Origin of the sequence: Streptomyces sp. NPDC048603 (assembly GCF_043199475.1) — a bacterium.
Classification (GTDB): domain Bacteria; phylum Actinomycetota; class Actinomycetes; order Streptomycetales; family Streptomycetaceae; genus Streptomyces.
Genome location: NZ_JBICVY010000003.1, coordinates 448,235 through 672,770 on the forward strand (window position 1 = coordinate 448,235; position 224,536 = coordinate 672,770).

The following is a 224,536-nucleotide window of genomic DNA, read 5'->3' on the forward strand; positions in this document are numbered from 1 at the left end:
CCATGACCGAAGCCCTCTGGGCCGCCGTCGCCCTCATCGCCGCCGGCGCCGCAGCACCCCTGCTCCTCCGCGCCGGACGCGCCAACCCCGGCCACCGCGCCGGACCGGTCCAGCACGTCACGCAGAACATCACCGCCACCGGCCTCTTCGGCCGCGCCACCGGAACCATCAACAACCGCTGAAGGAGCGCTTCATGGCCCGACTCCGCCTTGAGTGGATCCGCCCTCTCCTCGTACTCACGGACACGCCCCGGCCCGACTGCCAGACCTGCCACGGCAAGGGAGGCATCGCCTGCGACTACGGCGACGAGACCGGCGAGTACGCCGGGACCGACTGGGAGGACTGCGACTGCTGGAACCCCCACCAGTGGTGGACCCTGCTCCGCCTGCCTGAGCGCCGCCGCCCCTACCGCGACCCCTGGGCTACGCCCGGCGGGTACAGCGACGAACCGCCCTTCTAGCAACGCCGAAGGCGGCCCCCTCACGCCAATGAATCGGGGCCGCCCTCATCCAGCACGATCCACTGAACTGGAGGAATCCAGAATGACTCACCCCACCGGCATCCGGCGAGACCACGACCAGGACCGGCCCTTACTGCTGGACTTGTTCTGCTGCGCCGGCGGCGCGGCCATGGGCTACCACCGCGCCGGATTCACCGTCCACGGCGTCGACATCCGCCCTCGCCCGAACTACCCGTTCACCTTCCACCAGGCCGACGCCCTGACCGTCCTCGCCGAGCTGATCACCTCTGGGGAGATCGCCCGGTACGCACTCGTACACACCTCCCCGCCCTGCCAGGACAAGTGCACGCTGACCGTCGGCACCAACCAGGCCATGGGCTGGGGCGCCGACCACGTCGACTTGGTCGCTCCCACCCGCGAACTCCTCGACGCCTCGGGCCGCCCGTATGTGATCGAGCAGCCCAACGGCAAGGCCGAGGTCCGCAAGGACATCAGCCTGTGCGGAGAGCTGTTCGGCCTCGGCGTGCTGCGGCACCGGAACTTCGAACTCGGCCGCTGGACCACCCCCCGGCCCGCCCACAAGCGGCACCGGGGACGGGTGCGCGGGTGGCGCCACGGCGAGTACCACGACGGCCCGTACGTGGCCGCGTACGGCTCCGGCGGCGGCAAGGCCAGCGTCCCCGAGATGCAGACGGCCATGGGCATCGACTGGACCGACGTCCGCGAGGAACTCACCGAAGCCATCCCGCCCGCCTACAGCAAGTGGATCGGCGGAGCCTTCCTCTCCTCCGTCCTCGCCCCGGCGGTGGCCGCATGAACGAGATGCTGACCGCAGCCCTGGCCACCGCCGAACGCGGCTGGCCCGTGATCCCGCTTCGCCCCGGATCCAAGGTCTCCGCACTCCACGGCGAGACCCGATGCCCTGGCACCGGAGACTGCGCCGATGGGCACGCCAAGCCCGAGGAGCGCGCCACCACCGACCCCGACCGCATCCGCGCCGCGTGGGCGGCCGGGGCGTTCAACGTCGGGTTGGCCACCGGTCCGGCCGGTCTGGTCGTCGTCGACCTCGACCCACCAAAGCCCTCCGACCCGCCCGGCACCCACCACGGCCGCGAGATCCTCCACAACCTGTGCACCGCACTCGGGGAGACCCTCCCCGACACGCACACGGTCACCACCCCGTCCGGCGGGCTGCACCTGTACTTCACAGCCCCGCCCGGCGCACGGATCCGCTCCACGCAGGACATCCTCGGACGGCACATCGACACCCGCGCGTGGGGCGGCTACATCGTCGCCCCCGGCAGCACCACCCCCGCCGGCCGCTACGAGGTCACCGATGACCGGCCCCCGGTCGCGCTCCCGGCATGGGTGTGCGACCGGCTGACGGCCCCGCCTCGCATCAAGGCCATGCCTCTCCGCCCGGACCGTTCCAGCGCTCCGGCTGGACGGCGGGCCGCCTATGTCGCTGCCGCGCTGCGCAACGAGCGGCGGAACGTGGAGACGGCGGCCGAGGGCGGACGGAACAAGGCACTCGTTAGGGCCGCACGGGCCCTGGGTCGGCTGATCGCGTCCGGCGACCTCGACCGCGCGGAGGTCGAGGAGGCTCTTAGCTGGGGGGCGGAAGCGGCCGGCCTGAAGCCCTACGAGTACCGGTCCGCGATCACCAGCGCCTTGAACTGGTCCATCAGCAACAACACCGGCACCCGGGCGACGGCATGACCGGCCGCGAACACCCCCCGGCTAAGAGCCCATCCGACAGCCCGACCGGCATCGGCCCCGCCGAACCGTCCTTCACCCGGGACGGCAGTGGGGCGCCGAAAGTCGTCGCCCCTTGGGGCGTCCCTTCAAGTTCTGACCCGCGCCCGGCCGATGACGGGCGCCGATTCGTCGCGTGGATCCACATCGTGGCGCCCGGCCGTGGAGTGAGCCCGACCGTGCGGTCGTGGTGCATCTGCGGACGCGACCTGTTCGCGGCCGGCCACGCCAAGGCCCTTGCCCTGATCGCCGACCACGAGCGCCACCGCACCACCTGCCCCCAGCTCAACACCACTGAAGGGAAGGCCGCCTGATGAGCGACCGCAGCACGACCACCGCGCCCATCGACGGGGCCGCCCTGCTGGACGAGGTGGAAGCCTTCCACCGCCGGTTCAACGTCTTCCCCACCGAGGCCGCATACGTCGCGGTGGCGCTGTGGGACGCGCACGCGCACCTGGTCGAGTGCTTCGAGACCACACCACGGATCGCGTTCCTGTCCCCGGAGCCAGGGTCGGGTAAGTCCCGTGCGCTGGAGATCGTGGAGCTCCTCACGCCCCGGCCCGTCAGCACCGTTTCGGCGTCCGCCAACGCCCTGTACCGGTTGGTGGACTCCGCCAACGGCCTGCCGACCGTCCTCTTCGACGAGGTCGACACCATCTTCGGACCGAAGGCCGGCGCCGACGAGGCGCTCCGCGGGTTCCTCAACGCCGGGTACCGGCGCATCGGCGGGGCCCTGCGGTGCGTCGGGGACGGCTCCAACCAGAACGCCCAGGTCTTCGGGTCGTTCTGCGCCGTGGCCATGGCAGGACTTGGGTCCCTGCCCGATACCGTCCTGACCCGCTCGGTCATCATCCGCATGCGCAAGCGGGCCCCGAACGAGACGGTGGAGTCCTACCGGCAGCGCCGGGACGAGAAGGTGGGCCACGCCCTGCGGGACCAGCTCGCCAAGTGGGCCGACACCGTCCGCGACCGCGTCACCGACGCCTGGCCGGAAATGCCCGAAGGCGTCACCGACCGGCCCGCCGACGTCTGGGAGCCCCTGCTCGCCGTCGCGGACGCCGCCGGCGGCGACTGGCCCTCCCGGGCCCGAGCGGCCTGCCTGGAGCTGGTCCATGCCGGACGGGACAACGACGAAGCCTCGCTCGGCGTCCGGCTGCTGACCGACCTGCGGGACAAGGTGTTCCCCGGTGCCGACCGGATGCCCACCGCCGCCATCATCGAGTGCCTGCTGCGGATGGACGACGCGCCCTGGGGCGACCTCGACGACAAGCCGATCAACTCCCGAACTCTCGCCCGGCTGCTCGGCCAGTACGTCACCCCGGCCAACAAGCCGATCAAGCCGCGCGGGATCCGGACCCCCTCGGGCTTCCCGAAGGGCTACTACGCCGAGGACCTCACCGACGCGTGGCTGCGCTACTGCCCGCCGTCCCCTGAGGAATCCGCCACGTCCGCCACGTCCGCCACACCGCAGGTCAGCAGGGGTGAATCCGTGGCGGAACCCCCCACCCACATCCGCCACACGCACGACGGAACCGCCACACCGCTCCCCGTCGCCAGCTGACCGAGCCGGAGCCACGCCGCCACGCCCCGGACCGGGGTGTGGCGGCACCAATCCGCCACACCACCGGCATCCGCCACACATCCGAGGCTCTGACCTGCGGTGTGGCGGCGTGGCGGACGTGGCGGATCCCTCGGGAGAGGGCGCAACAACCACACGTGATCACGGAAAGGCCATTGATGAGTAGCCCTGCACGTAGCCGGCGCGTCGTCGCCGTGCCGAGTTCGCAGGTCTCGCCGCTCAGCGAGACGTTCCTGGACGTGAAGGCGGCAGCGCGGCACCTGGGAATGGACAACGAGCGCTTCGTCCGGCGACTGGTAGCGGAGAGGCGTATCCCGTACAGCAAGTTCGGCACTCACGTCCGTATCAAGGCAAGTGTTCTTGAGGAGTACATGCGCCAGAACGAAGTCCCCGCCCTGGTGCCCCGCTCGCGGACGCGGAGGGCCGCCTGATGGCAACGAAGGGCCCGAAGAAGGGCAAGACGAAGCGCAGGTTCGGAGCGGTGAGGCAGTACCGGTCTGGGGCGTGGACCGCGTCCTACCTCGACCCGGCTGGAGTGCGCCGAAGGTCGGACGAAACCTTCGAGACGAAGACCGACGCCGAGGTCTGGCTCTCCCAGGTGGAGGCCGACCTCACCCGCGGGCACTGGCGGGATCCGGATGCCGGCGCGGTGAACTTCACCGAGTACGCGCTGAAGTGGGTCGCCGAGCGTGGGGTGAGCCCGCTCACCGAAGAGCTGTACCAGCGGCTGCTGCGGCTCCACGTCCTTCCCGGTTTCGGTGAGCTGGACTTGGACGAGATCACCCCGCCCCGGGTCCGGGAGTGGAGGGCCGAGAGGATCGCGACGACGAAGGCAGCGACGACCGTGGCCAAGTCGTACCGACTGCTCAAGGCCATCCTTGAGACCGCGGCCGACGACGAGTTGATCCGGCGGAACCCCTGCCGGATCCGTGGCGCCGGCAAAGAGGCAGCTGCCGAGCGGGAGATCGCCACCGTGGAGCAGGTCGACGCGCTGGCGAATGCGATCGGCATCCGCTGGCGCCTCATGGTCTACCTCGGTGCGTACGGCCCCATGAGGCCGGAGGAACTGGCCGAGCTGCGGCGGAAGGACGTGAACGTCGATGATCTGACGATTCGGGTCCGGAAGGCCGCGCCCGAGCTGAACACCGGGAAGCGGGCCGAGGGCCCGACGAAGTCCGAGGCCGGCATGCGGCTGGTCGTCCTGCCGGAGTTCCTGCGGGAAGAGGTACGCCGCCACGTCCAGTGGTACGCGGAGAAGGGGGCCGACGGCCTGCTCTTCGTGGGGGAGAAGGGAGCGCCGTTCCGGCGTACGACCTTCGGCCGGAAGTGGCGGAGGGCACGGACGGTCGTGGGGATGCCGACGACCTTTCGCTTCTACGACCTTCGTCACACCGGGCACACCCTGTCGACGCGGGCCGGCGCCACGCTGAAGGACACGATGGTCCGCGCCGGGCAGTCCTCAGAGAAGGCCGCGCTGATCTACCAGCACTCCGACCACGAGCGGCAGAAGGAGGTCGCCGGCGGGCTCGACGCCATGGTGCAGGCGGTGCGGCAGAAGGCCGCGGAGAAGGGCCGTCCGGGGGCAGGTGGTGTGGAGGTGGTGCGCGGCACCTGAATTGGTCTGGACAATGACGAAGGCCCAGGTCGCTGACCTGGGCCTTCGTTCAAGAGCGGATGACGGGAATCGAACCCGCGCTATAAGCTTGGGAAGCTCATGTTCTACCATTAAACTACATCCGCGCAGCGGGCCAGTTGTCTGGATTCCGCATCGTTGCACACTGTACCCCATGATCGGCCCCCGGCGAACGAGCCGTGGGGCCGCTGTCTTGTTCATGTCGCAGGAGCGTGTGTGCGGACGGGAGTTGGGGCGTACGGTGTGGGCGGAGCGGCGGCTTGGGCGGGTCCCGATCATCCCCTAATGTGGCGATTCGTCGCAGACTGGCTCGTTGGGGAAAGGGACTCGATGGAGCACACCGTCGTCCGCTGTGCCGAAGGGCACGTTTTCAGCACCGCTTCGTTTCCGATGCGGCATCTCGGTGCCGGCCGGATCGGGCCCGGGCGGCTCCTCCGGTGTCCGCGGTGCGCGCGGCTGCGGCATGCCGTGCCCGTGACGGGGGCCAAGCGGTAGGGCGGCAGTCGCCGGTATTCACGTCTCCGTGCCTTCAGGCGGCACGGAGTGCGGCCGGACGCGCGGGTGCTCGATTGGGGGTGGCCCGCGCGCTCTGCGTATCCTCGGGACGTGCTTCTCTCAGACAAGGACATCCGGGCCGAGATCGACAGCGGACGGGTGCGCATCGACCCGTTCGAGGAGTCGATGGTGCAGCCCTCCAGCATCGACGTGCGGCTCGACCGGTATTTCCGGGTGTTCGAGAATCACCGCTATGCCCATATCGACCCCGCGATCGAGCAGCCCGACCTGACCAGGATGGTCGAGCCGGAGGGGGATGAGGCGTTCATCCTGCACCCCGGTGAGTTCGTCCTCGCCTCGACGTACGAGGTCATCTCGCTGCCCGAGGACATTGCCTCCAGACTGGAAGGCAAGTCCAGTCTCGGGCGGCTGGGGCTCGTGACCCACTCGACCGCGGGATTCATCGACCCGGGGTTCTCCGGTCACGTGACCCTGGAGCTGTCGAACCTCGCGACTCTGCCGATCAAGCTGTGGCCCGGGATGAAGATCGGGCAGCTGTGCATGTTCCGGCTCAGCTCGCCCGCCGAGTTCCCGTACGGCAGTGAGCGGTACGGATCCCGTTACCAGGGCCAGCGCGGCCCCACCGCCTCGCGGTCCTTCCAGAACTTCCACCGCACGCAGGTAGGCGACCGCAATGAGTGACGTAGTACGCGAGACCCTCGACTACGAGGGCTTCGGGCGCGCCGTGCGCGAGCTCGCGCGGACCATCGCCGACGACGGGTACGAGCCCGACATCATCCTGAGCATCGCCCGGGGCGGTGTTTTCGTCGCGGGCGGGCTCGCGTACGCGCTCGACTGCAAGAACATCCACCTGGTGAACGTGGAGTTCTACACGGGCGTGGGCACCACCCTGGAAATGCCGGTCATGCTGGCGCCGGTGCCGGACGCGATCGACTTCTCCGACAAGAAGGTGCTGATCGCCGACGACGTCGCCGACACCGGAAAGACGCTGAAGCTGGTCCACGATTTCTGCCTCGGAACGGTGGCCGAGGTCCGGTCCGCCGTGATCTACGAGAAGTCGCACAGCCTCGTGAAGTGCGAATACGTGTGGAAGAAGACCGACGACTGGATCGAGTTCCCGTGGTCGACGGAACCGCCCGTCGTCAAGCGCGAGGGCCAGGTCCTCGACGCCTGAGAGAGCCACCGGACGTGCGAAAGAGGGCCCGCGCCTTGAGCGCGGGCCCTCTTTTTGCGTTTCCGGCAGGGGGAGGGGCCGGCTAGATCGTGCCCAGCTTGATGATCGACAGCAGGGCGACCAGCTGGATGGCGGACGCGCCCAGCGCCTTCGGCCACGGCAGGTCGTGCGACTTGCTGATCAGGCTGGTGAAGAGAAAGCCGGCGGCGACCCAGGTCAGCCAGCCCAGGATCTGCACCACGGTGTTGTCGCCGCCGAGGAACACCGCGAAGAGCAGGCGCGGGGCGTCCGTCAGCGACATGACCAGCATGGACAGGCCCACGGTGGGCTGCCAGGCGCCGTCGCCGCCCAGCTGGCGGGCCAGGGTGTGGGTGACGCCGCCCAGGATCAGGCCGCAGATCACGAAGGCCACACCGGCCGACAGCACGATCGGGATGGCGTTGGTGAGCGTCGCGCTGAGCGCGTCCTCGCGTGCCTCGTCCAGCCCGAACACGGCCAGCAGACCGTAGAGGAAGGTGACGATGAGCGCCGGAACCCAGACCGGGTGGTCCCGCATCTGCAGGAAGGTCTGGCCGGGCTGGGTCACGATGCCGCGGAGCAGCGCCTTCCAGGGCAGCCTGGGGCCGACGGGCACGGCCCCCTGGCCGCCGCCGGCCTGGTAGGTCGCGCCGTGGCCGCCGTACGCGCTCTGGGCGTACGGGTCCTCGCCGATGGCGAACGCCTGGGTGTGGCCCGGGTCGTTCGCGTACGAGGAGGCGCCGGGGTCCGGCTGCTGCGGCGGGTAGCCGTACTGCTCGCCGCCGTGGCCGCCCTGGCCGCCCGGCCCGGGGTAGCCGTGCGGGTCGAAGTACTCCGGCTCGCCGTGCCCCCCGGCCTGCTGCGGCCACGCCTGCTGGTGCGGCGGAGCCGCGTGCGGGTAGGGCTGACCGCCGTACGGTGCCTGCTGCTGACCGTACGGCTGCTGCCGCGGGGGGTGTTGCGGGCCGCGGTTGTTGTCCCTGCCGCGTCCGTTCCTGAATCCAGCCACGTGATCGAACGTACCTGGTCCCGTGGGGGGCCGGGGCCACGCGGCCCGAAGTGCCCCCCTTTGCGGCTGAGCTGTGACATCCCCTAGGGGTTCCCCGTGGGGTTGTCCTCAGGGCGGGAACGAGCCATGTGACCGGTTACCGGCGAGAGTGGCGGGGCAAAGGCCGGAGGCCGGTCCCCTCCACGAGGGGACCGGCCTCCGGCCTGTGTGCGCGTACGGCTACTCCGCGGACTCCGCCACGAGCTCCGTCACCGGCTTCTTCACCGACTCCAGCAGCAGCTGGGCGACGTCCACGACCTGCACGGACTCCTTCGCCTGGCCGTCGTTCTTCTTGCCGTTGACCGAGTCGGTCAGCATGACGAGGCAGAACGGGCAGGCGGTGGAGACGATGTCCGGGTTCAGGGACAGGGCCTCGTCGACGCGCTCGTTGTTGATGCGCTTGCCGATCCGCTCCTCCATCCACATCCGCGCACCGCCGGCGCCGCAGCAGAAGCCGCGCTCCTTGTGGCGGTGCATCTCCTGCTGGCGCAGGCCCGGGACGGCGTCCATGATCTCGCGCGGGGGCGTGTAGACCTTGTTGTGGCGGCCCAGGTAGCAGGGGTCGTGGTAGGTGATGAGCCCGTCGACCGGGGTCACCGGGACCAGCTTGCCCTCGTCGATGAGGTGCTGGAGCAGCTGGGTGTGGTGGATGACCTCGTACTCGCCGCCGAGCTGCGGGTACTCGTTGGCGATGGTGTTGAAGCAGTGCGGACAGGTCGAGACGATCTTCTTGGCCGACTTCGGCTTCTTCGTCGACTCGTCCTCGTCGTCCTCGCCGAACGCCATGTTGAGCATCGCGACGTTCTCCTGGCCGAGCTGCTGGAACAGCGGCTCGTTGCCCAGGCGGCGCGGGGAGTCACCCGTGCACTTCTCCTCGCCGCCCATGATCGCGAACTTGACGCCCGCCATGTGCAGCAGCTCCGCGAAGGCCTTGGTGGTCTTCTTGGCCCGGTCCTCCAGGGCGCCGGCGCAGCCGACCCAGTACAGGTAGTCGACCTCGGTGAGGTCCTCGACGTCCTTGCCGACGATCGGGACCTCGAAGTCGACCTCCTTGGTCCACTCGACGCGCTGCTTCTTGGCCAGACCCCAGGGGTTGCCCTTCTTCTCCAGGTTCTTGAGCATCGTGCCCGCCTCGGACGGGAACGCGGACTCGATCATCACCTGGTAGCGGCGCATGTCGACGATGTGGTCGATGTGCTCGATGTCGACCGGGCACTGCTCCACGCACGCACCGCAGGTGGTGCAGGACCACAGCACGTCCGGGTCGATGACGCCGTTCTCCTCGACCGTGCCGATCAGCGGGCGCTCGGCCTCCGCCATCGCCGCCGCCGGGACGTCCTTCAGCTGCTCCTCGGAGGCCTTCTCCTCGCCCTCCATGGTCTTGCCGCCGCCGGCCAGCAGGTACGGGGCCTTGGCGTGCGCGTGGTCGCGCAGCGACATGATCAGGAGCTTCGGGGAGAGCGGCTTGCCGGTGTTCCAGGCGGGGCACTGCGACTGGCAGCGGCCGCACTCGGTGCAGGTGGAGAAGTCGAGGATGCCCTTCCAGGAGAACTGCTCGACCTGGGAGACGCCGAAGACGTCGTCCTCGCCCGGGTCCTCGAAGTCGATCTCCTTGCCGCCCGAGGTCATCGGCTGGAGCGCGCCGAGCGCGCTCTCGCCGTCGGCGTTCCGCTTGAACCAGATGTTCGGGAAGCCGAGGAAGCGGTGCCAGGCGACACCCATGTTGGTGTTGAGCGAGACCGTGATCATCCAGATCAGGGAGACGCTGATCTTCACCATCGCGGTGAAGTAGAGCAGGTTCTGCAGGGTCTCCGTCGACAGTCCGTCGAAGGCCATGACCAGCGGGTACGAGGCGAAGTACGCGGCCTCGTAGGAGTCCACGTGGTGGATGGCGCCTTCCAGGCCGCGCAGCACGTAGATGGCGAGGCCGATGGTGAGGATGACGTACTCGACGAAGTACGCCTGCCAGGCCTTCGAGCCCGCGAAGCGCGACTTGCGGCCGGCCTTGGACGGCAGGCTCAGCAGGCGGATCACGATCAGGGCGAGGATGCCCAGGATCGTCATCACACCGATGAACTCGATGTAGAGCTCGAACGGCAGGAAGCCGCCGAGCACCGGCAGCGTCCATTCCGCCTCGAAGAGCTGGCCGTACGCCTGCGCCAGCGTCGGCGGCAGCGTCAGGAAGCCGATCGCCACGAACCAGTGCGCGAAGCCGACGATGCCCCACCGGTTCATCCGGCTGTGGCCGAGGAACTCCCGGGTCAGGGTGACCGTACGGGCCTTCCAGTTGTCGGTGCGGCTGCCCGCGGGCACGGGCTGGCCGATCTTCACGAACCGGTAGATCTGGGCGATGGCTCGGGCGAAGAGAGCAACGCCGACCACGGTCAGGGTCAGCGACACAATGATCGCGGCGAGTTGCATGACGGGCTCCTCGGGCGGGCCGTTACTAAGCGGTAACTTATTCAGTCAAGCCTGAGGTTACCCACTTATACGGCCGCACTGTAGCCGCGTACGCGGTGATCTGTGTCGCTCAGGCCCCCCTCACCTCCGTCTTCGCCGCCCCCGGGCCGTGTGAGGGGCGGCCGGAGGGCGGCCCGAGGGGTGCGGGCCAGCACGGCCAGGTCCATGCCCAGCCAGTGCTGCTCGACATAGTGCCGGTCGAGCAGGTCTTTGTCGTCCCAGGGGAGCCCCGAGCGGGTGCTGACCTGCCAGAGCCCGGTCATGCCGGGGCGTACGAGGAGCCGCTCGGGGTGGTCCGTACGGGCCTCGGGGCATGGGCCGACCAGGGACATCTCGCCGCGCAGGACGTTGATCAGCTGGGGCAGCCGGTCCAGGCGGAGGCGTGCGAGGTGCCCGCCCGGGGCTGTACGGAGCCTCCAGGTCCGGTACGGGCGGCCGGTGAGGCCGAGTGCGGGCTCGCGGAGGAAGGCGCCGTCCAGGCGGGTCACGTGCAGGGCGGCGGCGACCGCGAGGAGCGGCAGCGCGAGCACGGCCAGCAGGGCCGTGGCGGCCAGCAGGTCGAAGACCCGCTTGGCCGGCGGCGGGCTCAGCGACGGCAGCTGCGGCAGGCGCATGGCGCCAGCCTGGCCGGGGGCCGGCCGGGGTCGGTGGCGCCGCGCTGCCCGGGTCCCCCGGCTGGCGGTGCCGGGGGCTTCGGTGCGGCGGGGTGCGGTTGCTGAGCGGTGTTCCGGTGTGCCCACCCGTTCCGCCCTGCGGAACGCCTGCCCACACCTCGGCGGACGCCTGCCCACAGCGATGGCGGGGCCGGGTTGCGCGTAAGGGCGGGATAAGAGTTGAGTCGGCTCGACTCAGGTCTGTTGACGGGTGGGGCGGGGGAATGGCATGGTTGAGCCTGTTCCACTCAAGTCCACTGGAGGAATCAAAATGGCTCGTGCGGTCGGCATCGACCTGGGCACCACCAATTCCGTCGTCAGCGTTCTCGAAGGCGGCGAGCCCACCGTCATCACCAACGCCGAGGGCGCCAGGACCACGCCGTCCGTCGTCGCCTTCGCCAAGAACGGCGAGGTCCTCGTCGGTGAGGTCGCCAAGCGGCAGGCCGTCACCAACGTCGACCGGACGATCCGCTCGGTCAAGCGCCACATGGGCACTGACTGGAAGATCAACCTGGACGGCAAGGACTTCAACCCGCAGCAGATGAGCGCCTTCATCCTGCAGAAGCTGAAGCGCGACGCCGAGGCCTACCTGGGCGAGAAGGTCACCGACGCGGTCATCACCGTCCCGGCGTACTTCAACGACTCCGAGCGCCAGGCCACCAAGGAGGCCGGTGAGATCGCGGGCCTCAACGTCCTGCGCATCGTCAACGAGCCGACCGCCGCCGCCCTGGCCTACGGCCTCGACAAGGACGACCAGACCATCCTCGTCTTCGACCTCGGTGGCGGCACCTTCGACGTGTCCCTCCTGGAGATCGGCGACGGCGTCGTCGAGGTGAAGGCCACCAACGGTGACAACCACCTCGGTGGTGACGACTGGGACCAGCGCGTCGTCGACTACCTGGTGAAGCAGTTCGCCAACGGCCACGGCGTCGACCTGTCCAAGGACAAGATGGCGCTCCAGCGTCTGCGCGAGGCCGCCGAGAAGGCGAAGATCGAGCTGTCCTCCTCCACGGAGACCACGATCAACCTGCCCTACATCACGGCCTCCGCCGAGGGCCCGCTGCACCTGGACGAGAAGCTCACCCGCGCTCAGTTCCAGCAGCTGACCGAGGACCTCCTGCAGCGCTGCAAGACCCCGTTCCACAACGTGATCAAGGACGCCGGCATCGCGCTGTCCGAGATCGACCACGTCGTGCTCGTCGGTGGTTCGACCCGTATGCCCGCCGTCGCCGAGCTCGTCAAGGAGCTGACCGGCGGCAAGGAGGCCAACAAGGGTGTGAACCCGGACGAGGTCGTCGCCATCGGCGCCACCCTCCAGGCCGGTGTCCTCAAGGGCGAGGTCAAGGACGTCCTGCTCCTCGACGTGACCCCGCTGTCCCTCGGCATCGAGACCAAGGGCGGCATCATGACCAAGCTCATCGAGCGCAACACCACGATCCCGACCAAGCGGTCCGAGATCTTCACCACGGCCGAGGACAACCAGCCGTCCGTGCAGATCCAGGTCTACCAGGGCGAGCGCGAGATCGCGGCGTACAACAAGAAGCTCGGCATGTTCGAGCTGACCGGCCTGCCGCCGGCCCCGCGCGGTGTCCCGCAGATCGAGGTCGCCTTCGACATCGACGCGAACGGCATCATGCACGTCACGGCCAAGGACCTCGGCACGGGCAAGGAGCAGAAGATGACCGTCACCGGCGGTTCTTCGCTCGCCAAGGAAGAGGTCGACCGGATGCGCCAGGAGGCCGAGCAGTACGCGGAGGAGGACCAGCGCCGCCGCGAGTCCGCCGAGACCCGCAACCAGGCCGAGCAGCTCGTCTACCAGACCGAGAAGTTCGTCAAGGACAACGAGGACAAGGTTCCGGCCGAGGTCAAGGACGAGGTCGAGGCCGCCGTCGCCGAGCTGAAGGAGAAGCTCAAGGGCGAGGACGCCGCCGAGATCCGCACCGCCACGGAGAAGGTCGCGGCCGTCTCCCAGAAGCTGGGCCAGGCGATCTACGCCGACGCGCAGGGCGCCCAGGGTGCCGCCGGTGACGCGGGCCAGACCAAGGCCGATGACGATGTCGTCGACGCCGAGATCGTGGACGAGGACAAGCCGAAGGGCGGCGCTGTCTGATGTCGGAGGAGACCCCGGGCTTCGACGAGAAGCCGGACGTCCCCGCCGACGGCACGCCCGAGGAGCCGAAGGCCGCCGACTCCGCCGACAAGGCGGACGCGGCGTCCCCGGCCGGGGACGACACCGCACAGGATGTCGCTCTGCTGGCGCAGCTGGACCAGGCCCGTACGGCGCTCGCCGAGCGCACCGGTGACCTCCAGCGGCTCCAGGCCGAGTACCAGAACTACCGCCGCCGCGTCGACCGGGACCGGGTCACGGTCAAGGAGATCGCCGTGGCGAGCCTCCTGACCGAGCTCCTTCCCGTGCTCGACGACATCGGCCGGGCGCGGGAACACAGCGAGCTCGTCGGCGGGTTCAAGTCCGTCGCCGAGTCGCTGGAGACCGTGGCCGCCAAGATGGGGCTGCAGCAGTTCGGCAAGGAGGGCGAGCCCTTCGACCCGACGATCCACGAGGCCCTGATGCACTCGTACGCGCCGGACGTCACCGAGACGACCTGCGTGGCGATCCTGCAGCCGGGGTACCGGATCGGCGAGCGCACGATCCGCCCCGCGCGGGTCGCGGTGGCCGAGCCGCAGCCGGGAGCTTCGGCCCCCAAGTCGGAGGACTCCGAGAAGGAGTCGTCCGACGACAAGAAGGACAGTGAGTAACACCCGCAGCAGGACCTGGGAGGAGGGACGCCGGTGAGCACGAAGGACTTCGTGGAGAAGGACTACTACAAGGTTCTCGGCGTCCCCAAGGACGCCACCGAGGCCGAGATCAAGAAGGCGTACCGGAAGCTCGCCCGCGAGTTCCACCCGGACGCCAACAAGGGTGACGCCGCGGCCGAGGAGCGTTTCAAGGAGATCTCCGAGGCGAACGACGTCCTCGGCGACGCCAAGAAGCGCAAGGAGTACGACGAGGCGCGCGCCCTCTTCGGCAACGGTGGCTTCCGTCCCGGCCCGGGCGCCGGCGGCAACTTCAACTTCGACCTGGGCGACCTCTTCGGGGGCGCCCAGGGCGGGGGAGCGGGCGGCGGCTTCGGCGGCGGCGGCCTCGGCGACATGTTCGGCGGGCTGTTCAACCGCGGCGGCCCCGGCCCGGGTACGCGTACCCAGCCGCGCCGCGGCCAGGACATCGAGTCCGAGGTGACGCTCAGCTTCACCGAGGCGGTGGACGGGGCCACGGTCCCGCTCCGGATGTCCTCCCAGGCCCCCTGCAAGGCGTGCTCCGGCACCGGAGACGCGAACGGCACGCCCCGTGTGTGCCCGACCTGCGTCGGCACCGGCCAGGTCTCCCGGGGCAGCGGCGGCGGGTTCTCGCTCACCGACCCCTGCGCCGACTGCAAGGGGCGCGGCCTGATCGCCGAGACCCCCTGCGAGGTCTGCAAGGGCAGCGGCCGGGCCCGGTCCTCCCGCACCATGCAGGTCCGGATCCCGGCGGGCGTCACCGACGGCCAGAAGATCCGGCTGCGCGGCAAGGGCGCCCCGGGCGAGCGCGGCGGCCCGGCGGGCGACCTGTACGTGGTCGTGCACGTGGACGCGCACCCGGTGTTCGGCCGCAAGGACGACAACCTGACGGTGACCGTCCCGGTGTCCTTCGCGGAGGCCACGCTCGGCGGCGAGATCCGGGTGCCCACCCTGGGCGGTCCGGCGGTCACGCTGAAACTCCCCCAGGGAACCCCGAACGGGCGTACGATGCGGGCCCGCGGCAAGGGCGCGGTCCGCAAGGACGGCACCCGCGGCGACCTGCTGGTCACCGTGGAGGTGGCGGTTCCGGCGGAACTGTCCGACAAGGCGCGCGAGGCCCTGGAGACCTACCGGGAAGCCACGGCGGACGAGGACCCCAGGTCCGCACTGTTCGAGGCAGCGAAGGGAGCATGAGATGGACGGCCGACGACGCAATCCCTATGAGCTCACGGATGAGACTCCGGTCTACGTGATCTCGGTCGCCGCTCAGCTCTCCGGCCTGCACCCGCAGACCCTCCGCCAGTACGACCGGCTCGGGCTGGTCTCCCCGGACCGCACGGCCGGGCGGGGCCGCCGCTACTCGGCCCGGGACATCGAGCTGCTCCGCACGGTGCAGCAGCTGTCCCAGGACGAGGGCGTCAACCTGGCCGGCATCAAGCGGATCATCGAATTGCAGAACCAGGTGGCCGCGCTCCAGCAGCGGGTCGCCGAGCTGGCGGCCGCCGTCGACGGCGCGGCCCTGGCCATGCAGCAGCGCGAGGCGCAGGTCCACGCCTCGTACCGGCGCGACCTGGTCCCGTACCAGGACGTCCAGCAGACCGGCGCGCTGGTCGTGTGGCGGCCCAAGCGGCCGCAGGACTGAGCCGGCCACCTGACCGAGCCGGCCACAGGCCTGAGCCGAGCCGGCCCGACCGGCCGGACACGCAGGAGGCCCCCGCCCGTACCAGGGCGGGGGCCTCCGCGCGTTCACTGCCCGGGGTGGTCCAGGATCCCCGACTGCGCGATGCGGTAGCCCAGCTGCGCGCGGCTGCCGCTGCCGAGGGTTCCGGCCAGTTTGGCGATGTGCGCCCGGCAGGTGCGTACGTTCATGCCGAGCCGGCGGGCGATGGCCTCGTCCACGTGGCCCTCGACGAGGAGCTGGGCGATGGACCGCTGCACGCCCGAGATCCCCTCGGGGGTCGGCCCGTACGAGACCTCCTCGCGCAGCGGCACGGCCCGGTGCCACAGCTGCTCGAACACCTTGATGAGGTAGCGGACCAGGGCGGGGTGCCGTAGCTCCAGCGCGACCTGCTGGTCGTCCCGGGCCGGGATGAAGGCGACCGACTCGTCGCAGATGATGAGCCGCTCGACCAGCTCCTCCAGGGTCCGGAACTCCACCTTGCCGCCGGCCACCCGGTCGATGTAGGCCATCGTGCCGCGGCTGTGCCGGACCGTGTGCTGGTAGAGGGTCCGCATGCTGACGCCCCGGCGGATGAGCGGCTGGTCGCGCTCGATCGCCTGGCTCAGCACGTGCTCGGCGCGGCCGCCGCCGGGCTGGATGGTCAGCATCTCGGTGTGGCACTCGGAAGTGGCCAGGTTGAGGGCCGCGTTGATGCGGTTGAAACCCTCCAGCACGGTGATCGCGTGGGTGGGTGCGGGACTCATCGCGCTGATGGCCATGAATGGCTCAAACGCTTCGGTCAGTTCGATGGAAGCGCGGCGGTGCTGCAGGATCTCCCGTTCCAGCGGGTGGAGCCGCTGCGCCAGGGCCACCGAAGGGGGAACCGGACGGAGCCAGTTGGCGTCATCAGGGTCGGGATGGAGCAGCGCGAATTCCAGCAGGCAGGGCGTGTGCTCGACTTCCACGCGGGCGATCCGCCCGGAGCTGAGGGCAGTGGCGTAGAGCTCCGATCCAAGACCGCACAGCTCCGTCACCGGGTGGGGATGTGTCTGGTTTACAGCCTTTGTCACTGAATCTCCCACCCCCAGGGTTTTGCATCTACAGGAACATGATGCATCGCCCCAGTGGCATCGACGTGGCTCGATAAGTCATCGTCTGAGATGCGGGGGAGAGGAATCCATCCAGTGAGGACGAAGTCGACCATGTATAAGAAATTGCTTCGCTCGGTGGTTGCCGTTGCTCTCTCCACGGTTGTGGCTTACGGGGTGGCCGGAGGCAACCTCGGCATAGCCGACAGCGGTTGGGGAAGTACGCCGGCCGACAGCGGCTGGGGAGCGCCCGCGACGACCGGCGGCGAGAACGACAACGACAGCGGCTGGGGCGTCGTACCGCCCGACAGCGGCTGGGGCACCGCTCCGCACGGGAAGTCCGACGCATGACCCCCGACGACCGCGACTTCCGGCGGGAAATGGCCTCCGCCTACCGGTCCGGGTGGCAGTTCATCGATCTGGTCACGGCGATCCCCCACGCCGGCGATTCCCTGATGGTCACCCTTTTCGGCCAGCCCATTGTCATCGTGCGCGAGGAGGACGAGGACGTCCGCGCCTACCGCTGCCTGCGCCGCCCCCGGGGCGCCCCGCAACCGGTCCGTTGCGAGGTCCGGTACGGCATGGTCTTCGTCAATCTGGATCAGCGTGACCACCAGCTCTTCGAGCCCGATATCACCACCGCCACCCCCCGCAGTGCCTGACGCGATTCCCCCGTCGTCGCAGATCGCTCAGGTGCTTCCCCCACACAGCGGCGCCATCGTGGACCTGAACACGATGGCGCCGTTGTGATGTCCGCGTCCATATGCGAACCGGACATTGCCCCTCTTCCGCTCAGGCCCGCCCCATCGCGCGGTCCAGCGAGATCTCTATGACCACCCGGTCCGGGTTCGGCGACGGGGTCCGCCGGTAGCGCTCCGCGTAGCGGGCCACCGCGTCGGCGACCGACGCCTCGTCCGCGCGGATCACCGCGTGCCCCTCCAGCGTGGCCCAGCGGCGCCCCTCCATCTGGCAGACCGCGGCCCGCGCCCGGCCCGGCTGCGCCGCCAGCACGTTGCGGACCTTCTTGCTGTGCTTGTTGCTGATCACCCGGGCCACTCCGGCCTCCGGGTCGTACGTCACGCCCACCGGCACCACGTGGGGGGTGCCGTCCGGCCGCAGGGTGGTCAGGGTGCACACGTGCCGTTCCCGCCAGAAGGCGAGGTACTCCGGCGTCGGGTTGAGTACGTCATGGGCCATGCGCCGAAGCGTACGTGACGGCCCCGAAAGCACCTTGAGTGGAATAGACTCAACTTTATGCACGTTGACCTTGGCAGTATCTGTACGGAGACGGAGAGGAGAAGCCGCACGTGGACGCCGAGCTGACCAACAGGAGCCGGGACGCACTCAACGCCGCCACCAGCAGGGCCGTGAAGGACGGCCACCCGGACCTGACCCCGGCCCACCTGCTGCTGGCCCTGCTCACCGGCCAGGACAACGAGAACATCATCGACCTGCTGGCCGCCGTCGGGGCCGACCAGGCCGCCGTACGCACCGGCGCCGAGCGGATCCTGGCCGGCCTGCCCAGCGTCACCGGGTCCACCGTGGCCCCGCCGCAGCCCAGCCGCGACCTGCTCGCCGTGCTCGCCGAGGCCGACGGCCGGGCCGGGAAGCTCGGCGACGAGTACCTGTCCACCGAGCACCTGCTCATCGCCGTCGCCGCGAAGGGCGGCGCCGCCGGTGAGCTCCTGTCACAGCAGGGCGCGACCGCGAAGAAGCTGCTCGACGCCTTCGAGAACGTACGAGGAGGACGGCGGGTGACCACCCCCGACCCCGAGGGCCAGTACAAGGCCCTGGAGAAGTTCGGCACCGATTTCACCGCCGCGGCCCGCGAGGGCAAGCTCGACCCCGTGATCGGCCGCGACCACGAGATCCGCCGGGTGGTGCAGGTGCTGTCGCGCCGCACCAAGAACAACCCGGTGCTGATCGGCGAACCCGGCGTCGGCAAGACGGCCGTCGTCGAGGGCCTCGCCCAGCGCATCGTGAAGGGCGACGTCCCGGAGTCCCTGAAGAACAAGCGCCTGGTCGCCCTCGACCTCGGCGCCATGGTGGCCGGAGCCAAGTACCGGGGCGAGTTCGAGGAGCGGCTCAAGACCGTACTCGCCGAGATCAAGTCCAGCGACGGCCAGATCATCACCTTCATCGACGAGCTGCACACGGTCGTCGGCGCGGGCGCGGGCGGCGACTCCGCCATGGACGCGGGCAACATGCTCAAGCCGATGCTGGCCCGCGGCGAACTGCGGATGGTCGGCGCGACCACCCTCGACGAGTACCGGGAGCGGATCGAGAAGGACCCGGCGCTGGAGCGCCGCTTCCAGCAGGTCCTGGTCGCCGAGCCGACCGTGGAGGACACCGTCGCGATCCTCCGCGGCCTCAAGGGCCGGTACGAGGCCCACCACAAGGTGCAGATCAACGACAGCGCCCTGGTCGCCGCGGCCACCCTCTCCGACCGCTACATCACCTCCCGCTTCCTCCCCGACAAGGCCATCGACCTGGTCGACGAGGCCGCCTCGCGGCTCCGCATGGAGATCGACTCCTCCCCGCTGGAGATCGACGAGCTGCAGCGCGCGGTGGACCGGCTGCGCATGGAGGAGCTGGCGCTCAAGAACGAGTCCGACCCGGCCTCCGTCGAACGGCTGGAGAAGCTGCGCAAGGACCTCGCCGACAAGGAGGAGGAGCTGCGCGGCCTGACCGCCCGCTGGGAGAAGGAGAAGCAGTCCCTCAACCGGGTCGGCGAGCTCAAGGAGCGCCTGGACGCGCTGCGCGGCCAGGCCGAACGGGCGCAGCGCGACGGCGACTTCGACACCGCCTCCAAGCTCCTGTACGGGGAGATCCCGGCGCTGGAGCGCGAGCTGGCGGAGGCCACCGAGGCCGAGCAGGAGGCGGCCGCGGCCGCCCGCGACACGATGGTCAAGGAGGAGGTCGGCCCGGACGACATCGCCGAGGTGGTCGCCGCCTGGACCGGCATCCCGGCGGGCCGGATGATGGAGGGCGAAACCCAGAAGCTGCTGCGCATGGAGCAGGAGCTGGGCCGCCGCCTGATCGGCCAGGGCGAGGCCGTGCGCGCCGTCTCGGAGGCGGTCCGCCGCACCCGTGCGGGCATCGCCGACCCCGACCGCCCGACCGGCTCCTTCCTCTTCCTCGGCCCGACCGGCGTCGGCAAGACCGAGCTGGCCAAGGCGCTCGCGGACTTCCTGTTCGACGACGAGCGGGCCATGGTCCGGATCGACATGTCGGAGTACGGCGAGAAGCACAGCGTGGCCCGGCTGGTCGGCGCCCCGCCCGGCTACGTGGGCTACGAGGAGGGCGGCCAGCTGACGGAGGCCGTCCGGCGCCGCCCGTACTCGGTGATCCTGCTGGACGAGGTGGAGAAGGCCCACCCGGAGGTCTTTGACGTCCTGCTGCAGGTGCTGGACGACGGCCGGCTCACCGACGGCCAGGGGCGGACGGTGGACTTCCGGAACGCCATCCTGATCCTGACCTCGAACCTGGGCAGCCAGTTCCTGATCGATCCGACGAGCAGCGAGGAACTCAAGCGGACCCAGGTCCTGGACGTCGTCCGCGGCACCTTCAAGCCCGAGTTCCTCAACCGCCTCGACGACATCGTGGTGTTCTCGGCGCTCAGCCGGGACGAGCTCGCCCACATCGCGGAGCTGCAGGTCCGGCGGCTCGCGAAGCGGCTCGCCGACCGCCGGCTCACCCTGGACGTCACCCCGGAGGCGCTGGCCTGGCTGGCGGAGAAGGGCAACGACCCGGCCTACGGCGCCCGCCCGCTGCGCCGCCTGATCCAGACGGCCGTCGGCGACCGGCTGGCCAGGGAGATCCTGGCCGGCGAGGTCCGCGACGGGGACACCGTCCGGGTCGACGTCGCCGGGGACGACCTGCTGGTGGGGAAGGCCCTGTAAAGGGCCGGTGAGAGGCCCTCCGGGCGGTTCGTACGACCGGCTCCGGGTGGATCGTGTCCGCCCGGAGCTGATCGGCCGGTGCGGGGGTTGCCACGGGGTGGGCGCCATGGGGGAGGATGGCTGCATCCGCACGAAGGGAAAAACACGGTGAGCATCGACCCGGCCTCGATTCCGAACTTCGGGGGGCAGCCCGAACCGCAGCCCACAGGACCGGCGGGCCCCGTCGTCCCCGACCAGGACCTGGTCAAGCAGCTGCTGGACCAGATGGAGCTCAAGTACGTCCTCGACGACGAGGGTGACCTCGCCGCACCGTGGGAGGAGTTCCGGACCTACTTCATGTTCCGCGGCGAGGACGAGCAGCAGGTGTTCTCGGTGCGGACGTTCTACGACCGCCCGCACGCGCTCGACGAGAAGCCCCAGCTGCTCGAGTCCATCGACGACTGGAACCGCCGCACGCTGTGGCCCAAGGTGTACACCCACACCCACGACGACGGCTCCGTCCGTCTGATCGGTGAGGCGCAGATGCTGATCGGCGCCGGCGTGGCCCTGGAGCACTTCGTCTCCTCCACGGTCAGCTGGGTCCGCGCGTCCATCGAGTTCGACAACTGGCTCGTGAACCAGCTCGGCCTGGAGAAGGAGATCGACTCCGCCGACGGCGAGGACGAGGGCGACGACGCCGAGTAACCGGCCTGCCGGCCGGTCGCGGCGTCGCGGCCCTTCGCTGTCCGCGCCCGCACCTCACAGCGGCAGTGGGGCGGCGAGCACCAGATACGTCCCGTAGCCGTACGAGAGCCCGGCCAGGGCGGTGGTCACCAGGACCGCCGTCCGCGGCCGGGCTCGTGCCAGTGCGGCGGCCGCCGGCAGCAGCAGGGGGAACGCGGGCAGCAGGAACCGCGGTTTCGACTCGAAGAACCCGGCCCCGCCCAGCGTGATCACCAGCAGCGTCCCCGTGTAGACCAGCAGCGGCAGCGGCGCCCAGCCGCGCACCAGCAGCACCGCGAGCACCAGCGCGATCACGATCACCACCGGGACCATGGTGGTGACCAGTGGTGTCCCCCTGGTCAGTACCCGCCGCACCGATCCGGCGACGCCCCACCCGAAGTCGAAGTACGAGCCCCAGCTGCGCTGCACCGCGAAGTAGCCGCCCAGCGGATCACCCCGGCGCACCCCCACGGCCAGCAGGTACGCCGTCCAGCCCGCGGGCGCCAGCAGCCCCGCCGCCCACACCCGGACCGGTGCGTCCGGCTTCAGCAGCAGCTCGTAGCCCGCGGCCACCGACACCGCGGCCGCCACCGCTATCCCGTTCGGCCGGGTGACCCCCGCCAGGACCGCCAGCCCGGCCGCCCACAGCCAGCGCCCGCGCAGCACGGCGTACAGCGCCCAGGCGGCCAGTGCCGCCAGCAGCGCCTCGGTGTACGCGAGGGAGAGCACCACCGAATGCGGCAGCACCCCCCACATCACCACCGTCAGGACCCCGGCCCGGGCCCCGGCCACCAGCTCCCCGACCCGGTACACCCCGACGGCACCGGCCACCATGGCCGCCCAGGCCACCAGGAGTCCGGCCCCCGCCGGACCCACCCCGGGCAGCAGCACGTCCAGGACCCGCATCAGCCCCGGGTACAGCGGGAAGAACGCCAGATCGCTCTGCACGGACCCGATCTCCGGCCACACCTGGGTGCGCCCGTACCCGTGCTCGGCGATCCCGATGTACCAGACCGAGTCCCAGGACGTGCCGAGCACGGCCACCGGATCCTTCCCGGACCACCACGCCGACACGGCCACCAGCAGCACCCCGACGGCGCGCACCGCGACGAACACCGCCACGGCGAACACCCCGGCGGGCACCGCGATGCCCGTGCCGTCCCCGTTCCCCCCGCGCCGTCCGGTCGGGACGGCCTTGGTTATCTCCCCCGTCGCGGTCACAGTCGTCGCAGGCGGTGGACCGCCTCCTCCAGTACGTCCGTGCGCTTGCAGAACGCCCAGCGGACCTGGGTCCGGCCGGCGTCCTGGTCGTCGTAGAAGACCGCGTTGGGGATGGCGACGACCCCGCAGCGCTCGGGCAGGGAGCGGCAGAAGGCGAGGCCGTCCTTCTCGCCGAGCGGGGCGATGTCGGTGGTGATGAAGTACGTGCCCTGGGGGCGGTAGACCTCGAAACCGGCGTCCCGCAGACCGCCGGCGAGGACGTCCCGCTTGTGCGCGAGGTCGGCGCGGAAGCCGTCGTAGTAGTCGTCGGGGAGGGCCAGGGCCTCGGCGATGGCGTACTGGAAGGGGCCCGAGGAGACGTACGTGAGGAACTGCTTGGCCGAGCGGACCGCCGAGACCAGGGCGGGCGGGGCGGTCAGCCAGCCGACCTTCCAGCCGGTGAAGGAGAAGGTCTTGCCGGCGGAGGAGATGGTGACGGTGCGTTCGCGCATGCCGGGCAGGCTCGCGAGCGGGGTGTGCGTGCCCTCGAAGACCAGGTGCTCGTACACCTCGTCGGTGACCACCAGCAGGTCGCGCTCGACGGCGAGCGCGGCGATCGCGGCGAGGTCGGCGGGGCCGAGCACCGCGCCGGTCGGGTTGTGAGGGGTGTTCAGGAGCAGCAGGCGGGTGCGCGGGGTGACGGCGGCGCGCAGTTCCTCCGGGTCGAGGGCGAACACGCCGTCCCGGGGGCGGAGGGTCACCGGGACCCGGGTGGCGCCGGCCATCGCGATGCAGGCCGCGTACGAGTCGTAGAACGGTTCGAGGGCGATGACCTCGTCACCCGGTTCGAGGAGGGCGAGCAGGGAGGCGGCGATGGCCTCGGTCGCGCCGGCGGTCACCAGCACCTCGGTGTCCGGGTCGTACCCGAGCCCGTAGAAGCGCTGCTGGTGGGCGGCGATCGCGGTACGGAGCTCGGGGACGCCGGGGCCGGGCGGGTACTGGTTGCCGAGGCCTTCGCGGACGGCACGGGCGGCGGCCTCGGCGATCTCGGCGGGGCCGTCGGTGTCCGGGAAGCCCTGGCCCAGGTTGATCGACCCGGTCCGCGTCGCCAGCTGCGACATCTCCGCGAAAATGGTCGTGCCGAAGGCGGCCAGGCGGCGGTTGAGGTAGGGGCGGCTGCCGCCCACGGGTGCGCTCATGATTGCCATCCTCCGGCGAACCTCTGGACTTGCTCAAGTGTGCTTTGGCCCGGGCGGGCGGCGGGCATCCCCACGTCACGCGGGACGGGGGGTCCCGCACCCCGGGGGACCGGGGCGTCCGGAGGAGGGAGACGACCGTGTTCGAGGCCATCTTCTTTGCAGCGTTCATCCTGATCGTGTTCGGCGGCATCGCGGTGCTCGCGGTCCGCTCCGGGACACGGAACCGGCACCGCTCGGGGCGCGGTTCGCGCCACTCCCACTGGGCCTCCGGGGACAGCGGCTCCTCTTCCTCCGGGGGCTTCTGGTCCTCGTGCGGCGGCGGGTCCTCCTCGTGCGGGGGCGGGTCCTCCTGCGGTGGCGGAGGCGGCGGTGGAGGCGGCGGTTGCGGCGGCGGCAGCTGACGCGCAAGTGCGAGCGGGGGCGGCCGGCGGCAGTCGGAACGGGGCAGCCGGCACCGCCGCGGCGGGCGCTCGGCGGGAGGCAACTTCCGTCGGGCGCCCTCCCGTTGGGCCTTCTCGTTGAACACGTGAACTGGGTAGCCCCCGGAGGGATGTAAACCCCAGCAAGTTGGGTAAAAACGCTGTGAGTGCCGTGCCCTTCATGATTCCCTCGGTTGAGTAGACCAGTCCCCGGACCTCCCGGGACTTCCTGTGGACCCGAGCCGGTGACCCGCACCCCCACGCACGCGTTCCGGCTGGGGCAGGGAACCGGCCCTCTCCCTCGCGCGTTTGCGGAGCCGACTCATGCTCACGACCCTCCAGACCACCTACACCGACACGCGTGCCGCCGATCTCGCCTGGGCGCTGGGCCGGGACCGGCTGCCCGCCCTGGCCGTACTGAACCTCGAACTGGCGGGCGCGAAGGTGGAACTGCGCCTGTTGGGCGCCTCCCACCAGGTGCTGCTGGAGGAGGGTGAGGTGCTCTGTTCGGAGACGGTCGCCTGCATCCCCGGCAGCAGCACCCCGCTGCCGCTCGGGGTCGCCAAGCGCGTGGGCGACTGGGAGTACGAGTTCGCCGCCCGGGTGGAGACCCTCTCGCGGGGGTCGTTCGCCGGACGGGCCCAGGAACTGCTCGCCCTGGTGGCGGATCACCCGAACGGGTTGGCCGGTACCTTCCCCGGCAGCCCGCACGCGTTCACCGCGATGCTCGCCCAGCGTCACGAGGGGCAGGTGCGGTGGCGTACCTGGCACGCGTACCCGCAGGAGGGCCAGTTGGTGGCCACCCGCACCAGGGTGGGCGTGCGGATGGCGGCTCCGGCGCTGTAGTGCGCGATCGTTTCTGCACGGTTACTCCAACTGCCCGTACGGGCGCCTCAGTTGCACCCATGTGGGTGACCGGATGCGCGCGCGGAGTGACGTACGGTTCGCTGCATGATCGACCGTTCCGCCTCCGGCGGGGTGCTCCCGGCGCCGGAGCCGAGGGGCGCGGCAGCGCGTCCGGCCGCCCTGCCCGTACGGCCCCGGACCGGCCGACTGCTCGTCCTGGCCACCGTGTTCGTCTGCGCCGCCTGCGGGCTGGTGTACGAACTGGAGTTGCTCGCCCTCGCCTCGTACCTGATCGGTGACTCGGTCACCCAGGCGTCCGTCGTGCTGTCCGTGATGGTCTTCGCCATGGGCGTCGGCTCGCTGCTCGCCAAACGCCTGCGGGGCGCCCCCGCCGCCGGCTTCATCGCGGTCGAGGCGGCCCTGGCGCTGGTCGGCGGGATGTCGGCGACGGCCCTGTACGCGAGCTTCGCGTGGCTGGGGGAGTCCCGCCCGGCGCTGGTGGGCTTCTCGCTGACCATCGGCGTGCTGATCGGCGCGGAGATCCCGCTGCTGATGACCCTGATCCAGCGGATCCGCCGCCAGGACGCGGGCGGGGCGGTCGCGGACCTGTTCGCGGCGGACTACGTCGGCGCGCTCGTCGGCGGCCTGGCCTTTCCCTTCCTGCTGCTGCCCCTGCTCGGCCAGCTGACCGGGGCGATGCTCACCGGCATGGTCAACGCGGCGGTCGGCGGTGCGCTGGTGCTGTGGCTGTTCCGCCGCGACCTGAGGCGGCGGACCCGCTGGCTGCTGATGGCGGCGAACCTCACCGTCCTGGCCGTCCTCGCCTCGGCCGCCGTCCTCGCCGAGGACTTCGAGCGGATCGCGCGGAACGCGGTCTACGGCGGCGAGGTGCGGGTCGCGGTGCAGACCGGCATACAGGAACTGGTGGTCACCGGTCCCGGCACCGGCTCGCCGCGCTCGCTCGACCTGTACCTCGACGGCAGGCTCCGGGTCAGCGGCTACGACGAGTACCGCTACCACGAGGCGCTCGTGCACCCCGCGATGCACGGGCGGCACGCGCGGGTCCTCGTCCTCGGCGGCGGCGACGGCCTGGCCGCCCGGGAGGTGCTGCGCTACCACGACGTCGAGGCGGTCACCGTGGTGGAACTCGACCCGGGGGTGGTCCGGCTGGCCCGCACCGACCCGATGCTGTCCGCCCTCAACGGCCGGGTCTACGCCGATCCGCGCGTCCGGGTGAGCAACTCGGACGCGTTCCGCTTTCTCCGCGCCCCCGGCGCGCAGGGCCGCTACGACGTGATCGTCTCGGACCTGCCGGACCCGGGCATCACCCCCAGCACCAAGCTGTACTCGCAGGAGTTCTACGGGCTGGCCGCGCGGGCGCTCCGGCCCGGCGGCCGGATCGCCGTCCACGCCGGATCCCCCTCCGCCGGGCCGCGCACGTACTGGACGGTCGACGCCACGCTCCGGGCCGCCGGGCTCCGCACCGTCCCGTACACGGCGGGCGGCCGGCTGTCCGGCTTCCCCGCGGGCCCGGACCGGACGCCCGGCCCGTCCGCGGCCTCCCCGCAGGACTGGGGCTTCGTCCTGGCGGCCCCCGCCCGCACCCCGGAACTCCGCGTCGGCGGCGAAGCGGGCCTGCGCTCCCTCACCACCCCGGCCCTCCGCGCCGCCGCCCACGACACCGCCCGCCTCCGCATCCCGAACCTCCCCCCTTCCACCCTCCCCCACCCCCGCTACACGACCTTCTGACCACCACCCCCCGTCGCCGCCGTGTGGGCAGGCGTGCCGTCCTACCCCTCCCCGCCGCCGCGCGTGCAGGCGGTGCCGCCTCCACCCCCCGCCGCCGTGTGGGCAGGCGTGCCGCAGGGCGGCACGGGTGGGCACACGGCACACCCCCGCGCGACGCGCGCAGCTCCGCCCACCCCGGCCCGGTCAGGCAACCGCACCCGGCCCAGCCGGGCCCGGGCTCCGCAGCCGCCCCGCCCAGCCGCCCCGGCCCGCCCAGCCGCGCCCCCGCCGACCACATCCGCACACACAGGGCGCAACCCGCCCCCACCCCGCTACGCTCGACCCCATGGAGCATCAGGTCTTCGTCCCGGTCCAAGCCTCCGCACTCCGCACCGTGCTGCGCGCCCCCGCACATCTCGCCCGCTGCGTCCCCGGCCTCCAGCACGACGCCGGCTCCGAACCCGGCGGCCCCCTGGGCGGCCGCCTCCGCCTGCGGGTCGGTGGCAACACCGTGACCTACCGGGGCGCCCTGACCGTCACCGAACAGGACGAGGACACCTTCACCGTCGACGGCGAAGGCACCGAAGCCCGCGGCACCGGCACGGTGAAGTTCGCCCTCACCCTCCGGCTGGCTCCCGCCGAGGACGGAACCCGCCTGGACTTCAGTGCCACCGCGACCGCCGACGGGCGTGCCGCCGCCTTCGACCGGGAAGCCCTGGCCACGGCCGTGCACCGGCTCCTGGACCGGGCCTCGGCCAAGCTGTCCGCCACCGCGACGGCGATCGCGGAGGGCCTGAGCACGACGGAGGGCGAGACGGCGCACCAGGACGACCGCGAGACGGGCAGCGACCAGGGACGGACGGCCGACGCGGGATCCGAAGCTCCCGCCGGACCGGGCTCGGTCTTCGACGCCGAGGTCCCGCCCCCGTCCCTGGACCCCTCCCACGACCTCTCGCACGACCCGTCCCACGACCCCTTCCTCGACGACGAGCTCCCGGGAGAGTTCGGCGAATCCGCCCGTCCCCCCGCCGAAGCGGCCCACGCCCGCCGCACGATGATCGGCCGGAGCGCCGAGGAGGTCGACCACGCACCTCCGCGCGGCCGCTATGCCCCGGTCCCCGCGCCCGACACCTCCGTGCCCGGCGGGAACCTCCGCTGGCTCGCGCCGGCCGCGGCACTCGCACTCGCCGGTGCCGTGGTCGTCGGCCGAGCCCTGCGCCGCCGCGCCTGATCCACTGCGCCTGGGCCGCGCCTGCGCCGCCGCGACCCCAGACGGGCGGACGCAGCCGCCCGATCCGGCCTGATCCGTAAGACACCCCCTAGGCTCGACCGCATGACTACGCAACTCAGCGCCGGCGGTGCCGAAGTGACCGTCGACCAGGAAAACGGCTGCCGCATCAGCAGTCTCCGGATCGACGGCACGGAGCTGCTGCGCCAGGGTGAGAAGTACGGCGTGTTCCCGATGGTCCCCTGGTGCGGCCGGATCGAGCTGGGGCAGTTCCGCAACGGCGGAGTACGCCACCAGATGCCGGTGAACGAGCCGCCCCACGCCATCCACGGCTTCGGCCGCGACGCCGCCTGGAAGCCGGCCCGGGCGGACAAGACGGAGGCCGCCTTCGTCTACGACCTGGCCGAGCCCTGGCCCTACCCCGGCCGGGTCACGCAGACCTTCGAGCTCACCGAGTCCTCGCTCACCCTGGGCATGGGCGTCGAGACGTACGGGGACTCCTTCCCGGCCCAGGTCGGCTGGCACCCCTGGTTCCGCCGCAACCTCGGCGACGGGGACGACGTACGCATCGGCTTCGACCCGCGGTGGCAGGAGGAGCGCGGGGACGACCACCTCCCCACCGGCCGCCGCATCGACCCCCTCCCCGGCCCCTGGGACGACTGCTTCGGCATGCCCTACGGGGTGGACGTCACCCTCACCTGGCCCGGAGCCCTGGAACTGCGGATCACCAGCCGCACCGAATGGGTGGTGGTCTACGACGAGCAGCCCGAGGCCGTGTGCGTGGAGCCGCAGAGCGGCCCGCCGAACGGGCTGAACACCCTGCCCCGGCTCGTCACCCCCGTCGACCCGCTGGAGCTCACGACCACCTGGACCTGGCGCCGCCTGGACAGGGCCTAAGCTCATAACCATGAGTGACGTGCGTGGTGAGCTGCTTCAGCAGATCAAGGACAAGGCCGTGGTCCACGGCAAGGTGATTCTCTCCTCGGGGCTCGAGGCCGATTACTACATCGACCTCCGCCGGATCACCCTCGACGGCGAGGCGGCCCCGCTGGTCGGTCAGGTCATGCTCGACCTGACCAAGGACCTCGACTACGACTGCGTCGGCGGCCTGACCCTCGGCGCCGACCCGGTCGCGACCTCCATGCTGCACGCGTCCGCCGCGCGCGGCTCCCGCCTGGACGCTTTCGTCGTCCGCAAGGCGCAGAAGGCGCACGGCATGCAGCGCCGTATCGAGGGCACTGACGTCAAGGGCCGTCGCTGCCTGGTCGTCGAGGACACCTCCACCACCGGTGGTTCCCCGCTGACCGCCGTCGAGGCGGTCCGCGAGGCCGGCGGCGAGGTCGTCGCCGTCGCCACGATCGTGGACCGCGGAGCCGCCGGCGCGATCGCCGAGGCGGGCCTGCAGTACCTCACGGGCTACCAGCTGGAAGACCTCGACCTGGCCTGACCTGGCTGAACCCGGTCTGACATGGGCTTTTGCCCGAGTGGCGGAGTGTTTCACGTGAAACCCTCCGCCACTGCGAGGGTGACTCTCCGGCAAGGTCCGGAAGGTACTCCCGCCGATGCAGATGCCCATTGCAATTCCAAGAGAGACGGTCTGGACACAATGAGTGATAGCTTCGGGGCGTGACGACGCACCGCCGCTATCTCGGCGTACTCCGGCTCTCTCAGGACAAGGACACGTCCACGTCCGTCCAAGGGCAGCGCGACAGCATCGCGTACCACGTCAACGCTCCGCACTTCGCCGGAAGCCTCGTCGGGTGGGCCGAGGACACCGACGTGTCCGGAGGGCTCTCACCCTTCAAGCGCCCTCAACTCGGCAAGTGGCTGACACAGCGGGCTGACGAGTTCGACGGGATCATCGCGCTCAAGGTGGACCGCCTCACACGCCGCGCGCTCCACTTCGACCAGCTGCTCGACTGGGGGCGCGAGAACGACAAGCGCGTCATCTGTGTGACCGAGGGATACGACTCGGACAACCCTCAGACCAAGATGGTCGCGCAGATGATGGCCGTATTCGCCGAGGCCGAACTCGACGTCATCACCCGGCGCATCCAGGACGGCGTACAGAACCGCCTTGACAACCAGTCGTGGATCAGCGGCACGCCCCCGATGGGGTACGCCATCAAGGCCGTGCCCGGCCAGAACCGCAAGATCCTTGTCCGCGACCCCGGATACGCCCGCATCATGGATCGCATCGCCACAGGGCTGGCGGACGGCAAGACACTCAACAAGATCGCGATGGAGCTGAACGAGGCGAAGGAGCTCACCTGGAGCGACTACCGGCTGACGCTCCGAGGGCTGGAGCCCAAGGGGGCGTACTGGCAGCAGACGACGCTTGCCAACGCCGTACGGCGGCCGACCTTCGCGGGGATCTACACGTACAAGGGCGAAGCCGTCGAAGACGACCAGGGGAATCCGGTTCTGATCGCGGAAGACCCGTTTGTCTCCTTCGGGGAATGGTCGGAGCTCATCGCGCGGCTGGAACCGAAGCAGCGGGAGGGAGCAGAGGTCCGGACTTCGAAGTACCCGCTTACCGGAATCGCCTTGTGCGGCCGCTGCGGAAGTTCGCTCGGCTCCACGTCCGTCAGTCAGAAGCACGGCCGCTACCACGCCTACTACCGCTGCTCGAAGCGCGCGAAGAAGGGCGGCTGCGACGCCAGGATGAACATGCGCGTCTCGGAACTCGAAGAGCTCTTCGATGACACATTCAACGACACCATCGGTCACCTTGAGGTCATGAGCAAGATCCCGGGAAGCCGTCGCGAACTCGAAGCTTCCTTGGCCAAGGCGGAGCAACGCCTGGCGAAGCTGGAGCATGACTACGCCGCCGGGCGATACGACACTCCGGACATGGAAGAGACGTACTGGCGGCTGCTCAAGGCTCAGACCGCCAGACGGGCCGGCATCCGGGAACAGCTCACCGACGCGACCGGCGACAGCTACACGGGCACAGGGAAGAAGTTCCACGAGGTCTGGGCGGGCAAGGACGCCCAAGCCCGCAAGACCTTCCTGAGAGAGCACGGGGTGAGCATCCGGGTCTGGCAAGACCTGGTGCCCTACGCAAAGCACAGCGCCGTGATCGACTTCGGTGACATCGCGGGCATGGCGAGGACTGCCGGCGTGCAGCTCCCGGATGGTGTGGACCGGCTCGTCGCCCACCACCGATGCGCGCCGGAGGACATTCCCGGTGCGCGTGCGGCTGGTCGCGCGTAGCGCGTCACCAGGGCGACCGAACGGATTCACGTAGTGCCACTGGGCTGTTGAGCGTTCCGCGGCTTGATGCCGCTGCCTTCTCGGGGGGAGGTGCGACCGGCCCGGGAGGAGCGGACGCACGGCACTGCACCGCGAGACGGGGCGGACGGTAGCCTTAAGGGGTTGAAAGACCGGCCGCAAGCCACGGCGCAGTGGCTCTCCCAAGGCCCTCAACACCCGCACGAGAGGATTGTGTCTTGGCTATCGCAACTCCCGAGGTCTACAACGAGATGCTCGACCGGGCGAAGGCAGGCAAGTTCGCCTACCCGGCCATCAACGTGACCTCCTCCCAGACCCTGCACGCTGCGCTGCGCGGCTTCGCGGAGGCCGAGAGCGACGGCATCATCCAGATCTCCACCGGTGGTGCGGAGTTCCTGGGTGGCCAGCACAGCAAGGACATGGTCACCGGCGCGGTCGCCCTGGCCGAGTTCGCGCACATCGTCGCCGCCAAGTACGACGTCAACATCGCGCTGCACACCGACCACTGCCCCAAGGACAAGCTGGACGGTTACGTCCGCCCGCTGATCGCCCTGTCCGAGGAGCGCGTCAAGGCCGGCCGCAACCCGCTGTTCCAGTCGCACATGTGGGACGGCTCCGCCGAGACCCTGGCCGACAACCTGGCCATCGCCCAGGAGCTGCTGCCCCGCGCCGCCGCCGCCAAGATCATCCTCGAGGTCGAGATCACCCCGACCGGTGGCGAGGAGGACGGCGTCACCCACGAGATCAACGACGAGCTGTACACCACCGTCGAGGACGCGATCCGTACCGCCGAGGCCCTGGGCCTGGGCGAGAAGGGCCGCTACCTGCTCGCCGCCTCCTTCGGCAACGTGCACGGCGTCTACAAGCCGGGCAACGTGGTGCTGCGTCCCGAGCTCCTGAAGGACCTGCAGCAGGGCGTCGGCGAGAAGTACGGCAAGACCAGCCCGTTCGACTTCGTCTTCCACGGCGGTTCCGGTTCCACGGAGCAGGAGATCGCCACCGCGCTGGAGAACGGCGTCGTGAAGATGAACCTGGACACCGACACCCAGTACGCCTTCACCCGCCCGGTCGCCGACCACATGCTGAAGAACTACGACGGTGTGCTGAAGGTCGACGGCGAGGTCGGCAGGAAGTCCACCTACGACCCGCGGACCTGGGGCAAGCTGGCCGAGGCGAGCATGGCCAAGCGCGTCACCGAGGCCTGCGCGAACCTGCGTTCCACCGGCACCAAGCTGAAGTAACGGAGCGACCGGCCGGGGCGGCATCGGCCGCCGGCGGAGCCGTACGCGAAAGGGCCCCGGCCCGCCTGTCATCCGACGGGCGGGCCGGGGCCCTTCCGCATGGCCTCATGATCACAGTGAAACATTCTCCGGGGTTTGTCGATCACCCGGATGGAAAGGTTTGCGCCTCATCCGCAGGCCGTGGCGCCGCTCCAGGGTCCGGAATCGGGCATGGGGGCCGGGGGAACCCGAGGATCACGACCTCGGTGGGTGTGGAATCATACCGTCAGGTATGTATCTGGCTGCGGTGCGGAGAGGGGCCACACGGCGCATGAGCACGGAACGACCCGGGGCCGGGCAGGACCGGGCCAGGCAGGACAGGGCCGTGCGGACCCGGCAGGCCATTCTGGAGGCGGCCGCGGTGGTCTTCGAGGAGCGCGGCTACGAGGCGGCGAAGCTCTCCGACATCGTCTCCCTCGCCCGGGTCACCAAGGGGGCCCTGTACTTCCACTTCGACTCCAAGGACGAACTCGCCCAGGCCGTCATGGAGGCCCAGGTGTCCATCGAACCGGTCTACGTGCCGCAGGAGTTCAGGGTCCAGGAGTTCGTCGACGTCGGCATGATCCTCTCGCACCGGCTCCGCCACGACGTGCTGCTGCGCGGCAGTACGCGGCTCACCCTGGAGAACGGCGGGCGCGGTCTGGACCGGGCCGCCCCCTACCGGGGCTGGATCGACCTGCACACCCGGCTGCTCACCGAGGCCAAGGCCCGGGGCGAGCTGCCGGCGCACGTGGACCCGGCCCAGCCCGCGCGGACGGTCGTCGGCTCGTTCGCCGGACTGAACGTCATGGCGCACACCTTGGGGCTGGACCTGGACCGAGAGGTGTCGGCGCTCTACTCCTCGGTCATGGCAGGCCTGGTGCTGCCTGCGGTGGCGGTCCGGCTGGACACCGCGCCCGGCCGCGGGGCGCGTGCCCTGCACGGGCCGGACGGGGAGCGGGCGTGTGGCTGTGGAGACCGGCTGGTACGCCCGGCCGGTGAATGACCCCGCCTGCTGTCCTCAATGTCCGGAATCCGGATGATGGGTATGCTCTGGGAAAAAAGATAGCAGTAATCTTTTTTATCGGGGAGCGTGAGCCGGACGCGTCCGCCGGGGGAGCGTCGGGAAGCATCTGTCGAGGATGCGCGTCCGGGGCGCGCACCGGGGGGAGTGTCGTGGACATCGAAGCGCTCGGAGGGCTGCGGGTCCGGGAGAACGGCGTACTGCTCGTCCCGGCCGAACCGCACGCGAGACAGGTCCTCGCGGTGCTCGCCGCCCACGCCGACCAGCTGGTCCCCGCCTCGGTGCTGGCCGGGGAACTCGCCGTCCACACCCCGGCCGAGCGCACCCGCGCCGTACTCCACGCCTGTGTCCGCCAGCTGCGCGACCTGCTGGCCGGCGCCGCGGACCCGCGCGGCCGGCGTACCCCCGAGGCCGTGCTGGTCTCCCGCCCCGGCGGGTACCTGCTCGACACCGGAGGCGGCCGGAGCGACCTGGACGAGTTCACCCGGGACGCCGGGGCCGGCTACCGCGCCATGGCCCGGGGCGACTTCGAGACCGCGGCCCGGCGGCTGCGAGGGGCGCTCGCGCTGTGGCGGGGGCCGGCCTTCGACGGCGTCGTGGCCGGCCCCCGGATCGCCGAGCGGATCGACGGGCTGGAGCGGACCCGGCGCTCGGTCCTGACCCAGTGGGTGGAGGCCCGGCTGGCGCTCGGCCGGCACCGGGAGCTCCGGACCGAGCTCCGCACCGGCGGTATCCGCCGGGCCCTGGAAGCGCACCGGCAACTCGCGGACGCGCTCGGCGTCGGCCCGGGGGCGGGCACGGGCGTCGGTTCCGGCTCCGGACCGGGTGGCGAGGACTCCGCCCGGGAGGTGCGGCGGGCCCTGCTGCGCGGTGCGGCCGTCTGACCCGGTGTCCGGCCGCTCCGGCCGCTCCGGCCGCTCCGGCAGGTCCGGTGCAGGTCGGGCAGGCCGGGTAAGCCCGACGGGACGTCAATTCCTGTACGCGCACGATCGGTTGTCGACGCACGGATCGAGTTGACAAGCCACGCCGCGGGGCTGGAGATCGGAAAATTCGGCGGATATCTTTCTATGCGAAGCGAGGTGCATGCGGTATGGGCGGCGTCGCGGACGACTCCGGCTGGGGGCTGGCCGGCGCCGGCCGGGGCGGCGAGGAACGGAACGGATGGCACGGAAGACGCCGCTGATCGCGGTGGTCCACAACGGCCCGCAGGGCAGCGCGTCTCCGCTGGCCTTCGCGGCCCGCGACGGGGTCGCCGAAAGCGGTGTGCGCAGCGTCCTGATCGGCGCCGAGGGCGTCGGCGAGGCGCAGTGGGCCGCGCTGGAATCCGCCGACGGGTACGTCCTGGGGGCGCCGCTCCCGGACGCGGCCGAGGCCCGTCCCGCGGCCTGGCAGGGCAAGCCCGCCACGGTCTTCCTCGACGGAGCGGCCGCCGCGGCGGGGACCGTACGGCGGCTCGGGATGCGCCGGATCCGGCCCGGCCCGCTGCCCGGCTGGTACTCCTCCTGCGCCAACGAGGACGCGCTGGACACCGTCCGCAGGCTGGGCGCCCTCGTCGCGCTGGCCCTCCGGAACGCCCCGGGAGGCCCGCGAGAGCCCGCGGACCTGCGCCCCGAACCGGCCATCCGCCCCCGCTGAGTCCCCACTTGACCACACCGCGTGAGCAACCTACGTTCGACGGGCTGATTTCCGTGCGTATGCCACGGAACGGGGGGACAGAACGGGGAGCGGGCGCATGGAAACGGCGCATCCGGCCGAGGCCACGGAGACCAGGGCCGGGACCACGGCCGCGACGGCACCGGGAGCCGCACCGGCGCGGGCGGCCGCGGCTGCGGCACCGCCGGCGACGCCGAGTGGAGCACAGGCGGCGGGGGCCGCACCGACAGGGGCACCGGCGGTGGGGGCCGCACCGGCACCAGCCGTGGCAGCCGCGGCCGTGGCACCGGCCGTGGCGCTCGCACCGGCCGTGGCGCTCGCATCGGCCGTGGCGCCGGCGGCGCTCGGGGTGGGGGAGGGGGCCGCGGACGGGGGCGAACGGGAGCGGCTGGCCCGGGCCCTGGAGCTGGCCCGCACCCAGCTGGCCGGCCGCGAGGCCGCCCTGGGCGCGCTGACCGACACCGTGCACGACCTGGCCGCCCCCTGCGACCCGGACACCCTGCTCCGGGTGATCGCCCGCCGGGCCCGCCGGCTGCTGGACCTCGACATGGTCTGGGTCGGCTGCGCCCGCCCCGACGGCGGCTCGTACCTCCGCGTCAGCGAGGGCGAGACCTTCCCCTACCACCGGGGCCTCGACCTCGGCACCGGCCAGGGCGGCGGCGCCCCCGCCTGGACCGCCGACTACACCGCCGACCCGGCCGTCCCGCGCAGCCCCGGCCTCGACGGGCTGGTGCACGGTGAGCGGCTGCGCGCCGTGGCCGCGCTGCCGATCCGCCACGGCGACGCCGTGCTGGGGGTGCTCTACGGCGCCCGCCGCACCGTCCGCCCTTTCACCGCCGACGAGATCGGGGTCCTGCTGCCGCTGGCCGACCTGGCCGCCGTGGCGATGGACAGGGCGGCCCGGGCCGAGCGGGGCCGGGCCGAGACCGCCGAACTGGAACGGTTCGGGTCCGCCGCGAACACCGCCCTCACCCGGATCCGCCACCTGTGGGACTGCCAGGCCCGGCTGACCCGGCTGGTGATCGACGGGGCCGGGCTGGCCACCCTGGCCCGGGCCGCCGCCGACTCGCTGGACGGCGTACTGCAGGTGCGGGATCCCGGCGGGCGGCCGCTCACCGCCACCGGAGACCTCCACGGCCTGGACGAGGAGGCCGTCGCCCGCGCCGCGCTCCGCGCGCACACCGGGGGCCGCCCGGTCGGACTGCCCGGCGAGGTGTGGGTGGCCGCGGTGACCGCCGGGGCGGAGGACCTCGGGATCCTGGTGCTGCGTGCGTCGGCGCCGCTCACCGACGAGGACGTACGGCTGCTGGAGCTCGCCGCGCTGTCGGTGGCCTCGCTGACCCTGATCCGGCGCGGCAGCACCGTCGAGCGCCCGGTACGCGACGAACTGCTGCAGGAGCTGCTCGACCACTCCGGCTACGCGGAGCACACGGACGACCGTCTGCGGGACCGCACGGTACGGCTCGGCATGGACCCCGACGCGCCCCACGTGGTCGTGGTGGCCCGGCCGGAGGGCGGGGACCTCGGCAAGGCCGTGGCCTGGGCCGGCTCCTACGCGTACCGGATGGGCGGCCTCCGGGCGGTCCGGCGCGGCTGCGTGGTGCTGCTGCTGCCCGGCACCGACGCCTCCGCCGTCGCCCGCCGGGCCTCGGCGGAGCTGACCCCGCTGGTCGGCGGGCCCGTCTCCACCGGAGCCGCGGGCCCCGGAGCGGGGGTCACCTCGGTGGCCCGGGTCTACGAGGAGGCCGTGCGCTGTTTGGAGGTGCTGACCGCGCTGGACGGGGCGGGCGGGACGGCGTCCATGCGCGACCTCGGCTTCGTCGGCCTGCTGCTCTCCGCCGACCACGACGTGGACGCGTTCGTCCGCTCGGCCATCGGGCCGGTCCTGGACTACGACGAGGCTCGCCTCACCGAGCTGACCCGCACGCTGGAGGCGTACTTCCAGTCCGGCGGCAGCCCCATGCACTCCGCCGAGGCGCTCCACGTCCACCCCAACACCGTCTCGCGGCGGCTGGAGCGGATCGCGGAGCTCCTCGGCGAGGACTGGCAGAAACCGGCCCGGTCCCTGGAGATCCAGATGGCGCTGCGGCTCCAGCGCACCCGCGAGGCCCTGCACCGCGGCCGGGCGGGCCGGCCGTCACGCTGAGGCCGTCCCGGTGACCTGTTCCTCCTGGTGACCCGGTCCGTTCCGGTGATCAGGTCCGTTCCGGTGCCCCGGCCGGACCGGGGCACCGGAACGGCCTACTCGATTTCGGCCAGCGCCCGGGCCGCGTGCGCCACCGAGGCCATCGTCACGTGCCGGTGCCAGCCGGACAGCGACCGCCCGGAGAAGTCCCGCAGGCCGATCTCCTGCGCGCTGTGCCGGGACGCGTCCGTGACCCGCCGGGTCTGCTTCGTCATGCGGAGCAGCGCGGCCGCCGGCGGCCGCAGCATGTCGGTGATCCACAGCTCGGCGGGCGGCTGCGTCGGGTCGACCCAGTCCCCGATCAGCATCAGGTGGCGGCGCCGGGCGGGCGACGGGTCCGGCATCATCACCCGCACGGCCGACACCCAGGAGGTCCGCCACCGTCCCTGGCTCAGCGGATCGGCCCACTTCACCGGCAGCCGCAGCCCCCGTACGTTGCGCAGCACGTCCCGCGCGGCCAGGGTGCCGGCACCGTGTCCGGGCAGCGCCGGGTCGGTGACCAGCAGCCGGGTGCCGGGGTCGATCCGGGCGAGCACGGGCAGGCCGGCCTCGGTGAACCGGTTCATCGTGGCGCGGGTGCCGATGCCCCGCACGTCGAGCACGATCGGGCGGGCCGGCAGCCCCGTCTGCCGCACCATGTCCAGCGCGGCGGTGGCGGCGCACTCCTCGTAGGACCGGTCGCCGGAGTCCACGCCGGCAGCCGGCGCGCCCGAGGGGTCCTCCTCCGGGAGGAACATCCGCCAGCCCGCCGGAGTGGTCACCTCGGGGGAGCAGAACCACACCCCGAAGGCCTGCTGGCCGCGGAACATCTGCCCGCGGTGGGGGTCGAACCGGTGGCCCGTGCCCACCGACTGCTCGCCGCCCTTGGGGATCGACATCGGCTGGACCACCCACGAGGTGAGCGGGGACAGCCGGCCCAGGTACTCGGCGAGGGCGGACCGGATGGGCTGCCAGTCCCAGGTGGAGTCGGAGATGAAGTGGTGGAGGCTCTGCTCGGCGCCCACCCCGCCGGTGTGCGTGGCGATGTTCCGGATCGACTTGCGTCCCCGGGTGGCCAGCAGGCCCAGCACGTACTGGCGGCCCTTCTCCCGCTGGTCGCGCCGGCGCAGGGAGCCCAGGACCGCCGCGCAGAGTTCCTCGCCCACGTCGAGGGCCGGGTCCCGGCGGACCGTGCGGCGGCGCAGGAGGGCGCCCGGGGGCGCGGTGGTAGTCGCGGCGGTGGTCATGGCGACGGTCATGGTGCTCACGGAACGTTCCCCCTTGTTCGACTGCCCCTCCACGGTCCTGTGGAGCGGCCTGCTGGGGGAGGTGCGCCGGGCACCGACCTGACGGCCCCGGTGGTGGGGAGCCCACACACCGGGACCGGGGTCCGCGTTCCGCTTACGGCCGCCGGTCAGGCGGCGAGGAGCTCGGCGTACGCCGTCTCGCTGCTGTCCTTGAGGAACTGGCGGCACCGCTCGGCCTCGTCGGTCTCCTCGATGGCGCCCGCCGCCCGGGCGAGGGCCGCGAGGCAGCGCAGGAAGCCCCGGTTGGCCTCGTGCTCCCACGGGACCGGGCCGTGCCCCTTCCAGCCGGACCGGCGGAGCGCGTCCAGGCCCCGGTGGTAACCGGTACGGGCGTATGCGTAGGACTCCACGGTGCTGCCGGCCTTCGCGGCCTCCTCGGCCAGCTGTGCCCAGGCGAGCGAGAAGGTCGGGAAGCGGGCCGCCACCTCGGCGGGGGACGCGCCCTCGGCAAGCAGCTTCTGCGCGTCGGTGTTCTCCTGCAGGTAGGTCGGGTCGGGCCCGCCGAGCAGGTTCTGGTGAATGCTCATGGTGGCAGTCTGCCAGCGCGGTCCCGGCGATTGGACGCGGTGCTCCTGGGCATGCGCACGGGACGGATCGCCAGGCAGGCTGGAGATGGCGTGATCCCGCTCGTGATTCCGCGCGTGATGCCGTTCGTGGTGCAGGAGGTGGCGTGATGGTGCTGATGACGTCGGACGTGCTGGGAGCACCGTGCTGGCTGAGTCTCACGGCGCGCGACCGGGACACCGCGGAGCGGTTCTACCGGGAGGTGCTGGGCTGGACCTTCCGCCGGGACACCTTCGGCCGGGCGTTCTCGGTGGCCGAGCACAACGGGGTTCCGGTGGCGGGCATCGGGGCGGTGGCCGGGGAGCTCGCCGTACCGGTGGTCTGGACACCGTACTTCGCGGTCGACGACGCGGATCAGGCCGTGGCCCGGGTCCGGGAGCGCGGCGGCACGGTCGGTGTCGGACCGGTGTCGTACCAGCCGCGGGGCCGGGCGGCGCTCGCCACCGACCTGGAGGGGGCGGTGTTCGGGCTCTGGGAGGGCACGATCGAGGAGCGGTGGCGGGTCGGCGAGGACGCCCCGGCCTGGCTGGAACTGCACACGCGCGACGCGTTCGAGGCCGCGTTCTTCTACGGCGAGGTGCTGGAGTGGGCCACCGTCGACGATCCGACCGGGTGCTGCGAGGTCTCGTACGAGGAGGACCAGGTCGTACTGCGGCGCAGCGGTACTCCGGTGGCCCGGCTGAACAGCGGGCCGGTGGAGGCGGCGTCCCCGAAGCCGCAGCGGCGGCCCCGCTGGCTGGTGCACTTCAAGGTGCCGGACCTGGTGGCGGCGACGGCCGCGGTGAACGCGCACGGGGGCACGGTGGTGGAGGAGGAGGGGCCGGCCCGGGTGACGGTGAGCGATCCGGACGGCGGGCTGTTCACCCTGGACGAGGTGGAGAGCTAGGGTCCGGCGCGGGCACGTCGCGGGCGCGGCGCAGGGGCGTGCCGGTGTGCGTGCGGCGTACGGGGTGCCCGTTTCGTACGTGGCAAGAGTGGCGGGCTTCACACGGTTCCCCTGCGCGAACCCGGGCATATGATGCGGGCAGGGGACCGGGGCTCCACTTTTCCCATCAGGAAGGAGCGGACCGCTACCCGGAAGTTCGTGTCGAGGAGACAGCGATGTCGCATTCCCTTGATGCCTCCGGAGTGGGCGGTTCGGATACCCCGAACCTCGACTTCGCGGGCACTACCCCGTACGAGGACTACGTCCAGGCGGACGTCCTCACCCACCTCCAGCACCCCCGTTCGGACGACCCGGGCGAGATGGTCTTCCTGGTCACGACCCAGGTGATGGAGCTGTGGTTCACCGTCATCGTCCACGAGTGGGAGACCGCGGCCCGCGCGCTGCGCGAGGACCGGCTCGACGTGGCGATGGACGCGCTGAAACGATCCGTGCGTGAGCTGGAGGCCCTCAACCAGTCCTGGCGGCCGCTCGCGCAACTCACCCCGGGCCAGTTCAACTCCTACCGGGCCGCACTCGGCGAAGGTTCCGGTTTCCAGTCCGCGATGTACCGCCGGATGGAGTTCCTGCTCGGCGAGAAGTCGGCGTCCATGCTGGTCCCGCACCGCGGCGCGCCCCGGGTGCACGCGGAACTGGAGAAGGCGCTCCAGGAGCCGAGCCTGTACGACGAGGTGCTGCGCCTGCTGGCCCGCCGCGGCCTGCCGGTGCCGGCCGCCGTGCTGGACCGGGACCTGTCCCGGCGCTACGAGTCCTCGCCCGAGGTGGAGGCGGTGTGGGCCGGCCTCTACGCGGAGCCGGCGGACCGTGCCGACCTGGTCCGGCTCGGCGAGGCCCTGACGGACGTCGCCGAACTGGTCTGGCGCTGGCGCAACGACCACCTGGTCGCCACCCGCCGGGCGATGGGCGCGAAGACCGGCACGGGCGGCTCGGCCGGAGTGTCGTGGCTGGAGAAGCGTGCCGCGAAGAACGTGTTCCCCGAGCTGTGGACGGCCCGCAGCCATGTCTGAGACCTCCCTTTCCATACGCGCCGAGGTCCTGGACGCCGAGGACGAGCTCGGCAAGCTGCGCGAGCGGTTCACCCTGCCGGACGGTCTGGTCTACCTGGACGGGAACTCGCTGGGGGCCCTGCCCGCCGGTGTCCCCGGCCGGGTCGCGGACGTCGTCGACCGCCAGTGGGGCGAGCTGCTGATCCGCTCCTGGGACGAGAGCGGCTGGTGGACGGCCCCCGAGCGGATCGGCGACCGGATCGCCCCGCTGGTCGGCGCGGCACCGGGCCAGATCGTGGTCGGCGACTCGACCAGCGTGAACGTCTTCAAGGCGCTGGTGGGCGCGGCCCGGCTGGTGGCCGACTCGGCCGGTGCGGGGCGTGACGAGCTGGTCGTGGACGCCACCACCTTCCCGACGGACGGTTACATCGCGGCCTCGGCGGCCCGTATGACGGGGCTGAAGGTGGTCCCGGTCGAGCCGGGCGAGGTCCCGTCGGTGCTCGGCCCGCGCACGGCCGCGGTGCTGCTCAACCACGCCGACTACCTGTCCGGCCGGCTGCACGACCTGCCGGGCCTCACCGCCGCCGTGCACGCGGCGGGCGCCCTCGTGGTCTGGGACCTCTGCCACACCGCGGGCGCGCTCCCGGTGGAGCTGGACGCGAACGGCGTGGACCTCGCGGTCGGCTGCACGTACAAGTACCTCAACGGCGGCCCGGGTTCGCCGGCCTACCTGTACGTTGCGGCACGCCACCAGCCGGCCTTCGACTCCCCGCTGCCCGGCTGGAACTCGCACGCCGCACCCTTCGCCATGACGCCGGACTACGTGCCGGCCGAGGGCGCGGTGCGCGGCCGGGTCGGCACCCCGGACATCCTGTCCATGCTGGCCCTGGAGGCGTCCCTGGACGTCTGGGAGGGCGTCTCCGTCGAGGCCGTCCGCCGCAAGTCCCTCGCCCTGACGGACTTCTTCCTGGAGTGCGTCGAGGCGTACGTCCCCGCCGGACGGGTGGAGTGCGTGACCCCGAAGGCCCACGCGGAGCGCGGCAGCCAGATCGCGCTGCGCAGCGAGAACGCGGCCGGCGTGATGCGGGAGCTGGTCGCCCGCGGCGTGGTGGGCGACTTCCGCGCCCCCGACGTGCTGCGCTTCGGGTTCACCCCGCTGTACGTCGGATTCGCCGACGCCGAGCGGGCCGCCCGGACGCTGGGTCACATCTACGGGTGATGATCACGCGGGACATGCACCACTGGTGAAACGTCTCGCCTGCCCCGGCCCGAAGGAAACGGGGCAAAGGGGCGGGCGGGACGGGCGGCTGGTGGGCGGCCGGTGGGCGGCGGGCAGGCAGGTGCCGTGCTCCGGCCGTGCTTCTTGTGTGCTCCTCGTATTTCTTCTGCGGGCCGCCCGGTGCCTGATAGTTTCCCGCTGCCCGGAACATGTGTCCCAGCTGTCCCCCGCGTAGTGCTCGGGGGCCGGTCGGATCCACCTGTCCGGCAGCGTGCAGCCGTGTACCCGCGTGTACCCGTGGTGAGAGGTGTGTGTCGAGTCGATGACGGACCCCGCAGTCGAACGGGACGCCGCCGAGTCCGCGTCGGCCTTCTCCCACCCGCCGGTGACTCCGGACGCGACCGCCGCGTACGGCGAACACCCGGACCACGTGGTGGACTTCTACGCCCCGCGCGACGGTGCCGGCGAGGCTCCTCTGGTCGTCGTCCTGCACGGCGGAGCCTGGCGCGCCCCGTACGACCGGCAGCACATCACCCCCCTCGCGGACTTCCTGGCCCGCCGCGGTTTCGCGGTGGCCAACGTGGAGTACCGGCGCGGCAGCGCGCTGCCGCACCAGGGCTCGGCCGGACCCGTGGCCGGCCGCTGGCCCGACACCTTCGACGACGTGGCCGCCGCGATGGACGCCCTCCCGGAGCTGGCCGCCGTCCACCTGCCGCAGGCCGACCTCCGCCGCACCGTGATCACCGGCCACTCGGCCGGAGGCCACCTGGCGCTGTGGGCCGCCGCCCGACACGTCCTGCCCGCGGACGCCCCCGGTTCCTGGAAGCTGCCTTCCCCGCCGCAGCTGCGCGGCGTGGTGGCACTGGCCCCCATCGCGGACTTCACGGTCGCCGAGGAGCTGGGTGTGTGCGGTGGCGCCTCCGCGCAGCTCCTGGGCGGGGAAGCGCTGTTCCCTGCCCGCCTGCCCTACGCCGACCCGGCCGCGCTGCTCCCGACCGGCATCGCCACGACGATCGTGCACGGCCGCGAGGACATCGTGGTCCCGGCGGAGGTGGCGGAGTCCTACGTCGCTGCGGCCGCCAAGGCGGGCGAGACGGTCGGGCTGACCCTGCTGGCCGACGTGGGTCACTTCCCGCTCATCGACCCGGCGGCGGACGCCTGCGCGGTGGTCGCGGAGGAGATCGCCCAGCTGGCCTGGTGAAGCAGTAGCCCGTGCACGAACCGGTGCTCCGATCCGGGCCCCGGCCATCGGCCCGCTCGCCCTCGCCCCCGCCGCCTGGGCGGACTTCACGGGCTGGGCGGCGAGCTCGCGCTAGCCGTGTTCGTCAGCACCTTCGCCAGATAGCCGCCGCCCAGGATCAGGACCAGACCCAGCCACCACAGGCCGTCCTCGAAGATCAGCACGATGATGCCCACCGGCACCAGCAGCCCGGCCAGGACGGCCAGGAAGCCGGCCGTGTGCGGTGGCCGTTCGCCGCGCGCGCGGGCCCGTGCCACGTCCGGGTACCAGACGGTGAACCTCACCGCTGCGACGATCGCCAGGATCTGGATGACCCAGCCGGTCCACAGGTTGTCCGGGTTGTGCAGCACCAGGTCGCCGTACGCACCCGCGAGCGCCGCGACCAGGAAGGCCAGGCCCCACGCGGCCGTGATGATCCGGTTGGTGCGCAGGAACGCGGGCGTGTCCCAGAGCGCCGGGTCCACCTGCTCCTTCGCGTACTGGATCGTGAAGGGCACCCCGACCGCGATCGAGCCGAAGGCGATCAGGGTGAGCGCGATATTGGACAGCTCCCCGGCATAGGTCTCCAGCCAGCGCAGCGTCCCGTCGCTCGCCAACGCGCCGATGACGGCCAGGACGGCGAAGAAGACGACGTCCGCGATCTCCAGGATCTTCCAGGAGCTGCCGCGGTTGACGATCCTCCCGGTCACGACCAGGGCCACCGCACTCAGCAGGGCCAGCCCGACCGCGAGCTCGAACCGGCCCGGTCCGACCAGCAGCGAGAAGATGATCCACGGCGCCATGCCGACGACGGGGTTCTCCAGGAACCCGGCCACGCCGCCCTTTTCGGAGCCGTACGCCTCGGTCCTCACCCCTCCACCCTGCACACCGTTCGGGCCAGTCCGCCATCGGCGCGCGCCATCCAGGGGTTCTGAGAGATTTTTCGATCGCGTTGGCGCCACCCTGAAATGTGCTCTGAGCTGCAACTTCATCATTGCCGACCGGGTGATGGCGCCATCAATGGCACACGCATCGTCGTTGGTGGCTCGCAATGGCGCCATTGATGTGCCACGATGGTGCCATGAACGCGGGGGCGGGCAACCACCACCGCGGAGATCAGGAACCGAAACGGACTCGAAGGAGCGCACCACCATGTCTCTCACCCTGACCAACCAGGACAAGAACACCCTGCGCACCGCCGCGTACGGCGCCGTCTCGCTGCTGGCCGCCGCCGACGCCGCCGGCTCTCCCCACAAGGTCGCCACCCACGGCAGCGTTGCGCTGTACTCCTCGATCGGCCCGGTCGGGTACGTGCTCGCCGAGAAGTCCAACGACATCAAGCTGAACGTCAAGTCCACGGCGGAGCTCGCCGACCTCGTGCTGCCGGCCCTGACCGAATCGATGCTCCTGCTCAAGAAGCAGGATCCGGCGGAGGCCGAGAACTTCCGGAGCACCGTCCTCGTCGCCCTCGACGCGGGTGCCCGGGCCCGCAAGGGCGAGCCCGGTCCCGGCCTGACCGAAATGGCGCGCAAGATCACCGCAGCGCTCGACGCCGCCTGACGGGACGGGGGTGCCGGGGCGCGGAGGTCACGGCATGTCGACGTGGTCGGCGGCGGAGTAGACCCAGGGCGTGGCGTCGGTGCCGTCGTGGGCCAGCCACCAGATGCCGTCCGGGCGGGGCGGGACGGCCGTGGCGAGGACGCCGCCGCGGCCGGTCGTCAGGTCGGCGGGGTACTCGTACCGGGTGCTGCCGTCCGCCTTGTAGACCAGCCGCGCCGGGAGTCCTTCGGGTGCGCCGGTGTAGCCGCCGTTGTCCCAGTCCGCGAGGGTGAGCCTGCCCACGACGCCCAGTGGATGGCCCGGGCGCGGCGGCTCGGGGAAGGCGTCGGCGGTGAGCTGGGCCTTGCGCTTGATGCGGATGCTGTCCAACCTGCCGTCGGTGACCAGGCCCCCCTCCTCCCTCGGCACCCAGTCGTTGGCGGCGACCAGGACGTACAGCTCGTGGAGCCCGGCGTCGGCGTTGGTCAGGGACCACCTGTTGCCCCGCACGGTGAAGGTGAACCGGCAGGTGGAGCGCTTGGGGTTGTCGGCGTGGGGCGTGCAGATGTCGGTGCCGGCCTGCCGCGGGTCGGCCTGGAGCTGGCGGCCGGCCGGGCCGAGCAGGTCTGCCTCGGCGTTGTTGCGGCTGATGCCGGAGTCGTCCTCGGCGTCGAAGGAGACGAAGAAGGTCCGGCTGTCGCCCGGGCCGAGGGCGAAGTCGGCGGCGTGGACGGTGCCGCCGAGGATCCGTGGCGGGCTCGCGACGTCGGCCCGCGCGGTGGCGGCAGGTCCGAGGAACAGGGCGAGGGTGGTGAGGACGGTGGCGGCGACGACGGATCTGCGCATGGGGTCCCCCTGGAAGGTTCGTGCGCACACCGTAGGACCGGTGCGAGGATCCGTTGAGGAGGCCGGCGGCCGCCGGTGCCGAGCCATGACGTTCCCGACGGAACCGTGACACGGGCCCGGGCCCGGCCGGGTGAGGGTGGTGCCGGTGGGGTCCCGCTAGGGCGTCGGCGTGGCGAGGTAGCCGGCGCGGCCGCTGTCGTCGACGTCGAACGGCCCCTCGGGGATGATGCAGAACTCGTTCCCCTCGGGGTCGGCCATCACCAGGAAGCCGCCCCCGGCGTACTCCTCCAGCCGACGGGCCGCCGAGGGCCTCGACGCGCTGCTGTTCCGCGGCGGGGTCGGGGGAGGCCAGGTCGACGTGTATGCGGTTCTTGCCGGTCGTGGGGCGGTCGACCTTCTGGAAGGCCAGTCCCGGGCCGTCGCCGCGGGCGAGGAAGACGTACGGGCCGATCGCGGCCGCGACGGGCCGGTCCAGCAGCGCGGACCAGAAGGCCGCCACGCGCTGCGGGTCCGCACAGTCGATGACGAGATCCTTGATGACCATGGGCATGCCCACATGCTCGCACCACGGCCGGCGCGGCGACGCGCCTGTGCCTGACCCCGGGCGCGGACACCGGCCGGAGGTGTTGCCAGGTACACCACCGGTGGGTGTCCGGGCCCCGTGATCTTTCCCGTTCCGGGCCGGAGACTTGTCCCGGAACGGGGGGCGGAAGGGCTGCCCGGGGGAGAACGGGGACGGACATGAGGGCACGCGCATCCGTACGGGCGGCCACGGACGGGTTCAGGCTGTCGTGGCAGGCCATGCCGGTCTCGGCGCTGCTGTTCATCTGCTGCGTCGCGGCGATCCTGCTGCTCCCGGTGGGCGGGCTGTTCGCCCTGCCCGGCGTGGTGGCGCAGGTCCGCGCGCACGCCGACCGGCGGCGGAAGCTGGCCGCCGAGCTGTCGGGTGTGGCGATGGCCGCCGGCTACCGGCCCCTTCCGGAGGTCCGCGGCAGCGGCTACCCGGCGTACCTGGAACGGTCGGCGGCCCTGTTGCGGGACCCGGCCACCTGGCGTGACCTGGGGTGGCTGTTCCTGGACATGTGGGCCGGCTGGTTCACCGCGGTCCTGCCGCTCACGCTGTTCCTGTTCGCGGCGGAGGGACTGGCCCTCGCGGCCGGGATGTGGCGGCTGGTGGTCCACGACATCGCGTTCCCGTACGGATTCCTCATGGTGGAGGGCCAGGCCACCGCGTACGCCGCCGGCGTCCTGGGACTCGTGGTGCTGCACCTGACGCTGCGGAACGGCGAACGGCTGCTGCGCGGCCACTTCCTGCTGGCCAGGGCGCTGCTCGACCGCCCGCTGACCGCCGAACTGAACCGGCGCATCGACCGGCTGACGGAGACCCGGCACGACGCCGTGGACTCCTCCGCCGCCGAGCTGCGCCGGATCGAGCGGGACCTGCACGACGGGGCGCAGGCCCGCCTGGTCGCCATGGGCATGCACCTGAACACCATCGAGGCGGTGGTCGAGAAGGACCCGGCCATGGCCAGGGAACTCCTCGTGGAGGCCCGGAAGAACTCCTCCGAGGCGCTCGCCGAACTGCGCGACCTGGTCCGGGGCATCCACCCGCCGGTGCTCGCCGAGCGCGGCCTGGGCGACGCGGTCCGGGCGCTCGCGCTGCGGATCCCCCTGCCCGTCGAGGTGACGGTCGAGCTGCCCGGGCGGGCCGGGGCACCCGTCGAGGCGGCGGCGTACTTCGCGGTCAGCGAGGCGCTCACCAACGCGGTCAAGCACGCGGAGGCGGAACGGGTGTGGGTGGACATCAGCCATGCGGACGGCTCACTGCGCGTCTCGGTCACCGACAACGGGGGCGGCGGGGCGGCGATCGGCGGCGGCTCGGGACTGGTGGGGGTGGAGCGCCGACTCGGTACATTCGACGGTGTCCTGGCCGTCAGCAGCCCCGCGGGCGGTCCCACCATGGTGACCATGGAGATCCCTTGCGTGTTGTCCTAGCCGAGGACCTCTTCCTGCTCCGGGACGGGCTCGTGCGCATGCTGGAGGCGCACGGGTTCGAGATCGCGGCGGCGGTGGAGAGCGGGCCCGAACTGGCACGGGCCCTCGCGGAGTCGCAGCCCGACGTCGCCGTGGTCGACGTACGGCTGCCGCCCTCGCACACGGACGAGGGCCTGCAGTGCGCGCTGGCGGCCCGGCGGGCCAGGCCGGGGCTGCCGGTGCTGGTGCTCTCCCAGCACGTGGAGCAGCTGTACGCGCGGGAGCTGCTCGCGGACGGCGCCGGCGGGGTGGGATACCTGCTCAAGGACCGGGTGTTCGACGCGGAGGAGTTCACCGGGGCGATACGCCGGGTGGCGGCGGGCGGCACCGCCATGGACCCGCAGGTCATCTCGCAGCTGCTGACCCGCCGCGGCCAGGACGGGCCGGTGGCCGCGCTGACCCCGCGGGAGCTGCAGGTGCTGGAGCTGATGGCCGAGGGCCGCTCCAACACCGCCATCGCCGCGCACCTGGTGGTGACGGAAAGGGCGGTGGCCAAGCACACCTCCAACATCTTCGCCAAGCTCGGCCTGGAGGTCTCCGAGGACGACAACCGGCGCGTGCTGGCCGTCCTGGCCTACCTCGACCACGGCCGGGCGTGACGGCCGGGCGTGACGGCCGCGCGGGTCATCCTGCGGCGGACGGGGCGGCCGGCTGCTCCGCCGGACCCTCCTCCGCCGGGTCCGGCCGCGCCAGCCAGTCCTGGAGCTCTCGGTGGCGGAACTGGTACGCGAATCCCTCGACGCGCATCAGCCCCGCCTCGCAGCACCAGTCGAGGAAACCGCCGAGCCGGAGCGGCAGTTCGCCGCTCATGGAGCCCTTGAACGCCAGGTGGCGGCGCCAGGCGGGGGCCGCCAGGCCCAGGACCAGCGGGGCGACGATCACCGCCCCGTAGCCAAAGCCCCGTGCGTCGGCCAGGAACTGGGCGGCGAAGGCACCTCCGGCCAGTGATCCCGTCGCCGCGAGCACGAGTGCGTACCTCAGTTCGGCGCGCAGCGGGTCGCGGGGGCCGGTGAGGGTGGCCTGCGGGTGGTCGGCGATGTGCCGGCCCGCCAGCAGCACCGGGACCGGCGCCACGTAGCCGAGGGTGACCGCCGTGACCAGCAGGGGACGGTCCCCCAGCTGGTCCCATACGTACAGGCCGAAGCCGAGCACGCCCAGCAGGCCGGCGCCGACGTAACCGGGGTCGACGAGCCGCCGCCAGTGCAGCCGGCGGGGCACGGGCTGACGGCGGCGGCGGTTCATGACCAGCTGCGGCAGGTCGGACATCAGGAAGAACGCCACCACGAAGGCGAGGGGGCTGCCCTGCGGAATGGTGAAGCCGAGCCGGTCCGCCACCACGATCCCGATGACGAACGGAAGGGAGAAGAGGACCACCTCGCCCAGGGCGACCTGGAACCTGCCGATCGGCCAGAGCCGGTGCAGCACCAGGTCGGTCTCGGCGACCACCTCGTCCCCCGGCCGGCGCTCCTCGGGGTCCCGGCCGCCGTTGCGCAGGTGCCGGGCGAGGACGGTCAGTGCGGTCTCGACCTTCTCCGGGTCGCGCCGCCGCCTGCGGCCCGGTCCCGGCCGCAGGTTGTGCGCCCGGGTCGCGGCCCGGACGTACAGGCCCAGGAGGTGGTCCGGGACCGCGTGGGCCGGCATGGCGAGCAGCGCGCCGGGCAGGCGCGCCGGGCGGTAGTCGACCCGTTCGGTGTAGCCGGTGGTGAGGAGGGCCATACGCCAGGGGGTCTGCACGACGCGGGCCAGTCCGCGCGGGTTCCCGCTCCAGGTGAGGGCGTCGACGACCGGCTGCCAGTCGGGCAGCCACTGCCCGGTCTCGTCCGTCAGACCGCTCTCGCGCAGGAACGCGAGCTGCTGTTCGCTGGTGAGCGGCTGGAGGGTGACCGTCGTGGCCTGCCGCAGCCGGACCTTCCGGGCCAGGTTCCGGTAGCGGTCGGTCCGGCAGACCACCACCAGCGGTGCCTTGCCGGTGCGCCCGTCGTACTCGGCGTCGAGCCGTTCCAGCGCCCTCAGCGCACGGGTGTCGCGCAGGGGGGCGTCCGGCGGGTCCATCTCGTCGAGACCGTCGAAGATCGGCAGGACGAGGCGGGCGTCGAGGAGTTCGTGGGCCACGGCCCGGGACGGGGTGAGCCTGATCTCGGTCAGGTAGTCCGCGAGCCAGTTCCGCAGCGGCCGCTCGGTGTTCCAGGTGGAGAGCGGGATGCGGACCGGGACCGGCCCGCCGTCCTTCCAGTGCTCCAGCAGGTGGGCCATCAGCTGGGTGGCGGCGACGGTCTTCCCCGAGCCCGGGTCGCCCAGGACGACCAGGCGGCTCCGGCCGGCCGGCAGGCTGGTGAAGTACGCGCCCAGGGGCTCGGCCACGGTGGTCCCGGGGCGGGAGGCGTCCTCGAAGCCGACGGGAATGGTGTTGCCGGAGCCGGGGAACCAGCCGCGGGGCGCGGCGAGCAGCTGCTTGTCGACCTGGTTCTTGAAGTCGGCCAGCCGGCGGCCGCGGTCCGCCTGCTCCTGCCGGCGGCCGAGCAGCACGGCGTACGCGGCGATGCAGGCGGAGGCCGCTCCGGTGGCCACGGCGGCGATGTCGGCCAGGGGGCTGTCCCGTAACGGCGGGGTCTGGCGGAGCGCGACGAACCCCACGGCCACGAGGGCGAAGCCCGCGGCCACGATCTTCCACACGCCGCCCCGGTAGGAGCCCCCCGCTGCCATGACCATGAAGTCTGCCGAGTGGCGGGCCGGTCCGGCAGCCGTTTCGGCGGATCGGGGCAGGAAGGCCGGATGTGCGTCGTGGGATGCCGAAGGGGCGGCGTGCCCGTCGGCACGCCGCCCCTTCGGATCAGGCCCCTACAGGAAGGAGTTGATCTCGATCGTCTCGGTGCGGCCCGGGCCGACGCCGATCGCGGAGATCGGGGCGCCGGACATCTCCTCCAGCGCCTTCACGTACGCCTGCGCGTTCTTCGGCAGGTCGGCGAAGGTCTTCGCCTTGGTGATGTCCTCGGACCAGCCCGGGAGGGTCTCGTAGATCGGCTTCGCGTGGTGGAAGTCCGACTGCGAGTACGGGAGCTCCTCGACGCGCTTGCCGTCGATCTCGTACGCGACGCAGACCGGGATCTCCTCCCAGCCGGTCAGGACGTCCAGCTTGGTGAGGAAGAAGTCCGTCAGGCCGTTGACGCGGGTCGCGTAGCGGGCGATCGGGGCGTCGAACCAGCCGCAGCGGCGGTCACGGCCGGTGGTCACACCGCGCTCGCCGCCGATGCGGCGCAGGTCCTCGCCGTCCTGGTCGAACAGCTCGGTCGGGAACGGACCGGCGCCGACACGGGTGGTGTAGGCCTTCAGGATGCCGATGACCCGGGAGATCTTCGTCGGGCCCACGCCGGTGCCGGTGCAGGCGCCGCCCGCGGTCGGGTTCGAGGAGGTGACGAACGGGTACGTGCCGTGGTCGACGTCGAGCAGGGTGCCCTGGCCGCCCTCGAACAGCACGACCTTGTCCTCGTCGAGCGCGTTGTTCAGGATCAGCGTGGTGTCGGCCACGTAGGGCTTGATCTGCTCCGCGTACTGGAGCATCTCCTCGACGATCTGCGCCGGCTCGATCGCGCGGCGGTTGTACAGCTTGGCGAGCAACTGGTTCTTGCCCTCCAGCGCCGCCTCGACCTTCTGGGTGAGGATCGACTCGTCGTAGAGGTCCTGGACCCGGATACCGACGCGGTTGATCTTGTCGGCGTAGGTCGGGCCGATGCCGCGACCGGTGGTGCCGATCTTGCGCTTGCCGAGGAAGCGCTCGCCCACCTTGTCGAGGGTGACGTTGTAGGGCGTGATCAGGTGCGCGTTTCCGCTGATCAGGAGCTTGGACGTGTCGATGCCGCGCTCGTTCAGACCGCGGAGCTCGGACAGCAGCACGGACGGGTCGACGACGACGCCGTTGCCGATGACCGGGGTGCAGCCGGGCGAGAGGATTCCGGAAGGGAGCAGGTGAAGCGCGTACTTCTGGTCACCTACGACGACCGTGTGGCCGGCGTTGTTGCCGCCCTGGTAGCGGACCACATAGTCGACGGAGCCACCGAGGAGGTCGGTGGCCTTTCCCTTGCCCTCGTCACCCCACTGGGCTCCGAGCAGCACAAGAGCGGGCACAGGCGTACACCTCTTCCGGATGGGGCATGTCCAAGGTCAGGGGGCGTACGACGATGTACACCGCAGGCTGAGCCGTCGGACCGGTTGCCCCGGAATAGACGAAGCCCCTGGCGCAATAGCGCAAGGGGCTCTTGCACAAAGATGCTACCCGAGGAAGGACCGAGGTGTCGGCTCCAGAGCCCACCATGAGCGAAGCGGGTGCGCCGGCGGGCGCCCTGCTGGTGCTCGTCGACCCGGTCGCCCGCCGTCTCGACGGCGAGTCCGTGCGGATCGCGAAGGACGTGCTGAGTGCGGGGGCGGCGGCGAAGATCTGCCTCCCCGAGAGCCCTGAGGAGTTCGCGCGGGCGCTCGCCCGCAGGGGCCATCGGCGTCCGGTGATCGTGGGGGACGACCGGGCGCTCGTACGGGCCGTGGGCCTGCTCCACCGGGAGCGGGCGCTCGCCGCGGCCGGGGCGCTGTCCCTGGTGCCGGTGGGACCGGCACCCGCCCTGGCGCTGGCGCATTCGCTGGGGGTCCCCGCGGGTGCGGTGGCGGCGGCGCGGGCCGTGCTGGACGGCGCGGTGCGGACGCACGACCTGCTGGTGGACGACAGCGACGGGGTGGTGCTGGGCGCGCTGCGGATCCCGTCGGCGGTGCCGGGGCCCGGAGGGCCGGCGGGGCCGGCCGGGGTGCCCCGGCCGGGTGCCGTACGGCCGGGGGCCCAGCGGTCGGTGTGGAGCGCCTGCCGGTCACTGGTGCGGACCCTGGTGCGCCCTCCGGTGGGCGGGACGCCGGCCCCGGGCGGCGCCGGCGCGCACCGGCTGCGGGTGGAGGCCGACGGGGTGCTGCTGGCCGATGTGGACCGGCCGGTGGCGGGTGTGTCGGTGGCGCGGCGGGAAGGGCTGGCCGAGGTGGTCGTCCGGACGGGTGATTCCGACCGCCCGGTGACGGCCCTGGCGCGCTCGGTGACGGTGTCGGGCGCGGACTTCCGCTACCGCGCCGACCACACGGTGACGGGCCCGGTCCGCCGCCGCACCTGGACCCTCCGCCCGGCCGCCTGGTCCCTGACGGTGCCTCGCCCGGACTGACCCGCCGTTGTGGGCAGGCGTGCGGCACCGCCGTGTGGGCAGGCGTGCCGCAGGGCGATGGGGGTACCCCCTGCTCGAGCGGAGTCGAGAGCTTGGGGGAGGGTGGGCACACGGCACGACGGCGCGCACCGGTCGCGCAGCGTGTCCTGACACCGCAGCCCGCCGAGGCTGCGAAGCCCGGCCCGATGGAGCCCGGCTCCGGGCCGGGCGGCGCCCGTACCCGCTAAGCCGATGGCAGCCCCAGCCCGGCCCGGTGCACCCGCCACCGCTCCAGCATCGAGTGCATCTCGCCCTGGAGGAACTCGAAGAACGCCGCCGTCTCGGAGAGCCGGACCCCCGCAGGAGTCCCCTCCCCGAGGCCGGCCGCCCCCTCCCGCAACGTCTTCTCGAACATGCCCAGCACCTGGTCACGCCGCGTGAACGTCTCGTACCAGAGCTCGTTGTGCAGCACGTACCGGTCCCGCCGGGACCCCGGCTCGCGCTCCCGGCTGACCATTCCGACCTGGGACAGGTAGGAGATCGCCCCCGACACCGCCGCCGGGCTGATCCGCAGCGCCTCGCCCAGCTCCGCCGAGGTCATGCTCGCCTCGTCGCTCGCCAGCAGGGCCGCGAAGACCCGTGCCGCCATCCGCTGCATGCCCGCGTCGGTCAGCTGTCCGGCGAACCGCTCCACGAAGCGGGATACCGCCTCGGCGCTCCCGGCCGTCTCATCCATCTCCGTCACGCCCCCGACTTTACGCGATTCCAGAGCTTCACAAATTTGTGAAATCAGCGTACGTTCGGAACATGACGAAGGCAATCCGTGTCGCCGGACTCCACAAGGCGTTCGGCCGCACCCGCGCACTGGACGGTCTCGACCTGTCGGTCGCCACCGGCGAGGTCCACGGCTTCCTCGGCCCCAACGGAGCCGGCAAGTCCACCACCATCCGGGTCCTCCTGGGCCTGCTGCGCGCCGACTCCGGCACCGCCGAACTCCTCGGCGGCGACCCCTGGGCCGACGCCGTCGAGCTGCACCGCCGCATCGCCTACGTCCCCGGCGACGTCACCCTGTGGCGCAACCTCTCCGGCGGGGAGGTCATCGACCTCTACGGCCGGCTGCGCGGAGGACTCGACACGGCGCGGCGGGCCGCGCTCGTCGAACGCTTCGAGCTCGACCCGACGAAGAAGGGCCGGACCTACTCCAAGGGGAACCGGCAGAAGGTCGCCCTGGTCGCGGCCTTCGCCTCCGATGCCGAGCTGCTCGTCCTGGACGAGCCGACCTCCGGCCTCGACCCGCTCATGGAGGAGGTCTTCCGGAGCTGTGTGGCCGAGGCGCGGGACGCCGGCCGGACCGTCCTGCTCAGCTCGCACATCCTCAGCGAGGTGGAGGCGCTCTGCGACCGGGTCAGCATCATCCGCAACGGGCGGACCGTGGAGAGCGGTTCCCTCGCCGAGCTCCGCCACCTGACCCGGACCTCGGTCACCGCGGACCTCGCCGGCCCGCCCGACGGGCTCGCCCACCTGCCCGGTGTGTACGACCTGGACGTCCGGAGCGCGCACGGCGGCGCGGGCACCCGGGTCCGCCTCCAGGCCGACACGGACCGGCTGGACGCCGTCCTGCGCTCCCTGGCCGCCTCGGGCGTACGGTCGCTCACCTCGACCCCGCCCACCCTCGAAGAACTCTTCCTGCGGCACTACGCCAACGCCGATGCCAACGCCGATGCCAACGCCGATGCCGATGCCGATGCCGATGCCGATGCCGATGCCGATGCCGATGCCGATGCCGACGCCGCGGACGCGGACGGGGTGAGCGCGCGATGAAGCGACCGTTCGCGGGCACCGGCAGCCTGCTGCGGCTGGCCCTGCGCCGGGACCGCATCGTGATGCCGGCCTGGATCCTGATGACCGGGCTGGTCGTCGTCAGCATGCCGGGTTCGCTGGGGAGTATCTACCGGACCGCCGCCGAGCGGGCCGCGATCGCCGCCTCGATGAATGCCAACAGCTCCATGCGGGCCCTGTACGGGCCGGTGTCCGGCGATTCGCTCGGCGCCCTGACGGCTTGGCGGATCGGCGTCTACGGCGGAGTGCTCGCCGCGGTCATGAGCCTGGTGATCGTGGTCCGGCACACCCGGGAGGAAGAGGAGACGGGACGTCAGGAGATGCTGTCCGCCGCCATGGTGGGCCGGCGGGCCCCGCTCACCGCGGCCCTGCTCGCCGCCCTGACCGCCAACGGCCTGCTCGGGCTGCTGATCGCGGGCGGCCTCGCGGGACAGGGGGTGGACGGTGCCCTCGCCCTGGGCCTCGCGGTCGCCGGCACCGGCATGCTGTTCGCGACCACGGCCGCCCTGGCGGCGCAGCTGACCGAGAGCGCGCGGGCCGCCAAGGGCATCACGGCCGCGGTGCTGGGCGCGGCCTTCGTGCTGAGGGCGGCAGGCGACGCCGGGCAGGCGGCCGGCGGCTCGGCGCTGACCTGGGCCTCGCCGCTGGGCTGGCTGGAGAACGTACGGGCCTTCGCCGACACCGGCGAGCGCTGGTGGGTGCTCGGCCTGCTCGCGGCCGCCGTGGCCGTGCAGGCCCTCCTCGGGTACGCCCTGGCCGGACGGCGGGACGTGGGCATGAGCTTCCTGCCGGGCCGTCCGGGTCCGGCCGAGGGGCGGCTGGGCTCGGCGGGCGCACTGGCCCGGCGGCTGCAGCGCGGCAGCGCGGCCGGCTGGGGCGCGGGCTTCCTGCTCGCCGGGCTCGTGTTCGGCGGGATGGCCGACGGGGCCGCCGACCTGGTCGGCGGGAACGAGCGGACCCGCGAGATCTTCGAGCGCATGGGCGGGCAGACCGACCTGACCGAGGCCTTCCTCGCGTCGGTCACCGGGCTGCTGGGCCTGGTCGCCGCTCTCTACGCCGTCTCCTCGGTGCTCCGGCTGCACGGGGAGGAGACCGGGCAGCGCGCCGAGTGGCTGCTCGCCGCCCCGGTGAGCCGGTTGGCGTGGGCCGGCGGTCACCTCGCCGTCGCCTTCGGCGGAGCCGCCGGGATCCTCGCCCTGGGCGGGCTCGGGATCGGCCTCGGACACGGTGCCGATGTGGCGGGGGCGGTCGGGGCCGCGCTCGCCCAGCTGCCCGCGGTGTGGCTGATCGGCTCCGTGGCGGTGCTGCTCCACGGTGCGCTGCCCCGGTACGCGCCGGCCGCCTGGGCCGTCGCCGGGATCGTGCTGGCCCTCGGCTGGATCGGCCCGGCGCTGAACCTCCCGCAGGCCGTCCTGAACCTCTCGCCCTTCGCCCACCTGCCCAGGCTGCCGGGTACCGCGGACCCGTCCTGGACCCCGCTGCTCCTGCTGACCGCCCTCGCCGCGGCCGTGACCGCGGCCGGCCTGGCGGCCCTGCGCCGCCGCGACATGACGGGCTGACGCGGGCCGACGAGGGCCGAAGCGGGCTGACGGCGGCGGTCGGCAGGCGGTCAGCAGGCGACGACCAGCTCCCGCAGCCCGCGGATCACATAGCCCTCCTGCCACTGCGGCTCCCGTACCAGCCGCAGCGGCGGTACCCCGGGGTCGAGGAAGGCCCCGAAGGAGGCGGCGAGCTCCAGCCTCGCCAGCGGTGCCCCGAGGCAGTAGTGGATGCCCGCGCCGAAGCTGAGGTGCGGGTTGTCCTGCCGCCCCAGGTCCAGCACGTCGGGGTCGGCGAACCGGGCCGGGTCCCGGTTCGCCGAACCGAACAGCAGGGCGACCTCGGCGCCGCGCGGTACGACGGTGCCGCCGATCTCCACGTCGTCCAGCACCCACCGCTCGAACATCTGCAGCGGGGTGTCGTAGCGCATCAGCTCGTCCACAGCTGTGGACAACATGTCGGCCGGCCGCTCCCGGAGCGCCCGCAGCTGCTCCGGATTGCGGAACAGCGTCCACCACCCGTTCGCCGTGGTGTTGACGGTGGCCTCGTGCCCGGCGTTGAGCAGCAGCACACAGGTGGAGATCATCTCCTGTTCGCTGAGCCGTCCCCCCTCGTCGTGCGCCGCGATCAGCCCGGAGATCAGGTCCTCACCGGGGGCCCGGCGCCGCTCCTCGATCAGTTCCCGCAGAAAGGCGCTGAACTGCACCGACGCGGCCACTGCCCGGCGCGCGGCCTCCTCGCTGGGCCGGAGCTCGAACATCCCGCAGATGTCCGCCGACCAGGGCCGCAGCAGCCCCCGGTCCGCCTCGGGCACCCCGAGCAGCTCGGCGATCACCGCGACCGGCAGCGGTTCGGCGACGGCCGACAGCAGGTCCCCGCCGCCCTCCGCGACGAACCCGGACACCAGCTCCCCCGCCATCCGCCGCACGGTCGGCGCCAGCCGTTCCACCGTCCTCGGGGTGAACGCCTTGGACACCAGCCGCCGCACCCGTGCGTGCGCCGGATCCTCCAGGTCCAGCAGCCCGTTCGCGTTCAGGACGTGGAAGGGCTCGTGTCCGGGCGGCGGCGGGGTCCGCCCGAACTCCTCGTGGGAGAAGCGGTGCAGGTAGGTCCGCCCCAGCCGGCGGTCCCGCAACAGCGCGCTGACGTCCTCGTGGTGCGGCACCAGCCACTGACCGGTGGCCTCGCACCACAGCACCCGCCCCCTGGCCCGCAACTCCGCGTAGGCGGGGTACGGATCGGCCACGAACGCGGGGTCCCACGGATCGAAGTCCATTCCAGCAGCCTATGACCGGTCAGGCGGATCTTCCCGGGAAACCGGCGCACCATGGAGGTATGCCCCGAGCCAACGACGAGGTGCAGGCGATGCTCCAGGAGTACGCCGACCTCATCGCCATCCGCGGCGGCGACGCCTTCAAGGCGCGCGCCTACGAGAAGGCCGCCCGGGCGGTGGGCGGCCATCCGGCCGACGTCTCCGGCCTCGGAGTCAAGGAACTCAAGGAGATCCCGGGCGTCGGCGCCTCGGTCGCCGGGAAGATCGTCGAGTACCTGCGCACCGGGCACATGACCGTCGTCGACGAGGCCCGGGACGCGGTCCCCGCGGGGGTGCGGGAACTCATCGGCATCCCCGGCCTCGGCCCCCGCAAGGCCATGGTGCTCCACCGGGAACTCGGTGTCTCCTCCGTGGACCAGCTGCTCGACGCCATCCGCCAGGAGCGGCTGCGCGATCTGAAGGGCTTCGGCGAGCGCACCGAGGAGAACATCCTGCACGGCATCTCCCTGCTCCGGCAGCCCGGCGCCGACCGCATCCTGATCAGCCGGGCCATGGACGTCGCCGAGCAGATCGTGGAGCGGCTCTCCGCGCTCCCCGGCCGCGCCCGCTGCACCTACGCGGGCTCCCTGCGCCGTATGCGCGAGACCATCGGCGACATCGACATCCTGGTCGCTTCCCGGAAGCCCGAGCCGTACATGGAGGCCCTGACCGCCCTGCCCACCACCGCCGAGGTCATCGCGGCCGGCCGGAAGAAGACCTCCGTCCGCACGTCCGACGGCCTCCAGGTCGACCTCCGGGTGCTGCCCCCGGAGTCCTGGGGCGCGGGCCTGCAGTACTTCACCGGCTCCAAGGCCCACAACATCCGTACCCGCGAGCTCGCGGTCCGCCAGGGAATGAAGCTGTCCGAGTACGGGCTGTTCGACGCCGAGAGCGGTGAGCGGCTCGCCTCGGAGACCGAGGAGGAGGTCTACGCCCGCCTCGGCCTGGCCTGGATCCCCCCGGCACTGCGGGAGGACCGCGGAGAGATTGCGGCCGCCCGGCGCGGGGAACTCCCCGAGCTGGTGACCGAGGGCGACATCCGCGGTGACCTGCACACCCACACCGACCTCACCGACGGACTGGCCTCGCTGGAGGACATGGCCGCCGCCGCGGCCGCCCGCGGATACGCCTACTACGCCGTCACCGACCACGCCCCGGACCTGGCCATGCAGCGCATGACGGCCGAGAAGATCCTCACCCAGCGCGAGCAGGTCCGCGCCCTCGACCGCACCCACCGCGGGATGCGGCTGCTGCACGGTACGGAGCTCAACATCGGCCCCGACGGCGGCCTCGACTGGCCCGACGAGTTCCTGGCCGGCTTCGACCTGTGCGTGGCTTCGGTCCACTCCCACTTCAACCAGAGCCGCCAGGACCTCACCCGCCGCCTGGTCCGCGCCTGCGAAAACCCCTACGTGTCGGTCATCGGCCACCCCACCACCCGACGGATCGGCAAACGCCCGCCCATCGACGCCGACTTCGACGAGGTCTTCGCCGCCTGCGCCCGCACCGGCACCGCTCTGGAGATCAACGCCCATCCCGAACGGCTCGACCTGTGCGACGAGGACATCCTCCGCGCCAGGCGGTACGGCGTGAAGTTCGCCATCGACTCCGATGCCCACGCCACCACCCACCTGCCGTACCTGCGCTACGGGATCGGCACCGCCCAGCGCGGCTGGCTGACCGGGGACGAAGTGATCAACACCTGGCCGCTGACCCGGCTCGGCCGCTTCCTGCGCAAGCCGGGCCGCTGACGCCCACCGGACCAGGGCGGGCGGCGCCGCCCTACGAAGGGGTGACGAGCCGCGTCTCGTAGGCGAAGACCGCCGCCTGCGTGCGGTCCCGCAGGCCCAGCTTCACCAGGATCCGGCTGACATGGGTCTTGATCGTGGACTCGGCGATGACCAGGCGGTCGGCTATCTCCGCGTTGGACAGACCGTGCGCGATCAGCACCAGCACCTCCGTCTCCCGCTCCGTCAGATCACCGACCGCCGACCGCTCGACCGGCCGGGCGGACTCCGAGTGCTCCGACAGCCTGGAGAACTCGGAGAGCAGCCGCCGGGTCACCGACGGGGCCAGGAGCGCCTCCCCGGCCGCCACCACCCGGACCCCGTCCGCCAGCTGCCGGGCCGAGGCGTCCTTCAGCAGGAACCCGGAAGCTCCCGCCCGCAGCGCCTGGTACACGTACTCGTCGAGGTCGAAGGTCGTCAGGACCAGCACCTTCGCGTCCGCGTCCGCCGCCACGATCTCCCGGGTCGCCTCCAGCCCGTTCAGCACCGGCATCCGGATGTCCATCAGGACCACGTCCGGCCGGAGCGCCGCCACCTGCTCGACGGCCTCCCTGCCGTCGACGGCCTCACCCACCACCTCGATGTCGGGCATCGCGTTCAGCAGGACCGAGAAGCCCTCCCGGACCATCATCTGGTCGTCCACGATCAGCACCCTGATCGTCCCGTCCGTCATGCCGCGTCCTCGGCGGACGTGCTCCGCACGGGTATGAACACCGCCACCTCGTACCCCCCTTCGGCCGTCTTCCCGGTCGTCATCTCACCCTCCAGCATGGCCACCCGCTCCCGCATCCCGGCGATCCCGTGTCCGGCCCCCGGCGAGGGCCGCGCATCCCCGGTCGGCGGCTCGTTGACCACCCGTATCCCCAGCCCGCCGAGCACGTACGAGACCTCCACCCCGGCCCGGGCGCCCGGCGCGTGCCTCAGCGTGTTGCTCAGCGCCTCCTGGATGATCCGGTACGCCGACAGCTCCACTCCCTGCGGCAGCTCCCGCGCCGCCCCCGTGACGGTCTTCTCCACATCGAGACCCGCCTCCCGGACGTTGGCCAGCAGCCCGTCCAGCGAGGCCAGCGTCGGCTGCGGAGCCTCCGGGGCCTCGTAGTCCTTGGACCGCACCACCCCCAGCACCCGCCTCAGTTCGGTGAGCGCCGCCACCGCGTTCTCCCGGATGGTGGCGAACGCCGCCTCCAGCTCCGGCGGCGGGTTCTCCACCCGGTACGGCGCCGCCTCGGCCTGGATCGCCACCACCGACATGTGGTGGGCCACCACGTCGTGCAACTCCCGTGCGATGGTGGTCCGTTCCTCCAGCAGGGTCCGCTTGTCCCGTTCCACGGCGGTGACCTCCTGCTGCGCGGCGATCTCCTGGGAGGCCTTCCGCTGGATCTGCCAGACGCTGACGGCCAGCATCGCCACACCGGACAGGAAGACCATCGGGCCGAGGTTGAACGCCTCGCCGTACCCCGCGAAGACGGCCGAGGCCATGCCGAGGGCGACCGTGCACACCCACATCCAGGCGGCCGCCCGTGGTCCTGTCCGGACCGCCACGATCACCATGGTCGCCAGGTGGCCGAGGAAGGAGGCGGGGGTCCACGGCCAGACGACCGCGGTGCCGGCCACCAGGGCGAGCACGGAGGTGACGAGCATCGAGCACCAGAACGCGCCGACCGGCCGTGACAGCGTCAGCAGGACCGGCACCGCGGCGATGACCCCCAGGACCAGCGCCTCTGTGAAGTTCTGGTAGCCGCGGTCCACGTTCGCGGACACAAAGACCACGAAGCCGGCCGCCGCCAGCACCAGCAGGTGGGGGAGCTGCGCGGCCCGGGACCGTATCCGTGCCGGCAGCCTGCGGGCCAGCGCACCGTCCTCCTGCAGCTCCGGCAGCGGCCGGTAGGCGAACGCCCCGGTGAACAGGGCCTCACGAAGGCTGCGCGACAGCCCCGTGAACAGGCCGCTGGCGAGTTCGAACTCCGGTGAGCGGGTTCCCCCCGCGGTGGTCTCCTTCATACCGAAACCGTAGGTCCCCGACCCCGGCGTCCGCGTCGCCGACGATGGGGATCTCGCCGGGTCCCCCTCAAGTACTACCCGGGCCGTTCAGTAGCCCGCGGGACGGACCAGACCCGTCTCGTACGCGTACACCGCCGCCTGGGTCCGGTCCCGCAGGCTCAGCTTCACCAGGATCCGGCTGACATGGGTCTTCACCGTCTGCTCGGCCACCACCAGGTGCGTGGCGATCTCCGCGTTCGACAGGCCCTGGGCGATCAGCGCCAGCACCTCCGTCTCCCGCTCCGTCAGCTCCCCGATCCGCTCCTTCGTGGGCGCGCGCGGCGCCCCCAGCCGGGAGAACTCCGTGATCAGACGCTTGGTGATGTTCGGGGAGAGCAGCGCCTCGCCCGCCGCGACCACCCGGACCGCCTCGGCGAGCTGGTCGGCGGAGGCGTCCTTGAGCAGGAAGCCGGAGGCACCGGCCCGCAGCGCCTCGTACACGTACTCGTCGAGGTCGAAGGTGGTCAGCACCAGCACCTTCACCGTGGCGCCCGGAACGGCCGTGATCGTCGCGGTGGCCTCGATCCCGCTCACGCCGGGCATGCGGATGTCCATCAGGATGACGTCCGGGGCGAGTTCGGCGACCTTCGCCACGGCGTCGGCCCCGTCCACGGCCTGACCGACCACCTCGATGTCGGGCTGGGCGTTGAGCAGCACGGTGAAGCCCTGCCGGACCATCATCTGGTCGTCGGCGATCATCACCTTGATCGGCATGGTCATGCGCGGGTCAGTCCTTTCTCGTCGGGACGGCCGAGACGCCCGGGGTGGCCGAACCGCCCGGGGTGGCCGAACCGGGCGGGTCCGTCAGGCCGGCCGGGCCCCCCGGGGGATCCATCGGGAGCACCGCGGTGACCTCGTACCCCCCGCCCGGGCGGGGGCCGGCGACCAGTTCGCCTCCCAGCATGCCCGCCCGCTCACGCATCCCCAGCAGCCCGTGCCCGGCTCCGGGGGAGGGCTGTGCCGGCCGCGTCGGAGCCGTGTTGGCCACGCACAGGTGCAGCTCGCGCGGCCCGTACGCGATGCCCACCTCCACCCGCGAACCCGGAGCGTGGCGCAGGCAGTTGCTCAGGGCCTCCTGGACGATGCGGTACGCGGTCAGCTCGACCCCGGGGGTGAGCGGCCGACGTATGCCCGCCAGCTCGGTGGTCACCTCCAGGCCGGCCCCGCGCACGTTCTCCACGAGACCGCCGAGGTCGGCGAGGGTGGGCTGCGGATGGTGCGGGTTCGCCTCGTCCCCGGGCTGCTCGGAGCGCAGCACGCCGAGCACCCGGCGGAGCTCCGTGAGTGCTTCCACGGCGTTCTGCCGGACGCCCGCCAGGTTCTCCTTCAGCTCCTCCGACGGGTTCTCCACCAGGTGCGGGGCCACCTGGGCCTGGATGGAGATCACCGACATGTGGTGCGCGACCACGTCGTGCAGTTCGCGGGCGATCCGGCTGCGCTCCTCCAGCAGGGCGCGCTGGGCGCGTTCCGCCTCGGTGAGCGTCTCCTGTTCCTCCAGTTCCCCCCGCGTGAGCCGGACCGCCCGCAGGGCGTAGCCCAGCACCCCGGTGAAGGCGAACAGCACCGTGGCACCGCCCACCGACGATCCGCTGAGCGCGGGACTCCACAGGAGTTCGCCGAGCAGTGCGAGTCCGAGGGCCGTGGACACGGCGGCAGTCGTGACCCCGGCCGGAACCCGCAGCGCCACCAGCAGGATCACGACCGCGTAGGCGAACATGCCGCCGGGCGCCCACGGCCAGAGCTGGCCGTGGCCGACCGTGTCGTGGATCGCCACCGCGATGGCCGTGGCCGTGGCCGTGGCCAGCCACCAGCCGGCCATGGGACGGAACATGGCGAGCACGATGGCCAGCCCCATCAGCACCGCGAGCAAGGACACGAAGCCGTTGGTCACGTGATAGTTGCGGCTCAACTGGTTGTTGGTGATCGCGGTGAAGGACACGGCCGCCAACAGTGTCAGCCCCTGCGGCAGATACGTCAGCCAGGAGGGCCGGGACATCCTCGGCAGCGGGTCCCGCCGCAGGGTGAACACCTGGCGGGTCGTGCTCCGGGGCTTCCCGTCGTCTCTGCTCGTACCGTCCGTCCGCGCCGCCGCGCCCTGTTCGTTCACACCGGTCAGCCTAGACATGGGCCAGTCCTTCACGGGGCGCGATGTGTCGCCGCACGGGGCGCCCTTCGTACGTGCGGAACGCCGCCAGACAGACGCCCAGAGCCAGCCCGAACACCGGAACCCACAACAGCCGCACGGGTATCCAGCCGGGCCCGTCCGGAACGGTGTGCAGACCGGGCAACTCGCTTCCGGAGAGCAGGCCGAGGGCGGTGACGGCCATCATCGCCGTCTGGTGCCACAGGAAGACCGTCATCGCCGACAGGTTGAGCAGGGCCACCCCGGCCCATGCCGCCGGCCGGCGCATCGCCCGCGCCAGCGGCCCGCGGACCAGCAGGGCCAGCCCGCACTGCGCCAGTCCGAACGTGACCGCGGCCAGTGTCGGTGGGTTCAGATTGGACACCGGCGCTCCCGGCACGCCCACCATCGACGCCGGATAGCCGCACCACAGCACCAGCGCGACGGTGGCCGCGGCCCCTCCGGCCAGCAGCACCGCCGGACCCCGCCGCCCGGCGAACGCCCCCCGCGCCCAAGCGGCCCCCAGGGTGTACGGGACCAGCCAGCCGGCGGCCACGTTGATCCAGCCGGTCCACTCGGGTGCGCCGAAACCGAACCGGGCGAGATCCACGTGCAGGACGACGGCCAGCGGCCACAGCGGATGGATCCGTGCCACCAGCGGGGTCGCGGCGGTCAGCACGGCGAAGACCAGCAGGAACCACAGCGGGGACAGCACCAGCTTCAGCAGGGCGCGCACGGTGTCCGGGGCGGCGCCGCCGAGCAGCATCCCGACGGCGGCCACCGTCCACAGCACGAGCACCACGACCACCGGCCGGAACAGCCGGCCCAGCCGCCCCGCGACCCATGCCCCGTACGGCACTCCGCGCGCCCGAGCCGAGGCATGGCCGCGGGTGGCGACGTGCCCGCCGACGAGGAAGAACACGGCGAGGGTCTGGAACAGCCAGGACACCGGTGCCAGCCACGGCATGTGCACCAGCGGGCTGGTCGTCGCCAGGCCGCCGTCCGCCGAGGTGAGGGCGGTGACCAGCCAGTGTCCGAGGACCACGCCGAGGATGGCCAGGGCCCTCAGGGCATCCACGGACCGGTCCCGGCCGGCGGGGGTGGCGGCATCCGCCCGGGCGGCCGACGCGCGGCAGCGGGCGAGCAGTTGGCCGAGGTCAGCCACGTCCCTCCTCCGATCCGGTACCGAGCACGATCCGCGCGAGACTCTCCAGGGAGCGGGTGCCGGACTTCAGGTAGTCGCTGTGGCCGGCGGCGCCGGCCTCGAAGCGGCGGGCACCGAAGGCCGGGTCGAGGGGGTCGGTGCCGAATCCCAGGCCGGCGAACCGGACGTGCGGCACCCCGGCTATCCAGTCCCCGCTGCCGCGCCCGGCCCAGACACGGGCCCCGGTGGGCAGTTCGTCCGCCCTGGCCGCCCCGGTGCCGGGACTGCCGAACAGGGCGATGTCGCCGACGGCCGGCCCTGTCTCCGTCCGGGCGCAGACCACCGAACCGTACGAGTGGCAGAGCAGCGTGTGCCGTGCGCCGGCCGGACCGAACCGCGCCGCCAGATCCAGGAACGCGCCCAGTTCCGCGGCGGCGTCGTCGGCGCGTCCCGTGGTGAGCACGGCCGGACTGACTGTGCCGGGGGTGTCGTACCCGAGCCAGGCCACCACCGCGGAGTTCGGATGCTCCGCCCGGAGGCGCTGCTGCAGGGAGACGGCCCCGGCACGGAACCTCTGGTAGGTGTCCAGCGTCGTGTCCGAGCCGGGCACCAGGACGGCGACGCGGTCCGCGGTCGTCAGGTCGCCGAAGACCTCCACGGCCCGGCCGTCGCCGTGGCCGTCGAAGGCGAGGAACTGCGCGGACCCGCCGGCCGCCATGGCCCGCAGCCGGTCCGCCCGGCCGGTCCGCCCGGCCGCCTCCGCCACGCGGACCGCCTCCGCGAGACCGGCCCGGTTGGCGGCGTACCGCTCGGCCGGCGTGGCGCTCTCGGCGAAGCGCACGGCCGCGGGCGCGGGCACCCGGGCGGACGCGGCGGCAGACACCGGCACCACGACGGCAGCGGCCACGAGCGCGGCGAGCAGCGTGCGGCGGAGCCGCCCAGGACGGCGCGGTCCGGAAGCCAGACGTGTCATGTCGCTGTTCCCTCGCTTCGGTCACGTTCACGGCCGCGTTCGCGGTGTGGTCGCGATCGCGGTCGAAGAGCGTGTTGCTCTCCGGATCCGAAGTTAGGAATCAGCCCCCATGGTCGTCGTCACACTGCGGAGCGGCCTTCGCGCGTAGCTCTCAGGTATGACGGGGGCTACCTGAGAGTGGTTCGACATATCCCGATCGCCAGCTCGGCGCCGGGTCCTGGCCGGGAGTCGTCCAGTACTCGCGGGCCTCGATGACCTCCCCGCCGCGTACGGTCCACCACGAGACCGCCCGGTAGACGACGTGGTCCTGCGGCATCTCGACCTCGGTGACGACGAGTTCTCCGTCCGCGAGGATGCGCAGCAGCTCCACCGAGCGTTCCGCCGCGCCCTCCCCGTACACCTCGTCCGCGTACAGCTCGTCCCTGTTCACGGCGATGAAGTTGTCGCGGCCGACGATCCGTTCACCACTGACGGGCCATTCGATGACGACGTCGTCCGCGAGCAGACGGGCGACTCCGTCCCAGTCGCGTGCCTCGATCCGTTCCCACAGCCTCGCAACTATTTCCAACGGCTTCATGCGCCGCAGTCTGCGGCGCCGTCTCCACGGGCAACAACCTTCATGTGCAGGCTTATTGACTTCGACACAATCGCCGGGTTCAGCGGCGGTAGGTCAAGGGAGTGCCCCCGCTGCCCACCAACTCGCGTACCAGGCTGCCGTCACCCTGCAGGGTGAGGCGGCTCCAGTTGCCCGGTGCACACGGGGACGGGCCGTACGTGAGGGCGGAGGGGCTGATCTCGACCGGTGGCCCGGCCGCCTGCAGGGTTCCCGACCAGCCGCATTCGTAATCCGGGGTGCGGAGCTCCAGGCGCATCACCGAGTCGCCCACTCTGCCTTCGGAGAGCGTCAGTTTCCAGGACCAGCTGCCGGCCTGTGTCGTCCAGGTCCCGAGGTAGCCGGCCGGGATGCTCCCCGGGGTGGCCGCGGGGGCCGAGGGGCTCGCCGTACCGCCGCCCGAAGACGCCGACGAGGAGCCCGAAGAACCCGAGGAGCCCGAGGAGCCCGAGGAGCCCTTGGGGTCCGTGGTCCCCGAGGCTCCGCCCGGTCCCGTGGACTGCGGGGGAGCGGAGGAACTCGTCCCGGGAGGCGCGCTCGGCCCGGCCTTCGCGTCCCCGCCGGCGCTCATCACGGCGTACACCGTGGCGCCCGCGGCCACGGCCACGACGGTGGCGACGGCCACCAGGAAGGCGGTGGAGGCGGTACGGGGCCGCGCGGCCGGCAGCGGGGGCGGAGGCGGCGCAACGGAGTAGTACGCCGGGGGACCCGCCGGCCCCGGCCCGTAGCCCGGCGCCGGGCCGTAACCCGGGTACACCGGGGGAGCCACGGGACCTACGGGACCCACGGGCACCACCGCTGCCGGGGGCAGTGCGGGAGGCGGGCCCGCGGGCCCGGCCGGACCCGCCGGGAAGCCGGCGCCGGCCAGGTGGGCGGTCGCGGTCAGTGTGGGCGGGTCCTGCCGCGGCCGGTCGGCCTGCCCCGGGTGCTGCCCCGTCGCCGCCACGGGCCCCGCCGCGCCGGCCGGGCCCGTCGGGTCCGGACCCGCGTCCTCCCGACCGAGGAGTTCCACGGCGTGCCGCCCCAGCTGGGCCACCAGGGCGCCCGGAAGCCACGGCTCCAGGGCCCTGCCGTCGGCGACGGTGTCGTCGGCGCCGACCCGGGCCAGCACTTCCGCCGGGGTCGGCCGGTCGGCCGGCTCCTTGCGGAGGCAGTCGGCGACGAGCTCGCGCAGTTCCGCCGGAACCGCACTCAGGTCCGGTTCCGCTTCGGTGATGCGGAGGAGCAGCGGGGCGAGCCCGCCCGCGGTCTCGGTGTCGCCGAACGGCAGCGCACCGGTGGCGGCGTACGTGAGCACCGCCCCGAGGCAGAAGACGTCACAGGCGGGTGTGACCGCTTCGCTGCGGAGCTGCTCGGGCGCCATGAAGCCGGGCGATCCGACGAGTTCGCCGGTGCGGGTCAGTCCGGCGTCCGTGAGTTCGGTGTCCTCCAGGGCGCGTGCGATACCGAAGTCGATGACCCGGGGCCCGTCGATGGTGAGCATGACGTTGGACGGCTTCAGGTCGCGGTGGATCAGCCCGGCCGCGTGGATGTCCTGCAGGGCGTACGCGAGTCCGGCGGCGAGGATCCGCACGGACCGGGTGGGCAGCGGGCCGAAGTCCCGGGCGACGACCTGGCGGAGGCTGGTGCCGGCGACGTAGCCGGTGGCCAGCCACGGGGTGTCGGCCTCGGTGTCGGCGTCGAGGACGGGCGCGGTCCATTCGCCGCCGACGCGCCGGGCGGCGGAGACCTCCTGGCGGAAGCGGCGGCGGAACTCCTCGCGCAGGGCGAGGTCGTGGTGCACCAGCTTGACCGCGACGGTCCGGCCGCGGTCGGACCGTGCCAGATAGACCTGCCCCATGCCGCCGGCACCGAGCCGCGACAGCAGGCGGTAGGGGCCGATGCGTTGCGGGTCCCCCGGATGCAGTTGCTCCATGGCCGTATGTCCCTCCCCCTGGGCAGGCCGAACAGGCCGAGAATAGTCGGCCGTTCCGCCTGCCCGCAGCGGGAGGGACTATGACGGTTCAGTTCCGGTTCGGTCCGGGGGTGCCTCCGGTGCCGCGCCGGGGGTGTCCGCGACCACGTCCATGGCCCGGGACAGCCGTTCCAGTACCCGGACCGTCTCGGCCAGGCCGGCCTCTCCGAGTTCCGTGGCCAGCCGGGCCGCCAGCGCGGCGTGGCCGGGGCCGATGCGCCCGATGGCCGCCCGGCCGGCCTCCGTGGGGCGGAGGAGCTTGGCCCGCCGGTGCGCCGGGTTGGGGACGTACTCGGCGAGTCCCCGTTCGGCCAGCAGGTCCGCGATGCGCTGGACGCTCTGCCGGGTGATGCCCATCTCGCGGGCGACCCCGGCGACCGGGAGCGGCTCGCGCAGCACCGCGCCCAGCACCTGCCACCAGGCTGCCGTCAGCCCGGCCGGGCGGGCCAGCTCCTCCGAAACCGCGAGGAACTGGCCGTTCAGCCGGAAGACCCCGAGCGCCGTACGGCTGAGCAGATCCTGCCGCTGCCGCCCCGGCTCCCCGGACACACCGGCCGCGCCGGTCACCTCGGCCGCGTCAGTCACCTTGGCCATCTCCGTCACCTCGGCCATCTCCGTCACCCCGGCCATCTCTGTCACCCCGGCCACCTCGGAAGTCCCGCGACTCCCGCACGTTCCGGACACGTCAGGCCTCGCCGTTCTCCGCCGCCGCCATCAGCACGGGGAACGCGCTCGGGTCCGAGTCGTGGAACAGCCGGTACCAGGCGTCGCGGACCTCGGGCCCGTACGCGCCCAGCCGGGCGAACACCTCGCGTGCGAAGGCCACCGGCTCCGTCGGCCCGGCCGTGATCAGGTCGCCGTCCGTCACCGCGTCGGCCTCGACGTACCGGGCGCCGCCCGCGTAGCCGGTCTCCGCCAGGTAGAAGGAGGCCGCGCTGGTGTGCGCGCGGTCGTCCAGCAGTCCCTCGCGGGCCAGCCCGGCGGTCGCCCCGCAGATGGCCGCCACCGGAACGCCCGCGGCGAGGAACTCCCGGGCCTTGGCCGCGAACGGTGCCAGCGCGTCACCGGTGTCCCACAGTCCCGCGCCCGTGAGGATCAGCAGGGAGGAATCCGCCGGGTCCAGATCGGCCAGCGCCGAGTCGGGCTGGATGTGGATGCCGGCCATGGTCGCCACCGGCTTCTCCGCGTCGAGCGCGACCGTGCGGATCTCCCAGCCGCGCTGGGCCAGGTGGGCCGTGGTGTGGCCGGTTTCCCAGTCGGCGTACGTGTCGTACACCGCGAGGTGGACCGGCTTGCGCACGCCGTCAGTGGTGCTGGTGCTGGTGTTCGTGCTGGTGTTCGTGGGGCTGGTCATCCTGCTCGCCTCCATCGTTCCGGCTCGTTCCGGCTCACGCCATCTCCGTATGACAGTAGGTTGTCATATCGACAGCATGCTGTCAATCGTTCGGCTGCTGTGAAGGCTGCCGCGGACTCCGGCCGGACAGACCGTCGAGGCCCGGCCGCCACCGCCATACAACGCGCCGATACCGCCTCCCACCTGCGCACTTCTAGCCTCGCCCCATGACCCCTCACCCGCAGCCCGCCCCCGCCGATGCCGCCGCCGGCGCCGCCGTCAAGGCCGCCGACCGCGCGCACGTCTTCCACTCCTGGTCCGCCCAGGCCCTCATCGATCCGCTCGCCGTCGCCGGGGCCGAGGGGTCGTACTTCTGGGACTACGACGGAAACCGGTTCCTGGACTTCTCCTCGCAGCTGGTCAACACCAACATCGGGCACCAGCACCCCAAGGTCGTCGCCGCGATCCAGGAGCAGGCCGCGAAGCTCTGCACCCTGGCGCCCGGGTTCGCCGTCGACGTCCGCTCCGAGGCCGCCCGGCTGATCGCCGAGCGCACCCCCGGCGACCTCGACAAGATCTTCTTCACCAACGGCGGCGCCGAGGCCGTGGAGAACGCCGTCCGCATGGCCCGTCTGCACACGGGCCGGCAGAAGGTGCTGAGCACCTACCGCTCGTACCACGGCGCCACCGCCGCGGCCATCAACCTCACCGGTGATCCGCGCCGCTGGCCCTCCGACACCGCGTCCGCCGGCGTCGTGCACTTCTGGGGCCCGTTCCTCTACCGCTCGCCCTTCCACGCCGGCACCGAGGCCGAGGAGTGCGAGCGCGCCCTGGCGCACCTCGCCGACACCATCGCCTTCGAAGGACCGCAGTCCATCGCCGCGATCATCCTGGAGACCGTGCCCGGCACCGCCGGCATCATGGTCCCGCCCGCCGGCTACCTCGCGGGCGTGCGCGAACTCTGTGACCGCCACGGCATCGTGTTCATCCTCGACGAGGTCATGGCCGGCTTCGGCCGCACCGGAAAGTGGTTCGCCGCCGAGCACTGGGACGTCACCCCCGACCTCATCACCTTCGCCAAGGGCGTCAACAGCGGCTACGTCCCGCTCGGCGGCGTCGCCATCTCGCCCGCCATCGCCGAGACCTTCGCCACCCGCCCCTACCCCGGCGGCCTCACCTACTCCGGGCACCCGCTGGCCTGCGCGGCCGCCGTGGCGACCCTCACCACCATGGCCGAGGAAGGTGTCGTCGAGCACGCCGCCCACCTCGGTGAGAACGTGATCGGCCCGGCCCTCGCCGAACTCGCCGAGCGGCATCCGTCGGTGGGCGAGGTCCGCGGGCTGGGCACGTTCTGGGCCGTGGAACTCGTACGGGACAAGGAGACGCGCGAGCCGCTCGTCCCGTACAACGCGGCCGGACCCGACAACGCGCCCATGGCCGAGTTCGCCGCCGCCTGCAAGAAGTCCGGCCTGTGGCCGTTCGTCAACATGAACCGGACCCATGTCGTCCCGGCCTGCAACATCTCGGAGACCGAGGCGAAGGAGGGCCTGGCCCTGCTCGACGAGGCGCTCACCGTCGCGGACCGGCACACCACCTCCGGCTGAGCCCACCGGCCCCGCCGCTGCCTGGCCTAAGGTGTCCGGAACACTGCAAAGGAGACGGACCCCATGCCAGGCAGCGGAGCTGTCACCCGCAACACCCTTCGCCAGCAGATCGCGGACGCGCTGCGCGACGAGGTGCTGGCGGGACGCCTGCCCGCGGGCGGGGAGTTCACGGTCAAACAGATCGCCGAGCAGTACGAGGTCTCCGCGACCCCGGTGCGCGAGGCGCTGGTGGACCTCTCCGCCCAGGGGCTGCTCGAATCCGTCCAGCACCGCGGCTTCCGGGTTAAGGCGTTCACCGTCGAGGACTTCCGCGGCATGATCGAGGCGCGCAAGCTGATCGCGGATGGGATCTTCCGGCAGCTGGTCGAACGAGGCACCGGGCCGGGCTGCGGGGAGAAGCTGGTCTCGGTGCGCCGCCGGGCCGAAGAGGCACAGAGGGCCGCGGAGAGCGGCTCGCTGGAGGTCCTGATCGGCTACGACCTGCGGTTCTGGCGGGAGCTGGGCGAATTGCTCGGCAACCCGTACATCAGCGAGTTCCTGCACCGGATCCGGGTGCACTGCTGGGTCTTCGCCGTGCCGTACCTGCAGCGGGAGGCGGACTTCCGGAGCCTCCTGTGGTGCGGGCACATCCGGCTGCTGGACGCGGTGACCCGGGGCGACGCGGAAGAGGCGCGCCTGCTGGTGCAGGAGTACAACCAGAGCGGCCTGGACTGGGCGGCGCGGCTTCCGGAGACCGGGTACCCGCCGAGACCCCGGCCCGGCGCCCGGCCGGGGGTCCGGCCCGGCGTCCGGCCCGCGGTCTGAGCCGAACGGGTGCCGCCGACCCCTTCGCGGAGCGTGTCCGGCGCACTACGCTGGCCCGACCAGCGGAACGGCTGACTCGACGACCGATCGGAGCCCGCGTGGCCTGTGACCTGTGGCTCGTTCCCCTTGTCGACGTGCTGTGCCACAGCCCCGACAACCCCTTCGCGGAAGAGATCGCCGCCTACGACAAGGCACTCGGCGCGGCCGGGCTGCCCTCCGTGCCGGTCTTCGCCTACATGCCGGGCCTGTCGGGCGACGTGGCCCCGGTGGCCGGCTTCGACTACGACGCCCTGCACTTCCTGCGCCGGGCCTACCTGCTGCAGATCTGCGGGCTGCCGGTGACCCCGGTGGACGAGCTCGGCGGCGACTACGAGCAGCTCCTGGAGATGTTCGAGGCCACGGCGCAGGAGTCGCACCTGGTCTGGCACTACGACCACGCGGGTGCCTACGTACCGGTGGACTTCGCGGCTCCGCTGGCCAACGAGGAGCTGCTGGCCGGCGGAGGACCGCTGGGCTCGGCACAGGGCCTGCTGCGGGAGCTGGTCTTCGTGGCCCCGGCGATCGGGATCGACCCGGTCAATCCGCCGGCGGCCCCGGCGCCGCCGGGACGGGCGACCTCTCTGGAGGAGCCCGCGGGGCCGATTCCGTACGACGACAGCCCCTTCGCGCGCGAGCGGCACGTGTGGCTGGGTCTGCACGCGGCGGCCACACGGAGCCTGGGGCAGGGCTCGATGATCATCTTCAGCTGAGCGGGGCCCGGTACGGGGCGCCCCGGGCGGGCCGGGAACCGGCGCCGGACGCGGCACCGGGGACGGGCACCAGGAACCGGCACCAGGAAGCCGACACCGGGGAAGGGCACCAGGAAACCGGCACCGGAACGCGGCACCCGGGAACCGGTGACGGCGATCCGGTGCCCGCGATTCAGCGGGGCTGCTCCGGCGGGCGCTGCCTCGGCATGTTCGGCCGGGTCCCCGGAGGCAGCGGGAAGCGGCCCGGGTGGCCCCCCGGCTCCGGGATGCGCGGGGCGGCGCCCGGCAGGGACTGCATCACCAGCGGCGCCGGTCCGGCACGGAACTCGACCATCCAGTCTGCCGTCTCGGACCGCACCAGGTCGCTGATGTCCTCGGAGAACCGGCGCAGCACGGTCAGGCACCGCTCGGCCGCCTCGCTCGCCGTCCCCTCGGTCGGGCCGAGCACCTCCCGCACGTTCTCCGAGGCCCAGTCGAACTGCAGGGTCTGCAGCCGGCGCTGCACCGCCTGGGCGGTGGCCACGTCCCGCATCCACCCGGAGGTGAGCCCGAAGAACCGGTCGCAGGCCAGGCAGGCTCCCGCGAGCAGCAGGGAGAGGTACCCGTACGCCGACGCGCCGGGCGCCGAGCCGGTCAGCTCCAGCAACGGCATCGAGGCGCCCGCGACCGCGCCGAGGGCGGCCCCGGCACGCAGCAGCCGGGCCCCGCGGCGCTTCCACGCCCGGTCGGACATGTACCACTCCGCGGTGCGCAGCGCATCGGCCTCGACCCGCCGGTAGAGCTCGTCGAGCCGCTCCGCGGGCTCGCCCCAGTCCCCGAGGGGGAACGGCCGGCCGGTCAGATCGCCCGCCGGCCGTCCCCTGCTGGCGCCCTCGCTGTTGCCTTCCTCCCGGGGATCCCGGGGTGGCCCCTCGGGCTGCATCTCCGGCTGGCTCACCCGGCACTCCCTCTGCCTGCGCTGACTGTGGTGGTGCGCGTGTGCGCAATGGTGCGCATGCTCGTCCATGCTCTTCCTACCTCCGAATGGCGGGCCATGGGCAACGAATCCCGGGATTTCCGCCCGCAAGGAGGTCTTGATCAGGTATCTGCGCGCAGTGTCTCTCACTCGAAAGAGTTGGTCCTCACGGTGTAGGGCGCGGGGGCCGGGGAAGCCGTAGGCTCGGTTTGACCGAACGCTTTGACCCGACGCTTTGACCCGACGCAGCGAACTCAGGAGTGAACCGTGATCCCCGGTGGTGGCCAGCCCAACATGCAGCAGCTGCTCCAGCAGGCCCAGAAGATGCAGCAGGACCTCGCCGCGGCGCAGGAGGCCCTGGCTGCGGCCGAGGTCGAGGGCCAGTCCGGCGGCGGGCTCGTCAAGGCCACGGTGACCGGTTCCGGTGAGCTGAAGGCACTGGTGATCGACCCGAAGGTGGTGGACCCGGAGGACACGGAGACGCTCGCCGACCTGGTGGTGGCGGCGGTCCAGGCGGCCAACGAGAATGCGCAGCAGCTCCAGCAGCAGAAGCTGGGTCCGCTGGCGCAGGGCCTCGGCGGCGGCTCGGGCATTCCCGGCCTCCCGTTCTGACGACCTCCCCCACCGAACCCGATCCATCCCGCAGGAAGAAGGCAGTCCGTTGTACGAAGGCGTGGTCCAGGACCTGATCGACGAGCTGGGCAGGCTGCCCGGCGTCGGGCCCAAGAGCGCGCAGCGGATCGCCTTCCACATCCTGCAGGCCGAGCCGACGGACGTGCGCCGTCTGGCGAAGGCCCTGCTGGAGGTCAAGGAGAGGGTCCGGTTCTGCGCGGTGTGCGGGAACGTGGCGCAGGAGGAGCTGTGTGCCGTCTGCCGCGACCCGCGCCGCGACACCACGGTGATCTGTGTGGTGGAGGAGCCCAAGGACGTGGTCGCGATCGAGCGGACCCGTGAGTTCCGGGGCAAGTACCACGTACTGGGCGGGGCGATCAGCCCGATCGAGGGCGTCGGCCCGGACGACCTGCGGGTCCGTGAGCTGCTCGCGCGGCTCGCGGACGGCACGGTGACCGAGCTGATCCTGGCCACCGACCCGAACCTGGAGGGCGAGGCCACCGCCACCTACCTCGCCCGGATGATCAAGCCGATGGGCCTCAAGGTCACCCGCCTGGCCAGCGGCCTCCCGGTGGGAGGGGATCTGGAGTACGCGGACGAGGTCACGCTCGGGCGGGCCTTTGAAGGAAGGCGACTTCTTGATGTCTGACGCAACGCTGCACGCCCTGGCACAGGATCCGGACGACTTCGCCGTCCAGATCGCCGATCAGATCGAGTCCTTCATCGTCGCGGTCACCGAGGTGGCCAAGGGCGAGGACCCGGACAGCGCGGTGCCCTTCCTGCTGCTGGAGGTGTCCCAGCTGCTGCTGGCGGGCGGGCGGCTGGGCGCGTACGAGGACGTGCTGCCCGACGAGCGGTACGAGCCCGACCTCGGCCCGGAGCCGGACGTGGACGAGCTCCGGGAGCGGTTCGCGTACCTGCTGGACCCGGTGGACGTCTACTCCGAGGTGTTCGACCCGTACGAGCCCCGCAAGGCGCCGGTGGCGCACCGGATCTCCGACGACATCGCCGACGTGGTCGCCGACCTGCGGCACGGCCTGGCCCATTACCGGGCGGGCCGCACCACCGAGGCGCTGTGGTGGTGGCAGTTCTCGTACTTCACCAACTGGGGCACCACCGCCTCGGCCTGCCTGCGGGCCCTCCAGTCGCTGGTGGCGCACGTACGGCTGAACCAGCCGCTGGAGGACCTGCACGGCCTGGACACGGACGAGGACCTGGCCGAGGACGACCTCGCCGAGCAGGCGGGTGCGGTCATGGTCCAGGAGCTTGGGAACCTGGGCCGCCGCCGGGCCCGCTCCTAGCCGAAGGACTTCGCCGACTGATCATCCGCTGAACCGCATGTCTCATGATGTGGTACACGCGGGTCGGATGCCGGTCGCTCGTTAGACTGGCCCGCGGCCGCAGTACCGACTGCGGACGTAATGGACTGAGCGAGGAGCGCACGTGGGCCTTGTCGTGCAGAAGTACGGAGGCTCCTCCGTAGCCGATGCCGAGGGCATCAAGCGCGTCGCCAAGCGGATCGTCGATGCCAAGAAGAACGGCCACCAGGTGGTGGTCGTGGTGTCTGCGATGGGCGACACGACGGACGAGCTGATCGATCTCGCCGAGCAGGTATCCCCGATGCCTGCCGGGCGTGAGTTCGACATGCTGCTGACCGCCGGAGAGCGGATCTCCATGGCCCTGCTGGCCATGGCGATCAAAAACCTGGGCCACGAGGCCCAGTCGTTCACCGGCAGCCAGGCAGGCGTGATCACCGACTCGGTCCACAACAAAGCGCGCATCATCGATGTCACGCCGGGCCGTATCCGCACCGCGCTGGACGAGGGCAACATCGCCATCGTCGCCGGCTTCCAGGGTGTGTCCGCCGATTCCAAGGACATCACCACCCTCGGCCGCGGAGGTTCCGACACCACCGCCGTGGCGCTGGCCGCCGCGCTGGACGCCGAGGTCTGCGAGATCTACACGGACGTCGACGGCGTCTTCACCGCCGACCCGCGCGTGGTGAAGAAGGCCCGGAAGATCGACTGGATCTCCTCCGAGGACATGCTGGAGCTGGCCGCCTCCGGCTCCAAGGTGCTGCTGCACCGCTGCGTGGAGTACGCGCGCCGCTACAACATCCCGATCCACGTCCGTTCGTCCTTCTCGGGACTGCCGGGCACCTGGGTCAGCAACGAAGAGCCCGAGTCGCAAGGGGACCAGCAGGTGGAGCACGCCATCATCTCCGGAGTCGCCCACGACGTCTCCGAAGCCAAGATCACGGTCGTCGGTGTTCCGGACAAGCCGGGCGAGGCGGCGGCGATCTTCCGTGCCATCGCGGACGCCGAGATCAACATCGACATGATCGTGCAGAACGTGTCCGCCGCGGCGACCGGTCTGACCGACATCTCCTTCACCCTCCCCAAGACCGAGGGCCACAAGGCCATCGAGGCGCTGGAGAAGGCGAAGGCGGCGATCGGCTTCGACTCGCTCCGCTACGACGACCAGATCGGCAAGATCTCCCTGGTCGGCGCTGGCATGAAGACCAACCCGGGCGTCACCGCCTCCTTCTTCCAGGCGCTGTCCGACGCGGGCGTCAACATCGAGCTGATCTCCACCTCGGAGATCCGCATCTCGGTGGTCACCCGCCAGGACGACGTGAACGCCGCCGTCGTCGCCGTGCACACGGCCTTCGGCCTGGACTCCGACAGCGACGAGGCCGTCGTCTACGGAGGCACCGGACGATGACCGCCGACCGGTCCTCCCGCCCGGCGCTCGCCGTGGTGGGGGCGACCGGGGCAGTCGGATCCGTTTTGCTCCGGATCCTGCCCACTCGGGCGGACCTCTGGGGCGCCATACGCCTGATCGCCTCCTCGCGCTCGGCCGGCCGAAGGCTGGCCGTCCGCGGGGAGGAGACCGAGGTGCTCGCCCTGTCCGATGACGCCTTCGACGGCCTCGGGCAGGGCGACGTCGTCGTTTTCCTGACCCCGGCGGAGGTCTCCGCCCGCTGGGCCCCGGCGGTGACCGCGCGCGGCGCCACGGCCGTCGACACCTCCGCCGCGTTCCGGCTGGACCCCGAGGTGCCCCTGGTGGTGCCGGAGATCAACGCGCACGCCGCGCGGACCCGGCCGCGCGGGATCGTCGCGGGTCCGGACTGCGTCACCGCCGCCATGACCGCCGCGGTGGGCGCGCTGCACGCCGCGTACTCCCTCACCGGGCTGACCGTCTCCTCGTACCAGGCGGCGGGCGGCGCCGGGCGGGCCGGCGCCGAGGCGCTGCGCCGTCAGCTGTCGCTGGTCGCCGGGACCGGTCTCGGCGAGGCTCCCGGGGACGTACGCAGGGCCGTGGGGGAGGACACCGGGCCCTTCGCGGCTCCGCTGGCCCTCAACGTGGTGCCCTGGTCGGGCGAGCTGCGGGAGGACGGCTGGTCCTCGCACGAGCTCGCGGTACGCGCGGAGACCCGGCGCATCCTGGGGCTGCCCGCGCTTCCGGTCTCCGTCACCTGTGTCCAGGTTCCCGTGGTGACGGGGCATTCGCTGACCGTCCGGGCCCGCTTCGGGGAGCGGGTGACCGCGGCCGGGGCCCGCGAGGTCCTGGAGACCGCCCCGGGCGTGGTGCTCGTCGACGACCCGGCGGCGGGCGAGTTCCCCACGCCCGCGGACGCGGCGGGGACCGATCCGGCCTGGGTGGGACGGGTGCGGGTCTCGCTCGACGATCCGCACGTGCTGGAGTTCTTCGTCTGCGCGGACAATTTGCGCAAAGGGGCCGCTCTGAATGCCACTCAGATCGCGGAACTGATCGTGGGTGAATTCGCGTAAATCGCTTTGTAGGATCATCGCCGATGCCTTGATCAAGGTGATGGCCCGACTGCCACCTGGAGAAAACGGGGCAATCGGGAAGAGCGGGTGCGTATGAGGGCAAGGGGAGAATTGCTGTTGAGTATGCCTCGCGCGTACAACCCTGACGGGGGGACGCGTGTCCAACTGGCGTGGCAGAGGCACTACTCGACTTCGCCGTTGTCCCGGTGCGCAGCGGAATCGTTCCGCAGCCCCGGCGCTCACGCATCCCCGGAACCGGTGGGTTCCCTGTGATCGTGCCCGAGAAGACGGCCGGCTCACCGACCACCCGAGGCGGCCGCGTGCCGTCCCCCAGAGACAGCGCGGAGGGCGCCCCGGGCGCCCCGGGCTCCGGGAACACCGACCAGGCGGCCGCCGTGACCGCTGACGGAGGTGTCGTCGCGGGCACCACGGTCGACCACCTCACGGAGACCTACCGGACGCACTACCGCTCGCTGCTCGGCCTGGCCGCGCTCCTCCTCGACGACACGGCCTCCTGCGAGGACGTGGTCCAGGAGGCGTTCATCCGCGTCCACTCGGCCCGCAGCAGGGTGCGCGACCGGGAGAAGACCCTGGCGTACCTCCGCCAGACCGTGGTCAACCTCTCGCGGTCCACGCTGCGCCGCCGCATCCTCGGTCTCAAGCTGCTCTCCAAGCCCATGCCGAACATGGCGAGCGCGGAGGAGGGGGCGTACGACCAGCTGGAGCGGGAGGACCTGATCAAGGCGATGCGCGGGATCCAGCGGCGGCAGCGCGAGGTCCTGGTGCTGCGGTACTTCGCGGACATGACCGAAGCGCAGGTGGCCGAGACGCTCGGCCTGTCCCTGGGCTCGGTGAAGGCGTACGGATCGCGGGGCATTGCCGCGCTGCGGGTGGCGATGGAGGCCCAGACGTGACGGAACCGAACATCCCCGGCGGCTCGGCCGAAGCCGAGCTGCGCAACCTCTTCCACGGGGCGGTCAGCAGTCTGGAGCCGTCCGAGGACGCGCTCGACCGGCTGCGCTACGCCGTCCCGCGGCGACGGGCCCGCAAGCGGCGGGCGCTGATCGGCGCGGCGGTCGCGGTGGTGCTGGCCGGCGCCGCCGGCATTCCCGCGGCGCTGCAGCTGACGTCGGGCCAGGGCGCTTCCCAGGGCACCAAGACGGTCGCCGGCCACGGCCAGGGCACCGACGGCGAGACCGACGGCGGAGACCCGAACCTCGCCAAGCCGGGCGGGGGCAAGGGCAAGGCCTCGAAGTCGCCCGGCAAGGGCAAGGGCAGCCCCGAACCGGGGAAGCCCGACCCCAAGGACACGCAGGACCCGCACCCCCGGGACAACGGAACCTCGGGTACCGCGCCCGGCGGCGGCGACCCCTCCACGGGCAAGCCCTCAGGGAAGGGCAAGACCGTCCCGCTGCCGCCCGCCTCGGCTCCGGCCGCCCCGCAGTGCAGCCCGAACCAGCTGGGCGCGGTCGCGGACACCCAGACCCCCGACGCGGACGGGAAGGTGTACGGCTCCTTCCGTGTCACCAACGTGTCCTCCCAGGGATGCGTGGTGACCGGGGTGGGGGTCGTGACGGCGGTGGGGGCCGGCTCCGGCGGCAGCGGATCGGTGCCGGTCGTGCGGCACACCGAGAACGACCCGGCGTCCGGGCTGACTCCGCCGTCGTCTTCCGCCGAGTCGCTGATGCTCCCGCCGAACACGGCGTACGAGGTGCAGTTCGCCTGGGTGCCCAACGAGGACCCCTGTCCCGGCGGGACGCCCGACTCGACGAGGACGGCGGGCACGGGGACGGACGGCGGAGCCGAGGGCGCGACCGGCACGGACACCCTGAACGGCCAGACCGGTGAGGGCCTCTCGGTCTCCCACACGGCACAGCCGGGGGCTCCCGAGACCCGGACGACGATCCCGTCGGCCTGCGGCACCGGGACCGTCTACCGGACGGGCGTCATTCCGGTCGCGTAGCCGTAGCCGCCGCCCCGGCCGGGGCCGCTGCGGCGGTCCCGGCATCCGTGCTTTCGGCCTCGGTTCCGGCCTCGGCGGTTCCGGCCGTCACGGTTCCGGACTCAGTGGTTCCGGCCTCCGCGCTCCCCGCGGACGGCCCGGGCTCGGCCAGGCCGGCCTCCGCGTCGCGGATGGCCTCCACCTCACGGCGGTAGAGCCGGAACCACATGAACAGCACGAAGGCGGAGAAGACGAACCACTCGCCGGTGTAGCCGAGGTTCTGGAAGGCCTTCAGGTCCAGCCCGGTGTCGGACGGGGCCGCGGCCGGGACCGGGGTCAGACCGTCCGCGCCGGTCTGCACGGTCACCCAGGCGTCGTACAGCTCGTACGGCACCAGGTTCACCAGGGAAGCCGCCCCGATCACCCCGAGCTGTCCGGCGGGCAGACCGCCGGACGCGTGAACGCCCTTGGTGCCGGAGTTCTCCGGGGCCTGCAGGGCGCCGGTGACCTCGACCCGGCCGGCCGGCGGCGCGGGGGCCCGACCGGCGTCCGCCGCGCCCGGCAGCCAGCCGCGCACCACGGGCAGGGTCCGGCCGCCGTCGGTCCGCAGCAGGGTCAGCACGTAGAAACCGGACTTCCCGTCCAGGCCGCGCTCCGGTACCAGGAACTGTTCGGCGTACTCGCCGGACGCGGTCGCGAGCCGCCCGGAGGTCTTCTTGTCCACCGGCAGCAGCGAGTCCAGCGGCGTGGCCGTCTCCGCGCCGGGCCGGCCGGAGGTGGCCTCCCGGTGCGTGTCGACGCGGTCCTCGAACCGGCCGAGCTGCCACGTCCCCATGAAGAGGCAGAAGGGGACGGACAGCACGGCGAAGACGTTGATCCCCCACCACCGCGGGGTCAGCAGAAACCGGTGCACCCCTCCACCGTACGGGCCTGCCGCCGGTGCCCGGCCCCCGGGGCGGACCGGAAGGATCCGGACCCCGGAAACCGGAAGCCGGGCCCGGGCACCGGCCCCCTACGGCGCCAGGTGCCTCAGGGCGAAGTCGATCTCCATCCGGACCTGCTTGATCCGCTCCTCCACCACCAGCGAGCCGTGCCCCGCGTCGTAGCGGTACACCTCGTGGACGGCGCCGCGGCCGGCCAGCCGGTCGACGTAGTTGTCGATCTGCCGGATCGGGCAGCGCGGGTCGTTGACCCCGGCGGCGATGTACACGGGGGCGCTGACCGCCTCCACGTACGTCAGCGGGGACGAGGCCGCGAAACGCTCCGGGACCTCCTCCGGGGTGCCGCCGAACAGGGTCCGGTCGAGCGCCTTCAGCGCCTCCATCTCGTCGTGGTACGCCGTCACGTAGTCGGCGACCGGTACGGCGGCCAGCCCGACCGCCCAGTCCCCGGGCCGGGTGCCGAGGCCCAGGAGGGTCAGGTAGCCGCCCCAGGAGCCGCCCGACAGGACCAGCCGGGCCGGGTCGGCGAGGCCCGAGGCCACCGCCCACTCGCGGACCGCCGAGATGTCCTCCAGCTCGATCAGGCCCACCCGGTGCTTGAGCGCGTCGGTCCATTCGCGGCCGTAGCCGGTCGATCCCCGGTAGTTGACCCGGACCACCGCGAAGCCGTGGTCGAGCCAGGCCGCCGGGGCGGCGGCGAAGGAGTCGCTGTCGTGCCAGGCGGGTCCTCCGTGGATTTCGAAGACCGTCGGGAACGGGCCCTCGCCGTGCCCCACGGGACGCTGCGCGAGCGCGTGGACCCGTCCGCCCGGACCGTCCACCCACACGTCCTCGACGGGCAGGGAACCGGGTGCGGTCATGCCGGGCGCGTCGAGCACGATGCCGCCGGCGGTGGACCGTACCGAGGACGGCTGGGCGGCCGAGGACCACAGGTACTCGACGGTGCCGTCGGGGCGGGCGGTCGCACCGGACACGGTCCCGGGCGGGGTGTCGACGCGGACCAGATCGCGCGTGACCGGGTCGAACCGCCACAGCTCGCTGCGCGCCTCGTAGCCGTGCTCGACCAGCAGGGCGCTGCCGTCCGGGTACCACTGCGCGCCGACGTCGCCGGGCAGGTCGAGCGCCAGCTCCGTCTCGGTGCCGGCGGCCACGTCCCAGATCATCGGCTCCCAGCGGCCGCGCCGCTGGTGGCCGACGAGCAGCCGGGTGTCCCCGGCGACCGGGGCGAAGCCCAGGACCTCCAGGCCGAGCTCCTCGGAGCCGCCCTTGGTGTCGTCGAGTTCCGCGACGGTGCCGCCGTCGAGGGTGACCACGCGCAGGGACGCGTGCATGGCGTCACCGTGCTCGGTGTGCTCGATCGCGATCAGGGTGCCGTCGTACGAGAGGTCGCCGACGCCCGCCGACTCGCGGTGCCGGTAGATCTCCACGGGGGCCGTGCCGTCGGCGCGGGCGACATGGATGGTGGTGCCGTCCTCGTCGGTGGAGCGGCCCACGACGGCGGTCCCGTCGCGGCCGATGGCCAGACCGGCCGGGTAGGAAGGGGCGAGGCCGGGGGCGGCGGGCTCGTCGGGTCCGCCGGCGAAGGGCTGGCGGACCCAGGTGCCGAACTCGTCGCCGTCGGTGTCGGAGAACCACCAGATCCACTCGCCGTCGGGGGAGAGGGTGCCGTCGGTGGTGCCGTTGGGCCGGTCGGTGGCCTGCCGGCGGGTGCCGGTGGCGCGGTCCCAGGCGTAGAGCTCGTAGGTGCCGGTGGCGTTCGATACGAACAGCGACCGGTCCGGGGCGTCCTCCGCCCAGTCGGGCAGGCCCACGCGCGGAGCGCGGAAGCGCTTCTCCCAGTCGGGCATGTCGTTGGTGGTCATGTCCTCCATTCTGTCGGGATGCCGACTGGGCCGAACGGGGGGAGAGTGGACCTCGTACGCCCCTCGAGCTCCGAGTCGAGTGCGGTGCGCCCTCCGAGGAGGAGTGATCATGGCCAAGAAGGCTCGTACCGGGAAGACCGGCCACCAGGATTCAGAGCAGGCAATGGCGAAGAACACGGCGGCCGAGGCACGGGCCAGGGCCGCGGTCAAAGATGTAGCGCAGTCGCTCTCGGCGAAGACCAGGGGCTTGCACCAGAAGGCTCAGGCCAAGCGCGGCTGAGTTTCGGCACAGGTGGCCCGACCTGCGGCTTCGATCAGGAGTCGCAGGTCAGGTCTGTGGTAGGGGAGGACGGGTGGGCCCATGCTGATGATCGTCCGCGGGGCGCGGCTGTACGCGGGGCAGGGCCGGGTCGAGCCCGGCTTGTTCGACGTCGAGGTGGCGGAGGGCGGGCACGTCGCACGGGTGGTCCCGTCCGACGACCAGAAGGAGCCGCCCGCCACCGGCACGCTGATCGAGGCGCACGGCGCGCTGCTCAGCGCACCGTTCGTGGAGCCGCACATCCACCTGGACACCGCCCTGACCGCGGGGGAACCGCGCTGGAACGCCTCGGGCACGCTGTGGGAGGGCATCGCCTGCTGGAGCGAGCGGAAGCGGACGCTGACCCGCCAGGACGTGGTCGACCGGGCCACGGAGGTGCTGCGCTGGCAGGCGGCGCAGGGCGTGCTCCACGTCCGGACGCACTGTGATGTGACGGACGAGGGGCTGGTGGCCCTGGAGGCGCTGACCGAGGTCCGTGACCGGGTGCGGGACGTGATGACCCTGCAGATCGTCGCCTTTCCGCAGGAGGGTGTGATCTCCTACCCGGGCGGTGAGCGGCTGCTGCGCGAGGCCGTCGCCCGGGGCGCGGACGTGGTCGGCGCGATCCCGCACTTCGAGGACACCCGGGAGGACGGGGTGGCCTCGCTGCACCTGGCCTTCGCGCTGGCCGAGGAGCACGGACTGCGGGTCGACGCGCACTGCGACGAGATCGACGACGAACAGTCGCGGTTCGTCGAGGTCCTGGCCGCCCTGGCCCTGCGGTCCGGGCTCCGGGACCGCGCCACGGCCTCGCACACGACGGCGATGGGCTCGTACAACGGCGCGTACAGCTACAAACTCCAGCGGCTGCTGGCACGCTCCGGCATCAACCTGGTGGCCAACCCGTTCGCCAACCTCAACCTGCAGGGCCGGTTCGACGACTACCCCAAGCGCCGGGGCATGACCCAGGTGAAGGAGATGCTGGCGGCCGGGGTGAACGTGGCCTTCGGTCACGACGACGTCATGGACCCGTGGAACGCCCTGGGCACCGCCAACCCGCTGCAGACCGCACTGGTCGGGCTGTACGCGGCCCAGCTCACCGGCGCCGACGAGATCCCGACGGCATTCGCGATGATCACCGACCGCGCCGCCGCGGTGCTCGGCATCTCCGAGGAGTACGGCGTCCGGCCAGGCAATCCCGCCGACTTCGTCCTGCTGCCCGCCCCGTCCCCCGCGGAGGCGGTCCGCCGCCAGGTCCGGCCCCGGTACGTGGTCTCCCGGGGCCGGGTGGTGGCGCGGACCCCCGCCACCCCGACCCGGCTGACCTGGCCCGGACAGGATCCGGCCGACGTCGACTTCACCCGGTAGGGCCGAGGGCTTTCGGACCCGGGGCTCCGGGCTTCCGGGCTTCCGGGCTTCCGGGCTCAGGGCTCGAAGCGGTAGCCCATCCCCGGCTCGGTGATCAGGTACCGGGGGTGGGAGGGGTCCGCCTCCAGCTTGCGCCTCAGCTGCGCCATGTAGACCCGCAGGTAGTTGGTGTTGTCCGAGTAGGTAGGCCCCCAGACCTCCAGCAGCAGCTTCCGCTGGGAGACCAGGTGCCCCGGATGGCTGATGAGGATCTCCAGCAAGTGCCACTCGGTCGGGGTCAGCCGGACGGCCAGGTCGCCGCGCCGCACCTTCTTGGCGGCGAGGTCCACCGTGAAGTCCTCGGTGTCGACCACGGCGGGGGAGGCGTCGGCCGCGGCTTCCGCACGGCGCCGGGTCGCCGCCCGGAGCCGGGCCAGCAGCTCGTCCATGCTGAACGGCTTCGTCACGTAGTCGTCGGCTCCGGCGTCCAGGGCCCGGATCTTCTCCTCGGAGGTGTGCCGGGCCGACAGGACCAGGATCGGCGACCTGCTCCAGCCCCGCACGCTCCTGATCACCTCGACGCCGTCCATGTCCGGCAGGCCGAGGTCGAGCAGGACGACGTCCGGCGGGCGGGCGGCGGCGAGCCGGACCGCGGCCGCCCCGTCGGAGGCCACCTGCACCTCGAACTTCCGGGCCTGAAGGTTGATCTTGAGTGCGCGGAGGAGCTGGGGGTCGTCTTCCACCACGAGCACCCGGGTCATGAGGTGTGCGGCCCTTCGCCCATCGTGAGCTCCCGATGAAGTGATGAAGTGATGAAGTCATTGCGTCATGAAGTGCGGAGACGTCTGCCGGCCGCCGCGGAGCGGGCCGAGACCCGAGCAAACCGCGAGCTCACGCGCGGCATAAGAGCCTTTGACGTGGTCCATACGGACACGGCTCAACTCTTGACGCCCGCCTGACGCCTGACGCCTGACGCCTGACGCCTACCGCCTACCGCCTGACGCCTACCGCCTGACGCCATGACTGCGGTCAGCCCTGCTCCCCACCCGCCCCCTGGACGGTCTGCAGCGCGGCCCCGGCCTGCGCCGCCAGTGCGACCGCCACCCGCCTGGCCTGCAGCGGCGGCAGCGCGCCCGGGACCGGATCGAGGACGAAGCGGCCGTACGGGTGACCGGCCGCGGTGACGGGCAGCTCGACCTGCTCGTCGGGCCAACGGTCCGGCCAGTAGGTGCACTCGGCGTCATCGGTGCCCAGGCCCAGCCAGACGGTCCCGCCGTGCTCCAGCCGCGGCAGCCGGCCGGCCGGCCGCGCCGCCGGGTGACCGTGCCCGGCGTGCGGCTCGGGTTCGAACCGGGCGCCCCGCAGCCCCAGCAACTGCACCAGCTCCCCCCGCACGTGCTCGACCAGCTCGCCCGGCCCGGTGCCCTCCTCGGTGAGCCGTACGGTCCCCTCCAGCCGGGCCAGGTCGGCTTCGTCGGCACGCACCTCGCCCTGCAGGGTCCTTGCCCGCACCGCGATCTGCCCGACGATCAGGCCCGTGACCAGCAGCAGGACGGCGGTCTGCAGTTCGTCGCCGTTCTCGACGGTGAACTGCCCGTACGGACGGGTGAGGAAGAAGTCGAACCAGGCGGCCGCGGACAGCGCGGCGAGTCCGCCGGCCGCCCGGGTGCCGAGTGCCGCGACCGCGACCACCACGATGACCAGGATCAGGGCCTCGTTCGTCGCCGACAGGTTCTCCCGGAACGGCACCAGCAGGAGGGCCACCAGGAAGGGGGCCACCACCGCGGCCGCGAGCGCGGCCCGGTCACGCAGTCGGTTCCCGGACATCGCGTGCCTCCTGTCCGGACGGGCGGTCCGTGCGTTCGGGCGTCCTGGCGTCACAACCTGGCCCGCTCCACGCTGCCAGGGACCGCCCGCCCGCGCGAGCGCAGCAGGACCGCATCCGGAGTAGCGACAGGGGCCGGAGGTGTCAGTGGCCGGGAGTGAGACCTCTGAGCTTGTCGGGGTTTACCTGGAAGCGCAGGTGCTGGATGCGGCCGTCGACCAGGTCGAAGCAGAGCGCGCCGATGGGGTGACCGCCCATGGCGAACAGGATGGACTGCTGGCCGTTGATGTCGGCGGACTCCGAGGTCATGCCCTGGAGCTCCGGCTTGGCGAGAACACCCAGCATCCAGCGGGCGACCGGGTCCAGACCGTGCAGGGGGCGGCGGGCCGCGGTGACCTTGCCGCCGCCGTCGGCCCAGGCGGTGACGTCGGGGGCGAGCAGGGCCATGACGGCGTTGAGGTCGCCGCCGGCGCAAGCCGCCAGGAACCGTTCCGTGACCTGCTGCCGCTCGGCAGCATCGGTGTCGTGGCGCGGGCGGCGGGCCTGGACGTGCGAGCGGGCGCGGCGGGCGATCTGGCGGATCGTCGCTTCCGGCCGGTCGAGGGTCTCCGCGATCTCGGCGTGCGAGTAGCCGAAGACTTCACGCAGCAGGAAGACCGCCCGCTCGACGGGGCCGAGCGTTTCGAGGACCACCAGCATTGCCATGGAGACGCTGTCGGCCAACTCTGCCTCCTCGGCGATGTCGGGGGTGGTGAGCCAGGGTTCGGGGAGCCACTGGCCGACGTAGGACTCGCGCGTCGCCCGGGCCGACGTCAGCCGGTTGATGGAGAGGTTGGTGACCGTACGGACCAGATAGGCACGAGGGTTGCCGACTTGGGACCGGTCGGCCCCGGACCAGGTGAGCCAGGTGTCCTGGAGGACGTCCTCGGCGTCGGCGACGCTGCCGAGCATCCGGTAGGCGGTGGCGAACAGCAGCCGGCGGTGCTGCGTGAAGGGGTCGGCGGGCACGCCGGGACCGGCGGACGTTGATTTGATCATGAGTCGTCAGGCTGCCAGGGGCCCGCTCTGCCCGGCAATGGCCGGTCGGTCGGCGAGTGCACGGAGCGCGGTGGCGCACCCCTCGTGGGTGGGGGCCCAGCCGAGTTCGCGCCGGGCCTTGCCATTGGCCAGTCGCAGGTTGGCCGACATGATGGTGTGCGCCAGCCGGGCGGGCTTGAGCAGCCAGAGCGGCACGGTCATCGGGGCCGGGGTGCCGAAGGCCCTGGCGACTTCCCGCACGTGCGAGCCGAAGCCGATCGGGGTGTCGTCCGCGATGTTGTAAGCCTGGCCGGCCGCTCCGGGATGGGCCAGCGCGAGGAGGACGGCGCGCGCCGCGTCCTCGATGTCCACCCAGGACAGTGCGCGGCCCTTGTCCGGCACGACCGGCAGCGCTCGCCGGCGCAGCATCGGCAGGACGGTGGTGTCGGTGGCCCCGGCGCCGTAGAACAGACCGAACCGCAGGCTCACCCCCTCGATGCCGTCCGCGCCGAAGGCCAGCTCCTCCTTGATCCGCAGCGCGCCGATGTGCCGCTCCAGCCACGGATCGGCGCCCCGCGGGCCGAACAGGACGCCCTCCTCGGTCAGCTTCGCGTCGCCGTGGTCCCCGTAGCCGTAGCCGAACATCATCGACTCGACGACGAACCTTCGTGCACCGGTCTCCCGTGCCGCCGCGAGCAGATTGGCCGTGCCCTTGGTACGCAGGAGATTGGTGGGCTCCATGTCCTGGTGGCGCGTCATCGACTTGTTCTGCAGCGCGGTCGCCGCGTGCACCACCGCGTCGAAGCCGTACCCCTCGACGGCGCGCAGGACCGCTTCGCGATCCAGCAGATCGGCGCGCAGCGTGTTCTCCGCGCCCCTCCCGAGTCCCGCGACCTCGTGCCCGGCCACGGCCAGCTCCCGCACGATCTGCCTGCCCAGCGCACCACTCGCACCCGCCAGCAGAACCTTCATCGCCGTGTCTCCCGTCGTCTCATCGTGCCGTCGCTCCGGGCTCCGGCGTCCCGGTGACATCCATGGGACAGAGGGGGCCGCCAGGACGTGACAGGCCGGAACCGTGACCCGCGTCACCCCTCCCTTGGCGTGTCGTGTGGCCCGGGTCACGTCCGCGGCCTGTCACGTTCGGCGCGGGCTGCTTGTCCCATGGCCGTCACCGGCGCCGAAGCCGGTGCCCGACCTCGGGAGATTGAGATGATCAACGGCCACCACGTCGTCGTTCTCGGCGCGGGCTACACGGGCATGTTCGCCGCCATCCGGCTGGCCCACCGCACCCGCCGCGCCGGTGTGAGGATCACCCTGGTCAACCCTTCGGCCCGGTTCGTCGAGCGGCTGCGGATGCACCAGATCGCCGCCGGGCAGAAGCTGGCCGACCACCGGATCCCCGACCTCCTCGCCGGTACGGGCGTCACGTTCGTCCAGGGCACCGCCGCCGCCATCGACCCCGAAGCCCGGCGTGTCACCGTCGACGGCGCCGCCGCGCCCCTCGCCTACGACACGCTCGTCTACGCAGTGGGCAGCGCGACCGACACCGCCAAGGTCCCCGGCGCCGACACCCACGCGTACACCCTCAACGGCCCCGAACGCGCCGGCCGGTTCGCCGAGCGGCTCGCCCGGCTCGCCGGGACCGGAGGCGGTGCCGTCGCCGTGTGCGGCGGCGGCCTGACCGGCATCGAGGCGGCCACGGAGATCGCGGAGGCCCACCCGGGGCTGAACGTCACCCTGGTCAGCGCGGAAGAGCCCGGCTCCATGATGGGCGACAAGGCCCGGGCGTACCTGCACCGCGCCCTTCACCGCCTCGGCATCACCCTCGAGACCGGCGTCCGGGTCGCGAAGGTGATGCCCGGCGCGATCGAGCTCGCCGATGGCCGACGCATCCGCTCCGACCTCTGCCTGTGGACCGCGGGCGTCAAGGTCCCGCCGCTGGCCGCCGACGCCGGCATCGCCACCGACGACCACGGCTTGATCCTGACCGACGCCACGCTGCGGTCGGTGTCCCACCCGGAGATCCACGCCGTCGGTGACGCCGCCGCCGTCCGCCTCGCCTACGGGCAGCTCCACGGCTCCTGCCAGAGCGGCCTGCCGACCGCCCAGTACACCGCGGACACGATCGCGCGGCTGCTGCGCGGCAAGTCCGTGAAGCCGTTCCGCTTCGGCTACTTTCACCAGCCGGTCAGCCTCGGCCGGCGGGACGCCGTCATCCAGTTCACCAGGGCCGACTTCACCCCGGTCGGCATGCGCCTCACCGGGCGCGGCGCCGTCTGGTACAAGGAGCTGGTCAGCGGCAGCCCCCTGATGACGTACCGCTACAGCAAGCGCATGAACGTCACGACCGTTGTCTCCAAGGGCGGCCGCGCCACCCGCACGTCCGCCGCATGAGAGCGGCGACTACCAGGGTGGCCCGCAAAACCACTCAGGGGCCCGACCCGCTCTCGCGGATCAGGCCCCTGATCTGGTCTTACTCTGTCGGGGTGGCGGGATTTGAACCCACGACCTCTTCGTCCCGAACGAAGCGCGCTGCCAAGCTGCGCTACACCCCGATCGCCGCCCCTGCAGACTTGCTGCCCTGGCGACATCGATTACTCTAGCGGACCCTCGCCCGGAGACGAAATCCGGTTTTCACGGAGCGGCGCCGCGGGGGGCGGACCCCCGCAGCGGCCGGCCCGGAAACCGGCTCTGACCAGGGCGGAATCAGGGGCGCGGGGTCAGCGTGAGGAGGGTCGCCTCCGGCGGACAGGCGAAGCGGACCGGCGTGTACCGGTTGGTGCCGCAGCCCGCGGAGACATGGAGGTAGGCGCGGTTCCCGTTCGCCTCGTGCGCGGACAGGCCCTTCACCCGGTCGGTGTCCAGGTCGCAGTTGGTGACCAGGGCCCCGTAGAAGGGGACGCACAGCTGCCCGCCGTGCGTGTGGCCGGCCAGGATCAGCGGATAGCCGTCCGCGGTGAAGGCCTCCAGCGAGCGCAGGTACGGCGCGTGCACGACCGCCATGGAGAAGTCCGCGTCCGGCTCCGGCCCGCCCGCGACCTGCTCGTACCGGTCCCGCTTGATGTGCGGGTCGTCCAGGCCGGTGAAGGCCAGTTCGAGGTCGGGCAGCTTGAGCCGGGCCCGGGTGTTGGTGAGGTTCAGCCAGCCGGCCGCGTCGAACGCGTCCCGCATCTCCTCCCACGGGTTGTGGACGGCACCCACCACCGGCTTGTTGCCGTTCAGCCCGTGCCGGCCCTGAACCTTCTCCAGCAGGTACCGGGCGGGGTTCCGCAGCCGCGGGCCGTAGTAGTCGTTCGACCCGAAGACGTACACGCCCGGGAAGTCCATCAGCGGACCGAGTGCGTCGAGCAGCTCGGGGATCCCCTCGGTGTCCGAGAGGTTGTCGCCGGTGTTCACGACGAAGTCCGGGCGCAGACCCGCGAGCGACTGCAGCCAGGCGCGCTTCTTGCGCTGCCCGCAGACCATGTGGATGTCCGAGACCTGCAGGACCCGCAGGGGACGCATGCCGCGCGGCAGCACCGGCACGGTCACCCGGCGCAGTCGGAAGGACCTGGTCTCGATGCCGGCGGCGTAGGCCACACCGGCTGCCCCGACCGAGGCGAGACCCGCGGTCACCTTCAGGGGAACTCCGTAACGCGCACGCATGGACACATCGTCGCAGACCACGGGGACGCGGAAAACGAGTGGGCGGCACCCGGGGAGCACCTGGCAGACTCGGGGCATGACCACGCTCAAGGCCAAGCTCCAGGACGACCTCACCACCGCCATCAAGGCGCGCGACGAGCTGCGCTCGTCCACCCTCCGGCTCACCCTCGCCGCGATCACCAAGGAAGAGGTGGCCGGCAAGACCGCTCGCGAGCTCTCCGACGAGGAGGTGCTCAAGGTGGTCGCCAAGGAGGCGAAGAAGCGGCGCGAGGCCGCCGACGCCTTCGCCCAGGGCGGCCGGCCCGAGCAGGCCGAGCGCGAGATCGCCGAGGGCAAGCTCCTGGACGAGTACCTGCCGAAGCAGCTCACCGACGACGAGCTGCGCGAGATCGTGGCGCAGGCCGTCGAGGAGGCGAAGGCGGCGGGTGCGGAGGGGCCGCGCGCCATGGGCGCCGTCATGAAGATCGTGAACCCGAAGGTGGCCGGGCTGGCCGAGGGCGGCCGGGTCGCGGCCGTGGTCAAGCAGCTCCTCGCCTGACGCGGGCTGACGCGGGCTGACGCGGCCCGAGGCGGCCTGTTGCGGCCCGAAGCGCCCCGACGCGCGCGGACGACAAAGGGAGGGGCTCCCGGCCGACCGGCCGGGAGCCCCTCCCTCGTGTGTGTTCGGCTGCGGCCTAGCGGCGGCCGCCGTTGCCGCCCCCGCCGATGATGCCCGGATCCAGGGTGATCCCCGGGAACGGGTTCGTCGGAGTGCCGCCGGTACCCCCGCCGTCCGTGCCGCGGGTCCCGCCGCCGATCGTGCCGCCGTCACTGGCGCCGCCGCCGGTCCGCCCGCCGGGCCGGTTGTCACCGGGCTTGTTGTCGCCGGGCTTGCCGGGACGCTCCGGCCGGCCGCGGCCACCGGGAGCCGGCGGGTTGGACTCCGGCACGTGCACCTGGACGAACTTCTCGACCGGGCGCCCGGAGAGGGCACCGGACACCGCCTGCTTCCAGATCGGGCCGGGCAGACCGCCGCCGTAGACCTCCGGGTAGTACTCGCCGCCGATGGTGATGTTCTCCATCGAGACCTGCTTGGCGCCGCCCGAGCCGACCCAGGTCGCCCCGGCCATGTTCGGCGTGTACCCGACGAACCAGGCGTTGTAGCGCTCGTCCGTGGTACCGGTCTTGCCCGCGCTCTCCCGGTCGCTGAGGCCCGACTGCTTGCCGGTACCCGAGTCGACCACGCCGAGCAGCAGCGTGTTGATGGTGTCGGCGGTGTTCTCCGACATCACCTGCTCGCACTTCGACTTCGGCACCGTGAGCGCCTTGCCGTGCGCGTCGGTGATCGACTGGATGGCGACGGGCGTGCAGTACGTGCCCCGGTTGGCGAAGGTCGCGTAGGCGTTGGCCATGGTCAGCGGGGACATGCCCTCGGTGCCCAGCGAGATCGCCGGCACCTGCTTGAGCTTGGTGCCGTCGGCCGGGATGACGCGGAGCTTGCTGGTCATCTCGGCGAGCGGGCACAGGCCCATCTCGCTGATCATCTCGACGAAGTAGGTGTTGACCGACATCGCCATGGCGTCCCGAAGGGCGTAGGGGCCGACCTCGGACCGCTTCTCGTTCGCCACCTTGTCCCGGTCCCTGACGTTGACCCACGGCTTGTCGCCACAGGTCTGCACCGGGCTGGGGTACGGCATCTCGTACGGCGAGGCGTACATCTTCGTCGCGGGGATGCCCTGCTCGATCGCGGCCGCCGCCACGAACGGCTTGAAGGTCGAACCGGTCGGGAAGCCGTAGTTCGAGCCGCCCATCCGCTTGTCCACGGAGAAGTTGATCTGCGTCTCGTTCTTGCCGAAGCCGTACGGCTTGGACTGGCCCATGGCCATGACCTTGCCGGTGCCCGGCTCGACCAGGGTGACCGCCGTCGCGACCTTGTCGGTCTGGTCGACGTGGTCCTTGATCGACTCGTTCACCGACTCCTGCGCCTGCGGGTCCAGCGTCGTACGGATCGTCAGGCCGCCCTGGTTCCAGACCTTGGCGCGGTCCTCCCGGGTCGCGCCGAACACCGGGTCGGACAGGAAGGTGTTGCGCACGTAGTCGCAGAAGAAGCCGGCGCCCTTCACCGCGGTGATGCAGCCGTTCCGCGGCCGGGTCACCTTCAGCTGGACCGGCTTGGTCTTCGCGGCGTCCGCCTCGGCCTGTGAGACGGCCTTGGTCTCGGCCATCCGCTGGAGGACGGTGTTCCGCCGCTGCATCGCCTCGGTGGAGTCGTTCACCGGGTCGTACCGGCTCGGCGACTGGACCAGGCCGGCCAGCAGCGCCGACTCCTCCAGGGTCAGGTCCTTGGCGGATTTGGAGAAGTAGCGGTGCGCCGCGGACTCGATGCCGTACGCCTGCTGGCCGAAGTAGGTGATGTTGAGGTAGTTCTCGAGGATCTTCTTCTTCCCGAGCTCCTCCTCGACCTGGATCGAGTACTTCAGCTCGCGGATCTTGCGGCCGAGGCTCTTCTCCTGCGCCTCGCGCACCTTGGTGGTGTCGTCGCCGGCCTCCTCGACGAACACGTTCTTCACGTACTGCTGGGTCAGTGTGGACGCGCCCTGCGCGGCACCGCCCTCCTGGGCGTTCCGGTTGACCGCGCGCAGGATGCCCTTGAGGTCGACCGCGCCGTGCTCGTAGAAGCGCGAGTCCTCGATCGCGACGATCGCCTTCTGCATGTACGGGGAGATGGCCGTGATCGGGACCACCGTGCGGTCACGCGAGTAGACCGTGGCGATCGTGCCGCCCTCGGCGTCCAGGATGGTGGTGCGCTGGCTCAGCGGCGGTGTCTTCAGATTGGCCGGGATCTCGTCGAACCCCTCGACCGTGCCCTTGGCGGCCAGACCCAGAGCGCCCGCTCCGGGGATTGCGATGCCGGCGAGGACGACTCCCGAGAGAACGGACACACCGAGGAACTTGGCGGCCTGCTGACTCCCCGAGAGCCCTCCGCCCGAGCGCTTCTTTGCCATGGAGGCAGCCTAATCCGTTGTCAGCGGCATTCCGCGGGACTGGGGGTCTCTCGGGATGTTCGAGTACCAGACCGTGACATCCGGAGGCCGGCCGCGCCGTCGGCCGGCCCTGGTCCGTGCCGGCCGGCGAGCCCTCGCCTGGCGTGAACGAGTGGCATCGGCATCTCGGCGACCGAGCGGTGTCCGGAGCCGTCGGCCCCTGAACTTGACGGCACGACAACGTGAGGTGCCTACGTTCCCATTCGCCGGACACACACGAATGCCTTGGCCTAAGCTGCTCTCAACTGTCACAGCAGTGCCGGGCCACATCAACCCCTCGGCTTGATTTTCACCCTTCCCGAATGGGGTGGACTCATGTCCGATTCTTTCGCCTCCCGCGGTCGGAGCTCTACCGGTTCCACCCGAATTGCCGGATTGGCCGGGCATGTCGCTCGATCACTCCGTCGGGTGATCTGCCGCTTACCCATAGTCCGTTCGGACCATTCAAGATTGGGCCCGTCGGGGGTGTTGCACTGTGCCTGCCTTCCGTAACGTCCTCAACTGGCAGCGGTGAATATGCCGCTGCCGCCGTGGGGGAGCCTCGATTCGGGAGAGGACGGCGCCGGCATGGGCTGGGTTACCGACTGGAGTGCGCAGGCAGCCTGCCGCACTACCGATCCGGATGAACTGTTCGTTCAAGGAGCGGCACAGAACAGGGCCAAGGCGGTGTGCACCGGGTGTCCGGTGCGGACGGAGTGCCTGGCCGACGCGCTCGACAATCGTGTCGAGTTCGGCGTGTGGGGCGGAATGACCGAGCGGGAACGACGTGCGCTGCTGCGCAGGCGTCCCACCGTCACCTCGTGGCGACGGCTGCTCGAAACGGCCCGCACGGAGTACGAGCGCAGTACCGGCATCCTCACCGTGGATGTCGGCACGGACGTCGACGTCGCGTACGAGACCTACGCCGCGGCCGGTTAACGGCACGCTCGCGTACGTCCGCGCTACTCCACGTCTCCGGCCGGCCGTGAACCGGCGGCTGCGAGTCGATCACCGATGGCCCGAAGCCCGGCGAGGTCGTGCACATCGCCGGGCAGGGCGGCCACTTCGGCCACCGCCACCTCGGGGTGCAGTGAGGCGAAGCGGTCGCGCGTGTGCTGCTCACGCGCGATCACCTGCATCCGCTCGGCATGCAGACGCAGCAGTCCGGCCGTGATTTCGTCCACGGTGATTTCATCCAGGGTGATCTCGTCGTCGGTGATCCCGTCCGCGGCCGGGGGAGTGTCCGCACCGGAGTCACGGAGACCAGCTTTCCCGGACTCCTGATCGACAATGCAGCCTTCTTCAAGATTCTCCGCGGCGGCCAGCGCCCGCTCCGCGGAAAGCTGTGCGGCACCGCTCCCGTGCACCCGGTTCAGCACCAGCCCGGCCAGCGGCATCCGTTCCTCGGCCAGCCGCTCCACGAAGTACGCGGCCTCCCGGAGCGCGTCCGGCTCGGGCGCCGCGACCACCAGGAAGGCCGTCCCCGGCGCCTGCAGCAGCTGGTACGTCGCGTCCGCGCGGGTGCGGAACCCGCCGAACATCGTGTCCATCGCGGCCACGAAGGTCTGCACGTCCTTCAGCAGCGACGCACCCATCAGCTTGCTCAGCGTCCCGGTCATCAGCGACATGCCGACGTTGAGGAACTTCATCCCGGCCCGGCCGCCCACCTTCGCCGGCGCCATCAGCGCCCGGATGAACTTCCCGTCCAGGAAGGACCCCAGCCGCTTCGGCGCGTCCAGGAAGTCCAGTGCGGACCGGCTCGGCGGGGTGTCCACGACGATCAGGTCCCAGTCGTCCCGGGCCCGCAGCTGCCCGAGCTTCTCCATCGCCATGTACTCCTGCGTGCCCGCGAACCCGGCAGAGAGGGCTTTGTAGAACGGGTTCTCCAGGATCGCCCGGGCCCGCTCGCCGTCCGCGTGCGCCTCGACGATCTCGTCGAAGGTCCGCTTCATGTCGAGCATCATGGCGTGCAGTTCGCCCGCGCCCGACACCCCCGCCACCGGCCGGGGGGTGTTGTCCAGCGAGTCGATCCCCATCGACTGGGCCAGCCGCCGCGCCGGATCGATCGTCAGCACGACCACCCGCCGGCCCCGTTCGGCCGCCCGCAGGCCCAGCGCCGCCGCCGTGGTCGTCTTTCCGACCCCGCCCGCCCCGCAGCACACCACGATCCGGGTCTCCGGGTCGTCCAGCAGCGCGTCCACCGCCAGGGCCGCCGGGGCCCCCACCCCGGCCGTCACGACCTCGCTCACTCGTCCTCGTCCTCCCCCACCTGCTTGCGCAGCTCGGTCGCCAGCTCGTACAGCCCCGCCAGGTCCATCCCCGCACCGAGCAGCGGGAGTTCGTACGACGGCACGTCGAACCCGGCCAGTACGGCGCGCTGCCCGCGCTCCAGTTCCACCCGCTCGGCATGCTCCGCGGCCTGTTCCAGCAGCGGCCCCACCAGCACCTCGGCCGGTCCGCCGCGGCGGGACCCGCCCAGCCCGGCCCGGGACAGCGCCTTCGCCACCTCGGCCCGCCGCTCCCCGGCCGCCGCCCGCAGGGCCTCTTCGTCCAGGTGGTGCGGCCGCACCATGTTGACGATCACCCGGCCCACCGGGAGCCCGGCCGCCCGCAGTTCCTCGATGCCGTCCGCGGTCTCCTGCACCGGCATCTCCTCCAGCAGCGTCACCAGGTGGACGGCGGTCTCGGGGGACTTCAGGACCCCCATCACCGCCTGTGCCTGATTGTGGATCGGCCCGAACCGGGCCAGCCCCGCCACCTCGTCGTTGACGTTCAGGAACCGCGTGATCCGCCCGGTCGGCGGAGCGTCCATCACCACGTGGTCGTAGACGAACCGGCCTGCCTTGTCCTTGCGCCGTACCGCCTCGCACGCCTTGCCGGTGAGGAGCACGTCCCGCAGCCCCGGCGCGATGGTGGTGGCGAAGTCGATCGCGCCCAGCTTCTTCAGGGCGCGCCCCGCGGAGCCCAGTTTGTAGAACATCTGCAGGTAGTCGAGGAGTGCCCGCTCCGCGTCGATGGCGAGCGCGAAGACCTCCCCGCCGCCCGGAGCGACCGCGATCCTCCGCTCCTCGTACGGCAGCGCCTCGGTCCCGAAGCGCTGCGCGATCCCCTGCCTGCCCTCCACCTCCACCAGAAGTGTCCGCCTGCCCTCGCGCGCGAGGGCCAGCGCGAGTGCCGCGGCGACCGTGGTCTTCCCGGTTCCGCCCTTGCCGCTGACCACCTGGAGCCTGCTCACAACCAACGAGCGTAACCACTCCCGCACAGGCACTACGCTCGGGCCCATGACCAAGAAGTTCGAATACGCGACGGTTCCGCTGCTCGTGCACGCCACCAAGCAGATCCTGGACACCTGGGGCGAGGACGGCTGGGAGCTCGTCCAGGTCGTGCCCGGGCCGAACAACCCCGAGCAGCTCGTGGCCTACCTCAAGCGGGAGAAGGCATGAGTGCCGTCGAGGCGAAGCTGGCCGAGCTCGGCCTGAAGCTTCCCGAGGTCGTCCCGCCGCTGGCCGCCTACCAGCCGGCCGTGCGCTCGGGTAGCTACGTGTACACCGCCGGCCAGCTGCCGATGGTCAAGGGCTCCCTCCCGCTGACCGGCAAGGTCGGCGCCGAGGTCTCCGCCGAGCAGGCCAAGGAACTGGCGGGCATCTGCGCACTGAACGCGCTGGCCGCGGTCAAGTCGGTCATCGGTGACCTCGACAAGGTCGCGCGGATCGTGAAGGTCGTCGGCTTCGTCGCCTCGGCTCCGGACTTCACCGGCCAGCCGGGCGTGCTGAACGGCTTCAGCGAGCTGCTGGGCGAGGTCTTCGGCGAGAAGGGCGTGCACGCCCGCAGCGCCGTCGGCGTGGCGGTCCTGCCGCTGGACGCGCCGGTCGAGGTCGAGCTCCAGGTCGAGATCGCCGACTGACCCCCGCTCCGGGCCCGCGGCGGGGGCGGGGTGGGGCCCGCCGCGGTGAGGTCTCGAACATCGGCCCGGATGGTCGTAGCATCCGGCCATGTCGAAGCGCGAGCACGCCCCCGCCGCCACCCCCGCCGGAGGCCAGTGGTACCCGCCGGAATGGCCCGACCGGATCCGGGCCCTGGCCGACGGCACCCTCACCCCGGTCCCGCCCAAGCGCGCCGCGACGGTGATGCTGCTCCGCGACACGCCCGAGGGCCCCGCCGTCCACATGCTGCGCCGGCGCGCCTCCATGGCCTTCGCCGGCGGCGCGTACGCCTACCCGGGTGGCGGCGTCGACCCGCGCGACGAGGACCACCGCATCGGCTGGGCCGGACCCTCCCTGGAGGAGTGGGCGGACCGCCTGGGCACGGACCCGAGCACTGCCCAGGCGATCGTCTGCGGCGCGGTCCGCGAGACCTTCGAGGAGGCCGGGGTCCTGCTGGCCGGCCCCGCCGACGGCACCCTCATCCCCGACCTCACCGGCGACGACTGGGAGGCCGACCGCGAGGCCCTGGTCGCCCGGGAGCTCTCCTTCGCCGAGTTCCTCGACCGCCGCGGCCTGGTCCTGCGCTCCGACCTGCTGGGTGCCTGGGCCCGCTGGATCACCCCGGAGTTCGAGCCGCGCCGCTACGACACCTGGTTCTTCGTGGCCGCCCTGCCCGAAGGGCAGCGCACCCGCAACGCCTCCACCGAGGCCGACCGGACGGTGTGGACCCGCCCGGCCGACGCGGCCGCCGGCTACGACAAGGGCGAGCTGCTGATGATGCCGCCCACCATCGCGACCCTGCGCTCCCTGGAGCCGTACGGAACCGCCGCCGCGGCCGTCGCCGCGGCCGCCGGGCAGGACCTCACCCCCGTCCTGGCACGCGCCACCCTCGGGGAGGACGGCGGAGTGGTGCTCAGCTGGCCCGGCCACGAGGAGTTCACCAAGCGCGTGGGACCCGCCGGAGGCGCGTCATGACAAGTGCAGGTGCTCTGCCCGGCCAGCCCCGCGGAGTGGTCACCTCTGGGCCGGCCACCGCCCGTGCGGTCAACGTGCTGGCCCCGAACCCGTCCGCGATGACGTTGGACGGCACCAACACCTGGCTGGTCTCCGAGCCCGGCTCCGAGCTCGCGGTGGTCATCGACCCGGGCCCGCTGGACGAGACCCACCTGCGTGCCGTCATCGACACGGCGGAGCGCGCCGGCAAGCGGATCGCGCTCACCCTGCTCACCCACGGCCACCCCGACCACGCCGAGGGGGCCGGCCGGTTCGCCGAGCTCACCGGGACCAGGGTGCGGGCCCTCGACCCGGCCCTGCGGCTGGGCGACGAGGGCCTGGCGGCCGGGCAGACCGTCCGGGTCGGCGGGCTGGAACTGCGGGTGGTGCCCACCCCCGGACACACCTCGGACTCGCTCTGCTTCCACCTGCCGGCGGACCGGGCGGTGCTCACCGGCGACACCATCCTCGGCCGCGGCACCACCGTGGTCGCCCACCCCGACGGCCGTCTCGGCGACTACCTGGACTCCCTGCGCCGGCTGCGGTCTCTCACGGTCGACGACGGGGTGCACACGGTGCTGCCCGGCCACGGCCCGGTCCTGGACGACGCGCAGGGCGCGGTGGAGTTCTACCTCGCGCACCGGGCGCACCGGCTGGCCCAGGTGGAGACGGCGGTGGAGAACGGTTTCACCACTCCCGAGGCGGTCGTCGCGCACGTCTACGCGGACGTGGACCGGTCCCTGTGGCCGGCTGCGGAGTGGTCCGTCCGGGCCCAGCTGGAGTACCTGCGCGAGCACGGCCTGATCCCGGGCGGCCCGGAGTAGGCCGAGCGGTGACGGGAGACGCGTGAGGGGTCCCGCCCATCCCGGGCGGGACCCCTCAGCGACATGCGCGACGTGCGCGCCGTGCTCCGGCGCGCTCCGACGTGCTCGCCGTACGGAGGCGTCGGCCGGACGGCGTCAGCGCGAGCGCTTCGCCAGCCGCTCCACGTCCAGCAGGATCACGGCACGCGCCTCCAGGCGGAGCCAGCCGCGGCCCGCGAAGTCGGCCAGTGCCTTGTTCACGGTCTCGCGGGAGGCGCCGACGAGCTGCGCCAGCTCCTCCTGGGTGAGGTCGTGCACGACGTGGATGCCTTCCTCGGACTGCACGCCGAAGCGGCGCGACAGGTCCAGGAGGGCGCGGGCCACGCGGCCCGGGACGTCGGAGAAGACCAGGTCGGACATCTGGTCGTTGGTCTTGCGGAGGCGGCGGGCGACGGCGCGCAGCAGGGCCGTGGCCACCTCGGGGCGGGCGTTCAGCCAGGGCTGCAGGTCGCCGTGGCCCAGGCCGAGCAGCTTGACCTCGGTCAGCGCGGTGGCGGTCGCCGTGCGCGGGCCCGGGTCGAAGAGCGACAGCTCGCCGATGAGCTCGCCGGGGCCGAGCACCGCCAGCATGTTCTCGCGGCCGTCGGGGGAGGTGCGGTGCAGCTTCACCTTGCCCTCGGTGACGACGTACAGCCGGTCACCGGGGTCGCCCTCGTGGAACAGGGCGTCACCGCGTGCGAGGGTCACCTCGCCCATGGAGGCGCGGAGCTCCGCGGCCTGCTCGTCATCGAGCGCCGCGAAGAGCGGGGCGCGCCGCAGAACGTCGTCCACGAGTCTCTCTCCTATGTCGACCAGCTCAGGGGACCGTGCTCCCCATTTTGCCGGACGGTTCAAACAGTGCGATCAATCACAAGGATGCCGGACGTACGGGTGTGCTGGGTGGTGTTACCGGAGGTCCGGCCGGGTGTCACTGCCCGGGCTTAGGCTGGCGGAGTGTCCAATAAGCCGGTGAGAGCACAGGCCAAGGGGTCCGCAGGAGTGACGGCGACCCGGAATTCAGCTGTGGGCGAACAAGACGTGACCACGGCTCCGATCCGCCCGCAGGGCAAAGCTTCTGCCAAGAAGCCTGTGGGAAAGACCAAACCGGAATCCCGTCTGGCCCTGGTCCGCCGCGCCCGGCGCATCAACCGTGAGCTGGCGGAGGTCTATCCGTACGCCCATCCGGAGCTCGATTTCCGGAATCCCTTCGAGCTGCTCGTCGCGACGGTCCTGTCCGCGCAGACCACCGATCTGCGGGTGAACCAGACCACCCCGGCCCTGTTCGCGAAGTACCCGACTCCGGAGGACATGGCGGCGGCCGTGCCGGAGGAACTGGAGGAGGTCATCCGGCCGACCGGGTTCTTCCGGATGAAGGCGAAGTCCCTGATGGGGCTCTCGGCCGCGCTCCGGGACGATTTCGGCGGCGAGGTACCGGGCCGCCTGGAGGACCTGGTCACCCTGCCGGGCGTGGGCCGGAAGACGGCGCACGTGGTCCTCGGCAACGCCTTCGGGGTCCCGGGGATCACCGTGGACACCCACTTCGGGCGGCTGGTCCGCCGGTGGAAGTGGACCGACCAGGAGGACCCGGAGAAGGTCGAGGCGGAGATCTGCGCGATCTTCCCCAAGAGCGAGTGGACGATGCTCTCGCACCGGGTGATCTTCCACGGCCGCCGGATCTGCCACGCCCGCAAGCCGGCCTGCGGAGCCTGCCCGATCGCCCCGCTCTGCCCGGCCTACGGGGAGGGCGAGACGGACCCGGAGAAGGCGAGGAAGCTGCTCAAGTACGAGATGGGCGGTCAGCCCGGCCAGCGCCTCAGCCCGCCCCCTGACTATCCGGGTACGCCGGCCCCGCCGCTGGGCGGCGCCGGGCGGTAGCGGACAGGAGCGGGCGCAGAGGATCCCGGGCGGAACGAATCACGCACCGGCCCGCGTTGCTGCGGGTACGGGCAGCACGCGGAACGCAGAACGCAGAACGCAGAACAGGCAACGCAGAACCACGAACGGGGTGCGTATGACAGGAGCCGACCGGAGCGGGCTCACGGACCGGGCCGTAGCCGCCGACGAGGTGCGCCGGGCCGCGCACGGGGCGACGTACGAGGACGACGGCGTCGTCCTCAGCACGGCGGGGCTGCCGGACTGGCTGGAGCCCGTCGCCCGCGCTGCGCGCACCGTGCGGCCGCAGCAGCTCAGCCGGTTCCTGCCGCCCTCCGACGGCCGCGGCCGCCAGTCCGCCGTCCTGATCCTCTTCGGGGAGGGCGCGGACGGGCGCCCCGAGCTGCTCCTGATGGAGCGGGCCGGCAGCCTCCGGTCTCACGCCGGACAGCCCTCCTTCCCCGGCGGCGCCCTCGATCCCGAGGACGGCGACCCCCGCACCACCGGCCCGCTCCGCGCCGCGCTGCGCGAGGCGGAGGAGGAGACCGGGCTGGACCCGGCCGGGGTGCAGCTGTTCGGGGTGCTGCCGAGCCTGTACATCCCCGTCAGCCAGTTCGTCGTCACGTCCGTCCTGGGCTGGTGGCACACCCCCAGCCCGGTCGGTGCCGTCGACCCCGCCGAGACCGCGCGGGTCTTCACCGTGCCCGTGGCGGATCTCACGGACCCGGCACACCGGGTCACGGTCGTTCACCCGAGCGGCCACCACGGCCCCGGATTCACCGTCGAATCCGCTCTGGTCTGGGGTTTCACCGCCGGGGTGATCGATCGGCTCCTGCACTACGCGGGCTGGGAACAGCCGTGGGACCGATCACGTGAGGTCCCGCTCGACTGGCGCGCATGAGACGGTGGCCCACGTGAACGTGCTGGACATCCTGCTGCTGGTCGCCGCCGTGTGGTTCGCGATCGTGGGCTATCGCCAGGGGTTCGTCGTCGGCATTCTGTCGGTGATCGGCTTCCTCGGCGGCGGCCTCATCGCCGTGTCGCTGATCCCGCTGGTCTGGGACAAGGTGACCGACAACGGGAGCCAGGTCTCCACACCGGTGGTGATCGCGGCCGTGGTGGTGATCATCGTCTTCGCCTCGGTCGGGCAGGCCTTCACCACCCACCTGGGCAACCGGCTCCGCCGGCAAATCACCTGGTCGCCGGCGCGGGTGGTCGACGCGACCGGCGGCGCGCTGGTCAATGTGGTGGCGATGCTCCTGGTGGCCTGGCTGATCGGGTCCGCACTCGCCGGTACGTCACTTCCCACGCTGGGCAAGGAAGTACGCAACTCCAAGGTGCTGCTCGGGGTGTCCCGGGTGCTCCCGGAGCAGGCCGACACCTGGTTCTCCAACTTCAGCTCCACCCTTGCCCGCAACGGCTTCCCGCAGGTGTTCAGCCCGTTCTCGAACGAGCCCATCACCGAGGTGCAGCCGCCCGATCCCGCCCTCGCGGGCGGCCCGGTCGCCGAACAGGCCAAGCGGTCCATCGTCAAGGTGGTCGGCACCGCTCCCAGTTGCAGCAAGGTCCTCGAAGGCACCGGCTTCGTCTTCGCGCCGGGCAAGGTGATGACCAACGCGCACGTGGTCGGCGGCGTGGTCGAACCGACCGTGCAGATCGGCGGCGAGGGCAAGCTCTACGACGGCAAGGTCGTGCTCTACGACTGGGAGCGCGACATCGCCGTGCTGGACGTGCCCAAGCTGAAGGCGCCGCCGCTGGAGTTCACCGAGGAGGACGCCACGGGCGGCAGCGACGCCATCGTGGCCGGCTTCCCGGAGAACGGCGCGTACGACGTCCGCTCGGCGCGCGTGCGCGGCCGGATCAACGCCAACGGCCCGGACATCTACCACCGCGGCACCGTGCGCCGCGACGTGTACTCGCTCTACGCGACGGTGCGGCAGGGCAACTCCGGAGGACCGCTGCTCACGCCCGACGGCAAGGTGAACGGAGTGGTCTTCGCGAAGTCCCTCGATGACCGGAACACCGGCTACGCCCTCACGGTGGACGAGATCCGGGACGACATCCGCCTCGGCGCCACGGCCCAGCAGCGGGTCGACAGCCAGGGCTGCGCCCTCTGACGGCCGCAGCCTGGGCTGCGCCCTCTGACGGCCCGGCGAGATCCGGAGGAGAGGTCCTAGGTGCGCTGGTGCCTCAGGCGGGCCGAGACCCAGCGGGCCCGGCGGCGAAGGATGCGCGGGATCCCGAGACGGGGGTCGTGACCTCTCCGGCCGACCGTCTTGTGGCTGCCCGGCGCTGCTGCCGGGCGGGTCTCGCGTGCGGAGTCACCGTAGTCGTGCGTCCAGCCCATACTCCGACGTCTGCCCGTGCGCCAAGGTCGGTAACCGCTTTGGGGGCGGCCAATTGGCCTATGCGCCGGGCATGTGAACGCTCGTCAGGCTGATGTGCGAACCGTCAGCGGTCGGGCTCGGGGTCCTTCAGCCAGTTGATGAGCTCGGTGGAGAAGGCCGTCGGGTCCTCCTCGTGCGGGAAGTGCCCGAGGCCGTCGAACAGCCGCCAGCGGTACGGCGCTTCAACGTACTCGCCCGAACCCGCGGCGCTGCGCGTCCGCATGACCGGGTCGAGCGAGCCGTGCAGGTGCAGGGTCGGCACCCGCACCGGCCGCTTCATCCGCCGGTTGAACTGGTAGCCGTCGGGACGTGCCAGGGAACGCACCATCCACCGGTACGGCTCGATCGAGCAATGTGCCGTGGACGGGATGCAGATGGCCCGGCGGTACACCTCCAGGGCCTCCTCCTCGGGCGGCCGGGGCCCCGACCACTCGCGGATCAGTTCGGCCGCCAGCGCGCCACCGTCCGCCTGGAGTCGCCGCTCCGGGATCCAGGGCCGCTGGAAGCCCCAGATGTGGGATCCGGCGCGGCTCTGCGCGAAGTCGGACAGCATCGCCGAGCGCCAGCGGCGCGGGTGCGGCATCGAGGAGACGACCAGCCGGCGCACCAGCTTGGGCCGCATCACGGCCGCTGTCCAGGCCAGGTAGCCGCCCAGGTCGTGGCCGACGAGGGCGGCGTCCGGCTCGCCGAGCGACCGTACGACGCCGGTGATGTCCAGGGCGAGGTTCGCCGGGTCGTACCCGCGCGGGGTGCGATCGCTGCCGCCGACCCCGCGCAGGTCCATGGCCACCGCGCGGTAGCCGGCGTCGGCGAGCGCGGTCAGCTGGTACCGCCAGGTCCACCAGAACTGCGGGAAGCCGTGCAGCAGCAGCACCAGCGGCCCGTCACCGAGCTCGGCGACGTGGAACCTGGCGCCGTTGGCGGCCACGTCCCGGTGGGTCACCTCCCTGCCACCGGGGATGCCGATCCGGACCGCGGACGCGGCGGTGGGCGGAGTGCTGGGATCGGGGGCGGTCGCTGTCATGACGACGAGCGTGCCACACCCACGGCCTTGTCACTGACCGGCCGCGGGTGCGGCTTGACCGTCTGGATCACTGCCGCGGTCTGCTTGACCGAGGCGATGGTCTTCTCCGGCGGCTTGACCTTCTTGAACTTGGCGACGGCGATCCACCCGAGCAGGCCCGCGATCAGCAGGAACGCGACGCCCACGATGAGGAAGGACCAGGCGAGACCGAGCCCGAGGTTGTGGATGCCGTAGGCGGCCGCGAAGCTCAGCACGGGAAGGGAGAACAGGGCCAGGGTGCCCGCGACGGCGAACGCCGTGCCGCCGACGCCCACCCGCCTGGCGTCCTCGCGGAGCTCGGCCTTGGCGAGGGCGATCTCGTCGTGCACCAGGGCGGACATCTCGGCCGTGGCCGAGGCGACCAGCTGCCCGAGCGTGCGCTCGGCGCCCTGCGCCCCTTGGTCCGTTGCGCTCATCGCACTCTCCTCATGTCTTCGCGTCCTGTCGTCACTCAGATCATGCCGGACGAGTGCTGTCGGTGCTGGACCCGGCCGCTGCTTCGGCCCGGCGGCGGTGCTCGGCCGCCTTCTCCTCGTAGATCTTCGCCATCCGGAGGTGGAACTCCGGGGTGTGCTCCTCGTAGATGTCCGGGATGCCGTCGAGGTCGTCGTCGCGTTCCTCCGCCTCGGTCAGGGCACGGTACTTGCGGTCGCGGAGCTTGAGCAGGGCGCAGGCGATGACCGCGGCGATCAGCGAGCCGATCAGGACGGCGGCCTTGACCTCGTCGGTGAGTACGGCGTCACCCGCGAAGGCGAGTTCACCGATCAGGAGGGAGACGGTGAAGCCGATGCCGGCGAGGGAGGCGACGGCGAAGACGTCCGGCCAGGCGAGGTCCTCGTTGAGCGACGCTCTCGTGAAGCGGGCGGCCAGCCAGGTGCCGCCGAAGATGCCGATGGTCTTGCCGACGACCAGGCCGAGGACCACACCGAGGGTCTCGGGGCGGGTGAAGACCTGGGTGATCGCCTCGTCGGAGAGGGAGACGCCAGCGGAGAACAGGGCGAAGAGCGGTACGGCGAGACCGGCGGAAACGGGCCGGACGAGGTGTTCGATGTGCTCGCCGGGGGAGTGCTCCTCACCCTCCTTGCGGCTGCAGCGGAGCATCAGGCCCATGGCGACGCCGGCGATGGTGGCGTGGACCCCGCTGTTGTACATCAGGCCCCAGATGACCAGGGCGAGCGGGACGTAGACGTACCAGCCGCGGACGCCCTTGTGGAGCAGGAACCAGAAGATGACGAGGCCGACCACGGCGCCGCCGAGCGCCAGGAAGTCGATCGTCTCGGTGAAGAACACCGCGATGATGATGATGGCGAAGAGGTCGTCCACCACGGCCAGGGTGAGCAGGAAGGCGCGCAGTGCGGACGGCAGCGAGGTGCCGATGACCGCGAGGACGGCGAGTGCGAAGGCGATGTCGGTGGCGGTCGGGACCGCCCAGCCGGCCAGGGAGCCGCCCGCGGTCTGGTTGACCAGTACGTAGACGAGCGCCGGGGCGGCCATGCCGCAGACCGCGGCGATCACCGGGAGGGCGGCCGCCTTGGGGTCGCGGAGGTCGCCCGCGACGAGCTCGCGCTTGAGCTCGATACCGGCCACGAAGAAGAAGACGGCGAGCAGGCCGTCGGCGGCCCAGTGCTGGACCGACAGGTCCAGGCCGAGGGCGGCGGGGCCGAAGTGGAAGTCGCGGACGGTGAGGTAGCTGTTGCTGATGCCTGGGGTGTTCGCCCAGATCAGGGCGGCGACCGCGGCCACCAGGAGGAGCACGCCGCCGACGGTCTCGGCGCGCAGGGCGTCGGCCACGAACCTGCGCTCGGGCAGCGAGAGTCTGCCGAGAAACTTGTGGTTCTTGTTGTCGGTGGGGCTGGGCGCGGCCACAGTGGGCACCTCCGGTCGGTCGATGGGCAGGCCAAACGCTGTTGCCGACCAGACTTCCCGGCACACCTTTTAAGTATTTACGTTCTCAATACTTTACAGGGTGTAGCGCGGAGTCGTGCGTTGATCACACTTTAAGCGGGAAAGGGGCATCCGGCGCACTGTGCGCCGGATGCCCCTTTCCTGTGATGGGTCTGAGGGTCAGTCCTCGGTGGTCGCGGAGGGCAGCTTGGACTGGATGAGATCCATGACCGAGGAGTCGGTCAGGGTGGTGACGTCGCCAAGCTCCCGGTTCTCGGCCACGTCGCGCAGAAGACGGCGCATGATCTTGCCGGACCGGGTCTTGGGCAGCTCGGCGACCGGGAGGATGCGCTTGGGCTTGGCGATCGGCCCGAGGGTGGCGCCGACGTGGTTGCGCAGGTCGGCGACGAGCGAGTCGTTCTCGGAGGCGCTGCCGCGCAGGATCACGAACGCGACGATCGCCTGGCCGGTGGTCTCGTCGGCGGCGCCGACCACGGCCGCCTCGGCGACCGACGGGTGCGAGACCAGGGCCGACTCGACCTCGGTGGTCGAGATGTTGTGGCCGGACACCAGCATCACGTCGTCGACCCGGCCGAGCAGCCAGATGTCGCCGTCGTCGTCCTTCTTGGCGCCGTCGCCGGCGAAGTACTTGCCCTCGAAGCGCGACCAGTAGGTGTCGATGAAGCGCTGGTCGTCACCCCAGATGGTGCGCAGCATGGACGGCCACGGCTCGGTCAGCACCAGGTAGCCGCCCCCGCCGTTGGGTACCTCGCGGGCGTCGTCGTCCACCACGGTGGCGGAGATTCCGGGGAGCGGGCGCTGCGCGGAGCCCGGCTTGGTCTCCGTCACGCCGGGCAGCGGGGAGATCATCATGGCGCCGGTCTCGGTCTGCCACCAGGTGTCCACGATGGGACAGCGGTCGCCGCCGATGTGCTTGCGGTACCAGATCCACGCCTCGGGGTTGATGGGCTCGCCGACGGAGCCCAGCACGCGCAGCGAGGACAGGTCGAACTTGGCGGGGATGTCGTCGCCCCACTTCATGAACGTCCGGATGGCCGTGGGCGCGGTGTAGAGGATGGTGACGCCGTACTTCTGCACGACCTCCCAGAACCGGCCCTGGTGCGGGGTGTCCGGGGTGCCCTCGTACATGACCTGGGTGGCGCCGTTGGCGAGCGGGCCGTAGACGATGTACGAGTGGCCGGTCACCCAGCCGATGTCCGCCGTGCACCAGTAGACGTCGGTCTCCGGCTTGAGGTCGAACACGGCGTGGTGGGTGTACGCCGCCTGGGTGAGGTAGCCGCCGGAGGTGTGCAGGATGCCCTTCGGCTTACCCGTCGTGCCGGACGTGTACAGGATGAAGAGCGGGTGCTCGGCCCCGAACGCCTGCGGCGAGTGCTCGGTGGACTGGCGGCCGACGAGCTCGTGCCACCAGATGTCGCGGCCCTCGGTGAACTCGGTCTCCTGGCCGGTGCGCTGCACCACGAGCACGTTCTTGACCTGCGGGCACCTGGCGACGGCCTCGTCGATGGCCGGCTTGAGGGCACTCGGCTTGCCGCGCCGGTAGCCGCCGTCGGCGGTGATGACCAGCTTGGCGTCGGCGTCCTGGATGCGGGAGGCGACGGCGTCGGCGGAGAAGCCGCCGAAGACGACCGAGTGGGCGGCGCCGACGCGGGCGCAGGCCAGCATCGCGATGACGGCCTCGGGGATCATCGGCAGGTAGACGGCGACCCGGTCGCCGGCCTGTACGCCGAGTTCGGTGAGGGCGTTCGCGGCCCGCGAGACCTCGTCCTTGAGCTGCCCGTAGGTGATCGCGCGGCTGTCGCCGGGCTCGCCCTCGAAGTGGATGGCGACCCGGTCGCCGTGGCCGGCCTCGACGTGCCGGTCGACGCAGTTGTAGGCGACGTTCAGCGTGCCGTCCGCGAACCACTTGGCGAAGGGCGGGTTGGTCCAGTCGAGCGTCTCGGTCGGCTCGGTGGCCCAGGTCAGCCGCCGGGCCTGCGCGGCCCAGAAGCCCAGCCTGTCGGCGTCCGCCTGCTCGTACGCCTGCGCTGTGACATTCGCGGCGGCGGCGAGCGCGGCGGGCGGCGCGAATCGCCGCTCCTCCTTCAAGAGGTTGGCCAGGCTTTCGTTGCTCACGACATCTCCCTTTCCCAGGGTGTCCGTTGTGTCCCCGGGCATAGCTCATCAGGCGGACGCCCGGGTGACAAGGGGTAACCGGAAAATTGGTTTAGACCTATAGTCCGGGCGGCCGAATCGATGCTGGTTATCGCACCCCAGGACACCTGAACACGCTGCCCGGGGACGCGGGACGGCCCCTTCCCGCTGCAGGGTGCAGGAAGGGGCCACACGGTGGCACGGATCAGGGAGCGTACCGGTTCAGGCCGATTCAGACGGATGCCCCGGCCGGCTCCGGTGACTCCCGCAGGTCCGCGGGCGTCACACTGTCGAAGACCTGGCAGTCGTAGAAGTCCTGCCCCTCGGACAGCAGGTAGGCCTGGGCCTCACCCACGTGGAAGTACATCCCGTGGAGCTCCAGCGTGCCCTCGGCCAGCCGTCGCGCCACTGCCTCGTGCGCCCGCAGGTGCTCCAGCTGCTGGACGACGTTGGTCAGGCACAGCTGCTCCACCGCGTCCGCCGGCAGCCGGCCGGAGATCCGCGCCCACGCGTGGTGCCGGCTGGCCATCCGCTCCACGCTCGGCCGCCCGTGCCGCAGCCAGCGGCTCAGCGGGGTCATCGGCATCCCGGGGGAGGTGTTGAGCAGCGCCTGCATCGCCCCGCAGCCGGAGTGCCCGCACACGGTGATGCTGTCCACCCTGAGCACGTCCACGGCGTACTCGATGGCGGCCGCCACCGAGTCGTCCCCGTACTCGGCGCCGGGGAGGGGGACCAGGTTGCCGACGTTGCGGACGGTGAACAGGTCACCGGGCCCACTGGACGTGATCATGCTGGTGACCAGCCGGGAGTCGGCGCAGGTCAGGAAGAGCTGGGAGGGGCGCTGCCCCTCGCGAGCCAGTCTGGCCAGTTCGTTGCGGACCCGCGGGGCGGTGTCCCGCTGGAACGTGCTGATCCCGCTGGCCAGCCGGCCCCCGCCGCTCGGTGCCTCGGCGGCCGGTTCGGCCGGGCGCTGGTCGCAGTGGTTCTGCCAGGGTGTCCAGGGCCGGCAGCACTGGTGTGTCCCGCGCGGTCCCGGGGTCGGGTGCTCGCCCGTCCGGGCCACGGCCCGGCCACCCGTCACCTCCACCGAACCGCCGTGCGCCACATGGGAGTCCTGCCAGTCCTGCAGGGTCTCGTACGCCGCGTGGTCCATGAACGAGCCGTCCAGCTCGATCACCGTGTGCGTCTGGTGCGGGATCTGCCCCAGCACCCGGCTCAGCCGGGGCACCGCCAGGAAGGTCAGCTGCCCGCGCGCCCGCACCCGGTGCACGCCTTCGGTCTCGTCCAGGGTGATCCGGGTCCGGGCCAGCCGGCGCAGGGACACCGCCACCGCGACCGCGATGCCGATCGCCACCCCTTCCAGCACTCCGCCCAGCACCACGGCCACCACCGTGGTCACGTAGACCAGGAACTCGCGGTGCCGGGTGACGCTCCGCATGTGCGTGATGTTGACCATCTGGATGCCGACCGCCATCACCAGAGCGGCCAGAGCGGCCAGCGGGATGAGGTCCAGCACCGGAACCAGCAGCGCGGCCGCGAGCACGATCCACAGGCCGTGCATCATCGACGACCGCCGGGTGACGGCTCCGGACTTGACGTTGGCCACGCTGCGCACCGCCACACCGGTGACGGGCAGGCCGCCGAGCGCGCCGGACACGATGTTCGCCGCGCCCTGACCGCGCAGTTCGCGGTCGAGGTCGGCGCGCGGCGGGCGGTTCTCCACCCCGCGTTCGGTCGCGATCAGCTTGTCGGTGGCCACGGAGGACAGCAGTGACTCCACGCTGCCGACGAGTGTGATCGTCAGGACGGCCGCGATGATGCCCAGGACCGGGCCCTCGGGCAGTTCGGGCAGGGCGTGGCTGCTCCAGGAGGGCAGGTCCACCCGGGGCAGGCTGAGCCCGGCGGCAGCGGCGAGGGCGGTGGCCGCCGCCACGGCGGCGAGGGCGGGCGGCACCCGGCCCAGCAGCCGCCCGGCCCGGCCCGGCAGCCGCGGCCAGGCGAGCAGGACGACCAGGGTCAGGGCGCTGATGCCGAGTGCCGCCGGATGCGGATCGGCCAACTGGCTCGGCAGCCCGAGGACGTTGGCCACGGGTGAGCTCTGCGGGGTGCCGCCGAGCACGATGTGCAGCTGGGCGAGAGCGATGGTCACGCCGATGCCCGCGAGCATGCCGTGCACGATGGCCGGGCTGACCATCAGCGCGGACCGGGCTGTGCGCAGCAGCGCGAGCCCCAGCTGGCAGACGCCGGCGAGCACGGTGATGGCGCAGGTCGTGCGCCATCCGTAACGCTGGATCAACTCGGCCGTGACGACGGTGAGTCCGGCGGCGGGGCCGCTCACCTGGAGCGGTGCGCCGCCGAATCGCCCGGCGACGATCCCGCCGGCCGCCGCGGCCACCAGCCCCGCCTGGAGCGGTGCGCCGGTGGCCAGGGCGATGCCGAGCGAGAGCGGCAAGGCGATCAGAAAGACGGTCAGGGATGCGGAGAGGTCCGCGGTGCGGGGGTTGGCCATAGGTCCCGTCTCCTCTGGACATGGAGGGTGAAGCGGCGGGAGTCTCAACACTCGGTAAATGGATGGTAATGGAGAGTAAAGAGGATTGCTGGACAAAACGGGCAAATGGCCTACAGGTTCCCTCGCGGGGGTGAATAAGCATTTTGTCCGGCTTGTCACACATTCCTTGAAGACGCCTGCGTGGGACGTTGCGCGCGGAAGCAGCGTCAGCGAGGAGAGGTGGGCGAATGACGGCCGCCAAGAAGAAGATCGCCGGCAGTCTGGTCGCCGCGGCCCTGGTCCTGGGCGTCGCCGGATGCAGTTCGGAGGAACCGGGCAGAGACCGGGGGGCCGGCCGGAACGGCCCGAAGCAGGGCGCCGCGGCCCCGGAGGCGCCGGGCAGGGTGCTGCGGCTGATCGGCGACGGGTCGACCTCGTACACCGGCCCGCAGCCGAACGTGCGGAAGGCGGAGAAGCTCAAGCCCGGCGAAACGCCACCGCAGTTCGTGGTGTTCTCCTGGGACGGCGCGGGGGAGGACAGCCAGAAGCTCTTCTCGCACTTCCGCCGGGTGGGCAAGGAGCACAACGCCCGGATGACGTACTTCCTCAGCGGGGTGTACATGCTTCCGGAGGAGAAGCGTGAGCTCTACACCGGCCCGCAGCACGCCCCCGGCCGTTCCGACATCGGCTTCGGTGACCTCGAGGGCATCCGGGCCACGGCCACCCAGATCCGCGAGGCCTGGCTGGAGGGCAACGAGATCGGCACCCACTTCAACGGCCACTTCTGCGGACCCGAGGGCGGGGTCGGCACCTGGTCGGTCGAGGAGTGGCAGAGCGAGATCCGGCAGGCCAAGTCCTTCGTCAAGAACTGGAAGAGCAACTCCGGGCTCCAGCAGGAGAAGGCCCTCCCGTTCGACTACGACAAGGAGCTCATCGGCGCCCGCACCCCCTGTCTCGAAGGCCAGAAGAACTTCATGCTCACGGCCCAGAAGCTGGGCTTCCGCTATGACTCCAGCGGCATCAGCAAGCAGAAGTGGCCCAAGAAGACGGACGGGCTGTGGGACATCCCGCTGCAGCTGGTCCCCATCCCCGGGCGGGCCATCGAGACGCTGAGCATGGACTACAACTTCATGGTGAACCAGTCGGGCACCACCTCCCAGGGAGACCCCTCGCAGCACGCCTACTGGGGCAACCAGCTGCGCGACGGACTGGTCCAGGCGTTCGACCGCGCCTACCGCGGCAACCGCGCACCGCTGATCATCGGGAACCACTTCGAATCCTGGAACGGCGGCACCTACATGCGCGCCATCGAGGAGACCATCAAGTTCGTCTGCGTCCAGAAGGACGTCCGCTGCGTGCCCTTCCGCGAACTCGTGGACTGGCTGGACGCCCAGGACCCCAAGCACGTCGACTGGATGCGGACGCTCGACGTCGGCGAGGCGCCGAAGGAAGGATGGGCCAGGTTCCTGACCGCCGGACCGGCGCCGTCACGGGCACCGGCCGCTCCCCCGGCGCCCGCGGGGGTCACGCCGGCTGATGGGCAGGAACAGGAAGGGGAGTAGCCGTCCGCTGCTCGCCCAGGACGAACCCGGGGTCGATCTGCGCCGCCAGGTCGGCCCCGGTCTTGGCATTGCCCCAGCTCTCGGCGTTCCGCAGGTGGAAGTGCACCATCTGCTCGGTGTACCGGGCCCAGTCGCGCTCGGCGTAGGAGGCGTCGGCCACCTCCCGCAGCAGCCGCAGAGCGGTCCGGTTCTCCGCCTCCAGCAGCCCGAACGGCCGCGGCCGGCCCTTCTCCATCGCGCGCACCCAGTCCGAGTGGCCGACGGTGGCGAGGAGGTCCGCGCCGGTCTCCGCCCGCAGGAACTCGATGTCGTCCGGACCCTGCACCTTGTTGCCGACGACCTTCAGGGCCACCCCAAAGTCCCGCGCGTACTCCTTGTACTGGCGGTAGACGGAGACTCCCTTGAGGGTCGGCTCGGCGACCAGGAAGGTCATGTCGAACCGGGTGAACATGCCGGAGGCGAACGAGTCCGAACCCGCCGTCATGTCGACCACCACGTACTCGTCCGGGCCGTCGACCAGGTGGTTGAGGCAGAGCTCGACCGCGCCGACCTTCGAGTGGTAGCAGGCCACGCCCAGGTCCGACTCGGTGAACGGCCCGGTCGCCATCAGCCGCACCGGGTTGCCGCCGCCGGCCCCGCCGGCTTCGTGGGCCCCGTGGGTCCCGTGGGTCCCATGGGTTTCGTGGGTCCCGTCCAGGACGACCGGGCGGGCGCAGGCCTCGTAGACCGGATTGTCCTCGCACACCCGCAGCAGCCGGGAGCCGCTGCCCGGAGGCGTGGTCTTGATCATCGTCTCCGCGGAGGCGATGCGCGGGTTGGTGCCGCGCAGGTACTCCTTGATCAGAGGTAGGTGCGCCCCCATGGCGGGCAGCGCGGCGGCCTCCTGCTCGGTGAGTCCGAGGGCGGCCCCGAGGTGCTGGTTGATGTCGGCGTCCACCGCGACGACCGGGGCTCCACTGGCGGCGAGGTGGCGGATGAAGAGGGAGGACAGCGTGGTCTTGCCGCTGCCGCCCTTTCCCACGAAAGCGATCTTCATGTTCACCTAGCGTAGTGCGATGACTGCGCTTCGTGGTCGAAGTGAGTGAAGAAGACCACTCGAAGGTGGTGTCGGTGCTAGGGGTGCACAGTGCGTAGGCTCCCTACTTATGAGTACGTCAGCCGATCCGCTCGCCGCCCTCGCGGGCCTGCCGGGCGTGCCCGAGTCCGTGGAGTCCGTACGCAAGGCCGTGGACCGGGTCTACGGCCACCGCGTGATGCGCCGCCGCAGCACGGAGGTCTCCTCCGAGGCGGCGCTGCGCGGGGCGCGGGGCAGTGCGGCGCTGTCGGGTGCGGACTGGGCGCTGGAGGAGGTCCGGCGGCGGACCGACTTCGGTTCCGAGGACGAGGCCCGGACGGTCGGTGCGGCGCTGCGCCTGACCGCCGAGGCGGGTCAGCTGCTGAGCATCTGGCGGCAGTCGCCGCTCCGGGTGCTGGCCCGGCTGCACCTGGTGGCGGCGGGTTCCGCGGTGCCCGGCGACACGGTGGGCCGGCCGAGGCTCCCGGGCGAGCCGGTGGACGAGCCGCTGGTCGAGCTGCCGCTGCCGAGCGCGCAGGAGGTGGCGGGCCGGCTGGAGGGTCTCTCGCAGCTGGTGATCGCCGGCGGGTCGGCTCCGGCGCTGGTCACGGCCGCCGTGGTGCACGGTGAACTGATGGCGCTGAGGCCGTTCGGCTCGTACAACGGGGTGGTGGCGCGGGCCGCCGAACGGATCGTGCTGATCAACAGCGGTCTGGACCCGAAGGCGATCTGCCCGGCCGAGGTCGGCCACGCGGAGCTGGGCCGGGCGGCGTACCTGGCGGCCCTGGACGGCTATGCGTCCGGCACTCCCAAGGGCGTGGCGGCCTGGATCGCGCACTGCGGGAAGGCGGTCGAGCTCGGGGTGCGGGAGTCCACGGCGGTGTGCGAGGCGCTCCAGCGCGGCGCGGCCTGAGGGCGCGCCCGTCCGGGCGGGGGTCCTTCGGGCGGCGTACCTCCCGACAACGGGTTGCGGCGACACCGGTACTGCTCGTGGTGTCGCCGCTGGCATTCGCGCCCAGTTACCAAGCGTCCTCGATACTTGCCCATCAGGTCGGGATCTCTGCCCGGTTACCTGGTGCGGCTGGCCCGTAATCGACGGGTCGACGTCGCGTGGGTGCCAAGCGTTCCTGCATTCGGTCCGTGGGCCTTTGCTGCGTTCTAAAGATGATCCTCTCGGATGTTCTTCGGTCTCGCGGGCCGTGAATCCTTTGTACCTCGCTTCGGGGGCAAGTGGTACCCCTAGCCGCACATCTTTACTTTCAGGATTAATCCTGGATGAATCGGACAGTCCGAGTCGTGCCAGGTCGGGAGGGGTGCCGTACGGACCGTCCGGCTGGACGGGACATTCCGGCGGCCGTCCGCCGCGGACGGGTGAACGCGGCGGACGACAGGTGCCATGCGGGTGGCGGCGGTGTCAGGTGAGGGCGTTCGCCCGGCGGCGGCTCGCGTACCAGACGAGCCCGGCGGTGGCCGCTGCCGCGCCGACCGCGGCCGCCGCGACCAGTGCCGGGCGGGCCGGCATCGACAGCGCGGGCAGCCGCTGCTTGAGCCGGACCGGCCGGTTGAACACGAGGACCGGCCACTCCCGGGTGGCGGCCTCCTTGCGCAGCGCCCGGTCCGGATTGACCGCGTGCGGGTGGCCGACGGCCTCCAGCATCGGGACGTCCGTGATCGAGTCGCTGTACGCGTAGCAGCGCGAGAGGTCGTAGCCCTCGGACTCGGCCAGTTCGCGCACGGCCTCCGCCTTGGTGGGGCCGTAGGCGTAGTACTCGATCTCGCCGGTGAAGCAGCCGTCCTCGCCGACGACCATGCGGGTCGCCACGACGCGGTCGGCGCCGAGCATCTCGCCGATCGGCTCGACCACCTCGGCTCCGGAGGTCGACACGATCACCACGTCGCGGCCCGCCGTGTGGTGGGCCTCGATCAGGGAGGCGGCCTCGTCGTAGATGATCGGGTCGATGAGGTCGTGCAGGGCTTCGGCGACGATCTCCTTCACCTGCCTTACGTTCCAGCCCTTGCAGAGGGCGGAGAGGTACTCCCTCATCCGCTCCATCTGATCGTGGTCGGCGCCGCCGGCCAGGAAGATGAACTGGGTGTACGCGGTGCGCAGGACCGCCCGCCGGTTGATCAGCCCGCCCTGGTAGAAGGACTTGCTGAACGTCAGTGTGCTCGACTTCGCAATGACCGTCTTGTCCAGGTCGAAGAAGGCTGCAGTGCGAGGCAAGGAGTGCGACAAGGACTGGATTTCCACGAGCCGAGCATATGCGCCCACCATTCGGCGTAAGGTGTGGCGCGTGGGTTTGCCTGAGAAGGCTCTCGGGTACACCATGGAAGTCACGGATCGTTCGCGACCGTGCTAACCCGGTCCGACTCCTCCCCCCCCGAGTCGGCCGTGGGGACGACCCCCGCTCTCCCCCCCGGCGGGGGTCGTCGCATGTCCGGGCACGGTTGACGGCCCGGCCGACGGCTCCAAGAGATCGTTTCCCGGGCCTTCCCGGCCTCCGTGCGCCTGCGCGGCAGCGGACCCCGACACCCCGGATTCGTCACTGTGCGTAGTGGATCTGGAGCGCTCCGGAACTCGCCCGCGAGGGTGATCGAGTTATTCACAGGCTTCTCGCTATCCACAGTTCTTGACCAAGATCCACTTCTTTTCGCGGGGTGCGCCACGGTGATTCCGACCGCGAAGTGCGCGGTCATCGGATTTGCGCGAGAAGGGGGCGGAGATCGTGGCGGGAACGACATCCGGGGAACTGGTGGAACGGCTTGAGTCCGGTTCCGGCAAGCCGCTGATCCTCACCGAGGATCCGGTGCTCCTCGACGACCTGTTGCGGTTGTGTGCAGCCGCAGGCGCCGAGCCGCACGTGTCCCATGCCGTGCCAGAGCAAAGCGAAACGGCTGATTCTGCCGGGGTTGGTGTGGTCAGCGGGATCAGTGGGATCAGTGCGTCCAGTGGTGCTGTTGGTGTCAGCGGGCCCCTTGGGGTCGGGCCGCCGGGCGGTGCGGGGTGGACGGACGCCCCGTTGGTGTTGGTCGGAGAAGACGTCGCCGGGCGGGTGCGCGGAGCACCGCGGCGGAGCGCGGTGTTCCTCGTCGGCAGGGCCGAGGGCCGGGACCGGGACGACCCGGTGGTGTGGCAGCGGGCGGTGGAGATCGGCGCCGAACAGGTGCTGTGGCTGCCGGAGATGGAGAAGTGGCTGGTCGACCGCATCGCGGACGTGGTCGAGGGTGCGGGCCGGCCCGCGCTCACCGTGGGGGTGATCGGCGGCAGCGGCGGGGCGGGGGCGTCCACGCTCGCGTGCGCCCTGGCGATCTCCGCCGCCCGGTCCGGCGAGCGCACCATGCTCATCGACGGGGACCCGTTCGGCGGAGGGCTGGACGTGCTGCTCGGCGGGGAGGGGGCGGAGGGGCTGCGCTGGCCGGACTTCGCCGCTTCGCGCGGCAGGGTGGCGGCCGGAGCCCTGGAGGAGTCCCTCCCCCGACTCCACTCGCTGCGGCTGCTCAGCTGGGACCGGGGGAAACGGGTGCAGGTGCCACCCGCGGCGATGCGCTCGGTGCTGGCCGCGGCCCGGAGGCGCGGCGGGGTGGTGGTGGCCGACCTGCCCCGACGGGTGGACGAGGTGATGGCCGAGGCGCTCGCCCAGATGGACCTGGTGCTGATGGTGGTCCCGGTCGAGCTGCGTTCGGTGGCCGCCGCGAGCAGGGTCGCGGATGCCCTGGAGGGGGCTGCCCGCGATGTCCGGGTGGTGGTCCGGGCCCGGCTGGAGGGCGAGTTGGATCCGGACGAGGTCGCCGGCCTGCTGAGGCTGCCGCTCGCCGGTGAGATGCCGGTCGAGCTCGGGGTGTCCGAGTGGCTGGCCCGGGGTGAGCCGCCGGGGACCTTCGTCTGGGGGCCGCTGGCCCGGTTCTGCGACGGTTTCTGGCGGCGCGCGCTCGGCGCCGGTCAGGGGGTGCCGGCATGAGCACGGGACTTCTGGACGCGGTGCGGACACGGCTCGCGGAGAGCGGGGCAGACCCGACGCCGGCCCGGGTGGCGGCGGCCCTGCGGGCCCAGGGCCGGCTCCTGGGTGATGCCGAAGTGCTCGGTGCCGCGGCGGAGTTGCGGTCCGAGCTGGTGGGCGCGGGGCCGCTGGAACCGCTGCTCGCGGATCCCGCCGTCACGGACGTGCTGGTGGCGGCTCCGGACCGGGTGTGGGTGGATCGCGGCGGCGGCCTGGAACTGACGGGGGTGACCTTCGCCGATGCGGACGCGGTGCGCCGGCTGGCGCAACGGCTGGCCGCGGTGGCCGGGCGGCGGCTCGACGACGCCCGGCCGTGGGTGGACGCAAGGATGCCGGACGGCACCCGGTTGCACGCGGTACTGCCTCCGGTGGCGGTCGGCTCGGCCTGTCTGTCCCTGCGTGTGGTGCGGCCCCGGGCGTTCACCCTGGACGAGTTGACGGCCGCGGGCACACTGCCGCCGGGCGGCCGCAGGCTGCTCCGGGCGATCGTCGAGGCCCGGCTGTCGTTCCTCGTCTCCGGTGGAACGGGCACCGGGAAGACCACGCTGCTGAGCTGCCTGCTCGGGCTGGTGGGGCCGGGGGAGCGGATCGTGCTCGCCGAGGACTCGGCCGAACTGCGGCCCGATCACCCGCATGTGGTCCGTCTGGAGAGCCGCCCGGCCAATCAGGAGGGGGCGGGCCTGGTCACCCTGGCGGACCTGGTCCGGCAGGCCCTGCGGATGCGGCCCGACCGGCTGGTGGTCGGTGAGGTGCGCGGAGCGGAGGTGGCGGACCTGCTGGCCGCGCTCAACACCGGGCACGAGGGCGGATGCGGCACCGTCCACGCCAATGCGGCGGCCCATGTGCCGGCCCGGCTGGAGGCGCTGGGTACGTCGGCGGGGCTGGACCGGGCCGCTCTGCACAGCCAGTTGGCCGCGGCCCTCGACCTGGTCATCCATGTGGCCCGGGACCGGGGCGGCCGCCGCAGGATCGCCGAGGTGCACGTCCTGGAGCGGGACCGGGCCGGGCTGGTGGTCACGGTGCCGGCGCTGCGCTGGGCGGCACGGGGTTTCGCACGGGAACAGGGCTGGGAGCGGCTCCGCCCGCTGCTCGGGGGCGTGCGGTGAGCGGGCTGTCGGCGGTGCCGTGGTTCACCGCGGTGCTGTGTGCCGGAGCGGCGGTCCGGTTGCTGGCGGGAGGGAGCCGGCCGGCGGGGCGGGCGAGGCTGCTGCTGACCGGGAGCGGGCCGGGGGTTCCGGCGCGGGGTTCGCCGTGGGAGCGGCTGGCGGCCGGACTGTGGTGCGGCGCGGGCCGGTGGTGGCCGGAGTGCGTGTGCCTTGCGGCGGGGCTGGTGGTGGCCCTGGTCGGCCGGTCACCGGTTCCCCTGGTGGTGGGCGCCCTGGCGGTTCCGGTGCTCAGGCGGCGGCTGCGGGCCCGGCGGCTGGCCCGGGAGCGGGACGGGCGGGCGGCTGCGGTGCTGGACCTGTGCGCCGCGGTCGTGGGGGAGTTGCGGGCGGGTGCGCAGCCGGGGCGGGCGCTGGGCGCGGCGATACGGCGGACCGTGGTGCCGGGTGCGGAGGAGTCGGCGGTGCTGGCTGCCGCCGCCTTCGGCGGAGACGTGGCCGGGGCCCTGCGGGAGGCGGCCGGGGAACCGGGTGCGGAGGGGCTGGCCGGCATGGCGGCGTGCTGGCGGGTGTCGGTGGACGGTGGTGCGGGTCTGGCCGCCGGGCTGGAACGGCTGGAGGGCGCATTGCGGGCGGAACGGGACCGGGCGGAGTCGCTCCGGGCCCAGTTGGCGGGCGCCAGGTCGACGACGGTGGTGCTGGCCCTGCTGCCGCTGGTGGGGCTGCTGATCGGTACGGGGCTGGGAGCGGACCCGCTGCGCGTGCTGCTGCACAGCCCGGTGGGAGCGGGGTGCCTGGTGGTGGGTGGAGTGCTGGAGGCGCTGGGGCTGCTGTGGTGCCGCCGGATCGTGCGGGCGGGGGAGGGGTGATGGACGGATCCGGGATCCACAGGCTGGGGACAGTGGTGTGGCTGGTGGCACTGTCGGCGGGAGTGGTCGCGGCGGCTGCCGGACGGATACGGCGGCGGGCCCTGCGACGCAGGGCGGACGGTCTGCGCCGGGCACGGCCGGCCGGAGCGGCGGAACCCGGCACGCGGCGGTCGCCACACCGCGTGCGGCACCGCGTGTGGCGCCGGGAGGGATCCCCGGTGCCGCGGTGGTGGCGCCGGCGGGAGCGCGGGCCGGTCTCGCGATGGGCGCCGGGAGAGGCGGAGCGTCAGCTGCCGTTCGCCGCCGACCTGTTGGCCGCCTGCCTCGCGGCCGGTGCGGGGCCGGTGGAGGCGGCCGAAGTGGTGGGGGAGTCACTGGGCGGGCCGGTGGGCGAGCAGCTGGCGCTGGCCGGTGCGGAACTGCGCCTGGGCGGCGAACCCGGGGTGTCGTGGGGAAGGCTGGCGGAGATACCGGGGGCCGCTGCCCTCGCGGACTGCCTGGAGCGGGCCGCCCGGACGGGGGCGCCCTCGGCGGAGCCGGTCTCCCGGATCGCAGGAGTCCTGCGGGACGAGCGGTCCCGGCGGGCGACCGCCGCGGCCCAGCGGGCGGCGGTTCTGGTGACCGCGCCGGTGGGGCTCTGTTTCCTGCCCGCCTTTCTCGCGGTGGGGGTGGCGCCGGTGGTGATCGGAATGGCCTCCGCTCTCCTCTCAGGCAACTGAAGTCACATCAAGAACCGAAATTCACAGGAGGTTGTCATGAGGATCATCTGGTTTCGGCTGCGGGGCGTGCTGGCCGGCCGTGGCGGCGACGCCGGAATGTCGACGTCGGAATACGCGATGGGGACCATTGCCGCCTGTGCGTTCGCGGCGGTTCTGTACAAGGTCGTCACGAGCGACGTGGTCTCGTCGGCACTTCAGACGACGATCGGCAAGGCACTCGATGTGCCGTTCTGATCAAAAGAAGGACGACCGTCGAGCGGGCCGTGGCGGCGCGGGCGACAGCGGATATGTGACGGCTGAAGCGGCTCTGGTGATTCCCGCACTGGTGCTTTTCGCGGCGCTGCTCGTGTGGGCGCTGATGGCGGCGGCCGCGCAGATCCGGTGTGTGGACGCGGCCAGGGCCGGGGCCCGGGCGGTGGCGCGGTCCGAGCCGGCCGGCGAGGCGGTGGCGGCGGCGAAGGCCGCGGCGCCGGACGGCGCGGACGTGGAGGTGCGGCGTACGGGCGACCTGTGGCGGGTGCGGGTGACCGCGCCCGCCCCGGGGCCGGCCGGGCTGCCGGTGCGGCTGGGCGCGGCTGCGGTGGCGCTCGCCGAGGACAGCGTGGGGGCGCCGCCGTGAGCCGGGACCGGGGTTCGGCGACGGTGTGGGCCGCGCTCGTGACCACGGTGCTGGGTGCCGTCTTCGGGGGTGTGCTGCTGCTCGGCCAGGCGGTCGTGGCCCGGCACCGGGCGGCGGCCGCCGCGGACCTGGCCGCCCTGGCCGCCGCCACGGCCTGGGCGCACGGTCCGCCGGCCGCCTGTGCGGCGGCCCGGCGGGTGGCGGAGGCCCAGGACGCGGGGCTGGCCGGGTGCGCCGTGGAGGGGGAAACGGCCGAGGTCACCGCCGAGGCCGCGACCGGCCCCTTCACCGTCCGCATCCGCTCCCGTGCGGGCCCGGCAGGGGCTTCGACCCGGGCGACCCGTCCGGGCCGGTGGGCAGAGGAGGCCGGGGAGGCAGGGGCTACTCCGGGGGTGCGCCGGCCAGGAGGTGGCTGAGCAGGCGCACGGCGCCGCGCTTGTGGAGGGGGTCGTTGCCGTTGCCGCATTTGGGGGACTGGATGCAGGACGGGCACCCGGCCTCGCACTCGCAGGCGGCGATGGCGTCCCGGGTCGCCGTCAGCCACGTGCGGGCCGTGTGGAAGGCCCGTTCGGAGAATCCGGCGCCGCCGGGGTGGCCGTCGTAGACGAACACTGTCGGCAACAGGGTGTCCGGGTGGAGCGGTACGGAGACCCCGCCGATGTCCCAGCGGTCGCAGGTGGCGAACAGCGGCAGCAGGCCGATGGAGGCGTGCTCGGCGGCGTGCAGGGCGCCGCCGAGGATCTCCGGGTTGATCCGGGCCGCGTCCAGCTGGTCCTCGGTGACCGTCCACCACACGGCCCGGGTGCGCAGGACGCGGGGCGGCAGGTCCAGTTTGGACTCGCCGAGGACCTCGCCGGTGATCAGTTTCCGCCGGAGATAGGAGACGACCTGGTTGGTGACTTCCACGGAGCCGTAGCAGAGCCGGGCCTCGCCCCAGGGGATCTCGGTCTCGGTGTCGAGTATGGAGACGGAGGTGGTGTCGCGGGCGGTGGTGGAGAAGGGCGGATCGGCCGGTTCGACCAGGGCCACCGAGTCCTCCAGGTCCAGGTGCCGGACCAGGTACGTCCGGCCCTGGTGGAGGTGGACCGCGCCGTCGTGCACGGCGGTGTGGGAGGCGGCCTCGTCGACCGTGCCCAGCAGCCGGCCGGTGTCCGCCTCGACGATCTGGACCGGGCGGCCGCCGCCGCCCCGGATGTCGGCCAGGTCCGCGGCCCGCTCCCGGCGGGTCCAGTGCCAGGCGGTGGCGCGGCGGCGCAGCAGCTTCGCGGATTCGAGCTGGGGGAGGAGGCCGGGAGCGGCGGGGCCGAACAGGGGCAGGTCGGCCTCGGTGAGCGGGATCTCGGCGGCCGCCGCGCACAGGTGGGGGGCGAGTACGTACGGGTTGTCCGGATCCAGCACGGTGGCTTCGACGGGCTGCCGGAACAGCGCGTCGGGGTGGTGGACGAGGTAGGTGTCCAGCGGGTCGTCGCGGGCGATCAGGACGGCCAGGGCGCCCTGGCCGGACCGCCCGGCCCGGCCGGCCTGCTGCCACAGCGAGGCGCGGGTGCCGGGATAGCCGGCGATCAGGACGGCGTCCAGGCCGGAGACGTCCACGCCCAGCTCCAGCGCGGTCGTGGCGGCCAGGCCGAGCAGCTCGCCCGAGTGCAGGGCCCGTTCCAGGGCCCGGCGCTCCTCGGGCAGGTAGCCGCCGCGGTAGGCGGCCACCCGGCCGGGCAGTGAGCGGTCCACCGCCGCGAGCCGCTCCTGGGCGATCAGTGCGATCAGCTCGGCACCGCGCCGGGAGCGGACGAAGGCGACCGTGCGGACCCGCTGGACGGCCAGGTCCGTGAGCAGGTCGGCGGTCTCGGCCGTGGCGGTGCGGCGGACCGGGGCGCCCCGCTCGCCGGAGAGCTCGGTGAGCGGCGGCTCCCACAGGGCGAAGACCACCTCGCCGCGCGGGGAGGCGTCGTCCACCACCTCGGTGACCGGTACGCCGGTCAGGCGGCTCGCCGCGGCCGCGGGGTCGCTGGCGGTGGCCGAGGCGAGGAGGAAGACCGGTTCGGAGCCGTAGCGGGCGCAGATCCGCCGCAGCCGGCGCAGGACCTGGGCGACGTGCGAGCCGAAGACGCCCCGGTAGGTGTGGCACTCGTCGATGACCACGTACCGCAGGGCGCGGAGGAAGGAGGACCAGCGCGGGTGGGCCGGGAGTATCCCGCGGTGCAGCATGTCGGGATTGGTGAGCACGTAGTTGGCGTACTGGCGGACCCATTCCCGTTCCTCGACGGGCGTGTCGCCGTCGTAGACGGCGGGTCGGACCGCGTTGCCGAGCGGGGCGGCGAGCTCCCGGACGGCGCGGCGCTGGTCGGCGGCCAGGGCCTTGGTGGGGGCCAGGTAGAGGGCGGTCGCCCCCCGGCCGTTGGGCGCCTGTGCGCCGTCCGCGAGGGCGGTCAGGACGGGGGCCAGGTAGGCGAGTGACTTGCCGGAGGCGGTGCCGGTGGCGACGACCACGGACGTGCCGTCCAGGGCGTGCTCGGCGGCCACGGCCTGGTGTTCCCAGGGGTGCTCGATGCCCGCCGCCCGGATGGCGGCTACGACATCCGTTCGGACGCGATCGGGCCAGACGGCATGACGGCCTGCCCGAGGGGGCAGATGCTCCGTATGGGTGATGCGCGCAGCCCGGCCAGGCCCCCGTGACAGGCGGTCCAGGACCGTGGCGGGAGTGGGTCGGGGGTCCGTGGCGGCCGTGGGCCGACTGGGACGGTGAGTACTGGCCATTGCAACCGAGTGTGTCACCGGTGTCGGGGACAATGGTCAGAAGGCGTCGTGCACGCCTGCCGGTAAGTGATTGAATGCCATTGCGGCAGCCAATCCCTCCACTACCTTCGGGTGGGGAGGCCCCTGGGGGGCGCCGCTCGATAGCAAGGTGCTGGAGGATCCGTGGACCTGTCCCTGTCGACTCGCACTGTCGGCGACCGCACGGTCGTCGAGGTCGGTGGCGAGATTGATGTGTATACCGCGCCCAAGCTGCGCGAGCAGTTGGTCGAGTTGGTGAACGACGGCAGCTACCACCTCGTCGTCGACATGGAGCGAGTGGACTTCCTCGACTCCACCGGCCTCGGTGTGCTTGTGGGCGGCCTCAAGCGGGTCCGCGCGCACGAGGGGTCGCTGCGCCTGGTGTGCAACCAGGAGCGGATCCTGAAGATCTTCCGGATCACCGGTCTGACCAAGGTCTTCCCGATCCACACCTCGGTGGATGACGCCGTCGCCGCCACCGACTGACGTCTCTCAAGCAGCGGGGGCGCCGGACCGTCGGTCCGGGCCCCTGTAAGGCACGTCCTTTGCCCGAGGGGGAGTACATGGCCATCGTTGAACTCCGCTTCAGCGCCCAGCCCGAGCACGTCCGCACGGCCCGCCTGGTGGCGGCAGCCGTCGCGCGCCGGGCCGGCGTGGAGGAGGCCGTGCTCGACGAGGTGCGCCTCGCCGTCGGCGAGGCGTGTTCCCGTGCCGTCGGGCTGCACCTCGGCAGTGGTGTCACCAACCCCGTCCGGGTCGTGCTGAACGACGAGGAGAAGCTGTTCTCCATCGAGGTCGTCGACGAGGTCGCGGGCCCGTCCGGGGCGGCCTCCGGTGCTGCCCCGGACCAGGAGGCGGAGGACGAGGACGAGATGGGCCTCGCGGTCATCCGCGGGCTCGTCGACGACGTCGAGGTCACCAGCGGGGAATCGGGCGGAGTGATCCGCATGAGCTGGCCGGTGGCCGGCGCTCCGGAACTCGCCTAGCGCGCGATCTTTCCCCCGATCGGCCCATCGCTCTTTCCGATCTTATTCATAAACGTTCAAGGCCCTGCTGAGCAGGGCCTTTTTCGCTGCCGGAGATCAATGAGGGGCCGTCAATGCTTTTGCCCCATTACTGCTTTCGGGGGTAATGGAGTGACGCGATCTTTTGCTGAGGAGCAAGAGAAGGCCAATTCCGTTTCCCGCGTACTGTTTTGATCCGGTGAGGCTCCCTACAATCCGTCCACATCTTTGAGCTCATCACGTCAAGGAGGACGTATGACGGGGCTCTTCACCCCTTCGGCGGCCGCGGTACTGACCGATGAAAATCGGTTGATCGTGATCGTCATCGCGGCCGTCGCTCTGGCCGCACTCGTCGTCGCACAACTCCTGGTACGCCAGGTACTCGCCGCCGACGAAGGCACCGACAGCATGAAGAAGATCGCAGCGGCCGTCCAGGAAGGCGCCAACGCCTATCTGGGCCGCCAGCTGCGCACCCTCGGCATCTTCGCCGTCGTCGTGTTCTTCCTGCTCTTCCTGCTTCCGGCGGACAACTGGTCGCAGCGGGCGGGACGTTCCGCCTTCTTCCTGGTCGGCGCCCTGTTCTCGGCCGTCACCGGCTACATCGGCATGCGGCTCGCGGTCCGCGCCAACGTCCGCGTCGCCGCGGCCGCCCGCGAGGCCACCCCCGGACCGGGGGAGCCCGAGAAGGACCTCACCTCCGTGGCCCACAAGGCCATGAAGATCGCCTTCCGCACCGGTGGGGTGGTCGGCATGTTCACCGTCGGCCTGGGCCTGCTCGGTGCCTCCTGCGTGGTCCTGGTCTACGCCGCGGACGCGCCGAAGGTGCTGGAGGGCTTCGGCCTGGGAGCCGCGCTGATCGCGATGTTCATGCGTGTCGGCGGCGGCATCTTCACCAAGGCCGCCGACGTCGGCGCCGACCTGGTCGGCAAGGTCGAGCAGGGCATTCCGGAGGACGATCCGCGCAATGCCGCGACCATCGCCGACAATGTGGGCGACAACGTCGGCGACTGCGCGGGCATGGCCGCGGACCTCTTCGAGTCCTACGCCGTCACCCTGGTGGCCGCTCTCATCCTCGGCAAGGCCGCCTTCGGCGACCTCGGCCTGGCCTTCCCCCTCATCGTCCCCGCCATCGGCGTGATCACCGCGATGATCGGCATCTTCGCCGTCTCCCCGCGCCGCACCGACCGCAGCGGCATGACCGCCATCAACCGAGGCTTCTTCATCTCCGCCGTGATCTCCCTGGTGCTGGTCGCCGTCGCGGTCTTCGCCTACCTGCCGGACAGCTACAAGGAGCTCGCCGGCGTCGAGAACGCCGCGATCGTCAACCACTCCGGCGACCCGCGGATCCTCGCCCTCGTCGCCGTCGCGATCGGCATCGTGCTCGCCGCCCTGATCCAGCAGCTGACCGGCTACTTCACCGAGACCAACCGCCGTCCCGTGCGGGACATCGGCAAGTCCTCGCTGACCGGCCCCGCCACCGTCGTCCTGGCAGGTGTCTCCGTCGGCCTGGAGTCCGCCGTCTACACCGCGCTGCTGATCGGCCTCGGCGTCTACGGCGCATTCCTGCTCGGCGGCACCTCGATCATGCTCGCCCTGTTCGCCGTCGCGCTGGCCGGTACCGGCCTGCTCACCACCGTCGGCGTGATCGTCGCCATGGACACCTTCGGCCCGGTCTCCGACAACGCCCAGGGCATCGCCGAGATGTCCGGCGACGTCGAGGGCGCCGGCGCGCAGGTCCTGACCGACCTGGACGCCGTCGGCAACACCACCAAGGCCATCACCAAGGGCATCGCCATCGCCACCGCCGTGCTCGCCGCCGCCGCGCTCTTCGGCTCGTACAGCGACGCGATCACGGGGGCCGTCAAGGACGTCGGCGCCAAGTCCGGCGAGCTCGGCCTCAGCCTGGACATCGGCCAGCCCAACAACCTGGTCGGGCTGATCCTGGGCGCGGCCGTGGTGTTCCTCTTCTCCGGCCTGGCCATCAACGCGGTCTCCCGGTCCGCCGGAGCCGTGGTCTACGAGGTCCGCCGGCAGTTCCGCGAGCACCCCGGGATCATGGACTACTCGGAGAAGCCCGAGTACGGGCGCGTCGTCGACATCTGCACCAAGGACGCGCTGCGCGAGCTCGCCACGCCCGGCCTGCTCGCCGTGATGGCCCCCATCGCGGTCGGCTTCACCCTCGGGGTGGGCGCCCTCGGCTCGTACCTGGCCGGCGCGATCGCCTGCGGCACCCTGATGGCCGTGTTCCTGGCCAACTCCGGCGGTGCCTGGGACAACGCCAAGAAGTTGGTCGAGGACGGCCACCACGGCGGCAAGGGCAGCGAGGCCCATGCCGCGACGGTCATCGGCGACACAGTCGGCGACCCGTTCAAGGACACCGCCGGCCCGGCCATCAACCCGCTGCTCAAGGTGATGAACCTGGTGGCGCTGCTGATCGCCCCGGCCGTCGTCCAGTTCAGCTACGGGGACGACGCGAACCCCGTCGTCCGCGCCGTCGTCGCGGCCTTCGCCATCGCCGTCATCGTCGTCGCCGTGTACGTGTCCAAGAGGCGCGGCATCGCCGTCGGCGACGACAGCACCAGCGGGGCCGCCGAGCGGGTGTCCCAGCAGACGGACCCGGCGGTGGTCTCCTGAACTGACCGGACCCGGGCTGCAGCCCGGAAACCGCAGGTCTGAACGGCGGACGGGCGGCGCGTACTGACGCGCCGTCCGTCCGCTTTTCTGCGCACCCGGATGGCTGGCGTGTATGTTCCGGGCCGAGAGCCTTGGAAGGGACCAATCCGGTGAACAAGAAGCTTGCTGCCGCGGTCTCCGGCGGTGCGGTGCTGATGCTCGCGCTGTCCGGTTGCGGCGAACCAGCCGACAACAAGTCCAGTGACTGGGCCAAGAAGGTCTGCGACAAGTGGCAGCCCGAGTACAAGAAGATCGAGGCGGCCAACGCCGACCTGAAGCGGGTGGCGACCGAGAGCAGCAAGCCCGACGAGGTCAAGCAGACCGACGCGGCCGCCTTCCAGACCATGTCGGAGGCGTTCGGGGCGATCAGCCTGGCCCTGCGGGACGCCGGTGACCCGGGAGGCAAGGACGCCAACGCGGCGGCCGACGCCGCGGCCAAGGGCTTCGACGACACGGCCAAGGGCTACGCGGAGCTCAAGACGAAGATGGACCAGCTCGACGCGGCGGACCAGACGAAGTTCGCCGCGGGCCTCCAGGAGCTGTCGACGGGTCTGGAGAAGGTCTCCGCGGACGAGAAGGCCGCCCGCGAGAAGCTGAAGACCGGCGGGCTCGACAAGCCGATGGCGGAGCAGAAGGGCTGTCAGGCCGTCGCCCCGTCGCCCGCCCAGAGCTGACCGGGGCCCGCGCGTGGCCCGTACGGGGCCCGGCCTGCCGGGCCCCCGGCGGCCTGCCGGTCCGGAGCGGGCGGTGCGGCGCGGCACCGCCCCGGCCGCGGGGTTTTCCACAGGGCCGCCCTCGGTCGCACGGATCGGCGGCGGCAGCCGACACAATGGACGGGTGAGTAACACCGACCTCCCCTCGCCCGACCGCGCCGCAGCCCTTCGCGCGGCCCTGCTCACCGCCGGCTTCACCGCCGACGGCCTGCTGGACCTGCTCGGCGCCCCCGCCTACGCCGCGCTGGCCCGCAGCGAGACGGTGCCCGCGCTGCGCGCGACGCGCGGGGACGGCCCGCTGCAGACCCTGGTCCGGCTGTTCCTGCTGCAGCAGCCCGTGCCGTACGCGCACGCCGCCGGGGCGCTGCCGGCCGAGGAGGCACTGGCCGACGGCTGGCTGGGGCGCGAGGAGGCCGCCGACGGCACGGACACCGTGCACGCCACCGTCGACGTCCGCCCGTACGGCGGCCCGGACGGGGAGGACTGGTTCATCGTCTCGGACCTCGGCTGCGCGGTCGGCGGGGCCGGCGGCATCGGCGGCCGGGGCCGTGAGACGGACACGGCCGTGGTGCTCGGCGTCGGCGGGGCGTCCACCACCCTCGCCGGGATCACCGTCCGCACCCCGGTCGGCTCGGCCCTCGACCTCGGAACCGGCTCCGGCATCCAGGCGCTGCACGCCACCCGGCACGCCACCCGGGTCACCGCGACCGACGTCAACCCGCGCGCCCTGGAGTTCACCCGGCTCACCCTGGCCCTCTCCGGGGCTCCCGAGGCCGAGCTCCTCACCGGCTCCCTCTTCGAGCCGGTCGGCGACGCGACGTACGACCTGATCGTTTCCAACCCGCCCTTCGTGATCTCCCCCGGCGCCCGGCTGACCTACCGGGACGGCGGCATGGGCGGCGACGACCTGTGCCGCACCCTGGTGCGGCAGGCGGGCGAGCACCTCAACCCGGGTGGGTACGCGCAGTTCCTGGCCAACTGGCAGCACGTGGAGGGCGAGGACTGGCGGGACCGGCTCCGTTCCTGGGTGCCGCGCGGCTGCGACGCCTGGATCGTGCAGCGCGAGGTGCAGGACATCACCCAGTACGCGGAGTTGTGGCTGCGGGACGCCGGCGACCACCGGATGGACCCGCGGGAGTACGCGGAGCGGTACGAGGACTGGCTGGAGGAGTTCGAGGCCCGCAAGACCAAGGCCGTCGGATTCGGCTGGATCACGCTGCGCCGCAGTGACGCGGAGGAGCCCTCGATCGTGGTGGAGGAGTGGCCGCACCCGGTGGAGCAGCCGCTCGGGGAGACCGTCCGGGCACATTTCGCCCGTCAGGACTACCTGCGCGAGCACGATGACGCGGCGCTGCTGGAAGGCCGGTTCCAGCTGGCCGTCGAGGTGATGCAGGAGCAGGTCGGGGCGCCGGGCGCGGAGGACCCGGAGCACGTGGTGCTCCGGCAGAACCGCGGCATGCGGCGCGCCACGAAGGTGGACACGGTCGGGGCGGGCTTCGCAGGAGTGTGCGACGGCTCACTGACGGCGGGGCGGATTCTGGACGCGATCGCCCAGCTGGTGCAGGAGGACCCGGTCGTATTGCGTGACCGTACGCCGGAGGCGATCCGGCTGCTGGTGGAGCAGGGCTTCCTGGAGCCCTCCGAGCTGCCGGCGCGCTGAATTCACCTGGGGTTCGCCCCGTGTACCCCCTGGCCTGCGAGGCTCACCGAGCCGATGAAATCCGGGGGGAACCGGGGGAAAGCAGGGAGCGGCTCCGGGGGAAAGGGGGACGGCATGGAAAGCAGTCCGGCGATCTTCGCTGCGACGGTGTTCCTGCTGTTCGGAGCCGCCCTGCTGGCCTGGACGGGGGCGCGGGCGCTGCACCGCGCGCCGGTGGCGGAGGGCGTTCGCCCCGCCGTGGCCGTTCCGGTGGCCCTGCTGGCCGGCGGGATCTCGCTGGCCCTCGGCGTGTGGTGCCTGAGCCGGCTCTGAGCCGCCGGGAAACGGAAGATCCGGAGCGGATCCCCGGGCGCGACCGGGCGTGACCGAGGGCGGCCGAAGGTGGGCCGAAGGCGGGGCCAGACGGCCCCCAGGCCACTCGGGCCGGTGATCGACAGGGGCCCGGCGCGACATCCGGGCGGCACGAAGGGCACTAGTCGGGTTACCGTTCGAGTGGCCGTTGCGGGCATGTGCCGTTTGACACGGGGGCGGGTTGTACCGTCACACTCCGCAGCGTCGCCGTACCGCGACCGAGTGCCGACCGGAGAGAAGAGCCAAGTTGTCCCCGACTAGCGAGACCGCAAAGGGCGGCCGCCGACTCGTCATTGTCGAGTCCCCTGCCAAGGCGAAGACGATCAAGGGCTACCTGGGCCCTGGATACGTCGTCGAGGCGAGCGTCGGGCACATCCGCGACCTCCCGAACGGCGCGGCGGAGGTGCCCGAGAAGTACACGGGCGAGGTCCGGCGCCTCGGCGTGGACGTCGAGCACGACTTCCAGCCGATCTACGTCGTCAACGCCGACAAGAGGGCCCAGGTCAAGAAGCTCAAGGACCTGCTGGCCGAGTCCGACGAGCTCTTCCTCGCCACCGATGAGGACCGCGAGGGCGAGGCCATCGCCTGGCACCTGCAGGAAGTCCTCAAGCCCAAGGTCCCCGTCCACCGCATGGTCTTCCACGAGATCACCAAGGACGCGATCCGCGAGGCCGTCGCCAACCCGCGCGAACTCAACCAGCGCATGGTCGACGCCCAGGAGACCCGCCGCATCCTCGACCGCCTGTACGGCTACGAGGTCTCGCCGGTCCTCTGGAAGAAGGTCATGCCCAAGCTGTCGGCGGGCCGCGTGCAGTCCGTCGCCACCCGTCTCGTCGTCGAGCGCGAGCGCGAGCGCATCGCCTTCCGCTCCGCCGAGTACTGGGACCTGACCGGCACCTTCTCCACCGGCCGGGCCGGTGATGCCTCCGACCCGTCCTCGCTGGTCGCCCGCCTGAACACGGTCGACGGCCGGCGCATCGCCCAGGGCCGCGACTTCGGCTCCAACGGGCAGCTCAAGAGCGAGGTCCTGCACCTGGACGAGGCGAACGCGCGCGCCCTGGCGGCCGCCCTCGCCGACACCTCCTTCGCGGTCCGCTCGGTCGAGTCCAAGCCGTACCGCCGCTCGCCGTACGCCCCCTTCCGTACGACCACCCTCCAGCAGGAGGCGTCGCGCAAGCTGGGCTTCGGTGCGAAGGCGACCATGCAGGTGGCCCAGAAGCTGTACGAGAACGGCTTCATCACCTACATGCGTACGGACTCCACGATCCTGTCGGACACCGCCGTGGCGGCCGCCCGCGCCCAGGTCACCCAGCTGTACGGCGCCGACTACCTGCCGCCGCAGCCGCGCGTCTACGCCGGCAAGGTCAAGAACGCGCAGGAGGCCCACGAGGCCATCCGGCCCTCGGGTGATCGTTTCCGCACGCCCGCCGAGACCGGACTGACCGGCGACCAGTTCAAGCTCTACGAGCTGATCTGGAAGCGGACCGTCGCCTCCCAGATGAAGGACGCGACCGGCAACTCCGTCACCGTCAAGATCGGCGGCACCGCCGCGGACGGCCGCGACGCCGAGTTCAGCGCGTCCGGCAAGACCATCACCTTCCACGGCTTCATGAAGGCGTACGTCGAGGGCGCCGACGACCCGAACGCCGAGCTCGACGACCGCGAGCGCCGGCTGCCGCAGGTCGCCGAGGGCGACGCCCTCTCGGCCTCGGACATCACCGCGGACGGCCACGCCACCAAGCCGCCGGCCCGGTACACCGAGGCCAGCCTGGTCAAGGAGCTCGAAGAGCGCGAGATCGGCCGCCCGTCGACGTACGCGTCGATCATCGGCACCATCCTCGACCGCGGGTACGTGTTCAAGAAGGGCACCGCCCTGGTGCCGTCCTTCCTGTCCTTCGCCGTCGTCAACCTGCTGGAGAAGCACTTCGGCCGGCTCGTCGACTACGACTTCACCGCGAAGATGGAGGACGACCTCGACCGCATCGCGCGGGGCGAGGCGCAGTCCGTGCCGTGGCTGAAGCGCTTCTACTTCGGCGGCGAGGGCGAGATCGCGGACGCTTCTTCGGCAGGGAACGGCGACGGTGACCACCTCGGCGGTCTGAAGGAGCTGGTCACGGACCTCGGCGCGATCGACGCGCGGGAGATCTCCTCCTTCCCGGTCGGCGAGGGCATCGTGCTGCGGGTCGGCCGTTACGGCCCGTACATCGAGCGCGGCGAGAAGGACGCGGAGGGCCACCAGCGGGCCGACGTGCCCGAGGACCTCGCGCCCGACGAGCTGACCGTGGAGTACGCGGAGCACCTGTTCTCGAAGCCGAGCGGTGAGTTCCCGCTGGGCAAGGACCCCCTGTCGGGCCACGAGATCGTGGCGAAGGACGGCCGGTACGGCCCGTACGTGACGGAGATCCTGCCCGAGGGCACCCCGAAGACCGGCAAGAACGCGGTGAAGCCGCGGACGGCTTCCCTCTTCAAGTCGATGTCCCTGGACACGGTGACCCTCGACGACGCGCTGAAGCTGATGTCCCTGCCGCGGGTGGTGGGCACGGACGCGGAGGGCGTGGAGATCACGGCGCAGAACGGCCGGTACGGCCCGTACCTGAAGAAGGGCACGGACAGCCGCTCCCTGGAGACCGAGGACCAGCTCTTCGGCATCACGCTGGACGAGGCGCTGGCGATCTACGCCCAGCCGAAGCAGCGGGGCCGCGCGGCGGCCAAGCCGCCGCTGAAGGAACTGGGCACGGACCCGGTGAGCGAGCGCCCGGTGGTGGTCAAGGACGGCCGCTTCGGCCCGTACGTGACGGACGGCGAGACGAACGCGACGCTGCGGCGGGACGACGACGTCGAGACGATCACGCCGGAGCGGGGCTACGAGCTGCTGGCGGAGAAGCGGGCGAAGGGGCCGGTCAAGAAGACGGCGAAGAAGGCGCCGGCGAAGAAGACCACGGCTGCCGCGAAGAAGACGGCGGCGAAGAAGACGACGGCGGCGGCCGCGAAGAAGACGACCGCTGCCGCGAAGAAGACGGCGGCGAAGAAGACCACGGCGAAGGCGGCGGCCGCGAAGAAGACGGCCGCGACCCCTCCGACCGAGGACTAGCCCCGCCGGCCCACACGGCGGTGCGGTGCGGCCGCCTGCCCGCACGGCTGCGTGAACGGCAGCCTGACCACACGGCGGTGCGGTGCGGGACGCCTTTCCGTACGGCCGTGCGGACGGTGGTCTCGCTCGCACGGCTGAGGGAACGGCCGGGCGGGGTGGGAGTGCCCGGGGGGTTGCTCAGCCTCCGCCCAGCCGAGCGCAGCGGATAGGCTGGGCGGATGACGCGAGCCGAGCAGCCGACGGTCGTGCCCTCCGGGAAGGACCCCGTGAACCCCACCTACGACGAAGCCCTGGCCGCGGACTCCCGCGAGCGGGCGGTGCGCGCCCTGCTGCGCACGCCCCGGCTCCGCCGCCTGTGGAGCGCCCAGCTGGTCAGCGGCATCGGAGATGCCCTGGCCCTGCTGGTCCTGGTCCTGCTCGCACTGCAGGCCGCAGTCGCCGAGGGCGCCTTCGGCGGCGGTTACCGCGGCGCCGCGCTCGCCGTCACGGCCGTCCTCGGGGTCCGCATCCTCGCCACCCTCCTCACCGGCGCCGTGCTGCTGGGCCCGCTGGACCGGCTCCTCGCACCCAAGGAGCACGGCGGCAGGCTCGACCGCCGCTGGACCCTGATCGGCGCGGACGGGTTCCGGATCGCGCTGTTCGTCGTGGCCCCGCTCTGGCTGGACTGGATCCCGGCACACGCCCTGACCGCCCTCCTCCTGACCGTGTTCGTCGCCGGCGTCGCCGAGCGCCTGTGGACCATCGCCAAGGAGAGCGCCGCACCGGCGCTGCTGCCGGAGCCGCCGCCCGAGGGCGCGACCGTACGGCCGCTCCCCGACCACCTCGACGCGCTGCGCCGGCTGACGCTCCGTACGAGCTTCGCCGCGCTGCCCGCCGCCGCGGCGGTGCTGCTCGCCGCCACCCTGGTCGGTGAGGCGCTCGGCCTGGGCGTCGACTGGTTCGCGGAGAACCGCGCGGCCCTCGGCTCGTACGTCGCGGCCGGCCTGTTCGCGGCCTCGGTCTCGCTGCTGCTGCCGCTGGTGCTGCCCGACGCCAGGACGCCCCGCCCCCGCTCGCCCCTGGAGGGCCTGCGCGCGCCCCGGACCGGGGACCGCCCGGAGAAGGGCCGTACGGGAGTCATCCCGCTGCTCGTCCTGGCCTGTGCGGCGGTCGCCGGGGCGGTGTCCTGCGCCGTCGCCGTATCGGTCCTGCACGCGTTCGACCTCGGCGGCGGCCCGGCCGGCTTCGCCCTGCTGGTGTTCGCCCTGAGCGCGGGCACCGCCGCCGGCATCCGGGCCACCCAGGCCGGCAAGGTGCTGCCCGCGCTGTCCCGGCGCCGGCTGCTGGCCCTGGCCATCGCCGTCACCGGGCTCGCGCTGCTGCTGACCGGCCTGGTCGCGGACCTCGCCACCGTCGTGTTCCTGACCGCGCTCGCCGGCGTCACCGCGGGTGTCGCGGCGAACACCGGCCACACCCTCATCGACCAGGAGACCGAGGAGTTCCGGCGGGCCCGGGTCACCGAGCACCTGCAGGCCGTCGTACGCGTCGCCATCGCGGCCGGCGCGGTCGCCGCGCCCCTGCTGGCCGCCGCCATCGGCCCGCACCGGCTGGGTGGCGACGGCGTGGTCTTCGTGCACGGCGGCGCGGCGTTCACGCTGATGCTGGTCGGCGCGCTGCTGCTGCCCGTGGCGGTGACCGTACTGGCCCGCGCCGACGACCGGAGCGGCGTACCGCTGCGCCGCGACCTGCGCGAGGCGCTGCGGGGCGGCGAGCCGCTGCAGGCGCCGTCACGCACCGGCTTCTTCATCGCCCTGGAGGGCGGGGACGGCGCCGGCAAGTCCACCCAGGTGCAGGCGCTCGCGGAGTGGATACGGAGCAAGGGCCACGAGGTGGTGGTGACCCGGGAGCCCGGCGCCACGCCCATCGGCAAGCGGCTCCGTTCGATCCTGCTGGACGTCTCCTCGGCCGGGCTGTCCAACCGCGCGGAGGCGCTGCTCTACGCGGCGGACCGCGCCGAGCACGTGGACACCGTGGTCCGGCCCGCCCTGGAGCGCGGCGCGGTGGTCATCTCCGACCGCTACATCGACTCGTCCGTCGCCTATCAGGGCGCCGGGCGCGACCTCTCCCCGACGGAGATCGCCCGGATCTCGCGGTGGGCGACGACCGGACTGGTGCCGAACCTGACGGTGCTGCTGGACGTCTCGCCGGAAGCCGCCCGGGAGCGGTTCACGGAGGCGCCCGACCGCCTGGAGTCCGAGCCGGCCGAGTTCCACCAGCGGGTGCGGGCCGGGTTCCTGACCCTGGCCGCGGCCGACCCGGGTCGCTACCTGGTGGTGGACGCGGGCCAGGACCCGGAGTCGGTCACCACGGTCGTACGCCACCGGCTGGACCGGATGCTGCCGCTCTCGGAGGCGGAGCTGGAGGCTCAGGCCGAGGCGCGCCGGAAGGCCGAGGAGGAGGCGAAGCGGAAGGCGGCCGAGGAGGCCGCGGCCGCGGAGGCCGCCCGCAAGGCCGAGGAGGAGCGTCGGCGGGCGGAGGAGGAAGCCGCCCGGAAGGCCGAGGAGGAGCGCCTGCGCGCCGAGGCCGAGGCCCGGGCACGCGCGGCCGAGGAGGCTGCGCGCAAGGCCGAGGAGGAGCGTCGGCGGGCGGAGGAGGAAGCCGCCCGGAAGGCCGAGGAGGAGCGTCGGCGCGCCGAGGCCGAGCGGCTCCGTGCCGAGGCGGAGGAGAAGGCGCTCCGGGCGGAGCAGGAGCGGCTGCGCCGCCAGGCCGAGGAGCAGGCCCGGCTGCGGGCCGAGGCCGAGGAGAAGCGGCTGGAGAAGCAGCGCCGGGCTGAGGAGGCCCTGGTGAAGGCGGAGGAGGCGCGCCGGCTCGCGGCCGCGTCCGCCGCGGCCGCGGCAGCAGCGGCCGGGTCCGCGCCGGCTTCGGCGGCCGCCGCCGCGGCTCCGGACACGCCCACGGCTCCGGACCGGCTCCGGAAGGCCGATCCGCGTGGTGGACAGGACCCCCGTGCGGCGGCTCCGGCCACTGCGACCGCCGGTGCTCCGGCCGCTGCTCCGGCTGCTCCGGCCGGGCACCCGGACGACGCCGTGACCGTCGAGACCCCGGTCGTGGCGACCGGGCCGGACCGACGGGTGCTGCGGCCGGACGACGTCACCGAAACGGTGCCGGTCCCGAAAGTGGACCCGAACGCGGCCCCGGCCGCTCCGAAGGCGAACCTCCGCAAGACCGACCCGGCCGCGGAGACGACGGTGCTGCCGCCCGTACGCCCCGGCGGCGATCCGGCGGCGGAGACGGCCGTGCTGCCGCCCGTACGCCCCGGAGAGTCGCCCGTGGACCGGGTGCCTCCGGGCTTCTTCCGGGACGACAGGCCGGCCGCCTCCGGCGGCGGGGACGCCACCCGCGAGCTGCCGGTGATGGACCCCTCGGGCAGCCCCCGGCGCCGTTCCGACTGGGCCGAGGAGACCCCGCTGGACGACCTCCCCACGCTGGCCGACGAGCTGCTCGGGCCGCACCGGGACGAGCACGATGCCGATCGCGACGACGACGGGGGCGAGGGCCGGCCGCCGCGCCGGCGCCGCGGCTGAGCCCGCCGCTCCGGGAGTGCCGGGCGGTGTGCACCGGCTTGTCGGTGGCGCCCGCCACAATGGTCGGCGGGGCACACGGCCGGCGGGGCACACCCTCGGCGGGGCACCCGGCCGGCACAGCACCCGGTGCCCCGGACGCGGGAGCTGGGGACGAAGACGTGGGAAGACGTGGAAGGAGGCGGCGGCATGGCCGTATGGGACGACCTGGTGGGCCAGGAGCGCGTCGAGACGCAGCTGGCCGCCGCCGCGCGTGACGCCGACGCACTGGTGAGCGCCGCCGGGGCCGGGCAGCCGGCGCCAGCCGCGTCCAAGATGACGCACGCCTGGCTGTTCACCGGACCTCCCGGTTCCGGCCGGGACACCGCTGCCCGGGCCTTCGCCGCGGCCCTGCAGTGCACCAGCCCGGACCGGGCCCTCGGCGGCGCGCCCGGCTGCGGTTTCTGCGACGGCTGCCACACCACCCTGGTCGGCACCCATGCGGACGTCGAGATCGTCCGTACGGACCTGCTCTCCATCGGCGTCAAGGAGACCCGCGACCTGGTCCGCCGTGCCCAGCTCTCCCCCGCCGTGGGCCGCTGGCAGGTCATCGTGCTGGAGGACGCCGACCGGCTCACCGAGGGCGCCGGCAACGTCCTGCTCAAGGCCGTCGAGGAGCCGGCCCCGCGGACGGTCTGGCTGCTCTGCGCGCCCTCTCTGGAGGACGTGCTGCCCACGATCCGGTCCCGCTGCCGGCACCTCAGCCTGCGCACCCCGTCGGTGGACGCCGTCGCCGACGTCCTGGTCCGCCGTGACGGCATCGAGCCCTCCGCGGCCGCGGCGGCCGCCCGCGCCACCCAGGGGCACATCGACCGGGCCCGCCGCCTGGCCACCGACGAGCGCGCCCGTGCCCGGCGTGCCGCCGTGCTCCGGCTGCCGCTCCGCGTCGACGACGTGGGGGCCTGCCTCAAGGCGGCACAGGAACTGGTCGACGCCGCCGCGGAGGACGCCAAGCAGGTCGCGGAGGAGGTCGACGTCAAGGAGACCGAGGACCTGAAGGCCGCGCTCGGCGCCTCCACCGGGACCGGCGGCCGGATGCCGCGCGGCACGGCGGGCGTGATGAAGGAGCTGGAGGACCGGCAGAAGCGCCGCCGCACCCGCACCCAGCGCGACAGCCTCGACCTCGCCCTCACCGACCTGACCGGCTTCTACCGGGACGTCCTGGCCCTCCAGCTGGGCTCCTCGGTGGCCATCGCCAACGAGGAGGTACGGGGCGACCTGGACCAGGTGGCCCGGGCCGGCGGCCCCGAGCGGACGCTGCGCCGCATCGAGGCGATCATCGCCTGCCGGGAGGCGCTGGACCGCAATGTGGCCCCGCTGCTCGCGGTGGAGGCCATGACGATGGCACTCCGCGCCGGCTGACCGGACACCCCGGCCCGCGCATCCCGGCCCGCGCACCCAGGCGCGCGCATCGGGGCCCGCACACCCGCGCCCGCCCGTCCCCCTGGTTGACCGCTCACCCGTACGGGCAAACGACGGCCCCGGGAGGGTGCCGGAGGCGGGCCGGGCGGGCGTACCGGCCCTGCAGGATCGACGCTGCTCGGCCCCGAGGACGTAGGCTCCAGAGATGGACACCAGTCGCCTGCTGCGTACCACCGGGACCGTGATCGCAGCCGCCGGGCTGCTGCTCTCCGGGTGCACCACGAGCGGTTCGGCCCAGCGCACCTCGGCCTCCGCCGGTGGAGCCACCGCCGGCGGTGCCGCCCAGGCCGCCCCCGCCGTACCGGAGGAGCCCTCGGCGGCCCTCCGCCCGTACTACGCCCAGAAGCTGCGCTGGCGGGAGTGCGGTGTTCCCGGCTTCGAATGCGCCACGATGAAGGCGCCGCTGGACTACGCCCACCCCGAGTCCGGCCAGGACGTCGAGCTCGCGGTGGCCCGCAAGAAGGCCACCGGCCCCGGCAAGCGGCTCGGCTCCCTCGTGGTCAACCCGGGCGGGCCCGGCGGCTCCGGCATCGGCTACCTGCAGGCGTACGCGGGCATCGGCTACCCGGCCCCCGTGCGCGCCCGCTACGACATGGTGTCCATCGACCCGCGCGGCGTCGCCCGCAGCGCGCCGGTGGAGTGCCTGACCGGGCCCCGCATGGACGCGTACACCCAGGTCGACCAGACCCCGGACGACGGCGCGGAGCGGGCGAAGCTGGTCGAGGCGTACAAGGAGTTCGCGGCGGGCTGTTCGGCGCGCTCCCAAAGGGTGCTCCCGCACGTCTCCACGGTGGAGGCCGCGCGGGACCTCGACCTGCTGCGCGGGGTGCTCGGCGACGAGAAGCTGACCTACGTCGGCGCCTCGTACGGCACCTTCCTCGGCGCCACCTACGCCGACCTCTACCCGGGCCGGGTCGGCCGGCTGGTGCTCGACGGCGCGATGGACCCGACCCGCTCGGCGATCGACCTCAACCGGGACCAGACCGCCGGCTTCGAGACCGCCTTCCGCTCCTTCGCCCGGGACTGCGCCAAGCAGACCGACTGTCCGCTGGGCCGGGGCAGCACCGACCAGGTGGCGCAACGGCTGAAGGACTTCTTCCGTACGCTCGACGCGAAGCCGGTGCCGACCGGCGAGCCGGCCCGCCCGCTCGGCGAGGCCCTGGCGACCACCGGAGTGATCGCCGCGCTGTACGACGAGTCGGCGTGGCCGCAGCTGCGCGAGGCGATCACGCAGGCGATGGACGGCGACGGCGCCGGCCTGCTCGGGCTCGCGGACAGCTACTACGAGCGCGAGCCGGACGGTTCGTACGCCAACCTGATGTACGCCAACGCCGCCGTGAACTGCCTGGACCAGCCGCCGGCCTTCAGCGGACCGGACGCCGTGGCGGCCGCCGTGCCCTCCTTCGAGAAGGCCTCCCCGGTTTTCGGCGCGGGCTTCGCCTGGGCCTCGCTGAACTGCGCGTACTGGCCGGCCAAGGCCACCGGCGCGGCGCACCGCGTGGAGGCGAAGGGCGCGGCGCCGATCGTGGTGGTCGGCACCACCCGTGACCCGGCGACCCCGTACAAGTGGGCCCAGGGCCTGGCGGGCCAGCTCGACTCGGGCGTCCTGCTGACGTACGACGGCGACGGCCACACGGCGTACGGGCGCGGCAGCGACTGCATCGACACGGCGATCAACCGCTACCTCCTGGAGGGCACCGCGCCGGCGGACGGCAAGAAGTGCTGACCGCTGACCGCTGACCGCTGACCGCTGACCTGCGCGTCCGCCGCACAGCGCGGCGGACGGCGTGGTGCGGGGCACCGGGATTAACCCTGTAGACTTAGCGCCGCTGCTGATGACAGCCTTTCCGCGACGGGACGATTGTCTGCGCAGCATGCCGCCTTAGCTCAGTTGGCCAGAGCAACGCACTCGTAATGCGTAGGTCTCGGGTTCGAATCCCGAAGGCGGCTCATCTTGAGACCCCAGGTCGGATCCATTCCGACCTGGGGTCTTCTTGTTCATCGGGTGAGCGGCCGCGCAGATGGCGGCGCTCCGCTCGTCCGATCGCCTGATTGTTCTGCGGGTTCGCCGCCGGGACCGGCCGGCGTGGGGAAGGGCTGCCAGAGGGTGCCCGGCAGCGGGAGCTCACCATCCGTGCGTTCGCTTCCCCGAGGAGTAATTGATCATGAGTGCTGAGAAGCGCGTCAGGTCCGGCATGGGGCCTCTGCCCAGGCGGGGAGGGCGGCTCGCAGGCGGTGCTGTGGCGGCGCTGGCCCTCGTGGTGCTCGGTTTCGCCCAGCCTGCGCTTGCGACCCAGTTCGACTCGCCGTCGGCGTCCACGACCTCGGTCCGTGCCGGCGGCGGTGGTGGTGGTGAGTGCCGGGACGGCAGGGGTGGTCGTGGCAGCCTGTCCGGCTCCGTGGGCCACGGCCACGGAGGCGGCGACGAGTGCAAGGTCGGGCCCACCGGGCCCACCGGCCCCCAGGGCACCCCCGGCCCGGCAGGCCCTCAGGGGGACACGGGTCCAACTGGTGCTCAGGGCGCTACCGGCCCGGCGGGCCTTCAAGGGGACACGGGTCCGACCGGACCTCAGGGCGCTACCGGGCCGACCGGCCTTCAGGGGGACGCGGGTTCGACCGGACCTCAGGGTGCTACCGGGCCGACGGGACCTCAGGGCGCCGGCGGAGCGACCGGGCCTCAGGGTGCCACCGGCCCTCAGGGTGCCACCGGTCCTCAGGGCCCTACCGGACCGGCAGGGTCCGAGCCGGTCTTCGGTGAGTTCCTCTCGACCCAGATCGTGCGCGGAGCGACGCTCACGTGTGCGAGCACCGCCGCGACCGCGACCACCGCATCGTGCGAGGGGCCGAAGATCAACAATCGGGACATCCGGCTCGCGGGCATCGAGGCGCAAGCCATCTGCAATGCCGTCACCGGGCAGGGCTTCAACACGGCGAGCGGGATGGGTGCCGCCGTGAATCCCTATGTCATCTGGACCGGTACGACATGGGCGCTCAGCTCTGCCGGCGCCACGCCGATGCTCAATCTCAACTGCAATCGTTGAGTAGTGGGTCCGGCGGCCCGAAAGCCGCCGGCCCCACACCCCGGCCCCCACGCCCCGGCCCCGGCCCCGGACATGTCCGGGGCCGGGGCCGGGGCGTGGGGGCCGAATGGACGTGTCGGCGTGCGGGCGGGTGGGGTGGCGAGCAGGATGGGGCGGGTCTTTCCCCATCCCTCATCCGGCCAGCCGACAGGAGTCGCCGTCCCATGCCCGAAAGTGCGCAGTCGCAGTCGCAGTCGCAGTACGAGAACCGGGATCCGAGGCGGATCCGGCCCGAGGCCGGGGCCGCCGGGGGCGAGGCGTTCGCCGGTGTCGCGGTGGCGGTGCCGCCGGGGAAGGGGCCGGCGTTGCGTTGTGTGGCGGCCGGGGATTACTGGTTCCGTGACGAGTCCGCAGAGGGCCGGCACGGGCGGGGAGGGCCTGTCGTGCCCCGCTGAGAGGAGCGGGCTTCGCGCGCGGGGCGGGAGAATGGGGCCGGGCGCGCAGGGGAGATGAGGGGAGACGGACATGAGTGATACCGCTGAGGTGCGCACGGCGGGGGAGCAGGACCTCGACGTGGCCGCGGAACTGTTCCGCGGTTACCTCGACTTCTACGAGGTGGCGGTCGAAGACCCGGCCGGGCCAAGGGCGTTCCTGGCCGAGCGGATGCGGCGCGAGGAGTCGCTGGTGCTGCTCGCGTCGGTGCCGGGGCGGGGGACGGTCGGGTTCGCGCAGGTCTACCGGACCTTCTCGTCGCTGTCGATGGCGCCGCTGTGGGTGCTCAACGACCTGTACGTCGCCGAGGCCGGGCGGCGTACCGGGGCGGGACGGGCACTGCTGCGCGAGGTGCTGCGGCGGGCCAGAGAGGCCGGGGCGTCCGGGGTGCAGCTGGAGACGGCGTACGACAACAAGGTCGCGCAGTCGCTCTACGAGGCGGACGGATTCGTCCGGGAGGAGTTCCACGCCTACTTCCACGACCTGGCCGCGATTCCCGGAGACCGCTGAAACATTTCCGCGCCGCGTCGCGTCGAAGGGGTGAGACGGACCGTGAGGGGGAGCGGATGCGGCAGCGGCGCAGGGAGGGGTTCCGCGAGTTCGCGGAAGGGCGGAGCGGGCAGCTGTACCGGTCGGCCTGTCTGCTGACCAGCGGGGACACGTACCTCGCCGAGGACCTCGTGCAGGAGACTCTGGGGCGGATGTACCTGCTCTGGGGGCGGACCTCCCGCATCGACAACCCGGCGGCGTACGCGCAGACGGTGCTCGTCCGCGCCTTCCTCACCCACCGGCGGCGGCGCTCTGCCGCCGAACGGCCGGTGGGTGAGGTCCCGGACGGGGCCGGCCGCAGCGGGGATCCGACGCTGCGGATGACCTTGCTGGAGGCCCTGGGCCGGCTGGGCCCCAAAGACCGGGCGGTGCTGGTCCTGCGCTACTGGGAGGACCGCAGCGTGGAGGAGACCGCCGACGTGATGAACGTCAGCTCGGCGGCCGTACGGACCCGGAGCTCGCGCGCACTCGGCCGGCTGCGGGAGCAACTGGGCGGAAGTCTCGCGGAGTTCGCAGCGCTCTGACCGCGTGCCGGATCCGGCTCGCTCTTTCGATCAATCGCGTTCCAATGGTGGAAGGTGGGGTTCCTCATGCCCTTCGAAGATGACCTCGGTGAAGCCCTCCGGCGTACGGGGGACGGTTTCCCGGTCGATCAGCGCGTCCTGGTGGACGGCGGCGAGCTGCGCGGGCGGCGCATGGTGGCCCGCCGGCGGGCGGCCGTGGTCACCGGGACGGTGCTCGCGATGGCGGTGGTCGGCACCGTCGGCGCCTACTCCGGCGGCCTGTTCGGCGGTGGCAGCGGGAACGGCGGTGCGGACGAGGTGAACGTCGCCGCTCCGCCGTCCGCGTCGGGTTCCCGTACGGGGAAGGACGCGTTCGACCCCAAGGACGACCCCTACGCGGGCACCGGCGCCGTCACGGCGGAGCAGATGATCGCCACCTTCAAGGCCCTGCTGCCCGAGGGCGGGACGCGCCTCACCGCCCCCGAGGCACGTGGCACGGACGCGCCCCCGATGGTCACCGGCATCTACGACGACGGCAAGGGCAGGGCGGCCATCAGCCTCGGACTGTCGCGCACGGACCCGAACGGCGGGCCGGCGGAGCAGCTGGTCAACTGCCCGTCGAAGTCGCAGCTGGACTACCAGACCTGCACGACCGAGAAGCTGGCGGACGGGTCGCGGCTGCTGCTCTTCCAGGGATACGAGTTCCCCGACCGGCGCGTGGACACCAAGGTGTGGCGGGCCACGCTGATCACCCCGCAGGGCTTCGTGGTCGACGCCTCCGAGTGGAACTCGCCGGCCGAGAAGGGCGCGCCGGTGTCCCGGTCGCTCCCGCCGCTGACCCTGGCGCAGATGAAGGCCCTGGTCACCTCCGACACCTGGCACCCGGCCCTGAACGATCTGCCGGCCGCGAAGCCGGACAAGCCGGTTCCGCCGATGGCCGGACCGGTGGCGCTCGACGTGCTGCAGGACCTGGCGCCGAAGTACGGAGCACAGCTCGTGGACAAGGGCGGCGAAGGCAACTACGCCTTCGTCGTACTCGACGACGGCAAGGGCAAGTCACTGGTCCAGGTGAACGCGCAGGCGGGGGAGATCTCGGCCGACGAGCTCGCCCGGATGTTCAGCGGGCCCGGGGTGACCGTGCTGCCGGACGGCACCAAGGTGAAGACGGAGCAGAGGCCCGGCGAGAAGGGCGGCAAGAACGTCGCCTGGTGGACCGTCGACACGCTGCGGACCGGCGGCAAGCGGGTCGTGGTCTCCGCGTTCAACAGCGGCTCCCAGAACGCGCCGGCCACCCGGAAGGAGCCGGTCCTGACGATGGACCAGCTCAAGGAGATCGCGCTCAGCCCCAAGTGGTTCCACTGACGGGAACCCGGTCCGGCCGGGTGCCGGGTGCGCGGCCGGCGGACGGTCATCTCGCGTCCGCGTAGCACTCCACCACGGCCGTCGTGAACGGGAACCGGACCGGGGTGTCGCCGAAGGCGATGCGCCCGGCCCGGTCGGCGGCGGCCCGGATCGCCCCGGTGACGGCCTCCGCCTCCTCCTCCGGGCAGTGCACGATCACCTCGTCGTGCTGGAAGAAGACCAGTTCGGCGCGGAGTCCGCCAACGTCGATGGCCTGGCGCAGCGCGGCGAGCATCAGCAGGGCCCAGTCGGCCGCGCTGCCCTGCACCACGAAGTTCCGGGTGAACCGTCCGCGGGCCCGGGTGTTGGTGGAGGCGTAGCCCGGGATCCACTCGTCGCCGCCGGCCCCGCCCTGGCCGCCGTACCGCTCGCCGGCCTCCTCGCCGGGAGCTTCCTGGGGCAGGCCCGCTTCCTCGCCGGCCTCGGCGGCACCCGCCGCGGGCGGGCAGGTGCGGCCCAGCCAGGTCCGTACGAGGCGGCCTTCCTCACCGGCTCGGGCGGCCTCGTCGACGTACGCCACCGCGCGCGGGAAGCGCCGGCGCAGGGCGGCGAGGTTCTTCAGGCCGTCGCCGGAGGTCTGGCCGTACACCGCGCCGAGCACGGCCAGCTTGGCCTGGTCGCGGTCACCGGAGAAACCGTGCCGGGAGACCGAGGCGTACAGGTCCTCCGGGCGGCCGGCGATCTCCATCAGGCCGGGGTCCCGCGAGATCGCGGCGAGGACCCGCGGCTCCATCTGGTCGGCGTCGGCGACGACCAGCCGCCAGCCGGGGTCGGCGACCACGGCCCGCCGGATCACCTTGGGGATCTGCAGGGCACCGCCGCCGTTGGTGACCCAGCGCCCGGTGACCGTGCCGCCCGGGACGAACTCGGGCCGGAACCGGCCGTCGTGCACCCAGTCCTTGAGCCAGCTCCAGCCGTGGGCGGTGTAGATCCGGTACAGCTTCTTGTACGCGATGAGCGGCGCCACGGCGGGATGGTCGAGCTCCTGGAGCTCCCAGCGCCGGGTGGACCGCACCTTGAGCCCGGCCCCGGCGAAGGCCTTGACGACGTCCGCGGGGAGGTCGGGGCGGACGCGCCGCCCGAAGGCGGCCGAGACCTGGTCGGCGAGCTCGGCGAGACGGCGGGGCTCGCCGCCGCCCGCGTACCGGTCGCCGAGCAGCTCGGTGAGCAGCGCGCGGTGCACGTCGGCCCGCCAGGGCAGGCCGGCCCGGTGCATCTCGGCTGCCACCAGGAACCCGGCGGACTCGGCGGCGGTCAGCAGGTGCATCCGGTCGGGGTGCGCGGTGGCATCGTGCCGGCGCATCTGGTCGGCGTAGACCGAGAGCAGGGCCTCGGGCGCGAGCGGCGCGGCCGGCCGCGGCTCGAAGAGGGAGGACTGCGCACCGGGCTCGGCGGCGCGCTGCGGCGGATCGGGCGGTACGGGGCTGTCGGTGAGCCGGGCCCAGGCGGCCGCGGCGGACCGGGGCAGGCCGGAACGGCCCTCGTGGCCGAGCAGCAGCAGCTCGGCGGCCTCGATGTCGTAGCACCGGTCGACGCGGACGCCGGCGGCGAGCAGGCGCGGGTAGACGGCGGGGGTGGAGCGCCAGACCCAGCGGGTACGGGGCGGAGCGGCGCGGAGGGCGGTGGCGGGGTCGGCGGCCCTGACGGGAGCGGGCGCCGGGGCGGCAGGCCCCGCGCCGCCCGCGGGCGCGGCCGGGGCGGGGACGGGCATGGCGAGCCAGCGCCCGTCGCCCTCCTCGGCGAGCAGCCAGCGGCCCGCAGCTTCGCTCATGAGTGCGAGTGTGGCACCCGGCTCCGACAACCCGCTCCCGGCACGCGGGCCGACCACCCGGACGTGGCGGCGCCGGGTGCGGCCGGTCGGCCCGGGCGGGGTCCGCCGGGAGCGGAGCTCCGCCCGGACCGAGTACGACCCCCTGAGCGGGATCGGGGAAGGGGGGAGGCTGCGGGCACCCGCGCCGGACCGGGGTGCCGTGTGCCCACCTCCCCCAGACTCCGTCCGGGGGGACCCCCACCCCCAAGCTCTCGACTCCGCTCGAGCAGGGGGCACCCCCCATCGCCCTGCGGCACGCCTGCCCACACGGCGCGGTATCCGGCCGCCGGCTCCACAGGGCGGCGGTATCCGGTCGTCGGCTTCGCACGGTGGCGGCGGTATCCGGTCGTCGGCTACGGACGGTGGAGGGGGAGGGAAGGACAGGGTGAGGAGGGGTGACAAGCTGGAGAGGTGATGTCGAAGAGTCCCGTCGAGACGGTCGAGCGCGCGTTTGCCGCGGCCCTGTACGCCCAGGACGATGCCGGGCTGGACACCGGGGCGTCGCTCATAGCCGCCGATGCGCCGGGCTGGGGTGCGGTCGGCCAGGTCCTGCTCTCGCGCGGGCAGGCGTACGTACGGCAGGCATGGGAGCGCGGATGGCAGCCGGCCGACGTGCTCCGGCTGGTCCGGCGCGACCTCGACCAGCGGCACCTGCGCATCGCCGAGGACCTCTTCGCCGCGGAAGGGCGCCGGTACGCGCGCCTGCCGGCCCGGTGGACCGCGTACGAGGCGTGGTGGGGAGGGGACGACACCTACGCCGAACAACTGGCGCGCCGCGAGAAGGCGGACCGCTTCACGCTCGCCACCGCAGTCCTGGAGGTGCTGCGGCTGCTGATCCGGCTGCCGTCGATCGAACCGGTCGGCCCCGTTCCCGGCGATCCCGTGGATCTGCCCGAGGCCGCGCACATCGAACCGCGGATGCTGGCCCGTATCCGGGCGCTGCTCGCCAAGGCCGAGGCGACGACCTATCCGGAGGAGGCGGAGGCGCTCAGCGCGAAGGCGCAGGAGCTGATGGCCCGGCACACGGTGGACGAGGCGCTGCTGGCGGTCCGGGGCGGAGGGCCGGCTCAGACGCCGGGGGCCTGCCGGATCGGTGTGGAGCCGCCGTACGAGGAGGCGAAGGCGGTACTGCTCGACGCGGTCGCGACGGCGAACCGGTGCCGCGCGGTGTGGAACAGCGCCTTCGAGTTCTCCACGGTGGTGGGCTTCGAGAGCGACCTGGAGGCGGTCGAGCTGCTGTACACCTCGCTCCTCGTGCAGGGAACGGCGGCGATGACCCGAGCGGAGGCGGGACAGCGCGCCGGCGGCCGCAAACGCACGAAGACGTTCCGCCAGTCCTTCCTGCTCGCGTACGCCAGTCGGCTGGGCCACCGGCTGGCCGAGACGGCCGAGCACGCAGCGGAGGAGGCGGCCGGGGCGGGCGGCGCGGAACTCTTGCCCGCGCTGGTCGCGCGGGACGTCGCGGTGGGCGAACGGGCGGAGGAGATGTTCCCGCGCACCACGACGACGCGGCTGCGCGGAGCCACCGACCACGCGGGATGGCTGGACGGGACGGCGGCCGCCGACGCGGCACAGATGGGGCGCAGGCGCCCCGAGGTCCCCTCCCGCCGCCCCTGACGCCCGAAAACCGCTTCGACCGCGTGACGGGCGCGCTTACTGTGACGCGGTGACAACTCAGGTGATCGTGCTCAACGGTGGCTCCAGCTCGGGCAAGTCCGGGATCGTCCGGTGCCTGCAGGCGGTCCTCCCGGAACCGTGGCTGGCCGCCGCAATCGACTCACTGGTCGACGCGATGCCCGCGTCCATGCAGGAGTCGGCGGAAGGCATCGAGTTTGCGCCGGACGGCGCTGTCGGCATCGGACCGCAGTTCCGCGCGCTGGAAGCGGCGTGGATGGAGGGCGTCGCCGCGATGGCCCGGGCGGGTGCCCGGATCATCGTCGACGATGTCTTCCTCGGCGGGGCGGAGTCCCAGGGGCGCTGGCGGAAGGCCCTGGACGGCCTCGACGTGCTGTGGGTCGGCGTCCGCTGCGACAGCGAGACCGCAGCGGCCCGCGAGATCGCGCGCGGCGACCGGGCCCGGGGCATGGCCGCGTCCCAGGCGGACCTGGTGCACCGTGGCGTCCGCTATGACCTGGAGGTCGACACCACGCACACCGAGTCGTTGTCCTGCGCCCGAAAGATCGCCACTCACGCGACGTGACCGCGTCCGCGGGTCGCTGCCGGGGCGTGTGCGCCGTTGGCGGCTGGCCCGCCGTTGTGTTTTTCGCGCTTCGCGCGGGGGGTTTCCCACCCGCCCACCCGTAGAGGGCGTCACGGATGCCGAGCCACCAGCGGGTGGCTGAACGCCGCTGGCGGCTGGCCCGCCGTATGTTTTTCGCGCTTCGCGCGGAAAGTTCCCCACCCGCCCACCTGTAGAGGGCGTCACGGATGTCGGGCCACCGGTGGGTGGTTGCACGCCGTTGGCGGCCGACCGTCCGGCAGGCCGGTGGATCAGCCGGCCTGCCAGACGCCGTGATCGCAAGAGAGCCCAGCGATCGTTGGCGGTCTATGTCCGGCCCCGGCGGCCCGTATCCGCTGAGAGACAGGAGCGCGTAGCGATCTGGTGCGCGTGGGCCGAGCCGGCTTGCGTAGATCTGATCGACTTCACCGCTGCGTCCGCCCGGATGGGCGGCTGGCCGAGCGGCAGCCGCCGCCCGTGCCCGCCAACGCCACCGCCGGGCTGGCCTTGGGTCCCTCCATGCCGTTCCCCCGGGGGCCGCCCGACAGTCCTTGTCGTTCCGGGACGGTCGTCGGGGTCAAGGGTGGCCCGAAGGGCCATCGCCGGAGGCGACGCGACAACGTCGCGCCCTTGACGCCGGCGGCCGGCACGGAAGGACGATGAGGACTGACGGGCAGCCCCCGGGCACCTTCCAGACGCCGTCCAGGGGTATCTGCCACCCGTAGCCCCCATGCCCCCATGCCCCCATGCCCCCATGGCCCCATGGCCGACCCCCACTCCACCGGACCGGACGCAGCCGGAATTACGTACATTGGCTACAAGGACACCGACCTGCTCCGTAAGTTCACATCCGACCGGGGCAAGATCCGGAGCCGACGGGTGACCCGGGTGGGCGTGCGTCAGTAGCGTGACCTGGCCCGAGCCATCGGGAAAGCCCGTGAAATGGTTCTGTCGCCCCGCACACCCACCGGTAAGTGATCAAGGGACCACCCCGCGTGCACGTGCATCTGCCCATGCATGCGCGTATGAACACAGCTATGATCCGGTGCAGTTGACATCTGCTTTCGGGGGCTTCCTGTGGACCACGCGTACAACGGGATGGCAGCTGCAGAACTGGCTTCTATGTATGGCCTGACCTGGCAGAAGAGCAGGCACAGCAACTCGCAGGGTTCCTGCGTGGAGTTCGCCAAGCTGCCGGGCGGCGACGTTGCCGTGCGCAATTCGCGGTTTCCGGACGGGCCTGCGCTCGTCTACACACCGGCCGAGATAGAGGCGTTGTTGCTGGGTGCCAAGGACGGTGAATTCGATCACCTCATCAGTTGATCAGTGATCGCTGACCCACCACCGGGCGAGCCGCCGCCGACCGGCAGAACCCTCAAGATCACGCCATGCACGTGCACTGGCCGGGACCGATCGAAGTGATCGATCCCGGCCAGTGGCGTAAGAATCGGCGTGATACCGCGGTGCCCCGGAACCTGGAGCACGGAACCTGGAGCACGGAGCACGGAGCACGGAGCACGGAGCACGGAACTCGGGACCCGGGACCCGGAACCCGGAACTCGGAACTCGGAACCCGGAACTCAGTCCTGCAGCAGGAACAGCGCCCAGACCACCTTGCCGGTCAGCCGGCCCGCGAGCGGGTGCCAGCCCCAGCTGTCGCTGTACGAGTCGACCAGGAACAGCCCGCGCCCGGACTCCAGGTCGCAGTTCTCGTCCGTCTTCTCCGGCGCGAAGGACCCGCCGGGGGTGTCCTCGCTGGGGTCCCGGACCGCACACACGAGCCGGGTGCTCCAGCGCATCAGGTGCAGCCGCACCGGCGGCTCCTGCTCCCCGCCACGTTCCCCGCCACGTTCCCCGCCGCGCTCGGCACCACGCTCGCCACCGCGTTCCCCGCCCCGCCCGTCCTGCGGCACGGCATGCCGCAGCGCATTGGTGACGAGTTCGGAGACGACCAGGGCCACGTCGTCGAAGCGGTCCTCGAGCCCCCACTGGCCGAGCGTCGACCTGGTGAACGAACGGGCGCCCCGCACGGCCTCGTAACGGGCCGGCAGGGCACAGGAAGCGGACCCGGAAACGGCTGTGGGGTCGACCGGGGGCAGCCCCTGCCGTAACGGCTCGAGCATGGTCGATCCATTCATCCCCATGCGAGGCACTCCCGGGATTCGCGGACTGAGCGGTGGGCTGTGTCCAGGAAAGAACTGCGGGGTGGGTCCGGCACCGGCGCGGAAAGCACGCAGGTGCGCGGCACCATCGTTCCCAATGCCGAAGCCGGATGCAAGGGCAGATGCACGTGCACGCGCCCGTCCTGTCCGCTCCCGTGATGGTTCTTGGCCATTTCTTCCTGCGTTCACTTACGGACTTCTTTTCCGCGAAGCCGGATTCCGTTACAGAACGAGTACGGCCCGATGCGTTTTGGTGGCAGACTTCGGGCCCTGGGTACACGGGGGTCCCAGCGACGCACAGCACTCGACGCGATGGGGAGGGCAGGACTCGTGACCGCAGAAGCCAGCGGTTCTGTGGTGCGCCGCATCCTCCTGGGCTCGCAGCTCAGGCGGCTCCGAGAATCCCGCGGGATCACCCGCGAGGCGGCCGGCTACTCGATCCGCGCATCCGAATCGAAGATCAGCCGCTTGGAGTTGGGAAGGGTGAGCTTCAAGGCCAGGGACGTGGAGGACCTCCTCACGCTCTACGGAGTCACCGACGGGGCCGAGCGCGAGTCGCTCCTCGGGCTCGTCCGCGAGGCCAACGCGGCAGGGTGGTGGCACAGTTACGGCGATGTGCTCCCGGGCTGGTTCCAGACCTACGTCGGGCTGGAAGGCGCCGCCTCACTCATCCGGATCTACGAAGTCCAGTTCGTCCACGGCCTCTTGCAGACCGAGGCCTACGCGCACGCCGTGGTCAGCCGCGGCATGCCAGGAGCCACCCCGGCCGAGATCGACCGCCGGGTCGCCCTCCGCCAGGAGCGCCAGAAGGTCCTGGTCTCCGAGAACGCCCCGCTGTTCCACGCCGTGCTCGACGAGGCCGCGCTGCGCCGCCCGTACGGCGACCGGGCCGTCATGCGCGGCCAGTTGGAACACCTGATCGAGATCTCCCAGCGGCCGAACGTCCGGCTACAGGTGATGCCCTTCTCCTTCGGCGGGCACGCGGGCGAGAGCGGAGCCTTCACCCTGCTCCGCTTCCCCGAGTCCGACCTCCAGGACATCGTCTATCTGGAACAGCTGACCAGTGCCCTCTACCTGGACAAGGACGAGGAAGTGGCGCAGTACGGCCGGGCGATGGAGCGCCTCCAGCGGGACTGTCCCGACCCCGGACAGACCCGGGATCTTCTCCGCGGCCTGCTCCAACTGTCTTGATTCGCACGTAGTATGACGTCTGATCAGTCTCCGGTGCAGCGCACGGGTGCGCGCCTGCAGTAAGGGATGGCATGTCCATATTCGAGGACCTGGCTCACCAGTACATCGACGGCGAGTGGCTGGCCGGAACCGGATCGTGGGACATCATCGACGTCAACCCCTTCAACGGGGAGAAGCTCGCCGCCATCACGGTCGCCACCACCGACCAGGTGGACCGGGCCTACCGGGCCGCCGAGCGCGCCCAGGCCGAATGGGCCGCCACCAGCCCCTACATCAGACGCGCCGTCCTCGAACGCGCCCTCCACCTCACCGAGGAGCGCGAGAAGGAAATCGTCGAGGCGATGATCGACGAGCTCGGCGGCACCCGCCCCAAGGCCGAGTACGAGATCCACCTCGCCAAGGAGTTCCTCCGCGAGGCCATCCAGCTGGCCGTACGCCCCGAGGGCCGGATCCTGCCCTCCCCGGTGTCCGGCAAGGAGAACCGCGTCCAGCGCCTCCCGGTCGGCGTGGTCGCCGTGATCAGCCCGTTCAACTTCCCCTTCCTGGTCACCCTGAAGTCGGTCGCGCCCGCGCTCGCCCTCGGCAACGCCGTCGTGATCAAGCCCAACCAGAACGCCCCGGTGGTCGGCGGCGGGGTCATCGCGAAGATCTTCGAGGACGCCGGGCTGCCCGCCGGCCTGCTGAACGTCCTGGTCACGGACATCGCCGAGATAGGCGACGCGCTCCTGACCCACCCCGTCCCCAAGGTGATCTCGTTCGCCGGCTCTGACCGGGTCGGACGGCACGTGGGCGCGGTCGCCGCCCGCCACTTCAAGCGGACCGTCCTGGAGCTCAGCGGCAACAGCGCACTGGTCGTACTCGACGACGCGGACGTCGACTACGCAGTCGACGCGGCCGTCTTCAGCCGCTTCGTGTACCAGGGCCAGGTCTGCATGGCGGCCAACCGGATCCTCGTCGACCGGTCCGTCGCCGAGGAGTTCACCGAGAAGTTCACCGCCCGCGTCCGGGCCCTGCGCACCGGTGACCCGCACGACGCCGACACCCACATCGGCCCGCTGATCAACCCCTTCCACGCCGAGGCGCTGACCGCGCTCGTCGACCGTGCGGTCGAGGAGGGCGCGACGGCACTGGTCCGCGGCTCCACGCGCGGCAACCTGGTCGAGCCCACCGTGCTGACCGGGGTCCCCGACGACTCGCCGCTGATGGGACAGGAGATCTTCGGCCCGGTCGCCCTCCTCGTCGTCTTCGACGGCGAGGAGGAGGCCGTACGGCTGGCCAATGCGACCCCGTACGGGCTCAGCGGGGCGGTCCACACCCGGGATGTCGAACGCGGCGTGAAGTTCGCCGAGCGGATCGAGACCGGAATGATCCACGTCAACGACTCCACCATCGGCGACGAGCCCCTCGCCGCCTTCGGCGGGGAGAAGGCCTCCGGGCTGGGCCGCCTCAACGGCGAGGCCACCGTCGAGGCGTTCACCACCCAGAAGTGGATCTCCGTCCAGCACGGCCGGAGCAGGTTCCCCTTCTAGCGAGATCGCCGGCGCAAGGCGGACGCGCGGACGCAAGGGGGACACGCGCACGCCAAACACAGCCACACAGCGCACGCCAAACACAGCCACACAGCGCACGCCAAACACAGGCACACAGCGGACGCATTGCGGACCGAAGCTGACCGCAATGGTCCCTAACGTGGTTCCTGTCGGCGGGACGACCCCCGACGGGGACGACAGAGTGAAGGCGGTTGGTCATGGCGCAGATTTCCACCGAGGTCCTGGGAGACGAGCGCGGCACGCTCCTCGCCTTCGTCGAATCCCAGCGCGCGGCGCTCCGGGAAGCGGCGGCCGGGCTGACCGAGGAGCAGGCCGCGAGCCGGCCCAGTGCCAGTGAGCTCTCGCTGTCCGGGCTGCTCAAGCACGTGGCCGAGACGGAGCTGGCCTGGCTGCGGATGGCGCAGCAGCGTCCCAACGAGCGCATGCAGGGGCGGACCGACTGGCACGACGGCTTCCGGCTGACCGAAGCCGAGACCATCCCCGGGGTTCTGGCCTTCTGGGAGGGCGTCACCGCGGAGCTGACCGCGTTCGTGAACGCGCGGCCCAGCCTGGACGAGACCTTCCCGCTGCCCGAGGCCCCCTGGTTCCCCAAGGACGCCAAGGTCTCGATGCGCTGGCTGCTGATCCACCTGGTGGAGGAGTTCGCCCGGCACGCCGGCCACGCGGACATCCTCCGGGAGAGCATCGACGGCACCAAGGCCATGGGCTGAGGGGCCACGGTCTGAAGGGCCACGGTCTGACTCCGGCCGCGACTGGATAGCCTGGCCGCATGTCAGCGATCAGGCTTCTCGTCCTCGGCGCGGTCCGCCGGCACGGCCGGGCCCACGGCTACCAGGTGCGCAACGACCTGGAGTTCTGGGGCGCCCACGAGTGGTCGAACGCCAAGCCGGGCTCGATCTACCACGCGCTCAAGCAGATGGCCAAGCAAGGCCTGCTGCACGAGCACGAGGTGGCCCCGAGCGCGGCGGGCGGACCGCCGCGCACCGAGTACGAACTGACCGTCGCGGGCGGCGAGGAGTACTTCACGCTGCTCCGCGCGGCCCTGTCCTCCTACGACCAGAAGCGCGACTCGCTCGCTGCGGCGCTCGGCTTCATGCCGGACCTGCCGCGGACGGAGGCGCTCGAACTGCTGCGCCGCAGGCTGGAGGGGCTCGCGGAGTGGCGGGCGTCGGTGACGGACTACTACACACCCGAGGGCGGCCCGGAACAGCTCGGGCACATCGGCGAGATCATGCACATGTGGGTGCACTCGGCCGATGTGGAGGCGGAGTGGACCCGGGGGCTGATCGGCCGGATCGAGGGCGGCGCGTACGCGTTCGCGGGCGAGGGCGGCGACCCCTTCGAGGGAGTACTGGCCGGCTCGTAGCGGCGACACCTCTTCCGCCTCCCCCCCCCTCGCTAATCAAGTTTGACTACCAGGAGCGCCCGCCTTACTCTGGCTCACCAGCTAATCAAATTTGACTACCTAGGAGTGGTTCCGCTGATCGTGCTTGAGGGCGTCCACAAGCGGTACGGCGAGAAACAGGCCCTGGCCGGGCTCGACCTGGAGGTGCGCCCCGGCACCGTGCACGCGGTCCTCGGCCCCAACGGGGCCGGCAAGACCACCGCGGTCCGGGTGATGAGCACCCTGCTGCGGCACGACGAGGGCGTGGTGGAGGTGGCCGGACACGACGTACGGACCGAGGCGGCGGCCGTACGGGCCCGGATCGGCCTGCTCGGGCAGCACGCGGCGCTCGACGAGGAACTGGGCGGCCGGCAGAACCTGGAGATGTTCGGCCGGCTCCACCACCTCGGCGCGCGCCGGGCGGGCACGCGGGCGGACGAGCTGCTGGAGCGCTTCGGCCTGGCCGACACGGGCCGCAAACCGGTGAAGCAGTACAGCGGCGGCATGCGCCGTCGGCTCGACCTGGCGGCCTCCCTCATCACCGAACCCGAGGTGCTGTTCCTGGACGAGCCGACCACCGGGCTGGACCCGCGGGGCCGGGCCGAGGTGTGGGCCGCGGTCCGCTCGCTGGTCGGCGGCGGCACGACGGTCCTGCTGACCACCCAGTACCTGGAGGAGGCCGACCGACTGGCCGACCGGATCACGCTGGTCGACGGCGGGCGGGTGGCCGCCGAGGGCACCGCCGACGAGCTGAAGGCCACGGTGGGCGGGGCCAGGGTGGAGGTGGCCCTGGCGGACGCGGAGGCCCTCGCGGCCGCCGTACGCGTGCTGCCCGGGGCGGACGCGGCCGAGGAGGAGCTGAGGCTCAGCCTGCCGGCGTCCGGGGCCGCCGATCTGACGGCGGTGGTCCGCGCACTGGACGGGGCCGGGGTGGCCGCCTCGGACATCGCACTGCGCCGCCCCACCCTGGACGAGGTGTTCCTGCACCTCACGGGCCAACGCCGGGGGGCGCGGGACGACGAGCGAAGCGAGGTGGCGGCATGAGCGCGTCCTGGGTGGTGCAGGACTCCTGGACGATGACCCGGCGGGAACTGGCGCACTGGGGCCGCAAGCCGGTGGCCGTGGTGGTCGGGCTGGTGTTCCCGGTGATGATGCTGCTGATGTTCGGCTTCCTGGTCGGCGGCGGCCGCGGGATCGACGGCGAGTACGTGGAGTTCCTCGTGCCGGGCATGCTGGCGCTGACCATGGCCTTCGGGCTGGAGTCGACGCTGACCGCCGTGACCCAGGACCTCCAGAAGGGCGTGATCGACCGCTTCCGGTCCATGCCGATGTCCTCGTCGGCGGTGCTGGTGGGCCGCAGCCTGGCCGACATGTTCCAGTCGGCCCTCGGCCTGGTGGTCCTGGCGGCCGTCGGGCTGGCGCTCGGCTGGCGCTGGCACGGCTCCCCGGCGGCCGCGCTCGCCGCGTTCGGACTGCTCCTGCTGTTCCGGTTCGCGATGCTGTGGATCGGCATCTGGCTGGGCATGGTGGCCGGCCGCCCCGAGATGGTGCAGGCGGTGCAGATCCTTGTGTGGCCGGTGGGCTTCCTGTCCAACGCCTTCGCCACACCGGAGTCCATGCCGGACTGGCTGGGCGCGGTGGTCGAGTGGAATCCGATGTCGGCGACCGCCGCGGCCGTCCGTGACCTGTTCGGCAATCCGGCGGCCGGGTCCTCCTCGTGGGCCGCGGAACACGCCGCCCTGCTGGCGGTCGTCTGGCCGCTCCTGCTGCTCGCGGTGTTCTTCCCGCTGGCGGTGAGCCGGTTCCGCGGCCTGAGCCGCTGACGCACGGCGCCTGAGCCGCTGACGCACGGCGCCCGAGCCGCTGACGCACGGCGCCTGAGCCGCTGACAGCGGGCCTGAGTCGCGGCCACACGGCCCGAGCCGCCGCCACCGGCCCCGCCGCCACCGCCCCCGCCGCTCAGTGCACCGACCGGCCGTCCTCCCGCAGCTGCATCAGGGGACGGCCGGTCACCAGCAGCCAGGCCGGCAGCATGGCCAGGCACAGCATCGGGATCACCCCCGGGGCCGGTACCAGCACGGCCGCAGTGAACAGGCTCAGCCAGCCCTGCCGGGTGGTCGCCAGCAGCACGCCCAGCACCCCGCAGGTGGTGCCCACCACGGGGTCCACGGCCGGCACCAGGGCGTGCGCGGACAGGCCGAACGACACCCCGATGAACACCGCCGGGAAGATCCGGCCGCCCCGGAAGCCGGAGGAGGCGGCCACCACCAGGGCGGCCAGCTTGACCACGCTCATCAGCAGCAGCGCCCCGAACCCGTACGCGGAGGCGTCCTCGGTCAGCTCCCGGGTCTCGGCCAGGCCCTTGAACAGCGTGAGCCGGCCGCCCAGGGCCGCGAGCAGGCCGAGCACCACGCCTCCGGCGGTCAGCATCAGCACGGGGTGCCGGACCGTGTGGAACAACCGGTGCGCGTACGGGAACGCGTACACGCCTGCCAGGCCCAGCAGCGCCGCCGCCGACGCCACCACCATGGCGGCCAGCAGATCGACCCAGCCCGGCCCGGAGAAGCCGGACAGCGAGGTGCTGAAGGTCTGCTTCGAGATCAGAGAGGTGGTCAGGCTGCCCGCGGCGGCCGACGCCAGCGGCGGGAACAGCCGGTCCCACAGCGGGGCGGGGTCCTTGGGGCCCGCGGCCATCGTCTCGGTCAGGATCAGGGCCGCCGCCACCGGCGTGCCGAACAGGGCCCCGACCGTGCCCGCCACCGCCAGTCCGACCCACAGCGAGCCCGCCCAGTCGGGGAAGACCCGGTGCCCCAGCGCGTACACGAGGGCCACGTTCGCGGCGACGATCGGGTTCTCCGGGCCGAGGCTGACCCCGCCGGCCAGGGTGAGCCCGCCGGCCAGCAGCAGGCCGGGCACCCAGCGCGGGTCCATCGGCGCTTCCACCAGTCCGCTGGTGGCCGGGTCCGGGCCGGCGTGCCCGTAGACCTTCCACACCACCAGCCCCTCCACCGCGCCGGTGGCCGTCAGCACGATCATCATCCACGGCACCGAGTACGGTCCCAGGCCCACCGCGTCCGGCAGGGTCCCCCACAGCACCCCCTCCAGCTGCTCCGCGGCCGCGCTCACCCCGACGAAGAGCAGGGCGCAGCCGACCCCGACCGCCAGCGCGGGGAGGATCGTCGGGAGCAGAGCACGGGCGGAACGGGTCATTCGCCTAACGTAAGCGGACAATTCGCCCATATCGCGGAGGCGCTCGGGGCTCGTCCGCGCCCGGCCGGGACACGGCCCGGACGTCCGGACGGACACGGCCCGGACCCCTACCGGACGCGGGTCCGCCCCAGGGCTTGCACCTCACGTCACGTCAGGGTCCACAGTGAAGCGCGTACCCGATCAGAGGAGCGGAAGCGATGGGCTACTCCGTGGGCCAGGTGGCCGGTTTCGCCGGAGTCACGGTGCGCACCCTGCACCACTACGACGAGATCGGACTGCTCTCCCCGGGCGGCCGCAGCGGCGCGGGCCACCGGCGTTACGACGACGCCGACCTGGACCGCCTGCAGCGGATCCTGTTCTACCGGGAGCTCGGCTTTCCGCTCGAGGAGGTCGCGGTCCTGCTGGACGACCCCGACGCCGACCCTCAGGAGCACCTGCGCAGGCAGCACGCCCTGCTGACGGACCGGATCGGACGGCTCCAGCAGATGGCCAGGGCCGTGGAACATGCGATGGAGGCACAGAAGATGGGCATCAACCTCACCCCCGAGGAGCGGTTCGAGGTCTTCGGGGACAAGGACCCCGCACAGTACGAGGCGGAGGCCGAGGAGAGGTGGGGCGACACCGAGCTGTACGCGGAGTCCCAGCGCCGGGCCGCCTCCTACACCAAGGAGGACTGGCAGCGGATGCAGGAGGAGGCCGCCGACTGGGGCACCCGCTACGCCGCGCTGATGGAGGCCGGCGAACCGGCCGACGGCGAGCGCGCCATGGACATGGCGGAGGAGCACCGCGAGCACATCCGCCGCTGGTTCTACGACTGCTCCTACGAGCTGCACACCTGCCTGGGCGACATGTACGTCGCGGACGAGCGGTTCAAGGCGTTCTACGACGGCATCCGGCCCGGCCTCGCCGAGCACCTGAGGGACGCGATCACGGCCAATGCCGTCCGCCGCGTCTAGCGTGACGTTCAGGGTCCGGGGTCTGGAACCCGGGGGTTCCGGTGTGCGTTGATAATCGGGGGGCAATAGTCCTCCGCACCGACCCCCCGATCTCAGGAGCCCGGATCTCGTGTACACCCTCGCCCTCGCCCCGGAGTGGCTCTCCCCGGACTACCTGATCTCGCATTTCGGCCTCGTCGGCATCCTCGTCATCGTCTTCGCGGAGTCGGGGCTGTTCGCCTTCCTCCCCGGTGACTCGCTGCTGTTCACGGCCGGTCTGCTGGTGGCGGACGGGCAGTACATCAAGCAGCCGCTGTGGCTGGTCTGCACCCTGATCGTGGCCGCCGCGATCATCGGCGACCAGGTCGGCTACATGATCGGCAAGTTCTTCGGGCCGAAGCTGTTCAACCGGCCGAACTCCAAGCTGTTCAAGCGCGAGAACCTGGACAAGGCGCACGAGTTCATGGACCGGCACGGGCCCAAGGCCATCGTGCTCGCCCGCTTCGTGCCGATCATCCGGACCTTCGCGCCGATGGTCGCCGGCGCCGGCTCGATGAAGTACCGCACGTTCCTGACGTACAACATCATCGGCGGCGTCGCCTGGGGTGCCGGTGTGACGACCGCGGGCTACTTCCTCGGCCAGATCGAGTTCATCAAGACCAACGTCGAGCCGATCCTGGTCGGCATCGTGCTGATCTCCGTCATCCCGGTGATCTTCGAGGTGCTCAAGGCGCGCAAGGAGTCCCGTGAGGCCGCCGAGGCCGAGGCCCTCGCGGGCGAGGCCCCGGGCGCGCCGGCGCAGGGTGGCCGCGGCCGGCACGCCAAGCGCTAGCCGTTCCTGCTTGCCCGTGCCCGGTGGGGCCGGTTCCGCCACGGCGGGCCGGCCCCACCGGCGTTCCCGGCCCGGCCGGAGGCTCAGAAGCCGCGGGTCCGCTTGGCCGCGCGGCGCTTGGCCGCACTCGCCGCCCCCGGCATGCGCATGAACAGCCGCGAGGTCTCCGACCCGAGGTTCACCCCGATCGCGATCGCCAGCGCGATGGCCGCAGCCTTCACCAGCGAGGCGAGACCCACGTCGAGCCGGTTCTCGGCGATCGACAGCAGCCCGTAGTACGTCGCCGAGCCCGGCAGCAGCGGGCCGATCGCGGCCGTGACGTAGGGCAGCGCCGAGGCGAACCGGTACCGCGAGAACAACTGCCCGAACAGGCCGACCAGGCCGGCCGCGATCGCGGTGGACGGCACCGGAGGGATTCCGCCGGCGGTGAGCGCCCCGAAGGTCACCCAGGCCACCCCGCCGTTCAGCGTCACGATCCACACCGTGGACCGCTCCTGCTGGAGCAGGATCGCGAAGGTGAACACCAGGACCATCGAGGCGGCGGTCTGGAGCAGCGGCCGGAACGGGATCTGCAGCACGTCGTCCGGGTCGGGCGCGGCGCCCATCTGGAGGCCCAGGTAGAGCACCGCGAGCACACCGATGATGATCCCGATGAACAGGTACATCACCTCCAGCAGCCGGGCGGAGGCGGTGATGTAGAAGCCGGTCAGGCCGTCCTGCACGGCCGCGACCAGGGCCCGCCCGGGCAGCAGGGCGAACAGCCCCCCGGTGATCACGGCGGAGGCCCGGACGTCGCTCTCGGCGAGCTTGAGGGCCACGCCGAGCGCGGCGGGCGGCATCGCGGCCACCACGAACTGGTAGAACTCCGGCAGCCCGCGGCCCGCGCAGACCCAGGCGAGCCGGTCACCGAGCATCGCTCCGATCGCGGCCGCGAAGAACACCAGCACGCCGCCGCCCACGAGCACGGAGGCGGCCCCGGCCAGCAGCCCGGCGGCGGCGGTGAGCACCCAGGTCGGGTAGGGGTGCCGGTTGCGGCGGATCTCGGCGAGGCGGCGGTACGCCTCCTCCAGCGTGATCTCGACCTCCGGCGCGCTGATGTCGTCCACCAGCCGGAAGACGGCGGCCAGCCGGGTGTAGTCGGTGCCGCGGCGGCGCACCGCCCGGGTGGCCGACACCGGGTGGTCCACCAGCGAGGGCTGGTGGGTGATCGACAGCACCGTGAAGGTGACGGTCGGCTCGCAGCGGTCCAGGCCGTAGCTGCGGGCCACCGCGAACATGGCGGCCTCCACGTCCTCGGAGCCCTCGCCGCCGGCCAGCAGCAGCTCGCCGATGCGCAGGGTGAGGTCCAGCACCCGGCCCACGGCCGGGCCCGCCTCGGAGGGCTTCTGCGCCGGTTCGGCCACCGGGCGCACGTCCACCGGCATCCGGAGCATGGTCCGCATCCGGTCCTGCCAGGGGGACTCCGTCATCCGGACCAGGGCGGAACCGGGTGCCTGCCCGGGGGTGTGCGCGGGCGGCGAGTGCGCCGCCCGGTAGGTGGCGGGAGGGGTGAACGCGGAGCCCCGGGGCTCGCCGGCAACCGGCCCGGCGCCCGGCGGGAGGGCGAATTCCGAGGTCGGGGCGTCCTCCGGGGCCACCGGCCCCGGCTCGATGCCCGGCGGTGGTGCGAACGCGCTGTGCGCCTCGTCCGACTTCGGCTTCCGGTCCTCGGACCCCTCGGCTTCCGCCGCCACACATCCTCCCGTCCTGGCACCCGGGTATCAGTATGCGGAACCGTTTCATCCATGGCGACGGCAGGCCGGGAGGCCCTCCCGGAGCGGACCGGACACGCCGACGGGCGGCACCCCCCGGTGGGGATGCCGCCCGTCGGCGTGCTCAGGCGCGGGGCTCAGTGGCCGCCCTGCTCCTGCAGACGCTTGAAGGAACGCTCGATCTCCGCCTCGGCCTCGGTGCGGCCGACCCAGTTGGCGCCCTCGACCGACTTGCCCGGCTCCAGGTCCTTGTAGACCTCGAAGAAGTGCTGGATCTCCAGGCGGTCGAACTCGGAGATGTGGTGGATGTCGCGCAGGTGCTCGACACGCGGGTCGGAGGCCGGCACGCACAGCAGCTTGTCGTCGCCGCCCGCCTCGTCGGTCATGCGGAACATGCCGATCGCGCGGCACTTGATCAGGCAGCCCGGGAAGGTCGGCTCGTCCAGGATGACCAGCGCGTCCAGCGGGTCGCCGTCCTCGCCGAGCGTGTTCTCGACGAAGCCGTAGTCCGTCGGGTAGCTGGTGGAGGTGAACAGGCGACGGTCCAGACGGATCCGGCCGGTCTCGTGGTCCACCTCGTACTTGTTCCGCGAACCCTTCGGGATCTCGATGGTGACGTCGAACTCCACGTCCTGCTCCTCCGTGTCACAGCTCATTGCTTACGAGTGATAGCGCGTCCGGCCCAGCCCTGGGGCCGGGGTGCCATGCTCGCGGCAAGACGCAGTGGTTAAGTGTCCCTCACGCATGTACGTGATCGCGAAAGGGGCTGGTCCGAGGTGCCAATGATCAGAACCTGGCAGCTCGTCCTGGGCTCGGCCGCCGCGGGCCTCGCCCTGTCGGCCGCCGCCGTGGTGACAGCGGGTCCGTGGGACTCCGGCCAGCGTAAGGCCGAGCGGGAGCGGGCCGCCTCCCGGAGCCAGGCGGGTGGCGCAGATCACGGGGAAGCACGGCTTCCGCAGGCCGCGCCGAGCGCCCCGGCGGTGCTCGCCGGCATCGGCCCGGTCCTCCCGGCCGGCCCCGGCGCCTCCGGCACGCCCGCCGCCCCGGCCGCCCCGCCCGCGCCCGCCGGGGACCCGGCGGCCCTCGCCGCGGCCCTGCAGCCGCTGCTGGCCGACCCCGCGCTCGGGGGACTGCGTACCGCCTCCGTCGTGGACACGGCGTCCGGCGCCGTGCTGTACGAGTCCCGGCAGGGCGAGGCCATGACCCCCGCCTCCACCACCAAGATCGCCACGGCGGCGGCCGTGCTCGCCGCCGTCGGCCCCGAGCACCGGATCAGCACCACCGTGGTCGCCGGGCCCGGCGCGGGGCAGATCGTGCTCGTCGGCGGCGGCGACCCCTCGCTCACCGCCAGGAAGAAGGCCCCGGCCGGATCCGGCGGCAGCCTGGTCGCGCTGGCCGCCGACACCGCGCAGGCCCTCAAGGCCGCGAACACCACCTCCGTCACCCTCGCCTACGACGACACGCTGTACTCCGGCCCCGTCGTCCACCCCATCGGCGCCGAGAACGGAAACCTCGCGCCCGTCACCGCCCTGACCGCCGACGAGGGCCGGCCCGACGACTCCGTCTCCGGGCCGGTCGCCCGCAGCCAGAACCCCTCGGGCGACACCGCCGCCGCGTTCGCCGGCCTGCTCCGCGAACGCGGCATCAAGGTCACCGGCGGCCCCGCCCGCGGCAAGGCCCCCGCCGGCGTCGCCCCGCTGGCCACCACCCGCTCCACCCCGGTCGGCGCACTCGTCGAACGGATGCTGACCAACAGCGACAACGACATCGCCGAGGCCCTCGCCCGGCAGACCGCCCTCGCCTCCGGACAGCCCGCCAGCTTCGAGGGCGCGGAGAAGGCCGTGGCGAACAAGCTGGCCGGCCTCGGCCTGGACCTCGGCGGCAGCCGGTTCGCCGACGGCAGCGGCCTGAACCGGGCCGACAAGCTGTCCGCCGGCCTGCTGACCCGGCTGCTCGCCAAGGCCGCCGACCCCGCCCACCCCGAGCTCCGGCCCGTCCTCACCGGCCTGCCGGTGGCCGGCTTCAGCGGCACCCTGCGCGCCCGCAACGCGGGCGACTCCCCGGCCGCCGGACTCGTCCGCGCCAAGACGGGCACCCTCACGCGGGTGAACGCCCTGGCCGGCACCGCGGTGTCGCCCTCCGGACGGCTGCTGTCCTTCGCCTTCCTCGCCTCGGACACCGGCAACGCCCAGGCCGCCGAGAAGGCCCTGGACAACCTCGCGGCCGCGGTGGCCACGACGGGGGAGGAGACCTCCGGCTGATCCGGCCGCCCACACCGGCCCCGTCCGCGGGGCTCCGCCCGGGCCCGGGTCCACGTACGGTTGACGCATGACGAGCATCGGTGGTGCGGAGATGGTCGACTGGAACCTCGCGGTGGCGACCGCGATCCGCCTGGTGCGGCCCGGCCCGGAGGTCACCCGGGACGAGGCCCGGGCGGTCGTGGCGGAACTGCGCGCCTACGCCAGGGACTCGGAGCGGCACGTACGCGAGTTCACCCGGATGATCCCCGAGGGAACACCCGTCGAGGACACCCCGGTCCTCGTCGTGGACCGGGCCGGCTGGGTCCGGGCCAACGTGGCCGGCTTCCGGGAACTCCTCGGCCCGCTGCTCGGACGGATGCAGGAACGCCGCGGCAGCGCCCCCGGCGGCGCCGTGCTCGGCGCGGTCGGCGGCAAGGTCACCGGGGTCGAGCTGGGCATGCTGCTCAGCTTCCTGGCCTCCCGGGTGCTCGGCCAGTACGAGACCTTCGCGCCGGTCTCCCGCGACCTGCCGGGCGCCTCCGGCGGCGGCCGGCTGCTGCTGGTCGCGCCCAACATCGTCCACGTGGAACGCGAACTCGACGTGGACCCGCAGGACTTCCGGATGTGGGTCTGCCTGCACGAGGAGACGCACCGTACCCAGTTCACCGCCGTCCCGTGGCTCCGCGACCACCTGGAGGGCGAAATCCAGTCGTTCCTCGGCGCCACCGACATGGACCCGATGACCGTCCTGGAACGGCTCCGGGAGGCCGCCCAGTCCCTGGCCGGCGCCCGGCCCGAGGGCGAACGCGGGGACGAGGGCAGCTCCCTCGTGGAACTCGTCCAGACCCCCGAGCAGCGCGAGATCCTCGGCCGCCTCACCGCCGTGATGTCCCTGCTCGAAGGCCACGCCGACTACGTCATGGACGGGGTCGGCCCGGACGTGGTGCCCTCCGTCGCCGAGATCCGCGAGAAGTTCCAGAAGCGCCGGGCCAGCGGCGCCGGCCGGCTCGACGCCGCCCTGCGCAAGCTCCTCGGGCTCGACGCCAAACTGCGCCAGTACCGGGACGGCGAGCGGTTCGTCCGGGCCGTGACCGGCCAGGTCGGCATGGACGGCTTCAACCGGGTCTGGACCTCCCCGAACACCCTGCCCACCAAGGCGGAGATCGCCCGCCCCGCGGACTGGGTGGCCCGGGTGCACCGCAAGGGGACCGGAGAAGAGGCGTAAACATGTCCCACTGGGGGAAACAGCATCACCCTTCCGAGGGACCGTGGGGCGTGGAAGGGCGTGCGATGCTCAGGGAACGGCTCTGTTCTGTCACCATCGACGCACTCTGAGTGACATATCGGCGGCGGCGCGCACCACACGGCCGTCCCTGCCGACAAGCCACCCGACTCGGCATTCGAACTCCACCGAAGGGCACCGGACATGGGTCCCCATCCTGCGGTCGCGGCGATACGCCTGGCGGTACGCCGCGTACTCCACGACGTCCTCACCGACCTCACCCCCCGGCCGGACGGGCAGCAGCCGCTCGTCCTCGTCGCCTGCTCCGGCGGCGCCGACTCCATGGCGCTCGCCTCCGCCCTCGCCTTCGAGGCTCCCAAGCTCGGCGTCCGGGCCGGCGGCATCACCGTCGACCACGGGCTGCAGACCGGCTCCGACCTGCGCGCGGCCGAGGTGGTCGTCCGTATGACCGCGCTCCGCCTGGACCCGGTGGAGTCCGTCGCGGTGAGCGTCGGCCGCACCGGCGGGCCCGAGGCCGCCGCCCGCGACGCCCGGTACGCCGCCCTGGACGAAGCCGCCGAACGGCTCGGCGCCGCCGCCGTGCTGCTCGGACACACCCGCGACGACCAGGCCGAAACCGTCCTGCTGGGCCTCGCCCGCGGCTCCGGCATCCGCTCCCTGTCCGGCATGGCCGAGGTCTCCGGCGGCCCCGGCCGGACCGGCCGCTACCGCCGCCCCTTCCTGCAGGTCGACCGGCAGACGGCGCGCAAGGCGTGCATGGTCCAGTCCCTGCCCGTCTGGGACGACCCGCACAACGCCGACCCCGCGTACACCCGCTCCCGCCTCCGCCACGAGGGACTGCCCGCCCTCGAGAAGGCCCTCGGCAAGGGGGTCGTCGAGGCCCTCGCCCGGACCGCCCAGCTCTCCCGCGACGACGCCGACGCCCTCGACGCCTGGGCCGCCGAGGCCCACACCGCCGTACGGGACGAGAGCGGCCGGCTGGAGTGCGCCAAGCTCTACGCGCTGCCGCCCGCCGTCCGCCGCCGCGTACTGCGCCGGGCCGTGGTCGCCGCCGGGTCCCCCGCGGGCTCCCTCTTCGCCCGCCACATCGAGGAAGTGGACCGCCTCATCACCGGCTGGCGCGGCCAGGGAGCGATCAACCTGCCCGGCCGCGTCGAGGCTCAGCGGCAGGGTGGCAGACTTGTCATTCGGCAGGGCTGATGGCTCAACGAAAGTGATGTAGCGGGTGGACGTGAAGGACATGGGTGCCGACCTCAAGTCGGTGCTCATCACCAAGGAAGAGATCGACGCGAAGCTGGCCGAGCTGGCCGCGAAGATCGACGAAGAGTACGCGGGCAAGGACCTGCTCATCGTCGGTGTCCTCAAGGGCGCCGTGATGGTGATGGCGGACCTGGCGCGTGCCGTGTCCACCCCGCTCACCATGGACTGGATGGCGGTGTCCTCCTACGGCGCCGGAACCCAGTCCTCCGGTGTGGTCCGCATCCTCAAGGACCTCGACACCGACATCAAGGGCAAGCACGTCCTGATCGTCGAGGACATCATCGACTCCGGTCTGACACTTTCCTGGCTGCTGTCGAACCTGGGCTCCCGCGAGCCGGCCTCCCTCGAGGTGGTCACCCTGCTCCGCAAGCCCGAGGCCGCCAAGGTCGCGATCGACGTCAAGTGGGTCGGCTTCGACATCCCCAACGAGTTCGTCGTGGGCTACGGCCTCGACTACGCGGAGAAGTACCGCAACCTGCCGTTCGTGGGCACCCTCGCCCCGCACGTCTACGGCGGCTGACGAACGGAGCGGCGGCCCCACGGGCCCGCGGGGAACCCGGCGAAGCCGGGCGTGACCCGGGGGAACCATGGGGCCGTGCCCGCCGTTGGAGCATGAGATAGCGGGTCTGTCAGCCGTCCCGTCGGGCCGCGGGTGACAATTCAGGGGTACATTCCGAAGAACAGCCTTTACTCACAGCAGCATTTACCTACGGGCAGGAGGGACGGGGCGATCACCGCCCCGTATGGATGGACGTGAAGCGATACTTCCGTGGGCCGGTCATGTGGATCGTGCTGGCTGTCCTCGCCGTGGTCGTGTTGATGAATGTCGTCGGCTCCGGCGGCGGCTACAAGTCGGTGGAGACCAGCGAGGTCGTCCAGGCGATCAACCAGAACCAGGTGCAGACGGCCAAGCTCACCACTGGTGACAGCCAGATGATCAAAATCGAGCTGAAGGACGGCCAGCAGCTCGGTGACAACAAGGGCACCAAGTTCCAGGCCAACTACATCGGCGACCAGGGCGTCCAGCTGGCGAAGACCCTGGACGAGAAGGTGGCGAGCAAGGAGCTGCCGGACGGTTACACCGTCTCCCCCGACAAGACCAGCCCGTTCCTGAGCGTGCTGCTGTCGCTGCTGCCCTTCGTGCTCATCGTCGTGGTGTTCCTGTTCCTGATGAACCAGATGCAGGGCGGCGGCTCCCGGGTGATGAACTTCGGGAAGTCCAAGGCCAAGCTGATCACCAAGGACACCCCCAAGACGACGTTCGCCGACGTCGCGGGCTCGGACGAGGCCGTCGAGGAGCTCCACGAGATCAAGGAGTTCCTGCAGGAGCCGGCCAAGTTCCAGGCCGTCGGCGCCAAGATCCCCAAGGGTGTGCTGCTCTACGGCCCGCCCGGCACCGGCAAGACCCTGCTGGCGCGCGCCGTCGCCGGCGAGGCGGGCGTCCCGTTCTACTCGATCTCCGGTTCCGACTTCGTCGAGATGTTCGTCGGTGTCGGTGCCTCGCGCGTCCGTGACCTGTTCGAGCAGGCCAAGGCCAACGCCCCGGCGATCGTCTTCGTCGACGAGATCGACGCCGTCGGCCGGCACCGCGGTGCGGGTCTCGGCGGCGGCCACGACGAGCGCGAGCAGACCCTGAACCAGCTGCTCGTCGAGATGGACGGCTTCGACGTGAAGGGCGGCGTCATCCTGATCGCCGCCACCAACCGCCCGGACATCCTCGACCCGGCCCTCCTGCGCCCCGGCCGCTTCGACCGGCAGATCGCCGTCGACCGTCCGGACATGCAGGGCCGCCTGGAGATCCTCAAGGTCCACCAGAAGGGCAAGCCGGTCGCCCCGGACGTCGACCTCTCGGCCGTCGCCCGCCGCACCCCCGGCTTCACCGGTGCCGACCTCTCCAACGTCCTGAACGAGGCCGCGCTGCTCACGGCCCGCTCGGACCGGAAGCTGATCGACAACCAGATGCTGGACGAGGCGATCGACCGCGTCGTGGCGGGCCCGCAGAAGCGGACCCGGATCATGTCGGACAAGGAGAAGAAGATCACCGCGTACCACGAGGGCGGTCACGCCCTGGTCGCGGCGGCTTCCCCGAACTCCGACCCGGTCCACAAGATCACGATCCTGTCCCGCGGCCGGGCGCTGGGCTACACCATGGTCCTGCCCGACGAGGACAAGTACTCGACCACCCGCAACGAGATGCTCGACCAGCTGGCGTACATGCTGGGCGGCCGAGCGGCCGAGGAGCTGGTCTTCCACGACCCGACCACGGGCGCCGCGAACGACATCGAGAAGGCGACCGCCACCGCCCGCGCGATGGTCACCCAGTACGGCATGACCGAGCGCCTCGGTGCGATCAAGTTCGGCGGGGACAACACCGAGCCGTTCCTCGGCCGTGAGATGGCGCACCAGCGCGACTACTCGGAAGAGGTCGCGGCGCTGGTCGACGAAGAGGTCAAGAAGCTCATCGAGACCGCGCACAACGAGGCCTGGGAGATCCTGGTCGAGAACCGGGACGTCCTCGACAACCTCGTGGTCGCGCTGCTGGAGAAGGAGACGCTGGGCAAGGAGGAGATCGCCGAGATCTTCTCGACCATCGTCAAGCGTCCGGCCCGCCCCGCGTGGACCGGTTCCTCCCGCCGCACCCCGTCGACCCGTCCGCCGGTGCTCTCCCCGAAGGAGCTCCAGCTGACGAACGCCGCGAACGGCATCTCGGCGAGCACGGCCGTGTCCCCCGTCTCCGCGGAGAAGAGCCTTGAGGTGGCCCCGGAGGACCGCCCCGAGAGCTGACCGCGACCGACGAGGCCGGCCGGCGGATGCCGACCGGCCGATCGGCCCGGAATGGATGCCGCGCCCCCCAGGTTCTAGCCTGGGGGGCGCGGCATTTTTTCATCGGCATGCCCGCGAATGCGAACACAGGAACGAGGCACAGATGACCGACCCAGTGACCCTGGACGGCGAGGGCACGATCGGCGACTTCGACGAGAAGCGCGCCGAGGCGGCCGTCCGCGAGCTCCTCATCGCCGTCGGCGAGGACCCGGACCGCGAAGGTCTGCTGGAGACCCCGGCACGCGTGGCACGGGCCTACCGGGAGATACTCGCCGGCCTGTGGCAGAAGCCCGAGGACGTCCTGACGACGACCTTCGACCTGGGACACGACGAGATGGTCCTGGTCAAGGACATCGAGATCGTCTCGCTCTGCGAGCACCACCTGCTGCCGTTCCACGGAGTCGCCCACGTGGGCTACATCCCGGCGGAGTCCGGCAAGATCACCGGCCTGTCGAAGCTGGCGCGGCTGGTCGAGGTGTTCGCCCGCCGTCCGCAGGTGCAGGAGCGCCTCACCACCCAGATCGCGGACTCCCTGATGGAGATCCTGGAGGCCCGGGGCGCCATCGTCGTGATCGAGGCCGAGCACATGTGCATGTCCGTGCGCGGCATACGCAAGCCGGGCGCCAAGACCACCACCTCGGCCGTCCGCGGTCAGCTGCGTGACGTCGCGACCCGCAACGAGGCGATGAGTCTGATCATGGCCCGCTGACCCTCCGGGGACGCTTCGGGGGCGCCCCGGAGCGTCCTGCCGGCGCCGCCGAGGCGGTGCCGCGGGCCCCGCTGGGGCCTAGGAGATGGCGGTGCGGAGCTTGGCGACGTTGATCGGCTCGGTCTCGTCGTGTTCCGTCAGGTCGATGACCTGGGCGGGGTCGGCGGAGGTGGAGGCTTCCGAGCCGGTCGCCTCGGTCGGCTCGACGGCCTCGGCCGGGGCGGTGGCGGCGGGCTGAGTGATCGATTCTGCGGGGGTGGGCGGGACCGGGGCGGCGGTGGCGGCCTTGTGGGCCGCGAGGGCCTCCTCGCCCACCACGTCCGCCAGGTCCTCGTGCTGGACGGCCTCGATCGCCGCGCGGGCCCGCGCGGCGCCGACACCGGCGCCCGCCTTGCTGCCGAAGAAGTCGAAGCCGCCCTCGGCCCGGGAGGCCGGGCGCCGGGAGGCGGCGTACGGGGCGATCGTCGCGGCCGGGCGCCGGGCGGGGAGCCCGGACGGCGCGACCGGTGAGGCAACCGGGGAGGCGACCGGGGAGGCCAGGCCGGACGGTGGGACCGGGGCCGGGGCCGCGGGAGCCGCGGGAAGGGCCGCAGTGGCGGGGGTCCTGGCCGCCGGGAGCTTCCGCTCGCCCTTCCGGGCCAGGGCGACCATCGCCGCGTGCGCCCGCGCGAAGCCCACCGCGGTGGCCGCGCCCGCGGCCGTGCGCTCCTCGGTGGCCGCCGCGATCTCCTTGGGGCCCGACGTGCCGGCCCCGCTCCCGGCCCCGCTCCCGGCACCTGCCTCGCCCGCCTCGATGGCCAGCAGCCGGCGCCCCTCCAGGGCGCTCGCCCGCTCCGTCTCGGCCGTGGCGTAGCGGCGCAGCAGCGCCGCATGTTCGCCGCGCAGCCCGGCCAGCTCGACGCGCTTGGCGCGGAGCTTGGCGTCCAGCTTGGAGCGCAGCGCCCGGGACTCCTCCAGGTCGGACTCCAGCTCGGCTATGCGTTCCTCGGTCCGCCACTCGTCCTTGGTCCGCTCGCGGGCGAGTTCGGCGACCCGCCGCCCCGCCGCCCGGTCCCAGGTCCGCAGGAACACCGCGCCGGCGATCCCGGTGGCCGCGGCGAGCGCCGCCAGAAGCCGCAGCACCAGGCTCTCCTCGGGCACCCAGGCCACGACGGCGCTGGTGAACGAGACACCGGCGATCGCCGAAGGCGTGAGAAGCCGGTGCAGGGGTTCGGGATTGCGGTGGCGTCCACGGGGCATGGCCAGAAATTTACAGGGAGTGGACCTCGTGTGGGGGGCCCGCCGGGCAATCTGTTTCCCGGCGGGGCCCCCAGGCGAGGTCCACGCCCGTGTTTCAGTTCTTCAACAGGCCCTTGGACTGGAGCCAGGCCTTCGCGACATCGGCCGGCTTGGCCCGTTCCGTGTCCACCTTGCGGTTCAGCGCGACGAGGTCTTCCGTGGTGAGGGCGTCCGTCAGCTTGCCCAGCACGGCCGCGATCTCGGGGCTTCCGGCGTCCTTCGCGTTCACCACGGGGAGGATGTTGTCGGCGTTCTGCAGCTTCTTGTCGTCCTCCAGCAGGACCAGGCCGAAGCTCTCCAGGGTGGCGTCGGTGGTGGTGGTCAGCACCAGCTGGTCGACCCCGTCCTTGACCGCCTGCTTGGACTGCGGAGTTCCGACGCCCTTCGGGTCAATACCGGAGACGTCGATTCCGTATGTCGACTTCAAGCCGACCGCGCAGAAGGGCCGGACGGCGCATTCGTCACCGGCCGCGATCTTCACCTTCAGGCCGGACCTTCCGAGGTCCGAGAGCGTCTTGAGGTTGTTCTTCCCGGCGAATTCCCTGCTCACCGCGAACGCGTTCTGGTCCACCGCCCTGCCGGCCGGGAGCGCCTTCAGGCCCAGCGGGGCGCCCAGCTTCTCCAGGGCCGCCGTGGTCGCCGCGACGTCGCCGGACGCGACCGGCTTCTCCTCCGGCGCCTTCGGGCCGTTCACCTTGGCGTTGAGGAACTCCGCGAGGGTGGCCGCGTACTCCGGCACGATGTCGATCTCGCCCTTCTCCAGGGCGGGCTCGTACAGTTCGCGGTTCTTCACGGTGGTGATGGAGGCGCCGTACCCGGCGTCCTTCAGCAGCTGTGCGTACAGCTCGGCCAGGATGCCGGACTCGGTGAACCCGGCCGCCCCGATCACCAGCTTGCCCTTGGACCCGCCGGTGCCCCCGGCCCCCGTACCGCCGCCGTCCTTGGACTTCTCCAGGCTGTCGCCGCCGCAGGCGGTCAGGGACGCGGCCAGCGCCAGCGCGCCCAGCGAAGCGCCGAGGACCCGCGTTGCCTTGCTCATTCTCTGCTCTCCATTCAGGGCGCCCTTCGGATGGTCCGACGGCGGGCGGGCGGTGCCAGCAGCCGGTCCGCCGCCACCAGGAGCCCCTCGACCAGCAGCGCCAGCAGGGCCACCAGCAGGGCGCCCGCGATGACCTGCGGGGTGTTGTACGTGTTGAAACCCGCGGTGATGATCCGGCCCAGGCCCCCCTGGCCGACCATCGCCGCGACCGTGGCGGTGGCGACGACCTGTACGGCCGCCGTCCGCAGACCGGTCATCAGCAGTCCCCGGGCGAGCGGGAGTTCCACCCGCAGGAACAGCTGCCCGCCGGACATGCCCATGCCGCGGGCCGCCTCGACCACCGAGCGGTCCACCTCGCGCATGCCCGTGTACGCGTTGGTGAGCAGTGGCGGCACCGCGAACAGCACGAGCGCCGTCACCGTGGGCACGTACCCCGCGTTGCGCAGCGGGGAGACCATGAACAGGGCCAGCACCGCGAAGACCGGCACGGCCCGGCCGGCGTTGGAGACGTTGACGGCGAGCGCGCCGCCCCGGCCCAGGTGCCCGAGGGTCAGACCGACCGGCAGCGCCACGGCGCATGCGATCAGCAGCGCCAGGCCGCTGACGTACGCGTGCTCGGCGAGCCGGTGCCAGATCCCGTTCTCCCCGGCCCAGTGGGAGCCGTCGGCCAGCCAGTCCCAGGTCCCGCCCAGCAGTCCGCCCGCCATCGCTCAGGCTCCCTTCGCGACGCGGGTCCACGGCGTCAGCAGCCGCTGCAGGCCGAGCAGCAGCAGGTCGGCGGCGAGGGCGAGCAGCACGCAGAGCACCGAGGCGGTGAGCACCTGTGCCTTGAAGGAGCTGTCCACGGCGGGGGCCAGCAGGTTGCCGAGGCCGCCCTTGCCGACGATGGACCCGACGGTGGTCAGCGCCACCGTGGAGACGGTGGCGATCCGGACCCCGGCGAGCAGAGCGGGCAGTGCCAGCGGGAGTTCCACCTGCCAGAACAGGCGGGCGGGCCCGTACCCCATGCCGCGGGCCGCCTCCCTGACCTCCTCCGGTACGGCTTCCAGGCCGGCCAGCACGTTGCGGACCAGGATGGTCAGCGAGTACAGGACCAGTCCCGTCACCACGAGCGCGGTGGCCGCGGACAGGCCGAACACCGGGAGCAGCAGGGAGAACATGGCCAGCGAGGGGACCGTGTAGAGGAGCGTCGACAGGCCGAGCACCGGGGCGGCGTACCGGCGGCCGCGGCGGGCCAGCAGGGCGAGGGGGACGGATACGGCCACGCCGATGGAGACGGCCGCCAGGGTGATGCCGATGTGCTGGAGGGTGGCGTCGGTCAGTTCCTGGCTGCGGCTGCGCACGTATTCCCAGCAGATCCAGTCGTTCGCCACCAGGCAGTTCCGTGCTGCCACGCCCTCACCCCCGTCGCCGAACTCGTGTACGCCCGTGCACCGCAGTGACCATAACCCCCGGGTGCGACGGTGGCCTGAATCTTTCGCGACCGGGCAACACACCTTTCACACAACGGTGGTCCGGGTGGGCAATGATGATCGGGTGATCCGATTCGAGCAGGTGACCAAGAGGTACGCCGACGGGACCACCGCCGTCGCCGGCCTCTCCTTCGAGGTGGCGGAGGGCGAGCTGGTGACGCTGGTCGGGCCGTCCGGCTGCGGCAAGACGACCACGATGAAGATGGTCAACCGGCTGGTCGAGCCCACCGAGGGGCGGATCCTGCTGGGTGGCGAGGACATCGCCGCGGCCGACCCGGTCGAGCTGCGCCGGCGGATCGGGTACGTCATCCAGCACGTCGGGCTGTTCCCGCACAAGACGGTCCTGGAGAACACCGCGACCGTGCCGCAGCTGCTCGGCACGCCCCGGGCGCGGGCCCGGGCGCGCGCCGCCGAGCTGCTCGAACTCGTCGGCCTGGACCCGGCGGTGTACGGCGGCCGGTATCCGGAGCAGCTTTCCGGAGGGCAGCGGCAGCGGGTCGGCGTGGCCCGGGCGCTCGCGGCCGATCCGCCGGTGCTCCTGATGGACGAGCCGTTCGGGGCCGTGGACCCGGTGGTCCGGGAGCGGCTGCAGAAGGAGTTCCTGGCGCTGCAGAAGTCGGTGCGGAAGACCGTCCTGCTGGTCACGCACGATCTGGAGGAGGCGGTCCGGATGGGTGACCGGATCGCGGTCTACGGGCAGGGCACCATCGAGCAGTTCGCCGCTCCGGCGGTGGTGCTGGCCGAGCCGGCCAACGACCTCGTGGCCACGTTCGTGGGGTCCGACCGGGGGCTGAAGCGACTCGCGGTGACCCCGGTGACGAAGGCCGACCTGGAGGCCGCGGACGGGGCGCTGCCGGGGGCGTCGGTGGAGCTGGGAGCCTCTCTGCGGGAGGCTCTGGCGCTGCTGCTGCAGGAGGACTCGGGCCGGATCCGGGTCACCGACCCGGCCTCGGGCGCGCCGGCCGGAGTGCTCACCGCGGAGGGGGTGCACCGGGCGCTGCGGCGGACCCGGGTGCCGGGGGCCTGACCCTGCCGGGTCAGGCACGTCCGGCCGGGCGCCGGGTCAGGCGTGGATGCGGCCGCTCATCCACTCCAGCATCGGCGGGATCTCGCGGCGCCAGGTGTTGAAGTTGTGGCCGCCGCTGTCGAGGATGATCGAGGAGACCCGGTCCGGGCCCTTGACCGACTTGATGAACTTCTTGGTGTCCGTCAGGTTGCCCTCGCCGGTCTCGCTGCTGGTGACCAGGAAGGACGTCCCCGTCGGCGGCTTGTTCTTCAGGCTGTGCAGGACGTCGGCCCGCTTCTTCAGCTTGTTGTCGCCGTGGAACAGGTCGCCGGTCGTGGCGTCGCTGGGAGCCTCGTAGTACGCGGACAGCCCGGCGCCCGCGCCGAAGGTCTGCGGGTAGTGCACGGCCATCTTCAGGGCGCAGTAGCCGCCGGTGGAGTTCCCGATGAAGCCCATGTTCTGCGGCTTGTCACCGACCCGGAAGGTGGTCTTGATCGCCTGCGGCAGGTCCCTGGCGAAGAAGGTCTCGGTCTGCGGGCCGCCCGGTATGTCCACGCACTCGGTGTCCCGCGGCGGGGCCACCGTCGGACGCAGCATGACCAGGATCATCGGCTTCATCTTGCCCGCCTTGGCCTGCTTGAAGGCCGTCATCGGGTAGTTCAGCCCTTTGATCAGGTTCTCGGCGGTGCCCGGGTAGCCGGTCAGCACGATGGAGGCCGGGAAGTTCTGCTTCTCGTACTGCGGCTGGAAGTACTCCGGCGGCAGGTACACGTACCCCGGGCTGTTGATCTTGGACTTCTCCCCCGATATGGCCACCTTCAGGATCTGGCCGCCGACGGCCGGCTTGGCGCCGCCGGGGATGTCCAGCTGCTGCTTGTCGACGACCTTGATGTCCCTGCTGCTCATCGAGTGGTCGACGACCTTGCCCATCTCGGTCTGCTGTCCGAACAGGTCCGCCCAGGATCCGTAGAAGAGGAAGGACTTGTTGGCCGCCAGGCCGACCGCCGAGAACAGCGCCAGCTGGGTCGCGAGCAGCAGGCCGATCCGGCCGGTGATCGCGCGCCAGGTGCGGCCGGACAGCCGCGGCCAGAGCCAGACCGTGGCCGCGAAGAGCAGCACACCGGCAACGATGGCCAGGACCAGGACCGTATTACTGGTGAGACCCATGAGAGTTATGCCGACTTTCTGGAGGGCGGGTCGAGTTTTTCCGCAAAGGGAGTGAACCCGCTGACCCGCGATGCCGTCCTAGTGGACGCAACACCCCGGGAGCCGTCGCGGCTTTCGGCCACATGATCTCTCGCGGAGCAACGGGAAGCGATGTCTAGCAGGATAGATGCCGATAAGTCCGGACAGGTTCCGAACCGGATCCGGCGGATTCTTCGCGGACCACGACCGGAGAAGGTACCCGGGCTGGTCGGCGCCGCCGCCACCGTCGTGGGTCTCCTCGACATCGCCGCGGGGGTCTTCCCGCGCTTCCGGCACAGCCGCATCCACGCGGTCACCGAGGTGCTGCCCGGCTCCCTCGGCCCGTTCGCCGCGGCCCTGGCCATCAGCGCCGGCGTGCTCCTGCTGCTCCTCGCGCACGGCCTCAAGCGCCGCAAGCGCCGGGCCTGGCGGGCGGCCGTCTTCCTGCTGCCGGCCGGCGCGGTGGCGCAGTTCACGTACCGTCACTCGATCATCGGCGTGGTGATCGCGGCCGCCCTGCTCACGCTGCTGATCCTCCACCAGGGCGAGTTCAAGGCCCTCCCGGACCCGCGCAGCCGCTGGACCGCGCTGGTCAACTTCATCCTGATGAGCGCCGGCTCCATCGGCCTGGGCCTGGTCATCGTCAACTCCCACCCGGGCCGGGTCATCGGCCACCCCGGCCTCTACGAGCAGATCACCCACGTCATCTACGGGCTGTTCGGCTTCGAGGGCCCGGTCGACTACGCCGGCCGGGTGTCCTGGACCGTCGGCTACTCCCTCGGTGCCCTGGGCATGCTGACCGCCCTCACCACCGTCTACCTCGCCTTCCGCCCGGAGCACCCGGCCGCCCGGCTGACCGCCGAGGACGAGACGAAGCTGCGCGAGCTGCTCGTCAAGCACGGCGGCCGCGACTCCCTGGGGCACTTCGCGCTCCGCCACGACAAGGCCGTGGTCTTCTCGCCCAGCGGCAAGGCGGCCGTCACCTACCGCGTCGTCTCCGGAGTGATGCTGGCCTCCGGCGACCCGATCGGAGACGTCGAGGCCTGGCCCGGCGCCATCGAGCGGTTCATGGAAGAGGCCAAGGCCCACTCCTGGACCCCGGCCGTGATGGGCTGCAGCGAGACCGGTGGCGAGGTCTGGACCCGCGAGACCGGCCTGGACGCGCTGGAGCTCGGCGACGAGGCCATCGTGGACGTCAAGGACTTCTCGCTGTCCGGCCGCGCTATGCGCAACGTACGGCAGATGGTCAAGCGCATCGAGCGCAACGGCTACTCCACCAAGGTCCGCCGGGTCAGCGAGCTCGACGAGACCGAACTGGAGCACGTCCGGGCCGCCGCGGCGGCCTGGCGCGGCACCGACACCGAGCGCGGCTTCTCCATGGCGCTCGGCCGGGTCGGCGAGCCCGGCGACGGCGACTGCATCATCGCCACCGCCCACCGGAGGGACGACGACGAGGGCGACGGCGCCCCGGCAGGTGCGTACGGCGATCTGAAAGCGGTCCTGCACTTCGTGCCGTGGGGGCCGGACGGCATGTCGCTGGACCTGATGCGCCGCGACCGGGCCGCCGACCCCGGCATGAACGAGCTGCTGATCGTCGCGGCCCTGCAGGCCTGCCCCGACCTGAAGATCGAGAAGGTCTCGCTCAACTTCGCCATGTTCCGCTCGGCGCTGGCCCGCGGCGAGAAGATCGGCGCCGGCCCGGTCCTGCGCGCCTGGCGCGGCCTGCTGGTGTTCCTCTCCCGCTGGTTCCAGATCGAGTCGCTGTACAAGTTCAACGCGAAGTTCCAGCCCCGCTGGGAGCCCCGCTTCGTGGTCTTCCGCTCCACCCGTGACCTGCCCCGCATAGGCTTCGCCGCGATGCAGGCCGAGGGCTTCGTCACCCTCGCGCTGCCGCGCCTCTTCGCGAGCCGCCGCCGCCCCAAGCCGGTCCGCACCTGCGCCCACGTACGCCACACCGGCCACGGCGATGCCAAAGGGGGCCAGGGCAACGGGGACCGGGCCGACCGGAACGGCGGCGGAGGCCGCACCGCCCACCCCCTGAGCCCGCTGGCCGGCCAGCCCGAGCGCGAGGTCCAGCCGGCCTGACCGGTGCCCCGCCCCCGGGCCCGCGGGCCGGGGGCGATCAGGCAGCCCTACCCTGGACAGCATGAACACGATGCGCGGGCCCGCCGCCAGGGGCCGGGTCGAAGGGCTGCCGGAGTGGGACCGCTGCGCGGTCATGGGCGTGGTCAACGTGACCCCCGACTCCTTCTCCGACGGCGGCCGCTGGTTCGACACCACCGCGGCCGTCAAGCGGGGCCTGGACCTCGTAGCCCAGGGCGCCGACCTGGTGGACGTGGGCGGCGAGTCCACCCGGCCGGGCGCCACCCGCGTCGACGCCGACGAGGAGCTCCGCCGGGTCGTCCCGGTGGTCCGCGGTCTGGCCTCCGAAGGGGTCACCGTCTCCGTCGACACCATGCGCGCGGCCGTGGCCGAGCAGGCCGTCGCGGCCGGCGCGGTCCTCGTCAACGACGTCAGCGGAGGCCTCGCCGACCCCGCCATGATCCCGGCCGTCGCCGACACCGGAGCGCCCTTCGTGGTCATGCACTGGCGCGGGTTCAGCGAGGACATGAACCGGCTCGCCGTGTACGAGGACGTGGTCGGCGAGGTCACCGCCGAGCTCCGGGCCCGGATCGACGCCGTCATCTCCGGCGGGATCGCCCCCGAGCGGCTGGTCGTCGACCCCGGACTCGGCTTCGCCAAGCAGGCCGAGCACGACCTCGCCCTCGTCGCCCACCTCACCGACCTGCGGGCCCTGGGCTTCCCGCTGCTGGTCGCCGCCTCCCGCAAGCGCTTCCTGGGCCGCGTCCTGGCCGGGGACGGACAGACCGCCCCGCCGCCGGCCCGGGAACGCGACGCCGCGACCGCCGCCGTCTCCGCCCTCGCCGCGCACGCCGGAGCCTGGGCGGTGCGGGTTCACGAGGTCCGGGCCACCGCCGACGCGGTTCGGGTCGCCCGGGCCGTGGAAGGAGCTCTGTAAGCGGGATCCCCGTGCGGCAGGGCGGGGGAGAAGGCGAAGGAGACGGCGAAGGAGACAGGTGAGCAGAACCGACATCGAGGCGGTCGAAGAGACCAACACGGCCTTCTACGAGGCCATGGAACGGGGGGACTTCGACACTCTGTCGGGGCTCTGGCTCGACGACGAGATCTCCTGCGTGCACCCCGGCTGGCCGGTGCTCACCGGGCGCGGCGAGGTCCTCCGCTCGTACGCGCTGATCATGTCGCACACCGAGTACATCCAGTTCTTCCTGACCGACACCAAGGTCGCCGTGATCGGCGACACGGCGGTCGTCACCTGCACCGAGAACATCCTCAGCGGGGGCCCCGCGCAGGAGGGCCAGGACCTCGGTCCGCTCGTCGGGCAGCTGGTCGTCGCGACGAATGTGTTCCGACGCACACCGGAGGGGTGGCGACTGTGGTCCCACCATGGTTCTCCGGTCCTGACCGAGGAGGACGAAGCGGACGAAGAGGGCGCCGCGTGACCCCTCGGGCAGGGTTTGCTGCTAATCGCAGGTAAATTCGAAGGGAGACGCCGCCGACCGCACTCGGCGGAGGAGCAACTTCGAAGAATCTTCGAAGCACCGACGAAAGCAGGAGTGATTCGCGTGGATCGTGTCGCGCTGCGCGGCCTCAAGGCCCGCGGGCACCATGGCGTCTTCCCCCGGGAGCGCGAGGAGGGCCAGACCTTCATCGTGGACCTGGTGCTGCACATCGACTCCCGCCCCGCGGCGGCCGACGACGACCTGGCGAAGACCGTCCACTACGGCGTCGTGGCCGAGGAGGTCGTGGACGTGGTCCAGGGCGAACCGGTCGACCTGATCGAGACGCTCGCCGAGCGCATCGCCCAGCAGTGCCTCAAGCACGAGGCGGTCGCCCAGGTCGAGGTGGTGGTGCACAAGCCGGACGCGCCGATCACCGTCCCGTTCGACGACGTGACCATCACGATCACCCGGAGCCGCGTGTGAACCAGACCCAGAGCGACCCCACCGTGCAGCCCGTCCCCGCGTCCGTCGTCGAGACCGTCGACGCGGCCGACGTGACGCTCTCCAACCCCAAATGGGCGGTCATCGCGCTCGGCGCGAACCTGGGCAACCGCCTGGAGACCCTCCAGGGTGCCGTCGACGCCCTCGGCGACACCCCCGGCCTGCGGGTCAAGGCCGTCTCCCCGGTCTACGAGACCGAGCCCTGGGGCGTGGACCCGGAGTCCCAGCCCTCGTACCTCAACGCGGTCCTCGCGGTGAAGACCACCCTGCCGCCGTCCTCCCTGCTGGAGCGCGGCCACGCGGTGGAGGAGGCCTTCCACCGGGTCCGCGAGGAGCGCTGGGGCGCCCGCACCCTCGACGTCGACATCATCGCGTACGCCGACGTGGTGTCGGCCGACCCGGTGCTCACCCTGCCGCACCCGCGTGCCCACCAGCGCGCCTTCGTGCTGGCTCCCTGGAACGACATCGACGCGGAGGCGCAGCTCCCCGGCCTCGGGCCGGTCGCCGCGCTGCTGGCCGGGCTGGACCGGACGGGCATCACCCTCCGCCCGGACCTGGAACTCCACCTCCCCGAGTAGTCGTTCAATACCCTGGAGCCGCTGTGGTCAGGACGAGCGGGACGGGAACGGGGTAAGGGTTCGTGAAGCAACTGAGGCTGGGAGTCCTCGCCGGCATCTTCATCGTCGCCGGCGTCCTGTCCTGGGCGGGCGCCCGCCTGTGGAACTCCTACGGCACTCTGCCGGGCGTGCCGCTGGCCGCGCCGATCGTCCTGGCGGTCATCGCGGCCGTCCTCCTGGCCACCGCGCTGTCGCTGCGCTCGCGCCTGAAGGCCCAGCGTGAGCGCCGCCCGGGGGCCAAGGGGGTCGAGCCGCTGATGGCGGCCCGCGCGGTGGTCTTCGGCCAGGCCAGCGCCCTGGTCGCGGCCCTGGTCGCCGGCATGTACGGCGGCACGGGCCTGTTCCTCTTCCTGGCCGACCTCACCCAGGTCCCGGCCCGCCGCGACCAGGCGGTCTACGCCGGCTTCGCGGTGCTGGCCGGGTGGGCGGTGATCGCGGCCGCCCTGTTCCTGGAGCGCGTCTGCAAGCTCCCCGAGGATGAGGAGGGCCCCGGCCCCACCGCCTCGGCCCGCGCCTGATCCCGTTGCGCGGTCAGCGCGGTCAGCGCGTCCCGGCGTAGGAACGGAGCAGGCGGGCCAGGTGCCGGCCCGCCGTCAGGAGCGGGGTCTGGCTCCGGTCGACCTGGGCGGCCGTTTCCGCGCCCTCCAGGGTGTTGATCACGGTCAGGGCCAGGTCCCGGGACTCCTCCTCGGCGAGCCCGCTCGCCACCAGCTTCTCCTCCACCAGTCGTCGCCAGTTCGCGAACGCCTCCGCGCAGGCCGCCTGGAGCTCCGGCATGCGCCCCACCGACTCCAGGGCGGTGGCCGTGACCGGGCAGCCATCACGCCAGTCCGAGTCGCGCAGCGCTTCCGCCAGCATGACCGCCACCGCCTCCACCGCCTCTGCCGGGTCCGTTCGGGAGGCCAGGCCTGCGGCCAGCATCCCGGCGAACTCCTGGTCGCCGTGGCCGATCGCGGCCACCGCCAGCTCCTGCTTTCCGCCCGGGAAGAAGTGGTAGAGCGAGCCCAGCGTGGCCTCCGCCTCCTTCGCCAGTTGCTTTACCGGCGTGCTCTCGTAGCCGCCGTGCTGCATCAGCCGGGAGGCGGTCCGGACCAGACGGTCGCGGGTGCCGAGCGGGACGGAGGTCGTGGTCGTCATGGGCACGATCGTACCGGCGAAATGGATAGAGCGTTCGTTCCAGTCCCGTGTTACGGTCATCCCGTGCTCTGGATAGAGCGTTCGTTCTAGTCCGTCGCAGGGGAGAAGTACGCCATGAACAGCAGCAACACCGTGAGCATCCTCGGCCTGGGCCCCATGGGGCACGCCATGGCCGCCGCCTACTTGGACGCCGGTTACGGGGTGACCGTCTGGAACCGCAGCGCCGGCAAGGACGAGGAACTCCTCGGGCGGGGAGCGCGCCGCGCGGCCACCGCCGCCGAGGCGGTCGCCGCCTCGCCCGTCACCGTCCTCAGCCTGATCGACGTGGACGCGATGTACCCGTCCCTCGACGGGGCCGACCTGACCGGACGCGTCCTGGTCAACCTCTCCTCCGACGTGCCGGAGAAGGCGCGGGCCGCGGCGGAATGGGCGGCCGCGCGCGGTGCCTCGTACCTCACCGGCGGGGTCACCGTGAATCCGTCGGGGGTCGGCAAGCCGGACTCGCAGATCTTCGTCAGCGGTTCGGAGGAGGCGTACGAGGCGCACCGCGCGACGCTCGACGTCCTCGGCGCCACGGACTTCCAGGGCAGCGAGCCGGGCCTCGCCCAGCTCCACTACCAGCTGGGCATGACGATGTTCTGGACCGCGTTCACCGGCTTCCAGCAGGCCGTGGCCATCGCCCGCGCCAACGGGCTGACGGCGGCGGACATCCTGCCCCACGCCCGTGCGACGGCGGAGAGCCTGCCCGGCTTCTTCGACTGGTCGGGCGCGCTCATCGACGCCGATGACCACAGCGGCGAGGACGCGCGCCTCGCCATGTGTGCCGCCAGCGTCGAGCACGTCCTGCACACGGCCTCCGCCGCGGGCATCGACACCGGCATCCTCGCCGCCCACGCCGCCCTCTACCGCCGCGGGATCGAGGCGGGCTTCGGCGCCGACGGCACCACCCGGCTGGTCGACCTGCTCGCCGAACCGGCGTGAGGGACTGCGGGAGCGCCCGGCAGATCACGGCCGGGCGCCCGCTAGAACAGCGGCAGCTGCCCCGGCATCTCGGCCAGCGCGAAGCCGTCCAGGGTGGGCGCCGACGCGCCCAGCACCACCCGCGCCCGCGATCCGGGGCAGGAGACCAGCTCGCCCCGGCTCGCCGGCGGGTCGTGCCGGGCGATCCGCCCGGAGGTGACGGCACAGTCGCGGCCGCAGACGGGGCAGGCTCGGCGCGGTGAAGCGGACATGGCCCCAAGTGTGCCCGCCCGCACCGACACCGGTCCGGGCGGGCCGGCCGGCGGGCGCCGGCAGGGCGCCGCCCACCGGTCGCGTCAGTCCGCCGCGGCCCCCGCGGCCCGCTCCGCGAGCCACACCTCGTGGGCGGCGCTCACCTTCGCCCACAGGGCCGTGCGGTCCTCCGGCGTCAGGTCGTCCAGCTCCCGCCCGAACACCGTGGCGATGGCGTCGTAGAACTCCTCCGCGGTGTCCAGCACCCGCTCGGTCGGGCCCTTGGACGGGTCGATCCGGCTCAGCACGCGTCCCCGCATCAGGTCGATGCCCTCGGCGTCGCGCCGCAGCAGCGAGAGCGTCCGGATGAACGGGGAGTCCTCGTCGGTGGACAGCCGCTGGTGCTCGTCCGCGAACTCCGCCATCGAGGCGGGCGCGGCCCGGAAGTTGGCCACCGGGAACGGGCCGCCGCTGGTGATGTACGTCCAGCCCGGGGCCTCCGGCCCGGACAGCGGCTCCATGCAGTAGCCGAACCCGCCCTGCTCGTACGCGCCCTCGCGCAGCGGCAGCGGGGAGTGCGGCCCGTCGCCGAGCCCGGCGTCCACGAAGAACGCCTCGCCGTCGACCCGGACGGTCAGCACCATGTGGTTGCCGTTGACGCTGCGCTCCTGCGCGTCCTCGTAGACCCCACCCACGTGCCGGGTCACGTCGTAGCCGAGGAACTCCAGCAGCGCGCAGAAGCCGCCGTTGAGGTGGAAGCAGTAGCCGCCGCGCCCGGCGGCGAACCGGCGCGCCGACAGCTCCGGATCGATGCCCGGGGGACGGCCGAGGTAGATGTCGATGTTCTCGTACGGAACCCGTTCGAGATGGGCGCGCTGCAGGGCGAACAGGGCCCCGGCGGAGGGCTTGCCGGGGTCGGGCATGCCGAGTCGGCGCAGATAGCCATCGAATATGCCAGATGTCATGGCCCCACCCTAAACACGTGAAGCCATGCCTCCGGGTTCAACCAGCCCTGAAACGCGCTTACTTGTCGATATCGCCGACCACGAAGAAGAACGAGCCGAGGATCGCGACCATGTCCGCGACCAGCGTTCCCGGCAGCAGCTCGACCAGCGCCTGGATGTTGTTGTACGAGGCAGACCGCAGCTTCAGCCGGTACGGGGTCTTCTCGCCCTTCGACACCAGGTAGTAGCCGTTGATGCCGAGCGGGTTCTCCGTCCAGGCGTACGTGTGGCCCTCCGGCGCCTTCAGCACCTTCGGCAGCCGCTGGTTGACCGGGCCCGGCGGCAGCTCCGCCATCCGGTCCAGGCAGGCGTCCGCCAGGTCCAGGGAGTTGTTCGTCTGGTCGAGCAGGCACTCGAAGCGGGCCAGGCAGTCGCCCTCGGTGCGGGTGACCACCTTCAGCACGTCCTGCAGCTCGCCGTAGGCCAGGTACGGCTCGTCGCGGCGCAGGTCGAAGTCGACACCGGAGGCGCGGGCGATCGGCCCGGACACCCCGTACGCGTGCACCGTCTCGGCGGACAGCACGCCCACCGAGCGGGTCCGGCCGCGGAAGATCTCGTTGCCGTGCACCAGCTTGTCGTAGACGTCCATCCGCGACCGGCATTCGGCGACGGCCGCCCGGGCCCGGCCGAGCCAGCCCGCGGGCAGGTCCTCCTTGAGGCCGCCGACCCGGTTGAACATGTAGTGCATCCGGCCGCCGGAGATCTCCTCCATCACGGCCTGGAGGTCCTCGCGCTCGCGGAACGCGTGGAAGATCGGGGTGATCCCGCCCAGCTCCAGCGGGTACGAGCCGAGGAACATCAGGTGGTTCAGCACCCGGTTGAGCTCGGCGAGCAGGGTGCGCATCCACACCGCGCGCTCGGGCACCTCCATGCCGAGCATCCGCTCGACGCCCATGACCACGCCGAGCTCGTTGGAGAACGCCGACAGCCAGTCGTGACGGTTGGCGAGCATGACGATCTGCCGGTAGTCCCGCGCCTCGAAGAGTTTCTCGGCGCCCCGGTGCATGTAGCCGACAACGGGCTCGGCGCTGCGGATGCGCTCGCCGTCGAGGACGAGCTTCAGGCGCAGCACGCCGTGCGTGGAAGGGTGCTGGGGCCCGATGTTGAGCACCATGTCGGTGCTCTCCGCCGCGCCGCCGATGCCGACCGTGGTCTCCGTCATGGCGGCATTGTCTCAGTCCGGCCGGTGATCTCGTCCTCTGGTCCCACAGGGCGGATCTCCGGGAGTCCTAGGGTTGAGACATGGACACGGGGACGGAGACGGGGGCCGCGCCGGAAGGGCCCGGCTGGGTGGGGCTTCCGGGCGGACTGCTCACGGTGCGGCGGCTGCTGCTGGTGATCTGGATGACGGTTCTGACGGTGGCCACGGCTGTCATGTCGGGCCTGTGGATCGGCCCGGCCTGGGCCGCCCTCGGGCTGTTCTGGATCGCCGTGCTCGGCTGGGGCTGGTGGCTGCTCGGCCGGAACTGGCGGTCCTGGCGGTACGCCGAGCGCGCCGACGACCTGCTGATCAGCCGGGGCGTGCTGTGGCACGAGCAGACGGTGGTCCCGTACGGGCGGATGCAGCTGGTCGAGGTGTCCTCGGGGCCGCTGGAACGCCGCTTCGGACTGGCGACGATCCAGCTGCACACCGCGGCCGCGGCGACGGACGCGAAGATCCCGGGCCTGGACCCGGCCGAGGCCGAACGGCTGCGGGACCGGCTCACCGAGCTCGGCGAGGCAAGGTCGGCGGGGCTGTGAGCGCGCCGCACGAGCCGGGACCGGCCGCCCACGGGCGAGTGAGCCGAAGGGGGCGCGCCGGCGAAGGCGGGCGAGCGCCCGGAGGACACCGTGACGAAGGAGCGGCTTCCGAGGACGCACGCCCGCCCGGAGCCGACACCGGCGCCCCCGGAGGCGAACCGAGCTCCAGCAGCACGGAGCATCGGCTGCATCCCTTCACGCCGCTGCGGCGGGCGTGGGTGCCGATCGCGGCGACCGCCGGCGTGCTCTTCCACCAGGGGGACCGTGCGGTCCGCTGGATCGAGCAGGCCGGCTCCGCCCTGCTCCTGCTGGTCATGGCCGGGGTGGTGCTCGTGGCGAGCGCCTACGGCCTGCTCAGCTGGTGGTTCACCCGGTACGCGGTGACCGAGACCGAGCTGCGCATCCGTACCGGCCTCGTCTTCCGGCGCACGGCGCACATCCGCCTGGAACGGCTCCAGGCGGTGGACGTGACCCGGCCGCTGCTGGCCCGCTTCGCCGGGGTCGCCAAGCTCAAGCTGGACGTCATCGGCACGGAGGACAAGGACGAGCTGGCGTTCCTGGGCGAGCGGGAGGCGCTCGCGCTGCGCGCCGAGCTGCTCGCCCTGGCGGCCGGCTTCACACCGGCCGAGGCGGCGGCCGTCGGCGAGGCCCCGGTGCGCGAGCTGCTCCGGCTGCCCACGCCCCGCCTGGTGCGGTCGCTGCTGCTCACCCTCTCCAGCTGGGGCGCGGTGGCCGCCGCGCTGGCCGTTCCCGTGGTGGTGTGGCTGCTCAGCGACAACCTGTGGGCCACCGTGCTGACCCTGCTGCCGGTGCTCGGCGCGGCCTGGTCGGGCACCGCCGGCCGGTTCCTCACCGAATACGACTGGACAGTCGCCGAATCCCCGGACGGGCTCCGGCTGGACCACGGCCTGCTGGACCGGGCCCACGAGACGGTGCCGCCCGGCCGGGTCCAGATGGTCCGGATCGTCGAGCCGCTGCTGTGGCGGCGGCGCGGCTGGGTGCGGGTGGAGCTGGCGGTGGCCGGCTCGAAGAACGACGTGCTGGTCCCGGTCGCCCCGCGCGAGCAGGCGTACGCGGTGGTCGCCCGGGTGCTGCCCGGGGTGGACCTGTCCGCCCTGTCCTTCGACCCCTCACCCGCACGTGGCGCGCGCTGGGTGGTCCCGGTGTGGTGGAAGGGCTACGGCCTGGCGGTCTCCCCGGAGCTCTTCGCGGCCCGCCACGGCCGGCTGTGCCGGCGGACGGAGATCGTGCCGCACGCGAAGGTGCAGAGCGTGCGGCTCACCCAGGGCCCGTGGGAGCGGGCGCGCGGCCTGGCCGACGTCTGCGTGGACACCGGTGCGGACGACACGGTGACGGCCCGGCTGCGGGACGCCGCGGAGGCCGCGGAGCTGCTCCGCGCTCAGGCCGACCGGTCCCGGACCGGCCGGGCGACGGCCCGCCCGGACCGCTGGATGACCTGACGCCGGATGACCTCACGCCGGCCGCCGGCTGACCTCACGCCGGCCGCCGGCTGACCTCACGCCGGCCGGTGGAGCGGGCCGCCGTCGGCCGTACGGGCGGTTGTGCCGGGCAGCCGGGGTAACCGTCCGCAGTCACCCGTAACCCCCGGGTCGCTCTGGGTAACCCCGGACCGACGGACTCTCGATCCGGTCCGTCGACCGGCACCATCGGCAACTCAAGGGACTGACTGCACCGATGAACCTCAAGCCCGCACGCCTGCTCGCCGCCGCCCGCCTGGCCGTACCCGCCGCGGCCGCGCTCACCATGACGGTCGCCCTCGCCGCCCCGGCGTCCGCCAGCCCCGCGTTCGTGACGCGCAGCGGTGGCGAGGTCCGCTTCGCCGCCCTGCCCGGAGAGGTGAACACCGTCACCTTCAACATCGTCTCCGGCAACGTCGTCGTCACGGACACGACGTCCACGCTGACGCCCGGCCCCGGCTGTGTCCCGCTCACCCCGAACAGCGTCCGCTGCGGCACGTCCACCGGTCTCTCCCGGATCGCCGCCACCCTGGGCGACCAGAACGACAGCGCCACCAACAACACCTCGGCGCCCAGCGACCTCGTCGGCGGCGACGGCGACGACCGTCTGATCGGCGGCAGCGGCCCGGACCGGCTCACCGACCAGGACGGCTGGAACGCCTCTCCCGGTGCCACCACCACCTTCGAAGGCCGCGGCGGCAGCGACGTCATCATCAGCCGCAACGGCGGCTTCGACCGGATCGACTGCGGAGAGACCGCCTTCGACTTCGACGTGCTGGTCGCCGACCCGGCCACCCTCGACACCGGGGTCCCGAACAGCTGCGAGTTCGTGACGCGCTGACGCCCGGCCGCCCTGGGGCGGCCGGGCGGTGCGTCACCCCGCTCCGCCGCCTCCGGCGCGCACCAGCCCGGACTCGTAGGCCATGACCACCACCTGGACCCGGTCGCGCAGCTCCAGCTTGGTGAGGATGCGGCCCACGTGGGTCTTGACCGTGGCCTCCGACAGCACGAGCCGGGCGGCGATCTCGCCGTTCGACAGGCCCTGCGCGACCAGCAGCATGACCTCGCGCTCGCGCTCCGTCAGCCGCTCCAGCTCCTTGTTCCGGGGCTCCGCCGACGTCGTCGGGAGCATCGGGGCGAACCGGTCCAGCAGCCGGCGGGTGGTGGACGGGGCCACGACCGCGTCACCGCTGTGCACCGACCGGATCGCCGCGAGCAGCTCGGCTGGCGGGACGTCCTTCAGCATGAACCCGCTCGCCCCCGCCTTCAGGCCGGAGAAGGCGTACTCGTCCAGGTCGAAGGTGGTCAGGATGATGACCTTCGGGTGCTCCGGGCGTTCACAGATCCGGCGGGTGGCCTCCACACCGTCGAGGCGGGGCATCCGTACGTCCATCAGGACGACGTCGACCTTCGTCGCGCGGAGCACCTCCTGCGCCTCCAGGCCGTCACCCGCCTCCGCGACGACCTCCATGTCCGGCTGGGCGGCGAGCACCATCCGGAAGCCGGTGCGGAGCAGCACCTGGTCGTCGACAAGCATCACTCGGATCGACATCCGCTACCTCGACCTCATTCTTATCGGGATTCTCGGGCTTCTCAGGGCTGCGGCTTCTTCAACGGCAGGAGGGCACTGATCCGGAACCCGCCGCCCGGGCGCGGTCCCGCGTCCAGGGTGCCGCCGACCATACCGACCCGCTCGCGCATTCCGATCAGCCCGTGCCCGGCGCCGTCGGCGCCGCCGTCCTCGTACATCTCGTGGGCCGCGCCCCGGCCGTCGTCCTCGACCAGCAGGCCCAGCCCGTCGTCGAAGTAGACCAGCCGCACGCTGGCCCGGGCATCGGGACCGCCGTGCTTGCGGGTGTTGGTCAGGGCCTCCTGCACGATCCGGTACGCGGTCAGCTCCACCCCGGTGGGGAGCTGGCGCGGGGCACCCTCGACCTCGAAGTCCACGGCCAGGCCGGCCGCCCGGACCTGCTCGACCAGCACCTCGATCTGCTCCACGTCCGGCTGCGGCACGTAGTCCTCGGACGCCTCGGGTTCGCCGGTGCGCAGCACGCCCAGCAGCCGGCGCATCTCGGCGAGGGCCTGCCGGCCGGTGCCGGAGATGGTCTGCAGGGCCTCCTTGGCCAGCTCGGGGGCGGAGTCCATCACGTACGCGGCACCGTCCGCCTGGACCACCATCACCGAGACGTTGTGCGCGACCACGTCGTGCAGCTCGCGGGCGATCCGGGCGCGCTCGGCGGCGACGGCGACCTGGGCCTGCGCCGCCCGCTCCTTCTCCAGCCGCTGGTTCCGCTCGACGAGCTGGGCGTAGTACGCCCGGCGGGTGCGGACCGAGTCGCCCATGACCCAGGCGAGGGCGAACAGCACCATCAGCATGACCAGGGTGAAGACCACCTCGCCCGTGCTGGTGGCCGAGTGCAGGGGCCAGCGGAGCATGCTCAGCACCGGCGCGGCCAGACCGATGCCGAGGGCGGTGCGGGAGATCCAGCGGGGCACGTCCGCGGCGCCGACCGTGTAGAGGAGGATCAGCATCGCGAAGTTCGCCGGGGTCGGCTCGGAGCCGGTGGCCAGCTGGTACGCGCCGGCGCCCACGGTCACCCAGAGCATGGGCACGGTCCACTTGCGGCGCAGCGCGACGGCGGTGGAGAGGGCGGTCACGGCCGGTACGGCGATGAGGCCCTCGGCCGTCGACCCCGCCTGCGCGGCGACCTGCAGCATCCCGAACGCGAAGAGCAGGACAGCCCAGAAGCTGTCGACGCCCGTCGGGTGTCTGCGGAGGAAGTCGTAAAGGCGCTGCACGTAACCCAGCGTAGGGAAAGGGGATGGGTACGGGAGTCAACCACAGGTGCGATTAGGGAACGGGGGACGTACTCCCCAAGGTGGACGGCCCCCTAGCCTTGGTGCGGTGAGCACTGAGAACGGCCCCGGAGAGACCGGCCCGGAGGGCCCCGCGCGGCGGTGGGCCGAAGCGATGGAAACGGCGCTGTACGGGCCGGACGGGTTCTACGTCCGGGCGGGCGGGGCCGGGCCGGCCGGGCACTTCCGCACCTCCGTGCACGCCTCGCCGCTGTACGCGGGCGCGGTGGCCCGGCTGCTGCTGTGGGTGGACGAGGCGCTGGGCCGGCCGGACCGGCTGGACCTGGTGGACGTCGGCGCGGGGCGGGCGGAACTGCTGACCGGGGTCCTCGCGGCGCTGCCGGCCGGGGTCGCGGCGCGGGTCCGGCCGTACGCGGTGGAGCGCGCGGCCCGCCCGGAGGGCCTGGACGGGCGGATCGCCTGGGTGCCGGAGCCGCCGTCGGGGACGACCGGGCTGCTCTTCGCCAACGAGTGGCTGGACAACGTGCCGCTGGACGTGGCCGAGGACGGCCGGTACGTGCTGGTGGGCGAGGACGGTACGGAGACCGCGGGCGGGGTGCTCCCGGAGGCCGACCGGGTATGGCTGGACCGGTGGTGGCCGGGGCAGGGCCGGGCGGAGATCGGGCGGTCGCGGGACGAGGCGTGGGCGGCGGCGGTGGCGACCCTGTCGCGGGGGCTGGCGGTGGCGGTGGACTACGCGCACCTGGCCGGGGCCCGGCCGGAGTGGGGCACGCTGACCGGCTTCCGCGGGGGCCGGGAGGTGCCGGCGGTCCCGGACGGCAGCTGCGATGTGACGGCCCACGTGGCGATGGACGCGTGCGCCGCGGCGGGCGCGTGCGCTACGGGGGACGGGGCGGCTGACTCCCCGGAGCCGGTGCTCCTCACGCAACGCGAGGCGCTCGCCGCGCTGGGGGTCTCGGGGGCTCGGCCCCCGCTGGCCCTGGCCTCGGCGGATCCGGCGGCGTACGTACGGGCGCTCGCGTCGGCGGGGGAGGCGGCGGAACTCACCGCGCGCGGCGGGCTGGGGGACTTCCTCTGGCTCGCCCAACCGGTTCGCCTCGCGGCGCCCTGGCCGTAGGAACCTTTCCCCGCCCCGCCCTCTTCCCGTTGACCGGGGCTCCGCCCCGGACCCCCGGGGCCTGCCCGTCGTGTCCGGCCTGCGGGCCGGTGGGGGCCGGTCGCGCAGTTCCCCGCGCCCCTGGCGCGGCGTGGGGCGGCCCCCGCCGCGGGGGAGCTGGCGGGGGCCGCGTCGGTGGGGGTGGGGGTTACTCCGTGGCGTGGTCGTGGCCGGTGTGGAGGCCGCCGCCGCTGCCGTCGGAGCCGTCGGTCGGCTGCGAGACCACCGGCTTGGACAGCGGTGCCAGGTCGAAGGCGTAGTGGCCGACCGCGTCCGCGATCACGTCCACGTTGATGTCCAGCGCCTTCTGGTCGATGTTGGTGATGTCATCGCCCTTGCCGTGGTAGTTCACGTCGTACGCGACACCCGCCTGCCCGCCGAACTTCGCGGCCTGCGCCTCCGTCTTGATGCCCTCGGCACCGGTGAAGGTGCCGCCCGACGGAATGCCCACCTCGATGAACGGCCCGTAGTCGGAGCGCCCGGAGAAGTCCGTGCCCTCGTGCGGGATCGACTTGGAGTCGAGGAAGTCGGTGATGCCCTTCTCCAGCTGCGCCGAGCCCTCCGGGCCGGGGCCCGCCCCGACGCCGTCGGAGTCGTCGCCGTCGTACACGAAGTACGCGGAGTTCGGCGAGGCGATCATGTCGAAGTTCAGATAGAGCTTGATCTGCTTCTTCTGTTCCTCGCTCAGCGAGCCGACGTACGCCTCCGATCCGAGCAGACCGAATTCCTCCGCCGACCACCACGCGAACTTGACCTTGTTCTTGATCTTGTTCTGGCTGGGCGCGAGGCGCTGGGCGACCTGCAGAATGCCGGCCGAGCCCGATCCGTTGTCGTTGATGCCGGGGCCGTCCGCGACCGAATCCAGGTGTGCGCCGAGGAAGACCGTGTTGTTCGCGTCGCCGCCGCGGGTTTCCGCGACCACGTTGAACGTCTTCCGGTTCTCGCGGAGTTCGCGGATGTCCAGGGTGACCTCGACCGGTCCGGCCGCCGCCTCGGCGGCGAGCTTCTCGCCCTCCTCCTGGGTGACACCGCCCGTGGGGATCTTGCTCAGGGTGGGGTCTCCTATGGTGCCGTTGAGGCCGCCGGCGGTGTTGTTGTAGATCACCGCGCCCACCGCGCCGGCCGCCGCCGCGTTCGCCTGCTTCGCGGCGAAGGTGCAGCCGCCCCGCTTGACCAGGGCGATCTTCCCGGTGAAGGCGCCGGCGGCGAAGTCGCCCGGCTCGCAGCCGTTGGTGTTGTCGGCGTCGACCGGGGCCACGGCGACCTGCGCCGTCACACCGTCCTGCGGGCCGCTCGCCGTGTACGTCATCAGCTTGATCGGGACGTCACGCCCGGCGGCCCCGTTCACGGTGAGCTTCTCCGCGAGGGTCTCGACGTACACGAAGTCGAACTCGTGCCGGCTGACCTGGTAGCCGGACGCCTTCAGCACGGCCTCGACGTACTTCGCCGACTGCTCGTGACCCTTCGAGCCCGCGACGCGTGTGCCGTTGTTGTAGTCGGCGATGCCCTGGAAGACCTTGAGGTGGTTGAAGGCGCCCTTGCCGGTGGCCTCCTTCACCAGCTTCCGGGCGAGCGCGTCGCCCCGTGCGGCGTCGCTCTGCGGGCTGGTGGCACCGGCCGGACCGGCCAGCATCAAGGGGGAGACGAGGGCCGCGGCGGCCAGGGTGGCGGTGGCTACGGCGATACGGCGTGAGGGCATGGAAGTCCTTTCACGACAGGCAGGGTCCTCTGCGGTGGACGCACGTTAGACATCAATGGGCTTCCCTGGCCAGAGTTTTCACTGATTCCGGTTCGTGAATTCCATTTATCGGTACGTCGGCAGGATGAACGCGTCGTTGCAGAACGGAAGTTGGATCTTCGCTTCCCGTTCCGTGGCCGTCCCGTGGAACTACCGGAGGATGCCCTCGATGAAATCGGATCCGATCCGCGCCACTATGGACAGATCCAGTTGGTGCTGGACATAGCGCCCCTGGCGGTGGGTGCGGAGCAATCCGGCCTTTTTCAGCACCGACAGGTGCCGGGAAACCTCCGGCGCGGTGATCCCGTACACATTCGCCAACTCACCCGTCGTATACGGCGCCCGCGCCAGGCTCCGGCACAGCCGCATCCGCATCGGGTGCGCGAGCGCCTCCATCCGGCGCTGCAGCAGGTCCACCGAACCTGCCCCGGCGGCGAGTTCGGCCGAGGGCGAGGCGAGCGGGTAGTGCACCACCGGACGCCAGCCGGGCGCGTGCAGGACCAGCAGGTGCGGCCAGCCGAAGTGGGTGGGGACGAACACCAGGCCCTCCCCGACGGCCGGATCGGTGGCGGTGGCGGTCCCGTTCACCATCTTGTCGGCGGTGATGACCGTGCCCGCCTCGTCGACACGGAGCGCCGCCGACACCTCCTTCAGCGCTGCCGCCAGCCCCTTCCGGTGCAGCACCAGCGTCTTGTGCCGGGCGTCGGCGGCCTGCTGCGGCTGCACCCGCCGCCAGGTCTCGGCGAAGAACGCCGCGTCGCACTCCTCCAGCAGCCGGCGCAGCCACACCCGTACGGCAGCGGTGTCGTCCAGCAGCCGCGCGGAGAAGTCGAGCTGCCGCGGGCCGCGGGCGGCGGCCGCCTCCAGGGCCCTGGCGCGGGCGGCCGGGTCCTTCAGCGGGGAGGGCAGTCCGGCGTCGTAGCGGGCCAGCGAGCAGTGCTCGAGAGCGGACATGACGAACCGCTCGTCGTCCATCCCGTCCAGTACGTCGAGCTCCTCCGCGAGCGTGGCGCCGGGCAGGCCGGTGCCGCCGGGCACCCCGGCGAAGGCCATGAAGATGTCGGAGAAGGAACTGCGCCACAGGAACTCGGCCTCCAGCAGCCGGTCCGCCAGACACGGGTCCAGCGCCGCGGAGGTGGCCGTGGTCCAGGAAGTCAGGCCGGGGTGGTGGGCGGGCTGCGAGAGCGCGTGCAGGGCCATGGACAGCTCGGCCAGCGGCGAGGGCGAGAAGGAGATCCGCCCGGCGGGCAGGTCGGCGATGTCGATGGTCACGCTCACCGGCCCATTCTGTCCCGGGCCCACGGACCGGCCGCCGATTGACACCGGCCGTCAATCGACGAGCGGAACGGCGCCGACCGGGTGAGGGTGGAGTCATGACCGCGATAGAGCAGTACCTCATCGACAGCTATCGGGCCACCCAGCACGGCGACCCGGTGCCGCCGCCGCCCGGCCGGGACGACATCAGCGCCCTGCGCGCCACCCGCTCCTACGAGCAGTGCCGCGCAGTGCTCGAAGGCCGCCCGGCCGCCCACCCCTGGCGCGCCGCCCTCCACCGCCTCCTGCCCCACCACTGACCTGCCCCCGCGCGGGCAGGCGTCCCTCCGGTGTCCCCCCCCGTGTCCCCCCGTGTGTGGGCAGGCGCGCCCCCCGTGTGGGCAGGCGTCCCGCAGGGCGGGACGGGTGGGCACACGGGACACCGCCCCCCAGCGTTCGCACCCCCGCCCGGCCGAAGCCCCCCGCAGCCCCAGGCCGCACCCCTACACGAGGGCCACGAAGTCCGCCACCGCGGACCTGACCTCCTCAGGCGTCCAGTCAAGCCCCGGCCCGGTCACCGTCACCTCGGTCACCGCCACCCCCGGAGCCCCGTCCGCCCACCACGTGTGGAACAGCACCGTCCCCGTCTCCTCCGCCTGCCGCAGCGCCGCCTCGGACAGCCGGTCCGCCTCGTACGGCAGCCACACCTGGAACTCGTGCGTGTGCGGCACCTCCGGATGCACCCGGAACCACGGCACCCCGGCCTCGGCGAACCCCTCCGCCAGCGCCTCCGCGACGACCCGGGCCTGCGCCACGTACGACGGCAGCCTCGGCAGCTCCTCCTCCAGCCCGGCCAGAGCCGCCAGCGCCTGCGGGAACTGCCGGAAGATCTGGCCGCCGTACCGGTGCCGCCACACCCGGGCCTCCTCCACGAACCCGCGCGGCCCGGCCAGCGCGGCCCCGCTCAGCCCGCCCAGCGACTTGTAGAAGGAGACGTACACGCTGTCCGCCAGCCCGGCGATCTCCGGCAGCGGCCGCCCCAGGTGCACCGTGCTCTCCCACAGCCGCGCACCGTCGAAGTGGACCACCGCCTCCCGCTCCCGGGCGGCCTCCACCAACTCCTCCAGCTCCTCCCAGCAGGGCAGCACGAAACCCGCGTCCCGCAGGGGCAGCTCCACCATGAGCGTGCCGAACGGCTCCGCCAGCTCCCGCACCTCATCCGCCGTGGGCTGCCGCCGCTCCCGGGTCGGGTACGTGGTCCGCAGCCCCGACACCGCCGACAGGGCGCCGCCCTCCCACATCTCCGGATGGCTCAGCGGATGCAGCGCCACGAGCGGGTTCCCCGTCCGGCCCGCCCAGCAGCGCAACGCCACCTGCTGGGCCATCGTCCCCGAGGGGAAGAACGCCGCCTCCTCCGTGCCCAGCAGCTCCGCCACCCGGCGCTCCAGCTCCGCCACCACCCCGTCCCCGTAGACGTCCGCCGGCCGTTCCGGGCCGTACGCCCCGGCCGCCCCGGTCAGCCGTTCCAGCAGCTCCCCGACGCTCGCCGCGGGCGCGGCCCGCCGCAGCACCCGGTGCGCCCCGCGCCAGGCCGCGGTCCGCCGCTCCTGGGTCTTCCTGTCCTCATCGCTCATGCCGCCGATCATCACCCCGGTCCGGCCCCGCCCGCCCCTTCATTTCCGAGGCCGCCGCGGACCGCCCCGGTCCGGCCTGAACAGGGGCCGCGCACCCCCCAGGGGCTAGCATGGCGACGTATCGTCCGGTACCCCTCGCGGACTGGAACGGAAGGCCCTCCCCGCGTGAACGCAACACAGCAGGCCCGTCCTGCCCGGCTCACCGTCGGCGTCGTCGGCGCCGGCCGGGTCGGCCCCGCGCTGGCCCGCGCCCTGCAACTGGCCGGACACCGGCCCGTCGCCGTGTCCGGAGTCTCCGACGCCTCCCGGCGCCGCGCCGAGGCCATGCTGCCGGGCGTCCCGCTCGTGCCCCCCGCCCAGGTGCTGGAACTCGCCGATCTGGTGCTGCTCACCGTCCCCGACGACGCGCTGCCGCCGCTCGTCCAGGGCCTCGCGGAGACCGGAGCCGTCCGGCCCGGACAGCTCCTCGTGCACACCTCCGGCCGGTACGGCGCGGCCGTCCTCGACCCCGCCCGCCGGGCCGGCGCCCTGCCGCTGGCCCTGCACCCCGCCATGACCTTCACCGGGACCAGCGTCGACGTGGACCGGCTGGCCGGCTGCTCCTTCGGCGTCACCGCCCCCGACGAGCTGCGGCTCGCGGCCGAAGCCCTGGTCATCGAGATGGGCGGCGAGCCCGAATGGATCGCCGAGGAGTCCCGCCCGCTCTACCACGCAGCCCTCGCCCTCGGCGCGAACCACCTGGTCACCCTGGTCGCGCAGGCCATGGAACTGCTCCGCGCCTCCGGCGTCGAACACCCCGACCGGATGCTCGGCCCGCTGCTGGGCGCCGCCCTCGACAACGCCCTGCGCTCCGGCGACGCCGCCCTCACCGGACCGGTCGCCCGCGGTGACGCCGGCACCGTCGCCGCGCACGTCGCCGAACTGCGCAAGCACGCCCCCGGGACCGTCGCCGGTTACCTGGCGATGGCCCGCACCACCGCCGACCGTGCCCTCGCGCACGGCCTGCTCAAGCCCGAACTCGCGGAGGACCTCCTCGACGTCCTCGCGGACGGAGGGGACGGAGGGACCGAAGGATGACGAACCCGACCACGCAGGCCACCGATGCCACGCAGGCCACCGAGGGCACGCAGGCCCCCCAGGCCACCGGGGCCGCGCAGGCCACATCGGCCAGGCCGGCGGTCAAGCTGATCGGCACCGGAGCGGAGCTGTACGTGCTGCCGCGCCGGGGCGCCCGTACCGTCGTGATGACCATGGGCGCACTGCACGAGGGCCACGCCACCCTCATCCGTGCCGCCCGCGAGCGCGCCGGCACCGACGGCCAGGTCGTCGTCACCATCTTCGTCAACCCGCTGCAGTTCGGCGCGAACGAGGACCTCGACCGCTACCCGCGCACCCTCGAAGCCGACCTCGCCCTCGCCGGGCAGGCCGGCGCCGACGCCGTGTTCGCCCCCGCCGCCGACGAGGTGTACCCGGGCGGCGAACCCCAGGTCCGCGTCACCGCCGGCCCCATGGGCACCGTCCTCGAAGGTGCCACCCGACCCGGGCACTTCGACGGCGTCCTCACCGTCGTCGCCAAGCTGCTCCACCTCACCCGGCCCGGCGTCGCCTTCTTCGGCCAGAAGGACGCCCAGCAACTCGCGCTGATCCGCCGCATGGTGACGGACCTCAACTTCCCCGTCGAGATCGTCGGCGTCCCCACCGTCCGGGAGACCGACGGCCTGGCCCTCTCCAGCCGCAACCGCTACCTCTCCGAGCCGGAGCGGCACACCGCCCTCGCCCTCTCCCGCGCCCTGTTCGCCGGGCAGGACCGGCTCGCCGCCCAGGCCGCACTGGCCGCCCGCGCCGAGTCCCACGGCTCCTCCGAGGCCCGCGCGAGCGCCCTCGCCAAGCTCGGCGAGACCCGTGCCTCCGCCGACGCGCACGCCGTGTCCATGGCCGCCGCCGGACTGCCCGACGCCGTACGGGCCGCCGCCCGGCACGTCCTCGACGACGCCGCGCACGCCGACGTACCCCTGGTGCTCGACTACCTCGCGCTCGTCGACCCCGCAGACTTCACCGAGATCCCGGCCGACCACACCGGCCCCGCCGTGCTGGCCGTCGCCGCGAAGGTCGGCACCACCCGGCTGATCGACAACATCCCATTGGAGTTCGGAGCACACGCGTGAGCACCTCGTCAGGCACAGCGAACACCGGAGCCGGAACCGGAGCCGGAGCCGGCACGGGCACCGGCATACGGCTGCACGCCCCCGCCCCCGGCTGGGCCCTGGAAGCCGACGTCGTGGTCGTGGGCTCCGGAGTCGCCGGCCTGACGGCCGCGCTCCGCTGCGCCGCCGCCGGCCGCCGCACCGTCGTCGTCACCAAGGCCCGCCTCGACGACGGCTCCACCCGCTGGGCCCAGGGCGGCATCGCCGCCGCCCTCGGCGAGGGCGACACCCCCGAGCAGCACCAGGACGACACCCTCGTCGCGGGCGCCGGACTCTGCGACGAGCCTGCCGTACGCCTCCTCGTCACCGAAGGCCCCGACGCGGTCCGCCGGCTCATCGACACCGGCGCCGAGTTCGACCGGGACGCCGACACCAACGAGATAGAGCTGACCCGGGAAGGCGGCCACCACCGCCGCCGCATCGCCCACGCCGGCGGCGACGCCACCGGCGCCGAGATCTCCCGCGCCCTGGTCGAGGCCGTGCACGCGGCCGGCATCGAGACCGTGGAGAACGCCCTCGTCCTCGACCTGCTGCAGGACGGGGAGGGCCGCACCGCCGGCGTCACCCTGCACGTCATGGGCGAGGGCCAGCACGACGGCGTCGGCGCCGTCCACGCCCCCGCCGTGATCCTCGCGACCGGCGGCATGGGCCAGGTCTTCTCCGCCACCACCAACCCGGCCGTGTCCACGGGCGACGGAGTCGCCCTCGCCCTCCGGGCCGGCGCCGAGGTCTCCGACCTGGAGTTCGTCCAGTTCCACCCCACCGTGCTCTTCCTCGGCCCGGACGCCGAGGGGCAGCAGCCGCTGGTCTCCGAGGCCGTACGCGGCGAGGGCGCCCACCTCGTCGACGCCGACGGGGTCCGCTTCATGGTCGGACAGCACGAACTCGCCGAACTCGCACCGCGCGACATCGTCGCCAAGGGCATCATGCGCCGCATGCAGGAGCAGGGCGCCGCGCACATGTACCTGGACGCCCGCCACTTCGGTGCCCAGATGTGGGAGAACCGCTTCCCCACCATCCTGGCCGCCTGCCGCACCCACGGCATCGACCCCGTCACCCAGCCGATCCCGGTCGCCCCCGCCGCGCACTACGCCAGCGGCGGCGTACGAACCGACACCCGCGGCCGCACCACCGTGCCCGGCCTCTACGCCTGCGGCGAGGTCGCCTGCACCGGCGTGCACGGAGCCAACCGGCTCGCCTCCAACTCCCTCCTGGAGGGCCTGGTCTTCGCGGAGCGCATCGCCGCGGACATCACGGACATCGCGGAGAACGCCCCCGCCGCCGGCGGCCCCGGCATACCGGTTCCCTCCCGCGGCCCCCTCCTGCCCCCCGAGGCCCGCTTCGAGATCCAGCGGATCATGACCGACGGCGCGGGCGTCCTGCGCTCGGAGCACTCGCTGCGCGGGGCCGCCGACGCCCTCGAATCCCTCTACGCCGCCGCGCTCTACGACCTGGAGATCCACGGCAAGACGGCCGAGCCGGGCGTGGACACCTGGGAGGCCACCAACCTGCTGTGCGTGGCCCGGGTCCTGGTCGCCGCCGCCCTCCGCCGCGAGGAGACCCGCGGCTGCCACTGGCGCGAGGACCACCCCGACCGCGACGACACCGCCTGGCGCCGCCACCTCGTGGTACGCCTGTCCCGTACGCAGAGGCGCGCGCTGGTCGTGACCGAGACCGAGACCGCGGACTTCCCGCCGACGCGTGCGCCCGCCCGTACGCCCGTACGCCCCACCCCGAGTCACCCGAGCCAGGAGTCGTAACCGTGAGCACCCCCGAACTCCCCCTGATCGAGCCCGAGAACGAAGGCGGCTGCGGCGACGGCTGCGGCTGCGGCGGCGAGGAGTCCGGCCTGGACCCGGCTCTGGCGCAGCTGCTGGAGGACGCCGGCCTGGACCCGTACGAGGTCGAGGCGATCGCCGAGATGGCGGTGTCCGAGGACCTCGACGGCGGGGTCGACGTCACCACCGTCGCCACCGTCCCCGAGGAGGCCGTCGCCGTCGCCGACTTCACCGCCCGTGAGGCGGGCACCGTCGCCGGCCTGCGGATCGCCGAGGCCGTGTTCTCCGTGGTGGCCAGCGACACCTTCGAGGTGGAGCGGCACGCCGAGGACGGCGACCGGGTCGAGCCCGGCCAGGTGCTGCTGTCGGTCACCGGCCGCACCCGCGACCTGCTGACGGGCGAGCGCAGCGCGCTGAACCTGCTCTGCAGGCTGTCCGGCATCGCCACGGCGACCCGCCGCTGGGCGGACGTACTGGAGGGCACCGACGCCAAGGTCCGCGACACCCGCAAGACCACCCCCGGCCTGCGCTCCCTGGAGAAGTACGCCGTACGGTGCGGCGGTGGCGTCAACCACCGCATGTCCCTGTCGGACGCGGCGCTGGTCAAGGACAACCACGTGGTCGCCGCGGGCGGGGTGGCCCAGGCGTTCAAGGCCGTACGGGAGGCGTTCCCGGAGCTGCCGGTGGAGGTCGAGGTCGACACCCTGCACCAGTGCCGCGAGGTCATGGACGCGGGCGCGGACCTGATCCTGCTCGACAACTTCACCCCGATGGAGACCGAGGAGGCCGTGATCCTCAACCGCGGGCACAACAAGGGCCGCGCGGTGCTGGAGTCCTCGGGCCGGCTCACCCTGGAGAACGCGCGGGCGTACGCGGAGACCGGCGTGGACTACCTGGCGGTCGGCGCGCTGACCCACTCCTCGCCGATCCTGGACATCGGCCTGGACCTGCGCGAGCCCGGCGAGCCCCGCGAGTCCCGCGAGGCGGTGTAACCGATGCTCCTGACGATCGATGTGGGCAATTCCCACACCGTCCTCGGCCTGTTCGACGGGGACGAGATCATCGAGCACTGGCGGATCTCGACCGACCCGCGGCGTACGGCCGACGAACTGGCCGTACTGATGCAGGGCCTGATGGGCATGCACCCGATGCTCGGCAGCGAGCTGGGCGACGGGATCCACGGCATCGCGATCTGCTCGACGGTGCCGGCGGTGCTGCACGAGCTGAGGGAAGTGACGCGCCGGTACTACGGCGACGTTCCGGCGGTGCTGGTCGAGCCCGGCATCAAGACCGGTGTGCCGATCCTGACGGACAACCCGAAGGAGGTCGGCGCCGACCGCATCATCAACGCCTGCGCGGCGGTGGAGCTGTACGGCGGCCCGGCGATCGTCGTCGACTTCGGTACGGCGACCACGTTCGACGCGGTCTCCGCGCGGGGCGAGTACGTGGGCGGCGTGATCGCCCCCGGCATCGAGATCTCCATGGAGGCGCTGGGGGTACGGGGCGCCCAGCTGAGGAAGATCGAGCTGGCGCGGCCGCGGAACGTCATCGGCAAGTCGACGGTCGAGGCCATGCAGTCGGGTGTGGTGTACGGCTTCGCGGGCCAGGTCGACGGCGTCGTGACCAGGATGGCGAAGGAACTGGCGGGCCCGAACGGCGACCCGGACGACGTGCGGGTGATCGCCACGGGCGGCCTGGCACCGATGGTGCTGGGCGAGGCCTCGGTGATCGACGACCACGAGCCGTGGCTGACACTGATCGGGCTGCGGCTGGTGTACGAGCGGAACGCGCCGAACTTCGCCTGAGGCAGGTGGGGTGGGGCGGGGTCGGGTGGGGTGGGGCGGGGGCTGGGCAGGGCCGGACTCCGCCTTGGCCGAACCAGTCGGCTGGGCGGGGTGGGGTGCGCCGGGGCTCCGCTGGGTCGGGAGCGAGAGGGTGCCCGGGGGCTGCCCGTCAGTCCCAGTGTCATTCCGCGCCGGCCGCCGGCGTCAAGGGCGCGACGTTGTCGCGTCGCTTCGCGATTCCGCTTCGCTCCACCCTTGACACCGACGTCCGTCACGAAACGACAAGGACTGTCGGGCGGCCCCCGGGGGGATGGCATAGGGGGGACCTGCGGGTCCTGAAGCGGTGGCGTTGGCGGGCACGAGCGGCGGCTGCCGCTCGGCCGGCCGCCCTTCGGGCGGGCGCGGAATCGAAGACGATCAGATCTACGTAATCCAGCTCGGTCTCACGCGCACCAGATCGCTACGCGCTCCTGCCGGGATGGCGGCCGACGGGCCGTGGAGGGTTGTCGGTGTCAGGGGAGGCGGTGGAGGTCGTAGAGGTATGAGCGGTCGTTCTTGAAGCTGCGCCAGACGGTGGCGGGCGGTTCCGGTTCGTCGCCCCGGTTCTCCAGGGGGTGGGCGGTGACGAGACCGTCGGGAAGTTCGCAGTGCCAGCCGTCGGTGGGGGACCAGACGCACCACACGTGTCCGTCGGTTCGGCGGTACGCGGGTCGGCCGTGGCGGTCGCCGTCGCGTTCGAAGTCGTAGCGCAGGCCGTCGACGTGCCGGACGAAGGAGAAGACGGTCATCGGCGCAGGGCCCGGAGGAAAGCGGTCCAGGCGGCTGGGGTGAGTGAGACGACCGTCCAAGTGCTGTCGGCCACATCGATCGAGTCGGTCCGCTCGGCTATGTGAACGCAGGCGTCCCCCTCGCCGCAGTAGGAGGACTTCCGCCAGTCGGGACGATCGGTCATGGTGGCTCCTTCGCTCACAGGGCTTTTGCGATGCTGTGGATGAAATCCCGGCTGTCATCAGGTCCGAGGGCGGCGCGTTCCATGCGATCGAGCAGGATGCGGTACTTGGCCAGTTGGGCCTCTGCGTCGAGATAGACCGGGCCGTGGGACTGGTCGAGGTGGACCGTGTCCAGTTGTGGGACGGGGCCGGTGGCATAGCCGATCGACTGGCCGGCTCCCGGGAACGCTCCGGCGTCGAAGGGAATCACCAGTACCTGGATGTGGCTCCGCTCGGTCATCTCCAGCAGATGGTTCAGCTGACCCTTTGCCACGGCCGTACCGCCGAACTTCATCCGCAGTGCCGCCTCATGGACGATCGCCGTGTAGGGGGTGGGGTCGGGGCGGTAGACGACTTCCTGCCGCTTGATGCGGTGCGAGACCCGGTGCTCGACCTCCGGAGGGCTGAGCTCGGGCACCACCTGGCGGAAGACCTCCCTGGAGTGATCGGCCGTCTGCAACAGCCCGGGGATGTGGACCGTGTACGCGTTCCTCAGCGTGAGGGCATGGTGCTCCAGCTCCGCCAGGTCCAGGAGTCCCGGGGGGAGGATCTCGCGGTACTGCTCCCACCAGCCCTTGGTGCGGTCACCGGCCATTCCCGCCAACGTTTCCACGAGCGCGCCGTCGGTAGCCGAATAGGCCCGCGCCATCGCCCGTACGCGTTCGGGGCTGACGCCGAACCGCGCCGTCTCGACGTTGCTGAGTTGCCCCGAACTGGTGCCGATCGAAGCGGCCGCCTCGCTGGCGGTCATCCCCGCCTTCTCCCGGAGTTTCCGCAGCTCGGTCGCCAGACGGACACGGCGGGCAGTTGGTGCCGGACGCCCTGCCACGTAACTCCTCCTGACTCCACGCCCAGTGGTCCCTCACTCACACGAGGGATTTACGCATCGAACTCCATGGGAAAGCCGCAATGAATCTTTGCGACCCTCTAGCCTGGGGACAGGCAGCCTCGCCTGGAAGTACCCCGCTCGACGGAGCGGCATGGTCACCGGGCCGACATGAACATCCCTCCGTGATCGGAGACTTCCATGCCTGTCACCGTATCGCCAACGTGGTCGTACACCCTCCAACTTCCCCAGGATCCCCGCGCCCCGGGCATCGCCCGCCGCACCCTCCGCTCGGTCCTCGATGTCCATGCGATGGGCGCGCTCGCCGACACGGCCGAGCTCCTCGCAGGCGAACTGGTCACCAACGCCTACCTCCACTCGGACGCCCCGTACACCCTCCGTCTCCGGGCCATGTCCCCCGACCGCCTCCGCATCAGCGTCTGGGACACCAACCCACACATCCCCGCACCCTTCGGCACCGGCCTCCCGCACCTGCCCGCCGCCCTGGGCGAATGCGGCCGTGGTCTGTTTCTCGTCCACTCGTACGCCGACAACTGGGGCGCCTATCCCCTCGGGGGTGGCGGCCTCTACGGCGACGCCGGCGGGAAGCTGCTATGGACAGAGTGTGGATCTCAACTCGGCGACTTCAGAAGGCCTTTCGCGTGAGTCAAGAACCCCGCGCCGTCTCTCGCCATCAGCCACGGAGACGATCCGTCGCCATTCCGGCAGGAGCGCGTAGCGATCGTCGGCGGCCTATGTCCAGCTCCCGGCGGCCCGCATCCGCTGAGAAAGAGGAGCGCGTAGCGATCTGGTGCGCGTGAGACCGAGCCGGCTTACGTAGATCTGATCGACTTCGATTCCGCGTCCGCCCGGATGGGCGGCCGGCCGAGCGGCAGCCGCCGCTCGTGCCCGCCAACGCCACCGCTTCAGGACCCGCAGGTCCCCCCTATGCCATTCCCCCGGGGGCCGCCCGACAGTCCTTGTCGTTTCGTGACGGCCGTCGGTGTCAAGGGTGGAGCGAAGCGGAATCGCGAAGCGACGCGACAACGTCGCGCCCTTGACGCCGGCGGCCGGCGCGGAATGACACTGGGACTGACGGGCAGCCCCCGGGCACATCCTGATTCCGTCCGAGCAGAGACCGCCAATTCGCCTTCGCTGCAGCCCACTTGCGCATTCCCGTCCGCCCCGTCCCGGCGTCCTTCCCGCAGCCCCCGGTAGCCGCTCCCGCCGCCCGGACATACGCTGGCGGGGTGGAGGCGGCCATGTGCCGCCCGGAGGCGGCCAATGTGCCGCCAGATCAGAACACCGAGTCGCCGGTGGCGGATTCGTCGCCATCGAGCATGCCGGCTGTGCTGCCCCCTTCCATGACGGTCGTGAATCACGCCGGCACTCTCCGCTGTTTTCGTGCGACCAGCGACCAGGAAGTCGCGATCAGGGAGTCGCAATGAGAAGACTTTCTCGGGCACACCGTCGAGCCATGGCCATTGCGGCGACGCTGATGGCCGGAGGCATGGTGCTGGGGACGGGCACAGCCGCGTCGGCCGGCGTCTCGGCCGGCCTTCCCGGCCAGGTCACCCCTGCCGACCAACAGGCAATGCTCAACGAAACCAACGCGATCCGAGCGCAGAACCAGGCGCCGCCCCTCACCTGGGACGCCGCGCTCGCCTCCGGCGCGCAGTCGTGGGCCGACAACCCGGCCTCACACTCCAGTGGCCTCCAACACGACAGCAGTTTCACCAACGGCGCCGAGAACATGTCGAGTGTCGGGCCCAGCGGCGCGGTTGCGCAGTGGGCCGGCGAGAAGGCCGCGTACGACGCGGCCGGCCCCAACTGGGACACGAGCTCCACCGGCTACAAGACGCAGTGGGGCCACTACTGGAACATGGTCCAGAAGAACTACACGAAGCTGGGCTGTGGTGCCACCACCGGTGTCACGGTCTGCCGCTACCAGTGACCGGCCATACCCGCCATACCCGGACGACATAGACGTACTCCCGGTCCGGCCGCAGGGCCGGACCGGGACTGCGTACGGCCGGACCGGGACGACACGCCCACGCAACCGCAACGGCGCGCCCACAAACCCCCACATCGAGGGATTTTGTCCGATTAGCGCGTATCTTCGGGACATGCCCACGCCCTTCGGATCTCGCGGCGGAATGGCGTTCAGCCCCGCCGAGCTGCGCGTGTTGCGGCGCTCCCTCGCCCATGCCCTCCAGTCCTCCACCGGCCCGCTGACGGCCGCCGAGGTGCAGGACTGCCTCCGGCTCGCGCACGCCGTCGACGATGCCGTCGACGAGGCGGACCGGCTCAGAGCGTTCCTGCTGGCGGACCTGCGGCGGTACCGGGACGCCCTCCCGGGCAGCGTCACCGGGTATCTGGAGCTGCTCCAGGACGCGCTCGAGGGCGGGTACGAGCCCGGACGCGACGATCTCTCCGCGCTGCGCGCACTGCGGGGCAACGCCGTGGCCGCCGCGCTGCTCGACCGCTTCCGGCCGCTCCCCGAGCGCTCCGGACGGCGGCGCCCGCCCACCTCCGCGCCACGGATCCGCCTGCTGGCCCTCGCCGGGGGCAAGGCGGCGGGCGGCGGCAAGGCCGGCAGCGGCAAGGAAGCCGCCGGCGGCACGGAGGCTCCCCGGGGCAGGAAGGCGGCCGGGAGCACCGCCGGGAACAAGGAGGAGGAAGGCGGCGGCAAGCCCGTCCCCGCCAAGCCCGCCCCCGCCAAGCCCGCCCCGCCCAGGCCGGACCGGCCGGTGCCGACGCCGGGTGAGGTGTTTCCGCCGCGCCGCAAGCCGACGCCGCCCCCGGCGGCCGTGCGGGCGGCCGGGTAGCTACGCTGTGGGGCATGGACTATGTCTCCGCGCTCGTGCCCCCCATCGTGATGGCCATGTTCTTCATCGGTGTCGTCGTGACGATCGTGAAGAGCCAGGGCGGTGCCAACAAGGCCAAGGAAGACGCGGTCGTCGATGCCGTGATCGCCCGGGTCGAGGCCGGCCAGCCGAATCAGAAGTAAGAACAAGTGGTCGTCATAGTGAAGTAGCAAAGCACTTCACGGCACTGCGGCGGGTGCAGGGACATGCACCGAGTACCCCTGCGGGACCACTGTCGCATGCACTATCCGTACTACTCGTAGTGCTGGTGTTACTCGTAGTACCAAAAGACGGGCGTGCGCCCCCCAATCGGGGAGCACGCCCGCTTTTCTTGGGCGGTGTCGAGCGAATAGCCGGGCAATTGCGGACATCCCGCACTATCGTGCTGCTGTGCCTCGCCCCTTGGGAGAACTCGAAGACGCCGTCATGACGCGGGTGTGGCAGTGGAACCGCCCGGTCACTGTTCGGGAAGTGCTGGAGGACCTCCAGCAGGAACGCTCCATCGCGTACACCACCGTGATGACGGTTATGGACAATCTTCACCAGAAGGGCTGGGTCCGGAGGGAAGCCGAGGGCCGCGCCTATCGCTATACCGCCGTCTCCACGCGCGCCGCTTACTCGGCCGCACTGATGAACGAAGCCTGGTCCACCAGCGACAACCCGGCCGCAGCCCTCGTCGCGTTCTTCGGCATGATGTCGCCGGAACAGCGCGAGGCCCTGCGCGACGCGGTCCGCATCGTCCAGCACGATGACGAACAGGCGGCAGCCCAGAACGGCGATCAGCCCGCGGAGAAGCCCGCCGGACAGGCAACGCCCTCCGCACCCCCCGGCGGCGCCCCGGCCGCGCCGGAAGGCGAGACGCCCGAGCGGCCCGTGGAGCCGGGGCGATAGCGTCCGGTCATGGAAGAAGATTCTCCCGCCGAGCCGGTTACCGATGCAATTGCAAAAGCAGTGACGATCCGCCGGGCCCGTACCGGGGATGTGCTCGCGCTGCGCCGGCTGCTCGACCAGTACACGCAGCAGCGGATCCTGCTCGACAAAGCGCCGGTGACGCTTTACGAGTCCATCCAGGAGTTCTGGGTGGCGCAACGCGAGGACGACGGGCTCGTGGTCGGCTGCGGGGCGCTTCACGTCATGTGGGAAGACCTGGCCGAAGTGCGTACGCTCGCGGTCGACCGCGACTTGAAGGGCGGTGGAGTCGGGCACCGGATCCTGGAGCGGCTCTTGCGGACCGCCCGCGAGGTCGGGGTGAGCCGGGTATTCTGCCTGACCTTCGAAGTGGACTTCTTCGCGAAGCACGGCTTCACCGAGATCGGCGAGAGCCAGACGCCCGTGGACACGGATGTGTACAGCGAGCTCCTGCGTTCCTATGACGAGGGCGTCGCCGAGTTCCTGGGTCTCGAACGAGTGAAGCCGAACACCTTGGGCAACAGCCGGATGCTTCTGCACCTCTGAACGATCAGAACGATCCGCGGCGCGATCCCTATGTCCGAATCGCGTATGTTTCCCGTCCGGATGCCCACCTGAACCTCTCCCGGGGGTTTGTGTTTTTCAGGCAAAAGCGGTTTCCTTTCCGCGTACTGCATTTTCGATGAAAGGAAATCCGGTGGCGCAGAAGGTTCAGGTCCTTCTTGTCGACGACCTCGACGGTGGCACGGCGGACGAGACCGTCACGTTCGCGCTGGATGGCAAGTCCTACGAGATCGATCTCACCAGCGGCAATGCAGCGAAGCTCCGCGGTGCGCTGGAGGAGTTCGTGAAGGCCGGTCGCCGTACCGGTGGCCGCGCTGCCGCGGGCCGCGCCAAGGGCGGTCGTGCCGCTGCCTCGGCCGGCAACCCGGACACCGCCGAGATCCGTGCCTGGGCGAAGGCGAACGGTTACAACGTGAACGACCGCGGCCGCGTCCCGGCCGACATCCGTGAGGCCTACGAGAACAGGGGCTGACGCAGCAGCCCGGCGAGCCCGGCCCGGTGGCATTCCGTGGCCGCCGCACCGACCAGCCGTACGAGGTCGGGTCCGGCGGTCCGGCCGGCCGCCAGGGACGGCAGCCGGGTCTCGCAGCCCGGCTCGGGGGGTCGCAGCCACAGCGTGACCCCCTGGGGGCTCTCCAGGGGGCCCGCGCAAGGGCCTTCTGCGCCCTCGGCGCCCTCCGCGCCCTCTGAGCCCTCCGGGCCCTCAGCCGGCCACCCGGGCGGCGGCGGAGCGGCCATCCTGCCGCCCGCGCCCAGCGCGCCCAGGTCCAGGGCCACCCCGCCCCACTCCAGCCAGTCCAGCAGCCCGGGCAGCTCCTCGGCGCTTCCCGGTGCCACGAGGAACCGCATCCGGCGGCCCGCCAGGGCCACCGGCCCGGAGGCGCGGGAACGGCGCAGCACCGCGGCCCCCGCCACGGCCGGCAGGTCCAGTACGTCGTACGGCCCGCCGGTCGGCAGCATCGCGGGCGGCCCGGGCTCGGCGGGCCAGCCGAGCACCCGCTCGTACCAGCGGCAGTGCGCGAGTGCGGCCGCGACGGCCGACGGGGCGACGGATTCCCGGGCGGTCGATTCCCGGGCGGTGGATTCCCGGCCGGTGGATTCCCGGCCGGTGGACTGCCGGCCGGTCGATTCCCCGGCGGTGGATTCGGGTGCGACCCGGGGCAGCGGGACAGTGGGAGCCATATCGGAGCAACCGCCCCGGACCGGCCGTGGTTACGCTGCGCATCCTTCTTGCTGCGCACCGTCAAGGCCGGTCTCGGATTCGGGGCGCAAGTATGTTCGCCCTTAGCGGAGGGAACGGGTGTGGGGGGCATGGACTGTCACTGCCTGCGGGTAAGACATTCCTAGTGGATCGGGGCGACACGCTGATTTGACCGGCTCCCGTTCGCCATCGGCGTACACGTGTGACGGGTATCTGCCTGGCCTGCGGGAACATCGTCTCGCACCATCGGGTTGGAGCAGTTGTCGGCTGTTCAAGCCGGTTTTTCCTCACCGACGTGGGGGTGAGCCGTGGACGGATGTCGGCAGTTGGAATGAGCTGTCCCGCCCCGCGGGACTAGCATGCGGAAGGACAGGGCGGGGACCGACCCCGAACTGCCCGACCGCTCTGAGGAGCGATAAACGATGTTCGAGAGGTTCACCGACCGCGCGCGGCGGGTTGTCGTCCTGGCTCAGGAAGAAGCCCGGATGCTCAACCACAACTACATCGGCACCGAGCACATCCTCCTGGGTCTGATCCACGAGGGTGAGGGTGTCGCCGCTAAGGCCCTGGAGAGCCTCGGGATTTCGCTCGAGGCCGTTCGCCAGCAGGTCGAGGAGATCATCGGTCAGGGCCAGCAGGCCCCGTCCGGCCACATCCCCTTCACCCCGCGGGCCAAGAAGGTCCTGGAGCTGTCGCTCCGGGAGGCCCTCCAGCTCGGCCACAACTACATCGGCACGGAGCACATCCTGCTCGGCCTGATCCGCGAGGGCGAGGGCGTCGCCGCCCAGGTCCTCGTGAAGCTGGGCGCCGACCTGAACCGGGTCCGGCAGCAGGTCATCCAGCTGCTCTCCGGCTACTCCGGGGGCAAGGAGGCCGCCACGGCCGGCGGCCCGGCCGAGGGCACGCCCTCGACCTCCCTGGTCCTCGACCAGTTCGGCCGGAACCTCACCCAGGCGGCCCGCGAATCCAAGCTCGACCCGGTCATCGGGCGCGAGAAGGAGATCGAGCGGGTCATGCAGGTGCTGTCCCGCCGTACGAAGAACAACCCGGTCCTCATCGGCGAGCCCGGCGTCGGCAAGACCGCCGTCGTCGAGGGCCTGGCCCAGGCCATCGTCAAGGGCGAGGTGCCCGAGACCCTCAAGGACAAGCACCTCTACACCCTGGACCTCGGCGCGCTCGTCGCCGGCTCCCGCTACCGCGGTGACTTCGAGGAGCGCCTGAAGAAGGTCCTCAAGGAGATCCGCACCCGCGGCGACATCATCCTGTTCATCGACGAGCTCCACACCCTGGTGGGTGCGGGTGCCGCCGAGGGCGCGATCGACGCCGCCAGCATCCTCAAGCCGATGCTGGCCCGCGGTGAGCTCCAGACCATCGGTGCCACCACGCTCGACGAGTACCGCAAGCACCTGGAGAAGGACGCGGCCCTGGAGCGCCGCTTCCAGCCCATCCAGGTCGCCGAGCCGTCGCTGCCGCACACCATCGAGATCCTCAAGGGTCTGCGTGACCGGTACGAGGCCCACCACCGCGTCTCCATCACGGACGAGGCCCTCGTGCAGGCGGCCACCCTGGCCGACCGGTACATCTCGGACCGCTTCCTCCCGGACAAGGCGATCGACCTGATCGACGAGGCCGGCTCCCGGATGCGCATCCGCCGGATGACCGCGCCGCCGGACCTCCGCGAGTTCGACGAGAAGATCGCCGGTGTCCGCCGGGACAAGGAGTCCGCGATCGACTCCCAGGACTTCGAGAAGGCGGCCTCGCTCCGTGACACGGAGAAGCAGCTGCTGGCGGCGAAGACCAAGCGGGAGAAGGAGTGGAAGGCCGGCGACATGGACGTCGTCGCCGAGGTCGACGGCGATCTGATCGCCGAGGTCCTGGCGACCGCGACCGGCATCCCGGTCTTCAAGCTGACCGAGGAGGAGTCCAGCCGACTGCTCCGCATGGAGGACGAGCTCCACAAGCGCGTCATCGGTCAGAAGGACGCGATCAAGGCCCTTTCCCAGGCCATCCGCCGTACGCGGGCCGGTCTGAAGGACCCGAAGCGCCCCGGTGGCTCGTTCATCTTCGCCGGCCCGTCCGGTGTCGGTAAGACCGAGCTCTCCAAGACGCTCGCCGAATTCCTCTTCGGCGACGAGGACGCGCTGATCTCCCTCGACATGTCGGAGTTCAGCGAGAAGCACACGGTTTCCCGCCTCTTCGGTTCGCCCCCCGGTTACGTGGGCTACGAAGAGGGCGGCCAGCTCACCGAGAAGGTGCGCCGCAAGCCGTTCTCCGTCGTCCTCTTCGACGAGGTCGAGAAGGCCCACCCGGATATCTTCAATTCCCTTCTCCAGATCCTGGAGGACGGTCGCCTGACCGACTCCCAGGGCCGGGTCGTGGACTTCAAGAACACGGTCATCATCATGACGACCAACCTGGGTACCCGGGACATCTCGAAGGGCTTCAACCTGGGCTTCGCCGCCACGGGTGACGTCAAGACCGGCTACGAGCGGATGAAGGCCAAGGTCAACGAGGAGCTGAAGCAGCACTTCCGCCCCGAGTTCCTGAACCGTGTCGACGACACGGTGGTCTTCCACCAGCTGTCGGAGGAAGACATCATCCAGATCGTCGACCTGATGATCGCCAAGGTGGACGAGCGTCTGAAGGACCGCGACATGGGCATCGAGCTCAGCGCGGAGGCCAAGCTGCTGCTCGCCAAGCGCGGCTACGACCCGATCCTGGGCGCCCGCCCGCTGCGCCGGACCATCCAGCGCGAGATCGAGGACATCCTGTCGGAGAAGATCCTCTTCGGCGAGCTGCGTCCCGGTCACATCGTGGTCGTCGGCAAGGAGGGTGAGGGCGAGAGCGCCAAGTTCACCTTCCGCGGCGAGGAGAAGTCGGCTCTGCCGGACGTTCCCCCGATCGAGGCCACGGGCTCCGGCCCGGACCTGAGCAAGGGCGCGTAAGGCCGTAGCGCACGCAGGGGCGGCCCCGGGACCGGAAACGGTCCCGGGGCCGCCCCTTTGTGTGCCTGCCTCCGCGCTCGTTCTTCCTCGTGGGCGTGTCCTCCCGCCTCCACTCCTTGAATGCGCGCACAGTGGAACCGGAGTGCTCCAGGCCACAATTCCGGGGTCGGTTGCACCAGGAGCCGGTGACAAGCGGCACAGGGCAAATCGGACCTACGACCTGATTTCGTAGATCAAAAGGCATATCCGGCGCGGGTTCATTGCAGGAAGAGCCCGTCAACGAGATGGGACACATCGCCCAGGGCTACGGTCTTCGGTAGTAAGAGGGGCCTTTGAGGCTTGAAGGGCAATTGGGTTACCAATGACGGGCCGCACTGACGGCATCCGATCCAAACCCCCAGCCTTTCCCGGAGGACCCCGTATGTTCGCGAAGCCCTTCCGTACCCCGCGTATCCGTACCGCCGTCGCCGTCGCCGGTCTCGGCGCCGCCCTGGCCGTCGGAGCCACGGGTACCGCCTTCGCGGACGCGGCCCCCGCCGCCAAGGCCGCCCCGGGCTGGACCAAGCCGGTCTCCGGCTACACGCTGTCCGCGACCTTCGGCAAGGGCGGCAACATGTGGTCGAACAAGCACTCCGGCCAGGACTTCGCCGTCCCGACCGGCACCCCGGTCAAGGCCGCGGGCCCCGGCACCGTCGTGAAGGCCGGCCCGAACGGCGGCGGCGACGGCCCCGCCTACGGCAACGCCGTGGTGATCAAGCACGCCAACAACACGTACTCGCAGTACGCCCACCTGTCGAAGATCCAGGTCAAGATCGGCCAGAAGGTCGCGGCGGGCAAGCAGATCGCCCTGTCCGGCAACACCGGAAACTCCAGCGGCCCGCACCTGCACTTCGAGATCCGCACCACCCCGAACTACGGCTCCGCCGTCAACCCGGTCGCCTTCCTCCGCGGCGAGGGCGTCACGGTCTGACCCGTCACCCCCTGACGACGACGCCCCGGTCACGAAGCGTGACCGGGGCGTTCCCGTGGCCGTGGCCGGAGCCGGCTCAGCCGAGCAGCCAGGCTCAGCCGACCAGCCAGGAGTGCGAGGGCCTGGTCTTCTTGTCGAGCTTGTTGCCCTTCAGCGCGGCCACCTGCTCCGCGGTCAGCGGCGAGCCCCACACCCGCACGTGGTCCAGCGATCCGATGAAGGAACCGCTCCAGATCCCGTGATGACGGGCCCGGCCCAGCTGTACCGGGCCCGGCCCGGACCAGATCGCCGGCACCTCGGCCGTACCGGCCTGCTTGTCGTCCACGTAGAGGGCGATCTGCTTCTTCTCGGCGTCGTAGGTGCCCGTCAGCATGGTCCACTTCTTCGTGCCGGCCGACGCGTCGCCGACCACCTGCACGGCGGTGGACGCCGCACCCTTGTCACCGGTCTGGACGCGGAACACCCACGACTTCTTGCCGCCCGACTCCTCGAAGCCCAGCTCGAAGGAGTACGAGACGCCGTCGCCCTGGCTGACCGCCATTCGCGAGCCCCGCTCGGACGTGCCGAACACACGCGCCGAGACGGTGAAGCCCTTCGTGGTGTCCACGGCCGGCTCGGCACCCTGCGCGTAGGAGTTCGCGCTGCCCTTGAAGCGCACCTCGCTGCGGTTCTCCAGCTTGGCCACCTGGGCGTCCGGGCCCATCGCGATGTGCAGCCGGCCGTTCCGGTCGCGCAGCAGGTTGGGCTCGCCCTCCAGGGTGGGCGAGTCGTTCGCCGGGGGCTTGTCGGTGCCCGAACCCGTGGGGCTCGGCGAGCCGGAGGCGACCACCTCGGGCTTGTCCTCGTCCGAGCCGCCCCCCTTCAGGGCGAACCAGCCCGCGCCGGCGCCGAGGGCCAGCACCAGCACGCCGATACCCGCGATGAGCAGCGTCTTCTTGCGGCCGCGCCGGGACTCGTTCTCGTCCGCCAGCGCCTGCCAGTCGGGCTGGTCCGTGGCCGGCAGCGGGAACTGCGGCTGCTGCCAGTCCGGCTGCGGGGCGGCCTGGGGGAACCCGGCGTGCTCCGTCGGCAGGCCCGCGGCCCAGGCCTGCGGCTGCGGCTGCTGGGGCTGCGCGTCCGACGGCTGCTGGTACGGGTTCGGCTGCCCGGCCTGCGGGTAGCCGTAGCCGCCGGGCGTCGGCCCGCCGGGGTAGCCGTAGCCGCCGCTCCCCGCCGCGGGGTCCGGGTGGGGGCTGCCGTTGCGATCCGTACCGTCAGTCATGGCCGTGATGCTAAAACATCCGTCTCATCGGATGAACGGGGACCGGTACCGATACGGACTCGACTGGCGACCGGTCCCGGCCTCAGCACGGGAGCTGGACGATCGGGAAACTCCCCGTGGACGTCGGCGCGTGCTCCGGCAGCCACAGCACCGCCACCGCACCCGCCGCCCTGCCCTGCGTGTCGAACCCGCCCGGCGCCGCGACGTTACGGAACGTCAGACGGGCGCCCAGCACCCGTGCCTGGCCCTCGGCGATGGTCAGCCCCAGGCCGTGCCCCACACCCGCCCGGTCCGTCGAGCCGGTGCGGAAGCGGCTCGGCCCGTCGCGCAGCAGCGCGTCCGGGAACCCGGGACCGTGGTCCCGCACCCGGACCACCCGGCCCTCCACGTCCACCTGGACCGGCGGTCGCCCGTACCGTGCCGCGTTCGCCAGCAGGTTGCCCAGGATCCGCTCCAGTCGCCGCGGATCGGTGCTGACGATCTCGTCCGCCACGACGCGGATCGTCGCCTCCGGCATCAGCGACGCCACCCGCCGGCTCACGAACTCGCCCAGCGCCACCTCCTGGAGCTCGGCCCGCTCCGAGGCGCCGTCCAGCCGGGCCACCTCCAGCACGTCCTCCACCAGCACCCGCATCGCCTGCGCGCGGTCCCGCACCAGCTCGGTGGGGCGGCCCGGGGGCAGCAGTTCGGCAGCGGTCAGCAGGCCGGTCACCGGGGTGCGCAGCTCGTGCGCGATGTCCGCGGTGACCCGCCGTTCCGCCTCCAGCCGTTCCTGCAGGGCGTCGGCCATCGCGTCCACCGCCCGGGCGAGGTCGTCGGTCTCGTCGCGTACGACGCCGCCGACGGCGTCCCGTACCCGAACGTCGGGATCGCCGTGGGCCACCTTGGTCGCCGCGGCCGCCGCCTTGCGGAGCCGGCGCGAGATCTGGCCGCCGATGAGCACGCCCAGCGCGGACCCGCCGATGACCACCGAGAGCGAGCCGATGACCAGGGCCCGGTCCAGGTCGCGCATCAGATCGGCGCTCTCCCGGAACTGACTGTGGATCGACAGGACCTGCCCGTTGCCGAGCGGCACCGCCGCCCACACCTCGGGCAGTCCGCCCGGGTTCTCCTGGACGTACGTGCCGCGCCGCCCGTTCCGCGCCTTGTCGCGCAACGGCGCGGGCAGGTCGGGATCGTTCAGCTTGGCGCCCATCACCGGCTTGCGTCCGGCCTCGGCGTTGCGGGAGATGAACTGCACGCGGTCGAGCTGTACTTGGCGCTGGCTGTCGAGCATCGACACCCGGGCGGCGCTGTGCACCACCAGGCTGAGCGCGATCGCGATCAGGGCGCCCACGGCGGCGATGGCAAGAGTGATCTTCCAGCGGATTCCCGTGCGCAGGGTGAACCGCTTCATTCCGTGGCTCAACCCTTGAGCTTGTAGCCGAAGCCGCGGACGGTTTCGATGCGGTCCTGGCCGATCTTGGTGCGGAGGCGCTGGACGTGGACGTCCACCACGCGGGTGTCGCCGCCCCAGTCGTAGTCCCAGACCCGCTCCAGCAGCCGGTCGCGGGAGAGGACGGTGCCGGGGGCCGAGGAGAACTCCAGCAGCAGGCGCATCTCGGTCGGGGTCAGCGCCACCGGGGCGCCGGACCGGCGGACCTCCATGCCCTCGGTGTCGACCTCCAGGTCGCCGAAGGACAGCACGCCGCGCTCCCCGGCGGGTTCGCCGTTGCCGTTGCCGTTCCCGCCCGGGCCGCCGGCATGACCGAAGCGGCGCAGCACCGCGCGGATCCGGGCGACCAGCACGGAGCCGTCGAAGGGCTTGGTGACGTAGTCGTCGGCGCCCGCCTCCAGGCCCAGGACCACGTCGATGGAGTCGGCGCGCGCGGACAGCATGATGACCGGGACGGTGGACTCGTCGCGGATCCGCCGGCACAGGCTGACGCCGTCCATGCCGGGCACCATCACGTCGAGCAGGGCGATGTCGGGGCGGTCGGCCCGGAACGCCTCCAGGCCCGAGAGGCCGTCGGGCATGGCGGTCACGGTGAACCCGTCCCGCTCCAGGGCGAGGGTCGTGGCCTCGCGGATGACGTCGTCGTCCTCGACGAACAGCACATGGGTCTCGGCCATTGCGGAAGCCTCGCCTTTAGTTCTTCTCTGTCACGGCCGGGGCGGGCTGGGCCCCGCCGTCGACCACGTTGCTGTAATCGGTGTGCACGCGGTCGTGCTCGGTGAACTTGGTGCCCGTCCAGCGGTACGTGATCACGTCCTCCCCCTCGGGGTAGGCGAGCGCGTCGCTCTTGCCGTACACCGGCTTGGTGATCACCAGATCGCCCCGGTCGATCTCCGCGTAGACGGGCGGCTGTTCGTCCGAGAAGACGTTCTCGTACGTGCCCGGACGGGCGTCGTCCTCCCGGTACACGTACGAGCCGAGCCCCACGGCGTCGGCGCAGGACAGGACGTTGACCACCACGTCGGGGACGTCGTTGCCGGTCACCTTGCCGTAACTGACGTCGATCGGGAACTCCTTGCCGGTGCACGGCTTGAGGTCCCGCTTGATCGCGGGGCTGACCTTCGGGTCGGCCTTGAGCAGGGCCACCGGGTCGATCTTCGCCTTCGGCGCGGCCGCCTGGCTGCTGCCGGAGGGCAGGGCCGACGGGGCTGTCTTGGCCACCGATTCGGTGCGGGCCGGTCCGCCGTCCTTCAGTCCGGTACCGCCCGAGGCGCACCCGACAACGAACAGCGCGGTGCCGACGAGGACGACCGCCCCCGCCGACACCAGTACCAGCGAACCTCTGCCGCTCAGGCCGCGCACCGCTCCCGCCCCTCGTCACGTACGTGGCCACCGCGCTCCAGCGCCCGCAGGTCCAGGTCGCGGCTCTCCAGCTCCTGCCGGAGCCGGGCCAGTGCCCGGTGCAGAGTGCTCTTCACGGTTCCCGCCGACATCCCGAGCGCCGCGGCCGTCTCCTCGGTGCTCATCTGCTCCCAGTGTCGCAGCACCACGACACTGCGCTGCTTGGGCGCGAGGACCTTGAGGATGTCCATCAGCAGGGCGCGGTCGGCGCGCTGCTCCGTGCCGTCCTCGACGGAGGCGTCGGGGAGCTGCTCGGTGGGGACCTCTTCGAGCTTGCGGGAGCGCCACCACTCGGTCCGGGTGTTGATCATCACCCGGCGGAGGTAGGCGTCGGCGAGGGACTTGTCGGCGATGCCGTCCCAGCGGCCGTAGGTGCGGACGAGGGCGGTCTGCAGGAGGTCCTGCGCGTCGGTCGGGTCCGGGACGAGGCGCCGGGCACTGCGCAGCAGCGCGTCCTGCCGGGTGCGTACGTACTCTTCGAATTCGAGTACCTCGCCGTGCGCCATCTCAGACCGCCTCCGTTCCTCAACCGTTTCGCATCCGTCGCTTGTGGATTCGAAGGTACGGAGGCGTTGTCACGAGGCTGTCCGGTCCAGACCTCGGTGGGCGCACGGCTAGCCATAGGTTGTGTAACAGCGGTACTGCCACACTGGTTCCGGTTAGGTGCGGGGCAGCCGGTAGGTGCCGCCGGCGAGGGGTTCCACCAGGCCGTCGGAGACCAGTCCGTCCAGTGCGCGGGCCCGTTGCACGGGTTCGTCCCAGACGGCGTCCAGCAGGGCCTGCGGGACCGGGCCGACGGCCTCGCGCAGGACGGCCAGGAGTTTGCCGCGGACCTGCCGGTCGGTGCCGGCGTACGTCTGCCCGCGCCGCGGGGGACCGTCGTGCGGCGGTTTCCCGGCCAGGCGCCAGGCGCACAGTCCGGCGACCGGGCAGCGGGCGCAGTCGGGGTTCTTGGCGGTGCACACGAGGGCGCCGAGCTCCATGGAGGCGGCGGCCCACCGGGCGGCGGTGGTCTCGTCCTCGGGCAGCAGCTCCCGGGCGAGGTGCCGCTCGGCGGCGGTGGTGGCGTTCGGCGGGTACTCGATGCCGGTGGTGGTCCGGGCGAAGACCCGGCGGACGTTGGTGTCGAGGACCGCGTGCCGCTGTCCGTACGCGAAGGAGGCCACGGCGGCGGCCGTGTACTCGCCGATGCCGGGCAGGGCCAGCAGCTGTGCGTGGTCGCTGGGTACGTCGCCGCCGTGGCGCTCCGTTATGGCCACCGCGGCGCCGTGCAGCCGCAGGGCGCGGCGGGGGTAGCCGAGCCGGCCCCAGGCGCGGACGGCCTCGCCGGGGGCCTCGGCGGCCAGGTCGGCGGGCCGGGGCCAGCGGGCGAGCCACTGCTCGTACACGGGCAGGACCCGCTTGACGGGGGTCTGCTGCAGCATGAACTCGCTGACCATGACGCCCCAGGGGCCGGCCTCGGGGCGGCGCCAGGGCAGGTCGCGGGCGTGCTGGTCGAACCAGTCGAGGACGGGGGCGTGGAGTGCGTGCGCGGCGGCGGAGGTAGCAGTCATGGCACTCCGCATCCTGGCACGAACGGGGCCTACCGCGCGGGGCCCGGACCGGTGAACCAGACCGCCGGACCGACCCCGCTGGAGCGGACGGTGCTGACCAGCCGGCTGGTGGTACCGGTGAGCAGGATCATCAGCACGGCGGCCACCGCGCCGCCCAGGAGCAGGCCGACCGCGACGTCGTGGGGGTAGTGCACGCCGGTGAAGACGCGGGAGTAGGCCATCAGCAGGGCCATCGGCACGGTGAGCAGGGCCAGCCGGGGCAGGGCCAGGGCGAGGGCGATCGCGGCGGCCCCGGCGATGGCGGAGTGGTTGCTGGGGAAGGACCAGTCGCCGTACGCGGGACAGTCGATCAGCGGGGTGACGGCGCCGGCCACGGCCCTGCAGGGACGTTCCTCCTCGATGGCGGACTTCACGAGCTCGGAGACGACGTATCCGAAGGCGGTGACCAGCGGCGCGAGCAGGGCCGCCGAGAAGGCGTGCGGGCCGAGGGTGCGGGCCCGCCACCAGAGGGCGAGGAACAGAACTCCGAAGAGAAGCAGGCCGAGTTCGGTCCACACCTCGGCCGTGGTCTGGACCCAGCCGGGGGTGGTGTGTGCGAAGTCGGTGATGTCTCGGTAGAGCTCGGAGCTGTCCATGAACACCAAGAGTATGTAAAGAGGATCAGTGCCTTCGCCGCCGAGGTGGCCGGATCCGAGCGCTTCCGGGCCGTTCCGCATGCCCCGCCGGAATGATCATCGCCAAAACACCTGTGCCGTCCGGCATGTGGGGCACTGATCGACTCCCGGACTCTCGTAGAGTTCCGTCCGTGGGATCTCTGCGCAATCCGGTCGGGCCGCTTCCCTCCTCCATCTACTGGCGACGGAGGGCGGTTCTGGCGTCCGTCGCGGCACTGCTCGCGCTCCTCGCCGTATGGACCGTCAGTTCCGGCGGCAGCAAGGTGAACGACGACGGCAAGGGGTCCGGCGGACCCGCCCCCGCCGCCTCCATCACCGCCGGCACCCCGGGCAAGGGCCCGGCGATCACCGCGGCCCCGGGCGGCCGTGACGAGTCGGGCACCGCCGGTACGGGAACGGGCTCCGGCACAGGTTCCGCTTCGGGCGGCACCAGCGGGGATTCCGGCAGCGGCAAGAACGGCGATCCGGGCGCCGGCACGGGCGGAAGCTCCGGCGCGGGCACCGGCGGCGGCTCCGGCGGTGGCGGCACCGACCAGGTCCCGGCCGACTCCCAGCTGCCCACCTGCGCGCCCAACTACCTCCGCTGGGAGGTCAAGAGCGCCAAGAACGCGTACGAGGCGGGCGAGCGGCCGCGACTGGAACTCGTCGCCCGCAACATCTCCGGCACCAGCTGCAAGGTCGATCTCGGGCCAAAGCAGGCCGTGCTGACCATCATTCAGGGCAGCACCAGCAAGGCGGTCTGGTCCTCCGAGCACTGCCCCTCGGGTCCCGGCAACGTCTTCTACCGGGTGCAGTCCCAGGGGCAGACCAGCCAGTCGCTGGAGTGGGACCGGAAGTTCAGCGCGGCCGGGCAGTGCGCCACCCCGCCGGAGGGCAGCGCGGTGGCGGGAACGTACATGGTCGAGGTGAAGGCCCCCGGCATGCCGGTCGCCCAGATCTCCTTCGTGCTCAAGCAGGACTGAGGCGGTGCCGAACGTGCGGAGGTCCCGGATACGCACCACCGGGCCGGCGGCCGCCGGCCTGGTGGCCGCGCTGCTCGCGGCGACCGGGTGCGCGCACCCTCTGAAGGACCTCGGGCCGCTGCCCCCGCGCTACTCGGGCCCGCCCCTGCCGGTGGACACGGTGGTGCGGGAGCTGACCGGCTCCCTGGAGGCGGCCGGTTTCACCGTCACGCGCCAGCCGCAGGACATGATCCAGTTCGAGTGCACGGAATGGCTGACCGGACGGCTCGCCGGGCCGGCGCCGACCGGGCCGGGAGCGGACGCCGGGGCGGTGGCCACGGCGCTCCGGGAGGGCGAGGCGAAGGCACGTGCCCGGGGCTGGCAGGACGGACCCGGCCACGACCCCGCGATCGCCGTGCTGAGCCTGCGCAAGGGGAACTGGACGGCGACGGCGCCGCCCCCCATGCCGGACCGGGACGGCGTCACGACGGTCAGGGTGCAGTTGGTCTGCTACGGCTCCCTGTCGAAGAAGCCGAGCGGTTCCCCGGTGCCGGGATCACCCTCGACGGGGACCGGCGGTGCGGCGGACCCGGACGACGTGGTGGATCCGGACGACGTGGTGGATCCGGACGATGCGGCGGAGCCGGAGTCCTCGGTCTCCGCGTCCTAGACGCCCGTGGGCGTCAGACGTAACGCTCCAGGATCGAGGACTCCGCGAGCCGGGACAGCCCCTCGCGGACGCTCCGCGCCCGCGCCTCTCCGACGCCGTCGACGGTCTGCAGGTCGTCGACGCTCGCCGCGAGCAGCTTCTGCAGCCCGCCGAAGTGCTCGACCAGCCGCTCGATGATCGCGCCGGGCAGTCGGGGCACCTTCGCCAGCAGCCGGTAGCCGCGCGGCGAGACCGCGGAGTCCATGTTCTCCGGGGAGCCGGTGTAGCCGAGCGCGCGGGCGGCCACGGGCAGCTCCAGGAGCTCCGTGTGGGTCAGCGCGTCCAGCTCGGCCAGTGCAGCGTCCACCGTGCGGGAACGCTTCGCCGTGGGCTCCGGCACGTAGTCGCGGATGACGAGTTCGCGCTCCGCCTCGATGCCCACGGTCAGCTCGTCGAGCTGGAGCGAGAGCAGGCGGCCGTCGGTGCCGAGCTCGACCACGTACTCGGCGATCTCGGTGGCGATCCGGCGGACCATTTCCAGCCGCTGGGCGACGGCGGTCACATCGCGGACGGTGACCAGGTCCTCGATCTCCAGCGCGGACAGGGTGCCCGCGACCTCGTCGAGCCGGAGCTTGTACCGCTCCAGGGTGGCCAGCGCCTGGTTGGCACGGGACAGGATGGCCCCGGACTCCTCCAGGACCCGGCGCTCCCCGTCCACGTAGAGCGCGATCAGCCGCATCGACTGGGAGACGGACACGACCGGGAAGCCGCAGCTCTTGGACACGCGGTCGGCGGTGCGGTGCCGGGTGCCGGTCTCGTCGGTGGGGATGGACGCGTCCGGGACCAGCTGCACACCGGCCCGCAGGATCTTGGTGATGTCCTTGTCCAGTACAACCGCGCCGTCGAGCTTGCACAGCTCGCGCAGCCGGGTGGCGGTGAACTCCACGTCCAGCACGAAGCCGCCCGTGCACATCGCCTCGACGGCCTTGTCCATGCCGAGGACGATCAACCCGCCGGTGTTGCCGCGGACGATCCGCTCCAGGCCGTCACGCAGGGCCTGACCAGGGGCGACGGCGGTCAGCGACGCGCGCATCAACGCGTCGTGCTTGGAGCTCGCGCCGGACTTTCCGGATGCTGCTGCCCCGTCCTTGGCTGCCACTGCACTCCTCCGGTCGCGGGTTTCGCCGCCGCGCCCCGTGTGCGCGGGGGTGGGCGGACCAGCCCAAAGTCTACCGGCGCATGCTGTGGCCCCGCCGGAGCTTCCCGGGCCCGGGCCCGGGAACACGGGGCGGAATCGATTATTCCGCCGGCTTGGCGGCCGCCCTCCGGCTGCGCGGCAGGACCCGCAGGGCGTCGCCCATGTCCGCGACCTCGATCACCTTCATGCCCGCCGGGACCTTGCCCGGGTCACCCGGGACCAGGGCGTGCGTGAAGCCCAGCCGGTGCGCCTCGGCGAGCCGCCGCTGGACGCCGGTCACCCGCCGCACCTCGCCCGCCAGGCCGACCTCGCCGATGGCGACCAGGTTCTTCGGCAGCGGGGTGTCCGAGGCCGCCGAGGCCAGGGCCAGGGCGATCGCCAGGTCCGCGGCCGGCTCCGACAGCTTCACCCCGCCCACCGTCGCCGAGTAGATGTCCCGCTTGCCCAGCGCGCTGATCCGGCCGCGCTGCTCCAGCACCGCCAGCATCATCGAGACCCGCGAGGTCTCCAGGCCCGAGGTGGTCCGCCGGGGCGAGGGGATCTGCGAGTCCACGGTGAGCGCCTGCACCTCGGCGACCAGCGGGCGCCGGCCCTCCAGGGTGACCGTCAGACAGGTGCCCGGCACCGGCTCGGCGCGCCGGGTCAGGAACAGCCCGGACGGATCCGCCAGCCCCGTGATCCCCTCGTCGTGCAGTTCAAAGCATCCGACCTCGTCCGTGGCCCCGTACCGGTTCTTCACGCCGCGCACCAGGCGCAGCCGCGCGTGCCGGTCGCCCTCGAAGTGCAGCACCACGTCCACCAGGTGCTCCAGCAGCCGCGGGCCGGCGATGGCGCCGTCCTTGGTCACGTGGCCGACCAGCAGGGTGGACATCCCGCGCTCCTTGGAGGCCCGGATCAGCGCCCCGGCCACCTCCCGGACCTGCGCCATGCCGCCCGGGGCGCCGTCGATCTCCGGCGACGCGACGGTCTGCACCGAGTCCAGGACCAGGAGCGAGGGCTTCACGGCGTCCAGGTGGCCGAGCACCGCCGAGAGGTCCGTCTCCGCCGCCAGGTAGAGGTGGTCGCTCAGGGCGTTGATCCGGTCGGCGCGCAGCCGGACCTGGCTCGCCGACTCCTCACCCGTCACGTAGAGCGTCCTGTGCGCCTCGCTCGCCGCCTTCGCCGCCACGTCCAGCAGCAGCGTGGACTTGCCCACGCCCGGCTCGCCGGCCAGCAGCACCACCGCGCCGGGCACCAGCCCGCCGCCGAGCACCCGGTCCAGCTCGTCCACCCCGGTGCTCCGGGCCGTCGCCTGCCGGCCGTCCACCTGCCCGATGGGCAGGGCCGCGCTGGACACCCGCCCGGCCGCGGTGGTCCGCACGGCGGGGGCGCCGTACTCCTCGACGGTGCCCCAGGCCTGGCACTCGGGGCAGCGGCCGAGCCACTTTGCGGTCGTCCAGCCGCATTCGGTGCAGCGGTAGGACGGCCGGTCCTTGGCGGATGAGCGGGATGTACGGGCAGCCATGCGCCCACCGTAACGGCCGCCACCGACAGGGCCGGGCCGTCACCGGCAGGACCGGGCCGCCGGCCGTCAGGGAAGCTGTCCTGTTTTGGCCGATCTGGTCACCCGTAAGGGTTAAAACTGCTCAAGGCTTCCAAGGCGTCACCGGCGCGCCGCCTACGGTCGCCCAGTGACCAGCAGCAGTCAGGCACAACCCGACGCGCGCACCGGCGCACACCGGGCGCACGGGCGCACGCCCTCCGGGGAAGACCAGCCTCCCGCCTCCCCCCACGAGCCGTATCTGGACGGCCTCTTCACCTATTGCCTGTCCGTGCTGTGCGATCACGAGGCCGCCGTCGAGGTGCTTGGCGAGGTCCTGGCGGTGGCCGAACGCTACCCGGGGCGATGTCCCGGCGAGGGGGAGCGCAGGTCGTGGCTGTACGCGCTGGCCCGCTGGGCCTGTCTGCGGCGCCTGGGCGAGCAGCGGCGGACCCGGCACGGCAGGCCCGGCCGGGCCGCGGGCCGGATCGCGGACCGGTCCGAGGGGCGGACCGCGCAGGACCCCGCCGCGGGGAGCGTGCGCAGCCCAGGGTGTGCGCCGGAGCACAGGGGGCGCACGAACGGTGCGGAGGGCGGCGCACCGGCCGCCGGCGCCGGTCCGGCCACCCCGCACACGACGTCCGCGGCGGAGGAAGCGGCCGAGGACGACCTCCGACAGGCCGAGCTGGCCCGGCTGGCCTGGCCGGAAGCCGCCGGTACCACCCC

208 protein-coding genes, 3 tRNA genes and 3 pseudogenes (2 of these 214 cut by a window edge) are annotated in these 224,536 nt (G+C 72.0%); 134 read left to right on the forward strand and 80 right to left on the reverse strand.

All coding sequences use genetic code 11. From position 1 onward, the window contains the following. The 8 genes from ACGFQ9_RS08750 to ACGFQ9_RS08785 form a co-directional block, all read left to right on the forward strand. On the forward strand, positions 1–182 hold the 3' portion of the coding sequence (locus ACGFQ9_RS08750; protein WP_393572603.1) for a hypothetical protein. Its footprint begins 316 nt before the window's first position; the window shows 182 of its 498 coding nt (coding positions 317–498); its start codon lies off the left edge, out of view; its stop codon occupies positions 180–182. Between the two features lie 11 nt (positions 183–193). Beyond that, complete coding sequence (locus ACGFQ9_RS08755; protein ID WP_393572605.1) at positions 194–460, forward strand: hypothetical protein; 267 nt, start codon at positions 194–196, stop codon at positions 458–460. An 82-nt stretch (positions 461–542) separates the two neighbouring features. Next, complete coding sequence (locus ACGFQ9_RS08760) at positions 543–1,277, forward strand: DNA methylase (RefSeq protein ID WP_393572607.1); 735 nt, start codon at positions 543–545, stop codon at positions 1,275–1,277. After that, the gene (locus tag ACGFQ9_RS08765; RefSeq protein ID WP_393572608.1) at positions 1,274–2,179 is read left to right on the forward strand and encodes a bifunctional DNA primase/polymerase; all 906 of its coding nucleotides are present in this window, start codon (positions 1,274–1,276) and stop codon (positions 2,177–2,179) included. Before ACGFQ9_RS08760 ends, ACGFQ9_RS08765 begins: the two co-directional genes overlap by 4 nt. A gap of 215 nt (positions 2,180–2,394) precedes the next feature. After that, positions 2,395–2,529 (forward strand): hypothetical protein, encoded by a 135-nt coding sequence (locus tag ACGFQ9_RS08770; RefSeq protein ID WP_393572610.1) that lies wholly within the window; start codon positions 2,395–2,397, stop codon positions 2,527–2,529. After that, positions 2,529–3,776 carry a DUF3631 domain-containing protein gene (locus ACGFQ9_RS08775; protein ID WP_393572612.1) on the forward strand — a complete coding sequence of 416 codons (1,248 nt, stop codon included), beginning with the start codon at positions 2,529–2,531 and terminating at the stop codon, positions 3,774–3,776. The genes ACGFQ9_RS08770 and ACGFQ9_RS08775 overlap by 1 nt, the downstream gene beginning before the upstream one ends. A 176-nt stretch (positions 3,777–3,952) precedes the next feature. Next, positions 3,953–4,225, forward strand: a complete 273-nt coding sequence (locus tag ACGFQ9_RS08780) for a helix-turn-helix domain-containing protein (protein ID WP_393572614.1) — start codon at positions 3,953–3,955, stop codon at positions 4,223–4,225. After that, positions 4,225–5,409 carry a tyrosine-type recombinase/integrase gene (locus tag ACGFQ9_RS08785; RefSeq protein WP_393572616.1) on the forward strand — a complete coding sequence of 395 codons (1,185 nt, stop codon included), beginning with the start codon at positions 4,225–4,227 and terminating at the stop codon, positions 5,407–5,409. The genes ACGFQ9_RS08780 and ACGFQ9_RS08785 overlap by 1 nt, the downstream gene beginning before the upstream one ends. Before the next feature lie 54 nt (positions 5,410–5,463). On the opposite strand, the gene ACGFQ9_RS08790 is transcribed toward ACGFQ9_RS08785, so the two are convergent. Further along, positions 5,464–5,534, reverse strand: a tRNA-Gly gene (locus ACGFQ9_RS08790). 178 nt (positions 5,535–5,712) lie between these two features. Between ACGFQ9_RS08790 and ACGFQ9_RS08795 the strand changes: the two genes are divergently transcribed. The 3 genes from ACGFQ9_RS08795 to ACGFQ9_RS08805 all read left to right on the forward strand — a co-directional run bounded on the left by ACGFQ9_RS08795 (position 5,713) and on the right by ACGFQ9_RS08805 (position 7,117). Continuing rightward, on the forward strand, positions 5,713–5,922 hold the full coding sequence (locus ACGFQ9_RS08795) for a hypothetical protein (RefSeq protein ID WP_393572618.1): 210 nt from the start codon (positions 5,713–5,715) through the stop codon (positions 5,920–5,922). A gap of 111 nt (positions 5,923–6,033) precedes the next feature. Continuing rightward, positions 6,034–6,624 (forward strand): dCTP deaminase, encoded by a 591-nt coding sequence (gene dcd, locus ACGFQ9_RS08800; protein ID WP_393572620.1) that lies wholly within the window; start codon positions 6,034–6,036, stop codon positions 6,622–6,624. Further along, positions 6,617–7,117, forward strand: coding sequence for a phosphoribosyltransferase (locus ACGFQ9_RS08805; protein WP_393572622.1), 501 nt, complete (start codon positions 6,617–6,619; stop codon positions 7,115–7,117). Before dcd ends, ACGFQ9_RS08805 begins: the two co-directional genes overlap by 8 nt. Before the next feature lie 82 nt (positions 7,118–7,199). Here the strand turns inward: ACGFQ9_RS08805 and ACGFQ9_RS08810 are convergent, their stop codons facing one another. From ACGFQ9_RS08810 to ACGFQ9_RS08820, 3 genes are all read right to left on the reverse strand, one after another. After that, entirely contained in the window at positions 7,200–8,144 is a 945-nt protein-coding gene (locus tag ACGFQ9_RS08810; protein ID WP_393572623.1) for a YIP1 family protein, read from the reverse strand. A gap of 219 nt (positions 8,145–8,363) precedes the next feature. Continuing rightward, complete coding sequence (locus ACGFQ9_RS08815; protein ID WP_393572625.1) at positions 8,364–10,604, reverse strand: heterodisulfide reductase-related iron-sulfur binding cluster; 2,241 nt, start codon at positions 10,602–10,604, stop codon at positions 8,364–8,366. Between the two features lie 65 nt (positions 10,605–10,669). Continuing rightward, on the reverse strand, positions 10,670–11,257 hold the full coding sequence (locus tag ACGFQ9_RS08820) for a sugar transferase (protein ID WP_393572626.1): 588 nt from the start codon (positions 11,255–11,257) through the stop codon (positions 10,670–10,672). 310 nt (positions 11,258–11,567) lie between these two features. On the opposite strand from ACGFQ9_RS08820, the gene dnaK reads away from it, so the two are divergent. The 4 genes from dnaK to ACGFQ9_RS08840 are packed head-to-tail and all read left to right on the forward strand — an operon-like array spanning position 11,568 to position 15,713. Then, a complete protein-coding gene (gene dnaK / locus ACGFQ9_RS08825; protein WP_393572628.1) occupies positions 11,568–13,406 on the forward strand; it encodes a molecular chaperone DnaK in 1,839 nt (612 codons plus the stop codon). Then, a complete protein-coding gene (grpE, locus tag ACGFQ9_RS08830; protein ID WP_393572630.1) occupies positions 13,406–14,053 on the forward strand; it encodes a nucleotide exchange factor GrpE in 648 nt (215 codons plus the stop codon). Before dnaK ends, grpE begins: the two co-directional genes overlap by 1 nt. Before the next feature lie 33 nt (positions 14,054–14,086). After that, positions 14,087–15,265: a molecular chaperone DnaJ gene (gene dnaJ, locus ACGFQ9_RS08835; protein WP_393572632.1), complete on the forward strand. Its 1,179-nt coding sequence runs from the start codon at positions 14,087–14,089 to the stop codon at positions 15,263–15,265. Between the two features lies 1 nt (position 15,266). Continuing rightward, the gene (locus ACGFQ9_RS08840) at positions 15,267–15,713 is read left to right on the forward strand and encodes a heat shock protein transcriptional repressor HspR (protein ID WP_393572634.1); all 447 of its coding nucleotides are present in this window, start codon (positions 15,267–15,269) and stop codon (positions 15,711–15,713) included. A 104-nt stretch (positions 15,714–15,817) separates the two neighbouring features. Here the strand turns inward: ACGFQ9_RS08840 and ACGFQ9_RS08845 are convergent, their stop codons facing one another. Continuing rightward, positions 15,818–16,801 (reverse strand): helix-turn-helix transcriptional regulator, encoded by a 984-nt coding sequence (locus tag ACGFQ9_RS08845; RefSeq protein WP_393572636.1) that lies wholly within the window; start codon positions 16,799–16,801, stop codon positions 15,818–15,820. A 365-nt stretch (positions 16,802–17,166) separates the two neighbouring features. On the opposite strand from ACGFQ9_RS08845, the gene ACGFQ9_RS08850 reads away from it, so the two are divergent. Continuing rightward, positions 17,167–17,481, forward strand: coding sequence for a (2Fe-2S)-binding protein (locus tag ACGFQ9_RS08850; protein WP_150208898.1), 315 nt, complete (start codon positions 17,167–17,169; stop codon positions 17,479–17,481). Between the two features lie 130 nt (positions 17,482–17,611). On the opposite strand, the gene ACGFQ9_RS08855 is transcribed toward ACGFQ9_RS08850, so the two are convergent. After that, the gene (locus ACGFQ9_RS08855; RefSeq protein ID WP_393572638.1) at positions 17,612–18,016 is read right to left on the reverse strand and encodes a pyridoxamine 5'-phosphate oxidase family protein; all 405 of its coding nucleotides are present in this window, start codon (positions 18,014–18,016) and stop codon (positions 17,612–17,614) included. A gap of 110 nt (positions 18,017–18,126) precedes the next feature. On the opposite strand from ACGFQ9_RS08855, the gene clpB reads away from it, so the two are divergent. Continuing rightward, positions 18,127–20,721: an ATP-dependent chaperone ClpB gene (clpB, locus tag ACGFQ9_RS08860; RefSeq protein WP_393572640.1), complete on the forward strand. Its 2,595-nt coding sequence runs from the start codon at positions 18,127–18,129 to the stop codon at positions 20,719–20,721. A 147-nt stretch (positions 20,722–20,868) separates the two neighbouring features. Then, the gene (locus ACGFQ9_RS08865) at positions 20,869–21,405 is read left to right on the forward strand and encodes a YbjN domain-containing protein (RefSeq protein WP_393572642.1); all 537 of its coding nucleotides are present in this window, start codon (positions 20,869–20,871) and stop codon (positions 21,403–21,405) included. A gap of 54 nt (positions 21,406–21,459) precedes the next feature. Here the strand turns inward: ACGFQ9_RS08865 and ACGFQ9_RS08870 are convergent, their stop codons facing one another. Together ACGFQ9_RS08870 and ACGFQ9_RS08875 are read right to left on the reverse strand one after the other, a co-directional pair. Beyond that, the gene (locus ACGFQ9_RS08870; RefSeq protein WP_393572644.1) at positions 21,460–22,644 is read right to left on the reverse strand and encodes a hypothetical protein; all 1,185 of its coding nucleotides are present in this window, start codon (positions 22,642–22,644) and stop codon (positions 21,460–21,462) included. Then, on the reverse strand, positions 22,641–23,831 hold the full coding sequence (locus ACGFQ9_RS08875) for a pyridoxal phosphate-dependent aminotransferase (protein WP_393572645.1): 1,191 nt from the start codon (positions 23,829–23,831) through the stop codon (positions 22,641–22,643). Before ACGFQ9_RS08875 ends, ACGFQ9_RS08870 begins: the two co-directional genes overlap by 4 nt. A gap of 734 nt (positions 23,832–24,565) precedes the next feature. Here ACGFQ9_RS08875 and ACGFQ9_RS08880 point away from each other — a divergent pair. From ACGFQ9_RS08880 to ACGFQ9_RS08930, 11 genes are all read left to right on the forward strand, one after another. Beyond that, positions 24,566–25,087, forward strand: coding sequence for a DUF2617 family protein (locus tag ACGFQ9_RS08880; RefSeq protein ID WP_393572647.1), 522 nt, complete (start codon positions 24,566–24,568; stop codon positions 25,085–25,087). Positions 25,088–25,192: 105 nt separating this feature from the next. Beyond that, a complete protein-coding gene (locus ACGFQ9_RS08885) occupies positions 25,193–26,836 on the forward strand; it encodes a polyamine aminopropyltransferase (protein ID WP_393572649.1) in 1,644 nt (547 codons plus the stop codon). Positions 26,837–27,161: 325 nt separating this feature from the next. Beyond that, complete coding sequence (locus ACGFQ9_RS08890; RefSeq protein WP_393572651.1) at positions 27,162–28,046, forward strand: SRPBCC family protein; 885 nt, start codon at positions 27,162–27,164, stop codon at positions 28,044–28,046. A gap of 102 nt (positions 28,047–28,148) precedes the next feature. Further along, on the forward strand, positions 28,149–28,940 hold the full coding sequence (locus ACGFQ9_RS08895; RefSeq protein ID WP_393572653.1) for an aldose 1-epimerase: 792 nt from the start codon (positions 28,149–28,151) through the stop codon (positions 28,938–28,940). Between the two features lie 10 nt (positions 28,941–28,950). Continuing rightward, positions 28,951–29,490, forward strand: coding sequence for an orotate phosphoribosyltransferase (gene pyrE / locus ACGFQ9_RS08900; protein WP_393572654.1), 540 nt, complete (start codon positions 28,951–28,953; stop codon positions 29,488–29,490). A gap of 179 nt (positions 29,491–29,669) precedes the next feature. Continuing rightward, positions 29,670–31,259, forward strand: a complete 1,590-nt coding sequence (locus ACGFQ9_RS08905; RefSeq protein ID WP_393572656.1) for a recombinase family protein — start codon at positions 29,670–29,672, stop codon at positions 31,257–31,259. Positions 31,260–31,495: 236 nt separating this feature from the next. Further along, the gene (fbaA, locus tag ACGFQ9_RS08910) at positions 31,496–32,518 is read left to right on the forward strand and encodes a class II fructose-bisphosphate aldolase (RefSeq protein WP_393572658.1); all 1,023 of its coding nucleotides are present in this window, start codon (positions 31,496–31,498) and stop codon (positions 32,516–32,518) included. A 310-nt stretch (positions 32,519–32,828) separates the two neighbouring features. Further along, positions 32,829–33,542, forward strand: coding sequence for a ScbR family autoregulator-binding transcription factor (locus tag ACGFQ9_RS08915; protein ID WP_393572660.1), 714 nt, complete (start codon positions 32,829–32,831; stop codon positions 33,540–33,542). Positions 33,543–33,712: 170 nt separating this feature from the next. Beyond that, entirely contained in the window at positions 33,713–34,444 is a 732-nt protein-coding gene (locus ACGFQ9_RS08920; protein ID WP_393572662.1) for a BTAD domain-containing putative transcriptional regulator, read from the forward strand. A gap of 277 nt (positions 34,445–34,721) precedes the next feature. Further along, positions 34,722–35,195, forward strand: coding sequence for a hypothetical protein (locus ACGFQ9_RS08925; protein WP_393572664.1), 474 nt, complete (start codon positions 34,722–34,724; stop codon positions 35,193–35,195). A 97-nt stretch (positions 35,196–35,292) separates the two neighbouring features. Next, the gene (locus tag ACGFQ9_RS08930; protein WP_393572666.1) at positions 35,293–37,359 is read left to right on the forward strand and encodes a helix-turn-helix domain-containing protein; all 2,067 of its coding nucleotides are present in this window, start codon (positions 35,293–35,295) and stop codon (positions 37,357–37,359) included. A gap of 95 nt (positions 37,360–37,454) precedes the next feature. On the opposite strand, the gene ACGFQ9_RS08935 is transcribed toward ACGFQ9_RS08930, so the two are convergent. Both ACGFQ9_RS08935 and ACGFQ9_RS08940 read right to left on the reverse strand, forming a co-directional pair. Further along, the gene (locus tag ACGFQ9_RS08935; protein WP_393573015.1) at positions 37,455–38,636 is read right to left on the reverse strand and encodes an IS701 family transposase; all 1,182 of its coding nucleotides are present in this window, start codon (positions 38,634–38,636) and stop codon (positions 37,455–37,457) included. A 155-nt stretch (positions 38,637–38,791) separates the two neighbouring features. Continuing rightward, positions 38,792–39,211 carry a DUF3151 domain-containing protein gene (locus ACGFQ9_RS08940; RefSeq protein WP_393572668.1) on the reverse strand — a complete coding sequence of 140 codons (420 nt, stop codon included), beginning with the start codon at positions 39,209–39,211 and terminating at the stop codon, positions 38,792–38,794. 146 nt (positions 39,212–39,357) lie between these two features. Between ACGFQ9_RS08940 and ACGFQ9_RS08945 the strand changes: the two genes are divergently transcribed. The 4 genes from ACGFQ9_RS08945 to ACGFQ9_RS08960 all read left to right on the forward strand — a co-directional run bounded on the left by ACGFQ9_RS08945 (position 39,358) and on the right by ACGFQ9_RS08960 (position 43,597). Then, positions 39,358–40,134: a VOC family protein gene (locus ACGFQ9_RS08945; RefSeq protein WP_393572670.1), complete on the forward strand. Its 777-nt coding sequence runs from the start codon at positions 39,358–39,360 to the stop codon at positions 40,132–40,134. Positions 40,135–40,349: 215 nt separating this feature from the next. Next, positions 40,350–41,198 carry a tryptophan 2,3-dioxygenase family protein gene (locus tag ACGFQ9_RS08950; protein WP_393572671.1) on the forward strand — a complete coding sequence of 283 codons (849 nt, stop codon included), beginning with the start codon at positions 40,350–40,352 and terminating at the stop codon, positions 41,196–41,198. Next, positions 41,191–42,396 (forward strand): kynureninase, encoded by a 1,206-nt coding sequence (gene kynU, locus ACGFQ9_RS08955; protein ID WP_393572672.1) that lies wholly within the window; start codon positions 41,191–41,193, stop codon positions 42,394–42,396. Before ACGFQ9_RS08950 ends, kynU begins: the two co-directional genes overlap by 8 nt. Before the next feature lie 322 nt (positions 42,397–42,718). Next, positions 42,719–43,597 (forward strand): alpha/beta hydrolase, encoded by an 879-nt coding sequence (locus tag ACGFQ9_RS08960; protein ID WP_393572673.1) that lies wholly within the window; start codon positions 42,719–42,721, stop codon positions 43,595–43,597. Between the two features lie 86 nt (positions 43,598–43,683). Here the strand turns inward: ACGFQ9_RS08960 and ACGFQ9_RS08965 are convergent, their stop codons facing one another. Then, a complete protein-coding gene (locus ACGFQ9_RS08965; RefSeq protein ID WP_393572675.1) occupies positions 43,684–44,487 on the reverse strand; it encodes a hypothetical protein in 804 nt (267 codons plus the stop codon). A 280-nt stretch (positions 44,488–44,767) separates the two neighbouring features. Here ACGFQ9_RS08965 and ACGFQ9_RS08970 point away from each other — a divergent pair, with 280 nt between their 5' ends. Next, positions 44,768–45,175 carry a hypothetical protein gene (locus ACGFQ9_RS08970; protein ID WP_393572676.1) on the forward strand — a complete coding sequence of 136 codons (408 nt, stop codon included), beginning with the start codon at positions 44,768–44,770 and terminating at the stop codon, positions 45,173–45,175. Between the two features lie 27 nt (positions 45,176–45,202). Here ACGFQ9_RS08970 and ACGFQ9_RS08975 read toward each other — a convergent pair whose 3' ends face one another. After that, complete coding sequence (locus ACGFQ9_RS08975) at positions 45,203–46,000, reverse strand: hypothetical protein (protein ID WP_393572677.1); 798 nt, start codon at positions 45,998–46,000, stop codon at positions 45,203–45,205. Between the two features lie 340 nt (positions 46,001–46,340). After that, positions 46,341–46,757: pseudogene (locus ACGFQ9_RS08980) on the reverse strand (VOC family protein); the annotation flags it as partial. Between ACGFQ9_RS08980 and ACGFQ9_RS08985 the strand changes: the two are divergent. Then, entirely contained in the window at positions 46,742–47,995 is a 1,254-nt protein-coding gene (locus ACGFQ9_RS08985; protein WP_393572679.1) for a histidine kinase, read from the forward strand. The pseudogene ACGFQ9_RS08980 and the gene ACGFQ9_RS08985 sit on opposite strands and share 16 nt — an antisense overlap. After that, entirely contained in the window at positions 47,980–48,633 is a 654-nt protein-coding gene (locus ACGFQ9_RS08990) for a LuxR C-terminal-related transcriptional regulator (protein ID WP_393572680.1), read from the forward strand. Before ACGFQ9_RS08985 ends, ACGFQ9_RS08990 begins: the two co-directional genes overlap by 16 nt. Positions 48,634–48,658: 25 nt before the next feature. Here ACGFQ9_RS08990 and ACGFQ9_RS08995 read toward each other — a convergent pair whose 3' ends face one another. Next, the gene (locus tag ACGFQ9_RS08995; protein ID WP_393572682.1) at positions 48,659–50,737 is read right to left on the reverse strand and encodes an NACHT domain-containing protein; all 2,079 of its coding nucleotides are present in this window, start codon (positions 50,735–50,737) and stop codon (positions 48,659–48,661) included. A gap of 135 nt (positions 50,738–50,872) precedes the next feature. Then, a complete protein-coding gene (locus ACGFQ9_RS09000) occupies positions 50,873–52,156 on the reverse strand; it encodes an adenylosuccinate synthase (protein WP_393572684.1) in 1,284 nt (427 codons plus the stop codon). Positions 52,157–52,341: 185 nt separating this feature from the next. On the opposite strand from ACGFQ9_RS09000, the gene ACGFQ9_RS09005 reads away from it, so the two are divergent. Continuing rightward, on the forward strand, positions 52,342–53,223 hold the full coding sequence (locus tag ACGFQ9_RS09005; protein WP_393572686.1) for a diacylglycerol kinase: 882 nt from the start codon (positions 52,342–52,344) through the stop codon (positions 53,221–53,223). Between the two features lie 223 nt (positions 53,224–53,446). Here the strand turns inward: ACGFQ9_RS09005 and ACGFQ9_RS09010 are convergent, their stop codons facing one another. After that, positions 53,447–53,938 (reverse strand): GbsR/MarR family transcriptional regulator, encoded by a 492-nt coding sequence (locus ACGFQ9_RS09010; protein ID WP_393573017.1) that lies wholly within the window; start codon positions 53,936–53,938, stop codon positions 53,447–53,449. A gap of 71 nt (positions 53,939–54,009) precedes the next feature. Between ACGFQ9_RS09010 and ACGFQ9_RS09015 the strand changes: the two genes are divergently transcribed. Then, entirely contained in the window at positions 54,010–55,023 is a 1,014-nt protein-coding gene (locus tag ACGFQ9_RS09015) for an ATP-binding cassette domain-containing protein (RefSeq protein WP_393572687.1), read from the forward strand. Then, positions 55,020–56,600, forward strand: coding sequence for an ABC transporter permease (locus tag ACGFQ9_RS09020; RefSeq protein ID WP_393572689.1), 1,581 nt, complete (start codon positions 55,020–55,022; stop codon positions 56,598–56,600). The genes ACGFQ9_RS09015 and ACGFQ9_RS09020 overlap by 4 nt, the downstream gene beginning before the upstream one ends. A 50-nt stretch (positions 56,601–56,650) precedes the next feature. On the opposite strand, the gene ACGFQ9_RS09025 is transcribed toward ACGFQ9_RS09020, so the two are convergent. Further along, positions 56,651–57,856, reverse strand: a complete 1,206-nt coding sequence (locus ACGFQ9_RS09025; protein WP_393572691.1) for a cytochrome P450 — start codon at positions 57,854–57,856, stop codon at positions 56,651–56,653. Positions 57,857–57,915: 59 nt separating this feature from the next. Between ACGFQ9_RS09025 and polX the strand changes: the two genes are divergently transcribed. Next, positions 57,916–59,643, forward strand: a complete 1,728-nt coding sequence (gene polX, locus ACGFQ9_RS09030) for a DNA polymerase/3'-5' exonuclease PolX (protein WP_393572693.1) — start codon at positions 57,916–57,918, stop codon at positions 59,641–59,643. 31 nt (positions 59,644–59,674) lie between these two features. Here the strand turns inward: polX and ACGFQ9_RS09035 are convergent, their stop codons facing one another. The 10 genes from ACGFQ9_RS09035 to ACGFQ9_RS09080 form a co-directional block, all read right to left on the reverse strand. Next, the gene (locus ACGFQ9_RS09035; protein WP_393572695.1) at positions 59,675–60,352 is read right to left on the reverse strand and encodes a response regulator; all 678 of its coding nucleotides are present in this window, start codon (positions 60,350–60,352) and stop codon (positions 59,675–59,677) included. Continuing rightward, a complete protein-coding gene (locus tag ACGFQ9_RS09040) occupies positions 60,349–61,680 on the reverse strand; it encodes a sensor histidine kinase (protein WP_393572697.1) in 1,332 nt (443 codons plus the stop codon). The genes ACGFQ9_RS09035 and ACGFQ9_RS09040 overlap by 4 nt, the downstream gene beginning before the upstream one ends. Positions 61,681–61,767: 87 nt before the next feature. Then, complete coding sequence (locus ACGFQ9_RS09045; protein WP_393572699.1) at positions 61,768–62,439, reverse strand: response regulator; 672 nt, start codon at positions 62,437–62,439, stop codon at positions 61,768–61,770. Between the two features lie 7 nt (positions 62,440–62,446). Beyond that, positions 62,447–63,844, reverse strand: coding sequence for a sensor histidine kinase (locus ACGFQ9_RS09050; protein WP_393572700.1), 1,398 nt, complete (start codon positions 63,842–63,844; stop codon positions 62,447–62,449). Beyond that, positions 63,837–65,006: an acyltransferase gene (locus tag ACGFQ9_RS09055; RefSeq protein ID WP_393572702.1), complete on the reverse strand. Its 1,170-nt coding sequence runs from the start codon at positions 65,004–65,006 to the stop codon at positions 63,837–63,839. The genes ACGFQ9_RS09050 and ACGFQ9_RS09055 overlap by 8 nt, the downstream gene beginning before the upstream one ends. Next, positions 64,999–65,958, reverse strand: coding sequence for an alpha/beta hydrolase (locus ACGFQ9_RS09060; protein ID WP_393572704.1), 960 nt, complete (start codon positions 65,956–65,958; stop codon positions 64,999–65,001). Before ACGFQ9_RS09060 ends, ACGFQ9_RS09055 begins: the two co-directional genes overlap by 8 nt. A gap of 151 nt (positions 65,959–66,109) precedes the next feature. Next, complete coding sequence (locus ACGFQ9_RS09065; protein ID WP_393572706.1) at positions 66,110–66,535, reverse strand: nuclear transport factor 2 family protein; 426 nt, start codon at positions 66,533–66,535, stop codon at positions 66,110–66,112. A gap of 79 nt (positions 66,536–66,614) precedes the next feature. Continuing rightward, positions 66,615–68,486: a serine/threonine-protein kinase gene (locus tag ACGFQ9_RS09070; RefSeq protein WP_393572707.1), complete on the reverse strand. Its 1,872-nt coding sequence runs from the start codon at positions 68,484–68,486 to the stop codon at positions 66,615–66,617. A gap of 78 nt (positions 68,487–68,564) precedes the next feature. Next, entirely contained in the window at positions 68,565–69,119 is a 555-nt protein-coding gene (locus ACGFQ9_RS09075; RefSeq protein WP_393573019.1) for a MarR family winged helix-turn-helix transcriptional regulator, read from the reverse strand. A gap of 91 nt (positions 69,120–69,210) precedes the next feature. Continuing rightward, positions 69,211–69,879, reverse strand: a complete 669-nt coding sequence (locus ACGFQ9_RS09080; protein WP_393572709.1) for a DJ-1/PfpI family protein — start codon at positions 69,877–69,879, stop codon at positions 69,211–69,213. 206 nt (positions 69,880–70,085) lie between these two features. Here ACGFQ9_RS09080 and ACGFQ9_RS09085 point away from each other — a divergent pair, with 206 nt between their 5' ends. The 3 genes from ACGFQ9_RS09085 (at position 70,086) to ACGFQ9_RS09095 (ending at position 73,015) form a co-directional block, all read left to right on the forward strand. Then, positions 70,086–71,462 carry an aspartate aminotransferase family protein gene (locus ACGFQ9_RS09085; RefSeq protein ID WP_393572711.1) on the forward strand — a complete coding sequence of 459 codons (1,377 nt, stop codon included), beginning with the start codon at positions 70,086–70,088 and terminating at the stop codon, positions 71,460–71,462. Positions 71,463–71,525: 63 nt separating this feature from the next. Further along, entirely contained in the window at positions 71,526–72,266 is a 741-nt protein-coding gene (locus ACGFQ9_RS09090) for a GntR family transcriptional regulator (RefSeq protein ID WP_393572713.1), read from the forward strand. Between the two features lie 98 nt (positions 72,267–72,364). Further along, positions 72,365–73,015, forward strand: a complete 651-nt coding sequence (locus ACGFQ9_RS09095) for a hypothetical protein (RefSeq protein ID WP_393572715.1) — start codon at positions 72,365–72,367, stop codon at positions 73,013–73,015. A 172-nt stretch (positions 73,016–73,187) separates the two neighbouring features. Here the strand turns inward: ACGFQ9_RS09095 and ACGFQ9_RS09100 are convergent, their stop codons facing one another. Continuing rightward, a complete protein-coding gene (locus ACGFQ9_RS09100; protein ID WP_393572717.1) occupies positions 73,188–73,952 on the reverse strand; it encodes an SLATT domain-containing protein in 765 nt (254 codons plus the stop codon). Between the two features lie 285 nt (positions 73,953–74,237). Between ACGFQ9_RS09100 and ACGFQ9_RS09105 the strand changes: the two genes are divergently transcribed. From ACGFQ9_RS09105 to ACGFQ9_RS09135, 7 genes are all read left to right on the forward strand, one after another. Continuing rightward, entirely contained in the window at positions 74,238–74,582 is a 345-nt protein-coding gene (locus tag ACGFQ9_RS09105) for a YbaB/EbfC family nucleoid-associated protein (RefSeq protein ID WP_393572719.1), read from the forward strand. Between the two features lie 49 nt (positions 74,583–74,631). Then, on the forward strand, positions 74,632–75,231 hold the full coding sequence (gene recR / locus ACGFQ9_RS09110; RefSeq protein ID WP_393572721.1) for a recombination mediator RecR: 600 nt from the start codon (positions 74,632–74,634) through the stop codon (positions 75,229–75,231). Beyond that, positions 75,224–75,883: a DUF5063 domain-containing protein gene (locus ACGFQ9_RS09115; protein WP_393572723.1), complete on the forward strand. Its 660-nt coding sequence runs from the start codon at positions 75,224–75,226 to the stop codon at positions 75,881–75,883. The genes recR and ACGFQ9_RS09115 overlap by 8 nt, the downstream gene beginning before the upstream one ends. Positions 75,884–76,025: 142 nt before the next feature. Further along, a complete protein-coding gene (locus ACGFQ9_RS09120) occupies positions 76,026–77,306 on the forward strand; it encodes an aspartate kinase (protein WP_393572724.1) in 1,281 nt (426 codons plus the stop codon). Beyond that, positions 77,303–78,376 carry an aspartate-semialdehyde dehydrogenase gene (locus tag ACGFQ9_RS09125; protein WP_393572726.1) on the forward strand — a complete coding sequence of 358 codons (1,074 nt, stop codon included), beginning with the start codon at positions 77,303–77,305 and terminating at the stop codon, positions 78,374–78,376. The genes ACGFQ9_RS09120 and ACGFQ9_RS09125 overlap by 4 nt, the downstream gene beginning before the upstream one ends. A gap of 245 nt (positions 78,377–78,621) precedes the next feature. Next, on the forward strand, positions 78,622–79,290 hold the full coding sequence (locus ACGFQ9_RS09130) for a SigE family RNA polymerase sigma factor (protein WP_393573021.1): 669 nt from the start codon (positions 78,622–78,624) through the stop codon (positions 79,288–79,290). Further along, on the forward strand, positions 79,287–80,339 hold the full coding sequence (locus ACGFQ9_RS09135) for a hypothetical protein (RefSeq protein ID WP_393572728.1): 1,053 nt from the start codon (positions 79,287–79,289) through the stop codon (positions 80,337–80,339). The genes ACGFQ9_RS09130 and ACGFQ9_RS09135 overlap by 4 nt, the downstream gene beginning before the upstream one ends. On the opposite strand, the gene ACGFQ9_RS09140 is transcribed toward ACGFQ9_RS09135, so the two are convergent. Further along, a complete protein-coding gene (locus ACGFQ9_RS09140; RefSeq protein ID WP_393572730.1) occupies positions 80,323–81,231 on the reverse strand; it encodes an SURF1 family protein in 909 nt (302 codons plus the stop codon). The genes ACGFQ9_RS09135 and ACGFQ9_RS09140 overlap by 17 nt on opposite strands. A 99-nt stretch (positions 81,232–81,330) precedes the next feature. After that, positions 81,331–83,121 (reverse strand): prolyl oligopeptidase family serine peptidase, encoded by a 1,791-nt coding sequence (locus ACGFQ9_RS09145; protein ID WP_393572731.1) that lies wholly within the window; start codon positions 83,119–83,121, stop codon positions 81,331–81,333. A gap of 109 nt (positions 83,122–83,230) precedes the next feature. On the opposite strand from ACGFQ9_RS09145, the gene ACGFQ9_RS09150 reads away from it, so the two are divergent. Both ACGFQ9_RS09150 and codA read left to right on the forward strand, forming a co-directional pair. After that, on the forward strand, positions 83,231–83,401 hold the full coding sequence (locus tag ACGFQ9_RS09150; RefSeq protein ID WP_393572733.1) for a hypothetical protein: 171 nt from the start codon (positions 83,231–83,233) through the stop codon (positions 83,399–83,401). Positions 83,402–83,482: 81 nt separating this feature from the next. Next, positions 83,483–84,787 carry a cytosine deaminase gene (codA, locus tag ACGFQ9_RS09155; protein ID WP_393572735.1) on the forward strand — a complete coding sequence of 435 codons (1,305 nt, stop codon included), beginning with the start codon at positions 83,483–83,485 and terminating at the stop codon, positions 84,785–84,787. Positions 84,788–84,843: 56 nt separating this feature from the next. Here the strand turns inward: codA and ACGFQ9_RS09160 are convergent, their stop codons facing one another. The 4 genes from ACGFQ9_RS09160 to ACGFQ9_RS09175 form a co-directional block, all read right to left on the reverse strand. After that, a complete protein-coding gene (locus ACGFQ9_RS09160; RefSeq protein ID WP_393572736.1) occupies positions 84,844–85,527 on the reverse strand; it encodes a response regulator in 684 nt (227 codons plus the stop codon). Positions 85,528–85,795: 268 nt separating this feature from the next. Further along, a complete protein-coding gene (locus tag ACGFQ9_RS09165; RefSeq protein ID WP_393572738.1) occupies positions 85,796–86,593 on the reverse strand; it encodes a DUF4118 domain-containing protein in 798 nt (265 codons plus the stop codon). Positions 86,594–86,735: 142 nt separating this feature from the next. Continuing rightward, on the reverse strand, positions 86,736–87,629 hold the full coding sequence (locus tag ACGFQ9_RS09170; protein WP_393572739.1) for an RNA polymerase sigma-70 factor: 894 nt from the start codon (positions 87,627–87,629) through the stop codon (positions 86,736–86,738). A gap of 6 nt (positions 87,630–87,635) precedes the next feature. After that, positions 87,636–88,580, reverse strand: a complete 945-nt coding sequence (locus ACGFQ9_RS09175; RefSeq protein ID WP_393572741.1) for an NAD-dependent epimerase/dehydratase family protein — start codon at positions 88,578–88,580, stop codon at positions 87,636–87,638. Between the two features lie 237 nt (positions 88,581–88,817). Here ACGFQ9_RS09175 and ACGFQ9_RS09180 point away from each other — a divergent pair, with 237 nt between their 5' ends. Then, positions 88,818–90,002, forward strand: a complete 1,185-nt coding sequence (locus ACGFQ9_RS09180; RefSeq protein WP_393572743.1) for an NAD(P)/FAD-dependent oxidoreductase — start codon at positions 88,818–88,820, stop codon at positions 90,000–90,002. Positions 90,003–90,089: 87 nt separating this feature from the next. Here the strand turns inward: ACGFQ9_RS09180 and ACGFQ9_RS09185 are convergent. Next, positions 90,090–90,163, reverse strand: a tRNA-Pro gene (locus ACGFQ9_RS09185). 151 nt (positions 90,164–90,314) lie between these two features. Beyond that, complete coding sequence (locus ACGFQ9_RS09190) at positions 90,315–91,253, reverse strand: metallophosphoesterase (protein ID WP_393572744.1); 939 nt, start codon at positions 91,251–91,253, stop codon at positions 90,315–90,317. A gap of 76 nt (positions 91,254–91,329) precedes the next feature. Here ACGFQ9_RS09190 and ACGFQ9_RS09195 point away from each other — a divergent pair, with 76 nt between their 5' ends. Then, positions 91,330–91,791 carry a GatB/YqeY domain-containing protein gene (locus ACGFQ9_RS09195; protein WP_393572746.1) on the forward strand — a complete coding sequence of 154 codons (462 nt, stop codon included), beginning with the start codon at positions 91,330–91,332 and terminating at the stop codon, positions 91,789–91,791. 136 nt (positions 91,792–91,927) lie between these two features. Here the strand turns inward: ACGFQ9_RS09195 and ACGFQ9_RS09200 are convergent, their stop codons facing one another. Then, complete coding sequence (locus ACGFQ9_RS09200) at positions 91,928–94,237, reverse strand: transglycosylase domain-containing protein (protein ID WP_393572748.1); 2,310 nt, start codon at positions 94,235–94,237, stop codon at positions 91,928–91,930. Positions 94,238–94,843: 606 nt separating this feature from the next. On the opposite strand from ACGFQ9_RS09200, the gene ACGFQ9_RS09205 reads away from it, so the two are divergent. Further along, positions 94,844–95,194, forward strand: a complete 351-nt coding sequence (locus ACGFQ9_RS09205; protein ID WP_365111031.1) for a WhiB family transcriptional regulator — start codon at positions 94,844–94,846, stop codon at positions 95,192–95,194. A gap of 23 nt (positions 95,195–95,217) precedes the next feature. On the opposite strand, the gene ACGFQ9_RS09210 is transcribed toward ACGFQ9_RS09205, so the two are convergent. Next, positions 95,218–96,504: an ArsA family ATPase gene (locus tag ACGFQ9_RS09210; RefSeq protein WP_393572750.1), complete on the reverse strand. Its 1,287-nt coding sequence runs from the start codon at positions 96,502–96,504 to the stop codon at positions 95,218–95,220. After that, positions 96,501–97,490 (reverse strand): ArsA family ATPase, encoded by a 990-nt coding sequence (locus ACGFQ9_RS09215; protein ID WP_393572751.1) that lies wholly within the window; start codon positions 97,488–97,490, stop codon positions 96,501–96,503. Before ACGFQ9_RS09215 ends, ACGFQ9_RS09210 begins: the two co-directional genes overlap by 4 nt. A 46-nt stretch (positions 97,491–97,536) precedes the next feature. Between ACGFQ9_RS09215 and ACGFQ9_RS09220 the strand changes: the two genes are divergently transcribed. The 4 genes from ACGFQ9_RS09220 (at position 97,537) to ACGFQ9_RS09235 (ending at position 99,995) form a co-directional block, all read left to right on the forward strand. After that, complete coding sequence (locus tag ACGFQ9_RS09220) at positions 97,537–97,698, forward strand: DUF4177 domain-containing protein (RefSeq protein WP_007264966.1); 162 nt, start codon at positions 97,537–97,539, stop codon at positions 97,696–97,698. After that, on the forward strand, positions 97,695–98,159 hold the full coding sequence (locus ACGFQ9_RS09225; RefSeq protein ID WP_393572754.1) for a RidA family protein: 465 nt from the start codon (positions 97,695–97,697) through the stop codon (positions 98,157–98,159). Before ACGFQ9_RS09220 ends, ACGFQ9_RS09225 begins: the two co-directional genes overlap by 4 nt. 88 nt (positions 98,160–98,247) lie before the next feature. Then, the gene (locus ACGFQ9_RS09230) at positions 98,248–99,153 is read left to right on the forward strand and encodes an NUDIX hydrolase (RefSeq protein WP_393572756.1); all 906 of its coding nucleotides are present in this window, start codon (positions 98,248–98,250) and stop codon (positions 99,151–99,153) included. Continuing rightward, on the forward strand, positions 99,150–99,995 hold the full coding sequence (locus tag ACGFQ9_RS09235; protein WP_393572757.1) for an MBL fold metallo-hydrolase: 846 nt from the start codon (positions 99,150–99,152) through the stop codon (positions 99,993–99,995). The genes ACGFQ9_RS09230 and ACGFQ9_RS09235 overlap by 4 nt, the downstream gene beginning before the upstream one ends. Before the next feature lie 135 nt (positions 99,996–100,130). Here ACGFQ9_RS09235 and ACGFQ9_RS09240 read toward each other — a convergent pair whose 3' ends face one another. After that, positions 100,131–100,805, reverse strand: a complete 675-nt coding sequence (locus ACGFQ9_RS09240; RefSeq protein ID WP_003981529.1) for a Crp/Fnr family transcriptional regulator — start codon at positions 100,803–100,805, stop codon at positions 100,131–100,133. Between the two features lie 261 nt (positions 100,806–101,066). Here ACGFQ9_RS09240 and nth point away from each other — a divergent pair, with 261 nt between their 5' ends. The 3 genes from nth (at position 101,067) to ACGFQ9_RS09255 (ending at position 104,002) form a co-directional block, all read left to right on the forward strand. Further along, entirely contained in the window at positions 101,067–101,888 is an 822-nt protein-coding gene (nth, locus tag ACGFQ9_RS09245; protein ID WP_393573023.1) for an endonuclease III, read from the forward strand. A 136-nt stretch (positions 101,889–102,024) separates the two neighbouring features. After that, positions 102,025–102,786, forward strand: coding sequence for an NUDIX hydrolase (locus ACGFQ9_RS09250; RefSeq protein WP_393572759.1), 762 nt, complete (start codon positions 102,025–102,027; stop codon positions 102,784–102,786). A 13-nt stretch (positions 102,787–102,799) separates the two neighbouring features. Continuing rightward, positions 102,800–104,002: a MarP family serine protease gene (locus ACGFQ9_RS09255; RefSeq protein ID WP_393572761.1), complete on the forward strand. Its 1,203-nt coding sequence runs from the start codon at positions 102,800–102,802 to the stop codon at positions 104,000–104,002. Between the two features lie 334 nt (positions 104,003–104,336). Here the strand turns inward: ACGFQ9_RS09255 and ACGFQ9_RS09260 are convergent, their stop codons facing one another. The 5 genes from ACGFQ9_RS09260 to ACGFQ9_RS09280 form a co-directional block, all read right to left on the reverse strand. After that, positions 104,337–105,296: an alpha/beta fold hydrolase gene (locus tag ACGFQ9_RS09260; RefSeq protein ID WP_393572763.1), complete on the reverse strand. Its 960-nt coding sequence runs from the start codon at positions 105,294–105,296 to the stop codon at positions 104,337–104,339. After that, positions 105,293–105,751: a phage holin family protein gene (locus ACGFQ9_RS09265; RefSeq protein WP_393572765.1), complete on the reverse strand. Its 459-nt coding sequence runs from the start codon at positions 105,749–105,751 to the stop codon at positions 105,293–105,295. Before ACGFQ9_RS09265 ends, ACGFQ9_RS09260 begins: the two co-directional genes overlap by 4 nt. Before the next feature lie 40 nt (positions 105,752–105,791). Beyond that, positions 105,792–107,201 carry a Na+/H+ antiporter NhaA gene (gene nhaA, locus ACGFQ9_RS09270; RefSeq protein ID WP_393572767.1) on the reverse strand — a complete coding sequence of 470 codons (1,410 nt, stop codon included), beginning with the start codon at positions 107,199–107,201 and terminating at the stop codon, positions 105,792–105,794. Positions 107,202–107,399: 198 nt separating this feature from the next. Further along, positions 107,400–109,397 carry an acetate--CoA ligase gene (gene acs / locus ACGFQ9_RS09275; protein WP_393572769.1) on the reverse strand — a complete coding sequence of 666 codons (1,998 nt, stop codon included), beginning with the start codon at positions 109,395–109,397 and terminating at the stop codon, positions 107,400–107,402. 208 nt (positions 109,398–109,605) lie between these two features. Next, on the reverse strand, positions 109,606–111,882 hold the full coding sequence (locus ACGFQ9_RS09280; protein WP_393572771.1) for a SulP family inorganic anion transporter: 2,277 nt from the start codon (positions 111,880–111,882) through the stop codon (positions 109,606–109,608). A 227-nt stretch (positions 111,883–112,109) separates the two neighbouring features. Here ACGFQ9_RS09280 and ACGFQ9_RS09285 point away from each other — a divergent pair, with 227 nt between their 5' ends. After that, positions 112,110–113,423, forward strand: a complete 1,314-nt coding sequence (locus tag ACGFQ9_RS09285) for a hypothetical protein (RefSeq protein WP_393572773.1) — start codon at positions 112,110–112,112, stop codon at positions 113,421–113,423. Here ACGFQ9_RS09285 and ACGFQ9_RS09290 read toward each other — a convergent pair. Further along, positions 113,386–114,459 carry an ATP-binding protein gene (locus ACGFQ9_RS09290; protein ID WP_393572775.1) on the reverse strand — a complete coding sequence of 358 codons (1,074 nt, stop codon included), beginning with the start codon at positions 114,457–114,459 and terminating at the stop codon, positions 113,386–113,388. The two genes, ACGFQ9_RS09285 and ACGFQ9_RS09290, sit on opposite strands and share 38 nt — an antisense overlap. Positions 114,460–114,568: 109 nt before the next feature. On the opposite strand from ACGFQ9_RS09290, the gene ACGFQ9_RS09295 reads away from it, so the two are divergent. Beyond that, on the forward strand, positions 114,569–115,390 hold the full coding sequence (locus ACGFQ9_RS09295; RefSeq protein WP_393572777.1) for an oxidoreductase: 822 nt from the start codon (positions 114,569–114,571) through the stop codon (positions 115,388–115,390). 501 nt (positions 115,391–115,891) lie between these two features. Here ACGFQ9_RS09295 and ACGFQ9_RS09300 read toward each other — a convergent pair. Further along, the gene (locus ACGFQ9_RS09300) at positions 115,892–116,752 is read right to left on the reverse strand and encodes an HAD family hydrolase (protein ID WP_393572779.1); all 861 of its coding nucleotides are present in this window, start codon (positions 116,750–116,752) and stop codon (positions 115,892–115,894) included. A gap of 451 nt (positions 116,753–117,203) precedes the next feature. On the opposite strand from ACGFQ9_RS09300, the gene ssd reads away from it, so the two are divergent. The 7 genes from ssd (at position 117,204) to ACGFQ9_RS09335 (ending at position 122,201) form a co-directional block, all read left to right on the forward strand. Continuing rightward, a complete protein-coding gene (ssd, locus tag ACGFQ9_RS09305; RefSeq protein ID WP_393572781.1) occupies positions 117,204–118,436 on the forward strand; it encodes a septum site-determining protein Ssd in 1,233 nt (410 codons plus the stop codon). Beyond that, positions 118,433–119,581 carry a TadA family conjugal transfer-associated ATPase gene (locus ACGFQ9_RS09310; protein WP_393572783.1) on the forward strand — a complete coding sequence of 383 codons (1,149 nt, stop codon included), beginning with the start codon at positions 118,433–118,435 and terminating at the stop codon, positions 119,579–119,581. Before ssd ends, ACGFQ9_RS09310 begins: the two co-directional genes overlap by 4 nt. Further along, entirely contained in the window at positions 119,578–120,447 is an 870-nt protein-coding gene (locus ACGFQ9_RS09315; protein ID WP_393572785.1) for a type II secretion system F family protein, read from the forward strand. The genes ACGFQ9_RS09310 and ACGFQ9_RS09315 overlap by 4 nt, the downstream gene beginning before the upstream one ends. Before the next feature lie 218 nt (positions 120,448–120,665). Further along, on the forward strand, positions 120,666–121,166 hold the full coding sequence (locus ACGFQ9_RS09320) for a type II secretion system F family protein (RefSeq protein WP_393572787.1): 501 nt from the start codon (positions 120,666–120,668) through the stop codon (positions 121,164–121,166). 36 nt (positions 121,167–121,202) lie between these two features. Next, entirely contained in the window at positions 121,203–121,400 is a 198-nt protein-coding gene (locus ACGFQ9_RS09325) for a DUF4244 domain-containing protein (RefSeq protein ID WP_393572789.1), read from the forward strand. Further along, a complete protein-coding gene (locus ACGFQ9_RS09330) occupies positions 121,387–121,785 on the forward strand; it encodes a TadE family type IV pilus minor pilin (protein ID WP_393572790.1) in 399 nt (132 codons plus the stop codon). The genes ACGFQ9_RS09325 and ACGFQ9_RS09330 overlap by 14 nt, the downstream gene beginning before the upstream one ends. Next, positions 121,782–122,201 carry an Rv3654c family TadE-like protein gene (locus ACGFQ9_RS09335; protein ID WP_393572792.1) on the forward strand — a complete coding sequence of 140 codons (420 nt, stop codon included), beginning with the start codon at positions 121,782–121,784 and terminating at the stop codon, positions 122,199–122,201. Before ACGFQ9_RS09330 ends, ACGFQ9_RS09335 begins: the two co-directional genes overlap by 4 nt. Here the strand turns inward: ACGFQ9_RS09335 and ACGFQ9_RS09340 are convergent. Further along, complete coding sequence (locus ACGFQ9_RS09340) at positions 122,167–124,539, reverse strand: DEAD/DEAH box helicase (protein ID WP_393572794.1); 2,373 nt, start codon at positions 124,537–124,539, stop codon at positions 122,167–122,169. The genes ACGFQ9_RS09335 and ACGFQ9_RS09340 overlap by 35 nt on opposite strands. 162 nt (positions 124,540–124,701) lie before the next feature. Between ACGFQ9_RS09340 and bldG the strand changes: the two genes are divergently transcribed. From bldG to ACGFQ9_RS09415, 15 genes are all read left to right on the forward strand, one after another. Beyond that, the gene (gene bldG, locus ACGFQ9_RS09345) at positions 124,702–125,043 is read left to right on the forward strand and encodes an anti-sigma factor antagonist BldG (RefSeq protein ID WP_150208987.1); all 342 of its coding nucleotides are present in this window, start codon (positions 124,702–124,704) and stop codon (positions 125,041–125,043) included. Between the two features lie 77 nt (positions 125,044–125,120). After that, positions 125,121–125,543, forward strand: a complete 423-nt coding sequence (locus tag ACGFQ9_RS09350) for an ATP-binding protein (protein WP_393572796.1) — start codon at positions 125,121–125,123, stop codon at positions 125,541–125,543. A 273-nt stretch (positions 125,544–125,816) separates the two neighbouring features. Next, on the forward strand, positions 125,817–128,195 hold the full coding sequence (locus ACGFQ9_RS09355) for a sodium-translocating pyrophosphatase (RefSeq protein WP_393572798.1): 2,379 nt from the start codon (positions 125,817–125,819) through the stop codon (positions 128,193–128,195). Between the two features lie 149 nt (positions 128,196–128,344). Further along, complete coding sequence (locus tag ACGFQ9_RS09360; RefSeq protein WP_393572800.1) at positions 128,345–128,908, forward strand: small secreted protein; 564 nt, start codon at positions 128,345–128,347, stop codon at positions 128,906–128,908. 163 nt (positions 128,909–129,071) lie between these two features. Continuing rightward, positions 129,072–130,607: a methyltransferase gene (locus ACGFQ9_RS09365; RefSeq protein WP_393572802.1), complete on the forward strand. Its 1,536-nt coding sequence runs from the start codon at positions 129,072–129,074 to the stop codon at positions 130,605–130,607. 114 nt (positions 130,608–130,721) lie between these two features. Next, complete coding sequence (locus tag ACGFQ9_RS09370; protein ID WP_393572804.1) at positions 130,722–130,919, forward strand: hypothetical protein; 198 nt, start codon at positions 130,722–130,724, stop codon at positions 130,917–130,919. Between the two features lie 286 nt (positions 130,920–131,205). After that, entirely contained in the window at positions 131,206–134,049 is a 2,844-nt protein-coding gene (topA, locus tag ACGFQ9_RS09375; protein WP_393572806.1) for a type I DNA topoisomerase, read from the forward strand. A 218-nt stretch (positions 134,050–134,267) separates the two neighbouring features. Then, positions 134,268–137,612, forward strand: a complete 3,345-nt coding sequence (gene tmk / locus ACGFQ9_RS09380) for a dTMP kinase (RefSeq protein WP_393572808.1) — start codon at positions 134,268–134,270, stop codon at positions 137,610–137,612. A gap of 186 nt (positions 137,613–137,798) precedes the next feature. Next, entirely contained in the window at positions 137,799–139,010 is a 1,212-nt protein-coding gene (locus tag ACGFQ9_RS09385) for a DNA polymerase III subunit delta' (RefSeq protein ID WP_393572809.1), read from the forward strand. 205 nt (positions 139,011–139,215) lie between these two features. Further along, complete coding sequence (locus ACGFQ9_RS09390) at positions 139,216–140,796, forward strand: alpha/beta hydrolase (RefSeq protein WP_393572810.1); 1,581 nt, start codon at positions 139,216–139,218, stop codon at positions 140,794–140,796. A 150-nt stretch (positions 140,797–140,946) separates the two neighbouring features. Further along, positions 140,947–141,020: transfer RNA gene (locus ACGFQ9_RS09395), tRNA-Thr, on the forward strand. An 827-nt stretch (positions 141,021–141,847) separates the two neighbouring features. After that, positions 141,848–142,111 (forward strand): hypothetical protein, encoded by a 264-nt coding sequence (locus tag ACGFQ9_RS09400; protein WP_393572811.1) that lies wholly within the window; start codon positions 141,848–141,850, stop codon positions 142,109–142,111. Positions 142,112–142,615: 504 nt separating this feature from the next. Next, the gene (locus ACGFQ9_RS09405) at positions 142,616–143,092 is read left to right on the forward strand and encodes a GNAT family N-acetyltransferase (RefSeq protein ID WP_393572813.1); all 477 of its coding nucleotides are present in this window, start codon (positions 142,616–142,618) and stop codon (positions 143,090–143,092) included. A gap of 56 nt (positions 143,093–143,148) precedes the next feature. Continuing rightward, a complete protein-coding gene (locus tag ACGFQ9_RS09410) occupies positions 143,149–143,655 on the forward strand; it encodes a SigE family RNA polymerase sigma factor (protein WP_393572814.1) in 507 nt (168 codons plus the stop codon). Between the two features lie 66 nt (positions 143,656–143,721). Beyond that, positions 143,722–144,996: a hypothetical protein gene (locus ACGFQ9_RS09415; protein WP_393572815.1), complete on the forward strand. Its 1,275-nt coding sequence runs from the start codon at positions 143,722–143,724 to the stop codon at positions 144,994–144,996. A gap of 46 nt (positions 144,997–145,042) precedes the next feature. Here ACGFQ9_RS09415 and ACGFQ9_RS09420 read toward each other — a convergent pair whose 3' ends face one another. Further along, a complete protein-coding gene (locus tag ACGFQ9_RS09420; RefSeq protein WP_393572816.1) occupies positions 145,043–146,806 on the reverse strand; it encodes a bifunctional 3'-5' exonuclease/DNA polymerase in 1,764 nt (587 codons plus the stop codon). A gap of 453 nt (positions 146,807–147,259) precedes the next feature. On the opposite strand from ACGFQ9_RS09420, the gene ACGFQ9_RS09425 reads away from it, so the two are divergent. The 4 genes and pseudogenes from ACGFQ9_RS09425 to ACGFQ9_RS09440 all read left to right on the forward strand — a co-directional run bounded on the left by ACGFQ9_RS09425 (position 147,260) and on the right by ACGFQ9_RS09440 (position 150,386). Next, on the forward strand, positions 147,260–148,462 hold the full coding sequence (locus tag ACGFQ9_RS09425) for a DUF2786 domain-containing protein (protein ID WP_393572818.1): 1,203 nt from the start codon (positions 147,260–147,262) through the stop codon (positions 148,460–148,462). A 49-nt stretch (positions 148,463–148,511) separates the two neighbouring features. Beyond that, entirely contained in the window at positions 148,512–149,045 is a 534-nt protein-coding gene (gene cpt / locus ACGFQ9_RS09430) for a chloramphenicol phosphotransferase CPT (RefSeq protein ID WP_393572819.1), read from the forward strand. A gap of 756 nt (positions 149,046–149,801) precedes the next feature. Next, positions 149,802–149,966: pseudogene (locus tag ACGFQ9_RS09435) on the forward strand (30S ribosomal protein S18); the annotation flags it as partial. Positions 149,967–150,140: 174 nt separating this feature from the next. Next, complete coding sequence (locus ACGFQ9_RS09440) at positions 150,141–150,386, forward strand: DUF397 domain-containing protein (RefSeq protein ID WP_365110730.1); 246 nt, start codon at positions 150,141–150,143, stop codon at positions 150,384–150,386. 257 nt (positions 150,387–150,643) lie between these two features. Here ACGFQ9_RS09440 and ACGFQ9_RS09445 read toward each other — a convergent pair whose 3' ends face one another. Continuing rightward, positions 150,644–151,207, reverse strand: coding sequence for an ATP-binding protein (locus tag ACGFQ9_RS09445; protein ID WP_393572822.1), 564 nt, complete (start codon positions 151,205–151,207; stop codon positions 150,644–150,646). Between the two features lie 330 nt (positions 151,208–151,537). Here ACGFQ9_RS09445 and ACGFQ9_RS09450 point away from each other — a divergent pair, with 330 nt between their 5' ends. The 6 genes from ACGFQ9_RS09450 to ACGFQ9_RS09475 all read left to right on the forward strand — a co-directional run bounded on the left by ACGFQ9_RS09450 (position 151,538) and on the right by ACGFQ9_RS09475 (position 157,173). Then, a complete protein-coding gene (locus tag ACGFQ9_RS09450) occupies positions 151,538–152,416 on the forward strand; it encodes a helix-turn-helix transcriptional regulator (protein ID WP_365110725.1) in 879 nt (292 codons plus the stop codon). A gap of 71 nt (positions 152,417–152,487) precedes the next feature. Then, a complete protein-coding gene (locus tag ACGFQ9_RS09455) occupies positions 152,488–153,945 on the forward strand; it encodes an aldehyde dehydrogenase family protein (protein ID WP_393572824.1) in 1,458 nt (485 codons plus the stop codon). A 218-nt stretch (positions 153,946–154,163) separates the two neighbouring features. After that, positions 154,164–154,676: a DinB family protein gene (locus ACGFQ9_RS09460; protein ID WP_393572826.1), complete on the forward strand. Its 513-nt coding sequence runs from the start codon at positions 154,164–154,166 to the stop codon at positions 154,674–154,676. 59 nt (positions 154,677–154,735) lie between these two features. Next, on the forward strand, positions 154,736–155,332 hold the full coding sequence (locus tag ACGFQ9_RS09465; RefSeq protein WP_393572828.1) for a PadR family transcriptional regulator: 597 nt from the start codon (positions 154,736–154,738) through the stop codon (positions 155,330–155,332). A gap of 105 nt (positions 155,333–155,437) precedes the next feature. Beyond that, positions 155,438–156,394, forward strand: a complete 957-nt coding sequence (locus ACGFQ9_RS09470) for an ATP-binding cassette domain-containing protein (protein WP_393572830.1) — start codon at positions 155,438–155,440, stop codon at positions 156,392–156,394. Beyond that, positions 156,391–157,173 (forward strand): ABC transporter permease, encoded by a 783-nt coding sequence (locus tag ACGFQ9_RS09475; RefSeq protein ID WP_393572832.1) that lies wholly within the window; start codon positions 156,391–156,393, stop codon positions 157,171–157,173. The genes ACGFQ9_RS09470 and ACGFQ9_RS09475 overlap by 4 nt, the downstream gene beginning before the upstream one ends. A 136-nt stretch (positions 157,174–157,309) precedes the next feature. On the opposite strand, the gene ACGFQ9_RS09480 is transcribed toward ACGFQ9_RS09475, so the two are convergent. Beyond that, positions 157,310–158,560 carry an ion channel protein gene (locus ACGFQ9_RS09480; protein ID WP_393572834.1) on the reverse strand — a complete coding sequence of 417 codons (1,251 nt, stop codon included), beginning with the start codon at positions 158,558–158,560 and terminating at the stop codon, positions 157,310–157,312. Positions 158,561–158,757: 197 nt separating this feature from the next. On the opposite strand from ACGFQ9_RS09480, the gene ACGFQ9_RS09485 reads away from it, so the two are divergent. Both ACGFQ9_RS09485 and ACGFQ9_RS09490 read left to right on the forward strand, forming a co-directional pair. Continuing rightward, a complete protein-coding gene (locus ACGFQ9_RS09485) occupies positions 158,758–159,516 on the forward strand; it encodes a MerR family transcriptional regulator (protein ID WP_393572836.1) in 759 nt (252 codons plus the stop codon). A gap of 109 nt (positions 159,517–159,625) precedes the next feature. Continuing rightward, a pseudogene (locus ACGFQ9_RS09490) lies at positions 159,626–160,297 on the forward strand (DedA family protein); the annotation flags it as partial. Between the two features lie 113 nt (positions 160,298–160,410). On the opposite strand, the gene ACGFQ9_RS09495 reads toward ACGFQ9_RS09490, so the two are convergent. Both ACGFQ9_RS09495 and ACGFQ9_RS09500 read right to left on the reverse strand, forming a co-directional pair. Further along, complete coding sequence (locus tag ACGFQ9_RS09495; protein ID WP_393572838.1) at positions 160,411–162,060, reverse strand: threonine/serine exporter family protein; 1,650 nt, start codon at positions 162,058–162,060, stop codon at positions 160,411–160,413. Positions 162,061–162,215: 155 nt separating this feature from the next. Beyond that, the gene (locus tag ACGFQ9_RS09500) at positions 162,216–162,707 is read right to left on the reverse strand and encodes an inorganic diphosphatase (protein WP_125541818.1); all 492 of its coding nucleotides are present in this window, start codon (positions 162,705–162,707) and stop codon (positions 162,216–162,218) included. Between the two features lie 153 nt (positions 162,708–162,860). Between ACGFQ9_RS09500 and dacB the strand changes: the two genes are divergently transcribed. The 6 genes from dacB to folE all read left to right on the forward strand — a co-directional run bounded on the left by dacB (position 162,861) and on the right by folE (position 170,353). Then, positions 162,861–164,339, forward strand: a complete 1,479-nt coding sequence (dacB, locus tag ACGFQ9_RS09505; protein ID WP_393572840.1) for a D-alanyl-D-alanine carboxypeptidase/D-alanyl-D-alanine-endopeptidase — start codon at positions 162,861–162,863, stop codon at positions 164,337–164,339. Positions 164,340–164,406: 67 nt separating this feature from the next. After that, positions 164,407–165,543, forward strand: a complete 1,137-nt coding sequence (locus ACGFQ9_RS09510) for a zinc-dependent metalloprotease (protein ID WP_393572842.1) — start codon at positions 164,407–164,409, stop codon at positions 165,541–165,543. Positions 165,544–165,744: 201 nt separating this feature from the next. Continuing rightward, the gene (tilS, locus tag ACGFQ9_RS09515; RefSeq protein WP_393572843.1) at positions 165,745–166,761 is read left to right on the forward strand and encodes a tRNA lysidine(34) synthetase TilS; all 1,017 of its coding nucleotides are present in this window, start codon (positions 165,745–165,747) and stop codon (positions 166,759–166,761) included. 40 nt (positions 166,762–166,801) lie between these two features. Next, entirely contained in the window at positions 166,802–167,341 is a 540-nt protein-coding gene (gene hpt, locus ACGFQ9_RS09520) for a hypoxanthine phosphoribosyltransferase (RefSeq protein WP_393573026.1), read from the forward strand. A 227-nt stretch (positions 167,342–167,568) separates the two neighbouring features. Next, entirely contained in the window at positions 167,569–169,605 is a 2,037-nt protein-coding gene (ftsH, locus tag ACGFQ9_RS09525) for an ATP-dependent zinc metalloprotease FtsH (RefSeq protein WP_393572845.1), read from the forward strand. Positions 169,606–169,747: 142 nt separating this feature from the next. Further along, positions 169,748–170,353 (forward strand): GTP cyclohydrolase I FolE, encoded by a 606-nt coding sequence (gene folE, locus ACGFQ9_RS09530; RefSeq protein WP_393572847.1) that lies wholly within the window; start codon positions 169,748–169,750, stop codon positions 170,351–170,353. A gap of 78 nt (positions 170,354–170,431) precedes the next feature. On the opposite strand, the gene ACGFQ9_RS09535 is transcribed toward folE, so the two are convergent. The 4 genes from ACGFQ9_RS09535 to ACGFQ9_RS09550 form a co-directional block, all read right to left on the reverse strand. Continuing rightward, positions 170,432–171,592: a hypothetical protein gene (locus tag ACGFQ9_RS09535; protein ID WP_393572849.1), complete on the reverse strand. Its 1,161-nt coding sequence runs from the start codon at positions 171,590–171,592 to the stop codon at positions 170,432–170,434. Positions 171,593–171,686: 94 nt separating this feature from the next. Next, the gene (locus ACGFQ9_RS09540; RefSeq protein ID WP_393572851.1) at positions 171,687–172,670 is read right to left on the reverse strand and encodes an ABC transporter substrate-binding protein; all 984 of its coding nucleotides are present in this window, start codon (positions 172,668–172,670) and stop codon (positions 171,687–171,689) included. A gap of 14 nt (positions 172,671–172,684) precedes the next feature. Further along, positions 172,685–173,377, reverse strand: coding sequence for an ABC transporter permease (locus tag ACGFQ9_RS09545; RefSeq protein WP_393572853.1), 693 nt, complete (start codon positions 173,375–173,377; stop codon positions 172,685–172,687). A gap of 3 nt (positions 173,378–173,380) precedes the next feature. After that, the gene (locus ACGFQ9_RS09550) at positions 173,381–174,064 is read right to left on the reverse strand and encodes an ABC transporter permease (protein WP_393572855.1); all 684 of its coding nucleotides are present in this window, start codon (positions 174,062–174,064) and stop codon (positions 173,381–173,383) included. A 142-nt stretch (positions 174,065–174,206) separates the two neighbouring features. On the opposite strand from ACGFQ9_RS09550, the gene ACGFQ9_RS09555 reads away from it, so the two are divergent. Beyond that, entirely contained in the window at positions 174,207–175,169 is a 963-nt protein-coding gene (locus ACGFQ9_RS09555) for an ABC transporter ATP-binding protein (RefSeq protein WP_393572856.1), read from the forward strand. Between the two features lie 36 nt (positions 175,170–175,205). Here the strand turns inward: ACGFQ9_RS09555 and ACGFQ9_RS09560 are convergent, their stop codons facing one another. Further along, positions 175,206–176,315, reverse strand: a complete 1,110-nt coding sequence (locus ACGFQ9_RS09560; protein ID WP_393572858.1) for an alpha/beta hydrolase — start codon at positions 176,313–176,315, stop codon at positions 175,206–175,208. 150 nt (positions 176,316–176,465) lie between these two features. Between ACGFQ9_RS09560 and ACGFQ9_RS09565 the strand changes: the two genes are divergently transcribed. The 6 genes from ACGFQ9_RS09565 (at position 176,466) to ACGFQ9_RS09590 (ending at position 181,490) form a co-directional block, all read left to right on the forward strand. Beyond that, on the forward strand, positions 176,466–178,418 hold the full coding sequence (locus ACGFQ9_RS09565; protein ID WP_393572860.1) for a phosphatidylglycerol lysyltransferase domain-containing protein: 1,953 nt from the start codon (positions 176,466–176,468) through the stop codon (positions 178,416–178,418). Positions 178,419–178,479: 61 nt separating this feature from the next. Beyond that, positions 178,480–179,352, forward strand: coding sequence for a dihydropteroate synthase (gene folP / locus ACGFQ9_RS09570; protein WP_393572862.1), 873 nt, complete (start codon positions 178,480–178,482; stop codon positions 179,350–179,352). Positions 179,353–179,410: 58 nt separating this feature from the next. After that, a complete protein-coding gene (locus ACGFQ9_RS09575; protein WP_393572864.1) occupies positions 179,411–179,854 on the forward strand; it encodes a nuclear transport factor 2 family protein in 444 nt (147 codons plus the stop codon). Between the two features lie 123 nt (positions 179,855–179,977). Further along, a complete protein-coding gene (folB, locus tag ACGFQ9_RS09580; protein ID WP_393572866.1) occupies positions 179,978–180,337 on the forward strand; it encodes a dihydroneopterin aldolase in 360 nt (119 codons plus the stop codon). Then, positions 180,334–180,933, forward strand: coding sequence for a 2-amino-4-hydroxy-6-hydroxymethyldihydropteridine diphosphokinase (gene folK / locus ACGFQ9_RS09585; protein ID WP_393572868.1), 600 nt, complete (start codon positions 180,334–180,336; stop codon positions 180,931–180,933). Before folB ends, folK begins: the two co-directional genes overlap by 4 nt. A gap of 62 nt (positions 180,934–180,995) precedes the next feature. Further along, complete coding sequence (locus tag ACGFQ9_RS09590) at positions 180,996–181,490, forward strand: DUF3180 domain-containing protein (protein WP_393572870.1); 495 nt, start codon at positions 180,996–180,998, stop codon at positions 181,488–181,490. 22 nt (positions 181,491–181,512) lie between these two features. Here the strand turns inward: ACGFQ9_RS09590 and ACGFQ9_RS09595 are convergent, their stop codons facing one another. Beyond that, a complete protein-coding gene (locus tag ACGFQ9_RS09595) occupies positions 181,513–182,109 on the reverse strand; it encodes a TetR/AcrR family transcriptional regulator (RefSeq protein ID WP_393572872.1) in 597 nt (198 codons plus the stop codon). 114 nt (positions 182,110–182,223) lie between these two features. Here ACGFQ9_RS09595 and ACGFQ9_RS09600 point away from each other — a divergent pair, with 114 nt between their 5' ends. Next, entirely contained in the window at positions 182,224–183,090 is an 867-nt protein-coding gene (locus ACGFQ9_RS09600) for an NAD(P)-dependent oxidoreductase (protein WP_393572874.1), read from the forward strand. A 41-nt stretch (positions 183,091–183,131) separates the two neighbouring features. On the opposite strand, the gene ACGFQ9_RS09605 is transcribed toward ACGFQ9_RS09600, so the two are convergent. The 3 genes from ACGFQ9_RS09605 to ACGFQ9_RS09615 form a co-directional block, all read right to left on the reverse strand. After that, a complete protein-coding gene (locus tag ACGFQ9_RS09605) occupies positions 183,132–183,341 on the reverse strand; it encodes a hypothetical protein (protein WP_393572875.1) in 210 nt (69 codons plus the stop codon). A gap of 84 nt (positions 183,342–183,425) precedes the next feature. Next, positions 183,426–184,286, reverse strand: a complete 861-nt coding sequence (locus ACGFQ9_RS09610; protein WP_393572877.1) for an arylamine N-acetyltransferase — start codon at positions 184,284–184,286, stop codon at positions 183,426–183,428. A gap of 58 nt (positions 184,287–184,344) precedes the next feature. Continuing rightward, complete coding sequence (locus tag ACGFQ9_RS09615; RefSeq protein ID WP_393572879.1) at positions 184,345–185,487, reverse strand: NADH-quinone oxidoreductase subunit D; 1,143 nt, start codon at positions 185,485–185,487, stop codon at positions 184,345–184,347. A gap of 80 nt (positions 185,488–185,567) precedes the next feature. Here ACGFQ9_RS09615 and ACGFQ9_RS09620 point away from each other — a divergent pair, with 80 nt between their 5' ends. From ACGFQ9_RS09620 to ACGFQ9_RS09630, 3 genes are all read left to right on the forward strand, one after another. Beyond that, complete coding sequence (locus tag ACGFQ9_RS09620) at positions 185,568–186,065, forward strand: PH domain-containing protein (protein WP_393572880.1); 498 nt, start codon at positions 185,568–185,570, stop codon at positions 186,063–186,065. A gap of 38 nt (positions 186,066–186,103) precedes the next feature. Beyond that, complete coding sequence (locus ACGFQ9_RS09625) at positions 186,104–187,525, forward strand: PH domain-containing protein (RefSeq protein WP_393573028.1); 1,422 nt, start codon at positions 186,104–186,106, stop codon at positions 187,523–187,525. 235 nt (positions 187,526–187,760) lie between these two features. After that, positions 187,761–188,384, forward strand: coding sequence for a hypothetical protein (locus ACGFQ9_RS09630; protein ID WP_393572882.1), 624 nt, complete (start codon positions 187,761–187,763; stop codon positions 188,382–188,384). 33 nt (positions 188,385–188,417) lie between these two features. Here ACGFQ9_RS09630 and ACGFQ9_RS09635 read toward each other — a convergent pair whose 3' ends face one another. Both ACGFQ9_RS09635 and ACGFQ9_RS09640 read right to left on the reverse strand, forming a co-directional pair. Continuing rightward, the gene (locus tag ACGFQ9_RS09635) at positions 188,418–189,095 is read right to left on the reverse strand and encodes a response regulator (protein WP_393572883.1); all 678 of its coding nucleotides are present in this window, start codon (positions 189,093–189,095) and stop codon (positions 188,418–188,420) included. A gap of 41 nt (positions 189,096–189,136) precedes the next feature. Beyond that, positions 189,137–190,342: a sensor histidine kinase gene (locus ACGFQ9_RS09640; protein WP_393572885.1), complete on the reverse strand. Its 1,206-nt coding sequence runs from the start codon at positions 190,340–190,342 to the stop codon at positions 189,137–189,139. 172 nt (positions 190,343–190,514) lie between these two features. Between ACGFQ9_RS09640 and ACGFQ9_RS09645 the strand changes: the two genes are divergently transcribed. Then, the gene (locus ACGFQ9_RS09645; RefSeq protein ID WP_393573030.1) at positions 190,515–191,477 is read left to right on the forward strand and encodes an SAM-dependent methyltransferase; all 963 of its coding nucleotides are present in this window, start codon (positions 190,515–190,517) and stop codon (positions 191,475–191,477) included. 187 nt (positions 191,478–191,664) lie between these two features. On the opposite strand, the gene ACGFQ9_RS09650 is transcribed toward ACGFQ9_RS09645, so the two are convergent. Next, positions 191,665–193,215: a M28 family metallopeptidase gene (locus tag ACGFQ9_RS09650; RefSeq protein WP_393572886.1), complete on the reverse strand. Its 1,551-nt coding sequence runs from the start codon at positions 193,213–193,215 to the stop codon at positions 191,665–191,667. A 189-nt stretch (positions 193,216–193,404) separates the two neighbouring features. After that, positions 193,405–194,526: a DUF5937 family protein gene (locus ACGFQ9_RS09655; protein WP_393573032.1), complete on the reverse strand. Its 1,122-nt coding sequence runs from the start codon at positions 194,524–194,526 to the stop codon at positions 193,405–193,407. A gap of 101 nt (positions 194,527–194,627) precedes the next feature. On the opposite strand from ACGFQ9_RS09655, the gene ACGFQ9_RS09660 reads away from it, so the two are divergent. Then, positions 194,628–194,828 carry a hypothetical protein gene (locus ACGFQ9_RS09660; protein WP_393572888.1) on the forward strand — a complete coding sequence of 67 codons (201 nt, stop codon included), beginning with the start codon at positions 194,628–194,630 and terminating at the stop codon, positions 194,826–194,828. 183 nt (positions 194,829–195,011) lie between these two features. Here the strand turns inward: ACGFQ9_RS09660 and ACGFQ9_RS09665 are convergent, their stop codons facing one another. Next, positions 195,012–196,142, reverse strand: coding sequence for a threonine aldolase family protein (locus tag ACGFQ9_RS09665; RefSeq protein ID WP_393572890.1), 1,131 nt, complete (start codon positions 196,140–196,142; stop codon positions 195,012–195,014). Between the two features lie 165 nt (positions 196,143–196,307). Here ACGFQ9_RS09665 and ACGFQ9_RS09670 point away from each other — a divergent pair, with 165 nt between their 5' ends. From ACGFQ9_RS09670 to ACGFQ9_RS09690, 5 genes are read left to right on the forward strand one after another with little or no spacing between them, the layout of a single operon-like run. Next, entirely contained in the window at positions 196,308–197,219 is a 912-nt protein-coding gene (locus ACGFQ9_RS09670) for a Rossmann-like and DUF2520 domain-containing protein (protein WP_393572892.1), read from the forward strand. Continuing rightward, positions 197,216–198,307, forward strand: coding sequence for a pantoate--beta-alanine ligase (gene panC / locus ACGFQ9_RS09675; protein WP_393572894.1), 1,092 nt, complete (start codon positions 197,216–197,218; stop codon positions 198,305–198,307). Before ACGFQ9_RS09670 ends, panC begins: the two co-directional genes overlap by 4 nt. Then, positions 198,304–200,106: an L-aspartate oxidase gene (locus ACGFQ9_RS09680; protein WP_393572896.1), complete on the forward strand. Its 1,803-nt coding sequence runs from the start codon at positions 198,304–198,306 to the stop codon at positions 200,104–200,106. Before panC ends, ACGFQ9_RS09680 begins: the two co-directional genes overlap by 4 nt. A 2-nt stretch (positions 200,107–200,108) precedes the next feature. After that, positions 200,109–201,116, forward strand: a complete 1,008-nt coding sequence (gene nadC / locus ACGFQ9_RS09685) for a carboxylating nicotinate-nucleotide diphosphorylase (protein ID WP_393572897.1) — start codon at positions 200,109–200,111, stop codon at positions 201,114–201,116. Positions 201,117–201,119: 3 nt separating this feature from the next. Next, entirely contained in the window at positions 201,120–201,929 is an 810-nt protein-coding gene (locus ACGFQ9_RS09690) for a type III pantothenate kinase (protein WP_393572899.1), read from the forward strand. 491 nt (positions 201,930–202,420) lie between these two features. Here the strand turns inward: ACGFQ9_RS09690 and ACGFQ9_RS09695 are convergent, their stop codons facing one another. The 3 genes from ACGFQ9_RS09695 to ACGFQ9_RS09705 are packed head-to-tail and all read right to left on the reverse strand — an operon-like array spanning position 202,421 to position 203,726. Further along, positions 202,421–202,696 (reverse strand): hypothetical protein, encoded by a 276-nt coding sequence (locus ACGFQ9_RS09695; protein ID WP_393572901.1) that lies wholly within the window; start codon positions 202,694–202,696, stop codon positions 202,421–202,423. Further along, positions 202,693–202,860, reverse strand: a complete 168-nt coding sequence (locus ACGFQ9_RS09700) for a DUF397 domain-containing protein (RefSeq protein ID WP_393572903.1) — start codon at positions 202,858–202,860, stop codon at positions 202,693–202,695. The genes ACGFQ9_RS09695 and ACGFQ9_RS09700 overlap by 4 nt, the downstream gene beginning before the upstream one ends. A 14-nt stretch (positions 202,861–202,874) precedes the next feature. Further along, on the reverse strand, positions 202,875–203,726 hold the full coding sequence (locus ACGFQ9_RS09705) for a helix-turn-helix transcriptional regulator (RefSeq protein ID WP_393572905.1): 852 nt from the start codon (positions 203,724–203,726) through the stop codon (positions 202,875–202,877). Between the two features lie 198 nt (positions 203,727–203,924). On the opposite strand from ACGFQ9_RS09705, the gene ACGFQ9_RS09710 reads away from it, so the two are divergent. The 7 genes from ACGFQ9_RS09710 (at position 203,925) to ACGFQ9_RS09740 (ending at position 208,535) form a co-directional block, all read left to right on the forward strand. After that, positions 203,925–204,389: an ATP-binding protein gene (locus tag ACGFQ9_RS09710; protein ID WP_393572907.1), complete on the forward strand. Its 465-nt coding sequence runs from the start codon at positions 203,925–203,927 to the stop codon at positions 204,387–204,389. 811 nt (positions 204,390–205,200) lie between these two features. Then, positions 205,201–205,677: a CAP domain-containing protein gene (locus ACGFQ9_RS09715; RefSeq protein WP_393572909.1), complete on the forward strand. Its 477-nt coding sequence runs from the start codon at positions 205,201–205,203 to the stop codon at positions 205,675–205,677. 172 nt (positions 205,678–205,849) lie between these two features. After that, on the forward strand, positions 205,850–206,551 hold the full coding sequence (locus ACGFQ9_RS09720) for a hypothetical protein (RefSeq protein WP_393572911.1): 702 nt from the start codon (positions 205,850–205,852) through the stop codon (positions 206,549–206,551). Positions 206,552–206,565: 14 nt separating this feature from the next. After that, positions 206,566–206,733: a hypothetical protein gene (locus tag ACGFQ9_RS09725; RefSeq protein ID WP_393572913.1), complete on the forward strand. Its 168-nt coding sequence runs from the start codon at positions 206,566–206,568 to the stop codon at positions 206,731–206,733. Between the two features lie 283 nt (positions 206,734–207,016). Continuing rightward, the gene (locus tag ACGFQ9_RS09730) at positions 207,017–207,481 is read left to right on the forward strand and encodes a BlaI/MecI/CopY family transcriptional regulator (RefSeq protein ID WP_393573034.1); all 465 of its coding nucleotides are present in this window, start codon (positions 207,017–207,019) and stop codon (positions 207,479–207,481) included. Between the two features lie 9 nt (positions 207,482–207,490). Beyond that, complete coding sequence (locus ACGFQ9_RS09735; RefSeq protein ID WP_393572915.1) at positions 207,491–208,045, forward strand: amino-acid N-acetyltransferase; 555 nt, start codon at positions 207,491–207,493, stop codon at positions 208,043–208,045. A gap of 151 nt (positions 208,046–208,196) precedes the next feature. Continuing rightward, on the forward strand, positions 208,197–208,535 hold the full coding sequence (locus tag ACGFQ9_RS09740; RefSeq protein WP_393572917.1) for an Lsr2 family protein: 339 nt from the start codon (positions 208,197–208,199) through the stop codon (positions 208,533–208,535). Here the strand turns inward: ACGFQ9_RS09740 and ACGFQ9_RS09745 are convergent. After that, positions 208,517–209,245 (reverse strand): SCO3374 family protein, encoded by a 729-nt coding sequence (locus tag ACGFQ9_RS09745; protein ID WP_393572919.1) that lies wholly within the window; start codon positions 209,243–209,245, stop codon positions 208,517–208,519. The two genes, ACGFQ9_RS09740 and ACGFQ9_RS09745, sit on opposite strands and share 19 nt — an antisense overlap. 441 nt (positions 209,246–209,686) lie before the next feature. Here ACGFQ9_RS09745 and ACGFQ9_RS09750 point away from each other — a divergent pair, with 441 nt between their 5' ends. Further along, positions 209,687–212,209 (forward strand): ATP-dependent Clp protease ATP-binding subunit, encoded by a 2,523-nt coding sequence (locus ACGFQ9_RS09750; protein WP_393572921.1) that lies wholly within the window; start codon positions 209,687–209,689, stop codon positions 212,207–212,209. 421 nt (positions 212,210–212,630) lie between these two features. Continuing rightward, the gene (locus ACGFQ9_RS09755; protein WP_393572923.1) at positions 212,631–213,179 is read left to right on the forward strand and encodes a M23 family metallopeptidase; all 549 of its coding nucleotides are present in this window, start codon (positions 212,631–212,633) and stop codon (positions 213,177–213,179) included. Positions 213,180–213,273: 94 nt separating this feature from the next. On the opposite strand, the gene ACGFQ9_RS09760 is transcribed toward ACGFQ9_RS09755, so the two are convergent. From ACGFQ9_RS09760 to ACGFQ9_RS09790, 7 genes are all read right to left on the reverse strand, one after another. After that, entirely contained in the window at positions 213,274–214,440 is a 1,167-nt protein-coding gene (locus ACGFQ9_RS09760; RefSeq protein ID WP_393572925.1) for a LamG-like jellyroll fold domain-containing protein, read from the reverse strand. Between the two features lie 82 nt (positions 214,441–214,522). Beyond that, on the reverse strand, positions 214,523–215,836 hold the full coding sequence (gene cseC / locus ACGFQ9_RS09765; RefSeq protein ID WP_393572927.1) for a two-component system sensor histidine kinase CseC: 1,314 nt from the start codon (positions 215,834–215,836) through the stop codon (positions 214,523–214,525). Between the two features lie 8 nt (positions 215,837–215,844). Then, the gene (gene cseB / locus ACGFQ9_RS09770; protein WP_393572929.1) at positions 215,845–216,552 is read right to left on the reverse strand and encodes a two-component system response regulator CseB; all 708 of its coding nucleotides are present in this window, start codon (positions 216,550–216,552) and stop codon (positions 215,845–215,847) included. A 16-nt stretch (positions 216,553–216,568) separates the two neighbouring features. After that, positions 216,569–217,237, reverse strand: a complete 669-nt coding sequence (locus ACGFQ9_RS09775) for a hypothetical protein (RefSeq protein ID WP_393572931.1) — start codon at positions 217,235–217,237, stop codon at positions 216,569–216,571. Beyond that, positions 217,225–217,782: a SigE family RNA polymerase sigma factor gene (locus tag ACGFQ9_RS09780; RefSeq protein WP_393572933.1), complete on the reverse strand. Its 558-nt coding sequence runs from the start codon at positions 217,780–217,782 to the stop codon at positions 217,225–217,227. The genes ACGFQ9_RS09775 and ACGFQ9_RS09780 overlap by 13 nt, the downstream gene beginning before the upstream one ends. 153 nt (positions 217,783–217,935) lie before the next feature. After that, positions 217,936–218,829: an A/G-specific adenine glycosylase gene (locus ACGFQ9_RS09785; protein ID WP_393572935.1), complete on the reverse strand. Its 894-nt coding sequence runs from the start codon at positions 218,827–218,829 to the stop codon at positions 217,936–217,938. A gap of 29 nt (positions 218,830–218,858) precedes the next feature. Then, positions 218,859–219,464, reverse strand: coding sequence for a phosphatase PAP2 family protein (locus ACGFQ9_RS09790; RefSeq protein WP_393572937.1), 606 nt, complete (start codon positions 219,462–219,464; stop codon positions 218,859–218,861). A 170-nt stretch (positions 219,465–219,634) separates the two neighbouring features. On the opposite strand from ACGFQ9_RS09790, the gene ACGFQ9_RS09795 reads away from it, so the two are divergent. Both ACGFQ9_RS09795 and ACGFQ9_RS09800 read left to right on the forward strand, forming a co-directional pair. Beyond that, positions 219,635–220,465, forward strand: coding sequence for a hypothetical protein (locus ACGFQ9_RS09795; protein WP_393572939.1), 831 nt, complete (start codon positions 219,635–219,637; stop codon positions 220,463–220,465). 4 nt (positions 220,466–220,469) lie between these two features. Then, on the forward strand, positions 220,470–221,114 hold the full coding sequence (locus ACGFQ9_RS09800; protein ID WP_393572941.1) for a hypothetical protein: 645 nt from the start codon (positions 220,470–220,472) through the stop codon (positions 221,112–221,114). A gap of 13 nt (positions 221,115–221,127) precedes the next feature. On the opposite strand, the gene disA is transcribed toward ACGFQ9_RS09800, so the two are convergent. Further along, a complete protein-coding gene (gene disA, locus ACGFQ9_RS09805; RefSeq protein ID WP_393572943.1) occupies positions 221,128–222,252 on the reverse strand; it encodes a DNA integrity scanning diadenylate cyclase DisA in 1,125 nt (374 codons plus the stop codon). Between the two features lie 139 nt (positions 222,253–222,391). Beyond that, entirely contained in the window at positions 222,392–223,795 is a 1,404-nt protein-coding gene (radA, locus tag ACGFQ9_RS09810; protein WP_393572945.1) for a DNA repair protein RadA, read from the reverse strand. Between the two features lie 166 nt (positions 223,796–223,961). Here radA and ACGFQ9_RS09815 point away from each other — a divergent pair, with 166 nt between their 5' ends. Continuing rightward, positions 223,962–224,536, forward strand: the 5' portion of a protein-coding gene (locus ACGFQ9_RS09815) for a hypothetical protein (RefSeq protein WP_393572947.1). Its footprint extends 1,300 nt past the window's final position; the window shows 575 of its 1,875 coding nt (coding positions 1–575); it begins with the start codon at positions 223,962–223,964; its stop codon lies off the right edge, out of view.

Excerpts from the sequence above, each read along its gene's own strand:
- ACGFQ9_RS08755 (WP_393572605.1), top strand. The coding sequence starts at position 194 with ATGGCCCGACTCCGCCTTGAGTGGATCCGCCCTCTCCTCGTACTCACG.
- ACGFQ9_RS08760 (WP_393572607.1), top strand. The coding sequence starts at position 543 with ATGACTCACCCCACCGGCATCCGGCGAGACCACGACCAGGACCGGCCC.
- ACGFQ9_RS08765 (WP_393572608.1), top strand. The coding sequence starts at position 1,274 with ATGAACGAGATGCTGACCGCAGCCCTGGCCACCGCCGAACGCGGCTGG.
- ACGFQ9_RS08775 (WP_393572612.1), top strand. The coding sequence starts at position 2,529 with ATGAGCGACCGCAGCACGACCACCGCGCCCATCGACGGGGCCGCCCTG.
- ACGFQ9_RS08780 (WP_393572614.1), top strand. The coding sequence starts at position 3,953 with ATGAGTAGCCCTGCACGTAGCCGGCGCGTCGTCGCCGTGCCGAGTTCG.
- ACGFQ9_RS08785 (WP_393572616.1), top strand. The coding sequence starts at position 4,225 with ATGGCAACGAAGGGCCCGAAGAAGGGCAAGACGAAGCGCAGGTTCGGA.
- ACGFQ9_RS08795 (WP_393572618.1), top strand. The coding sequence starts at position 5,713 with ATGTGGCGATTCGTCGCAGACTGGCTCGTTGGGGAAAGGGACTCGATG.
- ACGFQ9_RS08805 (WP_393572622.1), top strand. The coding sequence starts at position 6,617 with ATGAGTGACGTAGTACGCGAGACCCTCGACTACGAGGGCTTCGGGCGC.
- ACGFQ9_RS08815 (WP_393572625.1), bottom strand. The coding sequence starts at position 10,604 with ATGCAACTCGCCGCGATCATTGTGTCGCTGACCCTGACCGTGGTCGGC.
- ACGFQ9_RS08820 (WP_393572626.1), bottom strand. The coding sequence starts at position 11,257 with ATGCGCCTGCCGCAGCTGCCGTCGCTGAGCCCGCCGCCGGCCAAGCGG.
- dnaK (WP_393572628.1), top strand. The coding sequence starts at position 11,568 with ATGGCTCGTGCGGTCGGCATCGACCTGGGCACCACCAATTCCGTCGTC.
- grpE (WP_393572630.1), top strand. The coding sequence starts at position 13,406 with ATGTCGGAGGAGACCCCGGGCTTCGACGAGAAGCCGGACGTCCCCGCC.
- ACGFQ9_RS08840 (WP_393572634.1), top strand. The coding sequence starts at position 15,267 with ATGGACGGCCGACGACGCAATCCCTATGAGCTCACGGATGAGACTCCG.
- ACGFQ9_RS08850 (WP_150208898.1), top strand. The coding sequence starts at position 17,167 with ATGACCCCCGACGACCGCGACTTCCGGCGGGAAATGGCCTCCGCCTAC.
- ACGFQ9_RS08855 (WP_393572638.1), bottom strand. The coding sequence starts at position 18,016 with ATGGCCCATGACGTACTCAACCCGACGCCGGAGTACCTCGCCTTCTGG.
- ACGFQ9_RS08875 (WP_393572645.1), bottom strand. The coding sequence starts at position 23,831 with ATGGCAATCATGAGCGCACCCGTGGGCGGCAGCCGCCCCTACCTCAAC.
- ACGFQ9_RS08880 (WP_393572647.1), top strand. The coding sequence starts at position 24,566 with ATGCTCACGACCCTCCAGACCACCTACACCGACACGCGTGCCGCCGAT.
- ACGFQ9_RS08885 (WP_393572649.1), top strand. The coding sequence starts at position 25,193 with ATGATCGACCGTTCCGCCTCCGGCGGGGTGCTCCCGGCGCCGGAGCCG.
- ACGFQ9_RS08890 (WP_393572651.1), top strand. The coding sequence starts at position 27,162 with ATGGAGCATCAGGTCTTCGTCCCGGTCCAAGCCTCCGCACTCCGCACC.
- ACGFQ9_RS08895 (WP_393572653.1), top strand. The coding sequence starts at position 28,149 with ATGACTACGCAACTCAGCGCCGGCGGTGCCGAAGTGACCGTCGACCAG.
- pyrE (WP_393572654.1), top strand. The coding sequence starts at position 28,951 with ATGAGTGACGTGCGTGGTGAGCTGCTTCAGCAGATCAAGGACAAGGCC.
- ACGFQ9_RS08915 (WP_393572660.1), top strand. The coding sequence starts at position 32,829 with ATGAGCACGGAACGACCCGGGGCCGGGCAGGACCGGGCCAGGCAGGAC.
- ACGFQ9_RS08925 (WP_393572664.1), top strand. The coding sequence starts at position 34,722 with ATGGCACGGAAGACGCCGCTGATCGCGGTGGTCCACAACGGCCCGCAG.
- ACGFQ9_RS08930 (WP_393572666.1), top strand. The coding sequence starts at position 35,293 with ATGGAAACGGCGCATCCGGCCGAGGCCACGGAGACCAGGGCCGGGACC.
- ACGFQ9_RS08935 (WP_393573015.1), bottom strand. The coding sequence starts at position 38,636 with ATGACCGTCGCCATGACCACCGCCGCGACTACCACCGCGCCCCCGGGC.
- ACGFQ9_RS08940 (WP_393572668.1), bottom strand. The coding sequence starts at position 39,211 with ATGAGCATTCACCAGAACCTGCTCGGCGGGCCCGACCCGACCTACCTG.
- ACGFQ9_RS08945 (WP_393572670.1), top strand. The coding sequence starts at position 39,358 with ATGGTGCTGATGACGTCGGACGTGCTGGGAGCACCGTGCTGGCTGAGT.
- ACGFQ9_RS08950 (WP_393572671.1), top strand. The coding sequence starts at position 40,350 with ATGTCGCATTCCCTTGATGCCTCCGGAGTGGGCGGTTCGGATACCCCG.
- kynU (WP_393572672.1), top strand. The coding sequence starts at position 41,191 with ATGTCTGAGACCTCCCTTTCCATACGCGCCGAGGTCCTGGACGCCGAG.
- ACGFQ9_RS08960 (WP_393572673.1), top strand. The coding sequence starts at position 42,719 with ATGACGGACCCCGCAGTCGAACGGGACGCCGCCGAGTCCGCGTCGGCC.
- ACGFQ9_RS08970 (WP_393572676.1), top strand. The coding sequence starts at position 44,768 with ATGTCTCTCACCCTGACCAACCAGGACAAGAACACCCTGCGCACCGCC.
- ACGFQ9_RS08975 (WP_393572677.1), bottom strand. The coding sequence starts at position 46,000 with ATGCGCAGATCCGTCGTCGCCGCCACCGTCCTCACCACCCTCGCCCTG.
- ACGFQ9_RS08985 (WP_393572679.1), top strand. The coding sequence starts at position 46,742 with ATGAGGGCACGCGCATCCGTACGGGCGGCCACGGACGGGTTCAGGCTG.
- ACGFQ9_RS08995 (WP_393572682.1), bottom strand. The coding sequence starts at position 50,737 with ATGGCAGCGGGGGGCTCCTACCGGGGCGGCGTGTGGAAGATCGTGGCC.
- ACGFQ9_RS09005 (WP_393572686.1), top strand. The coding sequence starts at position 52,342 with ATGAGCGAAGCGGGTGCGCCGGCGGGCGCCCTGCTGGTGCTCGTCGAC.
- ACGFQ9_RS09010 (WP_393573017.1), bottom strand. The coding sequence starts at position 53,938 with ATGGATGAGACGGCCGGGAGCGCCGAGGCGGTATCCCGCTTCGTGGAG.
- ACGFQ9_RS09015 (WP_393572687.1), top strand. The coding sequence starts at position 54,010 with ATGACGAAGGCAATCCGTGTCGCCGGACTCCACAAGGCGTTCGGCCGC.
- ACGFQ9_RS09020 (WP_393572689.1), top strand. The coding sequence starts at position 55,020 with ATGAAGCGACCGTTCGCGGGCACCGGCAGCCTGCTGCGGCTGGCCCTG.
- ACGFQ9_RS09025 (WP_393572691.1), bottom strand. The coding sequence starts at position 57,856 with ATGGACTTCGATCCGTGGGACCCCGCGTTCGTGGCCGATCCGTACCCC.
- polX (WP_393572693.1), top strand. The coding sequence starts at position 57,916 with ATGCCCCGAGCCAACGACGAGGTGCAGGCGATGCTCCAGGAGTACGCC.
- ACGFQ9_RS09035 (WP_393572695.1), bottom strand. The coding sequence starts at position 60,352 with ATGACGGACGGGACGATCAGGGTGCTGATCGTGGACGACCAGATGATG.
- ACGFQ9_RS09040 (WP_393572697.1), bottom strand. The coding sequence starts at position 61,680 with ATGAAGGAGACCACCGCGGGGGGAACCCGCTCACCGGAGTTCGAACTC.
- ACGFQ9_RS09045 (WP_393572699.1), bottom strand. The coding sequence starts at position 62,439 with ATGACCATGCCGATCAAGGTGATGATCGCCGACGACCAGATGATGGTC.
- ACGFQ9_RS09050 (WP_393572700.1), bottom strand. The coding sequence starts at position 63,844 with ATGTCTAGGCTGACCGGTGTGAACGAACAGGGCGCGGCGGCGCGGACG.
- ACGFQ9_RS09060 (WP_393572704.1), bottom strand. The coding sequence starts at position 65,958 with ATGACACGTCTGGCTTCCGGACCGCGCCGTCCTGGGCGGCTCCGCCGC.
- ACGFQ9_RS09065 (WP_393572706.1), bottom strand. The coding sequence starts at position 66,535 with ATGAAGCCGTTGGAAATAGTTGCGAGGCTGTGGGAACGGATCGAGGCA.
- ACGFQ9_RS09070 (WP_393572707.1), bottom strand. The coding sequence starts at position 68,486 with ATGGAGCAACTGCATCCGGGGGACCCGCAACGCATCGGCCCCTACCGC.
- ACGFQ9_RS09075 (WP_393573019.1), bottom strand. The coding sequence starts at position 69,119 with ATGGCCAAGGTGACTGACGCGGCCGAGGTGACCGGCGCGGCCGGTGTG.
- ACGFQ9_RS09080 (WP_393572709.1), bottom strand. The coding sequence starts at position 69,879 with ATGACCAGCCCCACGAACACCAGCACGAACACCAGCACCAGCACCACT.
- ACGFQ9_RS09085 (WP_393572711.1), top strand. The coding sequence starts at position 70,086 with ATGACCCCTCACCCGCAGCCCGCCCCCGCCGATGCCGCCGCCGGCGCC.
- ACGFQ9_RS09090 (WP_393572713.1), top strand. The coding sequence starts at position 71,526 with ATGCCAGGCAGCGGAGCTGTCACCCGCAACACCCTTCGCCAGCAGATC.
- ACGFQ9_RS09115 (WP_393572723.1), top strand. The coding sequence starts at position 75,224 with ATGTCTGACGCAACGCTGCACGCCCTGGCACAGGATCCGGACGACTTC.
- ACGFQ9_RS09125 (WP_393572726.1), top strand. The coding sequence starts at position 77,303 with ATGACCGCCGACCGGTCCTCCCGCCCGGCGCTCGCCGTGGTGGGGGCG.
- ACGFQ9_RS09145 (WP_393572731.1), bottom strand. The coding sequence starts at position 83,121 with ATGACCACCAACGACATGCCCGACTGGGAGAAGCGCTTCCGCGCTCCG.
- ACGFQ9_RS09150 (WP_393572733.1), top strand. The coding sequence starts at position 83,231 with ATGGCCAAGAAGGCTCGTACCGGGAAGACCGGCCACCAGGATTCAGAG.
- codA (WP_393572735.1), top strand. The coding sequence starts at position 83,483 with ATGCTGATGATCGTCCGCGGGGCGCGGCTGTACGCGGGGCAGGGCCGG.
- ACGFQ9_RS09160 (WP_393572736.1), bottom strand. The coding sequence starts at position 85,527 with ATGACCCGGGTGCTCGTGGTGGAAGACGACCCCCAGCTCCTCCGCGCA.
- ACGFQ9_RS09165 (WP_393572738.1), bottom strand. The coding sequence starts at position 86,593 with ATGTCCGGGAACCGACTGCGTGACCGGGCCGCGCTCGCGGCCGCGGTG.
- ACGFQ9_RS09170 (WP_393572739.1), bottom strand. The coding sequence starts at position 87,629 with ATGATCAAATCAACGTCCGCCGGTCCCGGCGTGCCCGCCGACCCCTTC.
- ACGFQ9_RS09175 (WP_393572741.1), bottom strand. The coding sequence starts at position 88,580 with ATGAAGGTTCTGCTGGCGGGTGCGAGTGGTGCGCTGGGCAGGCAGATC.
- ACGFQ9_RS09180 (WP_393572743.1), top strand. The coding sequence starts at position 88,818 with ATGATCAACGGCCACCACGTCGTCGTTCTCGGCGCGGGCTACACGGGC.
- ACGFQ9_RS09190 (WP_393572744.1), bottom strand. The coding sequence starts at position 91,253 with ATGCGTGCGCGTTACGGAGTTCCCCTGAAGGTGACCGCGGGTCTCGCC.
- ACGFQ9_RS09195 (WP_393572746.1), top strand. The coding sequence starts at position 91,330 with ATGACCACGCTCAAGGCCAAGCTCCAGGACGACCTCACCACCGCCATC.
- ACGFQ9_RS09200 (WP_393572748.1), bottom strand. The coding sequence starts at position 94,237 with ATGGCAAAGAAGCGCTCGGGCGGAGGGCTCTCGGGGAGTCAGCAGGCC.
- ACGFQ9_RS09205 (WP_365111031.1), top strand. The coding sequence starts at position 94,844 with ATGGGCTGGGTTACCGACTGGAGTGCGCAGGCAGCCTGCCGCACTACC.
- ACGFQ9_RS09220 (WP_007264966.1), top strand. The coding sequence starts at position 97,537 with ATGACCAAGAAGTTCGAATACGCGACGGTTCCGCTGCTCGTGCACGCC.
- ACGFQ9_RS09225 (WP_393572754.1), top strand. The coding sequence starts at position 97,695 with ATGAGTGCCGTCGAGGCGAAGCTGGCCGAGCTCGGCCTGAAGCTTCCC.
- ACGFQ9_RS09230 (WP_393572756.1), top strand. The coding sequence starts at position 98,248 with ATGTCGAAGCGCGAGCACGCCCCCGCCGCCACCCCCGCCGGAGGCCAG.
- ACGFQ9_RS09235 (WP_393572757.1), top strand. The coding sequence starts at position 99,150 with ATGACAAGTGCAGGTGCTCTGCCCGGCCAGCCCCGCGGAGTGGTCACC.
- ACGFQ9_RS09250 (WP_393572759.1), top strand. The coding sequence starts at position 102,025 with ATGACAGGAGCCGACCGGAGCGGGCTCACGGACCGGGCCGTAGCCGCC.
- ACGFQ9_RS09260 (WP_393572763.1), bottom strand. The coding sequence starts at position 105,296 with ATGACAGCGACCGCCCCCGATCCCAGCACTCCGCCCACCGCCGCGTCC.
- ACGFQ9_RS09265 (WP_393572765.1), bottom strand. The coding sequence starts at position 105,751 with ATGAGCGCAACGGACCAAGGGGCGCAGGGCGCCGAGCGCACGCTCGGG.
- acs (WP_393572769.1), bottom strand. The coding sequence starts at position 109,397 with ATGCCCGGGGACACAACGGACACCCTGGGAAAGGGAGATGTCGTGAGC.
- ACGFQ9_RS09280 (WP_393572771.1), bottom strand. The coding sequence starts at position 111,882 with ATGGCCAACCCCCGCACCGCGGACCTCTCCGCATCCCTGACCGTCTTT.
- ACGFQ9_RS09285 (WP_393572773.1), top strand. The coding sequence starts at position 112,110 with ATGACGGCCGCCAAGAAGAAGATCGCCGGCAGTCTGGTCGCCGCGGCC.
- ACGFQ9_RS09290 (WP_393572775.1), bottom strand. The coding sequence starts at position 114,459 with ATGAAGATCGCTTTCGTGGGAAAGGGCGGCAGCGGCAAGACCACGCTG.
- ACGFQ9_RS09295 (WP_393572777.1), top strand. The coding sequence starts at position 114,569 with ATGAGTACGTCAGCCGATCCGCTCGCCGCCCTCGCGGGCCTGCCGGGC.
- ACGFQ9_RS09300 (WP_393572779.1), bottom strand. The coding sequence starts at position 116,752 with ATGGTGGGCGCATATGCTCGGCTCGTGGAAATCCAGTCCTTGTCGCAC.
- ACGFQ9_RS09310 (WP_393572783.1), top strand. The coding sequence starts at position 118,433 with ATGAGCACGGGACTTCTGGACGCGGTGCGGACACGGCTCGCGGAGAGC.
- ACGFQ9_RS09325 (WP_393572789.1), top strand. The coding sequence starts at position 121,203 with ATGAGGATCATCTGGTTTCGGCTGCGGGGCGTGCTGGCCGGCCGTGGC.
- ACGFQ9_RS09330 (WP_393572790.1), top strand. The coding sequence starts at position 121,387 with ATGTGCCGTTCTGATCAAAAGAAGGACGACCGTCGAGCGGGCCGTGGC.
- ACGFQ9_RS09340 (WP_393572794.1), bottom strand. The coding sequence starts at position 124,539 with ATGGCCAGTACTCACCGTCCCAGTCGGCCCACGGCCGCCACGGACCCC.
- ACGFQ9_RS09350 (WP_393572796.1), top strand. The coding sequence starts at position 125,121 with ATGGCCATCGTTGAACTCCGCTTCAGCGCCCAGCCCGAGCACGTCCGC.
- ACGFQ9_RS09355 (WP_393572798.1), top strand. The coding sequence starts at position 125,817 with ATGACGGGGCTCTTCACCCCTTCGGCGGCCGCGGTACTGACCGATGAA.
- ACGFQ9_RS09370 (WP_393572804.1), top strand. The coding sequence starts at position 130,722 with ATGGAAAGCAGTCCGGCGATCTTCGCTGCGACGGTGTTCCTGCTGTTC.
- tmk (WP_393572808.1), top strand. The coding sequence starts at position 134,268 with ATGACGCGAGCCGAGCAGCCGACGGTCGTGCCCTCCGGGAAGGACCCC.
- ACGFQ9_RS09385 (WP_393572809.1), top strand. The coding sequence starts at position 137,799 with ATGGCCGTATGGGACGACCTGGTGGGCCAGGAGCGCGTCGAGACGCAG.
- ACGFQ9_RS09390 (WP_393572810.1), top strand. The coding sequence starts at position 139,216 with ATGGACACCAGTCGCCTGCTGCGTACCACCGGGACCGTGATCGCAGCC.
- ACGFQ9_RS09405 (WP_393572813.1), top strand. The coding sequence starts at position 142,616 with ATGAGTGATACCGCTGAGGTGCGCACGGCGGGGGAGCAGGACCTCGAC.
- ACGFQ9_RS09410 (WP_393572814.1), top strand. The coding sequence starts at position 143,149 with ATGCGGCAGCGGCGCAGGGAGGGGTTCCGCGAGTTCGCGGAAGGGCGG.
- ACGFQ9_RS09415 (WP_393572815.1), top strand. The coding sequence starts at position 143,722 with ATGCCCTTCGAAGATGACCTCGGTGAAGCCCTCCGGCGTACGGGGGAC.
- ACGFQ9_RS09420 (WP_393572816.1), bottom strand. The coding sequence starts at position 146,806 with ATGAGCGAAGCTGCGGGCCGCTGGCTGCTCGCCGAGGAGGGCGACGGG.
- ACGFQ9_RS09425 (WP_393572818.1), top strand. The coding sequence starts at position 147,260 with ATGTCGAAGAGTCCCGTCGAGACGGTCGAGCGCGCGTTTGCCGCGGCC.
- ACGFQ9_RS09445 (WP_393572822.1), bottom strand. The coding sequence starts at position 151,207 with ATGGGGATGAATGGATCGACCATGCTCGAGCCGTTACGGCAGGGGCTG.
- ACGFQ9_RS09450 (WP_365110725.1), top strand. The coding sequence starts at position 151,538 with ATGGGGAGGGCAGGACTCGTGACCGCAGAAGCCAGCGGTTCTGTGGTG.
- ACGFQ9_RS09455 (WP_393572824.1), top strand. The coding sequence starts at position 152,488 with ATGTCCATATTCGAGGACCTGGCTCACCAGTACATCGACGGCGAGTGG.
- ACGFQ9_RS09460 (WP_393572826.1), top strand. The coding sequence starts at position 154,164 with ATGGCGCAGATTTCCACCGAGGTCCTGGGAGACGAGCGCGGCACGCTC.
- ACGFQ9_RS09465 (WP_393572828.1), top strand. The coding sequence starts at position 154,736 with ATGTCAGCGATCAGGCTTCTCGTCCTCGGCGCGGTCCGCCGGCACGGC.
- ACGFQ9_RS09475 (WP_393572832.1), top strand. The coding sequence starts at position 156,391 with ATGAGCGCGTCCTGGGTGGTGCAGGACTCCTGGACGATGACCCGGCGG.
- ACGFQ9_RS09480 (WP_393572834.1), bottom strand. The coding sequence starts at position 158,560 with ATGACCCGTTCCGCCCGTGCTCTGCTCCCGACGATCCTCCCCGCGCTG.
- ACGFQ9_RS09485 (WP_393572836.1), top strand. The coding sequence starts at position 158,758 with ATGGGCTACTCCGTGGGCCAGGTGGCCGGTTTCGCCGGAGTCACGGTG.
- dacB (WP_393572840.1), top strand. The coding sequence starts at position 162,861 with ATGATCAGAACCTGGCAGCTCGTCCTGGGCTCGGCCGCCGCGGGCCTC.
- ACGFQ9_RS09510 (WP_393572842.1), top strand. The coding sequence starts at position 164,407 with ATGACGAGCATCGGTGGTGCGGAGATGGTCGACTGGAACCTCGCGGTG.
- tilS (WP_393572843.1), top strand. The coding sequence starts at position 165,745 with ATGGGTCCCCATCCTGCGGTCGCGGCGATACGCCTGGCGGTACGCCGC.
- hpt (WP_393573026.1), top strand. The coding sequence starts at position 166,802 with ATGGGTGCCGACCTCAAGTCGGTGCTCATCACCAAGGAAGAGATCGAC.
- ftsH (WP_393572845.1), top strand. The coding sequence starts at position 167,569 with ATGGACGTGAAGCGATACTTCCGTGGGCCGGTCATGTGGATCGTGCTG.
- folE (WP_393572847.1), top strand. The coding sequence starts at position 169,748 with ATGACCGACCCAGTGACCCTGGACGGCGAGGGCACGATCGGCGACTTC.
- ACGFQ9_RS09535 (WP_393572849.1), bottom strand. The coding sequence starts at position 171,592 with ATGCCCCGTGGACGCCACCGCAATCCCGAACCCCTGCACCGGCTTCTC.
- ACGFQ9_RS09540 (WP_393572851.1), bottom strand. The coding sequence starts at position 172,670 with ATGAGCAAGGCAACGCGGGTCCTCGGCGCTTCGCTGGGCGCGCTGGCG.
- ACGFQ9_RS09545 (WP_393572853.1), bottom strand. The coding sequence starts at position 173,377 with ATGGCGGGCGGACTGCTGGGCGGGACCTGGGACTGGCTGGCCGACGGC.
- ACGFQ9_RS09560 (WP_393572858.1), bottom strand. The coding sequence starts at position 176,315 with ATGGGTCTCACCAGTAATACGGTCCTGGTCCTGGCCATCGTTGCCGGT.
- ACGFQ9_RS09565 (WP_393572860.1), top strand. The coding sequence starts at position 176,466 with ATGTCTAGCAGGATAGATGCCGATAAGTCCGGACAGGTTCCGAACCGG.
- folP (WP_393572862.1), top strand. The coding sequence starts at position 178,480 with ATGAACACGATGCGCGGGCCCGCCGCCAGGGGCCGGGTCGAAGGGCTG.
- ACGFQ9_RS09595 (WP_393572872.1), bottom strand. The coding sequence starts at position 182,109 with ATGACGACCACGACCTCCGTCCCGCTCGGCACCCGCGACCGTCTGGTC.
- ACGFQ9_RS09600 (WP_393572874.1), top strand. The coding sequence starts at position 182,224 with ATGAACAGCAGCAACACCGTGAGCATCCTCGGCCTGGGCCCCATGGGG.
- ACGFQ9_RS09605 (WP_393572875.1), bottom strand. The coding sequence starts at position 183,341 with ATGTCCGCTTCACCGCGCCGAGCCTGCCCCGTCTGCGGCCGCGACTGT.
- ACGFQ9_RS09610 (WP_393572877.1), bottom strand. The coding sequence starts at position 184,286 with ATGACATCTGGCATATTCGATGGCTATCTGCGCCGACTCGGCATGCCC.
- ACGFQ9_RS09615 (WP_393572879.1), bottom strand. The coding sequence starts at position 185,487 with ATGACGGAGACCACGGTCGGCATCGGCGGCGCGGCGGAGAGCACCGAC.
- ACGFQ9_RS09620 (WP_393572880.1), top strand. The coding sequence starts at position 185,568 with ATGGACACGGGGACGGAGACGGGGGCCGCGCCGGAAGGGCCCGGCTGG.
- ACGFQ9_RS09630 (WP_393572882.1), top strand. The coding sequence starts at position 187,761 with ATGAACCTCAAGCCCGCACGCCTGCTCGCCGCCGCCCGCCTGGCCGTA.
- ACGFQ9_RS09635 (WP_393572883.1), bottom strand. The coding sequence starts at position 189,095 with ATGTCGATCCGAGTGATGCTTGTCGACGACCAGGTGCTGCTCCGCACC.
- ACGFQ9_RS09645 (WP_393573030.1), top strand. The coding sequence starts at position 190,515 with ATGGAAACGGCGCTGTACGGGCCGGACGGGTTCTACGTCCGGGCGGGC.
- ACGFQ9_RS09650 (WP_393572886.1), bottom strand. The coding sequence starts at position 193,215 with ATGCCCTCACGCCGTATCGCCGTAGCCACCGCCACCCTGGCCGCCGCG.
- ACGFQ9_RS09660 (WP_393572888.1), top strand. The coding sequence starts at position 194,628 with ATGACCGCGATAGAGCAGTACCTCATCGACAGCTATCGGGCCACCCAG.
- ACGFQ9_RS09665 (WP_393572890.1), bottom strand. The coding sequence starts at position 196,142 with ATGAGCGATGAGGACAGGAAGACCCAGGAGCGGCGGACCGCGGCCTGG.
- panC (WP_393572894.1), top strand. The coding sequence starts at position 197,216 with ATGACGAACCCGACCACGCAGGCCACCGATGCCACGCAGGCCACCGAG.
- ACGFQ9_RS09690 (WP_393572899.1), top strand. The coding sequence starts at position 201,120 with ATGCTCCTGACGATCGATGTGGGCAATTCCCACACCGTCCTCGGCCTG.
- ACGFQ9_RS09695 (WP_393572901.1), bottom strand. The coding sequence starts at position 202,696 with ATGACCGTCTTCTCCTTCGTCCGGCACGTCGACGGCCTGCGCTACGAC.
- ACGFQ9_RS09700 (WP_393572903.1), bottom strand. The coding sequence starts at position 202,860 with ATGACCGATCGTCCCGACTGGCGGAAGTCCTCCTACTGCGGCGAGGGG.
- ACGFQ9_RS09710 (WP_393572907.1), top strand. The coding sequence starts at position 203,925 with ATGCCTGTCACCGTATCGCCAACGTGGTCGTACACCCTCCAACTTCCC.
- ACGFQ9_RS09715 (WP_393572909.1), top strand. The coding sequence starts at position 205,201 with ATGGCCATTGCGGCGACGCTGATGGCCGGAGGCATGGTGCTGGGGACG.
- ACGFQ9_RS09720 (WP_393572911.1), top strand. The coding sequence starts at position 205,850 with ATGCCCACGCCCTTCGGATCTCGCGGCGGAATGGCGTTCAGCCCCGCC.
- ACGFQ9_RS09725 (WP_393572913.1), top strand. The coding sequence starts at position 206,566 with ATGGACTATGTCTCCGCGCTCGTGCCCCCCATCGTGATGGCCATGTTC.
- ACGFQ9_RS09730 (WP_393573034.1), top strand. The coding sequence starts at position 207,017 with ATGACGCGGGTGTGGCAGTGGAACCGCCCGGTCACTGTTCGGGAAGTG.
- ACGFQ9_RS09735 (WP_393572915.1), top strand. The coding sequence starts at position 207,491 with ATGGAAGAAGATTCTCCCGCCGAGCCGGTTACCGATGCAATTGCAAAA.
- ACGFQ9_RS09745 (WP_393572919.1), bottom strand. The coding sequence starts at position 209,245 with ATGGCTCCCACTGTCCCGCTGCCCCGGGTCGCACCCGAATCCACCGCC.
- ACGFQ9_RS09750 (WP_393572921.1), top strand. The coding sequence starts at position 209,687 with ATGTTCGAGAGGTTCACCGACCGCGCGCGGCGGGTTGTCGTCCTGGCT.
- ACGFQ9_RS09755 (WP_393572923.1), top strand. The coding sequence starts at position 212,631 with ATGTTCGCGAAGCCCTTCCGTACCCCGCGTATCCGTACCGCCGTCGCC.
- ACGFQ9_RS09760 (WP_393572925.1), bottom strand. The coding sequence starts at position 214,440 with ATGACTGACGGTACGGATCGCAACGGCAGCCCCCACCCGGACCCCGCG.
- cseC (WP_393572927.1), bottom strand. The coding sequence starts at position 215,836 with ATGAAGCGGTTCACCCTGCGCACGGGAATCCGCTGGAAGATCACTCTT.
- cseB (WP_393572929.1), bottom strand. The coding sequence starts at position 216,552 with ATGGCCGAGACCCATGTGCTGTTCGTCGAGGACGACGACGTCATCCGC.
- ACGFQ9_RS09780 (WP_393572933.1), bottom strand. The coding sequence starts at position 217,782 with ATGGCGCACGGCGAGGTACTCGAATTCGAAGAGTACGTACGCACCCGG.
- ACGFQ9_RS09785 (WP_393572935.1), bottom strand. The coding sequence starts at position 218,829 with ATGACTGCTACCTCCGCCGCCGCGCACGCACTCCACGCCCCCGTCCTC.
- ACGFQ9_RS09790 (WP_393572937.1), bottom strand. The coding sequence starts at position 219,464 with ATGGACAGCTCCGAGCTCTACCGAGACATCACCGACTTCGCACACACC.
- radA (WP_393572945.1), bottom strand. The coding sequence starts at position 223,795 with ATGGCTGCCCGTACATCCCGCTCATCCGCCAAGGACCGGCCGTCCTAC.